Origin of the sequence: Paenibacillus dokdonensis (genome assembly GCF_004916975.1) — a bacterium.
Lineage (GTDB): Bacteria > Bacillota > Bacilli > Paenibacillales > Paenibacillaceae > Paenibacillus_AQ > Paenibacillus_AQ dokdonensis.
This window is the reverse complement of record NZ_STGQ01000001.1, coordinates 173,015-396,982: the sequence shown is the minus strand read 5'-3', so window position 1 is coordinate 396,982 and position 223,968 is coordinate 173,015. Positions and strand designations below refer to the sequence as shown.

The following is a 223,968-nucleotide window of genomic DNA, read 5'->3' as shown; positions in this document are numbered from 1 at the left end:
GTAAGTCTGGAAAGGCTGCGATACCAAAGTCAGGCACGGGAACGCCTCCGAAGTGAGGAAGGCTATGCCCTGGCCGTACGGCGAATGATTGAGCCGGAGAGTGTGTTTGGCCAACTGAAAAACAACCGGGGCTTCCGGCGGTTTCTGCTTCGCGGCATGAAGAAAGTGACGCTGGAGGTCGGATGGCTTTCGCTTGCCCATAATATGCTGAAGCAAGCCGGAGTAGAGCAAAAGCGCAAAGGAGCGATTCTCCAATAACGGGAGAATCGCTCCTTGCTGAGGTTTTTTCGGATCCCAAAATAAAACGGAGCTGTCTCTGTCGTGGGAAATCCACTTATGAGACAGCCCCTTATGATCGTTATGCTCCCCAGATGCGCGGCATGGGCATTGGTTCTTTGCCGAGCTCAGCCCACGCATATTTTAGAAGCAGCTCGCTTTTGAGTTCTCCATAAGCCGGATGATCCCATAAATTGTTCAGCTCTTCCGGATCATTCACGAGATCGAAGATTTCGCCGTAGGTTTGGCGGTAATACACCGTTATTTTATACCGCGCATCTATATACGTCTTCTGGTGAATGGTGGTTGGCTCATGTCGGAATTCACAAATAGCATGATCACGCGCCTGATCCTGAACGCCTTTCCATACCCCGCTTTGATCGACCCCTGTCATGATTGCCGGAACCGGAATATCACATAAGGAGAGAAACGTTGGGGCCAGGTCTACCAGAGACTGGATGGCAGCAGACTGTTTACCTGCAGGCACTTGGCCCGGATATCTTACAAGAAAAGGAAGTTTGATGAGATCCTCATAATGGAAGCCGCCCTTGTACTGCAATCCATGCTGCCCGAAGAAGTGTCCATGATCCGTTGTGAACACGACAACCGTGTTATCGGTCAGACCCAGCTCATCGAGCTTATCCAGGATTTTGCCTATATATTTATCCATCAGGCTGATCATGCCATAGTAAGTTCCTACGAGCTGCTTGCGCTCTGCTTCAGGTAAAAGATGAGAGTGATAGCCATGAATGCCCTTACCCGTTTCCATCAAATGGCTAAAATCCGGCTTCTCTTCCTGCGTCAATCCAAAATGCGGCGGATTCATGTCATGCTCGCCTGGAGCCGCACTTGGAATGGTCAGCTGTTCCGGATCATACATACGGTCCCACGGCTCGGGTACCAGATAATCAGGATGCGGATCAAAGAAGCTCGACCATAAAAAGAACGGCTCATCCTTCTGCTTATGCTGCTCCAGCATCGCATTCGTCCGCTCCGCGATCCATGCATCGTAGTGAATCTCTTCCGGGATCGGCCATGTATGCTTGATTGCCGGATCCATATTTCCTGTAGGTGCCAGGAAATAATCCCGCCAGTTATCGAATCCCTTCTCTTCCATCCAAAGAGCGTAATGCTGTCCCACATGTGCTTCATTGGTGTGGTTGCGGGTCAGCTCCACATGTTCAAAGCCATAAAACGGCCCATGAAATGAGTTCCAAAAATCAAGATCCTGAAGCAGCGGGTATGCCTCAAGCGATGGATGCTCCTCCGTTCCCCGCAGAGGCTGGAAATGCGCCTTGCCGATCAGTGATGTCTGATAGCCTGCCGCCACAAAATCCTCCGCCACGGTTCGGCGGTCTTCAAGCAGCTTTGTCCCCAGACTCCAGGCTCCATGCTGGCTCGGATACATGCCGGTTATGATGGAAGCCCGCGTAGGCGTACAGGTCGGATTCGGGCAATACGCTCGAGTAAATGACGTTCCCTCCTTGACGAGCCGATCCAGATTGGGCGTATGTACTTCACTGCCCAGGGCACCGATCGTGTTCCAGTGCTGCTGATCACTGGTAATGAGCAGAATGTTTGGATGCTTCAATGCTGCCTCTCCCTTCTAGTGGTAGGGTATTCCTGATTTACTACTTATCTCTTGAAGTTTATCTTGTCTTGAAAAAGAAGTGAATGCCATAATGTATTTAACAAAATGTTAGGTGGGATGGAAATGAAGGAATATACCGGAGAACTTGCGGACCTGTGGCATCATATGCCTTCCGGATATGAACGTACTGGCGGCTTCTGGTTTGTCAGGGCCGGACGTAATGACGCAAAGCCCCATTATCATGTCGGCCCGAAGCAGATCGACAGCTACGGTCTTCATTTTATCGTAAGCGGAGAATTACAGTTCAGCTATGGCAGCAGGCAAGTCATTTTGGGTACCCATGATATTTTCTGTCTGTTTCCGCACCAAACGTATGAATACCGGATTCACTCTGCAGAACCGCTCCGGATGGTATGGCTCACCATGGAAGGGCCGCAGATGCGGGAGTTGATGCAGATGATCGGTCTCAATGGGAATCTTCCTTACCGGAAAGAGGCCATGACTCCGGAGTCCCTGGAGCGTTTGCAGGCCATCGAAGAGATCATTTGGCATCATGATCAGCTGCACCTGTCCACCATGAAACTGATGTCTGCAGCCTATCGTTTGTTTGAAGAACTGGAACGAGAGCCCTTGTATGAAGCACCTGCCGCTAACACGTCAGAAGTCCATTGGGTGGCCGAAGCTGTAAGCTTTTTTCAGCTGCACTATACCGAATCACTGCGTGTAGAGACCGCTGCCCGGATGTTCGGCCTTCATCGCTCCCATTTCTCACATGTTTTCACACAGAAGGTGGGCCTATCACCGCAGCAATATGTGCAGCAGCTCAGGCTGGAGCGTGCGGGCGAGCTGCTCAAGGATGCCGCATTACAGATCGGTGAAATCGCATTATCGGTGGGATATCCTGATCTCTACACATTTTCCCGTGCCTTTAAACGCTTGAAAGGATGCTCCCCCAGTGAGTACCGGAGGCTTATCACAAAACATAAACCTGATTCCGGTAAAACCCGCCATGAGGCCCGGGACTCCTCTTCCTTATAAAAAACTGGAGACAACGCAAAAAGCCGGAACTTATCGATGTGATAGATCCGGCTTTTATTGAGGCTTACAGTTTTCTTTTATTCTTTGACGGCCCCTGCGCTAAGACCCTTTTCCACTTTCTCCTGGAACAGTAAATAGACAACAATGGTCGGCACAATCGTCAGCATGATGCCTGCGAAGGTTGGCCCCAGCTGAGAAGATCCCTGCTGGCCGACAAAAGACATCAGCGCCATGGAGATGTTATTCATGTTCTGATCCGATATGAGAATGACGTTCCACACCAGATCATTGTAAATATCGAAGAAGCTCAGTATTCCGGCAGTCGATACCGCTGGCATCGTAAGTGGGGCAATGATTTGGAAAAGCAAGCGGATCGGTCCGCAGCCATCTATAATCGCGGATTCATCCAGTTCTTTACTGATGCCCTTCATATATCCGGTAATGAGGAAAATCGCAAGCGGCATCTCGAATACACCATAGAGCACAATCATCAGCGGATAACTGTTGAATAAATGAAGCGCCCCGACAACCTTAGAGATCGGAATCATCAGGGAGAAGACGGGGATCATGAGTCCGATAGCAAAGTAATTGTATAGAAATCCATTCATACGAAGCTTGTACCTGGATAACACAAAAGCAACCATAAGCGACAGCACCAGACACAGGAATGTCCCGGGAATCGCATAGATGAAAGAGTTTAGAATCGCCCGACTGATTTTGGCATCGACGAGTGCCATCTTATAGTTATTCCAGCGCCATACATCCGGCAGCGAGAAGACCGAGTTGTTATAAATTTCCACGTTGTCCTTCAGCGAGGAGAAGAAGGAATAGAGCAGCGGATACAGGAAAATGACAGCTGCAATGACGGAGAAAACATATACCGGAGTTCTTTTCAGCTTAATCATGCCTGCACCCCCTTCTTCTTGGCACGGCTTCTGGAGCTTGTCAGGAAGTTCATGAGTACCGTTACAACAAGGGCGGTTACGATCATAAAGGTACCGATACTATTTCCGACGCCAAAGTTATTGAACTTAAAGGCTTCATTGTACAGGAGCGTCGTCGGCACATCCGTCGCGCCGTTCGGGCCCCCGCCTGTAATAACGTAGATCTGTCCGAATACACGGATCGACTGGGTAACGGCAAGAACAGCGAACACCTTGAAGATCTCCTTCATTAAAGGAAGTGTAATATGCTTCAGCTTATGGAAGCTGTTCGCTCCGTCCAATGAAGCTGCCTCATAGATTTCATCCGGAATGGCAACCAGCCCGCTTGCGAAAATAATCATGTTCTGCCCGCAGTAGATCCAGGCATTCACGACGACCACCGTATAGATGGCAAGCGCAGGCTCGCCCAGCCAGTCATGCGTCAGTGAGCTGAGGCCGAACATTTCCAGCAGCTTATTGACCAGGCCATCGCTTTTTAGCAGAAACTGCCACATCAGGCCTACTGACGTGAGTGGCAGAATGGAAGGAATGAAGAAAGCGACTTTAAAAAAACGCTTGCCCCTCATCCGGCTTGTCACAACCAGCGCCAACGAGAGCGCGATAGGCAGAATCAGGACAAACGATGCAGCAATGAACAGCCCTACATTTTTCAGCGATCTGTAAAAGTTCGGGTTATCCAGCATCTCCTTGTAGTTGTTGATTCCATCGAAAGTCAAGGGAACATTAAATATGCCGTTCCAATCGAAAAAGGATTGATACACCGTTTGAATAGCCGGGTAAATAAAGGCTATCGTATAAAGTAAAAGTCCGGGTAAAAGCAAAATCGCTATCGCCCCGTATGCTTTTCGTTTGTTCACGCGATTCCCTCCGCTTCGTTCTTAAGCTGTGAATGATAGAGCCGCCGGGACTCTCTCCATAAAGGTTGTGAGCTGCCGGCGGCTGTGTTCATCATTATCGTAAGTAAACGATCAGTGATTCGAGTCAACGACCTTCTGTACATTGTCAGCGGTCTGCTGCGGGCTTGAACCTGCAAACATCCCTTGAATTTCACTGCGCAGCTTGTCTTGAAGCGAAGGTATATTATCGTAAGTTTCGATTTCAGACAGGAAGGTCTTGGCACTCTTCTGAGCTTCCATATACTCCTTCGTCACCGGATCGATCTGGGAGGAATCCAGCTCCACATTCACCGGATACGTGCCTCCTTTGGTCGCTTGTGCAAAATACTTAAATGCATCCTCGTTCGTTAAGTATTTCAGAAGTTTAATCGTAGCGTCCTTCTCGGCTCCCGAGATGGACTTGGATACCGAGTATCCGCCGGCTGTTCCGAACCAGACGTCTTTATTCTCCGGATGATCTGCAAAATAAGGGAATGGAATGACGCCGATCTTATCAGCTATATCCGAGGATGACAGCTGGGAGATCGCCCAGTTTCCTTCAAACAGCATCGCACTCTTTCCTGCAAGGAACTGCGCTGTTGTGCCATTGGAATCGAGTGTGACGATATTGTCCCCAAGTACTCCGGCAGACTGCCAGTCCTTCATGAGCTGGAACAGTTGAAGCATGTCGGGATCATTCCATTTAGCCTTGCGGCTGATCAGGTCTTCTATCTTCTGGAAGCCAAACCGCTTGAAGGACAGATTGTTGATCAAATGTCCACCACGGAAGTTTTCCTTATCTCCCATCAGCATCGGTACGGCTCCAATTTTCTTGAAGGGCTCTACAAGTGCTGTCATCTCTTCAATCGTTTTTGGCGGCTCTACGCCTGCCTTCTTGAACAGATCCTTGTTATAATAGATCGCTACGCTGCTATCTTCCATGGGAACCGCAAAGGTTCCCTGAATATCGCTGTACTGCCATCCGCTGAACAGGGGCTTAAACGCACCGCTCCATGCCTTGTCCTCGTCAAGAACCGGCTGAAGGTCCATCGCGATATTCTCGGCATACACCTTGAAGGACTGACCGCCATAATTCATCCAGATGTTCGGAACATTGCCTGTCGCAACGGCCGTTTTAAATTTGTTGTTATACGAGGTTTCATCATTGACCGATTCGTTCACAACCTCGATGTCCGGATTCTCCTTCTTGAACTTGTCCAGAAGTTCATTAAATGCTTTGGATTTCAGATCAGAACCGGAAAGACGCGTCATAATCCGCACCTGCGTCTTTTTGCCCCCCTTCCCGCCGTTAGACGAGCTGTCTGATCCGCCCGAACTGCCGCAAGCTGATAGAACTAAGGAACATATAAGCAATAGTGATAGTGTCCAGTGGGTTTTTTTTATTACCTTCATAAGATTACCGCTGCCTCCTTTGATGTGTTCTGGATTAGCTTTCTTACTGGAAATTATAGTTGGTAGCGGTTTCAAAACGAATGTAATATCCCCACCTGACCGGGAATATTATGACTTTTCAGCACAGAAACATTCCGTAATGGCTTACACCGAAAATTTAGAAGGAGGCACGCGGTAATGCTTTTTAAAGCACTTGCTGAAATAGTGAGGGTCCGCATATCCAGTCTGCGCTGCAATGTATTCCACATTCCGATACCCCGATATAAGCAGTTCCTTTGCCCTGTTCATCCGGCATAGAGTCACATATTCGGTCACAGACAGGCCGCTTTCAGCTTTGAATATACGGCTTAAATAATTCGCGTTAATATGGAGGTTCTGCGAGATTGCCGGCAGATCCAGTTCAGCATTGCTGTAGTTCGCATCAATATATGCCTTCGCCGTCTCGACAAGCCTGGCCGAAGAGGATTTCTTCTGTGACTCCGAACGGGCATACAGACTCATCAGCCTGGCATTAATCCAAACTTCAATCCGATCCGGCATCTCCAGATGATCCACAGCCGCTGCCGCATTGAGAGCAGCCGCTTCATCCTCCGTCATTTCGATCTGCTGCTCTTCCGCATATACGTTCAGCATTGCAGTAAGCTCATACACGATATAATACAGCTGGTCGATATGCGTAGGGTTGGCCGTAAAGCGGGAAAACAGCTCGCGGATGCGCCCGGCAGCATCCTCCGGATTACCAAGCCGCAAATCAATGAGCAGCTGCTCGCGGACTCCCCCCAGCTGAAATGGTTTCCACTCGGTCGGGAGCTCATCATACTTAATGATCCTTCCCCTGCCGAGCACCGCCTTGTGACGCATGGCCAGCACCGCCTCCTGATAACCGCGGTCTGCATCCGCTGTGCTGCAATTGCTGCTGATCCCCACGGTCATCAGCACGCCTGCGGTACGATGGATTCTCTCCACAGCTTTGCGCCAAGCTTCCACCAGCTGGATTTCAGGAGAAGCCAACACCACGAGCCGCCCGCTTGCGTCATAGCAGATCTCGGTTTTCTGTTGGGACTTGATTACCTCTGCCAGTATGGCCAGCCCGTCCTTGGCTTGTTCAGGAACCTGTTCAGCATAACTGCTTGGATAGCGATCGGGATCCCCATTCACTTCACTAGGCCGGTCGACACTAGCCACAGCAATAATCAGGGCCCCTTCGGAAATCTGAGGGCAATACCGATTCAGTCCTTCTTTCCGTTCCAGCTCTTGCATGGAAGCGGACGAATCCAGAAGACGCATCATAAAGCTGCTTCTGCTGCTATCATAAGCCACAATGAGTTCTTCAGCTAAGGCAGTGGAATGGGAGAGTTTGAGCTCCTCTTCCCGGATTGTCGTACGTACCTTTATAAGCGTTTCTGCCAGTTCATCCATATCAATCGGCTTCAGGATATAGTTGGCAGCTCCCAGACGCAAGGCGGTCTTCACATAGTCAAAATCGCTGTAGCCTGTGAGAAAAATGATGTGCAGGCCGGGATGATTCTCCTTTGCCCTTCTGGCAAATTCAAGTCCATCAATCATCGGCATATTGATATCTACCAGCGCAAGCTGCATAGGGATAGCTGCTTCTTCCAACAGCTCCAGAGCCTCTTCTCCATCCTCTGCCTCTCCTGCAAGCTCAAAGCCAAGCTGCTCCCATTCAACAAACCGCTTCAACCTCTCCCGGATCAGATATTCGTCATCTATGATCATGGTCTGTATCATCGGGTTCCCCCTCCATTCTTAGCAGCGGCAGCATCGCCGTCACGGTTGTTCCTTCTCCATATACACTGCTGATCCGCAGCCCGTATGAAGTTCCAAAATGCAGTTTGATCCGCTCATCCGTACTTTTTACTCCAAAGCCGCTTCCGTGAGCTGAATGTTCCCGCAGGATGGCATTCAGCTTGTCCGGCTGCATACCGATTCCATTATCCGTAACTTTCAATATCAATAGATTGTTCTCGCTGTATACCCGAACACCAATGATTCCCTTTCCGCGTTTATAGCGCAGGCCATGATATACCGCGTTCTCCACGAGTGGTTGCAGAAGCAGCTTAATGGACCTGTAAGGAAGCACTCCGGGCTCCACTTCAAATTGACTGCTGATCCGGTCTCCATAGCGTACCTTCAAAATATCCATATAATTGCGGGTAATGTTCAGTTCATCTTCCACCCGTATGATGGGGCTTCCCTTACTGAGAACGCCACGGTAAAATGCCGCCAGCTGTTTGACCAAGCTAACGATATCTTTTCCGCGCCCGAGATCCGCCAATGCACTGATGCTCTCAAGCGTGTTATACAGAAAATGGGGATTGATCTGCGACTGCAGCGCAGCCAGCTCGATCTCCTTGCGCTTCTTCTCATCCTCTACAATCTGCTCCATCAGATGCTTGGTCCGGTTTGCCATTTTATTAAATTCGGCTCCAAGTGCACCGATCTCATCCCTTGACTCGATATCAAATACAACGTCCATGTTGCCTTCCTTCATCTTCTTCACCGTTTTCTTCATGGCAAGCAGAGGTCGGGTAATCGATTTCGAGGTAACGTAGGTGAGCACTGCAGCCAAGACGATGAACAGCAGAGAGAGTGCAGTAAATCGGCGGATCAACATCTGATTGTCTTTTGTCACCTCTTCCACCGGAACGACTCCGAGAATAATCCAGTCCAGCTTGGGAAAATACCGGGACACCACAATCTGCTTCTGTCCGTCTATCTTGAAAATATCACCGGCTTGATGATTCAAGGACCAGTTATAATAAGGCTCATTCTCCACCGATGTATACAATCGGCCCTTGTTGTCATCCGAGACGATTGTTCCCTTTCGATTCATAATAAAAATGCTTCCGCCCTTGCCGATGGAAATATTCCCGTACTGCTTGCTAATGCTCTTCTCATTGATCGACAGCTGGATTAGCCCGATCGGCAGGCCTGTTCTAGCAGAATAGAACTTCTGATACAGGGAGATCACATTCCTCGGTCCATCCTCCCGCTGATAGTTAGCCAGCGTCGTATCCATCCACTGCGAGGTTGACGTGGATGAAGAGAATTTACTCATATAGGGACGACTTGTATCCGTAATGTTCTTCTCTACCCCTGATCCATAGATCCCTCCAATCTGGTCATAAACGATAACGGAATCAATCATGGTCTTCTCCGTCATTCCGAAAAGCGCGTTCTGAATGGCAATCTGATCATTATAATGGGCCAGGTACTCTGATCTGGGGCTGGTGATAATATCCTGCACGTACTCATCGGTAATAGCCATCTGTGCAAAGGTCTCTGCCTGGCTCAGAACCATATCCAGCTTCTCGGAAGCCAGTTGCAAATTTTGCTGCATGTTAACGATTGATTTGTTAATGAGGATGTTGGATGAAATAAAATACGTAGTGACCGCCAGCAGAACAATCAGCAAAGCGAACAGCCAGATGTAAGCAAAGGTTATTTTGGTGCTAATGGAAGAACCGGGAAGCAGTTTATGTGACAGTTTGCGCAGCATGACAACCTCCTTTCCGTTAATTGCTTCTATCCTTTGAAATCGGTTACAAATATAGTTTACGTGTATATCGAATATTTTTCGACACAGATCTACAATTTTCTAATTCTGTCAGCGGACTCCAATATTTTCTGCTATGCAAAACAGACTGCTTTCGGGCGAACTTGTCCGTCCGCTCAAAAACAGCCTGTCTTATGTTCAGTTCTACGTCTGCTTTGCCCGCCCTTACTTCAGGTCAAGTACAACCATCTGATGGCTTTCCAGCACAGGAACGGTATATTTCACATGATTTCCGCTTTGCTCAAACGCCAAAGGCGTTTTCTGCGGAGCCAGATATACCCCTGTTATCTCCTTGCCCGGCAGATGCAATTCAACCTTCACATCATGTACCAGTATGATATCTTCAATGATCTCTACATTCGTTCCACGCTTCACTGGGGAAGCATACAGCAAATGATTCACGAGGCGGCTCTCTTCTTTCTGGTGCTGAAGTGTAACTACGCCCTGAGCCGGCAGAGTGGTAGAGAGCGTCGGATCAGGCAGCAGCCTGCGGATTGATTGATGAATGAGCTCCTTCACGGGAAGGCTGCCATTAATTGCATAATCCTCGCACATATTCCAGGCGATATATATACCTGCTTCACTCTCGACAACCCCAGGACTTTCATCCTTGGCATCAAAGGTGAACGGAGTATGCTGATGTCCGCTGAACTTGAACGCATCCCGGTTGAAGTAAGGATCAACCCGTTTGGCGATCACCTTACCTCCATCGGTAAGCTCAATACGCTGGCCGCGGGCTTGAATCAGGAAATTGGCCTGTCCTATACTTGGCAGATCGAACTCCGGACGGAAATAATCCGGTTTATAAAGGTTATCCCCCGTGCGGCGCACACCCAGATCGAGCACAAACTGCTCCCCTTCCAGGTCCATACCTGATTTGCCAGTAGCGAGAACTTTACCCCCTTGGGCAATAAATGCTTCCAGTTTAGCCTTCAGCTTGTCATTCACAAGCACATGGTCTGGCATGATGATCACTTTATAGGCAAGAAAGTCGGAGTCCATATCTACCACATTGAACAGGAATTTACCTTCCAGCAGCAGCCGTACCGCACCTGCATCAAACTGGTTCGTAAACATGGCGGAGGCATGATCCTCGTAGCCTGTGCTTTCGACCGACAGCAGCGCGATATCCGCTATATTCCGCGTATTTGAACACCAAGGCTCCTTGGCTTCAACCTCACGGTATGCCGCTCCGATCAGATCATAGGTTGCCGGATCCATGAGTCCCTCCGGATGGAGGTGATCACCGATGGAGCAATGCGCACCATGAGCCAGGCTAAGCGCTGTTTCATAACGCAGGGCATTCGGATGCTTGTATCCCCCGAACTCTCCCCAGAACTTGTGGAATTTCCCGGTCATACCGAGGAAATCCACGCCCAGAGGCTGCACATAACGCGCAGACAGCGGGAAGTGATCATATCCCCATCCTGCTGTCGGGAGCGATTCCAGCTCCAGATGCGTATTCACGTCGATTAAATCACGGCGTCCATGCGGGAAGTGTCCCGAGTTCTGCGTAACCGGAAGCCCTGGCTTAATCGCATGGATCGCATCACGGATGCGGTTGGCATAGTTCGCATAGACCCTTTCACCCAGCTCGACAACGCTTTTCGTATCCCGTGGGTCCTTGCCTTCAGCCAGCAGCTGATTAAGGCATGTCGGACAGTAGCATTTACGTACGCCGACGATGTCCAGGAAGATCCCGTCTGCATCATATTTGCGTACGACTTCCTCTGTCTGGCGGATGATATGATCCAGGTATGGCGTGTTAAGGCAGAACTGATGCCAGCCTGGCACCATGAAGCCGTCCACCCAATTGGTGCGATCCTTCTCGTCGCGCATCAGCCATTCCGGATGAATACGGGCGATCTTTTCTTCAAAGCCTACGGACAAATATACCGGAGTTTTGACTCCGATTTCATGAGCCGCTTCGATCTGGGCTCCGAGGAGATCAAAGCTCAGGTTCGGATGCTGTTCATTGACTTCCGAAGGGAAATAGGCCCAGCCATGATGGCATTTGGCAAAAATCGTTATGGAATCGACATGTCCCCGCTTCAGCATTTCTTGGAACTGCTGCTTGGAAAACTGCTTGCCGATACCCGGGATATGCTCGGATGTATGAAAATCTAGATGAATTTGTCTGAATCGCATGCTGTTCACTCCTTATGATCACTATGTCTGGATTTGCCCTTTAGTGTATCATGGAAGTATTGAAGTGTATTTGAACGGCATTCCGCTGTTTATACGCCATTCCACCAACATGTTAAAAGGATGATCGATCTATGAGCAGCTTGCTTGATCTTACGCCGTTTGTGCGCTCTGCCCACCGCTGGGTATACGACGGAGGTATACATGAGCATACAAGAACCGGCTATGCCTTTGCGATCCACTACTTCACCGCCGGAATGGGCAGCGTCTGCATCGAAGGAACCGAATATAAAGCAGAGAAAGGAGCGATGATCTTCATCCGCCCCGGAGAAGTTCATTCCTTTCATCCACTGCCGCGCCAAGCACTCGAAGCTTACAATGTGTATTTTGATCTATGGTCTGTTCCGCGTCCTCATCAGCCCAGGTTCGCCTTCGCCCCGGATGAGCCGGATCCTAAATATATGACACGAGTAGAGAAATGTCCGGAGCTAGCACATATACCTTCCTGCACTGTCATGGGGGCTTCCTCATTACCCGCGGTTTGTCTGCATCAGCTATGCCAGATGGAATATATCGTTTATGGCGAGGAGATTGCTTCCAGTCTGTTGCGGGCCATCCTGCTTCACGCAGCCGGCAGTCCATTTAATCAAAAGGTCCGCGATTACCGGATAACCAGGCTTATGCAGCAGATCGAGCTGTATCCTGACGCCGAATTCCAGGTCGAGCACTGGTGCGAGCAATCCGGGCTGCGAAAATCGCAGCTGTACAAGCTGTTCCGGGAAGAGACAGGCATGTCTCCGATGGCCTATCAGTCCAAAATGAGACTAAAAAAAGCAGCACTATTGCTGCTTGAGTCCACACAGACGGTTACTGCCATTGCCGAGCTGCTCGGGTACAGCTCCATTCATCACTTTTCCAAGCAGTTTTCCTTTGAATATGGGAAAAGCCCTACTGAATATAGACAGATGAACCGGATGGATACCGGTCAGGGGGAGTCACAGTTCATATTAAAATCAGAAAATTTTTAATCTTAAAAAAGCAGCCGCCATGTTCATCATGACAGCTGCTTTAATTGGATGGACAGGTCATCAAGGATTTCACTTCCGCTTGATAAACTTGCTTCTCCATTTGTATAGTGCATACGTTTTGAAAAGCGGCTCTGTGCTGCGGTGCCAGGCTGTGCGGGAAAGAAAAATAAAATCCTCCGGACTCACCTGCAGCCGCATCATCGGCTTAACCGGTTGTTCACTGATCCATTCATCAAAGTAAAGCTTGCCTTCCTCTGCCCTCCGAAAGGAGTCTCTTGGCAGGATATAAATCATTCCATCCGCCCACGGAAAGCTGTCTTCTGTCTCTCGGCTTAGCGAGAAAAAGTAAAACCGTTCCTTTTTTCCAGCTGATACAATACATCCGTTCCGGATATTGCCTGCCAGTTTACTGCGGTTCAACACCGCATAAAACAAGGGCCAAATCCCATCCGCAGATGAAAATACGGCATTCGTATACGTACCATCGAACAAGGTCTGACGGCGGGGCTCAAATTCTTCAATTTCCGGATGATTGGAACCGTGAAAAAGCACAGGTTTTGTCTGTGTTATGTATTGAAGAAAACGATATTTCGGATAAGAGCTGTCATAAGACATGATCCCGCCATCCTGCACAGCTTTTTCGTACAAGTGGTTGAATTCCTCCTGTTCCTTCTCTGAGAAGACAGGATGAGTGTGACGATATAATAACAGGCGCAGCAGCCAGTATCTCATAGAATTAATTCCTTCTCATACACGATGATTTCCTTCTGATCCTGATTGATCGTCAAATGACTGTGAAATTCACTCCATAAAAGGACAAGGCTGATTTTCTTGCCACGCGCTGGGATGCAAGGTTCTCCAACAATGTACTGTATAACGGAACACACTCCATCTTACGCACCGCCATAGCCCAGCCAGCAACAACTGCCGCGGCATACCCTTTGCCACGAAAGCCGTCCAAGGTCACAAGCCCAGCTTCGTGTGCTCTCGATGTAACGCGAACGCTGCGGCAGATCGAGACGACCCGGCTTTCGTGCACGAGGGCTATGCATGGCTGCACATATTCAATTTCAGAGATCAGCCACTCGAAACCGTCGTACAAAAACTCCTTCATATTGTCCCGGGTAACGCTGACCACCTGCATCGTCGGCTTGGTTTCCTCAGGAATAAGATAACAAGGTCCCATCGTGAAGCGTTCACTTTGAAGGAGGTTCATGTAAGCCTCGAAATGTTTCGGTTTCGTCTGAAAATCACTTATGATCGGTTCGTCAGCGCATAATTCCTCCAATTGCCTGGCAAGCATCCCGGGAACATCATACCGAAACCGGCAGAGAGCCGCTCCCTCAATAGTCCGTCCCAGAAAAAACCGGGGAGCCGGATCCTCTCCGGGCCAAGGCTCGTTGATCGTGCGCAGCCGCATGTTCTCGTCATGTGTAAACAACGCCTCAACATGGAACTCCATCAGCTCACGGGAAGTTGGTTTGACATTTTTTCGGTCACTCATGCTTCCATCCCCTTTTTCCTGTTAACTATTTGTGCCCCGCCAGTTCATTTACTGGCAGATGCAAGGCAGCTTTATCAAGCTTATAGTGGTTGTATTTCTGGACTTCGATCTCGATCTGATCCACGTAATCAAATCCGCTTTTCTGAATGACCTTGTTGGAAGAATGATTATGGGTCAAAGCCACCGCGTTAAGCATGATGATATCCGTATGGGCAAACAAATACTGCGCAAGTGCACGAACAGCCTGGGTTGTGTAGCCTTTATTCGTATGCTGATTGGAAATGGCGTACATTATTTCTCGGTTCGGTTCAGGCAGCTCCTCCTTGATTGCAGTATTGCACCAGCCGATGAACTCACCCGTTTCTTTCAAAATGATCCCGAGTCGCAGCATCATATCACCAACATGTCCGCCTGAAGCTACAGCTTGAAGAAAACGCTGGTTATCCACGGTTTCGTAATTGGTTATCCAGTCCACCCTCTGTTCAAGCGGCACATCCCAATCCGGTAAAAAGGTCTTGATCTCGGGCTGCCGGGTGAGCGCACACAGTGCCTCCACATCCTCAATCAGATATTCCCGCAGCAATATATCCTTGCAATCTATTGTAAAAATATCATTCTTAGTATTCATCAACGTAAGCCTCTTTCATTATATGAATGTTGATTTTCCAAATATGTTACGCTTAGACATCGGTTCCCCTCCCATTTTTTCATATAAAAATGAAAGTTTTCTCCTCAATCTAGCATTTGCATACCATCAGCATATTTCCGTCGGGGTCTTTAAAGTTAAACCACTGGCCATGCTCAATTCCGGTAACAAGCTCGACCCCTTTTTCCTTCATATACTCATAGGATTCTTCGATGTTATCCGTGAGCAGCTGCACGGCAGGAATGCGGAATACATTCTCCGGAGCATAAATTCGGCTGTCCAGAACAATGCCTGCAGATCCCTTCATAGGCAAAATAAACAAATGTCCATGCAGAATTTCTCCTTCAGTCGGGACATCCAGAAGGCCGCAATACCAATCCCGCGCCTTTTCAATGCTGCTTACCGGAATGAACACGGTTTGAATTTGATTTTGAACAGGGCTGCTCATCTCATAAATCGCTCCTTTTTTATTCTCATGAAGTATCAGGGTAAGTCTTGTTTAGCTCAAACCGGCAACTTCATGCAAGCCTGCTCCAGATTCGCATGGATATAACCTTCGGGGAAAATGAACATGTCCGCATTCGGATGCACCATTAACTCTTCTTCTAACTGCTTCAGTTCCTTCTCCATCTTCGGTTGTCCGATTACAATTTTCATTTCATTCTCCTCCGGTAAGTCAGCATATTTGTTAGACTCGCATCTCAATCCACTCTAGAATCTCTTTGTTTTTCTTCACGATCCTTCGCTTTGCCTCATACGGCTTGGTAAGCTCCAGGATTTCCTTCATCGTGTCCCGGTCAAAGCCCTTGTTCCATACAAAGGTCATCACCAGCAAATTTTTAAAGGACTGCTTGTAGTTGGCATGCTCGAGGCCAAGCCGGGTTCGGATAAACCTTCGAAAAACCCTGAAATCCCTGACAAGCTTGTTAGGAGAGATGATAAAAATGAGATCAGCATGCTCGAAGCTCTCTTTTCCCCATTTATGATGCACGCCTTCGATGATCCATGCTTCGGTGCTGGCAGCTTCTTTTACAAGCCTGTCCCTCGTCTCGATCGGAAATCTGCGCTGTTCCTGACCGCGTTCCCACACGAAATTATCCGTTTCATAATGAGGAATTCCAAGTCTCTGCGAGCACTCGCGTGCGATATATGACTTTCCGGTTCCACAAGCCCCAATAATTCGGATTTTAATCGGTATCGTCCCTTTCCAATGCAAAAGTGATTCGAAAAAATGTTTGCAGTCATAAGATGTAAATCACAGAAATAGCCGTTCTAAGATACTTCCTCCGAACCAAATTATATATTCCAATATTAGTCTATATTGGTTGCAATTGTATACGTTATCATAGAAAATAGAGGTTAGTCTTGAGCCCGAAAAAGGAGCGGTTAAAATGAATAAATACGGAGCATATGTGAAATTCACGGCAAAACCTGGAGCGCGGGAAACACTGGCAAACATTCTGCTGGAGGCCGCTGCGGCGGCCCAAACCGTTGAGGAATGCGAGGTCTACATTATCAATCTGTCGGAAACGGAACCCGATGCCATCTGGGTAACCGAAGTATGGAGCAGTGCTGAAGCTCACCAAGCTTCTCTAACCCAGCCCGAGACCAAAGATTCCATTACCCGTGCCATGCCGTTGATTGCTGGAGTGGAATCTATTCCTGTAGTGCCGCTTGGCGGCAAGGGCTTATAACGGTAATACAGCATCTATGAAAAAAGAGAGCCATCAGGCTCTCTTCCTGCCGATATAAAGCAAATGCGATGCAGACCCCAGCATATACGGATTTTCAGATTCCTTCATTACGATGTGCATGATTTGCTGGAATGCTTCTTCACCCTGCTGCTGCCAGTAATCCCACTGCTGCTCTTTCATCGCACCCGCAATACTGCTGGAGCCCACCAGTTTGACAGTTTCGAATCCATGGGACTCCATAAACGGGTTAATATCATCAATGTCAAAGTAGTACGCTCCGGTAAAACGCCCTTCATCCTGATGGTCAAACGTTCCCGACTCCAGGAATTCCGCAATACCCTGAACCGTATGGTTCGGCTTCCAGAATTCTGGATACATGAGCGAAGTTGTTAAAAACTTGGTTTTCGACATCAAAGCCACAAATACGAGCCCCTCCGGTTTTGTGACCCGGTGCAGCTCCCGAACGGCCTGTACCCGGCTCTCCTCCTCTTGCAAATGATACAGTGGCCCAAGCATCAGCGCAGCATCAAAGTGATTTTCCGGAAAAAGGCCCAAGTCCCTGGCATCTGCTGGATAGAACCCTGCAAATTGACCTTCGACCTGGAATTCCTCGGCTTTTTTCTTCGCGATATCCACCAATCTCGGAGTCAAATCCGTTAATGTCACCCGGTAGCCTAGCTTGGCGAGCTCCATCGCGTATTTTCCCGGCCCGGCTCCGTTATCCAGAATATGCCCGTTAGCTGGCAGAAGACTTTTGATGTGATGCAAATTAATAATGAATTCGATAGGCTCTCGGTCCAGCCGCCCCCATTCATCGAATGCATTGTAGTATGTAATGACTTTATTCATCAGGATTACCTTCCTTTCTCAAATGGTATTTATCTGACGATAATCTCTTATTTTACCCGTGCCACAATTGCTCTTAGATTCACAGTTGAAATTTCTCTTTAATCATCTGTGCGACGGTTTCCGGACTGAGCTCCGTGTTGTTGATTCTTAAATAATTGGCATGCCCGATTTCACCCTCCATGGAATTAAGCCGGTGATTTTCCATGGTCACCCGAAGGTCCCTTTCGGAGAACTCAATATTTCTCTTCGTCGCTTTATGACTTAATCGATGCGGACTTTTATTGCGTTCCAGCCGCTCCTCCATATCCGCTTCCAGCTCAACCAGATATACTGTACCGCCTTGATTCTCAAATATACAACTGATTTTCTCGATATAATCCCAGTCGTTCTGCAGGTCAAAAGCCCATACAAACGTGAAAATCAATCCTTCCAGATCACTCTTGGCCACTTCCTCAAAAATCTCCTGACGGAACAAGCTGACCAAGCGCTTCCCTGGGGCCGAACCATAACTAAAATACGGCGTTACCAGCTCGATCGTCATATGATTGTGAAAAAGCTTTAAATCCGTAATTTTCTCCAGTTCTTGACCCACCGTCATTTTCCCGACTGCCTGGGGCCCGAAGATAATGATGAATTTCATATCTCCACCTCATTTTTTATAAAACACTGATCAATGTCCAAATACCGGAAAGAATAATCACCCATAAAGCCAACCTTCTGAACAGATGTTCATTTAATTTTTTGATTGCTTTGATGCCAATAAAGACGCCGATAAGCATGCTGGGAATCAGCCACAAAGAGTAGGAAAACACCTGCTTTGTCAGCATGCCGCTGTAGGCATATGTACATATGGTGATGATATTCAAAATGATGCCGTAGGCTGTGATATTGGCTCTGAACGTATTTTTATCTACTTTCTGATTGGATAGAAACAGCGCGACAGGCGGGCCGCTCATGGATATACTACCATTCAGGAGTCCGCTGATGATGCCTACCGGCACGAATGCGAGCTTTTCATTTTTGACGGGAAAGGACTTACCCAGCAGGAGCAGCAAAGCAATCAGGATGATGAATATCCCGGTAAAGGATTTTAAAATATGCTCATCCAGAAAAAGAAGCAAATACGTCCCTAAAGGCGCTGCCAATAAGCTCGACACGATCAGGATCCAGATTTTTTTCAGATCAATGTGACGCCTCGCGTCTATGATTACTATCAAATTCGTACAAAGACTTAAGATGACGACAATCGGAACAGCCTGCTGAAGTGGAATGATCCTTGCCAGAAAGGGCATCGCGATCAAAGCAAATCCGAAGCTCGTCAGCCCTTGGATAAAACCGGCGGCGATTACCACGATAATGCATATAACCAAAAATGCTGCAGATCCCATAGAACCCTCTTTTCTGATGTCTGAAATATATGTAAAAGATGCTGATTACAGTATTGTTTTGCTGCGATACCAATAGGAGTAAATTTCACGGTAGCCCAGCTTTTCGTACAGACGGTTGGCAGGCGCATTGTTCTGGACAACCTGCAGATAGCTATGTGTTGTCCCGTTTTCTTTTGCCCATTGCAGTATATTCAAGATAAGCTGTTCGCCGTAACCTTGGTTCCGGTGCTGCTCGGACGTGACGATATCAAATAACCCGACAACCTGATCCTCGATCACACCAAGTCCGCAGGCAACAGGCATGGACTCCTGATACAGCGTAAAATATCCCGTTTGCAGCACCGTTTGGGACAGCATCTTCTTCATTGCCGCTTGGTTTCGCTCTGACAGACCGTTATGAAAAGAAGTGAAGGTATCCACCCATTTCGGAGTTAGTGATTCCGAGACCTCGACATGGGTCAGCTTCGGCATAGCTGCTGTGTCCAGTTCCAGGATCATGACTGTGGACGGATCGGCCAGCTTATAACCTCTTTCCTCTAAAGTCTGATCCAGAGACGCGGGAACAAATGGCGTAATCTTAAATACCGCATCGAGTTCCGCTTTCCGGTACAATTCCTCGCATTTGATTATTTTCAGTGCCAGATTGTCTCCACTCATGTTGTAGATCGCATTCACGGAATTGGAGCGTTTCGTATAACCATCCGCAAAGCGCAAAAGCCATCCGTCATAGACTAGCGTTTGCAGTGTCGGCCAGGCATTTAATGCGTATTCCTCGATTCTTTGATACAAAGCATACCAACCCCTTGTTTTGAATTGGTATGAATATACAACCATATTAATATTTATTCAACATATTTCACTTTAGCTCAAGTTCCACTCCCTCATGGCTGGCAGTAAACAAAAAGCCGTTCATAGAAAGATTACACCAGCCTCTATTGAAAAAATCGAATATGGCTGACCTGCGTTTTTATCCTGTCATACGTTTTCCGCAGTTTCCCGCGGTTATCGGGCAGTAAATGGATATTCAAAGCCGCCGCAATGGTCTCAACCACCTCAGAGGTTGTCATTGCATCCGTGTCCACATGCCGTTCGAACACCGGAAGAGATAGTCCTTCAATGCATCTTTCAATTTGCTGTGCTGCCCAGGAACGCTCATTCTCCCCCCGGCTGCGCAATCTCTTCAGTAATGTCTCCCTTGCTGCACAGAGCGCAAAGTGATGAATGACGACCCCGTCTCGCCTTAGTCTTCCGACAATGTCGTCAAAGTACTGCGGGTTGACGATCGTCATTGGAATGATCAGGGTTCCATCATACTGTTCATCGATGTGCTTAATCATGCCGTAATTCATTTCGCGCCACATCGGATAATCCTGAAAATCACCTTTTTTGATGCCTTCGGGGATATTTTTGCGAATAAAGTATCCCGCGTTCTCCGGATCGTAAATAAAAGAATGCGGAATCCGCCGTTGCAGCTCATGCGCCGTTTGCGTTTTCCCCGCTCCAAAAGCGCCATTAACCCAAATGATCATCTCTCGTCACCTCAAATCTCAACCATTCAACCTATGTATTAGGATCTTAAAATCCCTTCCCGTTCTGCCCTTAAGTCTTCAAAAACAGGTCTTTGCACCGAGCTGATCCGCTGTCCGCCGATTTCATCCAGAGATTTAAACTCTAGCTCGAGCGACTCACCGCCGGGATCACGGAATGTAAGACCCCTCCCATTTCTTGCCATTTTCCCCCGAAGATCCACATCCGCATAAAAAATAAACATGACAAATACCACTTCGTTTCCATCCGGATAGGTGTACTCCATCCTTGGGCCGCTGTATACGCCATAGAGTTCAAACCCCGTTACTTCGAGTCCGGTTTCTTCCCAGACCTCGCGTTTCATCGTGTCCTCAATGAGCTCCCCCGGCTCCATTCCCCCACCCGGCAATCCCCAATCCCCGTAATCTGAACGCCGCTGCAGCAGTATACGCCCTTCAGCATCCTGAATAATGGCTCCGCCTGTAACAATAATCCGCATAAAGTCTCCTTTGCCAAGCAGGCTTGCTGCTCTACTCCATAAATAAGTTCAGTGATATCAAATCCCTCTGTTACCAATTCAAAATAAGAATTGCTGCTGTACATCGGCGACCATCGTTATGGACGTATCTACCATGCCAACCTCTTCGAATCCAAAGCGTTGGTACAGCTTGACTGCAGCGGTATTATTGGGATCTACGCTCAGCGATACCCGTGTTGTTCCGTTATTTTTCAGCTTCTCAAATAGCGTCCTCAAAAGTGCCATCCCGATCCCCTGACCCCGAAACGCTTGAGACAGAGCCATCCCCAGCTCCGGAACATCGGATCCTACATAGCCATACCCTGGGTTGTTCTCCTGAAACAACCGTGCTGTAATCGTGCCCATTGGCTGTCCATCTTCTGTTAAGGCAATAAAGCCGATATCTCCATCTCGGCCCCATTGCTCAGCATACTTGGCTATCGAGGGGTCCTGAAGAATATCCCTGCTGAATGGCTTTTGGCCTGCAGGAACATACATGGATTCATATAACATCTCCCACATAAAAGATATATCCTGATCCGTAAGCGGCCGGATTGTATAATTCATGATTAGTCCTCCTTTCCCCCTTCTCCCAGAAGCTCCTGCTGCATGATTCTCACGTTATCCTTATGGCACTCCATCGTCGTTTCGGATAAAAAGCCGTGCGCAAGCTTCAGCTGCTCCAAAGCCTGCTCGTCGCCTGCGAGAACCGCCTGTTTCAATCGTTCCAAATGATCCAGCGCCATGTTCACTCTCCGGTCCATTTCAGCAGGGCTTGTCGTGTACTGTCCATGGCCTGGAATGAGCAGCTGAATCGGATAATCGATTAAAATTTGCGTGGCTTTGCGGATGGTCTGTTCATACGCACTTGCGCTGTGGTAAATGAATGGAAGCTCGAAATCGGATAAATAATCACCAGCCACGAAAACTCCCGCAGACTCGATCACCGTGAACAAGCCGTCTTCCGTATGACCCGGGGCCAGGTAAAAGGTAAGTGTGGTAGAGCCGATCGTAATCTGCTGACCGTCCTCTTCAATGACAATATCAAGCTCAGGGAATTCCACCGGATAACCGCGCGTGACATAATAGGTAGCATCAAAATCACGGATTAGCTTAAGCTTATGCTCTCTTTTCGGATGATGCTGCAGTCCCGCGCTCCCAATCGTTTTGGCATCTGGAAAAGCCTTATATCCAATGATATGATCGTAATCCCCATGCGTGAACAGCAAATAACATGCTTTGTTCCCTTGGACCGCATCAACATGTTCCTTAATCTCCTGAATTTCGCTGGGGAGCCAGTTCGGATCCACCACCAGGATAAACTCATCCAGCTGAATAACAGTGGAGGTCGTTTGAAATAAAACGCTTTGGAACACAGTCACTTTTCCGTTCGAAAATTGGATCATCATCTGCTCACTTCTTTCTTCCGCATTTCGTTCTTAGCTTATATTCCTGATTCGAATGACCCGATTATTTGAAACCAGCAACCGTTCATCCTCATTTCTTGGCAAAAGAGAGCCCCTTCTCTTGCAGTGCCTGCCGGAGAGTTTCCAACGCATGAGGTCCGATTCCGTGCAGCTTCTTCAGCTCATCCTCACGAATGTTAGCAATATCCTCCAGATTCAATAAACCGGCTCCGGTCAGCGCGCGCTGTGCTGGTTTAGATAATCCGCCCGGCAGCTCGTTTTCCTGATTAGACTGTTTCTGTACCATGCTGGTTCCTCCTTTGACTCCAAAACTCTGAGATTCGTTCTACAGCTTCTTGATCAAATAAAGGATCAGATCATCATCTACCATCACGGGCTGGCCAGCGACTACCTTCTGATTCTTGTAGGTCATGCCTTGTCCATCCAATATATATCCGCGCGTTGTATACATTCGTTGTGCGTTGCCATAATCCTCATAAAGCCCAACGCCCAGGCCAATATGCGTATAGGTGCGGGCAGCGATGCTTTCGAATTCATCAAATATTTTACTCGCAATATGGTTGCGGCGAAATTCCGGAAACACGTTCAGATCATTAATCTCCGGAATGTTATGCTCCTGAAAATAAGGATACTTCGAGCGGTGCAGCAGATGGCAGCATCCCGCCAAAGCATCTCCATAAAAAGCCATCAGGGTTTTCCGGGTGCCTTCCTGGTTCTCTTTCAGACATCTATCGTAATAATCTCCCTGCCTGTACCATCCAAAGTGATTGGAAAATGCCTCATCCAACTTTGCTGCCTCTGATGGATCGGACAGCTGTTTTAAAGTAATGATCTCTTTCATTCCTGCACCTCGATTCGTTGTTTCGGTTGTTGGCCAATCGCTATAACCAATATCATCTTCACAGTCTAAGGCTTGCAATACATAAATTGGAAATGCGTATTATTCAAAGTTTACCATAGGATATACATGTTGAGAACAGACCTACAATTCTCCCAAACACTCTGGAAATTCAATATCCGTAAAAGCTATAGTTATCGCATCTTTATGATATATTTTGATCGGCGTGCTTCTTTTCTGTTTACTCTTCAGAAGACTTGCTATGGTAAGCTTTTAACAGGTCACTTACGAGTATGCCATCTATGCTCATGCCATCGGTATGACACCCGGTAATGGTAAGATTACTTAAATCCGAATTCGAAATCGTACTATTCTTCATTTCACATCTCTCGATGACGAGCGGCTGCTGTTGATCACCCTTTTTCAGATGAATATCATGAAGATAAGCACCTGCGAGCGAAACATGGCAAATTTCTACGCCGCTGAGATTCGAGTCGCCGATAATGGAGTCACTCATATTCGTATTCGTAATACGCGTGCGCGATAAATTGATATTTTGGAAAGTCGTGCTACCCATATTCACATTGGAGAAGCTTGCTTGGTGCAAATTCGCACTATAAAAATCCGCTTCCTGCAAATTACACTCCCTGAAGTTATGTCCGCTGTAATTCTTCTCTCTCGTAAACTCGCCCGAATTTAATGGTTCATCGGGTTCTGCGACTGCCTTTTCATAATACCTTTCGTCCTCATCTTCAGCTGCCACGGTATATCCATTTTTCTCATAAAAATGATGATTTCTCGGACTCTTTTGAGGGGTATCCAATGTCCAAAGCCTGACCTGCGGATAGAGGGATTCGATAAGCTCTAAAACCACGGTGCCGATGCGCTGACCTTGAACCGCAGGATGAATATAAAAGCGGTCTATTCGTGCATGCTCCCTTCCCGTGGTCGAGATCAGGATAACGCCTGCAAGAGCTTCATCGAGCAGGATTTTATAGTATCTTCCATCACGTGCATGATACTTTTGCATATCTTCAGAATCATAGCCAGGGATATAGGGTCTTTCACCATTTTCATACCATTTCGCCGTCTCATCACCTTCTACCACGATCATTAATTCCATGATTTGCTTCGCATCCTGCTCGGCGGCTGTTTCCAATCTGATTCGTTTATTCATACACGGCTCCATATTCTTTTATTTTATTGGGGATTTTGATTACCCACATTAAAAAAAGGCCAAAGACACAGCATGTGTTGTTCGTCATCATGCGTAAGTCTTCAGCCTTTTCTATTGTGCAATATCTTAAGTATTATACTCTAAGTCCGCGGTACATCGCATCAAGCAATTGATGCGTCTCGTCACAGCTGTATTCCCAGAACATGATCCCTGCCAGACTGTTGTTTTTCACATATTCACACTTATGCCCGATCGATTCTTCATCGTCATAGGAAATCAGACTAGTTCCGTTATAAAGGTACGGAGCGCACGCCTCCTCATCCCAGTAGCGGGTGTACCCATTCTTGTTGATATACTCTGCGGAGAGCGTTGAATAGTTCGGTCCATACCCGCCAGTGCTGCCAGCCATCTGGTAAAGGCCGTTATTGCGGTCAGGCACCTGATTCCAGACGCGGGAGTAAAATGCGGCACCGATGACGATCTTCTCCTTCGGCACGCCTGCACGAATGAATATATTTACGGAAGCATCCGTACTAATGCGGAACAAATCCCCAGTCGGCGTATACAGATTCGTATGGTGGCCGGTCAGAACCTGAAATCCGCCGCGCATATCATAGGTCATCAGCTGTACAAAATCCAAGTACTTTTGTACCTGATCCATTTCGGTACCGTCCACGTAATACTGGTCCGCTCCAGCAGCGATTGTGAGCAGGTAATGCCGTCCATCCTGCGCACCTTTGCGATCTAGTGCTTCCCGAATGGTCTTGAGGAGCAGCGTAAAGTTCGTCTTATCATCCGGACTCGAGGCAATCTCTGCCTCACCATAGCTGGGATATTCCCAATCCAGATCGATGCCGTCAAATGGATGATTCGTCAGTACGCGAACCGCCGAATCCGCCATGCTTGTTCTTCCCTCTTCGGTCGAAGCCGCTTCGGAGAAGCCTCCTGCACCCCAGCCGCCGACGGACAGCAAAATGCACAGCTCTGGGTGCTCACGTTTAATTTCCTGCAGATGTCCCAAGTTTTGCAGATGATCCGTAGAAATTTCATCGCTGCGCACATGGCCGAAGGCCACATTAAGATGGGTTAATTTCGTCAGATCTTCCCGCGTCATCTCTGGAAGTTTGGCGTCGACGGCATAGCCCGCGACAATATGGTTGTGCTTCGTCATTGTCATTTCACTCCAATCCGTTGATTACTGCCATACACCGGTTAATACCTGCAGTGCTTCCTTGCCCGTTCCAATTTTATATCCTGAAGCCGTATAACGGATTTGATCTTGAGCATCCAGCACGAAGAGATGAGGGAAGCCCGCTTCATGAGCCGGAGACTGTGATATAAAGTCCGGTAATGAAGCATATGTGGAATCACGGACAAACATCGTCCGGGACGGCAGCTTCGGATAATTGGACGGATCAAATGAAGTGGTCCATTCGGAATCACCGACGATGAGAATAATCGGAGCGGCAATTTCCGCAAAAGGCTCGGCAAGCTCGCTGAGTTCACGGAACAAATGCTTGGTTGGCTCCCGTTCCGGCTCGATCCAGGCTGCAATCGCACCACTCATGCCTATCAGCTCTCCAAGCGTTCTGCTTGTTCCGTCCAGCGTCATGAGCGTGTTGGCACGATCCATGGTTCCCAGGACTGGAATATCTTGCACCGCTTGGCGGTATGTGAGCATGACGTCTGTCTGTTCTCCAGCGCTCACCTTAAAGTACGCAAAGCGTGCTTGCACCGTGCCATCCTTGAGACGCACGCCTGATGTTAACCGGTATGAGCCCGGTTCCACCTCGAACGGCTCATCGTATACATCCGTTTTACCATGTGGGTAAAAGAGCGTCTTATATATTCCATTTTCCAATCGGGCAAATGTAAAATTCTCGGAGTAAGAAGCGTCCGGTGTCTCCGGTGCTGCTTCGGTATCCCGCACCAGGCGGAGTGAACCCCAATCTTTCGCCTCCTCATGCTGCGTGAAGGTTGAAGCAAATACCGCATCCTCCCAGCTGCCGCCGGTCATATATTGCGGTTTCAACTCGCTTGGATGCAGCCGCGCCGGAATACCCAGACTGCGGCAGATCGCGACGAAAAAAATATCCAGGGAAACACGGTCCCCTTTCAGCAGTTTGTATGTGCCGACCGGGTTCCCTTTCCCCTTCATGTTCGGGAGATCTTCCCATAATTCAAATTCGCCATCCAGTTTCCGGGCTAGCACGGAGGGATCTGCCCTGAATGTTTCGGTTTCCGCATCTGTGAATGCATCCTGGAAAAAACGCCTGTACGGCACGATCATCTCATATAATACACGCGGACAAAGTACATACTGTACGAATGTATCTTCCGTGAGGTTTCCACGCTGCGATAGGGAACCGATCAGGTGATCATCAAGTGTTTCGCAGAACGTATCCACCAGATCTTTCTCATTCAGACTCTCCAGCAGCCGCAGCGGCCACTCTCCATACTCGCCAGCACGTTCACGCAGGAAGGCGGCAATTTCGCGGCTGTTCCCGCGGGCCTTGCTCAGCACATCCCATACCCGCTCTGCTGGAAGTCCGGTCTCCCCGGCAAGCTCCGCAGCCTGCGCTTCATTCAGGAATGTGTCCTCATAACCCGTCCGGATCTTCGTTCCTTCTTCAAGCCGGGTGTTATGTCTTTGAATCTTCTCTTCGGTTAGCGGTTCTGCTGCTTCTCCTTCGCGTTCCGGCGGAGGAACCATATCCAAATCCAGCGTTCCAGCCGGCTGCTCCGTACGATCCAGAGTCATCTCATAGCGGTCACTGTCAGCTACAGTGATCTTCTGTTCACCCCATTTGCCGGCATATACTGCCCGAATCAACAGGTCACCGAAGCCCGTCTTGAACGATGCTTCTCCCTGTTCGTTCGTCGGCAATGCTGCAATCGGATAAAACTCAGCCATATTATACAGTTCAAAAAATACTTCAGCCCCGCTGACAGGGTTTCCCTGCTCATCCTTCACAAGAACGGTAATCGTCCGCGTAGGTGCATAGTTTTCCAGCAAATTGATTTCGGTGAACCATTCATCGGCAAGCGTAATGTCCTCTGGTCCCGGATAATCCGCATAGATCCGCGTATTAATGAGCATCGCCCGCCGTGCAGGCGGACTGAACCAGCCTTGATTCAAGCGGGCCTCAGGCTCGCAAGCGCCGATATAATACCATGTTCCATCAGCCCATGCCTCCACCCAGGCATGGTTATCATCGCAATGCGCCCAGCGCGGCGTGTAGACCTGACGGGCAGGAATACCGATACTGCGCAGCGCAGCCACGGCAAGCGTTGACTCCTCTCCGCAGCGTCCGCGCGCGTTCCGGATCATCGTCAGCGGTGAGATCGTCCGCAAATCGCTGCCAATGTAGGTCGCCTTCTCATGACACCAGTAGTTCGTTTCCAGGATGGCGTCCGCCATGGATAATGACTTCGTGCGGTCTGCCAATTGGTCGTACAGAATCCCGCGGGAATCCTCGATGTTTTCCGTATTGACACGGTAAGGCAGAACAAAATGCAGGAACAAGTGATCAGGCACCCGTTCTCCCCAGGGCATCTGCTTGCGGATTTCCAGCGTCCGGCGTACATGGCTTAAGAATAGAGCCCCGTCGTAATCGGCCATATCATTCACCGGCATATAGGCAAACAAATACTTGAGCGCCCAGGTCTCTTCATCCGTCAGTTCCTCGTGAAAAACCCCAAACAGCTCCTGTGCTCTGGCTTGTGCCATCCGCTGCTTGTCGCGGAGCTTATGCTCGATCCGCTCCATTGTCTGTTGATCCAGTGAGAATGCAGAGGTCTGCATGGTCATTACTCAGCACTCCTTCCATAGCTTTCCGTCTTCGCGGATGCAATACAAAGCAGTTCCGTCCGATGAAGAGGCCGAAATCTGAAACAGACTTCTCGTTGTTTCGATTGCGGGTACGATACTCCATGATTCCTCGCCCATCAACAGCTTCGCATCGTTGGTGAACTTCCCCTCAGCCTCAAAATAATTCCGCTCGCGGTAGTAGAGTCGGCGCAGTTCCCATTTGATGCGTTCATCCTGCGGCAGTTCAAAGGAATCCGGACCTTCTCCGTCTGCAAACACAACATAGCCCCACAACTCCGGATAATGCATATTGATAATGCCCATCGGTGACCACACCCAGTTGTCTTCCGGAAACGGCTTGCCGGTCTCCGGATTCAGAACCTTGCGGTATTCACCATCCTGCACCTCGGTTTGCCACTCGACACGGGAGAAGTTCACCCGCCAAAACTCACCTGCCACTGGTGGACGGCTCTCGGCTGCGCACTCCTTCAGGCTGCTCCACGGGATGGCCACTTCAACACTCCACTTCCGGTTCGCAGCTCCGGGATGATTAAGCTCACCATCAATATGTACAGCCGTCTTCAGCCCGTTAATGTCCCAGCCGTTCACCGGTGGTCCACCATCACGATAGGGCTTTACGAGCAGCAAATCCCATACCGTATTCAGCGCGTTGATCTCGAACTCGTAATACTGATGCGTATCCCCATCCGGATCGATAAAGATTTCGAAGTCATTATCATAAAAAATGACTGAATCCCGCTCCGTAAGCGTCGCCCAGATCTGGTCCTCCATGAGCTCCGCTCCAAAATAAAAATATTCATCATCCCACAGCATTTTAATCCGGGTCTGCTTTGCAGGCTTCGGACGCAGATCCCCTTCAATATCAACGAAATCATCCGACCAGTCTGCCGCCTGCCAGAACGGCTTGTCGATCCGCCCGTCCAAGACGGGGGGCTCTCCTGCGCGCCGACATATATAATGCTTGGGATCATACTCGATCTTAGGCTCAGGTACTCCACTTCGGTTCATGTTGTTCCCTCCGGACATCCTTTAAATTATGCCAGAACCTTCATCCATACGATGAAGGGCGGCCTTATAGAATCCCATCTTTCATCGCCTCATAGACAAGCTTGGAGAATAGGCTGTTGGACCATGCAAACCAGGATCTCGTGAAATTGGATGGATCATCTGCATGGAAGCCTTCATGCATGTATCCCGTATCTGCATCTGTTGATTCGAGCATTGCAATCATGGCAAGCTTCTCTTCCTTCGTTGATGCCGTAATGCCCTGCATGGACAACGCCATATGCCAGATGAAACCGTCCGGGGTATGCGGACTGCCAATTCCCTTGGCTTTTGTTCCTTCAAAATAGAACGGGTTCTCCTTCGATAGCGCAAACCGTCTCGTGTTTTGGTACACCTCATCATCCGCCGACACATACCCAAGATACGGTATCGATATCAACCCTGGTGTGCCCGCGTCATCCATCAAACAGTAGTTGCCATACCCGTCTGTCTCGTAAGCATAGATGGGACCAAACTCCGGATGGCGATAGATGCCGTACAATTGGATTCCGTGATCAATATCCGCTTCGAGCTTTTTGAGCTCCTTCAGGAAATCCGTATCCCGGAAAACCCATTCGGCAAATTCCTGCATGTAGCGAAGTACGACAACCGCAAACATATTTCCCGGAATATTGTAGTGAAAATCACATGTATCATCGCTGGAGCGAAAGCCCGACCAGACCATTCCTGTATAATTGACCGGCATGCCAAGGCCATCGTTGCCCAGCGTATCCGTCCGGATGCCGTTATCTCTTTCGAAGCGGTACGGCGACTGCTCAAAATGCCGCTGCTCTGTCTTGAACACGTCGTAGATCAGACGCATCGCCGATTTGAATCCCGCATCGAAAATATCCGTCAGGCCGGTCTCTTTCCAATAGGCATAAGCAAGACGCATAGGGAAGCACAACGAATCGATCTCAAACTTACGCTCCCATACCCAAGGGGACATATCAGTAATATCCGCCTTATTCCAGTGCCAGTCATTCGCCGATTCATTAAAGGCGTTGGCATAAGGATCTATATGAATGTATTGTATATGCCGCTTGATCAAGCCGGAAAGGATGCGCTGCAAATCCTCATCATCCTTCGCCAGCGATACATAATGCATCACCTGCTCAACCGAATCCCGGAGCCATGAGGCAGGGATATCACCCGTAATGACAAATGTCGTCCCGTCATCCAGGAGCTTCGTTGTCGTTTCCAGCGTATTCGGAAAACAGTTCTTGAACAGCTGCAGCAGCTTCGGCCGATGCGCCAGCTTCTCCTCAGCTTCCTTCAGGACATTCTCTACAGCTTCTGGGAGCTGGATTTCTGGCATCTTGATTTTGGGTAATCTGAATTGTTCCATGTTAAATCTCCTTTACGTTCAAAACGAACATTTTAATTATGCGTTACAACAGCTCCGGAGCCGCCGTACATTTCTACTTCTTCGTCAAATTCCAGCTTAAGCACCGTGACCTGCTCATGCGTATCCTCAGCCGTCATATGAATCCAAGTCGTTCCCGGGATGTTGAACCAAGGAACACCGCCATGAATTTCATGTGTTAGCTCTTTGCCCGAGTGGAGCACCGTGATTTTTTTGATCGGATTGCATAATCCCTTAAGGCATACATTTTCTTTCGGATCGTCGTAGACAAAGAGGTACAGCGTCTTTTTATCTTTGGAAAGCGTGCTGCCTCCCAGATAATAGCGAGTCATAATCCCTTCCTCAGTTCCAAAGACCGCTTCTTCATGCGTACGTATCCATTCGCCGAGACCGAGCAAAATATCCTCCTGTCTCTTATCTATGGTCCCGTCTTCCTTCGGACCGATATCCAGCAGCATATTGCCTCCCAGAGAGATACAATCACAGAACATCCGGATAATCTGGTTTAACGATTTATACTGATTGTCTGTCGGCACGTAACCCCAAGAGGTATTGATGGTGGTGCAAAATTCCCATGGACCTTCCGGTCTCGTAATCGGAATTCCCTGCTCCGGTGTTTTATAGTCCCCGTGGCCTTGAAGGCGTGAGTTGATGATGATATCCGGGTTAAAAGACTGGAGATACTGCTTGAACTCCGGAAGGTTCCACTGCTCGGCGCTCCGTTCCCAATCCCCATCGAACCACAAAAGATCCACTTTACCGTAGTTCGTAAGAATTTCCTTCAGCTGGTCATTGTTAAACTGCAAGAATTTCTTCCACTTCTCCTCATCCTGAACGCCGTCCAGCGGACTCGAAAACGGATTCGACTGACTTGGATCCTCGGGAACCTTTCCGCCTTCATACACGCTTGGATAATCCGGATGCGACCAGTCAATTAGCGAGTAGTACATTCCAAGGTGAATACCTCTTTTCGTAATCGCTTCGGCATATTCCTTGATCAAATCCCGCTTGACTGGCGTTTTCTTCACTACGTTCAAATCGCTGTACTGCGTATCCCACAGCGCCACGCCATCATGGTGCTTGGTCGTTAACACGGCGTACTTAGCACCTGATTTTTCAATCAAATCGGCCCAGTGCTCTGCATTAAACTTAGACGCAGTGAACCCGTCCAATTGCTTCATATATTGATCATACGGGATTCTCCCGTTATAAAAAGACCATGATTCTGCAACGCCGTCAACCGCATAAATACCATAATGAATGAAAATGCCTAGCTTCGCTTCCTCAAACCACTTTTGCATACTGGTCAGCACCTTCCCGATCTATATTAATTCATTTTATAAGGTTAAAATAGAGCTCTTCTACCGGATCCGGAATACATGCGCGATTGGAGCTTTGGTCTGACGCTCCGTTTCCGGAAGCTGGACGATAACCCCATTCTCTGTCCGGCGGTATTCGAGCTTATCCTGTCCCCCTACCAAATCGATGCTGGTGAAGCCTGTCTGCAGCGGGAGATGAATTTCCTCTTGAACTGCCTCATGCTCATCCTTGTACAAATAGAAGGCATAGATGGTGTCGTCTTTTCGAGTAAACTGGACATTGCCAACCGAGAAAGGTTCACAGATTCTTGTCCCATAGATGGCCTCGCCGTGAACCTTCAGCCATGCGCCCATACCCTGAATTCTGGAAATAGCCGTCTTCGATATTCTTCCGTCTGGCTGAGGTCCGACATTCAGAGCCAGATTGCCCCCTTTGGCCACAATTTCAATGAGCAGGTGAATGAGCTGACGCACCGATTTATAGTTATCCTCATAGCGGAAAGAGAAGGCGGATCCCATCGTAATGCAGCTCTCCCATGGTACATTCAGCGCATGCTCAGGAAGCGTTTGCTCCGGGGTAATCAAATTCTCGTAAGGACCGCCAACCGTACGATCCGCGGAGAGAAGCCAAGGCTGGATTTTACGGGCCTTTTCCACAACCTCACCCAATCTGATGTTCTGGTCACGGTAGTCATTGACCCATCCGGCATCAAGCCATAGCACATCAATCCGGCCGTAATTGGTCATCAGCTCCATGATCTGTTCATGGGTGAATTGGACGAACTGCTCCCACAGCCAAGGATATTCCTTCGGATCATAGGTCGGCCCCCGTGATGTTGAGGTTCCCGGCTGCATTCCCGGTGTCCAGTAGTAAGGCGTGTGCCAATCGGCTTTGGAGAAGTATGCAGAGATCCCGAGGCCTTTGGCACGGAATGCGTTGAACAGCTGCTTGGTGATATCCGCATATTTATGCGTATGAAATGGACAGTCCGGACCTGTAACGCGGTAATCGGTTGTATGCGTATCCCACATGCAGAACCCGTCATGATGCTTGGTTGTAAAATTCAAATACTTGAAGCCATTCTCCGCAGCGAGATCTGCCCAAAGATCAGGCTGAAAACGGAGCGGATTGAAGGTCTTGTTCAAGTCAAAATACTGCCGTTTCAGTTCTTCCGCATCAATATCCCAATCGATCTCATTGCGGGACCATTCCTCATCCTTGTCACTTAATGCCCAGGACTCCACAAGGCCGAGCTGGGAATAAGGTCCCCAGTGCATCATGAGACCCAGCTTTTGGTCCTTGAACCATTCCAGCTGCTCGAGCAGCAGCGGATCTTCCGGTTTCACCCAGTTCTCTTCGCTGCTGTAATTGTGCACCCCTTGTTCAACGACGTCGACGGACTCCAACTCATCCTCTATTAATTTGTTCTCACTCATATGTTATCCCTCCAACACTCAATTTGGTATACCTTTTTCTTAATTTCCATATTTTTTTGATGAATTGTTATATTTAATCCACAATTTTCGACAATTTCCACCTTGCTGTCTATGTCCAAACAGCCGTATTGTTGGTATCATTAGATAGATCTTAAAGAATACGCCAGCAAACAGGAGGCAGAATAATTGAGACCGAACTACTTTAAATCGAAGCTATTCTTAAAATATATCTGGTCCTACTTGTTTATTTTACTTATCCCTTTAGTGCTTATGACCATTTTTATTTATGAAAACGCAGTCACCAATCTCAAATCCGAGATTGAACAATCCCGTCTTGCCCAGCTAACCCAGGCCAAAGTGATTATTGACGGGCGGATGAAGGAGCTCAGTGAAATTGCTTCCCGTGTCTCCTATGACGAGCGGCTGACGCCGTACCGGGTTCATGACTCGATTTACAGCGGAGAAGCTATTCGAGCACTGGATCAATACAAATCCACCAGTTCTATCATTGGTGAAATCTATTTGTATTTTCATAAGGATGATCGAATCTACTCGGGCAAAGGCCTTAACCATTTTGACGTATTTACGAATAATCTCAGCTTTCAACATTGGAATAAAGATGCGCTTTTCCGCGACTTAAACAATGTCAAATATCCGACGATGCGTCCGGCGGATATCGTAAGCACTCCGTCAGGACTCCATGAGACGATGCTTGCATACTTAATTCCGATTACGCCCAACAGTCCTAATCCACACGGTACGATCATGTATCTGATCAAGGAGTCTGAGCTTACAGGCCTGATCGATTCGATTCTTGGAAACTACCAGGGGATGACTTACATTCTGGACAACGATGGCCATATTCTGGTAGACAACCGTCAAGGAGAATCACTGACGAGCGCTGAAGAGAAATCCTTATTTAATAATCTCTCAGTAGGGATTCACGACAAAACCCTGAATGGAATGGCACATTCGATCGTCTCCGTAAAGTCGGAAAATAACGGCTGGACCTATGTGACCATCATGCCAAGCGCCCAATTCTTCAGCAGCGTCCTGCATGTGCGCAGTTTCATCATTTTGCTGTTCATCATCGTCATGGTCGTTGGCGCTGCGATCGCACTCGTACTGGCCAGAATGCAGTATCAGCCGATCTCAATGCTGGTCGAATTTGCAGCGTCCAAATCTCATTCCAAGCCTTCAGAAGATGGTTCTGCTCCTCCCGGCAATGAGCTTGACCGTATCCGGACTGCACTGCAGGAATACAGCTCACGGGTAGACTTGCAGGAGCCTTTTGCCCGTAATCATTTTCTGTCCATGCTGCTCAAATACGGCAGCGCCCAAAGTCTTACTCCAGAGCTTCAGGAAGCCTTTAATCTAGAGTTTGACCGGTCCCATCACTTCGTGATGGTCATCGGCTGGGAAGAGAATGAACACAATGAAAGACAGGATATGCTTGAGCTGCTCAATCAGATTGAATTCCCGGAACTGGCTGCCCATGGGTACGGCGTTGAGCTGTCGCAGCTGGATCAGCTTGGACTCATCATCAGCTTCAACCTCAGCGGCAAGATGGACGAATTCTCACATATTCAGCAGATTGTCGAAGCCGTACGCAGCAATATGCTCGAATCATTCGATGTTGCTCCAATGATTGGCGTTGGAACCTGCTATGCAAGCCCGGATCTGCTGAATCAGTCGTTCATCGAAGCCTGTTCTGCGTTTGAGCTCCGTGTATCTACCGGTCATGGTACCATCACTTATTTTGAAAAGCTGTCATATACACCGGATCATGCGTTCTGGATTCCGAACAACACATTGCTGAAGCTCTCGCAAAGTCTGAAGCAAGGCAGTTACGATGTAGCAGCCCAAATGATTCATTCAGCCATTCAAAGCCTGCAATCGTCTGAGCTCTCAGCGCTGCTCACACGTTGCATATGCTTTGATCTTCTGAATACCATCCTGAAAACGGCATCCGAGCTTGGCGATCACAGCATGATGCAAAAAATTGCTCCACATATGATTTACAGCAATTCCCTGGATGAACTGGAGCGCAGCCTGCTGAATCTCGCCTCCCAGATCTGCAATCAGGTCGAGCAGGACAATCAGAAGGAAGAGCAATCGATCATCGATCAGGTTGTTGCTTATATTGACGAGCATTATATGGACAATACCTTAAGCCTCGAGACGGTAGCCTTTGAGTTCGGCATCTCGCCATCTCATGTCAGCCGTTCGTTCAAGGAAAAGATGGGACTTAATTTCATTCAATATATCTGGCAAAAAAGAATGGAAGAGGTTATGCACCAGCTTAAAACGACGAATGACCCACTCAAAGATATTATCCTTAAGGTCGGTTATCTGGATACGCCTAACTTCATCCGTAAATTTAAGAAGGAAACCGGTTATACGCCAGGCCAATACCGCAAGATGTTCGCGTCGCAGAGCAGCGAGCCTGGTAGTGGTATGGATGACGAATAATTATGAAAGCCAACACCCGGTCATGGTGACCGGGACATGTTGGCTTCATTTTTTTATGCGTGAATGGGTTTATTTCTCAGAGTTCCAACGATCGTATGCCCCTTGATACAGCTCAACGATCCGGTCTCCTCCCATTTTTTTGATTTGTGCCACATACTTGTCCCAATTGGATAGCGGCTCTTGTCCTGTTACGAATTTTGCTTCCATCTGTTTAACATACGTATTTAGGTCTGACAATAATGCCGTTGCTTCGCTTTGCTCCTCATTTGTCAAATACACGTTAGGGAAAGGAGCCTTACCGATCGGCGTAAGCTTCTCCGCATTTTCTTTATCGATCCATGCATCGAAATCGGTCTTGAGTCCTTTGGTAAGTTCGCTTGAATTCATGCCCGGCGTCAGGATACCATAGTTCGGCGTAAGCGTGCCGCGGAATTCATCACGTTCTTTTCCGCCTGGAACAGGCAGCCATTCTTTCTCATGGGTTTCTTTATTGGTGTATTTCCACAGCAGATTTTCAGGTCCCTGCGCAAACAGCGTCGCGCCATCGTAGCCGTACTGATAATCGATCCAGCGCATGGTTGCTTCCGGCGCCTTGTCACTACTCGTAATGGCAAAGGTTCCGTTCGCGGAAATGCCCGGATGCTTGCCGTATACCGGAGAACCTGGAACCTCGCTCTTCACCGGCGTCATAAGCGGGTTGTCGCCGCTTGGTTCGCCACCAAGTGTGAAGTAAGGATAGTAATCATTGAACAACGCAATTTGGTTGTTTTGCCCTTTGGCTTTCTTCTGTTCAGGCGTTTGCGAGAAGGTTTCATGATCGAGCAGATTATCCTTCCACAGGCGGTTCAAGAAGGTTAAGTAACCTTTGTATCCCTCTTCCTGCGGCGTATAGTGAACCTTACCATCCTTGTCGGAGTAAACCGTCTCGTCATAAATGCCCCAGAAACCCAGGAAATACATCCGCAAATCATCCAGCTTCACCGAAGTCAGCGGAATTTCGTCCGCCTTGCCGTTGCCATTTGGATCTTCGTCCTTCACACGTTTCAGGAGGGTATACAGCTCGTCCGTCGTCTTCGGCAGCTCTGTCACTTTCAAGGCTTTCAGGAACTTACCGTTGTACCACATTGGACTGCGGTACCAAACGGCCGACAAGTCGACATTCGGAAGCGCGTAGATATGTCCGTCAGGCGTCGTAAACGATTTGCGGATGTCCGGATGCTCGTCGAATATTTTTTTGATGTTCGGCGCATATCCTTCATCAATGTATTTTTCCAGAGGGATGAGTACACCTTGCGTACCGTAAGTCACCTGATCTGCCGGTTTAAGATCTGCTCCGTAGAATACATCCGGCAGGTCTCCACTGGCAAAAACGAGGTTCTTCTTAGTCTCAAAGCTGTCAATCGGCGCAAGCTGATACGTCAATTTGATTCCGGTCAACTTCTCCATTTCCTTAAGTACGGGCATCTGGTTCCAGTCCGCAACGCCGGCGTCCTGTGACATAATCGAGAGCGTTAGCGGCTTGTCCACAATCGGAAAGCCTTCTTTCTTTATGCCTTCCACTTCGGCTGATCCGGAAGCATTTGAACCCCCATCCTCTTTCGATGAACCACAGGCTGCGAGCATCGTTGCGGATATTGTAAGGCAGAGGATGATGGATGATACCTTGCGAAGATTTTTCATGGATACAACTCCCCTTTGTGTTGTTTATGGCAAAGATCAGCCCTTTACGGAACCAATCATAACACCCTGGACAAAATATCGCTGTAGGAACGGATAAATAGCAATGATCGGAACCGTCGCTACAATAATAACTGCATATTTGACCAATGCTGCAATTTCCGCTTTGCTGTTCATCGCTGCTGCTGTAGAAGCATCAATGGCCCCGCCGCCCTGAGCGGCCATTTCCTGCAGAACCAGGATTTGGCGCAGCACGAGCTGCAGCGGATATTTCGCTGAATCATTCAAATAAATGAGAGCCGAGAAATAGCTGTTCCAGTTACCTACGCCATAGAACAATGCCATTACCGCGATAATCGGCATCGACAGCGGCAGGATAATCTTGATGAACAATCTCATATTGGTACAGCCGTCAATCTGGGCAGCCTCCTGCAGCTCCTTCGGAATAGAGCTCTGAAAGAATGTACGGGAAACAATGATGTTCCAGATGGATGCAGCCGATGGGATCACAATTGCCCACATCGTATTAATCATGCCCAGCTGCTTGATCAGCAGGTAGGTTGGCACCAGGCCCCCGCCAAAGAACATCGTGACCATGAACATGGCCATAAAAAAGTTACGTCCAACAAAGTCCTTGCGGCTTAATGCGTAAGCTGCTGGCAGCGTAACAACCAGATTTATGGCCGTTCCCACCACGGTGTAAAGGATGGTGTTCCCGTACCCCGTCCAAATGCTGGAGTTCTCAAATACTCTTTTGTACCCGTCAAAAGTAATCCCTTTCGGCCACAGCCACATTTCCCCGGAACCGACATACTTCGGATCGCTGATCGACGCACTGATCATATAGACCAAGGGATAGAATACGACAAGGAAAGCAAGTAATACGTAAATGTAATTGCATATCAGAAACAATTTATCGCGTTTGGTTTCTCTGACACCTGAAAGCATCCGTGTCCCTCCTTTCTACCACAAACTATTCTCGCTCGTCCGGCGGACGATCTGATTGACGACAACCAACAGTACCGCGTTGATCACGGAATTAAACAAACCGATCGCTGTCGAGAAGCTGTATTGGGCATCCACTAGCCCTGAGCGGTATACAAAAGTGGAAATGACGTCTGAAGACCCCATGTTCAGCGGGTTTTGCAGCAATAGAATCTTCTCAAAACCTACTCCCAGCAGACTTCCCATATTCAAAATGAGCAGGATGGTCATCGTCGGGATAATCGTTGGAATGTTAATATGACGAACACGCTGGAATCTTGACGCTCCATCAATGATCGCTGCTTCGTGAAGCCCCGGATCCACGCCCGATAACGCTGCCAAGTAAATGATCGTTCCCCAGCCTGCGCTCTGCCATACGCCCGAGAAGACATACATCGTCTTAAACCATCGTGGATCCGTTAGAAAATCAGGAGCATTAAACCCCAGCCCTTCAATCAGATGAACGACAATCCCGGTTGACGGAGACAGGAATGTAATGATCATCCCGGCCATGACAACGACGGAAATAAAGTGAGGCGCATACGTGACCGTTTGAGCCAATTTCTTAAAGAAGCCCGTTCTCACCTCATTGAAGGCAAGTGCCAGAATGATCGGAATCGGAAATCCGATAGCCAGTTCATACAAGCTGATGCTTAATGTGTTCCATATCAAGTCCCAAAAGTAATAAGAATCAAAGAAGCGAGTAAAATGATCGAAACCGACCCAAGGGCTGCCCGTAATCCCTTTTGTTGGAATGAAGTTTTTAAACGCGATTTGAATTCCATACATCGGTCCGTAAGAGAAAATAAGAAAGTAGAAAAATGCGGGTGCAATGAAGATATACAGTTCCCAGTTCTGAATAATTCTCTTCCATACACCTTTGTCTGCCTTTCTCGGTTTCAGCATCGCACTGTCCGAGATGGAAACTTTAGTATCCTGCATAGGATCACCCCTTCCTGTTTTAAATGTAATTTCTCCAGCGCTCGCTCTCACGACATCGAGTTTTGCTAGCGCTTACATACTTAACGATAGATGACGCCATAATCTTCGTAAATATGTCATTTTCCGTATCCCCTGAAAGCGCTATACATCAAGGTTTTTGAGACACTGACAATTGAAAATGACAAGAAGACAATATGTTATTTTTGCTCAAAGTAAGGGCTTTCATTTTAACATCAATTTTGACCAACCATCATGAAATTGGAAAACATTTCAAGTAAAACACCCGCGTAGTGATCATCTTTGCACAGGGATGTTAGCGTTTGTTTAAGTAAAAACGAACATCAAACAGACCAAGGGATGGCGGTGTCCTTTGGTCTCGTTAACTTATCAATATGAACTTTTGAGCTGCCGCTTTACTCCCTAGACCTTCCGGAATAGGAGCCCCATCATGATGATTCCTAAAATCAAACCCGATATGGGCGAAACGACAAGAACTCCTGGTAAGTTCGTACTTGCTGTAAAAAGCAGCTTACCCAGCGTGGTTGCCATGGCGATGACGATTACGCCTGTCCAGTATCTCATCTTTCGGTTCATGGATATTCTTTTCAAAGCTGTGGTTGAACAGGTCGCACTGTTCAATAGAAATAACATGATGAGCAGTTCAGCCAAAATACCGCAAACCGACAGCGAGTATTGCAGCAGTTTAAAGGCCGGAAGGCCGAAATACATGCTTTGCAGGGCCGGGAACCTCAATACAAAATATCCGGATTTATGAGTAAATGCATCAATAAATACATGGCTGTAAAATCCAATGACAACGGAAACCAGAAAAACAACCCAGCTCTTCAGCCGACGATAGTCAAAGGCGTTGATAAGTCCGGATGTCCTTACATCCAGGTTAAACATAGACGGCAAATGTAAGGCGAATGGCTTCATGATGAGCTGCAGCAATAATAGAATCACGGTGCAAATCGGGATGGCTTGCAGCAGCAGCCCTTTATGCGTATGCCCAATCCACTGATACGGCTCCAAAGCGATGAAATATTCAAAATCCGGGGCCATGCTCCCAAGAATAAGCCCGGTTATGCTGATATAGCCCGGTTTCATAAACCTGGCCGGAATGATATATATGGGATGTGCGAATGTAAATGGCATAAGTATCTCCTTGAGGGTTACACAGGATTATGACCGCAGAAAACGGACTACGGCATCCACTCTTTCACTCACCGATTGATCCCCTTCGATTCTGAGAACCGGGCAAGCCAAATCGGACATCCAATCTTCATGCAGGGCCCTGCTTCTGACTTCTTTTCCCGCTGAATCATATAGCGCTGCCCATTCCAAAAATGCCTGCGATTGCGAATACATACGGCCGCCAGGAAGAATTTCTTCCCCATATCTATGTAATTCCCGTTCTCTCAATCTTTGAAGCCGAAGCTCCTGCGAAACATATAGAAAAACAACCAGGTCGAACGCGGTCTTCACTTCGTCTCCCCAACCGCAAATGGCTCCAGATAGAATCCACTTCTCGTACTGCGAGAGGTCTTCTTTTAAAAGCTTAATTCTCTCCTCCGGCTCCCTTGGCTTGCTGAATTTTTCGATCCAGAAATATTCATCTCCATCCATATTCACATGAGGAAGATGCAAGCTCAGTTCTTTTCCAAGAGTCGTAGCTCCGGTACCTGATGCGCCAAATATATGTATCCGATTGTACATGCTAACCTCCAGCCTTTAAACTCAGTCCTTCTCTCACCAATTGCAGCATCTGTTCTTGATGATCGGGATGGCATGCAATCATGTAGGGTTCGTTGCTCATGCCGTCAAATGGATTGCCATCAAAATCAAGGACGACTCCTCCAGCTTCCTTGACCATCAAGATGCCGGAGTACAAATCATCTCCTTCCGAATTGTACAAGACGATTCCATCCAGATCGCCCTTGGCGAGCATACACCACTGCAAGGTTGGCGCCCACAGCCGCATCATTCGCTTAAATCTTATATCAATAAACTGCCGCAGTTGAACCGCCTTCGGGTCATTTTGTACTTTGTGGCCTTGAATCCATCCAATGTTCCCCCTGAGGAAGTTGGGGCTATTTTTAACATGAACCGGCTTATCATTGCAATACGTTCCCTCACCAGCCACAGAGACAAACAGCCGGTCTGTTAATGGTTCATAAACGACGCCAAGAACGGGGTGTTTTTTATACATCAGCGTTATGGATACCGAAAAAACCGGAAGCCCAATGGCAAAATTATTCGTTCCGTCGAGCGGATCGATCAGCCACAGCCAATCATTTTCCGATCCAATGACTCCGGCTTCCTCGCTGTGGATCTGATGATCCGGGAAAACAGCCTGAATCTGCTCAAGGATGATTCCCTCAGCAAGGTGATCCACCTCGGTTACGACATCTCCAAATTCGTCTTTGGCTTGTATATCGGCAATATCATCAAATTTTTCCTTGGCGATTTGTCCAGCCTGCCGTATGACTTGAATGGATAATTCTTTTGCGGTTTGGATAACTTGTTGATCCATAATTCACCTCTGTACGTTAGATTAACAGCATAAAATTGGGGGTAATGAACTCTTTCACTTCACAAAGTAAGTCATCAATTCTTCGTCAAATCCTTGTTCTTGATAGATTAATGCATCCTTCTCGACTCCATAGGTGACAAAACCCAATCTTTTATACAGCTCTGCCGCTGCATGGTTTACCGTGACGACCGAGAGCTGGATTTGCTGCAGACCTTCGATTTCTGTCCCTCTGTTGAGTATTTCCTGCATAAGGTCTCTGGCGATTCCTTTTCCCCGGTGTTCAGGAGACACATACACTCCCCAGATCATTCCTTTATGCCGGACTTTCATGCCCTGTTCCCTCCGGAACCCCGCGATCCCCATCAGCTCGTTGTTCTCAGTGAATGCTCCTAAAATATAATTGTCAGGTTCATTGTTAATTTTCAATATAACTTCATTCATCGGCGTGTGCACGTAATCCTCATAGGAAGAACCGAAGGCCTCCGGATTGGATTGTAATGCTTCCAGCCGCAGCTTCCAGAATTCATTCGCCTGCTCTCGTTTTATGTTTCTGATATGCATCATCAATGTATGAAAGCCTCCTCTCGGCATCCATTCCCCATTCATGAAATAATACAATTAATTCATTCGATGTATTTTCAATAAATGTCTTTACTCTATCTTCATTAAAATAACGGGTTTCGATTGCCGGTTCATTCCGTGCATCTTGAAGCCATGCTCTCTTAATATCTCTGTATTGGCTTACTTCCTGCTGTGTCACGAATGGGGCAATAGGATAGGCATATGCCTTCTGCAATCCGGTAATTACATGATCTGCCCATTCTTCAGATTGTAATAGATTAAATTCAACCTGGCTGACTTCTAGATTGTAAATGTTCCTTATGTCGCCCTGTTCTCCTGAATATTCCTTCTCAAAATCAGCATAAACCGTATGTGTCCATCTGATATCCGCATAAATATGAGCAAAATACCCCAGCACAAATTCCTTCCATTCCGCTTCCGGGTTCTTATCTACGTATGCAGCACAATTCGTTTTAAGCGTTTCATGGCTTGGAAAACGGCCATCACTCATCAGATGAGTAGCACCCTTTTCAATTCTGGTTACATGATCTCGCGCATGAATGGCATCTGGTGAAATACTGCCTAATAGAAATCCAGGTGAAGGATTGGAAAGACAAAATTTTTCTGCTATTGCAAAATGAACCATTGGCCAAGGCATGATATACCTCCATTCATTCAAATTCATAAAGTCACTGATATTACACTGGTATACTCACAGTTTACTATAATTACATAATATAGGAAGCGAATACTATACATCTGTTTTATCATTTTCAAGCCCTATTCCACGATTATGGAGAAATTTCTCATTGATGAACAGCTTACAGAAAGAAGGAACCCGGGTTCACACCTGGGTTCCTTCTTATTAATCGAAGTGCATGATATCTTTACGGCAACAGTCTTAAGTTTTATTTAATTGACTGAAAGCGGTCATACGTATTTTGATAGATTTGAAGGAACTCCTCAAGTCCACTCTTCTTTAATTGTGCCAGATATCCGTCCCATTCCGCATCAATATTTCCATCAATGACCCATTGTGCCTGCTTCTTTTTCACAAATGTAGATATGTCAGTGCTCAGCACGTTCAAACGGTCCGAATCCTCCACGGTGAAGAACATGCCAGCTGGCAGCGTGAATTTCTTCATGAATGGCTGGTAAATATCCAAATATTCCAACCGTGTTTTTATTTTGGACGACAGTTCAATTTTTTTGTACGTATCCCCCAGAATTGCAGCGGTTCCGCCGTAACAAGGACTTTCCGAGCATCGGAAATCATCATAGCTCATTCCCTCCGGAGTCGGGAGGAAGTCATATTTATCTCCGTTCGTTTCCTTGAAATTAACACCTACGGGGCCGAGTTCCCATTCAATGGAATGGCGCTCTTCATAGATCGTATCGATCCAGCGCATCGATTCCTCTAAATGCTTATTGGCTGAAGTAAGGGCAAATCCACTTTTGGATACGGCAAGGGTTTCATACATATTAACAATCTGCTGACCCTGCGGGCCTTTTAACGGCTTAATCGGAACATAGTTTTTCGCATTCTCCGACCCAACCACGTTTTCAGCATTATACCCCGTGAATGCCCCCAGAATCGGACCGCCTGTACTGTGGCCTTTAGCAAAATAGAGATTACGGTCCTGGGTATAGGCTTCGGGATCGATCAGGCCCTCTTTGTAAAGGGTATTCAAATATTTGATGGTTTCCTTAAATTCGGGTGTAATGGCTGTATAGGACACTTTACCGTCTTGAACCATCACATGCGAGCTATTGTCCGGAAGCCCGAATGACCCGAACAGTCCAAAGATGCCGTTAAGTGTATTTCCGTTGGAGAAGCTGAATGGAATCTCATCCTTTTTTCCGTTACCGTTCAAGTCTTGATCCTTGAAAGCCTTCAAAACCTGTTCGAATTCCGCTGTTGTCGTTGGTACGGATAGTCCGAGCTTATCCAGCCAGGTCTTGTTGATGAAATACACTTCCCCCAGTTCATTAGCACCTTCTGTTATCACATTCGGAATCGAATAGATATGTCCGTCAGGAGCTGTAACCACCTTCTTGATGTCCGGGTTTTCTTCCAGCAGCTTTTTGATGTTGGGTGCGTATTGGTCGATCAGCTTCTCAAGCGGAATCAGCAGTCCTTGCGTGCCGTACTTGAGTATATCCGCATCCGTCAGACTGCTGCCGCCAAAGAAGGCGTCCGGCAGGTCACCGCTGGCAAACATCAAATTCTTCTTCTCCTCATAGCCTTGCTCGGAAGCGTCCCAATCAATGTGTATATTCGTTTGTGCCTCCATGTCCTGTACGACCTTCAGCTGATCCATGTTCTTTTTTTGCTGGTTCGCCTTACTAATCACAAATTTCAGCGTAAGTTTGTCTTTTACGATGGGATAACCTGTTAGATTGAAATTACTCGTCGGTTGAGCCGTTTGCTCATCAGAAGAAGAAGTTTTGCTGCAGCCAGAGAGGATCACCCCCATAGTTACTGCTAGTAGCAGAGCAGGCCGAAGAATACCTTTAACATTCATCTCAATAATCCCCTTTATCTATCCGATTATTTTAGAACTCATTAGCCTTTAATGGATCCGATCATGACTCCCTTTACAAAATACCGCTGCAAGAAAGGATACAGCACAAGTACCGGCAAGCTCGAAACAATAATCGTTCCATACTTCATAATCTCTGCGATTCTAAGCATGCTTCCGTCATCGGATGCTCCCAGGGTCGATTCCGCCGGAGCCTCATTCACAATTAAGATTTCACGCAGTACCAGCTGCAAAGGATATAGACGCTCATCCCGCAAATAAATGAGACCCTGGAAATAAGCGTTCCAATGAGCGACAGCGTTAAACAGCACCATCACGGCTACGATCGGCATGGATAAAGGCAATACGATTTTAAGAAAAAAGCGGGTAATCGAGCTTCCATCGATTTCAGCAGATTCCTGCAGCTCTTTCGGGATACTCGATTGAAAGAAGGTACGGGTAATGATCATGTTATAAGCCGTTAAGGCGCCCGGAACGATTTGGGACCAGATGGTATTGGTCATTCCAAGATTTTTAACTAACAGGTAAGTGGGAATCAGCCCACCGCCAAAAAACATCGTGAAGACGATCATCAGCATAAAAAAGTTACGTCCCATCAGATCAGAGCGGGATAGCGCATAAGCACCCGGCAAGGTTAAGACAACACTCAATAAAGTTCCGAGAAACGTATATATCAGGGTGTTTTTATAACCGTTCCATATATTCCCTTCCATGAATATCCGATGATACCCCTCAAAGGTAATGCCCTTGGGAAACAACCATACGCTTCCGGTATTCACGCTGTCCGGATCACTGAATGAGGAGATGACGACGATGTAAAGCGGATATATAATCGCCAGCAAGATCAAGGACATCAATGTGTAATTTGCGATATCGAACACACGGTCGAACCCGCTTTTGCGAGTATGTATACTCATAATGGATTTCCTCTCCCTTACCAAAGACTATTCTGTTTAAGCCGCTTGGCCAGCTCGTTAACCGAAATAAGCAGAATGAAATTAATACCCGCATTAAACAACCCGACAGCGGCACTGTAGCTGTATTGGGCACTCAGCAGGCCGGATTTGTAAACATAAGTTTGGATTACTTCGGAAGCGTCGATATTCAAGGCGTTTTGCATCAGATATACCTTCTCGAAGCCCACGTTCATGAAATTCCCGATATTCAAAATAAGCAGAATCATGACGGTTGGCATAATGGAGGGCAAATCGATATGCCAAATCCGTTGATATTTATTGGCGCCGTCTACGGTGGCTGCCTCATGCAGATCCGGACTGACATTCGTCAGTGCTGCGAGATAAATAATCATGGACCAACCTGCATTTTGCCAAAGGCCGGAGAAGACGAAAATCGTCTTGAACCATTCAGGACGGGCCATATAATAGACTGGATTCCCGCCAAAAAAAACAATCAGCTCGTTGATTAGCCCATTCCTTGGGGACAGGAACACAAATAACATGCCCACGATGATGACACCCGAAATAAAATGCGGTGCATAGGTAACCGTCTGGATCAATTTTTTGAAGCGGACATTGTTAATCTGATTCAGCAGGAGCGCCATAATAATCGGGATGGGAAACGACACCGCCAATTCGTACAGGTTGAGGAGCAATGTGTTTTTCAAAACAATCAAAAACTGCGGTGAATTAAAAAACCGTTCAAAATGCTCGAATCCTGCCCAGGGACTTCCCCATATTCCTTTGACAGCAATGTAATTCTTGAAAGCGATCTGCAGGCCGTAAAGGGGTCCATAATGAAAAATAAGAAAGTAGGCAATGGTCGGCAGCAGGAAAAGATATAACTCATACGATTTTTGTATCCGCTTCCATTTTGAGATTTGCAAACCTGACCTCGCTTGCAGCTTTCCTTGTTGAGCTAGTTTCAATCCATACCCTCCTTTTCCCGTTTGATAAACATTGGAACAATTCAACTTTATCCATGAGCTGGTATCAGGTAAATATGCGAAAGCAACAACCGATTGGTGAATTGAATTCAAACCAAAAAAACCTTGATAAACCAAGGTTTTTTAGCGCTCACCTTACTTTTCTACAGGGGGGGTACGGCACTAGAACTCAAGCTCAACCTTGTCTTGCACGTACAGTTTGCGAAATTCACCCGGTGTAATCCGGAACCGTTGCTTAAACTTTCGAATGAAGCTGGATACATCGTAGTAACCAATCATCTGTACAATATCCTTTAAAGGGAAATCACTGCTGACCAGTAAATCTTTGGCCTTCTCCATTCGGTAATAGTCCAGAAAGTCCACAATGGTTTGACCGGTATACTTTTTAAATGAGGAATTCAAATAAGAACGCGATACGGAAAAATGATCTGCCATACGCTGAACGGAAAATTCATGCTCCGCATAATGCTCTTGAATATGGGAAATCCAAGCCTCGGAAACTCCCTCAAGGGGGTCCTTCGATTCTTGAACCAACAAGCAAATATGACGGACCAATGATACCAAATCCTGCATCGTATCAAATTTTGCCAGGTTGAATACATCAGGATAGGGCTCCTCATACTTGTAGGGGTTGAGTCTAAAATGCGTTTTGATCATGCAGCCAACAACGTCATAGCAAATGCAGCGGGCGATATGCAAGGGAATGGGATTCTGCTGCATATAGCTCTGCAAGCTCTGCAAAATATCTTCGACCTTCGTTGAGTCCCCTTGCTGCATATATAACATCAGCTGTTCCATTTCCTCTTTGGGATACCAGTTGACCGAAAAATTCTCTGCTGTGATTTCCCCATAGGTTATTAGTGTGTTGTAGCCTCTGATCAACTTGTAATCTATGGAGGTAGAAGCCTCAATATACGATTTCCCCACTAGGCTGATATCACCATAAATTCCTCCTACCCCCATGGTCACTTTGTTTCCGTAAGACTCGATCAGCTTACCATGTAAGTTAAGCAAAAGCCGGTGCCAATTACCTTTTTCTTCTTCGGTGACCGCGCATATGAAGGTACTTTTTGCTTCATCCATCGTATCCACATGATAGCTCTCGAAGTAAGCTCGGAAAACGACTTCTAGGTCAGGAATCTCCTGCTCGTCCATTCCAGCGGACGGAGATTCAACCGTTATTTCCAACATGACCACAAAATAAAGGGAGTTGGTAAAAGCTACTCCAACGTCGTTTCCATCTGCCTGAAAAATATTCTTATCGAAAATCCTCCCTCTCAGCAAGCTGAGAAGCAAATGGTTACGTGCCGCCGCTTTGTTATTGTGGAATTTAATTTTCAACTCCTGATGGTCTTCCGCTAACTGGCCGATCATCCCATGTGCATCATGGAGCGTACGGGCGGCGCCCCCCCACTGTTTGTTTATAAAAGCCAGCAATTGATCAATCGGCTTATAGTTCAGTCGCATGAGCAAGAAGATTAGCACGCTGCCAATAAGCAGCAAAATCAAAATGGAGAAGAAAAACTGCGTCTTCACCAGACTCGTTTTATTCAAAAAGTCGCTTTCAGGGAGCATCGTCACGTAAGTCCAACCATCATTCTGCACTTTAAGGGTTGAAATGGCGTAATATTCATTGTTGATTGCCGTGATCGTCATGCCGCTTGTTGCGGACTTGATCGCTTGTCTGAATTCTGGGTTTTCCAGATATGCTTCATGATGCAGCGCAGCTACGATTCCCCCGTCGCTATTCAGAATCAGGGAATTTCCATTCCTTTCTTCCAGCGTGCCTACAAGCAGCTTTTTCACAGACTCCTCTTCCACAATGAATATTAAGACACCGGAAGGAGTTGAGCTGTTATAGGGGATGGGCACCATATAGGTTAGTACGTGGTCCGTGTTCAGTTCTTTTGAATAGATGGGTTCAGCAGGCCTTAATTGAGGTTTTTTCAGATTACGAATGTCGAAAAGAAATTGATCGGAAGGCCAATTTTCATACTGATAAATGGTCTTGGCAAATGTGGAAACCGGGTACGTCGTATTCGAGGAGAACATGTATTGATTGTCCTTTAAATAAAGCACAACATTATGAATAAACTGATTGGCAGCCGTATAACGGAGAGCATCCTTCGCATCGAGTGCATAAGACATGGATTTGTTGAGTTTGTATGGAGACAGCTCGGGTTTGGAGGAAACTTCAATCGCAATTTTATTCATTTCGCTGATTTTACCTTCAAACGTGCTTCTGGCCTGTTCAAGAACATGGCGATGTCCAAGGGTAATTTCCTCTTGTAGAATGCCAACAAACTTTTGATAATTGAGAAGACCGATTAGAAGAATCGGAATCAGCAGAAGTACAACATACGAGAGCAAATAGCGATAAAATAATAGAGTATCCTTTCTTCCCAATAGAATAGCCCCTCTCTTCATCACATCGTTGAAATGCAGATAACCCGCATGAAATGCGGGTTATGATTTTCAAACCATAGATAAATTATAAGAAGCCTTCTATTAAAAACAATGATAAACGGTTGTCTTATTTTTGCATTTTGTAAGGTGTATGATCCTGTATTGAAAAATGGCGCTCATACTATTTGAATTCTATTTTCTTGGCGGTAACGATAGGCTGATAATAACCGGATTCCGAAGGCATATGCCACCTGATATCTGTAAAACCAGCGTCGCTTAAAAACGCACTTAATTCATGCCTCAATAATGCTCTATAGGATGTACTGTTTACTTCGGTCTGCCACACTCCATCGATCTCCTGCATAATAAATTGATGGGTTATATAGAAGTTTTCATCCCCCATCCAATCCCAGACTTGAAAAGAAATACGTTTGCCTTTGTCCATGACTCGCGGAGAAGTCGCGCGCTGCTTATCTTTGATTTCGTTATCATAATCCCTCATGGAAATGATCAGCAGGCCGTTGTCTAGAACCTTGGAATATAGATTGCGGCATGCCGCTTTTAAATCTTCATCTGTAAGCAAATGGGGGATTGCATTGTCAGCCGATAAAACAACCTCAAACTGCCCAGGAACGTCTTGTTCAAGACTTCGAAAATCTGCAGTACCAAACTCGATATGAACTCCTGCTTTTTCAGCCTCCCGCACTGCCCGTTCAACCGACTTAGCGCTAAGATCCGTAGCCGTTATGGTAAACTTATGCTGAGCCAAACCCAGCGACTGCGTTCCTATACCACAAGAAGCATCCAAAAGCTTGATCAAGCCATCACCTTTATGTTGATATTGGGAGCGAATGAAATCATTAAAAAAATCACCTTGCCAATGAATCGCTCGGTACCAGTCGTGAAAAATCAGATGGTACGTTTCCGAAAGCTCATTATAAAAATTCAGGCTAGAGTTCTTCTCCAATCGTATCCCCTCACTTTATCGGATGTATGTTGAAGCGAAATTTCTTTACATGCCCTTCCCAGAGCGTGCAGATTTTATTGTTTTGATAAGAAAATTGATTAGAAATAGCAGTAATGCCTGTACGAGTCCGAAAAAAATTGCTTCCAGAATGACCAAAACCTCCAGAATATTATCAAAAAAAGGGGCCGTATCCGGAGGCATGTAAACATGAACCAGTACGCTGGATACGATACAAGACAAGAGAACAAGCATGATTAAATGCTTGGATTTTCTGATGAATATCACCGGGAATACAATGACTACAAAATAAAAAGCGGCATATTTATAAAAATAATCTATATACATGGCTGCGAAAATCAAAGGTGAACTCAGCAAACAAATGAATGCCGGCAGCATGAATCCCTTCTTGATTTTCACGCTGTAAGTCTCTTCTTGATTATTCTGATCTGGCCTCTGTGATTGATTTCATCTTCAAAGACATGAAACCACATGAAATAATGATTGGCCTGTTTTTCATTCCAGAACTCTTCTTCTTGTTCTAACCAATCATCATTCACCGTTTTAAATAATTCAAATGTCCGATTTCTGACTTCATTTAAGTTATTCAAATAAAAGTCCAAATCATTTCCCCGAATCCCAGCTCGCCCTTCTTCGCCAAGATTCAGGGCCGCTCCCCATCTTGATTCTTCCTCTTCATTTAGTTCTCTTTTTTCAAAAGTATACACTTGATATACATATTCAACTGCTGCAAAATGCAGTAACAATGCACCAATCGAATTACTCTCAGGATCCATTAAAAAATCCAATTGATCTACAGATAAGCTGTTTACCACTTGAAGGGTTGTGAACCGTGCGTAATTCATCATCGACAGCAGGCGGCTAATTTGAGGCGAATACCCAGGTATATCGGTAATGAGATAGATTTTGTCCATATCTAGCATTTGTTTTCCTCCAATGGATGATTTGATTTGCCTGCTGCTCGCAATTTCAATTTCATCTAACATATAATGCGCAAAATCGAAAAGGATCTGGTTGTTCAATTCTATGTATTCCATCTCACCATTATATTTAGCAAGGCATTGGTTAATGACATCAGCATATTGATCAGGCACTACGTTTAAGGCCCATTCACCGCCTTCTCTCTTTGAAGAGATAACGGATTCCTTCATATAACGAAGGGTTCTGGATAAATTTAATACGTAGTACTCGGGATTGTCAGCTATTCCTTCAAGTGTACCTTCGATATCCGACATAATGGAATGTATAAAATACTGTTTATCTATTGGCTTGAAGACATCCCTGATCGGTTTGCCGTAAAGGACAACTCCGCGATCATAGATGAGAGTAAAATGAGCTGCGATATCTGGATCCTCGAATCCTCCACAAAAGTAACTCGTATCTGCTTTATAATTTTCTCTATGAAATGCAGAGAAGTGAAATTCAAACGGAGTGGGATAAACAAATTCATCCGCATACGATTCCAACACCACGCTCAATTCAATGCCCTTTATGATTTCCAGCTCTTCTTCAATCAAAATAAGCTGGGATGCAATTCTCTTATAGGTGTCCACCTCATGCTTTTCCTTAACGATGATTAACAAATCGATATCACTATGGCCTGGATTAAAGCCTCCCAAAGCCAATGATCCATGAAGATATATTCCTGTGAGGGATTCCGATAACTCTTTTTTGAAAAGATCAACAATACTCTCCAGATTAATCTGTGGTTTCAGACCATCACCACCTTCGGTAAGATTTTCAACGGGTTCATCGCACTCCCATTCAAATCTTTCTATTATTTATTACTGAATGCTTGAATATATTTTCGGGTTATTTAGTTGCATATATCGATAACCATTGAGGAAGGGCTGCCAGAGGGTTCGATTTCCAATTGCATAAGCTGTCCAGCTCTTCCTGTGAGCGTTTATCTTCTTCCTCTTTTGATTCATCAACCCAAAATCTACTATCCTCTGCATACATTTCTTCTATATGCTTCACGTTTAAGCCAGATGAAATCATAGCATTCATGATGTCTTGTATACGCCATTTATACGTTGGCACTTCACCAAAAGGTCCTGTTAAGTCATATGGCTTTACGACATGTATTTTCTCAGTTGGACTTGTACCGAACGGGCGCATAAAAGGGTGAATGTCAAACATGATATAGGAACCATTACTTTTAAGAATTCTGTGTATATTGTGATACATGGAATTCACATCATTGATCCATACATGAACTCCGTTGGACGTATATACCAAATCGTATTCTTCGCTTTTAATCTGGCTTAACTTCATGGTGTCGTCACAGATAAATTCGATATCCCATCTGTGTTTACGGGCTATATTTGAGCTATATTCCAACTGCTTTTCCGAAATGTCGCAGGATGTTACTTTTGCACCCATCAAACAAAAGGCAAAAACAGCATGATTATCTCCGCTTGAAGGCACACAAATTCGTTTACCCTCCATGTTGGGAAATGCCTTTTTGATGATCGAATAGGTAGTGTGATGAAATGCTGATTCTGGATGAGCTATTATTTTAGAAATGACTTCATCGGTCCTATATCCTACATACCAGGTATCCGACCATTCATTCCAGGAGTTTTTAATGAGATCTTCATGGTTTACCATTCGCATACCTCCATCATTGCGTAATATGAATACTCAATAGACAAGAGTTAATGACTCGGATATTTTTCCTTCAAGAACGCAACAGATTGGTTGATTAATGCTTTTAATACTTCAATATCAATGTCTGCTACTTTGTTGATGTATACACATGCTTTTCCTGTTGTGTGTTTTCCAAAATCCTTTAATAAATATTCCCGGTTTCTGTCATCTCCTACTGCAAAATACAAACTGATTTTCGCTTTGCGAGGTGAAAAGCCCACCAGTGGTGCATCGCCTTCGTGACCAGATTCATATTTATAATGATATGCACCGAATCCAATAATACTTGGTCCCCACATCTTCGCATCATAGCCTGTCGTTTCCGTGAAAATATCCAATAATTTGTATGCGTCTTCACGTTTCTTTGGACTATCCACAGTTTCAATAAACTCAATAACACTATGGTCTGTTTCTTTTGTTTTTAATTCGTACATAGATCAATTTCTCCTTTTCTCAACCTCAGGTATTCTATTTCATTAATTATAGCCGTGATTGATTTACTAACCAATGAGCCGCTTCTAAAATGTCTCTCGCAATAAAATCCGGTTCTGTTTCTTTCCATTGATCCCGAAATTGGCCTAAAGACCCTTCTCCCCATCCTGTTTTTACAAGTATCTTTTTGGCACCGACCTGATGCGCGGCTAACATATCCGTATCCCCTACATCACCAATCACTGCACAGTTGGATAAATTCAGCTGAAACTCCTTAGCGGCTCTTAACAGCATTCCTGCTTTGGGTTTTCTACAAGTACAATCTTCATTTATTCCATGCGGACATATGTAAGAATGTTCAAATCCATACTGTTTAAACTGCGTTTCAAATTCTTCCATTGTAGCTTCTCCCCGCGATATCCGATGCTGATTCGTAAAAGCAAATACTTTCATATTATTCTTCTTCAACAAATCAATAGCCAATTGTGCATTGGGAAAAAGCTCAAAATGATTAGGATGAATAAAATGACCATTCCCACCTATTGTTCCATCACGATCTATAAATACAGCTTCTATTTCTTGCTTCATGTGTTGTTCTCACATCCTTTAGCTAATTTTTCATAAGGTTTCTTAAATTCACCAACAACCCTGCTTTGATTCGTTCATTTATCATCAACTGTTCGATCAGAAGACCTGTTTTAATATTTTTCTAAAGGGAAATGGATGCGGTGGCTCAATCACTTGAGTATCTTCGTATAAATAGCTGGAGCATTTACACATGTACTATTCTGATATTTTCATATCGCTTTTGGTTTCCAACTTGTAAGTCCTATGGGCGCATACTTCGAATACCATTCCATGAACTCTTTATATGTTTGTATGTTGTAGTCAATGACAGCTTCGTAAATTCGAATAGAGGCAATACTCTCTGCATTCAATGCGATCTGATTTTTAATAGTAAGAATGGATTCTCTGGATTCATCCGTTAATACTCGATTCAATGGTTCCACGAGATCTTTTGCACAAGGGCCCGGATGATCATGGGCTAACAGCCACATATCAATCTTCCAAATTAAATCGTTCTCGTCTTTGTATCTCAGCTGAAAATATATTCCCTGATCTTCTCCATCTAGATGGTTCGCATACCTTGCTCCAATAACTTTCGGATTCTTAACACAGCTCTCGAGAACTCGAAATCCAGAAGCAACCTCCGGTTGATCACAATATATTTCCATATCAATATCACGGTTAAAAATCAAATTATAGGCAGCTGCTCCGACTAACACCGGTTCCCCAACGACACTCCATAAATTCAGTAAATCAAGTTCATTTAAAATAAGATTTGCTTCTATTAACTTTTCGGTAGCTTGTTGTATAGAATTCATTTTTTGTTCTCCTGATTTTTTGAATTTAATACAGGTTCCCTCTTCTCCAAGGTCCACTCTCGACAGCCTTCACTACTTTTGAAGCACTCCGCCTTTTGATTAGCACAATATGCATCTACTTTTCATTTAATATAAAGAACTATAATGAAAAGAGGTGATCCGAATGGCTCGCGCGAAAGCTATTTTACAGCATGATTTGGTATTGATCAGTTGGTCAAGAAACCCTCTGGTTCCCGGTTCAGCACGCCGAATTGTTTCGGCAAGGGTGATTGGAAATGCGAAACCCTGTACGTTTACTTTGGTACCCGGTGCTTTGGTTATCAATGCCTTAAACTGCTTATTGGACCATGACATTGGTTTTAAAGTCGTATTCAGCAAAAAAACCTCAAAAATCACCGGATTTTTGTTACTGGAACGAGAACGATAATCCTTTATCAAGGAGCAGTGAAAACACTGCTCTTTTTTCGTCGGCTCAAACTATTCAAGATTCGTTGTATAACCTCGATATTAAGTTATAGGAGGGATTTACTTCCCATGTCTCATATGGTATAAAACACTTTGCTTTCATTGCATCAAGCGTACGAGATTTTTGTTGTGGCCGTGTTATGTATTCGTCTATATTCGATTCGCTTAATTTAATATATCTGGCTTCTTGAATTTCATCGGGTTGAATGTTGATATCACCACTAACATACTCAGCTTTAAATACAACCGATAATACTTGTTTTGTTGCGTTAAAATACACACCGGTGACACCTATTGGGCGGATTATAATCCCGGTCTCCTCGAGAAACTCCCTGCAAACAGCTTGATCCAGGGGCTCCCCTGCTTCGACATTTCCTCCAGACATTTCCCATGTATCTGAACGCCAATGAGTTCTAAGTAATAAAACCTCATCCTTTTCATTCATCACGAAAGCAGAAACCGAAACCATATGCTTTGGATATTCAATTTCCATTGTCATTACCCTTTTCTATTATATTGTTGGATGTACGACCTGAGCTTTGTTTTCCCATCAAATTGATAAACCCAGCCTTAGAAGTATCTTTAGCTGGGTTTAATAATTGCATGGTATGCTTTGTTTGTCCTCTTAATTTTTCCTTTTTCTCATATTATTTTTTCTTATTGTGATAGTGATACCCTGTGCAAAGCCCTTTTTGTTTTGATTTTGCAGAACAATTATGTCCACCATTTTTATCCGTTCTTCCTGAATGTGCGTAAGCAGAAGATGCTGTTCCCATTAATACTGCCAGAGAAATGACCACCACAATAACTTTTTTCATTTATTCACCTTTTATTTAACCCTATGCTTTAGGGATTATTAGAATCTATCCCTATTTTATAACAAATTCCATATTTGGGATATATAGATCTTGTGATTTTCAGTATTCTCTCTGTTATATAGTGGTTCAATCTTAAGACGTCCTCAGTCCGATCGCTCAAACTGTATTTCCAATTCATTATCACTGATTATTAACTGTTTATTATCGACATCTACCCTATAAGTTTTACCATCGAGTGTAATCTCATTTTTTGATTTCCAATCATATTTATATTTCACTTTATTCTCATCATCAAATTCTTTGACTTCTTTTCCGCTTTCAGTTTTCAGTACATATTTTGATAGTATAATTTCACTCTTCTTTATTTCCCAATAATTATACTGAATTAAATCAAAGTGCTTCCCTTCTACCTGTGAAACTGGATTGTCAACAGTAAATCAGACAACTTTTTTAAGGGCTTCTTGGCGATACTGAACAGGAGTCATATAACCTAATGTCCCATGAATACGATGCTTGTTGAACCAATTAACGTAATCGTATAATTCCAGTTCCAGATGACGAAGACTTTGGAAGTTCATCTGGTTCACGAACTCTGTTTTCATGATTTTGTAGGTAGCTTCGGCTACAGCGTTATCGTATGGACAGCCTTTCGCACTTAGAGATCTGCCGATCTCAAACGTCCCCAGAAGCTCGTCTATCTTTTGATTTTTAAACTCGCTGCCGCGGTCCGTATGAAACCACTGAATCTGACGTAAATCTCCCTGGACGTTCGCAAAAGCGCGGGAAATCAGAGCAGCGTCTTTATTCGTACCTGCACTATGGCCAATGATCTCTCGATTGAACAAGTCGAGCAGCACACATATGTAATGCCATCGGTTCTGAACCTTCACATAAGTCAGATCGCTGACAACGAAGCGCTTTGCTTCCTCCTGCTCGAACTCACGGTCCAGAACATTCCCTGTCGTTGCTTCATTAGAAGCGGTTTTATGGGGCTTATATTGAGCCACAGTGTAGGTGGAAACTAGCCCTTGCTCTTTCATAATCCGCCCAATTCTACGTCTGGAAACGACGAATCCGCGTTCTTGGAGCTTGACCTTGATCTTTCGTGTACCGTAAGCTTTTCGATTGTTGTGGAATATCTCAAGAATCGCTTCGGTTATATCGTCTTCGTTCGGTTGTTCTTTCGCGTCATAGTAAAACGTACTTCTTGCGATTTGCAGGACGTCGCACATTGCTGATACCGAGTATTTATCGAGGTTGTTCTGGATGATAGCTACTTTCGTCCCATGATCAGCGCGGCTTGCTTTAAAATATCCACCTCCATTTTCAGACGTTGGTTCTCTTTTCGTAATGCAATTAACTCGTTTTCTTCTGACGAGCGATTGTCCTTCTCCTTGAAGGAGCCCGTTGTCTGAGCTTGTTTGATCCAGCGGTCTAAAGCAGAGGCTGTGAGATCATATTCCTCCACAATGGCTGCTCTGGATTTCCCATTTTCATAGAGTTCCACCAGTTGCTTTTTGAATGCTGAGGTAAAGGTACGTCGTTCTTGTTTTGGCATTGTAGAGTTCCGCTCCTTAATGATGATAGGTTTATTCTACAAGCCCTTATTTTTTCTGTCCAACTAAGTGTAGACGATCCAATTGCTCGATTAAAGCATTGGAAAGTGGTTGTCCCTTAAGCCTGTAAACCCAGTTCAGGTCAACATATGTGAGGTGTTTGATTAACTGAGCGGTACTATTATAGTTGCTTTTTGGCCCCTTATAATCTACTTCTTTTTGCGACATCCCCTCGGTTATACTTTTTAATCGTTGGTAGTTTTCTTTGACAGCTGAAAATAACATACCTACAATGGGCGACATTTTATCCTCACCTTTTAAATCGTAAAGCATATTGGAACCCTCCATGTAAATTAGAATTATCCGATAAGGTTTAGCTGCTGTTAGATGTGAAAAGATGTGTTGCGCTTCTTCAATTTCTATTGAAGCAAACTCATTATGTACTACTCCCCCCTTATTATTTTAATAAATTGCACCCGTTTTATATCGTTATTGCATTCACGATGTCTCACCTACTTAAGGCTGTCAGGAGCCGGCTCGACGCGCAGAGTTATCCGCCTGGATTATCAGCTTCCTCGAAAATGCTCGGGCAGACATGAGGGCTAACTGCCCAGACACCTGGATATGGTGTTTTATTTGACGTAAATCTATACTATGAATTAGCTATAAGCTCCTTCGTTAAGTTAAACTCATGACGGCATTCATAATAATAACTTTTGAGTTTATAGCCCCCTGCTTTAAATACAGGCTTATTTTGATACCACACTATGATTAACGTTCCTTCAAATAGGCATCTACGAAGGATATATACTATTCTGTTAAAGAAAGCACTTCTATTTTTAGAAAGTTTATGAAGTGTTTCAGATTGAAACTGAACATGTTTCCCCTCGTCACATAAAATCTGATCACATAAATCTATTAACACTTTTGAATTTGTAGATTTTTGCAAGGCTTTATAGTATATCTTCGCGATGATTTCAGCGGTTACTAGAACTATAATCGATTGTTCTAAACTCGCATTTCGACGAAATCTTCTAAATATATTATCTACCCAATGTTTACGAATGTGAGGAATCCCTTGCGCCTTCATAAATCTACCAAGATCTCTAGCATGCCTCTGTTCTTCTTTAATAAATTCTATAAGTGCTTCATAGTAATCCTCATCTTGTGTCTTTTGTACATATTCTTGTGCGCGTTTAATTAGATGTTTGCCTTCAGAATTCTCTCCTAATTGAAACTGTTGAATCGATTTTATTATTGTTTCTCTTTCTTTTGTTGTTAATTTATAGTTGTCATCCCAATGAATATATTTGAGGTTTTGGTTATTACTTTCAAAGTATTGTACCCATCTCGAAGTGATTTTCATTGTTTTCTCCTATAATGTATTAGGTTTATGTCATATAACGTTTCCGTGTTCCTGAACCCGTGAGACTTAAAGAAGCGTATGCGATTGGGTCCAACGGACTTAGCCTCACAGAGTTGTCTGCATGAATCCACTTCATCGAAAACCCTCGGGTAGACCAAGGAGTGTCAGCAATGCAGCTGGAATACTGTGTTAACTGAAATCAACGACCTCTTCGAAGTACCCCAGAACGTCGTCTTTCAACTTAATTCTCTGAATTGCCTTCAAAACATTCTTCTTCAATCTGTATCCTCCAAAATTCACTCACTTTTTTATCGCTTTTAAATGTTGAATATGTACTCCGATATGTCCTATACCAAGTATGATATCAAATGCAATCAACCAAATAACTTCCCCATAAATGCCCAATAACAAAAAAGCCATAACAGGCAGACTCGCAAGAGGTACGGGAATCCCATAAAAACTACGATAAAAATCTCTCTTTGTATGCTCATTAGTAAAATATCTAATCCAACAAGTTTCATAAAAAACCATTAGTAAAAAAGATGATATTAGCCACCAACTCCAAGCCGAAAACGCTGCAATGTTAAAATCACTAAAAATTAGCACACTGCCCGTACAGCCTACTTGTCCAACTCGTTCAAACAATATTAATACTTTGTTTTCATGAGTTTTTTCACTATCAATTGGTTGGCTCTTACTCCAAATGATATTTGGAATAAATAACATTAATAAATAAATCAGACCTACATATGAGAAGCCTAAATGTCCTAACATATAATTTCTCCTCAATATATTACTCATTTATTATATCTGTCTTTTTCCATTGATTTCAGTTAACATTCTTGTGTTCACGAAAACCGAGAGCCTTAAATAACGGGGCGCCAGATTTACTCGCAGTGATTGTCCGACTGTTATATGATGGGGATGCCACTTCGTTTAACCATTCAACATATTTTTTTATATTGTCACTTTTCATTTTATTTCACGTTTTGATACATTTTTTTCTTTGTGTTATTATATACGTAATAAAGACCAAGTGCTGTGAACACTTGGTCAGTACAATTGGCTTGGATGGTTTATTCCCTTCTAAGTCGAATAGGAACAAAACCCACCTCTGGCCTTAACCTTTGGGTGGGTTTTACTTTTTCTTGTTGTTATTATTCATGTATGTTAAAAGAGCAAGAATGAACGTTCCAAAGAGGAACATGATCGTTAATGCATCTTTCACCTCCATGGCTTCACCTCCTTTCGAAGGGAAACCACGCCCACCCAAGATTCAATTGTAGTTATATTTTACCTTTATTTACATCTGCGTACAAGCGTTCTCAATTTGTTTTTGTAGTATATATCTTGCATCTATTTCATATAACGTCCCATAACCACTACGCGAGCCGACACCTTAAATAGCTCCTAACCTTCTGTTTCTATTTTCACTCTATTAATTTATATTTCAGTAAATGCTTTTTATAAACCGTCACCTACTTATTTGTTACCGAGTTGTTCCGCCAAACCGATTAGAAGTCCTTCGATTCCTCGAATGTAGCAGAGCCGATACGAGTCCTCGTACTGAACCACTTCGCCAACGAGCTGCGCACCATACTTAGTGAGTCTGGATACCATTTCGTCAATGTCTTGAACTGTAAACATGACGCGTAGATAACCGAGGGAGTTTACAGGAGCAGTCCGGTGATCTGATATAGTAGGTGGGGTGAGAAATCTCGAAAGTTCAAGCCGGCTGTGTCCATCTGGGGTAACCATTACAGCAATCTCTACGCACTGAGAACCTAGTCCGGTTACGCGACCAGCCCATTCACCTTCAACATTGGCTCGCCCTTCGAGGTTCAAGCCAATCTCCTCGAAGAAAGAGATTGCGTTATCAAGGGATTCTACAACGATACCGACATTGTCCATTCTTAGTAATTGGTTTTTTATCATGGATTTATCTCCTCGTGTACAAATTTGCTATTGATCATCTTCATTCATTATGCGCAAATATGTTACATGACGTACCTGTCTTCATGAATTGCCGACATTTTCTTGATCTCAGCTCTTCATTTGTTGATAATTGTGAACTTTGATAGTCATCCGAACTTCTGCCGTATTACACGTTCTTCCTCGTGATCAATGGCGAATACCCGAAGTAGGAATGCTGTGTTATCCGAAGTAACTGACTCCTCTGAAATACCTACAATCATTTTTTAACCTATACTTAACAATCGTTTTTTGAGCAGCATTATCTGACCAATATGATATGCATTATGAATACATAAATTTGATACGACTCCCCACCAAGGAGCATTGAAATACGAGGGAATTTCTTTTATAAGTTTGAGATCTTCGCTTTCCTCAAGTGCCTTATTCCAATTTTTAAAGATTGTTTCAAGTCTCTGTAAGGTCTTCTTCCACTCAAAATCATTTATTGTATGTGGATTCACGTAAAAAGTATCATCATTGTTTATTGAACTTTCTAATTCAAATTGTTCGACGTTATATCTCTCAAGCCACTTCTCATTCCAAAATATGAGATGATTCACGATCGACCAAATTGATTGTTCACTATCATTCTCCCATGCAGCTTGTGTAGCATTTAAATCTTTCAAAATTTCATGGAGCGGAATGAACCAACTCTTATCGTTATAACAAGCGTTTAATTGGTCTATGAGAATAGATCTATAACTCATCCTTGTACCTCACTTTTCGATTAATCTTTCGGTTATTTCGGATAACGTTATTGTATTTTTCGACGTCCTACCGACTGAAACCACTTCCTCGCTACTGAGCTGCCACTCCGAATCCGGCCGGACCGAGGGCGAACTCTGATGTAAATATGGAGTTATGCGTAGTTACTGTCTTCTTGAGATGCTTGACCACAGCGTGAATATTTCGTTATAAGATGTTGCTGGCTTCTTCGACTATACTTTCAAATCCTTCTTATTACTGACTATGATTTATTAAATGAGCAATTTCTTTAACTCTCTCCATTGTAATTCCTTCTCTTTGTTCAACCGCAAGTGGATGATTCGTTTGTTCTAATTCTATTAACGGAACAGCACCAACTTCTTGCGTATGTACCATTGTCTTTAGCGATAATGTAGTTAATGGATATATTGAAAGAAAGTTCAGTCGATAGCCATCCAAAATAAGGTTTTTCATGCTCCCTTCCTTCAACATGCAATAATTCATTAGATTTCAAAAAGTTTTCTTCGCTAAGTGTAACCCAAACACTCCATATAAACTTCTCTTTATTATCAATTATTGGTATTTCAATATGTCCTCTAATAAAAAAATGTTGTTCATCAATTACACAAAAATCTCTAATTAATTCTGTTCTTTTCTCCTCTGGTACAGTGTAAAAATAATAGGGTGCTTCAATTCCGTAACATAAAGGAAGTTCATTTAATTCGTTGTTACAGTGAGGGCATTTCATGTTTTCTGCTCCTTATCATTTTCGCCGATTTCTCTTTCCTGATTATACCATTAAAGTCCTTTCTTTCTTCTAATCAATTCAGATATCTCTAAGACGATATCATCAATATTTCTATTTGCATTTATGATTAAATTTGAGTTAGCTTTTACTCTCTTTCCGATTTCACTGTACATGTCCTTGACTCCCTGATATAGGTAATCAAATAAAAAATGATCCAGCAAGTTTACTAAAACTTCTGAATCATTTCTTAAATATTGAATTAAATCATGTATCCTTCTACCAAGAGCTATTTCAGGCTCAATATCTAGGTAAATTACAAAATCAATTAGATGCTTCAATTCCTGTCGTTCTCTTCCAAATGGTTCTTCAACGATTATCAACGGGCTAGGCATTATGATCTGTATTTCTCCTTCCGTATGAATTATTCCGTATTCTTCCGCCCAACCATTTCTTTTAACTAATTCAATTGGTTGACCACTTATTAATTTTATTAGGTGGTTGTAGAATAATGGAGTCGTAATATCATTGGGATCTCCTCCGTCTCTTAACCACGAGGCTAAATCATTTGGAAAATCCTTTCGTGATGCATAGTCATCAAAAAAAAGGGCTGCGCAATTAAATGTCCTTGATAAACGTGACACTACCGTACTTTTACCTGCCCCGGAGTAGCCGCTTATTGCAATAACCATGGTTTTCATTTAATAATCATCTCCTAAATAAAAATATGAGTCAGGACTCCATTGAAGAGTCCTGACTCATTTGCATTCATAATACCATGGAATTCTCATATTTCAAGTCCCTCGATTTAAATCACTCTAAAGTGTATTTCATCTAACGTTTCCGTGCTAGGATCCTAAGAAGTCGATCGTTCCTCCATAACTCTTCACCCCATTCTACCAAATAAAAAAGAGACGGTCTCTCGACCGTCTCCCATTCTTGCGGAAACATCGCGCTTCCTATTTAGTTTCTTTCAATCGTTACGATTTGCTCTTTGGCATCCCAATATCCTTGCGCACCAAGCGCTTTGGTAATGAAACGCATAGGTACGTAGGCGTAGCCGTCAATATTTTGCACCGGCTGGGTCAGTGTTTCGCTTACTCCGTCGATGGACGCCTGCTTCGAGCCTATTTTCAGGACGATTTTGGAGCCCGTCAGGTCATCGGTCAGCGTCATTTGCTTCGTTGCCTGATCCCACAGCAGCTGGGCGTCGAGCTCATCGGCTACATATTTCACCGGTACCATCATGATATTGTTCACAATTACCGGCTCATATCCGGCGTCATACAGTACGCTAGGATCTTCGTCCGTATACATCGTGAAGGATTTGCGGGTAATATTCATATCATCCTTCAGCAAAAGATACAGGTCGGACTGACGGTCCAGATGACGCAGTACCTCGCCTGGTGTTGCTTCAATCGGATTCACATCCCAGATTCCTTTGGAAGTGTCCACCGCATGAATTGTAACCGGCTCGTTAACTTTCCAGGTTTCCGATTCGGAATGAACCTTGACCTGTTTGATCGGCAGATCTTCGCTAGCTGGAAGCTGCACGGTCAGGTCCATGTTTTGCTTGCGGATATTCAGTTTGCTGTCGAGCAAGAAATCGAGAGAAAGCACGGTGTTTTTGCCCAAAATCTCACTAAGTTCAGGCGTTTCCCCAAGCAGCTCATCTACATTCTTGTCGTAATCGGGAAGCAGCTCATCCAGCATGCCCATCAGCTGATCTACTGCATCATTAATGTTTTTCTCTTTCTCTGCAGCGTCTGGAGTAGCTGTAGCTTCTTCTGGAGCTCCGGCATAAGCTTCAAAAATCGGATAATACGTGTCGTACAAGCTGCTGATCAGCTGCTTCACGCCTTCTTTATCCTTGGATAGGCTCGTCAGGAAGCCTTTGGCCAAGCCCACAAGCTCATCTCCGCGGATGTCGATATGCAGCTTTTGCAGGGAAAGCGACTCTCCGTTCACTTTATCGGTTACTGGTGTAACTGAAATGGATGACGGATTCGGTGTATGCTTGAGCAGGAATCCCAACACATCCTTGTATGTTTGAATCAGGCTTTCATTCGTCATATTGGGACCTATCAAACCAAGATCCAAGTTTTCGAGCTCAAGCGGAACGGACACGGGCTGCGTCATGCCAGCAATCGACAGGGTCAACGCCTTCTTGTCCATAGACAGATGGAATGGAAGCTTCTTGCCCTTAAGCTGAACTGTACCTTCCATCGACGCATGATTGGTATCCTGCATGATGGCCTGATCGATCGTCACAGAAAAGGAATTGAACATCTCGATAGCCTTCCGGTCCTCTTCCTTCAAATTACCCTCTGCTGGAACCAACTGCAGGGACAGGGTCTGCTTGGACATGGATGACTTTACATCCAGCGTGCCAAGAGCTGCCTTACTAACATCCACGCCGCCAACAGCCTGACAGCCCGCGAGCAGCACCAAAAGCAGGGACAACGCCGCGGCCAGTCCCAGTTTGAATCGCTTCATCATTATATTCCTCCTATGTATTCTTGATTAGTTCTACTTCAGTAACTCACCCCGGAATTATTCCGATTGAATATAGTATGCCAGCGCTTGTCTGTTCATGTAAATACATTTTTTCATGAATTTGGTATCTTCTTTTTCCAAACTGCATTTCCCATATAAAAAGCCAACCCTTGCGCGGCCTGTTACAGACCACCTTGAGTTGACTTTATCTCCGTTCCATATCCGTATGATTTAAACTATTGCTAGAGTCTTTCCCTTAAATCTCTTACTCCGAATCCCCTATCTTTTTGCCCACAATAACGAGATCACGCTCAATTCCATCCAGCTCAGCCACGCCCGGCAGGAAGCCCCAATCCTCAAAACCATACTTCCGCAGCAGCTTTAGACTCGGATCATTGTGACCAAAGACAAAGCCGACCAAACGCTTAATTTCTAGACTCGGACAGGCTTCAAATGCCTTTTCCAGCAAAATACCGCCCACGCCCTTGCCGCGGCAGGCTTCAGATACATAGATGCTAATTTCAGCTGTCCCATTGTATGCAGCGCGTCCGTAAAAGGATTGAAAGCTCAACCAGGCCAACGTTTCTCCCTCCGACTTCATAACCCACAGCGGACGGTGATGATTGTTATGCTCTTCAAACCAGCGCTGGCGGCTCTCCACAGTCACTGGCTCCAGATCCGCGGTTACCTTTCGTCCGGCGACAGTTGTGTTATAAATATCAACGATGGCAGGCAGATCTGCTGCTTGTGCATTTTCGATCGTATAGTTGTCCAGTTTCATGATGTATTCATTCCTCCTGCAGGTATCCGATTGGTTTTGTTTTTATTTTATAGGAAGAATGCCGGATGCGCCATCTGGAATCATGCTTCATTAAATCCCACCTGCTCGCAGCTCCATTCCCACAGCCGCTTCGCATTCTCTTTGCTTTCTGCTTTGGACGAAAGTTTCTGCTGCTTCCTCTTATAAAAATACTGCCCGCTGACCTTCGCAAGCTCGGATGCCGAAGCCAGATACACCGCCGTGTCCGCTCCCTGCTCAGGGGACAAAAAGAAAGGCTTCAGCATCGCCAGTACCGTTTTGCCAAAACCGGTGTCACGGTTCACCCCGATTTGTGTGCCTACAGCCCCCGGATGAACGCAGTTCGCGGTTACATTCGTGCCTGCCAGGCGCGAGGCCAGCTCCCGCGTGAACAGAATATTCGCCAGCTTGGACTGCGCATACGCTTTGGCCGGATTGAATCCATGCTTCAGGAAAGGATCGTCGAAGTGAATTTTGCCAGCCTTATAGGCACCGGAAGCCACCGTCACCACTCTACCTTGACTGGAAGCCCGCAAAGCATCAAGCAGCAGATTCGTCAGTAGAAAATGGCCCAGATGATTCACACCCAGATCCATTTCGAAGCCGTCAGCCGTCTCCTGTCGTTTGATCATCACGACGCCCGCATTGTTGAGCAGCACATCCAGCCTGGAATAACGCTCCGTAAAGGCCAGCGCAAACGCCCGAATGCTGGACAGCCTGCCTAAATCGCAAAGCATTAGATGAATCCGTTCCGAGCCGCTTTGCCGGATGGCCTCTGCCAGAGCCGCCTGTCCACGTTGTTCACTGCGGCACACCATAACGACTTCTGCTCCCTGCTTGGCGAGCGCTACCGTAGAAGCCAGCCCCATGCCCGAATTGGCTCCGGTCACTACCACAATCTTATCCATCGGTTTTCATCCTATCCTACATTTTGCATATGTTATGCCGGCATCCCTATGATCATGATACGGTCCATAGTATTCTTACTTGTACTTAAACATTTCAGAGTTAAGAAATCAATCGTTAATATTTCCATGTTCATCTTCATGTTTTCTCAGCGTATTTTAATCTCATCCCATTATGATCGTTTTGACAAAACTTATTTGATATAAGGAGGAAACCAAATGAGTACACCGCTGCATCCCCTGATCGTTCATTTCCCAATCGTGTTATTGTTTCTGGCAGCTATTGTACAGATCCTTGCCCTTTGGCGACCACGGCTGTTTGATTGGCCTGCAAACGCCCTTTTGGGGCTGGGATTCATCAGCGGTATCGCAGCCTACATGACGGGTGATGGCGGAGAAGATTATGCCAAGACCGCATTCGGTGCAACTGGAGCCATGATTCACAAACACGAAAATATTGCTTTCTTTACCCTCGTGGTCTTTGGAGTCCTGCTTGCTATAAAAGTGCTGGTTCGGCTGCCTTGGATAAAGAAACATTTTGCAGCAGGGATTCGCTGGATTGCCCCTCTGCTGCTGATCATTTCCTTAGCCGGGCTTATACTCATTTATTATACCGGTCATTATGGTGGAGAGATCGTCTATCACAGCAGCATTGGACAATAGGACATGTTTAAAGGGCATGCTTCACGCGGCGTTATATCCCTATTTCCGACGAGCTCAAACGTTGCCCCACCCCATTTGCACACTAAACACCTGTCTGCATTAAATGCACACTGGTGTTTTTTTATTTTTCCAGTCTGCAGCATTATAATAAGAAGGAACATAATCCCCAAGGAGGTGCACCGGATTATCATCCGGGAATATATGAAACTTGGACAACGAATCGCTTCTATAGAATTGTTTGCGCAGCCTGGCTCTGCCGAGCCTGCATATCAGCCTGTACTGTTGTGGGATGAGAACGGGGCAACGCTGGTGGACACCGGCAACATCGGACAAATGGACCAAATTACGAAAGCCGTGCAGGAAATCGGACTTCAGCTTTCGGATATCAGACGGATTATCGTGACGCATCAGGATATCGACCATATCGGCAATCTGGCCGCATTAACGGCGGCATACCCGGACATCGAGGTCTGGGCGCATGCCGACGATATTCCCTACATCACCGGGGAGAAGCGTATGATTAAAATGACAGATGAACGGCTCTCTCAAATGCCTGAAGCTGCCCGGACAGCGCTTCACTCGTTTTTTAACCTACTGCCTTCCATTCGCATCAACCGCGAAATCAAGGATGGAGAAATGTTTGAACTTCACGGGGGAATGCGCGTCATCCATACGCCAGGGCATACACCCGGACATATCTGCCTGTACCTGCCCCAGGAAAAGCTGCTTCTGGCTGCGGACGAATTGCGTGTCGTTGACGGCGAGCTGGTCGGTCCGGCGGAAGCTTTTACCCCGGATATGAATGAAGCCGTACGGAGCCTGCATAAGCTAGCGGATCTACCGCTGGAAAAAGTGTTCTGCTACCACGGCGGTTTATATGATCATGAACCATCCGCGCGCATTGCCGAGCTCATTCGCATTCTTGAACAGGCTTAAGATAAATTTCAAATCCCATTCAGGCTCACAGAGTTGGAATGCTATAATCAATGTATGAACGAGAGACCTTGCCTAGAAAGGAAGACCTGAATATGAGTATCCGTATGGAACAATTGGAACAATCCATGAATGAAAAGGGACTGTACAGCCTGCTCGTTACCGATCCCAAGCATGTGTATTATTTAACCGGATTTGCGAGCAATCCGCATGAACGTTTTCTCGGGCTGCTGCTGGTCCGCGGCGAAGAGCCGCTTCTGATCGTGCCCGCACTTGACGCCGAGGCTGCCGCGGCCGCATCCAGCGTACAAAAGATCGTAACCCATAGCGATACAGATAATCCGTACCTGTTGCTGCAACAGCAGTTTAAGGGAAGCATCGGCACCCTCGGCATTGAAAAAGAGCAGCTCACCGTGGCGCGTTATGAGGAGCTCGTGGAATCTGTACCGGCTAAGCAATACGCCGATATCGGCCCGCTGCTGCGCAGCATGCGTGTCAACAAATCTCCGGAAGAGATCAAACGCATGAAGCATGCGATGGAGCTCATCGAAGAAGTACTGCGTCAAGGACTGAAAAGAGTAAAAGTAGGCGTAACCGAAATTGAAATCGTCGCCGAGCTGGAATATTTAATGAAGAAACTCGGTGCGCAGGGTCCTTCCTTCGATACGATGGTATTATCCGGACCTAAAACCGCGTTGCCGCACGGTACGCCGGGTGACCGTAAGATCCAGCATGGTGACCTGCTGATGTTCGACATGGGGGTATATGCGGACGGTTATGCCTCCGATATTACCCGCACCTTTGCGGTGGGTGAGATTTCACCTGAACAGAAGAACATTTACAACGCCGTACTGGAAGCCAATCTGCAGGGTATTCAGGCCATCAAGCCTGGTGTAACGCTTGCCTCGGTCGATCAAGCAGCCCGCGCTGCGATTGAAAAAGCCGGCTACGGCCCTTATTTCCTCCACCGCCTGGGTCATGGACTCGGCATGGACGTGCATGAATATCCTTCCGTTCACGGCAACAATACCGACCTGGTTCAGCCGGGCATGGTATTTACCGTCGAGCCGGGGGTCTATGTGGCGGGACTTGGCGGCGTACGGATCGAGGACGATATTTTCGTAACGGAAAACGGCGTCGAGGTGCTGACCTCCTACCCGAAAGAGCTGATCACGCTCGAAGGCTGATGGTCGTATTGACTGCCTAAACCATCAAAAAACCGGAAGCTTCATCCTGTTACGGGGATGCTGCCTCCGGTTTTTTATTGCAAACTTATGATGAATGAGTCAAACCATCTATTCCTTATCCTCATCGGCAAATTTGAAGTCGCGTGCAATGTATAGGAACGGTGTACCTACCGCTGTGAGCACGAATTTGATAATATACGTCGTCACGAAAACTTCCATCCAGATGGTCAAAGTAAAGCCTTCTCTTCCCGCAAAAGCGATAACGCAAAAAATGAGCGTATCCACCAGCGAGCTGATCATCGTACTGCCGTTGTTTCGGATCCAGAACTGATTACGTTTGCCGTAGAACTTTCGGATCCAGGTGTACAGCTTCACATCCAGGAACTGGCTGACAAAATATGCGGTCAGACTTCCCAGCGCAAGCCGCGGCATCAGGCCGAATATATTCTGCAATGCCTTCTGAATCTCATCATCACTTCCGCCCAGCGGCGAGAAGTACAAAGCCATTTGCATGAGTACCGTGGTCATAATCAAAGTGAAAAAACCGAACCAGACTGCCTTCTGCGCTTCCTTCCTGCCGTATTTCTCGTTCAGCAGGTCGCTTGTCATATACAGGCTGACATACATCGTATTGCCGAGCGTCATGGCGATGCCGAAAATATCAATGGTTTTGGTCACCTGAATGTTGGCAACAACGGTCGCCACCCCGATCCAGGCATACAACCCCTTTTTGCCGAACAGACGGTAGCACAGCAAATACAGTGAAAAATTCACGAGTACGTAAACGATACCCCATAGTAAATTGAACATGATGACTTCCTCCTAGTTTTGATTACGCGGGATGGTTACGAACCGCGGTGTCCAAGACAGGCTTTGCCGCTTGAAAAACATGATCTAATGTAACATAATCTCTTTCCTGTGGCTACGATTTTTTTCTGGACTGCATATATTGCCAACTAGGGCTGAACAGAAAAAGAGCCCCGGCATCCTGCCGAGGCTCTGCTTTCTATCTTTTAATGAAGAAAACTTCCGTCTTATTCAATTCTTCTTAGGCTTGAACGGCATTATCCAGATCCACATTGTTATTGAAGACATCGTGGTCGTTTTCTTTCAAAACCTTACTGGATACAAGCCCTGCCACCATCGAGTCGTTGACGTTCAGCGCCGTACGGCCCATATCGATCAGCGGTTCAACCGAGATCAGGAGACCGGCAAGTGCTACCGGAAGGTTCATCGTAGAGAGTACGATCAGGGAAGCGAAAGTCGCCCCGCCGCCTACACCGGCTACTCCGAAGGAGCTGATAACCACGATCAGGATCAGCTTCACGATAAAGCCCCAGCTCAGCGGATCAATACCAACCGTTGGTGCGATCATGCAGGCAAGCATAGCCGGATAAATACCCGCGCAGCCGTTCTGTCCGATCGTAGCGCCGAAGGTAGCTGACAGGTTGGCAATCCCTTCGGATACGCCAAGCTTCTTCGTTTGCGTCTCCACGTTCAGCGGGATCGTTGCCGCACTGGAACGGGAAGTGAACGCAAAGGTCAGAGTCGGGAATACTTTTCTCACATATTGGATCGGATTGAATCCGAAGAGAGCAATGATAATCAAATGAATGATAAACATAACAATCAAGGCAACGTACGATGCACCCACGAATTTGATCAGCTTCAGGATCTCATCGACATTGGTGGTCGCCACCGTCTTCGTGATCAAGGCCAGGATACCGTATGGTGTCAGCCTCAGCACGAGCGTAACGATCCTGAGTACAACGGCGTAGACCGCTTCGACCAATTTACGGAAGGTTGCAGCCTGTTCCGGTTTTTTGCGGTCAATGCCAAGTACGGCAACGCCAATGAATGCGGAGAAAATAACGACAGCCAGCGTGGAAGAACGACGCGCGCCTGTCATATCCGCAAACGGATTGGTCGGTACAAATTCCAGAATCTGTTGTGGAATCGTTTTGTCCTGGACATCACCGAGCTTCTGCTCCAGCTTTTGTCCTTGCTGTGTTTCACGGTCACCCGCTTTGATATCAATGGCTTTCAGGTTAAAGCTGATGCTGGTCGCGATACTCACTGCGGCAGCGATAGCTACAGTAATCAGCAGCACGGCGATAATCGATGCACTCATTTTGCCGAGATTCTGTCTGCCCTTCAAGTTCATAATCGCGGAAATGATCGAAACCATAATCAGTGGAATAACCACCATTTGCAGCAAGCCGACATAACCGTAGCCCGCCAGGTTGAACCAGTCCGTTGACTTGGAAATGACGGCGGAATCAACGCCGAAGATCAACTGTAAAATAACACCAAACACGACGCCGAGTCCAAGTCCGGCAAAAACGCGTTTCGTGAACGATACATGCTTTTTCTGCATCCAGAGCAGCAAACCGATGAGAGCCAGCATGACGATCACATTGACAATAACCCATAATGTATTCATGTTCTTTTTTGCACCCCTTTATTGTAAGGCTTGTGCAGATCATCCAGTCGCAGCCGATCGGATGTCCGCATGACCTGATTTAAAATTATGTTGCCGGAAGTGAATTTAATCCTTGGAAATAGTCAAGCTTCACATATCGGCTGTGAAACTGTTCTTTCCAGAAAAGCTTCTGCTAAACGCGGATTGCCGTTGAAAATATGTCGAAATAAGTTTTTTTTTCATATTAGCATAATTCATAGTATTTGGATAGGATTAATTTTGAGAGTATATTTTTGGAATAAAATTGAATAACAAACGAAAAAACCATACATTCCGAATCTAAAAAAAGAAGCCATCCCTTGAATCACTTATGGATGGCTTCTATTCACTTTTTACCCGTTTTTATGAAATTATAACCTATTCAATGCGCATTTCGAGCAGCTTGTAAATTTCGTCCAGCCGGAGATGCTGCCGTACTGATGATGCCACACGGTCAAATTCCTTCTCTTTCAGCTCTTTGACCGAGAAGGTGCTGTCTTCCTGGGGCATTCCTTTGGCCTCCCGAATAGCATTAAGCCAGCCTCTGCGGAACTCATCATTATGAAAAACACCATGTAAATACGTTCCCCATACACGCCCGTCTTTTGCTCCGCAGCCCTCCGCTTTGAGCTCGCCACCAGCCTCCTGAATCTGAAACAACGAAGATACGCTAGCTCCCGAGTCATCAAGTACTTGCGTGCTTCCCATATGAATCTCATAGCCTTCTACAGGCACAGAAATGCTGCGATCCAAGCCTCCCAGACTTAACGGAGACTCCGCCAACAGTGTACCACTGACGCGCACCGTTCTCTTTTCCTCGGCAAAAATCGTCGTGATCGGGAGGTACCCAAGTCCCTCCATTTCCTCCGTATCAGAGCTCTCGAGGCCATGAGGATCACTGAGCCTCCGGCCAAGCATCTGGTATCCGCCGCAAATACCGATCAGCTGTGTTCCGACGGACTGCATCGCATGCGTGATCGCTGCCTCGAATCCTTGATTCCTGATGTATGCAAGATCTCCGATCGTATTTTTGGTGCCGGGCAGAATGATCACATCCGGATTCCCAAGCTCGGCGGATCTGCTCACGAAACGTACAGAAACGCCGGGCTCCTCCAGCAGCGGATCGACATCCGTAAAGTTCGAGATACGCGGGCTGCGGATCACGGCAATATCGATTACAGCGGATTCTGCCGTTCGTCCAATCCCTGTCCGGTTGTCTAATACAACCGAGTCCTCCGCTTCGAGGCGGATATCATGGATGTACGGCAGCACACCCAGAACCGGAATGCCTGTCCGCTGTTCAAGCCAGTCCAGCCCCGGCTGCAGCAGTGACAAATCCCCGCGGAATTTATTGATAATGAATCCCTTTACTCGCTCACGCTCATGCGGCTCCAGCAGCTCCAGGGTTCCTACCAGAAAAGCGAATACGCCGCCGCGGTCGATGTCCGCCACCAGTACGACGGGTGCATCCGCCCAGCCGGCCAGATTCATGTTGACGATATCCCTGTCCTTCAGGTTGATTTCCGCGGGACTTCCCGCGCCTTCCATCACGACAATTTCATATTCGGAGCGAAGCCGTTCGAGCGCTGCCATCACTGTATCCTTGGCTGTCGGAAGATATTTGCTCCGGTAATCCGCTGCACTCATATTCGCCAGAGGACGCCCGTGAACCACGATCTGGGAATGCATATCATGCGTCGGCTTGATCAGGATGGGGTTCATATCGGTGGTTGCTTCAATTCCGCAAGCCTCTGCCTGCATGCCCTGAGCCCGCCCTATCTCTTTACCGTCAGCCGTGACATAAGAATTCAGCGCCATATTTTGTGATTTGAAGGGAGCCGTCCGGAAGCCGTCCTGCATGAAGATACGGCAAAGCGCGGCTGTAATGACGCTTTTGCCTACATCCGAGGCCGTTCCCTGAAGCATCAGCACAGCCGCACTTCCGGCGCTCCTGTTTTCTTTCTTTTTCATGATGGCTGTTCCTCCTCTACTTACAAGCGATATTGAATGATTACAAGAACGAGCAGAAGTACGGTTTCGATCCCCTCATTCAGTGCGCCGTAGGTATCTCCGGTCAGGCCGCCGAGCTTTCTGGTCATCCGCCGTGCGGCCCATGTTCCCACAGCCCATGCGGCTACCGGAAGCACCAGCCAGGACAAGCCCGCCTGCAGGAATGTAAAATCCCCGATTCGTAGCCATGGAAATAATGCGGCTATTATGCTGGTCAAGAGTGCTGCACCCGGCACCGCCAGCAAGCTGTGACGCTTCTCCATACCGTTAAAGTTCTTTCCGGCCAGGCCTTCCTTGCCCCGTGCCATCGGCCAGGATGCCATCGCATGAACCATGAACCAACGGCTCCATATAGGAGGCAGTAAAATCATCAAGGGAGGCCAGCCGCCGGTCAGCAGAGAATAAATCAGCGATGTCTTGAGCAGCAGGAGCAGCACGCAGGCGAGCACCCCCATTGCACCAACACGACTGTCCTTCATAATCTCCAGCATCTGCTCACGCGATCTATAGCTCAGCAGTCCATCCGCGGTATCCATCCAGCCGTCCAGATGCAGCCCGCCTGTCAGGGCGACCCACAGCGCAAGAATCAGTACCGCCGCAGGCAGCGGCGGCAGCAGGTAAGACACCGCAGCAGCGAAGCACCAAACAACCGCGCCAATCGCAGCACCAACCAACGGGTAGAAACGCGTGCTTTGCCGGAAAAGCTCCGGCGTATAATCCAGCTGCGCTTTCACAGGAAATCGGGATAGAAATTGAAAAGCGGCTGCCAGCGCCTGCGTTCCCTTGTTCATAGCCGGTACTCCCTGCTCTTCAGCTCCACGGGTATGCCGACGGTCACGAGAAACACCTGGTCGCATACGCATGCCACCAATTGATTCAATATACCTGCGTAGTCCCTGAACAACCTGCCGAGGGCATACTCCGGCACAATACCGTCTCCGACCTCGTTAGTCACGAGTACAAGGGGTCCTGGGTAAGCCTTGATCTGCTCCACCAGGGTATCGACTTCTTCACGAATACGAAGCTCCATGTCTTGCTGCCCTTCAACCGCTAAAATTACATTGGACAGCCACAAGGTCAGACAGTCCACCAGCACTGCTGGTGCTTCCGACCTCGAATGCCAGGACTGAAGCAATTCAGAGAGATGCAGCGGTTCTTCTACCGTTCGCCAGGTAAAGTCGGTCTGATTCCGCTGCTCCTGATGCAGGGCGATCCGTTCCTTCATCTCCTGATCAAAGGCCTGGGCTGTCGCCACATATACCGCCTGATCCGTATGCGCCATGATCCACCGCTCCGCAAAGGAGCTCTTCCCGCTCCTGGCTCCGCCTGTCACCAGAATACTCATAGCTGCTCCGGCGCTTCGCTTCCGGAAATCCCTGCGCTCTCAAAGGTGGCCATTTCGCTGACGATTCGGCATGCTGCATCAATCAGCGTCAGCCCGAGCACCCCGCCGGTTCCTTCACCAATACGCATATCCAAATCCAGTCCCGGGCGCAGATCCAGCGCCTGCAGCAGCAAACGATGTCCCTGCTCGTGAGAAGCATGGGATGCCACCATATACGCGGCAACCTCCGGAGAAATAGCCCGCGCCAGAAGTGCTGCTGCACTAGAAATAAATCCGTCAATAACGACAGGACAACGGTTTGCTGCGGCACCCAGAATGACTCCTGTCAGGCCGCCGATTTCGAGCCCTCCGACCTTGGACAGCACGTCGATGGGATCTGCTGCATCCGGCGCATTGAGATTTAGTGATTTTTCAATCACGGCGATTTTATGCTTCAGGCGCTCATCATCGAGACCTGTGCCGCGTCCGGCTGCTTCGCTGGGCTTCGTATTGGTCAGGGCGCACATCACTGCCGCGCTGGCCGTCGTATTGCCGATGCCCATCTCCCCGGTTACAAAAATACGAACGCCGCGCTTTACCGCTTCCTCTACAACCCGGATGCCGGTCTCAATGGAGCTTTCTGCTTCCTCACGTGTCATTGCCGGTCCTTTGGCCATATTGGCTGTACCGAAACGAACCTTGCGGGAGACCAGATTCGGATGCGAAATATCATTATTTACGCCGATATCCACACACACCACTTCAGCTCCGGCTTGTCTTGCCAGCACATTGACCGCCGCACCGCCGGACAGGAAGTTAAAGATCATTTGCGTTGTGACTTCCTGCGGAAATGCACTGATCCCTTCTTCACATACACCGTGGTCTGCAGCCATGACGATAACTTCCCTTTTCTCAAAGGAAGGCTTGATTTCTCCCGTTATTCCTGCCATCTGCACAGCGAGTGATTCCAGCTTCCCAAGGGCACCGGGAGGAACCGTCAAATTACCGATATGTGCTGCTTCCGCGCGGGAAGCCTCAATGTCGAGGCCCGTGATCCCTTTAACATATTGTTCTAAAAATGAGTTCATATGTTTTCCTCCCAAGGTCAATCATTTCATTATATATCTACAGAATATCTAATCTACAGAGTCTGCCTGGATAAAAGCACCTGCGGCACGCCGCTTGCGGGATGGGCAACGACGACAGGCTCCACCTCATAGACGGATCGGATGCGATCCGCCGTCAGCATTTCCTCAGGTGTGCCCATGCCAACCTCTCTTCCGTCACGCAGAACAAGCAGCTTGTCGCAGTATAACGCAGCCAAATTGAGATCATGCAATACGGCAATAACGGTTATTCCCGTTTCTCTCCGCCAATTGGCCACCAGCTCCATGAACTGTTGTTGATATCGGATATCGAGAAAGGTTGTCGGTTCATCGAGCAGCAGAATTTGCGGCTCCTGGGCCATTACCTGTCCCAAAGCCACACGCTGCCGCTGTCCGCCGCTCAGCTCATCAAGGGGGCGTTCTGCGAGCTCATGCAGCTCCAGCTTATCCATAATACCTTCGAGGAGTGAATCCACATCCTCCTTGGAGTCGCGTCCGAGCCAGTCCAAATACGGATAACGCCCCATCTCAAGCACTTCTCTCACGGGATAATGAACGGGTGCGATTCCTTCCTGCTGAAGCACGGCCATCATCCGCGAGAGCTGCTTGCGGCTAAAGTCTGCGACATTCCTGCCGCGGATGTTAATCATACCTGAACTTACCCGCTCAACTCCCGAAAGCAGATGCATTAGCGTTGATTTACCGCTCCCGTTCGGACCTATGATGCCCCACCACTCGCCTTCGCCAATGGTCCAATCCAGGCCATTCAGCGCGGAGATGCTCCCAAACTGTTTGCCTGCGCCCTTTACCTCGATCAAGAGCTTCTCCCCCTTCGCTGCTTCTTGCTGCGGTACAGCAGATAGCCAAAGAACGGTGCGCCTACGAAGGCAGTCACTACGCCTAGTGGAATCTCTGTTGGGGCCAGTACGGAACGCGCAAGCGTATCTGCCCACACCATAAATATACCACCGCCGATTGCCGAAAGCGGAACAATATACCGGTAGTCGGGACCCGTTATCAGCCGGATCGCATGCGGGATGACCAATCCTACAAAGCCGATCACCCCGGCCATTGACACGGCGGCAGCCGTCAGCAGCGTACTGACCAGAAGCACAACAATCTTAAGCCCCTCTACATTCACACCCAGATGTGCCGCCTGACGCTCACCGAGAGACAGCAGGTTAAGAGAACGTGCCCGGCTCCAGATGAGCAGGAATCCTACCAGAAAATACGGCAAAAGGATGGCCGTATACGACCATCCACGCAGGCTTAAGCTGCCCATTGTCCAATATAAGATTTCATTGACCGTCTGCTTGGACATCGCCGTCAGAAAAGAAACGATCGCCCCAAGAAAGGACTGCATCACAACACCTGAGAGAATCAGGCTGTTCGTTGGAACTTTGCCTCCCTCACGGGCTAGAGCCATAACGCTCCATAATGTCACTGAACCGGTGACAAAGGCCACCGCAGGCAGCGTCCAAGCCCCGATCAACGAGTACTGCATACCAAAAAAAATGAGAAGCGACGCGCCGACCGCCGAGCCGGAGGATACCCCAAGCGTAAACGGATCGGCAAGCGGATTCCGCAGGACCCCTTGAAATCCGGATCCCGCTACCGCAAGGGCTGCACCGACCAGCATGCCTAGCAGCACGCGGGGGAGCCGCACCTTGATGATGATTTGCTCAAAGGACGGATTCCATGTCGGATGAATCGCATCTCCGATCCAAGGCAATCGGTGAAGCACAATGAGAGCAATATCCTTGATCGGCAGTGCGACCGAGCCGATCCCCAGACAGATCAGCAGGGTCAGCAGCAGCAGTACGATGCCAATCCCTCCGTAACCTGCCAGTTTTTTGCTCATTATTTAAACAGCTCCGGATAAATGGCTTTCGCGACTTCCTGAAGACCTTGAGTTACACGCGGACCTGGGCGGCTCAACAGGTTGTCATCCAGTCCGATAACGGCCCCGTTCTTCACGGCTGTAATCTGGTCCCAGCCTCTGCGGCCCTTAATGATGTCTCCCAGACCCTTTTTGGTTTTGTCATCGATGACGCTTTTAGCAAACAAAATCACATCAGGATTATCCTTAATAATCTTCTCTTCGCTGATTTCATTCCAGCCCTGAGTATCTGCGGCCACATTGATTCCACCGGCAAGATTGATCAGTTCGTCCATGAACTCACCTTTACCTACGGTCCAGCCTGGAGAAAACTCGATATACACTTTTTTCTTCTGATCATCAGTCAAAGATTTGACAGCCTCTACAACCTTGCTCTCTTCCTCTTTCATCTGATCGACGACTTTTTTAGCCTCGGCCTGATGATCTGTAATTTGTCCGTATGTCTCCATATTCTTAATGACATCGTCCACGGTCTTCGGATCGGTTTTGAAAATCGGGATGCTGAGATCACGCAGCTTCTTCACCGCATCCTCGCTCATCGAGATACCTGTAAATACCACATCCGGCTCGGCTGCAATAATTGCCTCCTCATTCGGCTTCATAATGCCGCCCATCTTAGCCTTGGACTTTGCCGTTTCCGGATAATCATCGTAATCGGATACACCCACGATTTCATCATTCAGTCCAATCGCGAATAGTGCCTCGGTTTCAGCCGGGGACACCGAAACGATATGCTTCGGAGCTTCCTTGAATGTAAAGGATTGTCCTGTTGCATCCTGCAAGGTTAATGGGTATGTGGTTTTCAGACTATCTGTCTGGGCCGGCTGGGTCGTTTCCTGTTTGGCAGTTTCCGGCTGCTGTGCCGCTTGGCTATCCTTGGATTCATTGCCGCAAGCCGCAAGCGATAATGCGAGCAGCAGCGCTGCAATGCCGGTTGACCATCTTTTTACTGACGATTTCAAGTTCATGTACTGGTTCTCTCCTCTTTATGGTTTCTGTTTTTGTTGACACAAAAGAGGCCTGGCGGTATGGATTACCATGAATACTGCTTGACGGAATAATCACAGGAAAAACAAGCCTTCGGCGTGAAAAATACCAAAAGAGCGCATAAGCTTTCCCAACAAAAAACCCTGATTCTTGTATCAAGAACCAGGGATTACGTCTGCTCGGACTTTTGAGGCAGCAGCCGCGGTTAGACCGGTGCCACCAATCTGCACGTGAATTCGGCAGTGTACAAAAGTGCTAGATCGTAATCCTTTCCTCGAAGGACCGTCATTATTCTCATGAGGCAGGTCTCCTGACTTACAGGCTTGGCAATATCATCCCGGCCTTCCCATTCCTCCTACAGGCGGAACAGTGGCGTATGGGGATATACCTGTTTTACAGTGGCGGGACCGTGCCGGATTTGCACCGGCTTCCCTTTTCACCCGGAAAGAAATAAGCGGCATCAGCCGTTTTCCAGGACCTCATCAGTTATCATTATTCATTTATTGTCCAGGCAATGCATCTCTAGTTTCTGATTATAGGTGAAATGCTACATCCTTACAACGACATATTTCATAACAACAGCATGTTTGAACTAATGTGTGGCTGCCCCTCACGAGGAACCTTCATGCCCACGTCAGATCATCCGAAGATCCACGCCCGCCCAGCTCTCTCCTCTATGTTCCATCGTTAGAATGAGGAGATTGCCCGGCTCTACTCGGATATCCCAAAAGCCCTTGCCGGGCATGAGGAGGGATACGATTTGCCGGATTACGCCGCCATGAGCCACCAGAAGCACGGAGGCTGGTGAAGCGGATTTGTGCTTCTTTTCCCGTTCTGCTGAGTTCAGCATAAATTCCAGAAACGCTACAATTCTTCGTTCAAACGATACCCAAGCCTCACCCTCCGGAGGCGTAATATGCTGCGGATCATCCAGCCATTGCCGGTACAAGGCCACATCCTTGAGCTGATCATAGGTATGTCCTTCCCAATCTCCAAAATCCATTTCACGTAAGGCACTATCGTATGTGGCGCCTGCAGAAAGATCCGGGCGCACTGCATGTAAGCTTTCGCGGCAGCGTGCAAGATCACTGCAGTAGACGCTGCAAAAGGACATTCCTTTTAAGTTTCTCCGAGCAGAAATCATCTCCTCACGGCCTTGAAGGGTGAGGCTAAGATCCGTGTGTCCCAAATATCGCTTCTGTTCATTCCATAGGGTGGAGCCATGTCTCATGAGTACAAGCTCCATCCGCTTTATGTCCATAAGGTGCCCCCTACTCCCCAAACCACTAGCAGTGCAAGGACGACGAACAATACTGAAACCGTTAACAGAAGCCGGTTCGTGAGCCGGATATCCCTGGCTTCCATGGGTCTGGTCGCGTCGCCCATATACGCCCGGAACGAAGAAACGCCATGATACACATTCGTTCCCCCGAGCCGGATACCCAGCGCACCCGCAACAGCCGATTCGGGAAAGCCGCTGTTCGGGCTTGGATGCTTTCTTGCATCGCGGCGTACCATGCGGAAGGCGCGTTTGTATTCCATTCTGAGAATCAGCGCAGATAACGTAAGCAGAAGCGCCGTCAGCCGCGCCGGAATCCAGTTGGCGATATCGTCGAGCCTTGCCGATGCCCAGCCGAGATGAATAAATTTTTCATTCTTGTAGCCTACCATCGAGTCCAACGTGTTCACTGCACGGTATGCCATGGCTAGTGGAGCCCCGCCGATCAGCGCATACAAAAGCGGAGAAATCACCGCATCCACGATATTCTCAGCTACCGTTTCCACCGTCCCGCGTACTATTTCAGGCTCATCCAGTTGGGAGGTTTCCCGTCCGACAATCATGCCAAGACTGTTTCGGGCAGCCGGCAGATCACCTTTTTTCAAATGACGGTATACCTCCAGCCCCGCGTCCTTCAGTCCTTTGACGGCGATCGTCGTGGCGATCAGCACCACTTCTGCAGCCCAGGCAAGCCAGGGATGAATCAGGCTGAGCAGCTTTAGCAGCGCCCATGTGATGACGAGCGAGCCTCCAGCCACCAGCACCGGAAGCAGGACACCTGCCCTTTTCAGATTTTCAGGCTGAAAGCTGCGGCGAATCCATGCCTCCAGTTTTTTGATCGCTTTTCCCATGCCAATGACCGGATGCGGGATCCACCGTGGATCGCCGATCAGCAGATCCAGAATAAAGGCTGCTGCCAATATCACAATCGCCGTTAGCTCTGCTCCGCCCATGCCGTGATGAGTCCCTCCTTCACCGCACCATATACGGTTCGTCCAATCATTGCGCCGAGATGCGTTGCCGTTCCAGCATATTGATGCTCCACCGGACAGGCTGCGCTCTGGCTTACCCCCAGGATGATCGCATCCGAGGTTGTGCCTGTAGCCACCTGACCGTTCTCCGCATCGCGCACATTCAGATCGGCAAGGGCTGCCGCCTTGGCCTCCACGGCTGTCATCACCGCATTGACCATTGCAGCCTGAGTCAGTTTGGCATCAATGAGCAGCATAATGTTGACCGTTCCCGGGCTGTACGCCGGAAATGTTGTCCGCTCCGAGCCCGCTCTTGCGGCGTTGGAGGTCCCCGAGGTTACGCAGCAAAAAACAGCGGCCTCATCATTCTTCTCTTCCATCACGGATGCATTCCGCAGCTGTACTGCGGTTAATAGCCCCGCTGTCGTATCAATGGGATATCTCCATTCCCGCAGCCACTCGATCACATCACGCACCGGATCGGAGCAGTCATAAAAGCGGTCCACATAAATGTTGGTCATTCTCCGGAGCCGTGTCACCCCTCCGCCGTGAACCGCGCTTCCCATCGCTTCCAGCATCGACGGTGATTGCAGCAGCAGATGGCGTTCCCCCTGCTTCAGTACAAGACCGGGCCATACTTCAGATGCGTATTCCGTTCTCTCTCCGTCTAAAAATGGTGTTGTCACTTCATTTTCCCCCTTATATCTAATCAGAAATTAGCCAATGACTTCGTTCATAACCTTTAGCAGCTGCTGGTTGGCTTCCTGCGCTTTTACCGCAACCCGAATATATTCTTCTCCCAGTCCGGGATACATGGCACAGCTGCGGATCAGCACTCCCCTGCGGCCCATTTCTGTCTGCATGCTCTCCGCAGTCCATGGGGCCGGTAGACCGACCAGCAGAAAATTGGCTTCACCCTCGCTGACCTCACATCCCAGCTCCCGCAGGCCTAATGTGAGCCATCGCCTCTGCTCCGTAATCAGTCCAATCGTATCATGTTCATAGCTTTCGCCACTGTTCAGGCATGCTTCTCCTGCCAGAAGGGCAAGCCCATTGACACTCCAGGTCACCTGCTTGCCCGTCATGGCCTGCACCAGATCAGGATGTGCAGCCGCATAGCCAAGCCGAAGTCCCGGAATCGCATAAAATTTCGTCATGGACCGTACCAGGATGGTATGTGGATATTGTCCAAGCACCGGCAGCAGTGTCTGTCTTTTCTCTCCAGGAATAAAATCGATAAAGGCCTCGTCCACAACCAGATATGTACCGCAGCGCTCGGCCTCCTCAGCCAAATAGCGCATAATGTTCAGATCATACTGAATCCCGTTCGGATTGTTGGGCTGTCCAAGAAACAGGAGGTCCACCGCCTTCAGCAGTCCTTCTATCTCTGCAGCATCTGCCCTCCAGCCATGCTCACGGGTTCCAAACACCGACTGGACCTGTGCACCAAACTGTTCAGACAACTGCCTATATTCCGAAAAGCATGGCTCCACAATCCCAACCCTCCGGGGATGAAGTCCAAGTAATATTAATGCCATGCACTCCGCCGCCCCATTACCAATGCACAGCTGATCCGGACGGAGATTTATTTTGGCACTGAGCTGTTCCTTCAACCCGCGATGCCCCGGATCCGGGTATCGTATGATTGAAGGCAATGCCTGCTCCAACAGCTTCATCACTCCGGGAGGCGGCCCCAGCGGATTGATATTGGCGCTAAAATCCAAAAAGCCGCTCCGGCCATATGCCTCGGCAGCACTCTCCAAATCTCCGCCATGTCCGTATCTCTCAAGCATGAATGCTTTTCCTCCTGTCTTTTGACAAAGGTCATGATTGACTCCATTATTGCGTCATCCTTTCGACCCCGTCAATCCAAATTCTTTTTTGTTTCTTGCAATTGATTGGTTTACAATGGTATAGAGTGAACGAAGAAACAGATGTCCACCCCACTATTAAACAGGCCCTTAAACGGAGGAATCAAGCCATGCTGTTTATTGATAATCAAGGAATCACAGATCCGGCCATCAACCTGGCCATTGAGGAATTTACCCTGAAGCATTTGCCTATGGAGGAAGACAGCTACCTGCTGTTCTACATCAACCGTCCTTCCATCATCATCGGCAAGCATCAGAATACCATTGAAGAAATCAATCAAGAGTACGTAAAGGATAACAATATACAAATCGTGCGCCGTCTTTCCGGCGGTGGAGCGGTCTATCATGATCTCGGCAACCTGAATTTCAGCTTTATCACCAAGGATGACGGCCAGTCCTTCCATAACTTCCTGAAGTTTACCCAGCCGGTCATCGATGCGCTGCACGGCATGGGCGTGAATGCCGAATTGAGCGGACGCAATGATCTGCAGGTCGGCGAACAGAAAATCTCCGGAAATGCCCAGTTTGCTACCCGGGGCCGGATGTTCAGCCACGGCACGCTGATGTTCAACCTTAATCTGGATGATGTACAAGCTTCCCTGAATGCGAATCCCGAGAAGTTCAAATCAAAGAGCACCAAGTCTGTCCGCAGCCGGGTAGCTAATATCAGTGACCTGATGGATGGCAAAATGACCATTGAGGAGTTCCGCTCCGAGCTGCTCCGCGCCATTTTCAACATGGATCCCAAGGACGTGCCACAGTATCACCTGACCGAAGCCGATTGGGAGAAGATCCATCAAATCTCCAAAGAACGCTACCAAAACTGGGAATGGAACTACGGGCAGTCCCCTGAGTCCAACGTCAAGCATACCAAACGTTTCCCTGTCGGCATTATCGATCTCCGGATGGACATCAAGGATGCGCGCATTCAGGATATTAAAATATACGGCGACTTTTTCGGTGTGGGCGATGTAGCGGATATTGAGGACAAGCTGCGCGGCAAGCGCTATGAGGAATCCGAGGTTCGCGAGGCTCTGGCGGATATCAATATCAAGCATTACTTCGGCAACATCGAAATGGATGATTTTATCGGGCTGGTATTTTTGGAAGAATAGCATTACCTTAGGCGAGAGGGCCATGGCGATCATGGTCCTTTTTCATGTTCAATAATCCATATTTTAGAATGAATAATCATTTTTCAGAAACTAATCCGGCCTCCCTGTCGTCTAATCATTAACCAAATCAAACAGAGGAGCCATACCATGAAACGAATGACGGGCATTTCGGTCCTGCTGGTTCTGATGCTGTCGCTTGCCGCATGCGGAAGCGGAGATAAATCTTCTGCAGATCAACCCGCGGATACCGCAAAGACGGATACATCAGCAAACGACAACACTTCAGATAACAACGATACGAAACCAAGCGAAGATGATAAGGAAACAACCGGAGCGAACGCCAAGGATAACGAAAAGGACAGCCCTGCCGCCACGGCAGATCCCATGGATTTGTCCCAATACTACACGAGCGATAAGCCCATTGAAAAAGAAAGCGATAAAAACCATATTATATGGAAGCAAGGCAGCGTGACGCTCAAAGCTTCCCTCGGCAAACCGAACGAACAGGAAAGACCGGAAACGTCGCAAGTGGTCTCCTCCTTGACCGTGGATCAGAAGGATCACCATATCGAGGTCAAGCTCGATCCAAGACCATACAACATCCCTATGGCTGCGCTTTCGGCTGATGAGTCTTACCTGGCCTTAAGTGCCGAATACCATGAGACCAGCACGCTCGTCATCATCGATTTAAAAAACGAAACCTATTCCACCCTGAATCAGCAGCTCGAAAAAAAACGGCAAGAACAGACTCCAGATTCTCCCAACCTTCTCCTGGTCGCCTCAAGGCAACGTGCTGGCGTTCAGTTACGGTCTCATTTCCGAGCTCTCCTGGGGACTTTATGATGCGGATCAGATGAAACTCACCTTTATGCCTCCGGCGGAAGGCGTTCAAAGCTTGATCAGCACCTCCTACGTCATGTGGAGCAAGGATGGCCAAACCGTCAGCTATATCAGCGAAAATCCTTCGGATCAGATGAAGCTCTACCGTTACAGTATTGCCGATGATTCTACGGTCAAGGTCAGGGATCTGACGCGCGAGGAGTTCGACAAATTCCTGAAGTTCAGCAGCTATATTCTCAATGCATCCTAAAGTTCAATTGCAGGAAACCGCCAGCTGCCTGCTGCAGACCAAATGGCGGTTTCTTTTTTGCATCATGGATCATCCATGAACCAAGACAGCAAAAAAGCCGCCTTTCGGCAGCTTCGGAAATACGGGTTTATTTGTATTTTTTCCAGTCCATGCCGCTGTTCTCGAGCAAATACTCAAAGTCGTTGTCGCGGCGTTTTTGCTCCGCTTTACGCTCTTCCTCTGCTTTTTTCAGTTGGGCATCCTTTTTCTGCTGTTCCTCAGCCTTCAGCTCTTCCGACTGCTGCTTCAGCTTATTCAGGACATCGCTGCTCAGAAGATCCTTCAGCGTTGCCGGCTTGTCAGCCGCCTGCGGCTTCACGGCCGAATCCTGTCTTTTTTTCTTGGCCATATGATCAACTCCGTTTCACCCACATTATAGCAGGTTTATGCTAACACGTCAGGTTCAGCTGCAGCATAATTCCTTGTCCACTTCCCGGATTTGCGATACAATTTGGTCACTTGCTTCAAGATTTATGCAAAGTCCTCGCTTAACATGAAGGGAATGACCTCATTGAACCGCTCTCGTCTTGCCGATCTCAGCCTGCTTATAGTCGCCATGATGTGGGGATGCACTTTTTTAATCGTACAGCATGCGGTCAGAGTCCTGCCTCCGCTTGCTTTTAACGGTATCCGCTTCATAGGTGCAGCTATTTTGCTGGCTCTGATCATCACGATTCTTTACCGCAGCCAGTGGCGTACCATTAACCGCCGGATGCTGCTTCATTCCTGCCTGCTGGGCCTCCTTTTATTTATGGGCTATGCTTTTCAAACGGTGGGCCTGCTGTATACCACGACCTCCAATACTGGCTTTATCACCGGACTGTCGGTGGTCCTGGTGCCCTTTCTGGCGTTGATTCTGCTGAAGCATCCGATCTCCAGGTTTACCTGGCTGAGCGCGCTTCTGGCCGCCTGCGGATTGTATCTGCTAACCTTTGCCGGCACAGCGCTTGTCTTTAACAAAGGGGATTTCCTCGTATTTCTATGCGCGATCGCTTTTGCCCTGCATATCGCTTATACCGGAATTTTCGCGCCAAAATATCCCGCGCTGCCACTGGCTGCGCTGCAAATGGCCGTGGTCGGCGTTCTGAGCTGCATCGGTTCGCTTCTGTTCGAGGATATCGGCCCCATTGCTCAGACCATGGATCGGCTTGCGCAGCCGGAGGTGCTGTGGGCGCTGCTTGTGTCCATCGGACCGACCAGTGCTTTCGCGTTCTGGATACAAACCGTCTGCCAAAAATACACCAGTCCATCCCGGGTTGCCGTTATTTTCGCAATGGAACCGGTATTCGCTGCTTTGACCGGCCTCTGGTTTGGTGGAGAAAGACTGGGGATCGCGGCAGGCCTCGGCTGTATATGTATCTTTACGGGTATGATCCTTGCCGAATTGAAATCTGCGCCGCGTACGGTACAATAGAATGACCATACTTAGAGAAAAAAGGGAGAGACAACCATGTACAAACTGATTGCCATCGACATTGACGATACGCTGATTAACGACGACAAGGAAGTAACCCCTGCTACGCAGCAGGCTTTGGAGCAAGCGGTAGCGAAGGATGTAGTCGTGACGCTGGCCACCGGCCGCGCTTATGCATCCGCCCAGAAAATCGCCCGTCAGACCGGACTAAACGTGCCGATCATTACGTATCAGGGTGCCCTGATCAAGAATCTGATGGATGAAAAAGTACTCTATGAACGTTATGTTCCTAAAAATGCCGCCCACAAGCTGTTCGAATACTGCATCGAGCGTAATCTGCATCTTCAGGTATACATTGATGATAAGCTGTATGCCCGGGAAGAAAATCAAAAGCTTAAAGACTACAGTGAGCTGAACCGTACGCCTTACTATATCGAACCGGACTTCGAGAAGCTGATTGCGCAAAAAACACCGAAAATGCTCATCATCGATGATCCGGCATATTTGGACGAGATCGCCCCAGTGCTGCGCGAGCTGCTTGGCAGCGAGGTTCATATCACCAAATCCAAACCGCATTTTCTCGAATTCATGCACTTCGAAGGCACCAAGGGACATGCCCTGACCTTCCTCGCCAACCATTTCAATGTTGATATGGCGCAGACGATGGCGCTTGGCGATTCCTGGAATGACCATGAAATGCTGGAAGCTGCGGGACTGGGCGTCGCCATGGGCAACGCCATTCAAGCGCTGAAGGATATCGCGGACTTCGTTACGCTCAGCAATAATGAGGACGGCGTGAAAGCTGCCATCGATAGGTTTGTATTGAATGCTTAAAAAAAAGACAGCCCGGCCATTCCAGGACCTATCCCTGAATGTGCCCGGCTGTCTTTTGTTCATCCGATTAATTTGCAGCCTTCGCCCGGTCCTTTCCTTTGTCGGATTCGCCGGCGTTTTGGGTGGCCGCATCCCGGTCAAGCTGCATCTCTTCAACGGTCTTTGCCTTCAGACGCGCCGCACCCGGATATCCTTCCCTCGTCGGAATCAGATGACCTGCAGCTAGCCGAACGGAGGCTTCGGCAATCGCTTCCCCGAACTGAGGCAGCCACCGTTCTTGCGCGACAAGCATTTCGTCGACCATCTGCCAGATTTCCTGCGGATTGCAGACGGCTCCCACCAGCGGATCCATCATAAACGCTTGCCGCAGCAGTTGGTCATTGCCCTGAACTGCCGCCTCAACAGCCAGCCGCTGTACCGAAATGCTCGCACTGCATACGGCTGCCGGACCCAATGGAAGCTCACCGACGACGGGCATGGAAATTCCGTTGCGGTCCACATACCCAGGGGCTTCAATCACGGCATCATCCGGAAGATTCGTAATGATTCCGCTGTTCACCATATTAAAGTGACCGCGGTATACGCGCCCGGTCTCGAGCCCTTCAATAATGTAAGAGCCATGTTCATGGCTGCGTTCTTCCTGCCTATAAGCCAACGGTTTATCCTTCATCCAATTGGGAAAGTCCGTTTCAAACCAGCGGCGTCCTTCGGTGCATACACGCAAATATCCCCCGGTTTCCCCGTTGATCCAGCTTCCCAGGTCGATCCAGTCGCCAATTTCGTCTGCCCGTTTGCGGTACCACGGCACATACTCGCTTAAATGTCCATTGGACTCCGTGCTGTAGTAGCCGAAACGGCGCAGCATATCGATTCGCACCTTTTCGGTGCGGCTGAATTCCGGATGTTTCTCGAAAGCCTCCAGCAGCTTACCGGTCAAATCCTCCCCGTTGTGGCGAATCCGGATATACCAAGTCTGGTGATTAATGCCCGCGCAAATGATATCTACTTCCTCCTGTTTCAAGCCGAACGCCTCGGCGATTTGCCAGTGTCCGCCTTGAACGCCATGACAAAGCCCGACCGTGCGGACGCCTCCATACTTGTTGCACGCCCATGTCAGCATCGCCATCGGATTCGCGTAATTGAGCAGCAGAACGTCTGGGGAAGCCGTCTCCCTGATATCCCGGCAAATGTTCAGCATCTCCGCGATACCGCGCTGGCCGTACATGATGCCTCCGGCGCAGAGGGTATCGCCGACGCATTGATCCACGCCGTATTTCAGAGGAATGTCCACATCCGTCGCAAACGCTTCAAGCCCGCCGACGCGAATCGTGCAAATCACATATTTGGCATCCTTCAACGCTTCTCTCCGGTCTGTTGTTGCTTGTATGGAAATATTCAAGCCGTTCTCCCGGATGTCCCTCTGGCACAGTTCGGTAACCATTTGCAGATTATGCGGATTAATATCCGTAAAAGCGACTTCCACATTATGAAATTCAGGAACGGATAACAGATCGCGCAGCAAGCCACGGGTAAACCCGATGCTTCCTGCCCCGATAAAAGAAATTTTGAATGACATGGCAAAACAGCCTCCTTCTAGATAAGTTGCCGGGAACACCCTGCATAGGGACATTGTAGCAACCTATCTTTGGAAAGCGTTATCAAATTCATAACCACTTTGTCTGCCAAGTGTCAACGATTCTCACTTTTCCCCTTCATCCAAATAACCTGATATACGGGAAGCTTTTCGGTATTCCACAGGAGTCCTTCCCGTATGCTTCTTAAACAGCATGTGCAAATACTGCCTGCTGCCGATGCCCACGTAATCAGCGATATCCGCGACCGGAATCTCGGTTTGGCGCAGCAGCATCGCCGTTTTATCCATCCGGTAATCCTTCAGGTATTCCATGATGGACAATCCCGTTTTTTGTTTAAAAATCCGCTGCAGGTAACCCGGGTGAAGCCGGACATGCTCGGCGACATCCTTCACCTGAATGCCGCGATCGTAGTTTTGGTACAAGAACTCGATACATTGCCGGACATACGTGCTCGGAGCATCTAACCCGGCTTCCGCAAACTCCTGATGCAGTCTAGCGACCCGAATCAGAAGCTGCGCCAGCATGAGCTGCGGCATAAGCTTCAGACCTGTTCCTGCCGCATCCAGTTCAATGACGAGACTTTTCAGCAACTGATGCACGTCATGAAATTCCCGGAACACCACGAACGGGGCCGGATTCCGGAAAAGAGCCTCCAGCGCAATCTCACGTCGCGCCAGTTCCCTCATCGAAGGAAGCACGCCCTCCCGTTCCACAAACCGGAATTCGATATTCAGCATCCGGCAGGAATCCGGTACGAGTAGACGGTGAGGAACGGTCCCATCAAGCAAAATAAAGCCGCCTTTCGCGAGCCGGACCACCGCTTCGTCTTCACCGGAAGGTAACAGTCCAACGGAACATTTCCCGTCGATCACGTACATAATTTCCGAGGAATCATGCGTATGAAATGCCATATCGAACCCGTTCCATTCTTTGAAATAATAGGCGCTGACTTCAGGACAGCAGTCCAAAAACATCAGCTTGCCAGGGAACAAACCACAGCTTGGCATGACGTATCCTCCTTCACCGGAAAGCATGGGAAGACTTTGTGCTTCTCCTTCGTTTTCATCTCCAGCCCCCTGTGCAGCAGCCAAGCTTTTAACGTAACTGAACCATTAATCCGCTGCGTGCCAGCATCACATTCGGCGGCAGCGCATAATCCGCCTCGATATCCACGTTATGGGACATATGCGTGTAGACGATCTTTCCCGGAGTCACCTCGGCGATCAGCTCCGCAGCTTCCACCATGTCATACACCGAGCGCGACGAATATAGGGCTGTTTCATGGTAAAAGCTTGTCCCGAGCACCAGCAGATCGAGATTATGCAGCGGCTTCTTTTCTTCCTCATTCAAACCGATCGAATCGGAGCAATATACCCAGCGGAAGCCTTCCTTTTCAAGGCGATAGGCATAGGAATACCCGTTGGCGCCATGGCATACCTTCCATCCGGAGATATTCCAGCCAGACAGCGCGATCCCCTCATCAACTGCTATTATTTTCATATGCCTCGCAAGCCATGGGAACTGCTTCAGGATCGTATCGATGACTTCCTGCGGAGCGTAGAGCTCCCCTTTTCGCCCCAGCCAGCGGCAGGCATCCGCCCACTCGGGAAGTCCGCCGATATGATCAAAGTGGGCATGTGTGACTAGAATCTTTTCAGCAAAACGCAGGCCCTGCATCTCCATCTGGCTGCGCCAATCCGGACCGCAATCGATCAAAAAATCACCATCCTGCCCCCGAATCATCACCAGTGAGCGCAGGCGGCGATTGCTTCCAGTCGTTCTGGCTTCCCCGCACACATCACAATCGCAATAGACCCGCGGTACCCCCATTGCATCACCGGTTCCCAAAAAAACTAAGGTATCCATGCTTCCATCTCCTCATCCGTTCGTCATTCTACTTCTCTATAGACTTTACCATCTGATAGTTGATGAGCGAAACCCCGCTGCGGATCACCGTTTGTTCCTTCACTACGCTGTATCCGTGCCGTTCAAAGAAAGGTTTCGCCGTAATGCTCGCTTCCGTAAACAGCTTAACCGCCCCAAGCCGGATTGCTTCAGCTTCAAGTGTCTTCAGGAGCGCTGTGGCAATCCCTTGTCTCTGATAACGGTGATGAACATACAATCTGTCAATATAACCTTCGTTTGTCATATCGCCAAATCCTGCGATGGTACCGGCAATTTCGGCGATATATGTAATATGACTTGCTAATGACCTTTCCCATACCAGCCGTTTAGCAGACTTGTCCCCAAGCGGTGCCCATGCATCAAGCTGCTCCCTGGTATAATCACGTGCGTTTATGGTATGAACCGTTTCATAGAATAGGTCGAGGATTGGGCCGGCATCCTGCACCTCAAATTTGCGAATCTGAATCATCATTTTATGATCTCCTTTACTCCAATCCCCTGGATGCATAATTTACGACCCGGAAATCACTTGGACTTTTCCCCGTGTGATCCTTGAATTTTTTATAGAACCAATCCAGTTGCCGGTATCCAACCTGCAGCGCAATTTCATATACCTTTTTCTCTGTCGTTTCCAGCAGCCGTTTGGCCTGCTCCATCCTGTATCCCATCAAATAATCATTGAACGAGATCCCTTCGTATAATTTAAAGATTCTTCCTAAGTACGAAGGGGTAATATAGAGCTGCTCCGCGATGCTTTTTAAGCTTAAATTGCTGCCGTAAGCTTCATTAATCATCTTTTTGACCTGCTGGACCGTCCTAAGCGGAGGAGAAGAGGGCGACTTGGAGGTATATTCAATAATATTCAAGCATTTCTGCTCCGTAAATTCAAACAGCTTTTCGATGGTTTTATACTCCATGATACTCTGGTAATCTCTTATACCTTCTTCAAAAAGACGATCTTCCTCACGTGCCTTCTCTTGGAGAAACTGAAATAGATGCACGAATAATTCAATGATCAGCGACTGAATTCTTTCTTTTGATACTTGCATGTCAATCAGTTCATTCATTTGCTTGAAAAGCAAGGAGTGGACAGCTGATGGATCACATTGGTTCACTGCTTCGAGTATAGAGGGAATCCACTGCGGTTCATTGTCTTCATATTTAGCACAAGTTACTGTTAACGAGTCATATGAAAGAATGGACGGGCCACCAACCATAAATTTCCTGTTGAGCACATTTTCCGTGAAATGGTAAGCTTCCATGATACAATCCATCGAATTAAAAATATTGGAGACACCAATCGTAACCGGTACTTTTGCAAACTTCGCCGTGAACTTATGGATAGACTGAGCCATTGCCAGGAGTTCTTCCTCACCAAAGGTCTCAGATTCTCCAAAAAGAACAATTCCATAACGTTCAGAGCTCTCCTCAAACAGCAGCCCTCTATGATGAAGCACCTCCTCAATAATATTACGGACTGCAAACCAGGCGACCCTGATTTCCGATTCGGTCCAATAAGCATCCGTAAGATCCGGATATTCCACTTCAATAATCATGCATCCAAATTTGCAGTATTTATCCAGCTCTATATTTATAAATCCAAACTGTTCTATGATTTCATTTTCTTTTAGATATCCTCTAACCCAGCTTTTAAGCAGCTGCTCTCTCATGGCGGGAATGCCCAGTTGCAGTTGTTTTTCACGTCTATGCTCATTTACCTGCTCATTTTTGACGCTCGTAATGACCTTGACCAGATCTTCCTGGGTCACGGGCTTGAGCAAATAATCCTTCACGCCTAGTTTAACGCATTCCCTCGCATACCCGAATTCCTCATAACCACTGACGACAACGACAGGAACGCTGGTGACTTGGCGCAGGGCTGCAATTAATTCCAAACCGTTGATCACCGGCATGAAAATATCCGTTATGACGAGCGAGTAATGGAAATGAGCCAGCATTTCAAGGGCTTGCGCCGCATTATTCGCCTCCCCCTTGATGGTATATCCGAACTCTTCCCAGTTGACCAAATGTTTCATCGCCTGTAATGCGCCAGGTTCATCATCAACCAGTAATACATTCATCATGATCGATCAACCCCCTGTGATTTACTTGGAGAGGTAATTTCATCGTAATCTTGGTACCGATGCCTAATTCACTTTCAATCTCGAGTCCATAATTCTCCCCAAACAGAATTTGCAGCCTGCGGTGAATATTACGGAGCCCAATATGCTTGTCTCCGGCTAGTTCCGGTTCTTCATGCAATTTTTCATAGATAAGCTGCCGAATATCATCAGAAAGACCTGAGCCATTATCTTCAACCGAGATCAGGCAGTCGCCGGAGCTTGTACTTGTTACTTCGATGGAAATCACGGTTATACCCATTTTTTTCTCCATCACATGAATGATGGCATTCTCCACGATCGTCTGCAGGGATAATCTCGGAATCAGAAGCTGGTCGGCTTCTACCTTTACATCGATTTCATAAATAAGTCTTTCTCCAAATCGTATTCCCTGAACGCGTAGATACGTATCTACAATTTCCAATTCCTCGCTTAGAGGTACAATCTGATCCTTCTTTTTCAGCAAATTCCGGAAGGATTGCGCGAACAATCGGACAATTTCCGCATTCTGCTGATCTCCCTTTGCTAACAAGCTTCCGCTGATGGCATGGAGCGTGTTAAACAAATAATGAGGGTTAATTTGCGCCTGCAGGGCATAAAGTTCGGACTCTTTGGTCTTTAACTGAAGCTCTTTTCTTTTCAGCTCCGATTTATAGTCATCTTCAATCAAGTTGTTTATCCGTACAATCATATCATTAAAAACACGGCCCAAATAACCGATTTCATCGTTCCCTTGAATTCCCCGAAGCGGCTCCAGCCGTTCCATATTCATCCGCCTGATCCCGTTAGCCATCAGAAACAGCCGCTTCGTCAAGCCGGTTGATACCATGTACAATAGGGCCAATGAGATCAATAATGCAATCAAGAACAGCCATATTGCAATTTGCTTCAGCTGATTGACCTTGGACAATAATCCATCCACCGGTATGATGGAAATCACTTGGATTCCATCCACGCTCCTGTGAGAATGCAAAGTCTGAAACATTAATAGGCCGGACTGCTCCTTCTCCTTGAACATCATATTACCGGAGCTCTGCCCCTTTAATGCATCGTAAAATGGTTCATCCTGAAGTTTCCCGCCATAATTCAGATTCTGACCCTCTCGATCCAATAATACCGTGCCATCCGATAATGAAACCATAAATCGCTGTGTCATATTTTCCTTTGCTATCAAATTATAGATAAGCCGGATATCGACATCCAGCGTCATATACAGATTAGCTTCGGGGTCCAGGTTATTCAATCGCTGCGACAACCGGAGTACTTGAGTGCCATTTTGTTCTCCCATTGACCAGCTTCTGAATTGCTTAGGATGTGACTTAAAGTCCAAGTACCACTTCTCCTGCTGTACATTCTTATCAATAGGACGAATGATACCAAGCTGCACGGTTGGATTATCCGAATATATCATCAATCTGCTTACTTCCTTCGAACCGCGAATCGACTTGGATAAAGGCTCAATAAAGTCGGCATACATGTAATAGGTTTCAGGCAAGGACGGATAATGGATCAATAGACGGTCTTGAAGTTCCTCGTTGGAGTAAATAAAATCAGCGATCTGCTCATATGACTGCAGCAAATTATCCATATTTTGCGATAACTGGGATACAGAATAATAAGCATTTTTTTCCGCTTCTTCATAGATGATGCGGCTGCTGTACTGCTGCATAAAATATGCCAGGGAAGCCAGCAGAATGGTAACCACCAGCATGTTAATGAAAAAGAATTTCGTCCGAATATTCATGATGTCATCCATCCTTCCTGTCCTCATGCGAAAATGCCCCACGTTTATTTACAAACGTGAGGCCGAGTTCATATTTATTTGGTTCCTACGGATTGATCATACTGATCCATATATCCTTTCCATAGTTTCGTCCATGTTTCTTCCACCTTTTGGCGTCCAGCCGCATCCACTTGTCCCGTATAACCCGTCCACATTTTTTCGAATTCCTGATCATCTTTGGCAAACACGATCTTCGGAATCTCCTTTAAATAAATTTGACTTATGCGCTTTAATTCCAATTTATGTTCTTCTGGTTCGTTCAATTGCCAGATATAAGCAGGAACCGTCTCCAATTTGGGAAGAAAATCTGCCCAAACCTCTTTACCGTATTTCGCCAAAATTTCTTTTGTATCCGGATCGTAGTTGCTCTTGACATAATCTTTTGTTAATGGTGTGGCATAGTCCCCGTCATCAAGCAGAGAGCCATTGCCGAAGGAAAATACAGTATACGGACCCGAAGGGCCATCCTTGATGCCGGCATCCGGATTCTCCTTGATTTTTTTCAAATAGTCATCTGTGCGAACGCGTTTGCCGTCCTTCACTTCATAGTTCTCACCCTCCACTCCCCAGTTGATCAGCTTTTGTCCTTCATCACTGAACAAGAAGTCAATAAATTCAATAATCCGTTCAGGGTGCTTGGCTTTTTTCGATATTGCCCAGTTATTATTAGAGTTCGTTGGCGTTTTCGTATTATTATGATCTACCGTTTGTTCGTCGAATAAGAGAGGAAGGCTTGCGTACTGCTTGTCTCCTTTACCGGAAGAGCGCAATGCTGTTTCCGAGTCACCTAAAGTCCATGCTGGAAAAAATCCAGCCATCACCGAACCTTGGGCTAATTTTGCTTGCGACATTTCTGCATTCATCGTGAAGAATTCTTTATCCAATAGGCCCGCATTAAACACTTTGTTTAAAAACTGAGTATACTTTTTTATCGAATCCGATACTAGGCTAAGAGATACAGTATTGTCGCTGTCCACTAAAAAATTTCCATTGTCGGGTAATCCCGCAGCCGTAAAGGAGGGATTATTCGTTAAAAAGCCTGGTTCGGCAGAGCCACCGTATCCTGAAAATGGAATATTGTTCTCACCGTCTTCTGTCTTTGGATGTTTCTGATAATAATCCTGAATCAGCGTATAGAGTTGATCCAACGTTTTAACCTCAGGGTAACCCGCTTCTTTTAATACATCATAACGGATGATAAAGTTCGCTTCTTTATTAGCCGAGGTTTCCGTAGCAAGGTTAGGACTGTACAGGGAATAGATATGACCATCCGTATCCTTTAACAGATTATAATACTTGCCGAATTTCTTTTTAATATTAGGGCCGTATTGATCAATCAAATCCTCCAGCGGTATGATCGCGCCGGCATCACGATATTTTCCAATATGTCTCGGCTGTAAATAAAGCACATCCGGATAATCTTCACCCGCGAGCCAGAGATCCATTTTCTGACTACGATCCCCTACGATGGGAACATAGTCAAAAGAGACTCCGGTTTGCTCGGTCAATTTCTTGGAAACGTTGTTATCCCATGTCTCTTTGGAACTCAGCACATCGATGGTGTAATGAATCGGAGATTTGTCTCCGGCTGCCGGGTTTCCACTGGTCCCGTCTTGCTTGGATTCCTTGCTTCCCCCACATGCGGCAAGAACACTTGCCATTAAGCATAAGCTGAGCAGAATCACATACGTTTTTTTCATCCAAAGTCCCTTCCTTCTCTGCTTTTATTCTTTCATGGCTCCAACCATAATTCCCTTGATGAAATACCTTTGCATAAACGGATACACGAGCAAAATCGGAATCGTGACGATGATCGTCATACTTGCACGAATGGACTGTGGTGTTGTCACCTTCAGCATTTCCTCATCCACTTTGCCAGAGGCGCTGGCGCTTGCCGAAATTTGCTGCGTGGACTCCGTTAAAATTTTCATCAATTCGTATTGCAGAACCGATAAAGACTGCTTGCTGTTATACAAATAATTATCAAACCATGAATTCCAATGACCGACTGCGACGAACAATGTGATGGTTGCGATCACCGGCATACTGATCGGGATGATGACCCGAAATAAAATACTGAAGTCATTGGCTCCGTCGATCCTGGCCGATTCCATCAACCCTTCAGGCAACTGCTCAAAGTAGCTGCGGATAATAATCACATTAAAAGCCCCGATCAATCCCGGTATGATATAGACCCAAAAGGTGTTATTCATGTGGAGGTTCTTAATCAGGACATAAAACGGGATCAAACCGCCGTTCACATACAAGCTGAAAATAATAATAATGTTAAACAATTTCCGTAGTAAAAACTCACGTCTGCTGAGCGTATAAGCGAGCATCATCGTGCATATAAGCGATAAAAACGTACCGACGAGTGTTCTGATAACGGATAAGATCGCTGCTGAATACAGCTCATGATTCTGAAATATGATTTTGTAATTGTTTAACGAGAACACCCGGGGAAATACATATATGCCGCCTTTGATCGCATCGACAGAATCATTCAGGGATATTGCGAGCAAATTGACGAATGGATATAAGGTTATCACGCCAAGCAGCATTAAAAACAGGTAGTTCATCGTTTCAAACCAGAAATCGCCTGCATTTTTCCGGATTAGCATGGATGGCCCCTCCTTTCTGCGCTTAAAATACGTGGGATTGTCCAAACTTTTTGGCGATTTTGTTCACGCCGAGCACGAGCAGGATGCTGATGACCGATTTAAACATGCTGATGGCAACGCCGTAGGAATATTCCCCAATGCCGAATGAATAATCGAGGGCATACAAATCAAGAACCTGTGAGTAATCCTGCACCAGACTGTTCCCCAGAAGCATCTGCGACTCATAACCGCCAGCAACCAGATTCCCCGTGTTCAGGATGAGCAGCATGACGGCTGTTGGCATAAGTCCAGGTATCGAGATATGCAGCATTTTCTGAAATCGGTTCGCTCCATCAACCTCGGCGGCTTCATAGGTTTCCGAATTTAGTCCTACGAGAACGGCCAGGTAAATGATTGTGCTCCAACCGAGCTCCTTCCATAACCCCGCCAGCGTATGTATGACCCAAAACCATTCTCCCTTGGCCATAAAAGAGATGGGCTCCTTCACGAATCCCCATTTCATAAGGAGATCATTCACAATTCCCCCGCTTGGAGAGAGTGTGACAAGAACGATATTCGCAATAACGACCCAAGAGACAAAATGAGGGATATACGTGATGGTCTGAATGGTCCGTTTAAAAAACCGGGCTCTCACTTCATTAAGAAGCAGCGCTAAAATAATGGATCCAAAAAAACCGGTAATCAGACTCATCAGGCTCATCGCCAGCGTATTTCTCAGCACTTTAAAAAAGGTGCCATCCTGAAATAATTGCGTGAATTGGTCGAACCCTACAAACTTGCTTCCAAACACGCCTTTACCCGGAGAGTATTGTTGAAACGCCATAATCCAGCCCCATAAAGGCACATAACTAAATAAAATCAGAAGCGCCACAAACGGTACGGACATCAGTAAAAGCTGATATTGCAAGGCGAGTTTTCGGAAATATCCTTTTCGGATGACCCCTCGCTGACTCGTTAAAGATGAATGATGCGTATTACTCATGTAAGCTCACCCCTTTGAAATGCCATTTTAAGTCTCCCTAACGGACAGAGATTATGACGTCCTTTGCGCGGAATTGAGAACACTGTGCCGAGACCGTGATCAATCCTTTGCCCTGTGCCCGAATCCAAACGGCGATGCATCCGCCAATCAGAGCCGTGCGATGCGGACCGATGATCTCACCCGGACCACTGATCGTAAAATCAATGTATTCGGGAATAAAGGGAAGCACATTATCCACTTGATCGACCAAGGTGTAGACGATTCTTGTCGCGTCCGGACGATCCGAATCCAGTTCCAGATCATCCGCCTCAGCTCTGAGTTTCGTAGGGACCGGATCCCGGCTGAATTTTCTTCGAATGATTTCTTTGCCTGAGACATATCCGGCGAACTCAGCGTCATGCCAGTGGTCGCCCCATTCGCCTTCAATTCGCGAAATCACGACCGGGGGATAATCAACGCCTGGATATTGCTCCCGTTCCGGTTTAAAGGTCCCTTTGTATGTCCCTCCAATGTACAGCAGGACTTCATCACAGTTTGTGAAAATAACAAGCGGTCTGATTCCGCCTCCGCTTCGCTCGCCTCTTGTCCATAGTGTCATGGGTTCAAGAACGGCTTCTTTGCGCGGATCGTCTTGGCTCCGGTAGAAAGCCGCAGCAAATTTGGGAATTCTGAACATGTCCATAACGCCGTGGTAGCAAATACGGTCACCGGAACCGAATCCGAAATGCGTATTGTAATCGAACGCGCACCAGCCAATGGCACCGGAAATATGCGGGTCTTTCCCGGCTGCGTGATGAACCCAAAGGTGGCGCATCGCGTGTTCAACCAGTCGTTCTTCCTGGTCAAAGCGTTTCGTTGGATACATATGGCCATTGAACTCCGTTACCAGATAAGGCACATATCGATCCAGTCCGGTAACTTCTTTCTGATCACGAAGAGCGATCTCTTCTCCGGTATGGATAAAATCATTCATGGAGTAAACATCCTCCAACAGTTCGCTCGATGTGATGCAGCGGACTCCCGTGGTTTGCCGGCTTGGATCCAATTCATGGGCAATCCGATTTGTCTCACTGTAAAAATCATGATCGTCTCCGGACTCATTAATGCGGATCCCCCATATGAACACGGAAGGACGGTTCCAGTCCCGTTCAATCATTTCCCGGACATGCGTGCAGGCAGCCTCTTTCCACTTCTCATCCCCGATATGCTGCCATCCGGGGATTTCCTCGAATACCAGCAATCCGATTTCATCGCAGCGGTCCAGGAAATGCCTGGATTGCGGATAATGCGATGTCCGGACCACGTTCAGCTTCAGCTGGTATTTTAAAAGTTCCGCGTCTTTTTTCTGCACTCTTTCAGGCATCGCATATCCGACATAAGGAAATGATTGATGGCGGTTTAGTCCCCGCAGCTTCAGGTTTCGGCCATTCAAATAAAAACCGTCTTCTCTCATCGCCACATCGCGAAAGCCGATTCTGGTCGTATAGATATCGCTTGCCACGCCCGGAGCCGAACATTCGAATTCAATCTCATACAAATGGGGATGCTCCAGATCCCATAATTGAATATGTCCTAAATCACTGATCGAAAAGTCAGCCCTGCTATTCCCTTGATCCGCCTTGACGTTCACTCGACGCTCCAGCAAATAACCTTCAGGCCCTTTTAAACGAACGTTAACCAGCATGTCTTCTGCCGCTGCCGTTCCATTGTTCATGAATAAGGAAATATCCAATTTCCTATTTTCATCTAACACATCTGCTGCTCTCACAAATACATTTTCGATAAAAATGGGATCTACGATCCGAAGTGCTGCCTCGCGGTAGATTCCGCCATACGTCAAATAATCAATTTCATAACCGAAAGGGGGGATATCATCCCGTTCCCTGGAATCGACAACGACCGTCAATTCGTTTGAAGCTGTATAATCAACGCAATCGGTAATTTCAAATGAAAAAGGCGTGTAGCCACCTTTATGATCACCTACATTGTGACCGTTTACATAAACGTCTGCATAGGATGCAACCCCTTCAAAATCAACAAAGACTCTCTTCCCTTTGTATGCCGGCTGTATCGTGAATTCTTTTCTATAACAAGAAATAAATTGATATAAGGTCTCATTGAAATAATTGTAAGGCAGCATGATATTCGTATGCGGTAAGCTTACTGATTCGTATTCCGCAGCATCCCATTCATTCAATGAAGTACCCTCATTAAAATGGCTGCAATATTTCCAATCCTTGTACAAATTAATGATTGTTCTAGTCATGTCTCTTCCATCCTCCTCCTAACACTCCTATTATCATCTACGCTGTATAGGGGGACAACCATATGGATTATCACTTCGTACCCTAGTAAATGCACCTTTTGCAGAGAGTGACCACTTATCCGAAATGATTCTAGAATAAAAAAAGAAACCCTGAGTCCGTAAAAGGACCGGGTTTCCCGATATGTTAAACTTAGCAAATCCATACCTCTCAGATCACTTACAGTCCGGCGAGAACCTGATACCATATCCCTTTTTTGGAGTACAGGGTTTGACGAACTTGATCCCAGCCTCCCAAGTAGGAAATATCGAAGAGGCCGGCAGGAACCTGGAATCTTCCTTCATTCGCTTTCAGGATCTCTTCATTCACCGGGCGGAAGCCGTAATCCGCAAAGACGGACTGCGCCTCTTTACTCCGGAGATAGTTCACAAAAGCCTCAGCGACCTTGCGTGTACCATGCTGATCGGCATACTTATCGACAACCGCTGCGGGATTTTCAATCTTGATGGTGTACTCCGGGGTAATCACATCATATTTTTTCCCCTGCCTGATCCGGGCAAGCAGTTCATTCTCGTATGTAACCACCACATCGCCTACGCCATATTCAAAAGCAGCCATCGACGCTCTACCGCTCTTGTCCAGCGACTCGACGTTCCGGTGGACCTTCTCCAGAAAGGTCTTGGCGTAAGCCGGATCCTTCGTTCCTTGCTTCTCCGACAGTTTGAGTCCCGCACCATAGATGGCGTTGATATCCCACTGTGCCCCGCCTGATGTTTGGAGGTTCGGGAAAAGCACCTTAACGCCCGGTTTGGCCAGATCCTCAAAGTCATGGATGCCAAGCGGATTGCCTTCCCGCGTGCCCAACACAACGATAGAACGCGTAACCATGCCTTGATCCGGTGTTTCCCTCCACTTTTTGCTGATGAGACCAGCCCTTACCAGCTTGTCGACATCGCCCTCCATCGCGAGCAGCGTCACATCCGCCTCGAAGCCGCCGATAATAGCCCTTGCCTGGGTTCCGGAGGCTTCATAGGACTCCTGAAATTTTACCGTTTGTCCGGTCTTCGCCTTCCACTCCTGCTGGAACTTCGGCAGAATGTCCGCAAGTGCATCCTTGGCGATGCTGTATGCACCAATGACGAGCGTGACTTCCTTGCCGTCTGCTGACGCGGCCGACGCCTGCTTGGCAGGATCTCCGCCGCAGCCCGAGAGGATGACGGACATCAGCAGAAGGAAGCTGACCATACTTGCCATATATAAGTTAAACCGGCCTCGGGATTGTTTCATATGTGCTTCCTCCTGTGAACCAATACTTATTTTCATAACAATTGGCCAATGAGTATGCCAAGCATGATCCTCTGAAAGCTTCGAACGATTTATTGGCCATGTGAATGAGGCCGCTCCGCGTACGGATCATTCTTCCGATCGCTGTTGTCTCCCAATTTCTTGATCTTATTATAAAAGGTAGGAATTCTGAGACAAAGGCGAACGCTAACGCTTCTTCAGAACGATTCCGTCCCCTCCGCTACGATTGCGCAATGAATGATAACTTCGAGCATAGAGATTATTACGCCCTTACTACTTGCTTCATACACAAATCTATTTCCCTATGTTCAGCTTATTCTAAATCCAATCAGCCAAGCATTGCCTAAATAATCACAGGCATCGGATCGACCTTAAGCCGATTCTCCTCCATCCAGCTCCGCTCATTATTGAACAAGTACGCACGATGCACCAGCACTCTTACATGCTGTCCCGGCGTCAGCGCAGGCTTCTCCAGCGAACGGTAGGTCATCAGCTTATGGCTGCCGACCTCAACCTCTACCATCCACTCGCTTCCGCGGAAATGCAGTCGATGCACGACGCCTTCCTCCGTGACGGAGAGCATTTTGAATTCATGCGCCTCCCCTACCTCGATATATTCCGGCCGAATCAGCGCCCGCATCTCTGAACCGGAGCCCGCTTCCTCAAAGCCCTTTAGCTCAGAGACATCATCGATCATCGTGGATTCGCCGATAAATGAAGCGACAAATGGTGTTTTCGGCTCCTTGTAAATATCCCATGGCGTTCCCTTCTGTTCCAGACGCCCATGGCTCATGATCATAATTTCATCGGCAACCTCAATCGCCTCATCCTGGTCATGGGTCACAAAAATGGAGGTGATGCCTACCCGCTCAATCAGCTCGCGCAGCCAGGAGCGCAGCTCCTGCCTGATTTTCGCATCGATGGCGGCAAAAGGCTCATCCAGCAGCAGCAGCTGCGGCTCGGGTGCAAGCGCCCGGGCAAAAGCGACACGCTGCCGCTGTCCGCCGGAAAGCTGATGGGGATAACGCTTTTCAAAGCCCGATAGACCGGTCAGCTCCACCAGCTCCATCACGCGTTCCTTTAAGGCTGACTTCGCGACCTTTTTTACCTTCAGCCCAAAAGCGATATTATCGTACACCGTCATATGCTTGAACAGCGCATAGTTTTGAAACACAAAGCCGATCCCGCGCTCCTGCGGCAGCAAATGATTGACCAGCTCACCATGGAAGCGTATTTCCCCGTCGTCTGGCTGCTCTAGTCCGGCAAGCATCCGCAGGACGGAGGTTTTGCCGCCTCCGCTTGGACCAAGAAGACCGATCAAATGGCCTTTCGCAATGTCGAAGCTCACATCATTGACAGCATGAAACTCTCCAAAATGCTTGTTTAAACCACGGACCTCAATATGCATATCAGTGCACTCCCCTTCTTTTTTTCGCCCATTCCATCATCTGCATCAGCCCTATGGAGAACGCCGCCAATACCAGTGCCGCACCGTTGGCTGAGGTAACATTAAAATTCTCGACATCCTGATAGATCAGTGTCGTCGCGGTCTGCGTACGGTTAATGATGTTGCCTGAAACGACCAGCACGGCACCGAACTCCCCCAAGGCACGGGCAATCGTCAGCACCACACCATATATAACAGCCCAGCGGATGGAGGGCCAGGTGACCTTCCAGAACGTTGTCCAGCTGTAAGCGCCAAGCGTTGAAGCCGCCTCCTCCTGCTGGGTTCCGATTTCCTGAAGGACAGGCATGACCTCGCGAACCATCAGCGGAAAGGTAACGAACAGCGTCGCAATCACCATTCCCGGGAATGCATATACAATTTTGAATCCGATATGATCGAAGAAAGTTCCCGCCGCGCTTCCCGGACCAAGCAGCAGCACGATCATTAAGCCACCGATAACCGGCGACACGGCGTATGGAAGATCAACGATGCTGTTCAGCAGTCGTCTCAGCCCCCTGCTCATCCAGGTGCCACGCACAAGATAGACTGCGGTCATCATCCCAAGCAGCGTATTTAACAGTGTGACCGTCACAACAACGAGCGCTGTCATCATAAATGCATGCAGAGCCTCTGGCCGCGACAATGCCGCACCGAGCTCACCCAGTCCGCCGCTGAAGGCGGCCAGCGTCATTTTACCCAGCGGAATAATCAAGAGTACGGTAAAAACAGCGTAGGTTAGTGCAATCCAAAGCTTGTTCATAGGTTTTTCCCCCGTGTTTGTACCCAGTTCACGACCCATAGAATAACAAAGGAAAGCGTCAAGAGCAGCACCGACACCGCCGCCGCTCCCGCTGTATTATCGCTTTCAACCTCTCCGTATATATAGACCGAAGCGACCAGCGTCCGGCCCGGAATATTTCCGGCAACCAGTACCACCGCGCCAAATTCGGCCAACGCCCTGGAAAAGGCAAGCATACCGCCGCTCAGGATACCGGGCATCATGGACGGAAGCACCACTTGGAAAAAGACCTTCACGCCTGATGCTCCAAGCGTTCGTGCTGCCTCTTCCTCGGAAGGATCTATCTCCTCCAGCAGCGGCTGAACCGCGCGAATGACAAACGGGAAAGTGACGAACACCATCGCGATAATAATTGCCGGCGGGTGGAATACAATCTCAAAACCCAGAGCTTCAGCAGCTTTACCCACCCAGCTCACAGGTCCCAACAACAGCAGGATCATTAGCCCTCCCACAGCGGTAGGCAAGGCAAAAGGCAGATCCACTAAACTGTTCAGCAGTGATCTTCCCGGAAAACGGCAGCGCACCAGCACCCAGCTAATCATCGTGCCGATCAGGATATTCGCGACCGCTGCCGTAAGAGCCAGTCGGACGGTCAGCAGGACCGCCTTCCAGGCAATAGGATCCGTGATACTATCCACAAACAAATTCCAGCCTTCGGAAAGGGAATGGTAGTATACACCCAGCAAAGGAAGGATGACCAGCAGCATAAAATACAACAGAAGGGTGCTGCGGAACCCCCATGTCCAGCCTTTATGACGCAGCAGTGTATTCATACGCCTCTCCCCCCGCCTACTTGAATCGGTCATACACAAATCAGTCATTGTCAAAACGATTATTTAATCTTACAATTAAGTTAATTCCTATTTGTATACTTGGTTTTATACTTGCTTAAGAGATACTTTACCAAAAACTGTCTGTCATCGTCAATATATAAGTTGGAATGAATTATTCGTACTTTGCAGCGTTTAAAATGGGGTATACATATATTAGCGGCTATTTTTAGAAAATAACGTCATTAGGCGTATTCTCACTGAAGGATGCATTCTGTATTCCTTAATCATAGGATTGGGTTCGAGAATAAGAGAGGAGAATCTACATGCTGTATACACTTGAGCTGGCCACAACAGGCCGTGATGAAATGAGGGATATTACGCGGGAATTGATATCACTTGTTCATAAGAGCGGAGTTAAGGAGGGTACCGTACTGATCTATTGTCCCCATACAACCGCCGGGATTGCAATTAACGAGAATGCGGATCCGGACGTAAAGCGGGATGTGCTGATGCGCCTTGATGAGGTATATCCATGGAAACACCCCAAATACCGGCATGCTGAAGGTAACACCGCCTCCCACCTGAAGTCCATTACCTGCGGTCCCTCCCAAACCGTTATTATTACCGAAGGTGAATTGCTGCTGGGCCGCTGGCAGGGCATTTATTTTTGCGAGTTTGACGGCCCCCGCCGCAGACAATACCATGTAAAGATCATGCAGGGATAGACAGGTAGTCAAATAAGCTGGACAAAACAAAACTGGCGTCGGGGTTCAGGCAATCCTGCCTATCCCCTTCACCATCCAAGAGGTATGCTTTTACGCAATACCAATTCAACGCTATAAAGTATATATCTGCAAAGAAACGGCTACCGCAGACCCTCACAGCATATTTTCACATGCGTTATCGCTGCGGGTTTAACTTCCTCAAAGGTGACTCGATCCTGAATGTAATAGGATATGAAGCCGTGCATGGCCAAAAAAAGTGTCAGCGGCAAGTTTCGGCAAAAATCCGGACCGTGCGTGTCTTCATTCATGTAACGGCGCACGATGGATGCAAACAATTCCAAACAGCGCCCCTGCTCTGTCCGACAATAGGACAACAGCTCCTCATCCCGGATCATGAACATAATTTCATACTGGTACGGATGATCCAGACCGAAACGAATAAACTCGATCATCAGCTGCTCCACCTTCGTTAAATCCTGAACGGGAGAAGCCTTGATGACTTTGTTCAGCTGAACCGCAAGATTGTTGAAGTCCTCCACGACAATGGCGTAAAACAGCTCCGCCTTTTCCTTAAAATGATAATACAAGGAACCATGACTATAACCTAAATGCTGACCTATACTGCGCATGGAGATTGCCCTGTAGCCCTTTGTGACGAACAAATGTCTGGCTGCTTCCAGAATCCTCTCCCTGGATAACTCCTGTTCCACTGCTCTTCTTGCCATAGACCTTATTCCCCTTCAGTAAAATAAAGCTGCTCACCCTCCGTAACCAGAGATTGACCCTGAGTCAGATCAACCATCCACGACATAAACTCCTGAGTCTCCGCATCGGGCGGCAGGCATTCCAGCGTCACCTTGTCGGTAAAGCGGGTTTCCCCCATACGCACCTCGCGATTCCGAAGCTCATTTTCAACCTTGCCTAGCCACGTATAATCTAATTCTACAAAAATTTGACGATGAAGTACACGAGTAATCGCTTCCCCTGCCTCAATGGCTGCCACAGCGCCATCGGTGTAAGCACGAATGAGTCCGCCGGCACCCAGCATAATTCCGCCAAAGTAACGGGTGACTACAACTGCCACATTTTTCAGGCCTTGGTGGCGGATCACCTCAAGAATCGGCTTGCCCGCAGTTCCGCTGGGCTCCCCGTCATCCGACTGTTTCTGGATTTCGTCACGCTCACCGATCATGTATGCAAAACAGTTATGCGTCGCGTTCCAGTGCTTTTTCCGGATATCCTCGATAAAAGCGTTTGCATCCTCTTCGCTTTCTACCGGCATAATGTGACCGATAAACCGCGATTTCTTGATTACGATTTCCTTGTCGCCGCTTTTTCGAACGGTACGGTAACGATCTATCATCCCTTAACCCTTTCCCTGTTTGAAAAGAAAGCAGTCCCCCGTGTAATCCTCAACCGGTGAACTGCTTCCTTCAGCCTTATGTCTATTCTCAGTAGTCTTCGTTATTCAGAAAGTCTGGCTTCCAGATCAGCCTTCTCTTTTTCATAGCCTGGTTTGCCAAGCAATGCGAACATATTTTTCTTGTAAGCTTCAACGCCCGGCTGATCGAATGGATTCACGCCTGACAGATAACCGCTGATGCCGCAAGCTTTTTCAAAGAAATAAACCAGATATCCAAAAGAATATGGTGTCAGATCAGGCACAGTTACAATCAGGTTTGGAACCTGTCCATCGGTGTGAGCCAGCATGGTGCCTTGGAAAGCCTTTTTATTCACGAAATCCATCGTTTTGCCTTCCAGGAAGTTCAATCCGTCCAGATCATCGGGATCACTCTCGATGGTAATTTCATGAGCAACCTTCTCCACCTGAATGATGGTTTCGAAAATATTCCGGCTGCCTTCCTGGATGAATTGACCCATGGAGTGCAGATCTGTGGAGAAATCAACGGAAGCTGGATAAATACCTTTATAATCCTTGCCTTCGCTCTCTCCGAAAAGCTGCTTCCACCATTCCGATACATAATGCAGGGCAGGCTCGTAGTTTACGAGAATTTCAATCGCTTTGCCTTTACGGTACAGGGCATTACGAACGGCAGCATATTGGTAGGCTTGGTTCTCAGAAACATTCGGGTTGCTGAATTCCTTGGAAGCATCAGCCGCACCCTTCATCATATCATCAATATTGATGCCGGCAGTAGCGATTGGCAGAAGACCAACAGCTGTCAGTACGGAATAGCGTCCACCCACGTCATCCGGAATAATAAAGGATTCATAGCCTTCTGCTGTTGCGAGTGTTTTGAGCGCGCCTTTTTCCTTATCCGTTGTTGCGTAGATACGTTTTTTGGCTTCTTCCTTACCGTATTTCTTCTCCAAAGCTGCGCGGAAAATGCGGAATGCGATTGCAGGCTCTGTCGTTGTACCGGATTTGGAAATCACGTTAACGGAGAAATCCTTGCCTTCCACCAGATCAAGCAAATGTGTAACATAAGTCGAGCTGATGTTGTTGCCGGCAAAATAAATTTCAGGCGTTTTACGCTTGTCCTTCGGCAAGTAGTTATAGAAGGAATGCGACAGTGCTTCGATGGCTGCACGTGCACCAAGGTAAGAACCACCGATTCCGATGACAATCAGAACATCCGAGTCGCTTTGGATTTTGCTTGCTGCTTTTTGAATCCGTGCAAATTCCTCTTTATCATATGCGCTTGGAAGGTCGATCCATCCGAGATAGTCGGAACCTGCACCGGTTTTGTTATGTAGCTGCTCGTGAGCCAGCTTGATCGGTTCTGCAAAATAGTCCACTTCATGTTGGTTGATGAATTCGAGGGCTTTACTGTAATCAAATTTCAATGGGTTAGACATCTGTCGTTACCTCCTGGTTTCATCTCTACTCTACACTCCGAAAAAATAGCTTTAGAATAGGATACTGTAATTTCCTGATACTAGCAAGCATGAGAAAAAGTCTATCGGCGCGTATTCACAGCAGGCAGACCGCTTTTGACGGAGCCTTTCACGGAAGCAGTCCCTCATGGTGTACCCGCAAGCCTCATGGTAAAATAGACAAGGCTACTAAATTTCAGGGATTCACACATACTTTTTCAATAAAAGAACTGTGTGCGTGATCCTCATTCTGATAGAAAAGGTGATCACATGAAAAAGATAGGCTTTGTCGGACTGGGAACCATGGGAGCGCCAATGACTTCCAATCTGCTTAAAAAAGGTTTTGAAGTGACCGTATACAACCGCACAGCTTCCAAATGCGAACCGCTTGTTGCAGAAGGCGCAGCATCGGCTGCTACTCCGCGGGAAGCTTCCGCAGGCCGCGATGTTGTCATCACGATGGTCAGCAATGACGATTCCATCCGTGAAGTATTTTACGGTGAAAACGGCATCCTGAATTCGCTTGAACCGGGCATGACGGTCATTGACTCCAGCACGATTTCTCCGGGACTCGTCAAAGAGCTCGCCGCTGCTATCCAGGAAAAGGGTGCTGAATTCCTCGATGCGCCGGTAACCGGCAGCAAACCGGCGGCTGTGGACGGGACACTCGTATTTATGGTCGGTGGCGAAGCTTCCACCCTGGAAAGCTCTTCCGACATTTTTGACACACTTGGTAAAAAGGTCATTCATATGGGACCCAACGGCAGCGGCTCCGTAGCCAAGCTGGCGCATAATACCATGGTCGGCATCAATAACCTGGCTTTGGCCGAAGGTTTTGCAATTGCCACCAAGTCAGGTATTCCTGCAGACAACTTCCTTGAGCTCGTTCAGCTCGGCTCTGCAGGCAGCAAAGCAGCTGATCTCAAAGGCCGTAAAATTATTGAAGCAGACTTCAGCAACCAGTTCTCTCTGGCTTTGATGCTGAAGGATCTGAAGCTTGCTTCTTCCCTGACCGATAGCTCCGGGATTCCAACCCCTCTGCTCAATCTGACCAAGAACCTGTTCCAGGCCGGTCAGACCCAAGGGTATGGCGACGAAGATCTCTCCGCCGTTGTCAAATGCTATGAGGCTTGGATCGGACAAACTATCGGCGGCAAGCCGCTGCAATAAGTTTGACTTGTATCGATCTAAACTATTCATACAGCAGGTAACGATCTGAGAAAAACAGCATGCAGGTTCAAATCGCTGTGTGCATGGATGATAAGAAGGGTAAGATTGCCGTTTCGGCAATCTTACCCTTCTTCATTATTCCGCCGGATAGGAGCAACAGTAATCCGTTACACTGAACACTTCCAGAGCGAACTTGGAACGGGCAGGCACATGGAAAGTTGCCGATCCGTTAATTTCCTGCCACGTGTCTGCACCGGGCAGAAGAACCTTTAGCTGACCGGAAACAATCTCCATAATTTCCGGGCCGTCCGTACCGAATTCATAAGTGCCTGGAAGCATGATGCCGAGCGTTACCTTGCTTCCGTCTTCTTGGATGACGGTCCGGCTGGTTACCTGACCGTCATAATAAATATTCGCTGCTTTGACAATCGTTGCGTTCTTCAATTGCGACATGAATACTCACTGCTCCTCATCTTCTGGAACTTGATCTATGCAGGGATTAAACGCTTAGAGCAGCGCTTTGACGCGGCTAACGACGTTTTCCACCGTAAATCCGTATTCTTTGATAACTCTGTCCCCGGGAGCGGATGCACCGAAGGTCGTGATGCCAAGAATATCGCCTTTGTCGCCAACATAACGTTCCCACCCGAAGGTTTGCGCCATTTCAATAGCAAGACGGGCTTTCACGTCAGGAAGAATGACGGAATTCTTGTAAGCTTGATCCTGTTTCTCATACAGGCCCCAGCTTGGCATACTGATGACACGTACTTCAATGCCTTCTTTAGCAAGTTCTTCCTGAGCTTTGACAGCCAGTTGAACTTCGGAGCCTGTTGCGATAATTTGGGCAACCGGTTTGCCATTCTTCGCATCGGCTACCACGTACGCACCGCGTTTGATACCTTCTTTTGCACCTTCAACCGTGCCAGCCAGGATTGGAAGGTTTTGACGAGTCAATACCAACGCCACAGGGTTCTCTTTGTTTTCTACGGAATAAGCCCATGCAGCAGAGGTTTCATTGCCATCAGCCGGACGGATAACAGTCAGACCCGGAATGATACGCAGGGAAGCCAGCTGTTCAATTGGTTCATGCGTTGGTCCGTCTTCACCAACTGCGATACTGTCATGTGTCAACACGTAAGTAACAGGCAGTTTCATGATGGAAGCCAGACGTACCGCTGGACGCAGGTAGTCGGTGAACACGAAGAATGTGCCGCCGAACACTTTAACGCCGCCATGGAGCATCATACCGTTCATGGCTGCAGCCATACCAAATTCGCGTACCCCGAAGTAGATGTTACGGCCTTCGCGGCTTTGCGGTGTAAAATTGGTCAAACCGTTTAGATGAGTCATGGTGGAGCTTTCAAGGTCGGCAGAACCGCCCGTAAGCTGAGGCACGTTGCCTACAAGACCGTTCAAGGCATTACCGGAAGCCACGCGAGTGGAAACGGCTTTGTCTTCTACGGCATACTTCGGCAGATCAGCATCCCAGCCTTCTGGTAGATCGCCGGCAACAGCTGTATCGAACTGGGCTGCAAGTTCTGGGTAAGCCTTTTTATAAGCTTCGAACTGCTCGTTCCATTCCTTGTTCACTTTCACGCCATGCTCCTTCACTTTAGCGAAGTGTGCACGTACTTCATCCGGAACATGGAAATCTTCCTCGTATACCCAGTTGTAGAATTCCTTGGTCAGCTTGGCTTCGTCGGAACCCAGCGGAGAACCGTGCGTACCACCGTGGCCGCCTTTACCCTGCTTGTTCGGGCTGCCGTAACCGATGATCGTTTTCACTTCGATCAGGGTTGGTTTTTCCGTTTCAGCTTGAGCTTCAGCAATCGCTTTTTCGATGGCAGGAAGATCATTTCCGTCTTCAACGCGCAGCACTTGCCAGCCATAAGCTTCAAAACGCTTTTGAACATTTTCGGAGAAGGAAAGGTTCAATTTTCCATCCAGGGAAATGTCATTGGAATCATATAGTGTGATCAATTTGCCGAGCTTCTGATGACCAGCCAGGGAAGCTGCTTCAGAAGAGATACCTTCCATCAGGTCGCCGTCGCCGCAAATTGCGTATGTGTAATGATCAACAACATTGAATTGATCTTTGTTGTATGTTGCAGCCAGCTGTGCTTCAGCCATAGCCATACCAACCGCCATAGCAATACCTTGGCCGAGAGGTCCGGTCGTTGCGTCAACGCCTGCTGTATGTCCGAATTCAGGGTGACCTGGTGTCAAGCTTCCCCATTGACGGAACTGCTTCAGCTCTTCCATTGGAAGATCGTAGCCGCTCAGGTGCAGCAAGCTGTACAGAAGCATGGATCCATGTCCTGCAGACAATACGAAACGGTCACGGTTGATCCAAGTTGGATTTTCCGGATTGTGGTTCATCGTTTTGGCGAACAATTGGTAACCCATTGGCGCAGAGCCCATAGGCATGCCGGGGTGTCCGGAGTTCGCTTTCTCGATGGCATCGATAGCCAAAGTACGAATGGTGGTGATCGAAAGATTATCGATAGTCGAATTCTCTTTTTTGTCGATCGCTTGATTCTTGTCAGTCATGTTTATCCTCCTTAAGTATTCTGGGAAATTTAAAAGCGGCAGCGATGCTGCTTCATAATCCTGGTTAAATCAACTACAATGAACACAAAAGAAAGGCATCAAAAGCCTTCTCCAGCCTGCGGATTATGAAGAAGCTCCGCTTGAATGTTTCATTTTGACTTATTGTAACACTTGGCAGTCTTCTTTTCCATATCCTTTATCACCATTCCCTGCCGGGAACGTCATTATGCGGCAGCATTTGTCAACATTCAGAATGATAAAAAATCGTAATATACCGCTGATTAAAGCGGTCACATTTCGAGTATTCTTTTCTTTTCTCCTGAAATAATTTGTCACAATTTTTTAGCTGCCCAATTCTTTTTACGGGAGGTAAGCCTTTCTGGATAACCGTCTGAAACACCTCGTCCTGTCCCCTGCCTTCTGGATCAGCGGGCTCATCTGCGGTCTGCTTGGCGGTATCATTCTCGGTATCTTCCTCAAGCTCGTGGAGCACATAACCGGGCATCTGGTGTACCACCTGCTGCTGAATGTTGATTTTGTAAGCTTTCTGCCGCCGATGATACCTGAGTGGGTCGAGTTTGCTCTGCATCTAATGATGTCCCTTGGAATCGGGATTCTTTATTCCGGGTGGAACATGCTCAGCCCGAAACCGCATAGTCTGCTGAGAGCCCTGACCTTGGGCCTCCTGTCATCGCTGCTGTTTTTCCCGCTGGCAGCCTTGTCCGATCGAGTGCCCTCGCCTATTGATATGACTGCTTTTACCTGGTGGTTTACCGGACATCTATTGTACGGCTTCATGCTCTATGTCTCAGCAAGAACATTGAATCCGTCTTATAGAATTGCCAAATCCAAAAAGGCATAGTCCTATTCATTAACCGCAATGGGCGAAAAACATGCAGCCCGGAATAAAAATTGCAGTGGATATGTTTTGGGATAACCGCAGACACTTTACGTCTAAAGAAAATTCAGCTAAACACGCGTACCTCGTTAATGGATCGCATTTACCAACAAACCGGAACGCAAAAAGAGACCCGCAATGGATTCATCACGGGTCTCTTTTACTGTATTCTTGCTAGACGGCCCGATTAGCGCGTGTTGCGCTTGCGGGCAGCCAGCAGGCGGTCCATCGAAGCGGACCGCTCCTCCTGCGGTGGCTTGGGCTCAGCCGCCGCCTTCTTGCCCGGCGCAGCCACCGGCTGCCGGGCTGCCTGCGTCCCGCGCGGCTCCACGGCGCTAGCCGCTGTTGGGCGGGACGCCCCGGAAGCCGGACGCTTCGTTCCGGCTTCCTTCGGCGCATCGGCGCGTGCCTGCGGCTGCGCCGCTATTTGCGGCGGTGCTGCAGAGCCGCCGCCGTAGAAGGCCGCGGCGCGCTGCTTGCGCGCGGCGAGCCTGCCGAGGCCGGCGTCTGCGGGCTCCGCCCCGCCGGCCGGATGTTGTGGCCGCCTGCGGAGCAGGGCGGCCAGGCGTGCGCCGATCAGGCCCCATGGGAGGGCCAGGCGGCGCACCGCAATATCCGCGACCCAGAGAATCAGGGCCGCGATGAGCAGCGCATAGCTGAGCTCATGCAGCTGCCGGCTTGGGCGCGGAGCCGCAGCGAAGAGCTGCTCCGGCTTGTCCCAGGAAAGCACGCGGCCGCCGGTCAATTCGGCAAGCCGCCCCAGCTCCTGCTTCGCGTCGCCCGACTCGATCCGGTACTCCGGCGAATACGGGACGATCAAGCCGCTTGGCATGGCTAAGCTTTTCCCATGGCTATCCTGAAGCGACATCAGAAAGGAGCCCGGCTGTTCCACCGTAATTTCCCCGCTGTAGCTTCCCGGGGATTCCTGAACCAGATCCACCGTGCTCGGCTGCAGCCGATCGCCGGTAATCACCGCCTGCAGCTGCTCCGGTCCGTCGCCTCCGGCGGCATTCACTTCGAACCGGACCTTGTTACCTTCCACTTGTGTTCTCACTTCATAAGGCGAAGCGGTAAACTGCGGGAAAGTCCATTTCACCATCTGTGTCAGCACATTCGAAAAGGCCGGCCACGATACCCAATCCTTCGACCATTTGCCCATCAAATCGCTCGTCCAGGCTACCGTCCTTCCTGATCCATATTGCCAGCGGACCAGCAGCGGATCAGGCTCCGGACTGGATAACACCGTCTGAGCGGCCGGTTTTGCCGTGGTCGCTACATAACCGTAGATTTGTGGTACCCCGTTTTCAAACAGCTTTCCCCAATCGCCCGCGTCCTGCAACGCAGGAACAAACGGTTTATCCACAATATAGGATTTTGAAATCATCGCGGCTTCCCGGCTGAAAATGGCCGGAATCGTCGTCTCATCCTCCGCCATGTAGAACCGGCCCTTGGCACCATCGGCAAGACTCTGCAGCAGATTCACGTCTGAATCTGAACCTACGGCTACCGTAGACATGGTGATTTTTTCATCCACCATTTGCGCAAGCAGCGATCCGTACGCGTCATTTCCGGCCGATTGGCCGTCCGTCATCAGGATGATATGTTTGCGCTGGGCCTGAACCTTCAGCATCTCCTCAACAGCCGAGGCTGCCGCAGGATAGATATCCGTTCCACCTTCACTTTGGATGGATTGAATCTGATCAATGACTTCTTCCTTTTTATTATCCAGCTTCATCGGCGGTACGACCCACCAGTTGCTTGAATCAAAAGCCAGAACGCCGACGGTATCCCTGGAACGCAGCATTTGGACGGTACGTATGGCGGCTTCCTTGGCCATTTCCATTTTGTCTCCGGACATACTGCCCGATCGGTCAATGACCAGGATCAGCCCGAGCGACGGGATTTGACGCTTGCCCTCCAGCTCCATGGATACCGGTAGAGCGCGTTCGATCGGCGTTTTAAAATACCCGCCCATGCCGTAGCTATCCTCACCGCCAGCCATCATAAAGCCGATGCCGTAGCTCTTCACAGCCTGTTCAATCATTTCCATTTTACGCTCACCGACCTGGTCGGCGGATACGTTGTTAAAAATAATCGAATCATACGCTGCATATTTAGCCATTTCATTCGGCAGCAGCGCCGGACTTGGCATGACCTCATACTGCACCAGCCCTGACGACAATGCCGATGTGATATTCGCAGAGGTTCCCTTCTTGCCTTCAACAATCAGCACTTTCGGTGGACCATCAACACGTGTAAAGGCATATCCGGCATTGTTGGCCGACTGCTGGTCACCCTCCATGAAGATCTCTGCCCGGTATCGATGCAATCCTGTCGTTTTAGCCAAAGCTTTGACAGCATAGCGATTTTCACCTGCGTCAATATCGACCGTTTCTCTGCCGATTTCACGGCTGTCTTCATAAAGCCTTAGCTCTCCACGGCCTTTGTAAGTACTTTGTACAAGCACTTCAATGGAAAAGGCTTCTGCCTGATAGAGCTTCTGAGGCACGCTCACTTCTTCTACCGACACATCCTTTACCTGCCGAGAAGGGGACTGGAGCACGTCTACGGCGATGCCCTGATCCTTCAGCATTCGGCCGGCCGCAAGCATGCTCCCGACATTTTCCTTGCCGTCGCTGATCAGTACGATCCGGGAATCAGAGCGTCCATCCAAAAGATTGCCAGCCAGCATGAGTCCCGATTCCAGGTTAGTAAAGTCAGGATTCTGCGCCGCATTCAGTTTTAAGCTTTCCGGCAACCGGGGCAGCAGCTTCTGTTCGTAGGCTGCTTGCAGCGAAGAGGAGACGACCCCGATGGTATCATCCTCTTTTTTAGAAGCGGCTGATTTCACCATCCATGCCTCTGCCTGCCCTGACTCAGGCATACTTGCAGATCTGTCCACCAGGTAGACAACCTTTTTCTGCTGAAGCACGGTATAAGACTGCAGACCCGAAATGGCCAAAACCAACAGCAATAGCACAGCAGACCTTATGATCACAGCCCCTTTTTTCCGCGCACCGGATAAACGAAAGTCGGAACGATACGCATAAAACATAACCGCTGCCAGCGGAATGAGCAGGAGCAGCAGCCAAGGGTGATTAAATTGAACGCCCACGCTGATACACCCCCCATTCCACTAAAATAATCAATAATGCTAACGAAGCAAGCAGCGTGATAAGCGATACTTGGCGCTCATCGCTATGGCTTTTGGCTGGAACTGAGTCTGAAACCGCAGTTGGAGGCGTTTCTTTCCCATCCTTCGCAATCTGGCCTATAGCAGCAAGCTTGGCATTGGTCTCGCCCCACTGCGCTTCATACGGATCCGCAGCGGATTCAGCGAGATATTCCAGCTTCTTCCCGGCGCTGTTTTTCTGTTCAAAAGCATACAGTCCAGGAACAGAAGGTACCTGCTGCAAGGCATTAATCCCTTTGTCTCCGGTTTCCGCCTCCAGATTCTGCACCTTCATTTCTCTGGCCATCCCCTCTTTGGCGACCCATTGTGCTGAAACGGTATCCGCAGCGATCGGAATTTCCACACGCGTTCCCGCTGTCAGACGACCCAGGCTTTTACCGCCGCTCTCTGTCAGCCATGATACGGCTTCATGGACCACAATCGGAAACTCCGCCGATAACGGAAAGTCTGTTTCCTGCAGATTGAACAAGAAGGTCAAACGCTGCTCCCCTTTTTCGGTCCCCGCAATGATAGCAGGATGGTTCTCAATGCTGACGATCGGCTCCGCCCAGTCCGGCAGCTTGCGATCCAGTACACTGCCGATATAAACACCGTTATAGCTTGCATAGCGGTTTACCGGATGATTGGCAAGCCTCAGCTGCCCTCCGTTCACATTGACTTTGTTTCCATCGCCTCCGAGCGTCCATACCGGTGTACGGTCCAGCAGCTTCTTCCACTCTCCCTGGGCAGTAAAAGCTGGAGCTGCTCCGTCAATGACGATTAGATCAGGCTGATTCTCAGGAACAGCTGTCCCGCTGGTGTCGCCTGGATTGGCGTCTGTGCCGCCTTCCTGAGGCAAGGCCATTTTAACGACCTCGGCACCTGTCAGCTGAAGCCCCTTCTCCAGAAACAGATTGCCTTGGGTCATCAGCAGAATCCGCGGTGTCTCGTTATGCTGCGAAAAGGCATAGGCCTCATTGTCCGCTTGATAATCGTCGCTTCCCTCCAGCTCAGCCCGGTATACCTCCGCTGCGGGTAAGTCCCGGAAGGTCAGCGTAAGCGATGCACCCGGCTTGATCTCTGCAGAGGATGTTGTGAGCAGCTTGCCATCCCCGTACAAATTAACTTCCGCCTGCTTCGCAGCCTTGCTGCTATTTTTCACGACGGCTACGGCTGTCTTTCCGCCTGATTCATCCTTCACGCCAAACTGCTGCAGACCCAGGTTGAAGCCTGCTTTTGAATCCAGGGTTACGACCTTTACCGGCGCTTGAAAGGGAATCGATGAAGGATCTCCCTTCCACTGTCCATCGGTAAAGACAACCACCTCCGCATCGGATTCATCCCGTGTCAGCGCCGAGGCGAGCGATAGCGTTTCATTATAGGAGGCTTTGCCAAAATAGGCCTGCAGTGAATCGATAGCCTCGTTGGCACGTCCATGATCTTTTTCCCGGGAAATGATTAAATTCGGCTCCGTATTCATGCTGAGGAGGGTGACATCACTGTTCTTGGCCTCCTGCTTAATATAATCTTTCATCTCCTGCTTCATCTGTTCCAGACGCTCCTGAGAAGGCTGACCCGATACCATGCTTACTGCACTCATACTTCCGGATGTATCCGCCACCAGCACAACATGCTCTTTCCCGCCCCCTGAAGACCACAAATACGGCTTCATTAGAGCAACCACGAGGAGTGCAGCGGCAAGCAGCTGGAGCCAAAGCAGAAGCCTGTTCTGCAGCTTTTGCCATGGCCGGTTTGCCTCCAGATTCTTCAGGACTCTCTGCCATAGCAGATGGCTCGGCACTTTGGTGTCGAGAAATTTGCGTTTGAGCAGATACATGGCCAGAATCGCCGGTATGCTAAGACCGAACCAGAGCCCGAGCCATGAACCGATTCCCACTTGGATCCCCCCTTTCCTTACGTTCTCGAATCGATTAGACCCGTACCAGACCGGATCCCGCTAACACGCCGAACACAGCTTCCTGCAGCGTCATATCGCTTGACAGCGTGACGAATGAAATCCCTCGTTCGGAAGCTATTTTCCGTAATTCATTCTGATAGCGTTCCAGCTCATCACGGTAACTTTGAAGTACACGTCCAGTGATGGCGACTTCCTTGCCGGTATTCAGCTCACTATCCACAAGCCGCAAATCTCCACTAAGATCTGGGTGGATCTCCTCCGGTGACAGCACCTGCACGAGGACAACCTCCTGGCCGGCACCCGCCAAACGGGAAAGAATGCTGCCCATCGCAGACTCGCCTTCTCCAAGCCAGAAATCGGAAAAGACCCAGGTCATTCCGGAAAGGCGCGGCATGGCACCGGGCTCTCCCAGCGCAGAAGATAGGCTGCCTTCTCCTCCCGGAGGAGCATCATGCAAAAATTGAAATAGCCTCATGGTAGAACCCCTACCCCGCAGTAAAGGCAATCGGCCATCCAGCCGGTCGCTGTAGCAATAAGCTCCGACCCGTTCATACGAGCAGAGCGCAATATAACCGATGCTGGCAGCAAGCCTTTTGGCAAAAAGCAGCTTATTCCCGGCTCCCTCGCGGGTTGGCTTCCCATCTAATGACGAACCGCCGAAGTCCATTGAAGCGGAGCAGTCCACATACAGGCTGACCATCAGCTCCTGCTCGTCCATAAACTGCCTTACAAACGGCTTTCCCGTACGGGAATATACGCCCCAATCAAAGCGGCGGATATCGTCTCCGGGTGCATATGAACGATAATCGGCGAATTCGAGTGAAGCGCCGAGCCTGCTGGAACGCCGCTTGCCCTGAAGTGTACCAGCAACCCGTCTGCCTGAACCGAGCGTGAGCCTTTCCAGGCGCATCATCCAGTCCGGGGGCAGCAGATGGGCGCTGCTCATGACCGCCCTCCGAGCGCCTGGAGCATCTCGCTTACGACCTGATCTGTCGTAATACCCATGGCCTGTCCTTCAAAGTTCAGGAATATCCGGTGACGCAGTGCAGGTATGGCTACAGCGTTAATATCACTTTGAGCAAGATGCATTCTTCCCTGGCATACCGCACGCACCTTGCCGGTAGAAATAATAGATTGAATTCCGCGTGGTCCGGAACCGAAGCGCACATATTTCTTCACGCCCTCCGGTGCGGATTCTTCTTCGGGATGCGACATCATCAGCAGCCTTGCCGCATAGTCGAGCACCTCGTCAGCTACCAGCACTTCTCTTGCCCCATGCTGGATTTCCAGCAGCTCTTCCGATCCCGCCTGCTTCACAATCGAAGGCTGGTGGTTTGAAGTCGTTCTCCTCACGATTTCTTTGAGCTCCTCCGCTTTTGGATAAGGCACGAGTATTTTAAGGAGAAACCGGTCAAGCTGTGCCTCTGGCAGTGGATAGGTCCCTTCGTTTTCAAGCGGATTTTGAGTCGCCAGTACGAAAAACGGGTTCGGTAGACGGTGCGTCTCATTCCCGACGGTCACGGTCTTCTCCTGCATAGCTTCCAGCAGCGCGCTCTGGGTCTTCGGTGTGGCACGGTTGATTTCATCCGCCAGTACAATGCTGCTGAAGAGTGGTCCGCTTTGGAACGTCATCGCTGTCTCGCCTTGTCTCCCGAACGATAGAATCTGTGTCCCGGTAATGTCGCTTGGCATCAGGTCAGGCGTAAATTGAACGCGTGAAAAGGACAGGTCAAGAGTGTCTGCAATCGTGCGGACCAGCATCGTTTTCCCCAGTCCCGGAATGCCTTCCAGCAGCGCATGTCCTCCGGCAAAAATGCACCAAAGCATCTGCTCAACAACCTCCTGCTGGCCAACAATGATTTCACCAATCTGATTGCGCACGCGAGATATCGTTTCTTTCCAGGCCTCAGGCCGGATTTGGGTTTCCTGCATCTTTACGCTCCTCCTGGTTCCCTTAAATATGGATATATTCGTTACCGCGATCTTTTACATCTCACGGATTCGGGTTAATTCCGGTAAAATAACTCTCGACCAGGCCCTGCATCTGCTGCGGCAGCTCTTGCCGCCCCAGCGACTTCTTGGCCTCGGCCTCGTATTCCTTGTACACTTCCTCGTACGGTCGGCTGGCCCCATCGACGGCTGGAGAAACTCCGCCTTTCTGGATCGTGCCGCCTTGCCCCTTTAGTGGTCCCTTGTCATTTTGCTTATTCCCACTGCCTTCAAACTTGCGCGGCGTCATGACGAGATCGCGTCCTCCTGCCCCCATACCGGCACCCGGCCCTTGGCCAGCTCCCTGGCCGCTTCCAGAGCCGCTGCCGTTGCCTGAACCGCTGCCATTACCAACACCCTTGCCTTGTGTTCCGCTGCTACCAGGAGAAGCGGAACCGCTATCTTCCGGATCCGCTTCGCCGGACTCTTCGGCCATGGCAAGCTCTTCTGCGCTGCCGCCGCTGCTCCATGCATCCGATACCTGCATGCCTGATGCGGTCATTTGCGAAGCCAAACCAAGTCCCTGGGAGGCCAGCTTGGAGCTCATGCTGGAGGCGGCCGCTGACTGGCTCGAAGCGGCTGCACGAGCCGCTAACGCTTTGGCCATTGCTGCTTCAAGATCACTGAGAGCTTCATCCACTTCTTTATCCTTTGCCCCTTCTGCCAGTGCCTTTTCCGTCTTTTTCAAAGCATCCTTCAGTGCCTGGGTCTCCGGGTTTTTAGCAGCTTCATCCGCCAGCTTGCTCAGCGCCTCCTTGAGCTGCTTCTTTTGCTCTGGGGAAAGCTGCTTCACCTGCTGCTTGAGATTCTCCATTGATTTTTTGAGGTCTTCCGATTTTCCCTGAGCAAGACTATTGCCCAGGGATGACATATTCGGAGTGTCCTGCATTTTCTTTCCGAGCTCAGACAATTTCTGAACAGCCGCTTCTTGCTTCGCAGCTGTTTTTTCCATCTCTTTCATTGTTTTCTCCAGCTCAGCCAGTGCTTTTTCCGGATCCTTCTTCCCATCCAGATTTTTTTGCAGCGCTTTTAAAGAATCCTCGAGTGATTTTTTCACAGCTGGATCAAGCTTTTGTGTCTGAAGCTGCTGTGCCAGCTGCTCCGTCTTCTGCTTCTGATCCTGCACCCATCCCTTTTGACGGGCAGCCTCAGCAAGCTTAGTATCCATGGGACTTGGCAAGATAGAGAGCCCGGCCCCAACGACAAGAAGAATGCAGCTCGCAATCGCTACTTTTTTATAGCTTGGGTATGGAAGTCTGCTCTTGAGATGAGCTGTGAAGCTGCTTCCATATGCCACCGCCTGCTTGCGCTGCCACTGGGCTGCGGGAGTTTCCTGTTCAGCAAAAGAGAGCGCCGTCACCATCATATCGCTCCGCTCGGCTCCACCGGTGGCCGCATCCATGGCCTGTGCTGCCTCTCTTTCCTTCACGCGGTATAACAAGCCCCAGGCAGCCCCAGTAATAAAGCCGGCCAATACAGCTGCCAATGCCAGATAACGGTAGAATGGAATTGGCCACAGCCGGGCCGCTAGCAGCAGAAGGATGGCTGCACCAAGTCCGGCGGCAATTCCATATAAAGAATAGCGGATGAGCCGGAACTGCTGGAGTCGTAACTTCGCTTTGGAAACCGCTCTCCGAATGGCGTCCATAAGCTGTCCTCCTTTGTTCGTTCATTTTTTAGATGCATCATTTTCTTAGCAAATAGGGTTATGAATGATCGCTTGCACTCGTTTCCAAAGCCGGAGCCTGATTGTCCTGATCTTTGGATTTACGTCTTGCCACCGGACGAATCCGGCGGATACTAATCCATAAAGAAGCGATGATTACCACGCTGTATACCAGAACAAACTCCTGCCACAGCTGAATCGGCGCATTCGAGTTCAGGTTACCGTTACGAAGCATAAAGGCTTGCTTTGAAAAGCTGGGTTCAAACAGACTAATCAGTGCCCCCGCCGGGTTAAGACCCAGAATATAACCGACAAAAGAGTACGTTGTCGCTGTGCTTGGCATGGAGTAATAGCTCCGCTGAACAATGCTCATGATGAATAAATACAAGAGGCCTGTCAGAAGAAAGATGCATAAAGCGACGCCATATGTCACAATGACCGCAACCATCGTCCGTTTAAACAGCGTTGAGAACAGCACCCCAAGTGACCCCAGAAGCAGCATGACGAATAAATAGAACAAAAAGATAAAGATCATTTGCTTCAGGGAAATGCCTCCATATAAGAAAACGATGCTGTAGATCGGCATGGTCGCTACAATAATGAGGGTCATGAAGCTTAAGGAAGAAAATAGCTTGCTCAATATGATCGTTGACGAGCTTTGCTGGGTCGTCAGCAGCATGCTCAGCGTCTGCTTTTCCCGTTCCCCGCTGATGACTCCCGCCGTCAATGCCGGCGCCATAAACGCGATCAGCACCAGCTGCGCGAAGCTGAGCACATAGAACATCATGCGGCCTGCGCCTGAATTGAAGGATTGATTCCCCTGGTTGCCCAAATAAAGCGTAATATATATGAATCCCAACGCAATCAGGCCGAGTACCAGAATATAGGCCAGCAGGGAAATCGACGATCGCGGTGTACGCATTCGCAGTCGGAATTCTTTGTCCAGTACCGGATTTATCCATTTGCGGCTCCAGTTCATACGGCAGGCCCTCCTTTGGTGATTTCGAGGAATACATCCTCCAGATTGGTTTGCGCCTCATGAAAGGAAATTACAGCATATCCCCACGAGATGATCTTCTGCAGAAGCTGTACCTGCTCCAGGTCTCCGCCGCCAAAATGCACATGGATGCCTGTATTATCGGAGAGCACGGCTGACACCATGGCCTCATCCTGCAAGCGTGCAGCAAGCTCCTCTTCCCGTTCCATCGCGCGGACATGAAGCACTTTTTTGACGCGCAGCCGGGACTGAATGTCCGCAACCCTGCCCTGTGCCACCATCTGCCCATGCTCGATGACCCCGATCTCATCCACCATTTCCGCCAGCTCCGGCAAAATATGTGAGGAAATAATGATCGTCTTGCCCATTTGCTTCAGTTCTTTTAATATTTCGCGCATTTCAATTCTTGCCCTTGGATCAAGGCCGGAAGCCGGCTCATCCAAAATAAGCACCTTCGGATCGTGAATCAGGCATCGTGCCAGGCAGAGCCGCTGCTTCATCCCCCGGGAGAGGCTATCTACATAGACATCACTTTTGTCGCTCAGATTCACAAGCTCCAGCAGCTGCGGAATCAGCTTCTCACGTTCGCCGCGCGGGATATTGTAGCTAGCGCCGTAAAAATGCAGATATTCCGTCGTTTTCAGCTGATCATACACACCGAAGAAATCCGGCATATATCCGATTCTTTTACGCACTTCCTTCGGATGCTGGGTTACGTCAAAGCCGTCTACCTTGGCAATGCCCGACGTCGGCAGCATCAAGGTTGCCAATATCGACATGGTCGTCGATTTGCCGGCACCATTCGGCCCCACGAATCCAAATACAGTCCCTTCGGGAATATAGAGATTGATATCTTTTAATGCATCAAAATTACCGTAACGTTTACTTAAATGCTGAATGTCTATCATGGCTTCACTGCCCCCTCTACCGCAAGCTCGGGCAGCATCAGCTCCGTCGCTTCCTTGGCTGTCAGCTTAATGCGGATACGTCCCTGCGAAGCATATTGATCATTTGGATTTGCTGCGCTCCACTGCTTGGATGCATCCCATTTGATGAGCTCCCAGTCCTGCTTTTTATAATTGAAAATATAATATTCCGTTTGCTTGCCAGGATTTTTAGCCTGGAGCTTCAACATGCCGCCTGTCATCTTTTTCATATCCGTCACATCATAGTCAAATGTGATATATCCCTGTTCGATATGGCTGATTCCGTTTGGCTGCTCATACCAGTTCGGAGAAGCCACTTGATTGACGATTGGTGTGATAAAGCCCAGAGGTATCTTCACCTTGCCATTTTGTGTCCAGCTAATATCCACCGGCTGAAGCCACAGGTTCAATTGATCACTATCAATATCACGGCCATCATTACGATAGTTAAACAGCTTATCCTTACTGAATGCCACGATGTAAGCATCTTGAGCTGACCATGCGGAACCCTGAAGATAGTTATCCAGCATGCCTCTCTCCCGGTTGTAAGGATCCTGTCCACCCGAATTGTTCTGGAACATGGCAAAGCTCAGCATGCCGTTCCGGACGGCCTGTGCGTTTTTGACCGATGCAAGAGAAATGGATTTCCCTTGCTCCAGATCTCCCAGCGGATAAAGTTTCCCGCCGACAACGAGCCCGGCATGGGTCAAATTTTTGGATGTCGTATTCACGACTTTTCCGTCAATGTCACCCTTATCATTAATAAAGAGACTGACCTCTAGTTGGCCCAGTCCTTCATTCTGGGAACGCTGTTCCACCCAGAGCTTGGCCAGGGACCACTGAGGCATGTCCAACAGCTCGACGCCTGTCTCCTTGGAACCAACCTCTACCAGACTCAGGCTGTCAGCTGATCCAGAGAATGAACCTCCGTCCCGCTGGATCGTCACATAGGAGTTGGCAGGCAGTTCAAGATGATAGTCTCCGCTTCCCGGTGAAAAGAAGGCTGTCGCGCTTTTGACTTTTCCCTGTCCGCGGCCGTCCAGCTCCACCACATTGAGCGTGTGGGCAAGCTCCTTTGTTTTATCGGAAGCACCAATAAAATATACCGTACCGCTTGCGATGACTGCGATTAAAGGAATCATCCACCATGCCCATTCACGCTTGTCCACTCTTTTTAATAGCAGGTAAAGCAGCGGTGCAACGACAACCGCATAAATAACGATCAACCACGCCAGAACCTGAAACGAAGGCATTTTAAGCGATGGAAAGAAGTTCAGAATATAACTCAGATTCATTAGTGGATTGTAATTCCCGCGCATGGCGTTCAGATTGTTCGTTTGAAGTTCAGTGCCGAGCAGCGCAGACCATACAGACGGATGACCAGCCCACGAGGCAATCGGTTCCTGAGCGACGTCATAAGCAGCGTAAAGCACCTTGCCATTCTCCACCTGCCGGCTCGCAAACAGCGGCTTGCCTCCGGTGGTGTACATCAGCTTCGCATCCTTTACCAATTCAGCATCGGATAGCGTAAGCTCTCCTCCCAAATTCAGCTTTGCAGCCCCGCCTTGGGCGCTTCCCTGCTTGAATGCTCCCAGTTTTTCCAGCTCGGGCAGCGACGTCACGCTGAATGTTCCTTTATATTTGACCGGCGATATCTCAGCAAAAGGAGCTGCTGTTTTCGGGTAAGCCGCACCGCCTCCGAGGATCAGCTTGCCTCCGGTCTTGACCCATTGCTCAATGGACTTGACCTGTGCCGGAGTGAGCGTGTCGGACGCGAAGCGGTCGAATACTAGCACATCCAGTCCATCCATCAGCATCGGATCTTCAGAAATATCCTTCTGCTTCATATGCATGACGCTAATTTTTGAATTGCCGCTTTGCAGCATTCCGAGAAAGTTCATCGCATCCGGATCATCGGACAGCACACCGACATTCGTGGAATTAATAGTAGCGCCGTTGATATAGCTGTCGGTGCCGTTAGAGAAGCTGATGAGCTTTCCCTTCTCCACAGATCCTTCATAAAACCTCACTGTATTATTGTTTTTGTTATACTGCTGCCCTGGAATAGCCAGGACAACCTCCTTGGGCGTATCCTTCGGCAGCTCGACATGCTGCACATAAGAAGAAGGACTGTTTCCGAATTGGTTCTGCAACACCTGGAAGACAATATCTCCCGACAGGTCCTGATTGCTCGTAAGTGTTAGCTTCAGTGGATTCCAAGTTCCATTTTTGATCATACCGCTGTAGCCAGCTTCACTTTTCACAATAATGGAAGGCTTGTCATCGGCATGCGCAATCCCGGTGCCAAGTCCAAGCTGAAGCAGCAAAAGTATCGCCACGGCCCACAAAGGCAGCCTTGTCCGCTTCATATCACGTTTTATCAAAGACAACATGTATACCCCCCCCTCTCTAATCCATGCTTGATTTGATCTTACGATATTAAAGACGCTTCGTTTCTTAAGTTTCACTTCAATATTCTAAAAATTTTCTAAAGAAAATTTTGTTGAAAGTACTTTACAACAGAAGAACTTGCTTATATTGGACCTTTTTCGCAGCTGAATCAAATGTCTTGAGTACGCGTAAAACCCGGATATGTTGATAAAAAAAGCCTGCTTCTCTCGAAGCAGGCTTTCTACGGTAAAACATTCTTTTTGACTTGTTTAACAGGATCTTAGCTGTTCTCCGGGTAAAGAACGCCGGATTAACCGTTAAATACGACCGTTTTATTTTCATGAACCAAAATTCGGTCCTCGATATGCCATTTGACGGCTCTGGCGAGTACGACACGCTCAATGGTGCGCCCGATCCGCTTCAATTCGCTGACATCATCGCGGTGGCTGACCCGCTGTACGTCTTGCTCAATGATCGGACCGCCATCCAGCACTTCCGTGACGTAGTGGGCAGTGGCTCCAATAATTTTCACACCACGCTCATAAGCTTGGGCATAAGGCTTGCCGCCGACAAAAGCCGGGAGGAATGAATGGTGAATATTGATAATCCGGTTCCGGTAGTGCTCGATAAAGGTTGGAGAGATAATCTGCATGTACCGTGCCAAAATAATCACATCAATATCGCTGCCTACCACTTCAAGCTGGCGCTGTTCAGCTTCTTTCTTCGTATCTGCCGTTACCGGGATATGATGATAAGGAATGCCGAAGGATTCAACATACTCTTTCATATCCGGATGATTGCTTACAACCATCGCAATTTCTGCGTCAAGATCTCCCGCCTGCCATTGCCACAGCAATTCAACCAGACAGTGATCCTCCTTCGAGACGAAGATCGCCAGTCTTTTCTTGCGGCTGACATTGTAGATTTCCCATTGCATACTGAATGTTGCTGCGACAGGCGCAAACTTTTCTTCCAGATCAGGCAATCGCTGCTCCAGATCGACCAGATCGAACTCGACACGCATGAAGAACATGCCGCCCTCCGGGTCCATCGTATATTGATCGGATTGAACGATATTCGCTCCATGCTGATGCAGAAAATGCGATACGGCAGCGACGATTCCAGGTCCATCCGGGCAAGAAATGAGCATACGCGCGCGATTTTGATGTGCTTGTGACGCAGATGTTGCGTTCTTTTTGACATGTAGTTCCATGAGACTCCTGCTCCTCCCTAATACTATCTCTCTAATATGAATGCCTATTTCAAGGCTTCTTTGCCTGCCAGACAGGCGATCAGCCGCTCATTAATTTGTTTCTCGCTCAGATCAGGGAACAGTTTGGCTTCCATAATCATGTCATACAGGCGTTCCAGCGGCTCCCGGGAGTCAGCCTTCTTCGCCTTGGCATCGTTTTTGAGCAGGGTCCACACATCCAGTACGAACTGGCGAGGGTCGATGTCCTGCTTTGCATAAAAACGATGCAGATCATCCACCTGATTAATAAAATCTGCACCAAAACGTTCTGATACATTGCCGCGCAGAAGTGCAATTTCAATCTCGTACATCGGACTCTGTGTTTTGGCATCCTTGCCGATCCACGGCGTCTCCAGAATGAACGGTCTGCCGGCGAGCTTTTCGTGATGAACGACATTGTTGATCGCATCAAAACCAATCCAGCCTGTCCCAAGCGGGGTATGACGGTCTTTTCCTGCTCCCCGCGGATTTTTGCTGTCATTGATATGAACGACACCAATGCGATCAAGACCGATAATACGGTCAAATTCTTCAAGCACGCCGTCGAGATCACTTACAATGTCGTAACCGGCGTCGTGAATATGGCATGTATCCATACAGATCGTCAGGCGTTCATTGTGCTTCACCTTCTCGATGATCGTGGCAATTTCCTCAAACGAGCGGCCCATTTCGGTTCCTTTGCCGGCCATCGTTTCCAGGGCAATATGAACCTCTGTTTCATTGGTTCCGTTCAGCACCTCGTTCAGACCATCGGCAATCCGCCCAAGTCCGTATTCCGGATCCTTGTCGGTATAAGCGCCCGGATGAAGAACGATATTCTTCACGCCAATAGCATGCGTGCGGCGGATCTCCTCCTGAAGAAAGCTGACCGCAAGCTCAAATGTATTGGACTTATACGATCCGAGGTTAATAATGTAAGGCGCATGCACGACAATTTCCTCGAAGCCGCTTTCCTTCATTAATTCCTTGCCTTCTTCCAGAAACATCGATTCAATCGGTTTGCGGCGCGTATTCTGCGGAGCACCGGTATATATCATAAACGAGCTCGATCCATAGGTGTTGGCTTCGTTTGTTGCACTCAAAAGGCCCTTGTCCGAAAAGGACACATGAGAACCGATTTTTAGCATAATCCATCCCCCTCATTAGAATTAACCCTTATTTTAGCGTGAATATCGAAATAAATCTAGAAATGCGTTATAATTCAGAAAAAGGTTTAATGAATTGAAGATAATCTTAGAGGTGAACCACATGCATAGTTCATTGGGCACGAGGCTGCTGTCCTCCATGCCATCCAATATCTTTATGGATTCGATGATAGTATGGGCGGTTATCATGCTGATCTCCATGTGCATCGGCGGATACTTTATGATCCGTAAATTTCTGAAGGTACTTCCCAAAAATGACGGCAGATCCAAGCTGGACTGGCAAAATCACTGGGTTGAAACCAGCCGCCACCTATGGTCGGATGAATCCAAGGAATTTTTGGACAAACTGGTCAAGCCCGTTCCCGGACCGTTCCGCGATATCGCCAAACACTCCATTGCGGCTGAAATCGGCAGAATCGCCTTGGAAGAACAGGCTAAGGAGGTAACCCGAGATCACTGCATCAAAGGTTATATCTCCGCCACGCCGAAACGGGACAACAAGTTCCTGGTCGCTTTCCTTAACAAAAACCAGATTGACTACAAGCCATATGAGCATCTGATGCAAAAGTAGACCCTTTGTCTGCGAACAAAGCCCCCGGGCAGGAGCGTCAGATTGAAGAAATGAACCATTTCATCAGTCTGATTCCATGCCAGGGGGCTTTTGCATACGAAAAAACAAGTAAACCGTCCATATACGTACTTTCTCAGCAAGCAGAGTACATATGTCGGATGTTTTCTTACGTTATAAGCATGCCGAGTCCTCGAAGATTATACGTTTGAATATCTAAACGCAAAGAGGTGTACAGCTCATGAAAATTACGATTTGCGGCGGAACAGGCTTTATTGGGAAGGCTCTCTCTGAGCATTTGCTGCAGCAAGGCCACGAAGTGATCATCATTACCCGCAAAGTGCCGGAAACTGAACAAGATGGATCAAAGTACATGACATGGGATCAAATCGATGCCACGCCTGTACTTCTTGAAGGCACGGAGGCAATCGTCAATCTGGCCGGTTCTTCCCTGAGTCAGCGCTGGACGCCCAAAGCCAAGCAAAGCATTATCGAGTCGCGGATGAAAACCGTCCAGGCCATATCCAAACTGGTTCACACCCTTCATCAAAAGCCCGCAGTCGTTGTTCAAGCATCGGCTATAGCTATATATGGCACATCGCGCGTTGATACTTTCAGTGAAGAAAGCCCGGAACATGTCGTCGATTTCCCCTCATCTGTCGTGAAGGAATGGGAGGATACCGCGGAACTGATTCAGGGTGTCCGCCTGATCAAGCTCCGGACCAGTGTTGTCCTGGGAACTCATGGCGGTGCCTTCCCGCTCATGAAGCTTCCGTACACGCTTGGATTCGGCGGAAGAATTGGAAGCGGGAAGCAATGGGTGTCCTGGATTCATCTGCATGATATGGTCCGGTTGATTGAATTCTGTATCACTCATCCGGATATAAGCGGCCCCGTCAATGCATCCGCCCCAGAGCCCGTAACCAACAATCAGTTCGGGCAGACGGTGGGCCATATCTATCATCGCCCTCACTGGTTCCCTGTACCTTCTTTTCTGATGAAAACGGTTCTTGGTGAGCTATCTCTCATCATATTGGAAGGGCAACGCGTCATACCGGAAAAGATTCTAAAGCATGGCTTCCGCTTCGATTACCCGACGCTGGAGCAGGCTTTGCAGAATTTGAAGGAGAACTAGGCAGAGCGGAAGGTATAGGCTCCTTTAACGATAATAAAATGATCCCCGTCATGAAGCGGATATTCTTTATAAGGAACCAGCATCTCTCCCAACAGACGGGTGCCATTTTTCGAGCCGAGATCCTTGATCTGATATCCCCCGTCTTCGGTCCGGCTCAGCTCCACATGTGCGCGTGAGGCTCCCACCGAGTTTTCAACATACTGTGCCACCTCTTCAGAGCGGCCTATCACAAAATGCTGCTGCCTCAGCTCGATGCGTTCAGCCCTTGTCTCCCCCTCCCCTTCTCTTAACAGATAACACACGGGTGCAAATTTATCAGCTGCGGCATTCGCACCAGTAACCGTATTACTTAGCATAACGGTTGCACTGCCTTTACCCGAATTCAGTATCTCCGTCTTTTGCCCGAGCCTGCTGTAATAATCTCTTTCTGCCATGTCCGTATCCGGTGCATCCGAATCTGAATTCACACCTGCATGATTCCATATCCTCTGATTAAATGCCGAAATCCGTGCCCCGTTATCAGCTTCATTCTTCCCTATGCCGCTTTCATGTTCGTCAGCCACTCTCTGATCCGATGGAGACTGAGGAAATTTCCATTTCCAATCCGGCTCAGGGTCATGATCTATAGAAGCCGGCTCAGAAGGCTTATCCATGCCTTTTTTCATGCTGCCTTTGAAAAAACCTGTCAATTGTTCTATCTCAAATCGCGTACTTCCTTTGTTTGGCTTCGAATTAGCAGAAAGCTCGGTAGAACCGAAATCGGGCAGATCATTGAATGGAATAGAAGCCGCCCCCTTGTTTTTTGGTGCAAAGAGCCTGCCAGCCCAGCTCAATACAGCAGCTATGCCAAGGATAACCGTGAGCAAAAGGCATATGATTAACTTTCCACTGCTTGGAGCAGGCATATAGATCATTCTCCATACAATAGCCGCCATCAGCAGACAACCAAGAGCTATGTAAGTTCTTCGCGATGAAGCAGGTTCTTGTTCTCTTTCCTCGTCAGGTATTATTTCTTCCTCTGTCCTGGATCCGTAACTGTTCCAGCTCTTGAGAAAGGCAGGTACTTCCGGATCAGCATCCCGGTTATTCGGATTAGGCTTATTCCGGCTTATGCTGAGCATCGGAAATGCTTCGGCTGCCGTTGTGCTTCTGCTTCTCCTTAACGCCAAATCGATCGCACCGTCTCCATGGTTCTCAGTGCTCACCCGTTCCGTTCTCCCTTTTAAGGCATAGGAGTTCATTTCCGCCTGTTGTGTACCCTGATGTGCATGATTTGTATTTTTGCTTACTCCTGCTCTTGAGTAGGCTGCAGGAGCTTGTTCATGATCCGGTTCAGAAGTGTATCCCTGCTTCACGTTTACTGCCAAGTTCATACGTACCTCATCTGCACCGGACAACAGTCTGAGGAGCAGCTTCTTAAAGCCGCTCACCGTAAAATCCTCGGAAGCCGTGAACTGAAGCAGCTGCTGAACGCCCCCACCACTCAGCTCTATGACGGATGCCATGAACCGGGTAACAAGCTCCTTTAAACTGTCACTAACCGGCCTTAAACCTTCTGTCCGCTCAAGCGGAATATATGTCAGGTAAAGTGTACCTTCCTGAAGTGACCCATCCACAAAAATATAATCCTCCTCCAGAGCGAACTTCCCGGGCTGGAGCATGTACATCACGCTTTCTTCCAGTGTTTCCGCCACTTGCAGCAGAAGACTGTAGTATTCGGTCATGTTGATCCTCTCGCCCTTCAGCATGTGTGACAGTATCTTCTTTTCCGTCATGTCGTAGCGTAAAGTCACCTGCAGATCAACCTCTTGCACATGCAGCGGCAAAAAACGAGGAATCCGTGAAGCGGATATCATCGACACCTCAACCTTGCTCAGCTCGTCCGAACGGATTCCATTGGTTCCCGACAATATCATGAAGGTCCCGCCCTGTTGTATAAAATCTCTTGTTAAACCCAACAAATGAATTCACCCCTAGCTGTATAAAATGAACTAAAGATAACCATCTCTAAATAAACCGCATTGAATGAAGATGGAAGATATGGTGAAATAAACTTTAGTTCAATTTATGTGAGTGTATATATGCAGGCGAAAATATAACCAGGAACCACTGCCAGCATAAACGGAAAGCGGAGCTGCTGCTCCTTTCCAGTCTTAAGAGCCTGAAAACTCCTTAAGATGAAAACGCCCGCCAGGCTGCTCACGACTTTTCTTAGTCTCTTCACGGTCTCCCGTCTCCACAAGAGAATCATGACGCCTATGACACCGGCACAGAGCACTGAATAAACCAGGCATTGGACGGTAAGGAATGTCCCCATCCAAGCCCCAATGCCTCCAAACAGCTTCACATCACCAGCCCCAACCGCACCGATCACATGCATGATAAGCAGCAGTCCAAAGCCCACTCCAAGCCCCTTGGCGGAAAAAGCTACCCCCTGCAAACCACCTGTGATTGTATGAAGCAGAACTCCACTGAACATGGCGGTTAATGTCAACCAATTTGGAATTTTCATGGTTCTGATATCCGTTACAAAAGCTGCCATGACTATGAGCGTGCAGCCCCAGATTGAAACATCCATGTTCCTGAAGTCCCCCTTGTTCCACTTGAATAATTGTCGAACCAAGTCTCTGTTTAACCCTTCACGACAGTAAACATCACTTCGGTTCTCTGACCGTCAGCAGTTGTCACTACGAAGGGCCATGTGCCCGGGGTTGTATTCGGCCCGACAAACCATTCCCATTCAATATATCCTTCCGAATCTGCTTGCTTTTCTCCCAGATATTTGGCTGTGCTTTGACCACTCTTGTAAAAGACAGACAGGTTTGCAGAAGCCCCTGGCTCTATCTTGATGCGGACCTTCGTCTTTTTCCCGACATAAGCCGGGTCAGGCTTCTCCAGAACTTCTACAGCCTGTGTGCCCGACTCACCATTATTGCCATCATCGGCGCTTGTCTCCGTCTCTCCAATCCACAACCGCTCTTGGGCCTTGGCCTGGAGGACGATTTTCTTATTCAGAAACGGCACCTTTACGGGAAGCTCATAGCTTACTTCTATACCGAAGTAAGGATCTGTCCGCGTCTTTAAGTTCGGGATCTGAATATTGGATACATGGATTCTGTCGTAATCCAGCAGTTTGCCTTCCATATACGGTTTTAAAATAGGCTTGACCACCGGATCAAGCACAGTCTCAGCAACCTGATTCTTCAAATCCTGAAGCGGATCATCAGCTTTGCCCACAGCAGCTGCCATCCATTCATTCAACGGAGCTGGCATTGTATCCGTGTATTGTGATGCCCAATCACGGAGTGAGAGCTTGGGAATGCTCCAGCTTCCTTCCGGCTCTTTTCCGTCCTCATCTTTCTCGGGCGGCTTCTGCTCTATGGCCAGCGCGACCGGGTATATATGGGTCGATACCATTTTGACGGTATCGGATACCGTACTCTGCAGGGCAGTAGATATCAATGTCATTTTCACCATGTAAATCAGAAAGATGACAAAAAAGATGAACATCGGCATCACAAGCGATGCCTCAACCACCATGCTTCCTCGCTGGTCTTCACCGTTTACCCCGGTCATCTCTTTCCTGTATGCCATCAATCTTCTGCTAATAAGAGAAATCAGCTTGTTTGACCGCATAATATCGGCTTCCTTCCACTTCATCCGGACTTCCTCCGGCATATCCAACCATTTTCATCACCCCAGGCAGAAACCACAATCTCATTCCGACTTTAACTTCGCCAGAAGCATAGGTCGCCCGTTCCGCTGGATTAATCCCCGTATTGAAACGGATCAGTGCCAGCATTCGAGACATTTTCTTCTGATTATTGCTGTGAATGAGCAGGAAAAGCCGCAAGTAATCCCGATATGTAATCTTCATTTTCATATAGCTGGACAGTTCCACCGATCCTGTCTCACAAAGGGTAATCATATCGGCTATAGCCATTTCAATGCCGTAGAGCAGTGCTGCAGCAAGCACGAGCAGCGGATGACCAAGGCCGCTGTTCTTGACCAGTCCTTCCATCGTACGAATCGCAAGCCTGGAAGCGAAGATTTCCGCATAAGCTGCCGAGACATTTCCCACCGGATTATGAAATCCATACAATATGTATTCCAGCTCTTGATTTTTGACACCTAATTGGTCAACCACAGCATCTCCCAGACCCGCCTGTGGATCCTTAGCCGCTTCCTTCAGGCTGCTGATATCAAAATGTTTGAAATACAGTGCGGCATACTCATTTTGAAGCAGCTCATCTTTGAGTCCCGACATCATACCTCCCATTGCACCATACAATCCGTCCATATCTTTCATCGCCGACTTCCCTGCATCATATGGATCATTGTCCAGATCGGCACCCTGATAGCCCCCATCGATCAGTTGCTTATTAAACGCCATGCTTTCATCATAATAGGATTGCAGTGTTTTATATTCCTCCATATATTCCTTTGCCTTTTTATCCAGCTCGTTGATCCGCTCCAGAATATTGGCTGCATCCTTTAATTTGGCCTTACCCTGCTGCTCTTTTTCTTTGCGTTCTTTATCCGAGGCGCGATGCTGCTCGAGCTGAGCTGCTTCTTGGTCCAGCTTGTTAGCGTTGCCCGATTCAGCGTACGTACGAGAATAAGAATCTATGATGCCGCGGGCCGAAATGACCGCATTTTTCATGCTGCTGGAACTGCCGTTTAATCCGGCTGACTCTGCGAGCACGGACATCGCCCCTGAGATGCTGCGGTCTGCCTTGCTGAATTCATCCTGTTGACGGTCAATCTCGTTTTTCAAGTCGTTCAGCAGACTTTCGGACAGCAGCAGCTTCTCGGTTTGTCCCCGCAGCCCTCGGATCGTACTTGAGTCATCCCCGTTTGTATCCGCCGCTGTCCCTGGAATACTTCCGCCGGAAACCTCATCATAACCTGCGCTTTCCGTACGGCTTTCCGATGCTGCTATGACCTGCTTCATCCGCTCATTTTGATCAACAGCTTCCTGCCAGGCTTGATGTGCCTCCTGCAGGAGTTTGCTATGGCTTTGTCCGGCCGAGCTTTGTTTGCTCCCAAGCCTGGATAATACATCTGCCGAGTCGGTTAAATAATCATCTATCTCATCACTGTACTGGGAATCCTCATCCTCATCCCGGTTCGCATCCTCATTGGCTTTGGTAACATAATCATCATATTGGGCTGCGATCCCCGCGGCGGTAGTTACGCGTGAAGAACCGAGGGATTCATTGGATATTGAGGTCGAATACAGCCCCATTAGTATCCCGGGGATGCCGCTAGTGCTTTGTGCAGCCTTCTTCTGTTTGGTCAGCATCTGATCCAGTGCCGCTTCCCGCTTGTCATAAAGCTTTTGCAGCTTTCTCAGTACATCCACCGTGTCGGAAGCCTCCTTCATGGAGGAAGATAAGGGCTTAAACTTGCCCAGAATCTCCAGGGTAAAGTCAATGGGTGCCTTGTACTTCATTTCTTCACCGATCTCACGGTTGAAAATATCGTATTCTCCCAGCATCCTGTCCATTGTCAAACCGGAGCTGTCCAGCTCAATGGGCATGACATCAAATTTGTCGCTCCGTACCCCCTTATCCATACTGCTGTTCAGTACTCCCGCCATAATCTGGTCACCGCTTTGCTCCCCATAGGCAAATAGGCCGTACCGCTCCTGAAGCTCTTGATCATAGGATGACATAACAGAACGAACCGCAGCATGCACCAGACGCTCGCTCTGGACCTTCATGGCGGCAATGCGGGCATAATCAATAAAAAGAGCTACAAAAGTGAATATAAAGGCCAGTATCATAATTAAAAAAACGGAAACCGATCCGTTTTCCGACCGTCTTTTAGCGAACACCATCGTTCCCCCTCTTCAGAATCCCTCTACCTGCCTGAAGACTTGAATTTTTCCAGTACCTGTTTGGCGCTGCCCTGATCGGTTTTTCCATCTTGTCCGGAGCCTTTAAATTTCGAACCGTAATATCTCATCAAGTCCACCGTCCGGATAAACTCCACAGGCTCCACTACAATGGAATTGGCACGGGTATCCACATTCGAACCGCCCTCCAGCATGACATTCAGCGGCGGCAGGGAAAGCATGCGGGTTAGATTCACGGTGACCTTTCGCTGTAGAATCGTGTTCTGATAACTGATTTCACCTTTCATTTCCGCAGGAACCATGCTTCCGGACTTACTCATTTTAATGATCGGAAGCGCACCCCCTCCGCCTTCAGCTTCTGGCAATGCCACCGTCTGCTTTTTATCCGTTAAACCGCTCCAGCCAAACAATGAGCCAAGCATCCCGTCATCACTCAGCCTCCAGTACAATGAATCGTATTGGCCTTTGGCTACTGCGCCAGTGGCTGCTTCCTTATGGCTGTTGTCCCAGCTGTATGCGGATCGTTCGGCAACGGCTGAAGCTGTCTGATGCAGAAAGCTCTGTTGGTAAATATACAAGCAAAAAAACATCAACGTGATCGTGACAAGCAGGACGATGGGAAGTACGAAGGAAGCTTCGACGGTGAAGCTCCCCCCGGTGTTTTTTATTAAGCGATTAATCCGAAAAAACTTCATCGCTCTTTTTATCCACTTTATTTAGTAATCTTTCAACGATCCGGAGAAGCTCCTTTCTAAATAGCAAAGCAATGATTATAATAACTGCGATTATCAAAATCATTTCCAGCATCCCCAGCCCGTCTTCCTGCTTCCAAAAGGCCTTTGCCTTGCCCCAAGCCAACGTCAACATATCCTTCATCCTCCTACATATTCATCATCATAAATGCGGGCGTTCCTACTAGCACAATAACAATTACAAAGATAACAACCATCGGAAAGATCAGCTTGGAAGATGCCTGCTCTCCCCGTGTACGCGTAATTGCCTTCCGTTTCTCCCACAGCACTCGGGACAAATCAGTCAAAGCCATGACAAAATCATTCCCGCCCCGCCTGAAATTGAGCAGCACGGTCGTCATGAATATCGATACCTCCTGCACCGCGCAGCGTTTTCTAAAGTTTTCGAATGACTGCTGAAAAGAGTATCCCCCTTCCAGATCATCCGTCATCTTGATCAGCTCACGATACAGCGGATGGTTCTTCTCTTGCTTCTTTCGTTCCACACAGTGACTGATCGCTTTCTGGACCGTCTCGCCAGCTCCAACCAGAAGGATAATCTTGTTCAGCAGTTCAGGCAGCTCTATCAGGATGTCATGATCCCGCTTCTGCACCTTGCTGTGCATATCCTTGATCATGGCTGCAGGCAGCAGTATACCTAAAACAACGCCAATCACCAGCCCGGTGTTCTCTCCCATAGCCAACGTCAACAGACAGCCCATCATGAGCAGAAGCCAGCTGTAGCACATCATTTCACCGACGTATAAAAGTGTTTTTTCAGCGCTTTGACGCTGTCCGTTCAGTTTTTGCACCGAGCGCTGGATCTTGAAGAAGAATAGCGGAAACCGGGATGTGACCTTTAACCGGTCAAGAATATACAGCATAGGAGGAACCAGCGCTTTAAGCCTGAGTCCTTCCATTTGGAGTTTGGCAATACTCCGATATTTTGCGCCGCCAATCTGGTTCAGCACCACCCAACCTCCCGCCAGCAGAACCAGTACCAAGGCAGCCAACAGCTTCATACCCTCACCCCGCTTAAATTTTGATGTTCATCATTTTGATAATCCATAACAAACAGCCTATAAGCCCTAGCAAAGCAAAGGTTGAAATGATCATGCCCATGCCGCTGAACATCGGTTTCATATAGTCAGCTGAAGTAAGATTCATAAATACCAGCATGAGAATGGGGGCCGCCAGAAGCGCCTTCGATTCAAATTTCTTCTGGGCTACGAGAACAGCGATTTCTTGCTGGATGTCCAGCTTCTCGCCAATAATGGAAGAAGTCCTCCGGATAACCTCCACCAAATCTCCGCCCGTCCTCTTGCAGGTCGTAAAAACATCCGCAAAATTCGTGATATCCTCCATACATGCCCTGCGGCTGAAATCATGCAGCGCATCTTCAATCGGCTCCCCGTACTCCATGCGCGCACAAATAATGGATAGCTCTGTGATCAGATCATTCTCTGCATCCGGATCCAGCAAGCGCAAATCCTGAATTGCTTCCCGGAAGCCATTCTCTACAGACCGTCCAGCTGACAATGAGGAAGATAAAGAATAGAGAGCCTGCTTAAAATGCAGGTTCAATGCCATACGTCTGCGTTCCAGCATATACTTCCTCCAGAACCGGGGGACAAGCAGGCCCCCAAAGGATAAAAGAAATGCAACGATCCATTGATGATAAAAAAGATATCCAATACCTAAAAAGAGAGCCGCTCCGGCAGCAATGCACATCAGCCGCTGAAACCCGCTTAAAACATACACGCTGTAATCGGGCAGCTGCCTCTTTCCATCCGGCTTTGCCTTTTTGCCCTGAAAGCTTCGCTGCGACAGCCTGCGGCCCCGGACATCTGCTCCCCGAATGTCAGAGCTCTTCCGGTCCAAAGCCGATTGTTCTAACTTCATACGGCCGCCTCCTTCACCAATACAGGCACCTCATATCCGATTCCGGCCATCCGCAGCTTATCCTGATTCAGCAATAATCCCTCTGGCTCAAGCTGTCCGGTAACCATGCCATCCTTTTCTCCTGTTTCCCTGAATTTGTAGAGCGGATGAAGAATGACCTCCCCATTCTCCATTCCGATCACTTCACTAATCTCCACTACACGCCGTGATCTGTCCCTCAATCTGGTTAAATGGACAAAAATATCAATAGCCGAACTGATTTGCTGACGGACAACCGCTATCGGCAGCTCCGCTCCACTTAGCACCATCGTCTCCAATCGGCTGATCATATCGCGGGTGCTGTTCGCGTGCCCCGTTGACAAGGAGCCGTCATGGCCAGTGTTCATCGCCTGAAACACATTTATATAATAGGTTTTAAAAAGAAGAGCGACTTAATATGACCATGTTCCATCTACCCATATTATGTTTGTTGAAGGTTTCGTTAAACAAAGCCATTATTCGTAACCTGCTTCCGTTTTAACCTAGATTCAAACGAATGCTGATCAAATAGCAGCCGCTATCTTCAGTAAAAATTACGAGATCATTACCACTTATCCTGAAGAATATCACTCGATTCAATTTGGTTAGCAAAGCATATTAATAAGATGTTGAGGTAAAATATGGCGTATTTATTGCCTTTTTGCGAAATACAGTATATAGAAACAGCCATGTGGAAAAACCCACATGGCTACTTTGCCTTTTACTTGCATGTTCATAAGATTTTCCTCATCGACACGCATTTTTTTCTGTTTCCTTAACATCCATTTATTGGGCTAACAACTTGCCTTTTTGCGACTCGAATTCTTCCTTTGTAAGAATCCCATTTTTATGTAGTTCAACCAGTTTAGTTAATTCATCAGCAAGCGAATTTTTTTGGTCAAAGATTTTTGGGTTAGAAGGATTATCTTCTTCATCAGCTTGCTTCATTAATACACTGATTAGTCCTTGCCAATAATCTGCTTGTTTTGATGCTTTTCTAAATGCTTCATCTTCTTTACTTACTCCATTTTGATCGTCTAAGAAGGTCACAGTTTGAACAGGATGTTTTGTGTCATTAATTGTTATTTTCAATTCCACCTTTTTGATTATGTTACTGGTTTTCGTCTTACCTGATAATCCTCCAATAACTGCGCCTACTCCACCAGCTAGTATAGAACCCACTATTGCACCACCTAATTGGCTCTTTCTGGATGTAATTGTCTCTTGGATGTTATCAATTAATACTTGGCTCTCTAATAAGTCCTTATAACCCACTACCTTTGTTACTGAGTTATCAATGATACATATCTTTTTGTTTATATCATCAAAAGCAATTCCAGCGATTTTTCTACTACCAGAAACATAAGAATTGGACTTATTAAAATTCGGAATATCTTGCAACAAGACATTTACCGAAGCCTTTCTATTTTGATGCTCATTTCGTTCAACGTCCTGTTGCTTATCTTTTACAAATGTAACAAGCAACACGATACCAATAAACAATAATAGCAGCACGCCTATTATTTGAGATATTAAGAATGCTCCAACTGCTATTCCTAAAAAAATGCAACAGAAAATAACTAATGAAATCGGAACTTTACGCCCATTACGATTCGCACTTAGCTTCGCTATAGTTCCAACATTACCACATGGACATTTCAGTGCAGGTGATAGATTGTATCCCTTTGAAGTCTTAATCCAATTGTCCTGCTCCACAGTGTGTTGCTTACCACAGGATTTGCATGCAACCACGATAAAATCATTCTGTTCTCTTACTAATCTCATGTCTCTTCCCCCAAATGTGAAGCTTCTAGTTCTAGCACACAAAACATTATCACAAACTTATGTAAATATAAACCATTTTGTTGAATTATCGATCTGTTGATAGTTAGATTACAATCTGATAATTGTTCAGAAAGAAGGTGTTTCTTCTGAACAATAGGAATCCTGACCTTAAGCCAATATTAGGTAAGCTTATAAAATCACTACGACTCAAACACAATATTTCTCAGGAGGATTTGGCTGGATTATGTGATGTAGATCGCAGTTATATCTCACTTGTTGAGCGAGGACAGAACGAACCATCAGTAAGTAAAATATTTGAAATATGCAATGGACTTAAGATAAAACCTTCTGACTTCTTTCGTTTAGTAGAGATAGAATGTGGAAAGTTGAAAGATAAGTAATAGGGAGAATGACCAAGTAAAATTCATTTCACCACTACTCTTACCTACATACAAGCACCAACCGCCCAGAGAAGAATTCTGGGTGAGTCATTTCCTTGTGATTTTTGGAATTATTATTGACTTCGCATTCTATGCCGCCGCCTTAAGTGTGATGTTCTGTCGTAAGTAATACGAACCACCAACCACCTTCACGATATCATCATTGTAATCAGTGATAACATATACCTCTTCAAACACTCCACCTACCCATACCTCTACCTTCTGTTGGAAATAGATACAGTTCTGTAGATCAACGTCTGTTCGAATCTCTCTACCCTTCATTACCTATTCACTCTCCCTCTTAAAAGCAAAAAAAGCACCACTAAATCAAGGACAGTTCCAGTCCAAAAGTTAGCGATACTTTCGCTTTTTTTTATCTTACTAACATTAATTTACACTAAATCCAACTATCAATCAATAAGCTTTATTCTTTGCACCTGAAATCCGCCTAGCATAAAATAAAATAAATATTATATGGAATTCCCGAGTAACCGTCAACACTTTTTTTCTTGATTTTCTTTTGGTATTCGTTTACGATTCATCATGTACGTAAAGATAGTAAGCACTATATCAAACTATCAAACAAGAAAGGTGGTGATTTCGATGCCAAGCAATTCATTCTTAATGGGGTGTATTTTCACTATATTGGTATATGGAACGTTTATGCTCTTTCAAAAAATGAGAAAAAACAGGAGATGAATAGTCTTGTCAAATGATCAGCAAAAGGATGAAAATGCTACCTTCAAGGAATCTATTGAAGACAACGCTGATGCAGTACGAGAACACTCCGATTCACAACCAATGACGATCAAACCTAACGACGAACGTGCTGGCGAACATGAATGGACAGAACTTCACGATGAACTTTATCGCTCTGAGGTCAAGAAGTTTATGGAAAGCTTGTTTAAACCGCGCTCGGAGGAAAGTAAGGCTAAAGCTAAACGTGCTAAAGAATTTCTGCGAAAAGCAAGGGACAATTCTTCTGAAGGAAATACCTAATCACAATAAACAAACCTTGGATGGGCTGAAAACTAGGTAGGCAAAACATAGATTCCAATATAAATAGGAGCGACTATATGAATTCAAGCGAAGATAATCACAAAAGGATTGCATTTCCTATTTCTTTTAGAAAGCGTGACGGCGATCTAGCTACTGTCTTCTCCATTTTTGCTTCTGAGAAGGGTGACAGGTCTGAATATGCTAGACAGCTTATGCGTGATGGGTTAAGGTATAGAATCGAAAAGGGCATCCCATTGGATGCAACTTTTATGAATAATATCCACGAATATAGTGAATACGAGGAGGAAATTAGGATGAAGTTGCAGAAATTGAACCAAACTAAAAAGAATCGGCGAAATTCTCCCAGACGAATTCAGCAATATCTCGATTTAATGGTACGCCCTTATGTTGACCCACAAATCACCAAATAAAGTTAAAACACAGTCACACGATGCATCGTGGCGGCTGTCCTGGGCAAGCGTGATATAAAATAAATTATGACGATCCGATGATGTACCTTAACTTTGCTTAGAATCGTCTTTACTCTTATAAGTAGAAACCACGCCCCTGTTACCAATCAAAAAAAGCCCCCACAAAATGGAAGGCTCACCATAATTAAGCATTCTTATACTCGTCATTTACTTTTGATTTTAATACATTCAACATTTTGTTGATATAAATGCTTTCAGTTTCCCTAGTGCTTATAAGATGATTCAATAAGCCCTTCATAAATATTTATCATTCCCCCTACATATTCATCAATGAATTATTTACTTTTCTCTACAGTTTCCAACATCAGACTAACTAAAAACTATAAATCTTCAGAATGATTTACACTCAGAATAGACAAACACACTAATCTTGCTGCAAGTTCTATCTCTTTAAATTTTTCTTTATTTTGAGTAAATAATGCATTCATCTTTTTTTGATCCTTATTGGAGCCTATTACGATATTTTTAATACCATTCCAATATTTCTGATACTCTGTAAAAAAAATAAACATCATGGAAGACAATTGGTCTTGAATTAAATCGAGTCCTTCTTGTTTTGCCATAAATTCATCTATTATTTTTTGTATATTCAAATTTGCTAAAAGATTCTCAATTTCTTTATAGTTTTCTTGATCTACTTTATCAATTGTAGTAGCAGAGGTATGTACACTTATTCTTAGTGATAATTCATAAAAAATACTTGCATGCATAGTGAATCTACTAAATGATGAACTAATTTTTTTAAAAGTTCTCTTCCTACTTTGGTTTTTTTCAAGTTTAAAAGCAACTAGAACACCAACTAAGGTCATCCCTCCACTTATTATTCCACTTACAATACTTCCCCAGAATCCAATTACTGCCGCATCCTTAGTTATTAATTTTGGATACAAAAAATTTAAGATGATAATCAATCCAATACCAAAAAAAACTCCAGTCAGCTTCCAAGTTGGAGGAATGACTTCTTTTTTATCCTCTTGAAATTGAAAATCTTCCTGTTTCAAACTACCAGTACCATCAAAATTCACACTTATCCACCCTCTTTAATAATATCAAACTATGTTTTTCTACTAATTACTTTATGAGAATATTTAATATTTCGACAATATTCCATATTCGCCTTCTTTAAAAATAAAAATCATCGTATTTCCAACCTCGTCTTGAAGTTGTATCCCTACTCTTCATTTCAGCAAGAATATCAGATATAATTCAATTATTACTTGTAAATTAATGGAAGGGTGTTTTGATGAAGAAATACATATTTATAGTTCTTTTCTTTATTCTCGTAATTGCTGCAATTACTGTCCCTGATAAGCAGCAGTATACTGAATGGATAAAGGATCAAGTAAAGAAAGAAAGTAACGATTCACTGATAAACTTCGGGGTAGATTTACTTGGTTCTTCAATTATTAGTAGTGCTACAACTTGTAAAAACTATGTGTTTGTGAGTTATTGTAATACAAAACTAATTGACTCCAATACAATCTCAGCAATTGGTATATTCCATAATTATTTTGGATTTAACAGCCAATAAAAATAAATATATTTTAAGTTAGAATTTCAAGCACCAAAATTTAAACTTGGTGCCTTTTTTTATTTCTTGTCGATCTGCTGAAGTGCCTTCATCTTTTTACAAATATAATTCCTTTGGTTAGGTAATTACTATCCCCCCTTATCCCCGAAAAGAAAAAGAAGCCCTTATTAGAAGGCTTCATAGCGGATTTACGTTTCGCTAAATCTCTATAGAGTGTTGGCTTCGAAACACCAATCAGTTTTCCTATCTCCATTAGTGTACTGCATTACCTCATGTAATTTGGTTGTGATTGGTTGTTTGCTGTACTTTGTTTTTTGATTATAGAAGTATCCATATCATTTTGCTAACGTTAATTTTATCAAATTAAATATCGTGCATACAAATTCAAAAAAATGCATAAATTTCTGTGCATCTTTGCTTGAAAAACGTTAATGTCCCATAAGACCAATTATGCGACACATCTGGACTATGAAATTTCCACGTGTATAAGATTGAACAAAAAATTTTATGCACATATTTATTCAGTAGATATCAATAAAGCCTATCTTAAATGCTTAAGCTTTATCATAATATTTATTATTTTTTCTGCGCTTTGCTTACATTTTTCCTCTGCATCAAAATAACTTTTCGATTTAGATATTAATCTCTTCTATTGTCACTGTTGGGGGAAAAGTAGCATGGTTCCTCCCAAATGGATTTAAGAAAGCAATGTGCCTTAAGGAAGAACTTTATTAGGAAACAAGACTAACAAAGAGTCAAAGGAACTACTTTTCTGTCAGTTAGATTCAATACCTTACACTATTTTTGTTTATTTTCAAACATCTATAAAAAAATTGTATATTCCTGTAACATCGCTTTCCAAAATTATGATATTATTGGTTCGAGTCCCTGACTTTTGCACTATAGACGTAAAACTCTATTGTGGACTCCTTAGGGAGTGTGCCTAATCAAAGGTTTTCAACCTACCGTATAGGGGAACCTATGCTGTGACCTGCTTACAGGTAATTATCGTATCTTTCAGGGACTCACTAATTAATTTAAGAATGGAAAAAATTACGATGACAACTTCAATACAACTCCTACAGGAAAAATTTACAGTTGAACATTTAAATACTATTTACACCGATAAAGTACAAATCAAAGCAACCCCAGGTCTGGATAAAATAAACGTTTCCAATTTTAATACCGACGAACATATAAATGTAATTTCCCACAAGGTCACTTCGGGTAAATATAAATTCACTCCTTACAAAGAAAAACTTCTCTCTAAAGGAAGAGGAAAAAATCCTCGTGTCATTTCAATCCCAACGTTACGTGACAAAATCACGTTAGCTGCTTTAAACGAAATTCTCACTGCATTGTATTTGAATGATGTTTCAGCAAAAATTTCTACTACAATTGTCCAAGAGATGAAAGCGGCAATCACGTCAAATTCTTATGATTATTTTATTAAAATTGACGTGAAGGCTTTTTATGATTCAATTGACCATAACATCCTACTTAATAAGGTAAGAAAAAAGATTAAGAACAATGAACTTCTTAATTTAATCAAAAGTGCAGTAGAGACTCCTACAGTTTCAACAACCTCAAAGAAGTATCCAAAAAATACCGTGGGTGTTCCCCAAGGAATTTCGATTTCAAATATATTAGCAAATATATACCTTAACGAAATTGACAAGAAATTTGCTAAATATAAAGACGTAGCTTATTTTCGTTACGTTGACGATATTTTGATCCTTTGCACAAAGAAAAAACATAAAATTGTTAAAAAGTCCATAGTTAACGATATCAACAAATTAAAGCTTTCTACAAACGAAAAGGAAGATGAAGGTAACTTAACTAAAGGGTTTGATTACTTAGGTTACCAATATAAGGAGATTTCCCAAGGTAAATTTGGATTCACTGTAAAAGACAAAAACTACCAAAAGTTAAAAGATTCTTTACTTAGAATCATCACCACCTATAAGAACAATAAAAAAAGTGAGTTGTTTATTTGGGATATTAACTTAAGAATCACTGGTTTTATTATTGATAAAACTAAATATGGTTGGATTTTCTTTTATTCACAGATGGATGATATCTCAAAATTATATGAACTCGATTGGCTTGTAATAAAAGTCTGTAATGATGCTGGAATTGATCCTAGTCTTTCGCAACATATTAAAAAATTTGTTCGTGCTTATCACGAAATTACTAAGAGAAAAAGCCAGAATAGTTATATTCCAAGAATCGAAAACTTTACTCTGAGCGATAAAAAGATAAAACTTGTCGAGGTTTATGGTTTTACACAACAAGAAATAGACGGAAAATCTGACAAGGAAATCCATACATTATTTAAGAAAAAAATGTATCAATCAGTAAGAGAACTTGAAAAAGACGTACAACAGATTTCATAAGGGGAAACTGATGAACATACAAACTGATGTTGAAAGATTAAGTAACAGGATTTGGATTACAAAAAAAAGTCGTATGGAATCTGAAGCTAGATTAAAGAAAAACAACACATTAGCTAATACATTAGTTGCGTACTATACTTTTTTTGTCTTAGGTTTTTCAATATGGTCATTAATTCTGAATGCCAGTGAAAAATCAACAATCATTATTAATGTCGCTGCTGTAATTGCTTCAGTTGGATTATTTGGACTCTCTCTATTGATTGCCAATTTTAACTTTAGTGATAGAGCCAATCAATTTAAACAGTCATATCTAAGCTTGGACGAGTTAGAACATAGTGCTACACATTTTGTCCGTTCTTTGCCTACTGATCAAACTCAAATTACTCAATCGCATTATGATGAACTCTACGAAATGGAAAAGTCATATAATAACATCCTTTCAAAAACTGAGAACCATGCCAAAACTGATTATGTAAAGATGTTAATTGATAGTAACAAACAAGATCGTCTGTCCGTTAATATGATATTTTATTATTATTTGCATAAATTATCCTTTAATCTATTCATTTCCGTTTTATACTTAATTCCCATAGTTACAGTAGTTTGGATTTTTATAACTTTGTGACTCCAGAGGGTATTTACAAAAACAACGATGGTCGCATCTACTGCTATATTCATCAATGATAAACATAAAAAAGAAAGTGATGTGTTTTTCCTATGCAAAGAATACCTAGCATCGATCAGTACCTCATCTCCACATGCCTGTTCATCATTGACGAGTTTAATCTCCAATTCAAGTATGTGGAAAAGGAACAACTCAAGCGAATTTCAAATGAAGAGTTCAATGAAGCTGACCTGGCATTTAGAATTGGAATGCCATTCAGGCATATGGCTTATTTCGAGAACAAAGAAAAAAAGGGTGAACTTCCTAGAACTGATATCTTTATCAAAGAAAAAGACTTCAGAATAGAACTCAAGTTCTTACGGAACTTCTTATCCTCTAATAAAACAAGCACCTCTAATAGTCTTCCTTGGATTCAGCTAAAAGGCGACTTTGATTGGCTTGTTAACGATATAAAAACTGGTAAGAAACATAAAAGCGCATTGATATTAGGATGGTTCAATTCATTTGATTACTTTTCACAGATAATTCAACTTGGAACAGGAAGAGGACAGTCCCCTCTCTATGATCAAAGCAAAGTAGATTACTTTCCTTTCCTTCTGAAAAATGGATCGAAAACCAAAGACTTAGAAATATCTTACGATGTGGCTTATCAATCACAGCAGGTGCTTTCTCCTGATGTCAGAGGTCATAAGCTTGAATGTATGCTGATAGGAAAAGCTGAAGATAAATTTAACATTGCATTATACTATTAGGTTGGTTCTACATCATTATAATACATATGACTGTGGAGGATGATTTATTGAAGGATTTCTTTAAACACCCTATTGTTGCAGGGACAATAACAGCTTTTATCACATTGGCAATAACAACTCCGATTGTCGCATATACTAGGTCAATTTCATTTTCAAAATCTTTGAAAGCAATATGGGATTGGATTGTAGAAACACTAACTTTCGGTATTCCGCTCTGGATTATTTTACTGATTATCGTTATTATTTTGACTGCGAGACGAATATTCCGTTCCAGTCCAGAAAGTAAACCTGAATTTTTAAATTACACTAATGACGTAATTGAAGGAATCAAGTGGGAGTGGAGTTTCTATACGTACGGAGGAAAGTATGACTTTAACGCCAATACCCCTATACCAATATGTAAAAATTGTAATGGCTATTTAGTGCTGGACTACGATGACTATCATAATTTGAAACTCAGATGTGAAAACTGTACATATAAAAAACAATTGTCAGAATGGGAGTTTTCAGACTATCAGAATAAAATTAAACGTGAGATTATGAGGAGAATTAGAACAAATAGTTGGAAGAAAGAATCAATTTAGTTGAAACACTGGCTACATCCATCCATAAAAACTCGGATTTCATATATAGCACATACCACTGGCTAAGAACCAATGGAATTGTGCTTTTTTATTTGATTTTTATGCGACAGAATCAAGGTAAACCTAACGAGTACATTTGCTTGTGGCAAACTACTGAGAAAAAATGCTACTCTTCTTAATGAAGTAACAGTACAACGAATTTTGACACCTAATGACTTGCGTACAGGTACTGATTTACGACAAAAATGAATCAATTTCGAGAGAACATCGTATTAGGAGATAAAAGCATTACAAAAAGAGGGGATTCTATGGACTATATGTCGAGCAACAGAATGAAGTTCATCTTGATATCTATAATAATTGTTTCTCTGATGGCTTTGTTGGTTCTTACATATTTTTTGTTAAAGAAGGAAGATACTCGTACTACCTCATACTCATGTAACGAATTACTAACTTTTTCTAAGCAGACACTATTAAAAGATAGAAAGATTAGCGTATTATCGGCTACGAGTTTAGAAGAAAATCTAAGTCTGTCTTCTCTAATTTCTGAAGTAATTCCTTCTCAAATGAGAGTCACAAAACTAGTCAATGAGTCGAGTAATGTGGTTGCATTAGCTAATCAAATGAAGTCAGATGTTGAAACGGATCATCTTACTATACCTAAGAATGCCTGCTATGTATCATCAAACACTAATGATATTGCCAAAATGGAGTTGTCAATTACTCAATTACCATCAACTAACGTGGCAGTTTATAATTGGGTTAAAACCTACAGGGATTATTGGGGTCGAGAGTTTAGTACAACGAATGTAGTCCTTTTTATGAATAATTATGCTATTCATGTTTCAATAAATGGTTCATCAAACGGCACTCTGAGCAATCCGTTTAAAATATTTTCAGGAATTAAAGCTAAGCTTACTGTTTATACTCTTGACAATGCTCAAGTATAGGCTTATTTGAATTAAGAGTGTCCTCATTTAACCCCCTATTAGATCATTACATAAAATTCATCTTTTATATAAGGCACATTGGGTTCCCTCGTTAGATTAATAACGAGAAAGCGCCTAATGTGCCTATTTTCATTGGTGTTCTGGCGGTAATATTGAGATCAAATAATTCCTCTAACGTAAAATGTAACAGCCAGCGATCTGCTGAAGCCTTTTTTTACCATCCCTTACACCATCAGGCTTTGTTTTCTCCATCCTCTTTCTCTCCTTCAAACTGAATGAGTTCAGATATATCCTTTATATCCAGAGCCGCAGCAATCCTCTCCAAGATCGAAATGTTTAACTCCTTCATATTATTGTTACACAAGTTCGATATTTTTGACTGTGTTACATTGGCTAGTTTCGACAACTCGTTTTGTGTTATTTTCCGTTCTTTCAATATTTGCTTAAGTTTTATTTGAAGATACATTCACGATTCCCCCTACGAAATAACTTGACAATATACCGATATCGGTATATTTTTATTTCTAGCCCCATCAGTATACATTTGCAATTCATACAATTCAACTAAAATACAGATACAAGGAGCAATGAAAAATGATATCAATTAACAATAAACCAACTACTACTAAACATGCTGACGATACAATAACTGCATATGCCTACAACGGGACAGAACGCTTAATTGTTCATAGAGGGAAAATCCTAAAGGTTCGTGACCTTACTATCACGTTTGACTTAAAACAAGCTAAGGAACACAAAGGATATAGAATAGCAAGCGGGGAAGATATTAATTGGTGGGCTTGTGTCTGTAATGATATGCCAAAAGATAAATACGTAATCTGTTCTGACGGAGTATACATATGGAAGGAGGAAAGGGAATGGGATAGCGAAGGCTTTTATATATGCTCTATGGAATATATAAAAGTGCTTTCACCACTTTAGTTTTAAGCTTTAGTCAGTCATAGAACAGTACCTATGCTCCCTACCTCTTTGTCCTTCAGAGATATCAGAAGGTGTAGGACTTACCCTGCTCTGACTTAAGTACAAATGACGAAGAACTTGGATTAAGCTAACGGGCAGAATAACGCAATACATGTGCATATAAATTGTGGTAAAATTACCCTATTAATAAACATGGGGGGAACAGCCCCTCATTATGAAGGAGGAAGAATAATGCTCACTGAATTTATCAAACAAACAACAGCGTTTCTTCAAAAAACTGATATTCGGCTACACGAAACTGAAATTCGGCAAATCATATTTGAAGATGACAAACATCTCTTAATGACAGATATGTTTGCTGATACCTACGGAATAGCCAGTATTTCAGAAAATTATATTTTAGTTGTTATTCTATTTTTCAGCGTTCTTGACGGAAAAGTTGACATGGACTTTCCACACTTAGAAGGAGAATCGTATTATAAAAAGTATAAGGAATTACCGAAGTCTATTGATGATGAAATAATACATAGTCAAATTTTCCGTATTCTCAAGGCACTACGTAATGCATCGATTCATTCCAAAACAGCGTTTGAAGTTAACGGTAATATTCTGACTTGTTCATATACAACAAAAAGAGACACACCAATCTATATAGAGATTACTACAACAGGGTTAGAACTTGTCTTTACTGTTGTTCTTCAATTACTTTCCCCAATACAAGATTACCGCAATCAAAGTCTTAGAAGGTCCTATTATGATGATATCAAGTCTCAAACAATTACATTCACAGACGAATGTGAGTCAGGTGGGTTATTGGATATTACAAATGAAATACGTTTAAAAAGAGGTGTCCGTTATCACATTAAAAATCCAACTTTTAATGTTGGAAATGATTTTGTTCAAATAACTCGTATTTATAATTTAGATGTGGAAACCCAATTATTTCAATCTTGCGATTATGAAATTCAAATAGGTGGAACTCAATATATTGTCCCATCAGAGGTTCTTGATTCTTCTAACAAAGTATCACTCGTGGAATTAACAAATTGGAAATCATAACCCACTAGCGTCATAATCAAAACTGTACCGTGAATGGATAAGTCATTACCCTAACGGGACACGATATTTCAATGACAAACAGGCTGCCAACATTGCTGGCAGCCTGTGCTGAATTGGTTGAGCTAGAAGCCCTATTCCTTAGGTGCTGAAGTGATTTCCAAGAATCTCATATACGGCTGCCCATACATGTTGAAGTACAAATCACCTATTTTCGTTTCAATTACTTTACTTTGTTTTGTTGCCTTTGCAATATTCGAATCTATCCATTCAGTTAGTTTCTTTTCTTCTACCGAATTCTTATTGAAGAAAGGGAACTTATAAGCTTGGGATGCCATTTTGTTCGTAGCTTCAACAACTTTAGAGTTCGGCTGTGCATCTGGCTTATTAAGATTTATGTAACCCGAAGCATCGACATTTATTTCAACCCATTCAATCTGATCATTATCTTTGTTATGATATATATCAAATCTGACTAAAAGCTTGTCACTTTGATATTCTGCAACATATGCATTAAGTGTTTTCAAACCTTCTTCTCGAACGACATATCCTACATCCTCTAAAGAATTCTTCATTGCGCTTGCAGAAAACTTAAATACAGGTTGCTTAGTTTCTAGTGTTTGCGACGAATCAATTGCTGTATCATTAGTTACCTCTGATCCCTTGCTATCAGAAATAGCGAAACCAACAACAATTGCTATGATGATTACTGCGATTATACTTGAAGCTTTCGTTTTCATCTGCAAGCTATACCCCACCACCTTTACATAATTAGCATCTGCAAAGAGTATTCACTCAGTAGCCTTCAAACCATCAACATACTTCTTTGAATCTGCTAGTAGCTGATTAGCTTTGCTATCAAACTCTTTTGCTTGTTGCTGTGCCTTCTTCATCTCACCAGTTGAACTATCAATTTTCGACTGCGCTTGTGCAACGGCTTGTTCAACGTCTTTTGAAGTGAATTGTACCTTTAGTGAGTCTGTTGTATTGGCTGCAACTGCGTGTTGCAACGTTGCCCAATCGGATAGAGTTGTGGTCATTAACTTCTTGATGGCTGTTATATTGTCAGTTATTTCATTAACTTTATATTCCATCGAAGTGTCATCATATTGAATAGAAGTAAGATCATATTCTACTTCTGTTAAGGCATATTGAACTTCGGTAAGCTGATAGCTATCGAACGGTTTCTTGGAAGCAAGTGACTTCATATTCTTTTGGTGTTCCTGCATTTCGTTCCAATGATTTTGGTATTCTTTAAGTACATCTTCAAAAAGGGTTGAATTTGCAAGTGACTCATTAAGCCTAGAAAGTTCATTTATGTCTCTACTTAAGTTCTTATTTGCATTTGCAACTGCTTCCTGTTGCTCTTTGACTGCCTTAGCTTGCTTTTTTATCTCTAGTTCATTTGCGTTATGCTCTTGGACTTCTCCACGAAGCTTTGAAACAGCACTATTATAATCTGCAACTTTTGCAGGCTTGAATACCATTGAATTCAAATTCCCTTCTGAATCGGGGAATACCAGGGTTAATTCATTACCCTCTAATGTTCCAGTCAGAACATTCCCATCATTAAAAGTAAGACTTACAGAATTTCCATTACGAATACCCTTGAACGGACGATTTTGACTATTCGTTTTGACCATTTGATCGCTTTTTACATAAAGAGTTTGAGTCTGACCAACAAGTTGTTTATCTAATTCAGTCCATTGAACAAACATTACTCCATCATTTGCAATCAAAAGGAAACCTTCTTGCTTTGTGTCTGCTTCATTCGGTTGTGGTGGTTGCACTGTCGGTTGCGGTTGGGACGTGATGTTAGTGGTGTTACTTATAGTAGGTACTGCTTCACTTTTTGATTCATCATCCTTACTGGCACAGGCTGTTAACAACAAAGCCGTAATACATAGTATTTGGGCTATCTTTCGCATTACTCCGCCACCTACTAATTATCATTTTTTGGTCAAAAGTATTATTTCGATAGTAGGCAAGTAAATCCTTCCAGAAAACGTACGATTACGTTAATATGTTGGCTATTGGTATTGAACATAAATAGTCTGCAATTATGGGGGGGAATGTATCACATTGTACTACAATGTATTAAGATGTATTACATTGTCACACAATCTCAGAGAGAATGTAGACAACAATGACTGTCGAAGCAAGAGTGGCGCTTGCGGCACGATAGGAGCGAAGCGACCTAGTATATAAATTAAAGCCTACCGCACAATTGCTGGCGCAATTGTTTGGTTAAAATGGTACACCTGCTATCGCAGGATGTCCCATTTTTATCTGAACCTCCTTTTGACTCAAACTACTCCCTAACTTTTCGAAAAACAGTATTCCAATTCCTACCAAACTTGCTGGATAAATAACCCCAACTCGTACTCCCTTCTATATAAAGAAAAGGAGTACGAGTTGAAGAGGGTACACTAATAGACATGTATGTTTTTGTTAGCTGCTTTAAAGTAGCCCGCTTTTTCATTAGCTTTAAAACGTCTATCATTTAGAAGTCTACTGAAGTTGCTCCTTGATAGCCCTAGTGCTTCGATAATTTCAGCTTTAGTATACTTCTCTGAAGGTAAGCATTTTAGAAACTCGATCAGGCGATCAACTTTGTCAGGCAAAACGACTTGGTTAGATACTTTTTTCTCCTTGAATCCTAGTTTCATATATTCTCTATTACTTGACCCTTTTATTTGCCCAAGTACATCATCCACAATGGCACTGTCACTGTTGACCATATAGAACTGTCCGCTAGGCATTTCGTTTCGTTGAATTCGTTTGATGCTTTGGTACAATTCAGCAGCAATGTATCCCATCTGAATTGACTTAAATTCCTTGTTCTTAAATCTACCCGAATGTATGTCTAGTGACTTTCTACCTAAGTCAGCATTATTGTAGATCATGTACTTTAACAGATATTGTTCATATGGAATGTTTGGTGTTCCGAGAATCCAGCATTGAGTGAAGTCAGAATAGTCGTTTCTACCGACTAGATTACCAAACCAGTTAATTGCGTACTCCTGATTCGTGTATTGATCATCAACACCTATTGAATTGACCTCCATACGGTGTAGTGTCAATTCAATCTTCTCAGCATTCTCCTTATGACACAAGATCAGCGTCTTATCAGCAACGCTATGACGCTCCTTTATCATCTTGCAAATCTCTGGATAAAAGTCGTCTTTATTTAGCCGCAGATTTGATTTGCTTGAATTAAAATCCACAACTGTAAACAATGAATTACCATGATCTATTATCCTTTCCTGTCCAATCACAGTGAATATATCCTTATTGTTGTACGACCCATCAATACCAGCACTAGCATCAAGAATGATATTGTTATGCAAACCCCACAAGTGATGTCTGTCATCGAACGTACTTATGTTTCCGTTATTGTAGACATTATTGTTGCTGTACCACAAGGGTAGTCCCTTTATCATCGTTTCAAGATTGTCCTTTTGAAAATCATTTGGCGTTTGAATGGCTTTGGTATTTCGATTTGCTTCCATCATACTTTTGAAATCATCTAGCACCTTTTGACGTATATTAACCCTAGTCCTGATACATGCATTAGTCTTCTTATCGAGGGCTTTCTTATCAAGTTCATTACGCAATTTCAAAGTAACATTATCCAATAGTGCCTGGAGTGAAGTATCCAGATAGGTTCTAACTTCGTCATAAAGCTTTTTCGAGAATGAGTATGTAGGGAAACTCACCTTTTCATCTATGATCATTACGTTCCTGTTTGATATAAAGCATTCCCTCAGTTCGTCGTCTAGGCAGAGATCGATGTACCGCTTATGTGTAATTACTAGGACTCTGACATCATACAATTTGTCAGACTTATGTTTCCACTCAGAAGCCCAGTTATCATTGGTGAGTCCTAGTACATTCAATTTCAATGCATGGTTATGATGGTTAAGATACGCCACCACTTCTTCTACATCTCGTCTGAAACGCTTCACTATCAAGTACCTATTGTTGTTTTCAATATCACTCAGGTTTTTTTCAACGATTCGAATCATTTCCCTACTCTTGCCGAAGCCCGCTTCGTAGTTGAACACCTTGAAACGCTCAGGCTCATTAATATTAGCATTTATTGCTTGTTCAAGTTGAATAACCTTTTCTGCATAAGCCTTCTCTTTTAATTGCTGCATTATCAATCATCTCCGTTAATTTATCTGTGAATAAGTATGTAAGTACCTGGATAAAAAAAGGACGTTATGCTTCGATAACGCCCTTCGCCAATCCCCGTAGTTTGTATTCTGCTAAGTATTCATGCAATATATCGTTTCGCTCAAACAGCCAAAATTGCTGAAGTGTTTTCTCATGTAATCCAGTGCAAATATACTTTACGCTTTTTCCAAGCTTCAAAAAGCTATATAGATTTCTGCTGTAGCAGAAAAAGTAATCACTTTGATTTTGAATTGTACTCACTTTATATCCATCCTTTCGATAAATGTTATAACAATAGGCGGTAATTTGGGGTGTTGCACTTACATTATAAAACCAGCGTACTTACTTCTATTCCACTTACCTCTGACTGAACCTGTTGATGCTTTCTAGCAACCTCAACTCCTGTATCTATATCGTAGACAATCTCATATCTATTCATTACCATGAGGTGTTTGCTCTCGTCTGTTACCTTTTGTTGTCCATCTTTTGTTTCGAGTAGGAGTCTTACCCCATTATCAGCTTCAACCATAGTCCCACGATCAACACAGTTCAAGGCGTTCTTTGGAATACCATAAATTGCAGCAATAGCGTTCTTGGCTTCTCCCATGGCGCTATAATCGATCCTGTGGTCTATTCTTGTGTCTTTGATCACATACACCTGACATTCCTTCTGTGCGCCTTCAGTGACGTTTTCCCAGTGTGGAAGCATTCTAATATTTCCCTTCTCGTAACGACACTTTGAATCAATCCTGTCCAAGGTAGGGCGATCTCTTAAATCCCTGCTCATATGATAGATATTTGATTGTTCAATCCACTCACTTCTGAAACGATCATCATTCCAGAGATCAGTAAAAAACTCTTTGACATTCTTAAAATCACAGGTTACATTAGCATACCCATCTCTTATGTAATCAAGCTGGCTTCTTCTGAGCGCAGCCTGGCATGATTTTTTTAAAAGATGTAGCGCTGGATTTTTATCATAACTTCTTTTTTGGGCAATTTTCTGATACTCAACGTTGCATTCCTTGCAATAGTTACCTCTCCCATCTTTGCTCTTTACTGAGAAGTTAAAGCATTCAATGGATAATTGTTTCTTACATCTACTACATCTCTTTGTATTCGCTTTCATTTATATTCACTCCAATCTACTTTTTCATCCAAATACCGCTGTCATACCCTTCACATTAGCATCTGTGAAATCTACGTTCCCTCTAAAGATCGTACTGCTATACTTAGGAGTTTCAACGATGATTGAACCTATTGTTGTTGTTAGCGTAAGGTTGCCGCCTGATTGACCTATCCCACCTCTAAACTCATTACGGTAGTAGAAATCAACTGACGAAAAGTTGCCGCTGTCTATAGCTACGCCATTCTTCTCTCCACTGGCATTCAAGGAGACAAGACCATTGCCCGACAGTTCAAGCCTATCGGTGTTCGTTCCTGCCGTTCTGATTGTAGAACCAGTTATAGTAGAACCATCAATTGTCCCTGAGAATTTCCCATTCACTGCCGTTAACCTACCATCCATATCAACACTGAAAGGTGCATTAGCAAACGATGCATTACCAAGATAGATACCATTGTTATCAGCTTTGAAGATGTTATTCCCTGAACCAATCGCAATCGTTCCACCGTAGATGTTTGGAGACTGAATTGAAACTGCATCGATGTATGTAGACTTGATAAAGCTTGGTACTGTCGGAATGTTGGGCTGATTAGTGATTTGTGACCATGATAATGTAGCGTTTTCACCCATAAATACATTTTTACCTAGAATCATTTGCCGATATTTTTTTAGATTCATCCAAAGTCCCTCCATTCATAAGTGCTTATTCCATCCTTACTGATTACATGCAGCGTAATCGTGCCGCCAACATTGTTATTTAAGCTACTGGCGTATTTAAATGACACGAACACGCTTTCAATCGACTGTTCAGGGTTAAAATGACTTAGGAAGTAATCCATTACCTTTTCATACTCAACCCCTCTTACCCTCAAGACCGAATCTCTTGAATCATGTGGTTCGAATCCGTCAGATACGCAAAATTCAAGCGTTCCGCTTTCATCCGTAGCAGCATCGTAATAAGCCACGACTGTTGCCAGCGCTCCAAATCCAGGCATTACTTCTCGGTAATCGGGGTAATCTTCTTCAAATCGTTGTTGTACCTCGATGCTTGCTTTCTGAACGATCAATCCTAGTTCTTCAATGCTTGTTTGCTCATTTACCTGTACTTCAACCATTTCACGTAATTCTTCACAATAGACTTGCGCACCAGAACAGAAGATAGAAGCATGCTCCGTCAGCTTGGTTAACTTCTTATGGTCATCTCTTAAAATATCTTCTCCGCTTGTAATTCGTCCGTCACCAGCGATAATTGAAAACCTTGCCGATGGGTTGTTCAATGCGATACATAAACTCATTTCTCTTCTCTCCCTTCGTATGAATCAAGATACTCTTTATACATCTCGACCTTATCTTTACCCATGTACGAACGATCATGTTCCCAATTGCTGATTAAACCTACCGAACAGCCTAGAAATTCTGCAATTTCCTTCACTTTAATGTTCAGAGAAAATCTCCGCATTCTTAACTCTTGCCTAATGTCCATTTCATTTTCCTCCAATTTTTTGAACGCAAAAAAGAGAAAGTCCTTAGGACTTCCTCTAGTTCAATCTATGATTAAACTTGGTTCGTATGTGTTTTGACTATATAGCACATTATACCACGAAAGCGCTGTCAGGTCAAATGAGCATAATTCCTAGTTATTACTTGATAATGGAACCTACCATCATTTTCAAGATGAATGATCTGGAATACAAGGACTGTTTTAAACCAAAATGTTTTCACCCATCTAAATTGCTCTCTAATGGACTCAAATGCTCCCCCCTCCCTTGGACTCATCCGACGTCATAAAAGAGCGTATAGCGCAGTAGAAATCGCTTTGAGAAGGTCTATCGAGATTGCTTGCATCAACTGCTGTACTGACAAGCACCTTTTATCCTACAACCTCCATTCACCTGAGAGAAAGCTGCATTAAACGCAAAAGAAAGCCTAATCCACCCCAACCCTGACAAGTTGATGGATTAAGCTTCCGTTTCCTGTTTTTGAAAATGGAAAGGCAAGTTATCCTTACCTAGAAAAGAGTATACACAAAATTTCAATAAATCGCCACATGCAACATACTTTCCTAATTCGAATTTGGGTTAGATTAATGTGCCACATAAACATCAACTAAAGACGCATTTTACGTATATGAAATAAAGTTGTCGACATGTTGGACGAATTAAACCTTAAATGTTAATGTTACCTATTATATGAATATGTCACCAATCACTTAGGAGGTAATGATATGAGAGCCACTTTTTATGCTCGTGTCAGTTCAGATTCAGAAGAACAAAAAAAATCTATTATTTCGCAGGTGGATTTCTTTCAAGAATATCTTCAAAGCCATAAGTACCAGCCTGTTGAGTCAGGGGTATTCTGTAAAAGAGATGGGTCAGTAGAAGCAACACAAGGATACTATGTAGATGAAGGCTTTTCAGGAGCAAAATCCATCAAGTATAGAAAAGCATTCCAACAGATGATGCGTGATGCAAAAGCTAGAAAATTTGATATCATTTTCACAAAAAACATTAGTAGATTTGGAAGAAATGTTCAAGAAATCTTAAAATCTATAGGTGACCTTAAAGAATTAGGTATTGGTGTTTATTTCGAAGACGTTAAAATCAATACATTAAACGGTTCTGACGACTTAAAGATTACGATTTTTGCAGGTATGGCTCAAGAAGAATCAAGGGCTAAAAGCGATAGTGTACAATTTGGAAAAATGCGTGGTTATAAGAAAGGTATATGGGGTGGGAGAGAACCATACGGATACAATCTAAAAGAAGGTAAATTGGTTAAGAACGATGATGAAGAAAAGATCGTTCGTGAGGTTTATCACTTATTTCTAAATGAGAGTATGGGACAACGGAATATTGCCAAAGAACTGAACGCTAGAAATGTTCCGACAAAAAGCGGTAAGACAATCTGGGATCAAAGCTTGGTTTCAAAGATGCTTAAAAATTCGGTGTATACTGGTGAAATACGGTTACATCGAACACAAAAAACTGATATAAATCGCAACATAATTAAAAAAATACCTAAAGAAGAACAAGTAGTAACACATGATGAATCGTTAAGAATGATTGATGACGAAACATTTAGACTTGTTCAACTTGAAAAGGAAAAACGGCTTGAGAAATTTGGAGACTTCAAATATAAAAATATTATCGTTGAAGACGAAGATGGCAATGAAATGAATAAGAAGCAACGTAATATTGAAAGAGGTCTAAGTAGGCATTCAAGTAAGCACCTATTCTCAAACCTATTGAAGTGTGGTAACTGCGGCGGAAGCCTAAGACGAAAGGTTCAGAAAAACCACAAGAACACTTTCCTCTACTGGTTCTGTAGAAACAATGACCAGTTTGGGAAGCATAAATGCGGATATCGCAATCTACAACACGAGGAAAAATTAATTGCATTTGTTAAAGAAGAAATTATTAAATATCGTAATACACCTAACAAACGAAAGTATTATCTTCAAACCATCTTGAAAACTAGGTACAATGCTAAAGATATTGAAGTTATGAAACAACAACTTCAAATAGAGATTGACGAAATTAAGATTGATAAAAAGGGTATCCTCAAACAGGTAAACAGAGAAAGCATTACACAAGAGGAATTCGATGAACTAAACAAAGAGTTTAATGTCCAACTCTACGAAGCGGAATCAAAACTTAATCAACTTATTTACATTGACCAAGAGATTGAGAAGTTACACTTGAGATTCAATCAATTTACAGCATTTCTTAATGACCTAGATGTAGACAACTTAACCAACGGGGTATTACGTAAAATTATAAACAGGATTGTAGCTACAACCATTGACGAACCCGTTTTTAGTGACGATACATCTAACTTCGATAAATACACGACATTAGAAATTGATTGGAATTTCCTCGATACAACTGAGAGTGCTATTCTAACCGAAAGCTTTAGAAAATTACGAAAATCAATGATTACGATACCAAGTCATGAACTTCCAAATGAAGTCATTGATCAAATGGCTGAAAACGTGAGTCGAGAACCAAATGAAGAAGAAATACTGTTTTAAGAGGAAAAATCCTCAATAGAATAGAAGACTAGTTTATTTGTCCTATTATATAAACATCGCCTGCAGCATATCAAGGGCTTCGCTTCCCCGCACCTCTCCGACAACAATCCGGTTTGGACGCATCCGAAGCGATGAGCGGATCAGATCCCGAATCGCGATTTCTCCACGGCCTTCTGTATTCGCATTGCGGGTCTCCATCGAAACCAGGTTCGGCACGGTCACAATCTGCAGCTCCGCCGAATCTTCAATGGTGATGACCCGCTCATCCGCCGGAATAAACTGGGACAAAGCATTTAAAAATGTGGTTTTGCCGGATCCCGTACCACCGCTGATAAATATGTTGTATTTTCCTGCAACCAGCTTTTGTAGAAACAGGGAGGCCTCCTCGCCAAGAGCGCCTCGCTGCACCAAATCCTCCATGGTCATCGGCTTTTCAGGAAACTTTCGGATGGTCATGGTAGGTCCTTTTAATGCGATGGGAGGAAGTACAATGTTGACGCGGGAGCCATCCTTCAAACGGGCATCCACGATAGGCGACGATTCGTTAACCACCCGGTTCACACCCGACACAATGGTCTGAATGATATCCTCCAGCCGGGTTTGGGACTCAAACTCCAGTAAAAGCTTGGAGACTTCACCGTTTTGTTCGATAAAGATATCCCGGTGACTGTTGATCATAATTTCTGTAATGGCCGGATCATCAACCAGCGGCTGTAAAATATCAAGACCCCGAAACGAATCATAGATGCGCCGGACAAGCCTCCTTTTCTCCGTTGCTGTCAGTTCCAGCAGTTCCCGGCGGCTGAAGACGGTACGCTCGATATATTTCATCAGCTCGCTGTTGTCCAGCGCGGAAGTGACATCCAGTCCGGACCTTACCTCTCCGCGAAGCTGTCTGAACACCTCTTCATCCATATGCCCTCACCCCGGTTTCCTCAAGCACATCCTCGCCAAGCAGCTCCCGGCAGAGCTTGAGGATATCACGCTGAAAAATAGGTGAGCTCAGCAGCAGCTCCGCGTTACTATTCTGCTTCCATGAAGGGATGTAAGGGAGAAAGCCATCAATCCCCTGAATGACGCCAGGAAGCGGATTGGCAAGCTCACCCACATAGCGATTAACGATAAATCGGCTCTTTGCTGCTATTTCAGTGAACCGTCCGCTGCTGCTGCGCTCCATGTAGGAAAGCTGCTGTCCGCTTTTGAACATATGTATCAAATCATCCAGCAATATCCATACCAGCTGGCTGCAGCCCTCCATAACAGCATCCGTACGCTCATTCAACCCTGAATCCGTGTCAGCGATAATCACATCGTATCTGCCGCTTAGCGAGAGCATATCCAGCAGCCTGAGTACGTCGGATTTGCTTAATTGCAGGATTTCATTCCGGTTGTTAACCGGCTCAAACCAGTCACATTTCATCGCAGAGTGACTTGCTATAAAGGGTTCTAAAGGTATCGCCCCAGCGCTTTTCGTTTCCATTGCAGCTTTCATCTCATACAGCAACCTCGGCAGTCCCTGGGCATCCTCTGCTTTCCGGCCCTGTCTTGGAAACACGGCGCTGCTGTTCAGCGTCTCCAGATTCAGGTAGAACACCGAAAGTCCCATCCCGCCGAGCTGTTTGGCCATATTGACTGCAGTCGTCGTTTTACCGCTCCCTCCAACGGTGGAAACCAAGCCGATAGTCACCGCTCCAGCTTCCTGCTGCTCAGCCGCTCTTGAACGGCTTCCACCCTTTTGACATGCTTGAAGTATGGCTCCGATGAGCTCCGGAAGCGGTTGATACTTGGCCAACTCCGTGGATGGATCTTCACCTGTACCAAGACGCTTCCAAGGGCATGTCGTATCCTCCTGCCGAAGCCAGTGCTCCAGCAGCTCGCTGTCCCCGATGACCAGATCCGGCTTCTCCTCCCCGCTCATATACGCAAGAAACGGCTCCATACGCGTAAATCCGATCATTCTCAATTTATTGCCAAACTCGCTTGCATGAACGTAATGAAGCAGCGGCTCCAGATACTGCGGCTCTTTGACAGCCAGGACCACCTTATACGTCACCATAAGGCTCTTCATCCCCCATTCACAGCATGAAAAAAAGCACCGTTCAACAACCGCATAAGCGGCTGAAGAAACGGTGCTTCCGTTATCAGCTTGATTTACTTAATTAGGAATTTATCATATCCCGTAATGAAAAACAATACAAAATGTGTAAAATATCGACATATAGAGCAAATATGTCCTTGAATGACACATATGCCGAAACATCATGATAAAAATCGCTTCCGCAGCTCAGGGGTCGGCAGCATACACTGCTCTTCCTTGCCAAACCAGCGGTACCGGTTGCGTGCAACATAACGGTAGAGATAATCACGGACTGGAAGAGGAACAAATGCAAAAGCATACAGCAGCGGCCAAGGCATCTTTAATTGACGGACAATACAGAGCACAGCCGCCGAGCGGATATAATATTTCCCGTTTTCAATTACTACCACGGTATCTACTTCATCCACAGGCAGTCCGCCCTTGTGCAGCAGTTCGGCGCCAATATCGGATTGTAATGAAGCAAACTGGAACTTGGCAAGCGGATCACGCTCAATGATAAAACGTGTAAGCCCCTGGCATAAATGACATACCCCGTCTACGAGGACGATCCCTTGATAGCCGTTTCCCTCAGGCCCTTGTTCATCATTCATCTGCGGCACCTCCTGAGTAAAGTATCTGGCTAACTCCTCTAAAAATCAAGCCATTTAGACAGGTTAAACAAAACTCAGATTAAAAAATCCAGACAAAAAGAAAAAAGCCCGGGTAGCTTCCCGCGCCTGTATCTCTGGTTCGACAGATTACTTGACCGCAGCCAGAGCTTTGTCGATCCATTGGTTCTCTTCGATTTGCTGACTCAGCTCGCCTTTGTAGCTCTCGATGCATTTGCAAATGAAATCTTTGCGGCACACAGGGCAAGGCGTCTTTTGCAATCGGCTGATGTTTGTCATTTTCCATTCCGGATAACGGCTATAGAACACACGGCACACTGTTCCGTCAGCCAGATCAAGAATGAATTCATACAATCCGCTTTGTTCGCTGCTGCTGGCTTCCTTCATGTTCGAAATCACTGGTCTGTAAGACATATGCATCACCCGTCTATATAAATTTCTTGTCTTGAAACAAAAATCAAAGTATCAAGTACCTAGACATATTAAAGAATTTTAAACTTCATGTCAATAAAAGGTTACGTCAATTTGCCTTCCCCTATACAGTTTACACCAAAAAAGCCGGCCTGAATGGCTCGCCATCCGGTACCGGCTATGATTTGGAGATGCTATACGATCATAAGTTGAAGCTGTTTAAACGACGTTCAGCTCCACATCGATATTTCCGCGGGTCGCTTTGGAATACGGACAGAAATCATGCGCTTTCCTGGCGAGATCTTCTGCCTGGGACCGTTCGATTCCCGGCATTTTAATGTCCATTCGAACAGAAAGGCGGAATCCGCCATCGCTTTCATCCTTGCCAATCATTACATTAGAGTTAATCTCCACGTCGTGGAGAGATACGCCTTCTTTGCGAGCGATATTAGCTAGCGCGCTTTCGTAGCAGGCTCCATAGCCTGCAGAAAACAGCTGCTCTGGGTTGGTGCCGCTGCCGCCGGAGCCTCCAAGCTCCTTGGGCATGCTGAGATCATGCTTCAGGACACCGTCGGATGATGTAATCGAACCTTCACGACCACCACGTACTGTTGTTGTAGCTGTGTATAGTGCTTCCATCTTCACCGTCTCCTTTTTTCCTGAAATAACCTACCTCCTTCATTAAAGCTAACGGCCTGATTTGAAACGTATAGTTCACTGTACAATACTGAGAGGAAACATTTTCATATCCTTTGCACACCCGCACAAAAGTTTCCCTAGACGAACATATTTGTATGAGTACAATGAATATTAAGCTGTTTAATATATAAGAATAAATTGCAACAAGGTGTGTGATATAGATGAAAGACACTGAAGTTATGGATTCCGATCAAGCAGAAAACTGGACCAAGCCTAAAGAGCGCTCCTCATTATCAGAACTAAACCACTCCATGAAGGTTCCATTGAAGGGTTCCACTTTTCGTAAATTTCTCGCGTTTGTGGGTCCCGGCTATCTTGTGGCTGTTGGATATATGGACCCGGGCAACTGGGCAACGGATATTGCCGGTGGTGCCCAGTTTGGATATTCCCTGCTGGCTGTTATTCTGATGTCCAACCTGATGGCAGTACTGCTGCAGTCGCTTGCAAGCAAGCTTGGCATAGTTACCGGTCATGATCTGGCGCAGGCCTGCCGCAACCAGTATAGCAAGCCCGTCTCCATCGGCCTTTGGATTCTATGCGAACTCGCCATCGCAGCCTGTGACCTTGCAGAGGTCATCGGCTCAGCCATTGCGCTAAAGCTGCTATTCGGCATACCACTGCTTTACGGCGTATTAATTACGGCACTGGATGTCCTCCTGATTCTTCTTTTGCAGCACAAGGGCTTTCGGGCCATTGAAACGCTCGTCATTGTGCTCGTCTTAACGATCGGCGCATGCTTTGCTGTTGACCTGTGGCTGGCAAAACCCGATGCAGGCAGCATTTTTAACGGGTTCATCCCAACAGCCGACCTGATAACCAATCATCAGAAGCTGTACATTGCTATTGCGATTCTCGGGGCAACGGTTATGCCGCATAATCTGTACCTCCACTCTTCGATTGTGCAGACCAGGCAGTATGAAAATACCTACACAGGCAAACGCCAGGCCATCCGGTTTTCCGCTTGGGATTCCACGATTGCCCTGACCCTTGCGCTGTTCATTAACGCAGCTATCCTGATCGTCTCGGCAGCGACTTTTCATAAGGCAGGAATGACCGAAGTAGCGGAGATCAGCGATGCTTATCACATGCTGACACCGCTGGTAGGAACGACACTTGCGAGCATTTTATTTGCCGTAGCTTTGCTGGCTTCGGGACAAAACTCAACGCTTACCGGCACCTTGGCAGGACAGATCGTGATGGAAGGCTTCCTGGATATCAAGCTTCCTCCTTGGCTGCGCCGGCTGATTACACGTTTGATTGCCATCATTCCAGCAGTCATTGTTACGATCATTGCCGGGGAAAAAGGAACGGAAGAGCTATTGATCCTCAGTCAGGTGATCCTGTCGCTCCAGCTCCCGTTCGCAGTCATTCCTCTGGTCAAATTTACCGGAGACAAGAAGATCATGGGAGGATTCGTCAATTCGGCTTGGGTGAAAATTCTCGCATGGAGTGTTTCCGCTATTATCGTTGTACTCAACCTGTTTCTCATTTATCAAACCTTTATGGGCTGATATCCCCATATATAAAAGTCCGCATGGCGTCTCAAGACGGCCGTGCGGACTTTTTTTTCAAATGGACTGGTTATTTGCTGCCCAGCTTCTGCAGCTCCAGATTCAGCTTCAGCACATTTACTCTCTCTTCGCCAAAAACGCCAAGATCCCGTCCTTCGATGCTCTTTGCAACCAGCTGTTTTAGCTGTTCCTCTGGGATATGGCGCAGGGCGCTAATCCGTGGAATTTGAACCTCGGCAGAAGCAGGCGTAATATGAGGGTCCAGACCTGAGCCGGAGTTGGTAATCAGATCCACAGGCAGCTCGCTGACAGGCACCTTGGGATTCTCTTTCTCCCACTGGGCGATGGAATCCTTAACTCGCTTCAGCAGCTCGGGATTCGACGGAGCGTAGTTGCCAGAGCCTGATCCGGCACCATCGTTATCAATGCTGGATATCCGCCCTTGGAAAAACGATGGATCCGCAAAGGTCTGCCCGATGAGCTCTGAACCCACCGTATGCCCTGTGCTGTCCTTGATCATACTCCCGTTGGCCTGATGCGGGAAAATCAGCTGGGCGAGTCCTGTGCTTGCCAGCGGATAAGCGATGCCGCAAATCACCATAAACAATAAGCTGGAACGCAGGGCTATAAGCCAAATGGATCCATGCGACACTTCTTCGAATTTCGCCGTAGTCTTCATTGTATATCATCCTTTTTCATAAGCTTGTGATGGAAAGTTTCCCTTTCTCTCTATAACGCAGACCTTAAATCCACAAATGCACAACCAAATCAATCAGCTTGATGCCGGCAAATGGAGCAATGACACCACCGATTCCAAAGATCATCAGGTTCCGGCTGAGCAGACGTGCCGAACTCATCGGCTTGTATTTGATGCCTTTCATTGCCAGCGGGATCAATAGCGGAATAATAACGGCATTGAAAATCAGTGCACTCAGAATAGCCGACAGCGGCGATCCCAGCGCCATCACATTCAGCACGTTCATCTGTGGAATGGCCACCATGAACATGGCGGGAATGATCGCAAAATACTTGGCAACATCATTCGCGATACTGAACGTGGTCAATGCGCCCCGGGTCATCAGCAGTTGTTTACCGATGGCTACAACTTCAATGATCTTGGAGGGATCCGAGTCCAGGTCAACCATGTTTGCCGCTTCCTTCGCTGCCACCGTCCCGCTGTTCATTGCAATCCCGACGTCAGCCTGGGCCAGGGCAGGCGCGTCATTCGTGCCGTCCCCGGTCATGGCTACCAGCTTGCCTTCGGCCTGTTCCCGGCGAATCACGGCGATTTTGTCTTCCGGCTTGCTCTCCGCAATATAATCATCAACACCGGCTTCCCGCGCAATCGTTGCCGCTGTCAGCGGGTTATCCCCCGTACACATGATGGTCTTAATCCCCATCTGCCGGAGTTGTTCAAAGCGTTCCTTCATACCTGGTTTTACAGTATCCTTCAGGTGAATCAAGCCATAGATCTTGTTGTCAACCGCAACTGCAAGCGGCGTTCCGCCTTCGGATGCAATCGCATCCGAGTTCGCGGTAAGATCCGATGGAATGCTGCCGCCCTGGGAAAGCACCCACTGGCGGACCGCATCAACCGCTCCCTTGCGGACATGACGTCCATCCTGCAAATCAATGCCGCTCATTCTAGTCTCTGCCTTGAATTCAATAAATTCGCCGCCTGCTGCAATATCCTCGTCATAGCCCAGCGACTGCTTCTTCATCAGCTCAAGAACAGACCGTCCCTCCGGTGTTTCATCCTTAAGTGAGCTTACTGCCGCCCAATAGGCTGTTTCTGGCAGGGAAGCATCGCCTGTAGGAATGAACTGGCTCGCCATCCGGTTACCATACGTAATTGTCCCTGTTTTATCCAGAATCATGGTATTGATATCACCGGAAGCTTCCACGGCCTTACCGGACATAGCCAGCACATTGAACTGGGTAACACGGTCCATCCCGGCAATCCCGATGGCTGACAGCAGGCCGCCGATGGTTGTAGGAATCAGACATACCAGAAGGGATATGAGAACCGGAATATCAAGCGATATCCCCAGATATTTGGCAATTGGTGCAAGCGTGACGACCACAATCAGAAAGATAAGTGTCAATGTCGTCAACAGCGTACTCAGCGCAATTTCATTCGGCGTTTTCTGACGGGATGCGCCCTCCACGAGTGAAATCATTCTGTCGATGAAAGATTCGCCCGGATCGCTGGTGATGACCACCTTGATCCAGTCACTGACTACCCGTGTGCCACCGGTTACGGAGCTGAAGTCGCCGCCCGCTTCCTTAATGACAGGGGCTGATTCCCCGGTAATGGCCGATTCATCAACTGAAGCGAGTCCTTCGATGACCTCACCATCCCCCGGAATCATTTCGCCCTGCGATACGATGACGATGTCACCTTTGCGAAGCTCTGTAGAATTAACAACTTTAATATCCGGACCAACACATTTATTGGCGGTTGTTTCTTTTTGGCTCTTCTTCAGGGAATCTGCCTGTGCCTTACCTCGGCCTTCAGCCAGCGCCTCGGCGAAGTTCGCAAACAGGACCGTGAACAGCAGAATCAGAAATACGGTCAGATTAAAACCAAGGCGTCCTCCAGTGTTGAAATAGTCTGGAAACAGAACCATCAACAAAACGACAAATGTGCCGATTTCAACCACGAACATGACCGGATTCTTCAACATAACGACCGGATTCAATTTCATAATGCTGTCCTTCATTGCATGCTTGATAATGCTGCCTGTAAGCATACTCTTGCGTTTTCCGCTCATGATTCTTTCCACCTCATTTATTTTGGGAATTGAAGCCATTCCTTATTTAAGTGTTAGAAATTCAGCCACCGGGCCCAGAACCAGCACCGGCAGGAAGGTCAATGCTCCGATCAGGAGCACCGTTCCGACCAAAATACCCCCAAACAGCTTCGTATCCGTATGGAAGGTGCCGATAGTTTCAGGAACCGTTCTTTTCCGTGACAGGGAGCCGGCTACACCCAGGAGAGCGATGATCGAAACATACCGTCCCAAGAGCATGACAAGCCCTGTGCTTACGTTCCAGAACACCGTGTTATCACCCAGGCCCTCGAAGCCCGAGCCGTTGTTCGCTGCGGAAGAAGTATACTCATACAAGGATTGGCTCAGTCCGTGATACATTGGGTTGGACAAGGCATCCGTCCCCAGATGCGTCATAAATGAAATGGCCGTCGGAACCAAAATAATAAACGGATGCGCGAGGATCGCGATGGCAATCAGCTTCATTTCCCGGCTTTCGATTTTCCGCCCCAGGAATTCCGGTGTCCGACCAACCATCAAACCGCATATGAACACGCCCAGAATGGCATACATCATCATGTTGACGAAACCTACGCCCTTGCCTCCAAACACAACGTTCAGCATCATTTCCGCAAGTGGAGCAAGCCCGCCAAGCGGTGTTAACGTATCATGCATATTATTGACGGAGCCGGTAGTCGCGGCTGTTGTAACCGTCGTAAAGAGTGCCGACTGTGCCACGCCAAAGCGGACCTCTTTTCCCTCCATGCTTCCCTGCGTGCTGTTGATTCCAAGCTGGTTAATAAGCGGGTTGCCGCTTTTCTCCGAGAAATATGTCAGGCACAGGAAAGCTACGAACAGTACCATCATGGCCGAGAAAATGATCCAGCCCTGCTTGCGATTTTTGGCAAACCGTCCAAATGTATAAGGCAGCGCTGCAGAAATCGTCCACATGCTTAGGATTTCAATCACATTGGTTAGCGGGCGCGGATTTTCAAACGGATGCGCAGAGTTCACACCGAAAAATCCGCCCCCGTTCGTTCCAAGATGCTTGATCGACTCCAGGGACGCTACAGGCCCCATGGCAATGTGCTGCACTGCACCGCCAAGCGTGTTGACAGTCACCGTAGGCTCCAACGTCTGCGGCACCTGCAGTCCCACCAGTACCAGCGTCACGATGAGCGCCAGCGGCAGAAATACGCGGGTATGAGCCTTTACGAAGTCTTCAAAAAAGTTCCCCATCCCGCCTCCTCTGCGGGTGATACCACGCATAAATGCGATGGCGATGACCAGACCGGAAGCCGCAGACGTAAACATCATCATCGTGATGACGATCATCTGGCCGAAGTAAGACATGCCGCTTTCGCCGCTGTAATGCTGAAGATTCGTATTGGTCATGAAACTGATGACGGTATTAAAGGACAGGCTGGCCTCCATATTTCCGGTTTGATTCGGATTGACGGGCAGCCCTCCCATTAGTCTGAGAATCAAATAGCTGACAGCCACCAATATGATGTTGGTCGCAATCATGCTGAGAGCGTATTTTTTCCAGTTCATGCCGGAGCGGTTTTTTAGACCGATGATCTTAAAAAAAAGCTTTTCTACGGGTCCAAAAATCTTGTCCGTGCGGTTCTCCTCATTGGAGAATACGTGATATATATAGCTGCCTACCGGTTTAACCAGCAGGAGCAGCACAGCGATAACAATACAAATCTGCAGGATATCCAAAATTGCTTCCTCCTCTTCAAGGCTGGTTTTCTAAAATCGTTCCGGATGGATCAGGGCGTAGACCAAATAGATAAATACGAGCAGCGCCAGTACCGTAACAACGATCATTTGTCTTCCCCTCCCCCATCCACGACATGGCCGCACCATCTCAGGAATAGCAGAAAGACACCAAATACCCCTGCAAGTGTCAAAATCATCAGAAAGTCCATCATGGCTTCAAATTTCCCCTTCTCTTTCCCGAATAAGCACTACTTCAGCAAGAATCCAACCTCGCCGTTCAACGTATGAATGATGTGATTCGCTCCCAGTCCCCGGTAAATCCCCGGAGAATTATCCGCCCTTGTAATCACGTATATGGGACGTGGTGTCCACGGCCGGCATATCTGCAGGTAGCGGCATGTTAAATTAAGACTGTTCTCAAAAATAAAGATCCGGCCGATCCTCTGTTCAGGAACGACCCACTCAACCGTGTTGTTGGTGTGGATCCGAATGATTTGCGAAGCTCCAAGCTTTCTAAGTTCGCGTTCTTCCTTCAGACTATTGGTAAGCACGGCGAAAGGCCGTTTGAGATAGATTAGAAGCTTAATAAAATTGCGTCCGGCCTCGTTCGGCGCTGTAACGATGATGAGTTCCTCATCCACGACTTTGTACTCCTCCTTCTGGCAGATTGTCTGAACAAAAAATAGGCCGCAGGAAAGAGGACCTTTCCCGCGGCCTACAAGTTCATGACGAAAGAAAGCCATGAAAATATGCTCACGACAAATGCTGCCTCTCCCTATACGCTTACGAGGTTAGCTGACGGATTAGGGCGTGAGAGTCGCCCATCCTCATTGTCCCTTTACGGGACGGAAGGATTCACCCCTGCGTCATATGCCTAAAGCCATATGATGCTGTTGGTTCCCCCGCTTCCGGCCCCGGGCCGGAATTAAGCGTTAAAGACATTCAAATGTTATATTTTTTGCATTTCATTCATTTGGGCAATAAGAAAACCGTCTATCGACGCACTTTCATAGAAGACAGACCGCGATTAGCGGAAGTTCTTCTTGCAATATCAGGAAGTAATGGCTCTGTAGTTTAACTTTCTGATATTATAAAAAACCACAGAGGTTAACTGAACCCCTGTGGTCGATAGATATCGATCACAAGTTTCATCATTCCTCTCTCAAACAACGCTTACGAGGTTAGCTGACGGATTCGAGCGGTGAGAGTCGCTCTACCCGCGACCAGATCCATGGCATCCGGTCACAGGATTCACCCCTGCGGTATCACCTGTCTCCGACTCTCACACCGGATAACTGGGATGCACGCGATTGGTTCCCCCGATTTCCACCCTTAAAGAGAGTGAAAATTCAGCGATTCAAAAATGGAAACGTCTTGAATTACGATTTGAATCATACACCCGCATGCAATTAGTGTAAAGGAGGTATGAAATTGCTTATCAGCTAAAAGAGGGCCATTTCAGCTCAGGTTATCGCTTACAAAAGTTTATATCTCCTCCTGGCTCACGTATCCTATCTATTTCACCTGTTTATATAAAACGGACTAGTGCTTTCCATCCTTCTTTCTGTAAATGAATACTATATTTTCATAAACTGACGTGAAGCAGCGCCAGAACGAGCAAACGGTTGAAAAATAGCTGTTCCAAACGGCAATCAGGCAGCTATGCCCTGAAAACGGATATCCTCCTTACATACATGCTTGCATCCCCGTTTTACAAACACGCAGCCATCATTTATCATAAATGCCAGTTTATCTAAAACGATCAAGAGCTGAATTCCCGCTCTGGGAAACGGGGGAACCAACCGGTCAAATGACCGCGGGGTGAATCTCTAACCGGAAAAGACCGTTTAGGGTAGGGCTTCTCCTGGCCCGAATCCGACAGCTAACCTCGTAAGCCTTAAAGGAGAGAAAGAAATGCTTCAAGCAGGATCTGGCATAGAGGCTCCGGCGAAACTCTGCCTCCTTGCCATCGAGTTGTTTATGATCCACTTGCCTTCGGGAAAATCCGAGCCACTGAGCCATTTTGGTGACCATTACAGAGTGTTGATGCGGATTGATACCACCAGCGGCAGCCATTGGGGCGAGATTTACTTGAACGAAGGCAGCCGTCCGGCAGATTGGGTGGCATGGGCTTCCTATTACGAAAAATTTTTGCATCGAAGCTTTGCAAGCGAAGCATCCTTGCAGGACGAAATACTCTGCTCGATTCATCCGTTTCATCTTGCAAGGGTTCAACTGCTTTGCGAGACTCTTCGCGGCAAGACAGTCCTTTCCCATGATAGCTGGATGGAGCTCACAAACCAAGGTGAATCTCGTCCTCTGCTGAACGTGGCCGAGGCTTATGTCTCCTTGTTCTGATGGATACGTAAAATTGAAATCAATTGATTCATTGTGTAAAATTAAGTTGTATAAGATATAAGGAAGGGAGGAAGGAAAATGTCTGTATACGACTATCATGCCCGTACGCTGCAGGGCAAGGAAAAGCCTTTATCTGACTATCAGGATCAAGTGCTGCTTATCGTAAATACGGCAAGCAAGTGCGGGTTGACTCCCCAATATCGGGGACTTCAGGAGCTGTATGAAAAATTTCACGATCAGCATTTTGAAATTCTCGGATTTCCCAGCAATCAGTTTGCGCACCAAGAGCCGGGAGGCAGCGAGGAAATTGAAGAGTTTTGCCAAGTAAATTACGGCGTAAGCTTTCCCATGTTCGAGAAAACCGATGTCAAAGGCGACAACGCCCATCCGCTGTTCAAGCATCTCACTGAAAAAGCGCCTGGCGTACTGGGCTCCAAGGCAATCAAATGGAATTTCACCAAATTTCTGGTCGACAAACAAGGGCGGGTGATCAAGCGCTATGCACCGCAGACGACACCGGACAAAATTGAAAAGGATATTAAAAAGCTGCTAGGGGACTCTTCTTCCAATTAAAAATAACAATCGGCATATACTTTCTGACATCTGCTGAAAAAACAAAAAGATCCTTGCCGGAGCAAGGATCTTTTTCCTATTCTTACTATAAATGCGGTAGAGAGGACTCGAACCTCCACGAGCATACGCCCACTACCCCCTCAAGATAGCGTGTCTGCCATTCCACCACTACCGCGCAGTGATAACTTTTTTAGCAACTTTTTTATTATATACCGATAGTCCAAAAATGTAAATAGCTATCCTGAAAATTCGATGTATAGACGGCAGGACCCGCTCTCAGCATCATGAAAATAACAAGTCCTGCCCTAGAGTTTCACATCAGAATAAAATACGTTATTGATCAAAAGATTGTTGTTTTTTATAGCGGGTAAAGCTGATATACTCCTTAATAAACTCTTTTTCTTTTTCGGATAATGACGTGCCGGTTTGATCACATTCATCCCAAACGTATGTACTCCTGGTTTCCTTTATAAGAAATGATTCCGGTTCTTTTCCCAGAATGAGCCAATCCAAGCTGACGCCAAAAAATGAGGAAATTTCAACGAGCTTATTCGTGCTTGGTGTTGATTTGCTCCTTTTCCAGTCTCCAAGATTGCCTGTACTGATTCCCAGCTCTTCACAAAATAACTTCTTCGTCATCCCCCGCATTTTAATTAACGATTCAATTCGATCGTAAATGGATTGCATATAAGACCGCCTTCCAAATCGTCCTCCGACGACGCATATAAGTAATTAAATCCTTGCAAAATTACGTAAAGACGTATATACTCTCCTTGCTATCGCAATGATAACTTAATGGTAATTGTATCATTAATTCCACCCTTTTTACCATTATACTCCTCATGAACTGCTTTCCATTCAGTTCCCCCGTCAGACTGGAGTAGCATGCCGCATATCGATATAAGCACTTCCATTTCATATAGAGGGAGCGACTTCATTTGCTTAATTCAGGCATTAGTTTTCATGAAATCATACATTCACTAAGACAGGCCATTGCGGTTGTCAACCCCAAAGGCTACATCCTTTCTGTTAATCATGCCTGGGTTCAAAATTCGAGTGAAGGCGGCATACCTGAATCATTCAACTGGACGGGAATTAACTTTACACAAATATTTGCGGCCCTTTCAGAAGCTGACGGACGTTGTCCCAATGCGCTTGATCCTGTATTGAACGGAACCAGCCCCCTTTTCCGCACTGAGTTTCAATCCCGTTTCGAGCGGAGTTTAAAGTGGTTCTTATTCGAAGCCTCCACGGTTTATTATGAGGATACACATACCGTCAAAGGTATGGTCGTTTGCCTCACCGATATCACCAAAAGCAAAATGCTAGAACATGATTTAATGGAAGCTCTGACTCAAATCCGCACCCTGCGCGGCCTACTCCCTATTTGTGCAGTATGTAAAAGAATACGGGATGAGGATGACATCTGGAATTCAGTGGAGAGCTTTCTTGAAAAGCACACCCATGCCGAGTTCACCCACGACATCTGCCCGGAATGTATTCGTCGTTTATATCCCAAGTATTCATCCGTACTGGACGGCCCCTCCTATTCTTAGTAGTAAGTAAATACCTACATATAATCTACACTCCTTCAATTCACGATCATAAAATCCCGCTCTCGTTTTCATTCCTTCCATTTGGAAAAAATGATTGACGATTTTCATTGATGTGAATATAATTGTCTTGACAATTATTTTGAAGGAGTGTTTTGCTCTGAGCAGATTCACATCAACCCATCAATCCATCGGATTCCGTTTTGGCAATATGTCACGTAAAATGTCCGCTCTTTTTGCAGGCAGACTCAAGCCCTTTGGCATTACCCCCGAGCAATGGACTGTTCTTTACCAGGTATATCTTCAGGAAGGAATTAACCAGAAGGAGCTTGCCATGAGGTCCGGTAAGGATCAGCCTTCCATTACGCGTATTCTGGATGTGCTCGATAAAAAAGGCTTCATCCAACGAAAGCCCGATCCTGGAGACCGCAGAGCTTATCTGATTTACGCTACTCCGGTTGTGCAAGAGCTAATGAACGAAACCGTACCGCTGGAGCTCAGTCTGAATGATGAGCTGACCGCCGGCATTTCAGATGAACAGCTGGAAACGCTGGGTCAAATTATGAAACAGATCAATGCTAATATCGATCGAATTTTTGTGGATTAGAGGTTACAACCAATGGAAGACATCAAAGAAAAGCTATGGACGCGGGAATTCATTATGCTCACCGTGTGCAATCTACTGCTGTTTTTAAATTTACAAATGGTTTTATCGCCACTGCCAGGTTATGTTAAAGAGCATTTTCATGCGGGTGCCTTTACGGTAAGTATGTTTACGACCGTATTTGCTTTGTCCGCCATTATTTCGCGTCTCTTCTCGGCCAAGGCACTGGAGAAAGGCAAACGTAACACCATCCTGTTTCTCGGCCTTATTCTCGCGTTTCTTGCCACCTTGGGTTACCTATGGAGCGGAACGCTGGCATTGCTTCTGTTCATGCGGATCCTGTTCGGCGTAGGCTTCGGAATGGGCAGTACCACGCTTCCAACGATGGCATCCGGTGTCATCCCGATTCGACGTCTAGGTGAAGGAATGGGCTACTTTGGACTTTCTACCAGCATCGCGCTATCCCTCGGACCCGTAATCGGCAGTATGCTGCTGGAAAAACAAGGGTTCCCATCGCTGGTATACGCTACATTGATTGTTATCGCCCTGATCTTCCCGCTGGTATACCCACTAGCCAAAAAGGTGAAGCCACCTGTTTCGGTATCCCTCCCCGAGGAATTCACAGCCGTTCCGCGTAAAAAGGGCTTTCCCAAAGCACTGCTCTTGCCAAGCTTGCTTAATATGCTCATGTCCGTCACGTACGGCGGTCTGCTAAGCTTCATCAACCTGTTCGGCAAAGAAGTGAGCCTGGCCAATGCCTCGCTCTTCTTCCTGTTTAATGCAGTCGCTGTAGTTCTCATCCGGCCTATATCCGGTAAAATATATGATAAAAAGGGACATAAAGCACTGCTCATCCCTGCGGCAGTATTCCTGATCGGGGGGCTCTGGCTGCTGTCCTATTCGACTTCAACCGGGTTTCTCGCATTGGCTGCGCTTTGTTATGGTCTTGGTTTCGGTACAGCTTAGCCAACCCTGCAATCCTGGATGATTCAATTGGTTCCCCCACAACAGCAGGGCATGGCCAACAGTATGTATTTTAACTCGCTCGATTTAGGAATCGCCGTAGGTGCCTTAGTTCTCGGCCAAATCGCATCCTTCAGCAGCTATGGATCGATGTACCGGTACTCCTCCCTGTTCCTTGGTATCTTTATCGTATTGTATGCTCTGTATCTGTTAACCCGATCCAAGGACGGGAACAGCTTACAGAAAGCTTCCGCAGACAATCGAACGATGGAGAGCTAGGACTTGATTCCCCTTCTGCATGAAGCAGAAGGGCTTTTTTATAGTAAAAATCAAAACCTCCAGCTCATGTAACGCTCCTATGGCCTGCTATTCTAGCTACTATGAATTAAAATTTATGGTGATTCTTGGTACTGCTATCCCATATAATGTTCACAGAAGACCTCCTATAAAGACAAGTCTTCAATTATATTGGGGGAGCCGTGAAGGCATGAATAACAGCATTTCTAAAAGAAATTGGCTGCTGATCTGGATTCTCGGAATGAGCGGACAAATATGCTGGAATATTGAGAACTCTTGGTTTAACACATTCGTGTACGCCAAGATCGCTAAGGATCCGGCGATCATTTCCTGGATGGTTGGTGTAAGCGCTGTCATATCAACACTGGCGACTTTCGTCATAGGAACATGGAGTGATCGTGCAGGCAAGCGCAAGCCATTTATAGCTGCCGGGTACATTTTATGGGGCCTTTTTACCATTGGCTTCGGCGCTACCGAATTCATGCCTAAAAATCCTTTCATCTCCGCCATAGTCATTGTTGTTGCCACTGATGCGATTATGAGCTTTTTTGGATCGACAGGTTACGATGCCGCATTTAATCCGTGGACGACGGATATTTCCAATGAGCGTAACCGCGGCAAACTGGGTTGGTACCTTCGCAGCTATGCCCGTGCTTGCTACCATATTCGGTGCGGTTGTATCGGGTATCATTGTAGATAAATTCGACTTTTTTCCTTTCTTCGTATTTATGGGCAGCTTCGTCATTATCATGGGTATATTTACGATATTTACACTCCAGGATGCCCCCCATCTCAAGGCCGTCCGGCATGAAAAAGGATACTTCCATCAATTTGCCAGCGTGTTTAAGTTAAAGACGGTGATGGCTAATCAGGAACTCTTCTGGGTCTTTGTCATTAATGCCGTTTACTTCATAGGATTTAATGTTTATTTCCCTTATATCACCATCTACTTTAACAACTACCTTCATATGTCCTACATGACTGCAGGCGCACTCCACCCGGAGGACCAACGCGGGCAATTCGAAGGCATTAAGCAGGTCTTCGGCATCTGTATCCCGATGGTAGTCGGACCGCTGATCTCCTATTACATTATCCAGTACAACGGTATCCGGATGGAGATTGACGGTGTTATGGGTACCGTCCCCAGCAACATGCTATTCCTGTTCTCGGCCTTGCTGACTTTGTTCACCTTTCTACCTCTGTTACCAGCGAACAGACTGCATCGCAGCCGCATGCATCCTGTCTCCATACAACCATTACATGAGGAGGATCTAAATCTATGAACAATCATCGCATTACGACATTTTCAGATTTGCTCTATCCCAATGGCACCTTGATGCAGAAGGGCTATTCTACCAAAGCGGTCATGCACTATAATCGGCGTAATATTAAATCCGCACCATGGCGTATCAAGGAATGGGACTTCTACCAGGTATCCAATGATGACTTCTGCCTTCAGCTGACGATAGGCCATGTCTCTTATGCCGGCAATGTCTCCGCCATGCTGATCGATTTCAAGAATGAAAAGACCTACACCGTTACCGATATGCTGGTTCTCCCTTTTAACAGGCTGAAGATGCCGGAATCGGCCGAGCATGGAGATCTTGCGGTTCAGCGTAAAAAGATCGACATGCAGTTTGAGGTATACAGAGGCGGACGCCGTCTTCGCTGCAAGACCCGTGATCCTAAAGTGCAGCATAATATGGAAGTTGATATTCTTCTCTCCCAGCCCGACCTGGAGTCACTGGTCATCGCAACACCGTTTGATGATCATCCCCAGCATTTTTACTACAATCATAAAATCAACTGCATGCCTGCCAGCGGTACGGTGAAGATCGGGGGGAATACCATCACGTTCGAGCCGGATACCGCATTTGGACTCATCGACTGGGGCCGCGGTGTATGGCCGTTCAGCCATGAGTGGTTCTGGGGCAACGGAAGCACCTGGATTGACGGTAAACGCTTTGGCTTCAATATCGGTTTTGGATTCGGCAATACGGAGGCTGCCACCGAAAACATTCTTTTCTACAACGGAACCTCGCATAAGCTGAACCATGTATATGTGGATCTGGCTGCGGGCGGATACATGTCTCCGAAAACATTCACCAGCGACGACGGGCGTTTCGAAATGGATTTTGAGCCCGTGTTCGACCGTTATACCGAGACGAAAATGCTGTTCGTAGACAATGGCTGCCATCAAATTTTTGGCCGGTTCACCGGCAAAGCCGTCCTGGATGACGGCACGGTGCTGGAAGTGAAAGATATGATGGCTTTCATGGAGCATGCAGTGAATAACTGGTAATTTCGTTTCATAATAGAAGCCCTTCTGCCATGAATGCAGAAGGGCTTCTATTATATTCAAAATGAGCGCCACAGTTCCTTACCAGGGCCATTCCCGTCCAAGCCAATCTCTCATCACTAATCGGTCTTCTTCCGACGTCTCTTGATCCTGATACCGATTTCGAAGAAAATAAGAAACGGCCATGCGAGCCGCATCATTCGCATCCAGTTCTCCTTCGGGGCTGAGCTGACCGGACATATAGGATTTCACCCAGCCGGGGTGATATAAACGGAACGTGTAGCCCATCGGCCGAAGCTCATCAAACAGACATTGGACACCGCGGTTCAACGCTGTCTTGGACATGCAGTAGCCGTACCAGTTATCCCGGTGGCTTCGCGCCAAACTGCCGGCTTCTGATGAAACGAAGCAGAGCCGCTTCCATTCACTTCGTTCCATGAGCGGCTGCAGGGCTTGTACCATACGCATTGGACCGACAGCATTTACACTGAATATGCGCAGCACTTCTTCGTCATCCTGCAGTTCATGGATGCTGCTAAACTGCCGGGTGGATATCCCCGCATTATTGATCAGCAAGTCCACCTGCCCTGCCTGATCCGAAATCATCCTGCCGGCTTCCTGCACACTCCTGTCGCTGGAAACATCCAGCGGAATGAGTCTTAAGCGCTGGGGCTCCGCCTGCGCCAGCTGCTGCAGTTCAGGCCAGTCTGCCATGTAACTGCCTGCAAACGCGTACCAGCCCTGCTCTAACAGCCTCTTGGTCATTCCAAGACCAAGGCCGCGGTCAGCACCTGTCACAACTGCCGTTTTGTTCATACTTGCTCTTTTCCCCCTCTCTATGCCGTTATAACGGAACCTCTGCACCCGCTTCATTTAATAGCACCATTCTTTCCTCATCCTCGCGTGAACGTGTAAAATAGCGAAATGCGGCTTCAGCAGAAAGATTCATATCTACCTCTGTCGCAGGTGCATACAAACGGAAGGTGTAACCTTCACGGCTTAAATCCCCATGCATCATTGTATAAGCCATATGTAAAGCAGCCTTCGACATGCTGTAAGCGATACTGCTTCCGGATAGGCTGAGACCCAAGCTTCCCTTCGGGTCCGTAAGAAGCGCAATCCGCTTCAACCCTTGATGCATTATAGGCAAAAATGCCTCCACAACCCGGATCGCTCCAAGAGCATTCCCGTTAAAGGAATCCAGCAGCCCTGCAGGGGACATGGAGGCTATGCCTGCAATCTCACCGTCTCCTGTCGACACCGTCTGGCTGACGATCAAATCGATACGATCGGTGATACGCTGAACATGAGCAGCCGCAGCTTGAACGGAGTCCTTCGACCGTGGATCAAGCGTTACGGTGTGGATCTGTTCCGTCCCTGTAAAGTTTAAGCCTATGCTCTCAGGGCTGCAGGCAATAACCGTCCACTGATGCATTGCAAAATATCGGCAAAGGGCAATGCTCCAAGGATGCTGAGCCTCTGTGATAAGTACGACCTGTGTCATCCAGCATCTCTCCCCTGTCTGTTATGCAAGCACCATTCCAAAGATTGTCTCAGCAATTTCTGGTACTCCGGATGCAGCCATACCTCCAGGTTGTGACCCGGTGTCAGTACACATACATATCCCGCTCCCTGCTGCCTTGTCCACCCTCCCGGCTGCTGTCCATGCTCCGAGCTGGCGGACAGAAAAATATCCTTATCATGGCCCGCTGTGACATCGACAAAGTAATGCTCATCTTTTATCGTAAATTCATGGATACCTTGTGCAATCGGGTGCTCCTCAACCGGCTTCATCGTTACCTGGCACTGCTCGGGATGATGGTTGAATACGGCACCCACCAGTTCACGCATGACCTGCGAATCCCTATATCCCACAGTACCTGAGTGGATGACCAGAAGCGCACCGCCCCTATTCACATAAGATTGAAGCCCCTGCTCCATCTGTATTGAGATCCAAGGCTCTTCCTCTTCTGCCGACACCCTGTTGGATTTGCTAATAAGAAGCACGGGATATTCATGTAACCCTTCCTCAGCATGCTCCTGAAAATCAGATCCGGTTGCCAGAATATAATCAAATTCAAAGCCATGTTTCCGCAGCGGCTCCAAGCCTTCCTTGATCACATGAGCCGGATGCCAGTTGTCATCGCATAATACGCAGACGCGCATATTCTCCCTCCCCATAACAGCGTTTACATTTCATTCGAACAAAACCAGTATTCCAGAAACCCGACCAACTTACAAGATAAATCGAAAACGTTGTCGGTTCGAGGAAACAGGCACATCTGCTTTTTTTAAAATAAAAAACGCTCCCCCAATGTTGGCGAAAAGCGTTTGTTCGTTTTTGGAATTTTGATGCAGCTTATGCTTCTGCGGGTTTCAAGAAGTCACCCTGCGGAGCATGGGACTGATTAATGATGGCAGAATAGATACATGTCCTTCGCCCTGAACCTCAAGCATTGAAATGCTTTGTGGACCCCGGCCGCTTGCTGCCAGGGTTTGATACAGCTCCTTCGCATCGCTGATCATGTGAGGCTTTTCGAACTCCCCCACACTCAGATGCAGCTCAATGTCCGTCTTTTCAAGCTCTAAATCTTCTTTTGTATTTTCCCATAACTTAAGCAACATATGATTTTTCCACCATACCGATGGACTTGCCGCAAAATAACGACGATATGCAGAGGGCCGCGTAAACAGGGTATACAAGGTCAGGAAACCGCCGAGAGAATGGCCGAAAAGAGACTGTCTGGAACGATCAACGGGAAAGGCCTCCTCCACGGCAGGCTTCAGTTCATACTCCATAAAGTCAAGAAACGCCTCCACTCCTCCTGTATGAGGCCAAGCGGAACCATCAGGTCTTGCAGGGAGCTCATGCTCATCCGCATACACGGTATAATCATAAAACCGCTCCTTGGTTACAATGGGCTCGGAGGAATCATAGCCAATGCCGACAATGACAGCAGGCGGAATGCCATGCGGGCCTCTAGACTGCAGTCTGACAGCCTCCGCGAGCGAGCCGAAAGAAGCATTGGCATCCAGCGTATAAAGAACAGGGAAGCCTCCTTCCGGCGGTGGACCCATGGGTTCGGCGATGAAGATACGGTATTCGCGTCCCGTCAGGCCTGAGTTCATGCTCCACGTAAGCGTCCCGGGAATATGTGCTTCTCCCAAACGGGTCAAAGCTGGCTTGGGATCGCTTGTTTCCTTCCCGAACAGCCACTTCAGCGACTCCGGAAACTGCTTTACCATAAAGAGCGGATCATGAGTACCCTCTTGATCTATAGTCAGCTTCAACCGGCTTGCCGGCATCCCCTTTTCCGTCCATAACCGATGAACTTCCTTCGTATTCTCTACCATGAACCTCTGCCGGTTCTCTTTATAAATGCCTTCATTGCTTCCAACAGACATGTAAACACGCTGCTGACCTTCCATTCCCTTATGCTCCCGAATAAAATCCATAACGCCCTCATACCAGAAGGAAGCCGATACCAGGCCGATGCGGCCAAAGGTCTCCGGACGCCAGCACCCTGCAAAGAATGCGATCAAGCCACCGAATGAGCCGCCAATGATGCCGGTTGTTTCCGCCTGCCTTTCCGTACGGTAGTGGCTGTCGATATAGGGCTTAAGCACATCTGCAACTTCATCCGCATAAGCTCGTCCCCCTCCGGCAAAAGGCGGATAACTTTCCACTAGCGCAGCAGCTGGCCATGGCGTATATTCAGCATTTCGCTCATCGGATACGACGCCAACCAGAATGATCTCTTCCAGCTGGCCGGATGCATACAAATGCTCTAGATAATTAGCACAATCGGTAAAAAGATCCCCGCCATCCTGAACATAAGCGACCGGAAAACGGCGATCTGACTTCTCATAAGATGGCGGCAAATAGAGAATCAACTTCCGATCACCAACCGTAAGCTGCTGATATCGAATCATAATTACTCCCCCTGTTGAACCTTTTCTTGCTTACGCACGTGAGCGAATTAACAGAAAAACAAAATAGGGTACACCGATAATGGACACGACAATGCCAACAGCCAGTTCAGCCGGGGCAAATATGGTTTTCCCGATAAAATCGCCAACAAGCACCATGATCATGCCGACAACACCGCTGACCGGGATGATATGAATATGCCGCAAACCTACAAGCCGTCTGGCCAGATGAGGAGCGATTAAGCCGATAAAAGCGATGCTGCCGGATACGGCGACACTGGCGCTGACCAGCCCGACGCTGCATAGCAGAAATATATTCTTTTCCCGTTCTACCGACATGCCTAGGCTTTTCTGGCTTTCACTGCTCAGCTGAAACAGATCAAGTACATGGGAACGCATGCAAATCAACGGTAAAAGCAGCAGCCATGGCAGCATCGTAACAACAAATTTCCAGTTGGCGCTATGCAGACTCCCTGCGAGCCAGACGACAGCCATCTCGTAATCGCTCGGGTTCATTTTTAGAGAAATGTACACGGTGAGGGCTCCAAAGCCTGAGGCGATGGCGATACCTACCAGGATCAACCGCTGGGGATCAAGCTTGCCTCCCTCTCTGGCGAACATATAAATGGCTGTCGTTGCCGCCAGACCGCCGGCCACGCCAAATATAGGCATCATCATCACTCCAAGCCAGCCCGTGGCGGAGATGCTCCCTTGGAATAAAAACATGAATAACACGACGGACAGCCCAGCTCCTGCATTGACGCCCAATATCCCAGGATCTGCGAGCCCGTTTCTCGTTACGCCTTGGATGATTGCCCCGGCAATTCCCAGAGCAAAGCCTACAAGTGCTCCAAGTACGATCCGGGGGAGACGGAATTCGAATACCACCAGATCATGCTCCGGCTGGGGATGAATCCTCAGCAGCGTTTTGATAACATCGAGCACGGACATATCAAACGTCCCGTTCGTTAAGCTGAGATATACGGCAGCTGCGGCAAGAAATAGTCCCGAGACCGTGACCGTCCAAAACCGTCTATGTGATATTTTACTCACGCTGTGCCCCCCCTCTTGTTCGGATGAGATACAAGAAGAGAGGCACGCCGATCAAGGACGTGACCACACCTACAGGCGTTTCGAACGGGTAATTGATAAAGCGCGCCACAATATCACACAGCGCAAGGAAGATTCCGCCCATCACACCGGACACCGGGATGACCCAGCGGTAATCCGAGCCTGAACAAAAACGGGCAATATGCGGAATAATCAGACCTACAAAAGCCACTTTACCAGCGAGGGCCACCGAGACCCCTGTCAGCAGGACGACAGCCAAAATAGCCAAAGCCTCCGTCAGCCAGGTACGGATGCCTAGTCCTTTGGCAACCTCTTCACCCAGCGACAATGCCGAGATGGATTTCGATATCACCAGAGCCAGCGCCAAGCCGACAATGGCAAATGGAATGCTTAACCGGATAAGCTCGGGATCCATTTGATGCAGCCGGGCGTTATACCAAAAGCTGATATTTTGCGAAACCTGAAAATAGGTTGCTATCGCATGCGCCGTCCCGCTGAGAAAAGTGCCCATAATGGAACCGAGAATAGCCAGCTTCACAGGACTAAGCCCGTTCGGAATACACCAGGCCAATCCAAAGACCACAGCTGCACCGAAGGCAGAGCCAATCAGCGAACTGATAATATACATATTCGGATTCACGTTCGGTAGAAATACCATACATATCGTTACGGCAAAAATAGATCCGTCTGACACGCCCATAATGGACGGCGAAGCCAAATAATTACGTGTCATACCCTGCATTAAAGCCCCAGAGACCGCAAGGAATGCCCCTATCAGCATGGCACCAACGGCACGCGGCAGACGGGAAGAGATAATAATCTGGTGATCTACATTATCCGGATTAAAAGCAAAAATAGAGTTCCAGACTTCACCGGCTGTGATATTTTTGGCACCATACAAAATCGAAGCAAGAATTAATAACACAATGGCTGCCGGGGCTATTCCAAGAATAACCGCCGGCAGCGTACGTTTAAGCTGCATAATCAACACGCCTTATATTGAACTCGTTGTTTATTTCTACTCCGTAAGCTTAGCTGCTGCTGCTTTCAAAAACTCAATTTTGCTGTATGCGGTTCCGCCTTGCATGAGCGGATCAACCACATTCACATATGCTTTACCGTTTTTGAATGCGTTCAGGCTCTTGATAATCGGGTCCTTTTGAAAATCATCAAGTGCGTTGGGTGTATCTTTGTTTTCATCAGGCAACGATTGAATAAACAGAACATCCGGATTCAACTCGGCGATTTTCTCCTTCGAGATCAGCTCCTGGGCTTTGGCCGCTTTGACTTCAGCAGGTGCAGTAAGTCCAAGATCCTCGTAGAGCACCGGATTGAAGAATACCTTTTCCGGATATATGTAGAGCTCACCGGCGCGAATCCGTATCGCAAGAACCTTCTTATCCTTCAAGGTATCGCCAATTTGGGCTTTGGTTGCTTCCAGATCCGATTTATACTTAGCAATTTCCTGTTCCGCCTGCTCCTGCTTTCCACTGAGCTCTCCAAGCAGTCTCAGATTCGCTTCCCAATTGGTTGACACATGAGAATACGGGATGGTTGGCGCAATTCTTTTCGTCTTCTCAATCACTTCAGGCTTAAACTTGGTTGAACTCAAAATGACATCCGGCTTAAGCGATAAAATGGTTTCAAAGTTCGGCTCCATTTTTTCACCGACGGATTTGGCATTCTTGGTGATGGACTCGAACAGCGGCGGGAATTCACCGGAAAAAGTGATGGCCCCGACCGGATTCACATCAAGGACAATCGAATCTTCCATGGCTTCAACGGCACCTGTAATGACGATACGTTCTATATGGGAAGGAAGCGTGTATTCCTGATCCAGATATTTCACAACTCTTGTATCTGATGAGGCGGCAGGCTCCTCCGCTTTTTCAGCAGACTTTCCTTCTGTAGCTGTTTGATTCGTGCTTGTCGATGCAGCAGGCTCTGACGATTGATTCTCTTTGCCGCAGGCTGACAAAATCACCGCAAGCATTAAAAATAACCCCGTTAAAAGCTTCATTCTTTTCATTTCTCTCTGATTTCTCCCTTCGACGGTTCCCTCTTTAATTGATAATGATTATCATTATTGATAGTAAAGGAGGATGGTCAAATACGCCATGGACAATTCCCCGATTTCTCATGGACTTTTTCCGGTTAACAGCGCAGCTGCCGACTCTGCCATTTGCTCCATGGCAACGGGAGAATACTCGCGCCACGGATAGGAAGTAATGAGATGCAATCCGCCCTTCTTAACCGCAGGCAATGACAGCCATTCCGGCGAGGATGACAGGCCTTTCCAAAATGCTAGAGTCTCCGAATCCTGCCTGACTAAGACCAGAATATGCTCCGCCTCCATCTTCCCGAGATCCTCCACGGTTAAAAGGGAAAGCTCGGACACATCTTCCGGAAGGGAGACCATAATGCAGCCCAGCAGCTTGCTTAGCACTTCATTAACCGCGCGGCTGTTATTTAGAGCGAGTCGGTTTTCATAAACACGTGCGGCTATGAGTCTGGGTTGCTGTATATGCAGGGAGACATGCTGGTGCAGCAATTTCATTTTCCGGGAAAAGGACTTCAGCCATTGTTCCGCTTCCTCCGTTCGATCCAGCCATCCGGCGAGCGCTCTGAGTTCATCTTCCCAGTTCTCCGTTTCAAGCGAGAGCTCGTATACGGGTGCAATTTGTTTGAGCCTTTCCTTCTCCCAGGACTCCAGCTCTTTCATGCATATAATCCGTTCCGGCTGTGCCGCAGCGAGCTTGTCCAGATTGGCTGCTTTATTGTGATTCTGGCGGTAAGCATCCAGATGCACGGGAATTTCAGGCCCAAGCGAGTGGTACTCCGCAGACCATTTAGGATGAAGGGGAGCAGCATAAGGGATGATTTGTAGAGGCGCAAGGTACCCAAGCAGTGAGGTGGAGCCGTACAGGGCTATTCTATTGGTTCTCTTCTTGATATAAGCCGAGGGAGACAGGCCAAATTCCTTTTTAAACTTTCTACTGAAATAGAACTCATCTTTATACCCCACCAAATGCGCGATTTCCTTAAGCAGGGTTTCTGAGCCCAGCATCAGTTGCTTGGCCTTGTTCATCCTTACGTATCCCAGATAGTCTACAACACTGCGGCCATAGGTCTTCTTGAACATATCTGCAAAATAGTTCGAGCTGAAATCGGCCCCCTCTGCCAGCTGGTCAATCGTGAGCTCCTCGCTGTAATGCTCTTCCAGAAATATTTTGGCACGTTCCAATGCCTGAATTTTATCGTTTTTAGAATCGCTGCTGCTTTCCGCTATGAGCTCAAACAGCAGTTCCTGAAAATCGAGCTGGGCACGCCAACGTTTAATATCATCAACATGATGAAACTCCTTGTAAACCTTGCGGCAGATCGAATGAAGTCTTTCCGCAGAACTTAACGCCGTCCCTTCTTCCCGGATCATCCATGCACCCGTCTCGACTTCAAGAAGCGTTTCTCTCTGTAAATGATCTGCATGATAGAAACTGAAATTAAAAACTGCGACAGATACTGGCTCCGAGCCGTATCCGCTCACTCCGAATGTTCTTCCTCCAGGACATAAATACACGCAGCCCTCGCCCATCCGTATGATCCGATCTCCCAGTTCAAGATCTGCTTCTCCCTTCAGAAGTATAATCAAGGCACTCTGCACGGCCAGCTGATGTGCGAGGCGCAGCCCCATCTCATGAAAGAATTCCACATTCCATAACCTGGTAGTCAAATTATCCAGCTTCACATTACTGCTTTCATGTATCATCAATCAATGTACCGCCTTTTATTGAGAATGGTTATCATTATCATATAGTAGCTATCATATCATAATCGTCCTGCCCTGAGATGAAAAGTTATAAGTTGGAAACTATATTTTATTTTCTACTATATAAATAAAACAGCCCTGTCCGGAATGGCATAAGGCTGTCTATAAAACAAAAAGAAGCACCCGCTTTCGCGAATGCTTCTTTTTAGTATGCGGTAGAGAGGACTCGAACCTCCACGGGCATACGCCCACTACCCCCTCAAGATAGCGTGTCTGCCATTCCACCACTACCGCATGTATAAGGGAAATTTCCTGAAATAAAACTGGTGAGCCATGAAGGACTCGAACCTTCGACACCCTGATTAAAAGTCAGGTGCTCTACCAACTGAGCTAATGGCTCTCGCTGACTCACTATGATGTGTGCCATAAGTAAATCCAAAATATATAAATGGTGACCCGTAAGGGATACTCTCTCTTCGTTCGAGACTGCGATGCAGTGCTAACGAAGTTCCTGCTTCGACGAACCCTTGTGGGCTCTCATCCCCCATCGAAGCTGCAATATAAATGGTGACCCGTAGGGGATTCGAACCCCTGTTACCTCCGTGAAAGGGAGGTGTCTTAACCCCTTGACCAACGGGCCGTATCAACAAAGCGTGACAACAAAAATTATCTTACCAGAATTCTTGGGACATGACAAGTACTTTTTTTTGAAATATTCCTCTTCCCTGCAAAGCGTTAATTTTTTCTAATGGCCATGTTAAATCTTAGTGTTGTTTTCACCTCAGAAAAAAACACCCTTTGAAAAGGGCAGTTAATTTAATTATCGTTGCGCCGATAACTTAGTTTAAATTAATGGGTCTGAGTACCAGCAGTTTTCTTCATCTGTATCGCAGAAACGAGATAAACAATAAGAACTGCACCAAAGAGGTTCCAAATACTCGGAATTGACACGATGGATAGATAGAGACCATAAGGAAACGACCAAACAAATACAATAAACATTAAGATTCGATTTTTCAAAAACGAAGCTGCAATGCCTACTAAAGCGGGAAGAATCAACATTGTATAAACGACATTAATCATTCTAATATTCGGTGGTGTAGTTGAATATGGATTCCAATACAAAAAAACAGCACTCAAAATAATGCATACGATGGAAGCAACTAAGCCGCAAATTGAATTTTTCATTGAATGACCTCCCTACTTAATATGAACATTGCATCATCTCCAACCAAAGTTTAACATAGCCTTTCTAATGCAAATGCATAAGTTTGACGCTGCCAAGGCATCTTATGATTGGCTTATCACATAAAAGGATTGAACCGAATCCTGCCTAAAAAACAAATAAAGGAGAATTATACTTATGGCTAAACCCGATGACCGTTCCGACAACGCGGAGAAAATCCAAAACTCGATCAGCAACACTCGCGAAAACATTCAGGAAACGAATCATTACCTGGATGAGCATGCAGATGAAATCTCCGGACAAGAGCAGCAAAATCTTGAGCATAAAAATGCCAAACGCGAAAAAGCAATCGAGGGCTTTGAAGAAGAATACCAAGACGAAAAATAATTTTGAAAATCAGGCTTCTCATCCCTTTGCAAAAAAGCTCCCAGCCGCTATTGGTCAAGACCCCATTTAGTGGACATTGAAAAAACACCTAGGCTGCAAACTGGCGCCGGTACTGTACCGGCGTCAGTTTGTTTAATTTACGCTGCGGTCGCCTTTGGTTGTAAAATTGTATGTACTTCTCAATTCTCCTTTGTGCCTCTGCCAGATTTCGGATATCATAGGGATAGAGCCCTTCCGTTTTGAGATGCGAGAAGAAGCTCTCCATGGAGGCGTTGTCTAGGCAGTTGCCCCGGCGAGACATGCTGATTTGGGCGCTAACCTTTGGCAGCATGTCGTGGTAAGCATGAGACGTGTACTGGAACCCTTGGTCGCTGTGAACGACCAATCCGGACACGTCTTTTCGCTTAGCAAATGCTTTAGCGAACGTCTGAAGTACCAGTTCATTATCGTTACGTTCGCTAAGTTGGTAGGCCACAATCTCGTTATTGAATAGGTCTTTCACTGCCGAAAGATACAGCCAGCGCTCGCCTATCCGGTATTGAGTCACATCCGTCACCCATTTCTGGTTTGGTTTTTCGGCTGTGAAATTTCGCTTAAGCAGATTATCAGCCACGCGCTCGGCAGCCTGGTATGTCATATTAAATCGACGTTTCCGGCGAATGCTGGCTTGAAGACCAAGCTTTTGCATTAGGCGCAGTACTTTCTTGTGATTCATCCATACACCTTCATCCTGCCACAAGAAAAGTTGGATCTGACGGTAGCCATACTTTCCTTCGTAGCGTTGATACACGGTGCGAAGGAGTCGTTTAGCCTCGGCATCTCGGTCATTCTTCTTCCTCTTCAAATACGCGTAATAGCCACTTCTAGAGACGCCAAGGAGCTTGCAGTGTTCGGCTACTTGGCCGACATTCGCTGCTTGTTCGATAAGCTTGAAGCGCTGTTCTTTCCCTCCTGCATCCAGATTTCCAAACACTTTTTTAGCATCGTATTCTCCCGTTTCAACTGCTGAACATATCGCTCTTGATCTAAATATTCCTTCCGCCTTCCTCGTTGATCCAGTAAACCAAACTCACCCTTTTCACGGTATTTTCGCATCCAACGCTTCATCCGACTCTGGTCTTGGATTCCCAAATGATCGTTGATTTGCCGATACGTCCATTTTTCCTCTACGTGCAAACGGATTGCCTCCATCTTGAGTTCCTCAGAGTACGTCTTAAACTTTTGACCTTTTATAGCCATAAAAAATACACCCCCTAGAATTCATCGGTTAAACCAAGGGGTTTTTCCAATGTCTATTCTAAGGGGTGCACTTCACTATCGCGGTGGGAGCTTCTTGTTGTATCTCGAACGGAGAGAGAGGGATACCCTCCCTCCGGTCGGGACTGCGATGCGGATCCTACCGATGTTCATGCTCCGACGCCCCCTCTTCGAGGCTTCTCATCCCTTTGCAAAAAAAGCCCCCAGCCGCTATCGCGGTGGGAGCTTCTTGTTGTATCTCGAACGGAGAGAGAGGGATTCGAACCCTCGCACCGCTTACGCAGTCTAACCCCTTAGCAGAGGGTCCCCTTATAGCCACTTGGGTATCTCTCCAAGAAAATGGCTCCCCGAACAGGACTCGAACCTGTGACAACTCGATTAACAGTCGAGTGCTCTACCAACTGAGCTATCAGGGAACGTTTACAAATGGTAACAATCAATAATTTATCATGATTTCTCAGGGGAGTCAAGCGTCTGCTGTTTAAGTTTCCCCCGGCATTTTCCGCACCGGAATCGTCTCGTATCGACCTTGCGTTTACGCATATATTTCATCCCGCAATCCCGGCAAATAAGCACATAGCGGTACGGCTGCACCTTTCTTCCGCCGCGGTTCGGCAGTGTGTTACAGAACCGGCTCCCTCCCACATGCTGCAGCAGCTGTTTGAAATCCGGATCACGGTGCTTGTACCCTCTTCCAGCCAAATGCAGGTGATAGTGGCAGAGCTCATGCTTGATGATTTTCTCCACTTCTTCCCTGCCGTTTTCCTCCAGCTGGTGGGGATTAATCTCAATATGATGGCTTTTGGTAAAATATCGCCCCCCGGTGGAGGACAGTCTCTTGTTAAAGGTCGCCTGATGCCGGAAAGGCACGCCAAAGCTATCCAGCGACACGTTTTCCACCCAGGCCTGCAATTCGTCATTGCTCATGATTGGCATAGCTCTTGCTCCACTTCCTTTCCGCGTTCATCCTGGCGGCATGCTTGAAACGCACAGGAATCCTACTTGAATTTTAACTTCAGCCTAAGCTACACTGTCAAGTAAAGGATTACTTTGCATCGACAAGCTAGCAGCAAGTATGGAGGGGGAAACTAAACATTATGCCAAACATGCGTTACGTCATTTTGCAGCTGGGAGACAAGCTTCAATACGTGGAGATGCCTGCCGATTACGCCTATCAGCTCAGTGCGCTGAACTTAAGACTCAATAAAGAGATCAGCAAGCTCACCGCACAGGATACACCTGAACTGCCACTCGCCGTTGCTGAGTGCGAACAGCTCGAGCTGCTGCAGGAAAATTCCATCATTGTCAGTGGTCTAGATTACATTAACGAACTGGAGCAATCCTTTGCTTCCCTGAACGAAACAAATTACCCGCTGATCTCCCTGCTCACGGAAATCCGTGCCCTGCAGGCTCAGTTGGAGCAGTGGTATGAAGAAGAAATAGTGTAGACCTGCACGCTTTGGGCGTCTCCCCCATATGCTATCCATACAGACGGTTTAGCAAGAGGAGGAGATACCCTTGCCGCAATGGCTCTGCAATCAGCTGACACGCGCCTTTCACAAAAAGGACAGACGCCAAATCAAGCTGCTGAACGATTGCTGGTTCTTTTACCGGAATTCAGCTGGGGAAGGCACGGATCATTCATAGGATGGCTGTTCATCAATCCATAACGTTACGCAAACCAAGCCGGATCTATGAATCCGGCTTCTTTTTTTTGCCGATATCGTTTGAACTTACATAGGATGACGAGTTATAAGTAGCTTCTTGCCGCCGGCCAAGAGCCCTGCAGTTTTCCGAGTAAAATGATCTGTCCAGTATGATAAGCATCATGCATGATCAAGCTGAGAAAACGCTGGGGATTGTTTTCGACCTCTTCCTCAGGCAAATGTTCTAGCGCATGTCTTACAGATGCATGCACCTCCACAAGCTTGGACTTGGCGCGCGCCCAGTCATTTTCACTTGCTTCAGGAATGCGGAAGGTTTCATCATTACCCGGCGCGTTCTGATCTTCAGAAGCACCTGAAAGCCGCTTTAACAAACGCTCCTTAAAGTAGAGCAAATGCTGAACGTTCTCCCATATACTGTTGACTGCACCTTCTTCGGGTTTCCACAAAGCCTGTTCAAGCGAAACATCCTTCAGCGCATGCAGCAGCGGAGGATACCAATCCTCTTGATCCATACAATAATCCCAGTTTTGCAGCAAAAGACTTCGGATACTCATCCTAATCGCCTCCCGTTTTAAGTAACTACCTTAAACATGTTAAGGTAGTTACGCAAACAATAGCACAACTATTTTCCAGGTACAAGCAGCATCCAATAAACCATCCTCTCCCGGTCTCTCACCACTCCCGCAAGATAGCAAAAGCGAACCATGGTTTGTTACAATGTTGCTATAGAAAGGATGACCTCGAATGCTCTGGGATGATTTTGTAAATAGTGAATGGCATGATTGGCGGGGCAGCGGGCGCTCCGAAGACCGTCTTGATCAAGAAGAATGGCTCCGTTGGTTTATGCAACAGGACCGGATTACCGCAACCGACCTTCCGGGCGATAGGGAAATGAACGAACTGAAAGAGCTGCGCTCCTTCCTGCTTGCGCTGATCCGTCATATTACATCCGGAGAAGCTGTTACAGCTAACCATATCGACCATCTTAATCTCTGGATGGGAAAGTCACCAGTGATACGCAAGTTAAGCACATCCGAACATGGCATCCATATCTCCTATATTCCTGCAAACACCAATTGGACGCAGGTTATGGCTGAAATTTCAGCCTCCTTTGCGTCCACCTTGGAGAAGGGCGAGTTGTCCAGAATCCGCATTTGCGACAATCCGGACTGCCTATGGGTATATTATGATGACACACGCAACCGCTCAAAGCGGTACTGCGATGATAAAATGTGCGGAAACCTGATGAAGGTACGGCGGTTCCGGGCCAAAAAGAAGCTGTCAGACTCAACCACCGTTAATCCGGACACCGCAAATGATAAATAAACAACGTATATTTGAATAAGCCCCCCTTCTTTTACAATTTAGAAAAGGGGCTTTTTATTATGTTTTTTTACTGCTGATCCTTCGGCTGACGCATCGTAAGTCCGACACGGCCCTTTTTCAAATCCACATTCAGTACCCAGACAGTCACATTATCCCCGACGGATACAACGTCCATCGGATGCTTAACATATCCTTCACTGAGCTGTGAAATATGTACGAGGCCGTCACTCTTGATACCGATATCCACAAACGCGCCGAAGTCGATGACGTTACGTACCGTTCCCTGCAGCTCCATGCCCGGCATCAAATCCTCGATTTTGAGCACATCTGTCCGGAAAATAGGGAGCGGAAGCTCTTCACGCGGGTCACGGCCCGGACGCTGCAGACTCTCCAGAATATCACGAAGCGTCGGCACGCCAACGTCAAGCGCGTTAGCTAACTGCTCCACATGCTGCTGAGCCAGCAAATCCGACAGCTCTCTTGTTCCAAGCTTATCCATACCGATCCCGAGCTCCTTGAACAAACGATCTACGACCGTGTAGGATTCCGGGTGAATCGGTGTGCGGTCCAGCGGGTTATCCCCTTCCGAAATACGCATGAAGCCGATGCACTGCTCATAGGTTTTAGCGCCGAGGCGCGGTACGCTTTGCAGCTGCTTGCGGCTGCTGAATTTACCGTTCGAATCACGGTATTTTACAATGTTTTTGGCTATGGTCGCGTTAACCCCTGCCACATAGGACAGCAGCGAAGGTGATGCTGTATTCACATCTACACCAACATGGTTAACGGCAGACTCTACGACTGCCTTCAGGCTTTCGTCCAGATGCTTTTGCGATACATCATGCTGATATTGTCCGACACCGATGGCCTTCGGTTCGATCTTAACCAGCTCCGCGAGCGGATCCTGCACCCGGCGCGCGATGGAAACCGCACTCCGCTCAGCAACATCAAGCTCCGGAAACTCCTCCTGTGCCAGCTTGGAAGCCGAGTACACACTTGCTCCCGCTTCGTTAACGATCAGATAAGACAGGTTCAGATCGCTCAGATCACCAATGACTTCTGCCACAAACTGCTCGGTTTCTCTGGAGGCCGTACCATTGCCAATAACGATCAACTGAATCCCGTATTTGGTGATCAGCTCGCGGAACTTCTCGGCCGCCTCTCTCCGCTTGTTGTTCGGTGGCGTCGGATAAGTCACCGCTACTTCGAGCAGCTTCCCCGTATCATCAACGACAGCCAGCTTACAGCCGGTCCGGAAGGCCGGATCTACGCCCAACACGCATCTGCCTTTTACCGGGGGCTGCAGCAGGAGACTCCGCAAATTGCCGGAAAAGATGGAAATGGCCTGATTTTCTCCCTTTTCCGTTAATTCCGCGCGAATTTCCCTTTCAATTGAAGGGGCAATCAGACGTTTATAAGCATCTTCTATCACTGCTGTTAATACTGTTTCTACTATGGAAGAGCCCTTAACAATCTGACGTGCCATAAAATGATGAATCGGATCGGACGATACTTCAAGGCCTACCTTCAGTATATTTTCGCGTTCGCCGCGGTTAATGGCCAAGATCCGGTGAGGAGGCATTTTTTTGGCAAGCTCCCGGTAGCTGTAGTAGTTTTCATACACGGATTCCTGCTCCGCATCCTTCGCTTCCGAGGTCAGCATGGCATGATCCATCGTATACCGGCGGACCCAGGAACGGATTGTCGCGTCATCCGCAATATTTTCAGCCAGAATATCCATCGCTCCGGCAATGGCTTCATCCGAGCTCTCAACGCCTTTATCGGCGTCCACGTATTTGGAGGCTTCCTGTTGCAGGTCACCTTGCTTCGGCTGCCCCATAATCCAGTTTGCGAGCGGTTCCAGCCCTTTTTCCTTGGCTACACTGGCGCGGGTTTTGCGCTTTTGACGGTAAGGACGGTACAAATCCTCCACTTCCTGCAGCTTGACCGCCTTCTCAATAGACGACTTCAGCTCTCCCGTCAGCTTACCCTGCTCATCGATAATCCGGATAACTTCACGCTTGCGTTCCTCCAGATTGCGCAGATAGTTCACCCGTTCCTCAATATCCCGCAGCTGGTTCTCATCCAATTCCCCGGTCATTTCCTTACGGTAACGTGCGATAAAAGGAATCGTGTTGCCTTCATCCAGCAGCTCAACCGTCGTGCGGATCTGTTTCAGTGAAAGCTGCAATTCCTTCGCTGTCTGCTGAACAATGCGTTCCTGTTCCTTGGCCTTCTGTTCTTCCGTATTCATTTCCACAACTACCTTTTCTGTCATAAAAATCCCTCTTTTCCCCGTATCAGTCGCTTGTTATGCGTGAATAGTGCAAAGTCTGGTATATAACGTTCGTTTATTAGAGCATTCCATACATTTCATTTTCGTTATGTTAAATTTCTATCTCCGTCGTCATTTCATCGATTCGGAGTTCAGTTGAAACGCCAAGCAAAATTTAGATTTTATTCTAAAAAGTGAAGCTTGGTTCTTGTATATTATCACAAACTTTTGCCTACTTTTCCAGCGGGCATCTTTGGAAGAGGCAAACAATGATGGCAGAAGCTTCTTCCATGAGTGATTTTACCCTTATTCTGCCTGGTAATTTGGCAATAACACAAAAAGGCCCTGCGCCGGAATATCCGGAGCAAGGCTCGTCCTTTACAGTCTTTTTACACTACCGATCCCATTTTCCTATTACTGCATTCTTTTCAGACGGAACAGCTCGCTGTGAAAATCTCCCCGATCTTCTCCAACCGAAATACCGGCATACATCAGAGCATCTCCGCCGAAAACTCCATTGTTCCCAAGGATTGAATAATCTGCGTCCGGATCAAGTCCTTTCAATTTCAGCCGGCTTAAAGGCGCATTGGATTCAGACAACACACGGAAATAGAATACAGCCGCTTCACTACCATCTTCAGCCACAAACATCCATGCGGTCTCATTGCCTTCAAAAGGACTGAGCAGCCGGTAATGGAGCCCAAACTGCACCAGTCCGCGGATCTCCTTGTATAAGGCGACCTGCTCTTTGACAGCCTCCTTCTCCTCATCGCTAAACCGCGTTAAATCCAGCTCATAACCGAAGTTCCCCGACATCGCCACCAGACCGCGCATATCAAGCGGCGTTGTACGTTTGACCTGATGGTTGGGAACTGCAGACACATGGGAGCCGATCGAGCTGACCGGATATACAAGACTGGTACCATACTGAATTCTCAGACGGGCGACCGCATCCGTATTATCGCTTGTCCAAGTCTGAGGCATATAAAACAACATACCAGGGTCAAAGCGTCCACCGCCTCCGGAACAGCTTTCAAACAAGATATGAGGGAATGCCGTTGTAATGCGCTCCATAACTTCATAGAGTCCGAGCATATAACGGTGGGCTGTCTCCCGCTGCCGCTGCGGCGGCAGTAAAGCCGAGCCAATCTCCGTCATATTACGGTTCATGTCCCATTTTACATACGTAATCGGCGCACTGCTTAGGATATTACCGATCATCCGGACGATCTCATCCCTGACGTCTTGTCTGGAAAAATCAAGAATAAGCTGCTGTCTGCCTTCCGTACGCCGACGCCCGGGAACATGGAGACACCAGTCTGGATGCATGCGGTATAGATCACTGTCCGGCGATACCATTTCCGGTTCAAACCATAAGCCGAACTGCATTCCCAGGTGATTCACTCTTTCCACCAAATCATCCAATCCATCCGGCAGCTTATTCAAATCGACAACCCAGTCTCCAAGCGAGGAATTATCACGGTCCCGCCGCCCGAACCAGCCGTCATCCAGCACGAACAGCTCAATGCCCAGCTCTTGTCCGGCCTTCGCAATGTTTTCAATTTTTTCTGCGTTGAAATTGAAATACGTTGCTTCCCAGTTGTTGACAAGCACGGGACGTTCCTTGTCACGGAACTCCCCTCGCGCCAACCGCTCGCGGTACAGCTTATGATACGTCCGGGACATGCCTCCAAGACCTCCTGCAGAATACACCATCACTGTTTCCGGTGTCTGAAAGGACTCCCCCGGTTCAAGCAGCCATGTAAAGTCAAATGGATTGATGCCGATCGACAATCTGGTCGTCCGGAATTGATCCACTTCAGCCTGTGCAATAAAGCTGCCGCTGTATACCAGACTGAAGCCGTAGACCTCGCCATGATCCTCATCCGTTCCCGGTGAAAGCAGTGCTGCGAACGGATTCTGTTGATGACTGCTCGAACCGCGGCGGCTTTCCACGGCCTGTATGCCGTATGCCAACGGACGGCGGATGACATCACGCTCGCGAGTCCAAGCGCCGGACAGCTGCAGCCACTCATAATCCATATGCGGAAAATCCACGCTCGCGCTGAGCGCACGCAGAAGCTCTATGCTTGCTCCGCTGTCATTAACGATACGCATCGACCGTGTGATGGCATCATAATCTTCCAGCACCGCATAAATTAGCTCTACATGGAGTCCTGAAGCCAGATCCTGCATATTCAGCACTAAGGTCTCTGCTTCACTTTCACGTTCCACATATACAGCAGGAAGACCCTCTAGCCCCGGTTTTCCCTGCTCCATGCGATGCGATACATATTTGAATTCCGTAATGGTCGTGCCGTCCTCAAGTCTCGCCTGAAGCAGGGGATGGCGATAGTCGCTGGTTCCATACACTGGCAGCTCCTGTGGCAGGGTATCCAGTGATATACTGCGGTCTTCAGGTACCGGATTCGGGCTGAATGAACAACGCTCCTGTGATACCAGCAGCCAGCTGAGATCGCCTGCACGCAGCCGCTTGCCATAATACAAATGTGCCGCGTAGCCGGAAGGAAGAATCTGAAATACATAGCTTGAGCCTTTCGTTTGCAAATGGAACAGCTGCTGCTGTGAATCGATATAAATTCCCATAATTCCCTCCGTATGCTTAAGCGGAATGATTTTCAGCCGGGTATCCCCCGCCTTGTCCGCTCTTTATTGGTTACTATAAAGTTACATGGATCAAGCATCGGATACAATGGACTTATGTGACATTTTAAAAGCAACCACACAGCAAGAGAAAAGACAAAAGGCGTGCCCCGGGGCACGCCTTTACTTTTGCACGTTCATGGTTAAAAGTCGATCAAGCTAAGACTGATCTGCAGAGAATCATCCACTTTTTTCATCGTTTCTTCGTCCAGGTGGGTGATTTTGTCCGTCAGCCTCTGCTTATCAATGGTTCGGATTTGCTCCAGCAATATAACAGAGTCCCTGTCAAAACCATGCGAAGCCGCATCAATTTCTACATGCGTCGGCAGTTTGGCTTTTTGAATCTGGGCCGTAATAGCCGCCACGATTACCGTAGGACTAAAGCGGTTGCCGATATCATTCTGAATGATCAGCACCGGTCTCACTCCACCTTGTTCAGAACCAACAACGGGTGAAAGATCCGCAAAAAAAACGTCGCCGCGTTTTACGATCAATGTCTACACCCCGCTCACTAAGCGGCCTAGAGTGCTGTCTGCATCTTCCTCTGCATGAAACGCTTCAGAGGCCATGGTCAAATTAATTTTGGCCATTTCCATATAGCCACGCTGCATGGATTCACGGATATAACGCTTCTTCCGTTCATGCAAATACAGCTTCATGGCCTGCCTGATAAGTTCACTGCGGTTGGAATTCTCCATAGCAACGATGCCATCCACTTCCTGCAAAAGATGATCCGGCAAGCTGATCATAATTCTTTTGGTATTCTGCATATTAGCCACCTTTTCTTCCACCCCCACAACCTTCACACCCTTGTGCACCAGTATAACTTTATTCAAGGAAATTTATACAAAGGAATATATATGCCGAAGGTATATCAGGTATGCTGCATTCCATTATAAACTACAGTCGGCATTTCCGTACAGACAATCTCGTCACAATTCTATATTCGAGATGTATGCAAGTTATTCCTTCTGCTCCTAACAAAAGGTTATATCCAGTTTAGTGTGCTTCGCTGATCAAAGGATTGATCAGGGTGTACGGGGCCCCGTTTCGTATATAAAGGCGGGGAATCCGGTTAGCAATCATACAGATGACTTCATAGTGAATGGTACCGAGCCAGAATGCCAGCTCATCTGCCGAAATACTTGCGCCAGACTGCTGACCGATGAGTACAACCTCTTCGCCGGCTTGAATTTCTTCTGCTTCTTCAGCAAAAGATTGCAGCGTTACCATACACTGGTCCATGCAAATCGTTCCGACGACGGGAACGCGGCGGCCGCGGATCAATACCTCCGCTTTACCGCTTAGCATTCGGGAATATCCATCCGCATAGCCAATCGGAAGCGTGGCAATGGTTTCCTCCGCATCCGTCACATACCTCGCGCCGTAACTGACGCCCCAATGAGGCGGAAGCGTTTTAACAAATGCCACCTGTGTCTTTAGCGTCAATACCGGGGTCAGCGCCACCTTTTGCCGATTAACCTCTTCCGAAGGGTATAGTCCATACATGCTGATTCCGATGCGGACCATGTTGAACGACAGCTCTGGAGTGTCAATCGCGGCGGCACTGTTTCCCGTATGTATAATCGGGAGGCTGATGCCTCTCTCTTTCAGTGCGACCACTACGCTTGTAAAACGCCGGTATTGCTCCAGTGTATAGCTTTTATCTTCTTCATCCGCCTTGGAAAAATGGGTAAACATTCCCTCCACCTCAGCCTGCGGCAATGCCAGAGCCTTTTCGATAAAAGAAATGGCGGCTTCACCAGGAAGAAGTCCCAATCTGCCCATACCGCTGTCGATCTTGATGTGCAGCTTCAAAGGACGCTTCAGGCTTTCTGCCGGAAGCCCCTTAATGGTGTCAAGCACATCTTGGCTAAACACCGTCAAGGTTACCTGATGCTCCCAGGCTGCCTGAACGCCTTCAGGTGGTGTGTATCCGAGTACAAGCACAGGAATCTTAACGCCTGCCTGGCGAAGCTGAATCGCTTCATCCAGAAAAGCCACGCTCAGATAGTCCGCGCCCGCTCGCTCCAGCTCCCGCGCCATTTCTACAGCACCGTGTCCGTAAGCATCTGCTTTGACACAAGCCAGCAGCAGCATTTCTTCAGGAAGTGCCTGGCGGAATGCCTCATAATTGGCACGCAAATGATCCAGATTTATTTCCGCTTGTGTAGCTCTATATTGAACTTGCATTTTTTCAGTCACCTTCTCTTACGTTTTACACCTACATAGATTGGACTAAAGTCTGATATGACTTATCACTTGATTGCGATCAGTTCTGTGCTCTGCAACCGTGACTTGGCTTTAGTTCATTCTATATAACTCGCTCATTAATCGTAATGTTCGAGAAGGCCACTGTCAATGAACCACAGCTGGCCGGATTGGGGCGGGTTTACCATACCACACAGCGTCAGAAGATAAACAGGCGGAGGCCTTCATTGTAGAGGAATCAGCTCTAACAACTCGGGAATCCGCCTACTTTGTATTATTTACCCGTTTGTTCCTGTAAAGACGCGGCAATTTTCGTCATTTCATCAACTGGAAGATTTGCACTGGTAATACGGAACTCAATGCCGTCATCATTCATCCAGGTCAGCGTTTTTTGATCATCTCCTGTGAGGAGCGCTGACGTAAACCCGAGATCAACCACCGTTCCCGATGCCAGCGAGAAAACCGCCTTGTCCTGCGAACGCGACTCCATAATGGTGTACTGATATGTTCCATCATAGCGGAGGATGACCGTATGATTTTCACTATTCTCCATTTTATTGGTGTCTTTATTCTCGACCCCATCCGGAAGGTAGACAGGAACGATCATTCCAAAGTCCCCAAGCTCCTTCGGTGCTGCAGCCGAGGCGCCTTCAGCCTTCGGATCGTCAGCCGAAATCGGATTACCATTCTCATCCACCTGCATGACCGTTCCCAGCGTAGGATCGTCCAAGGCCGTCATGTTGCGCTTCATATCAAAGGAATCCTTATCGAATTTGGCATCAAATTTGAATTCGCTGAATTTCACTTCAACCATAACATGAGCTTCAGCATCGGATACTTGCACCTGCTTAGGCGCGTAATTGTCTTTGCTGAGCCAGATTTTCTGGCGAACCAGAGATTGGCTGTGATAGTTGGCTGCAACATCGAATACATAACTGTCCTTGTCTGTGGCAAATTGGCGGGTACTATCACTCAGGATTCCTTGCACCAGCGTCTGATACAGGTAAACCTGCCCTTGATTTTCCGGCCAATCGCTCTTGAAGCGGAAGCTTTTGTTCAGGCTGGGCGTGAGGACGAAAACACCGTCGTCATTGCGGAGAACGATCTGAGTGACATCCTTTTGAGCGTTGGTAAGGCTGATCCGGTAGTAGGAAGGGTTCTGATACCAAACTTCAATGTTGTACTCCTGCGGTTTTTCTCCCGTAAAGAGCGTCATTTTCCCCATTCCTTTATAGGATCCTTCCTTGCTTTGCAGCGTGTCGGCAACGTTATTCAAACCTTTGACTACGGAAGCAGCGTCCTTTTTGCCGCACCCGGCAAATACGACGGTGACGCACAAGATCATGGCGAGTACCCATGACATCCGGCGCATGACATCATCCCCTTTAGCACATGTTTTAATTGATTGATACATGTCTATGAGGGACTTGTTCACATTATGCAGACTAGCCTGACAAGCCGGAGCAGGTTGTACGAATCGATACAAGATTTAGCAGGGGATAACCATTCAGGATGGGGATTCAACGCCTTAAGTATATTATTGAGGGAAGATCCGTTGGAAAGGTCTGATTAGTTCCACTGCAAACAGGTTGCAAACAAGTGAGAAGGTAAGCAGTTTCAAGTTCCTAATAAATAGTCGTAACTAATTGCTGCTCCCGGACGTTATCCTGTTCAGAGGATTTATTTATGCAATCTAGAAATCATAAACAGACAGGGGTTGAATTTGTGGGAAGTAAACTAATAAAATTTTTATTAATCACAGCTCTATTCTTGATCACTGTAGCTTGTGCAAAAGATAATAAATCCGATCCGGATGAGATAGCAGTTAATTTAAAAAAATCAATTTCTTTAGACGAATATGAAGTTTTTCAATCTCTGTTTTCAAGCCATCTTAAAGAAGAAGCTACAAAGGAATTATTTGATAAACTTAAGGAAATTAATGATTCTAGAGCGGATTTCAAGTCATATTCCCTGATTACTTTGGGGAATGGACAAATGATATTAGTCAATCATGTTCCTAGGGATAATTTTAAAATTCAAAAAGTAATAATTGTATCTAATGATTTAAAACAGTTAATTGAAAAAGAAGTGGTAAATCAGAAATAACTCAGAAATTTGAGAGAATGATTCTCCGAACATGCTAACGAATGGACCAACAAGGCAATAATTGGAATTCTTCCTCAGTTACTGAATTGCTAGGCTTAAACGCCCATCAGCATAACCAGACGCAACTTTGTTTTGAACACCCACGAGACGGCTTCCTCATACCAACTGCCTTCTTTAACGTCCTAGAAGTTTGCCGCATTAGCAAGCGAACCACCGAGTAAAAGCTGCTACCAACACTGGGCTGGCACCAAGATACCTCAGTTTTATACTCATTCAATTTCCCCATGAAATTTTCTACTCCCATTAAAACACGGAAGAATTTATATTTTACAATAATTCACATTATTTAATCTTTCGCGGCCAAAATACGCGTCTCCAAAATAAAAACAACTGCATTCCCTAAGGAAAGAACAGTTGTTTCGATGATATATCGCATATAGGAAACAAACTGTTATACGGAAGTAGACGCAGGTACAGCTTCCGGGCGTACGGGTGCCGCAAACCAGGATTCATCCGCATCATGGGCGGTCGGAAGAGCTTTTGTCACCGGATCGAACATCCAAAATATGCCCACACCCAATACCACGATACCACAGCCTGCGATCACGATTGAGCTTGCTGCGATAACGCCCAAACTGCCGCCGATGAGGCTGCCAAGCGGCATAGCGATACCGCTGAGTCCCGAGGATGCCGCAAAAACGGTACCCAGGCTCTTTTCCGGCACGGCTTTTTGAATCACGGTGTTAATGATGACATTGGTTACTCCACCCGGAAACCAAGCCAGGCCGTAGACCAGAACGACGAGCCACGTCCAATGGCTGAATATGCTGAGACTCCAGGCGGCTCCGGATAAACAAAAGGCAGCAGCAAAAAGATATCCGAGTCGTACGCGTTCCAGTTTCATATAGGGTGTAAGCATCGCGCCGAGTAAACTTCCGCAGGCTTGAGCCATGAGCAGAATTCCGTATACCCCCGCCCCGCCGAGGCTGTTCGCAAAGGCTGGCATGACGGTAAAGGTGGCTCCTCCTGCCGCATTAATCAAGATAATGCCAAATAGGATGCGTGCCAGCGGTGTTGCAAGGATCAACCTAAGGCCTTCTTTCATATCTGACACATAACTTTTCATAGGATTCTGACGGGGAACCGATAAATTTTTCTTTTCGCCATATGTTTTTAATCCGTTGTTATCTGAATTAATGGTTGATGAATTTATCCGCAGCTGCATGAACAAAAGGGCCCCAATGAAGAATCCCAGGGAGTTCCACAGATATAGGGAAACCGCACCCAGCACGATAATTAAAGCTCCCGAAATCGCGTTGCAAGCAACGTCGATGCCTTGGTAAGCGATCGAAAACAAGGAGTTCCCCTGCGTCAGCTGGTGTTTGCCCAAGATCTTGGGAAGCGCGGACATCTGAGCCGGATAAAACCACATATTAATGGTCGTGAGGATCGGCGTGATGCTAAGCACGAGACCTACAGTCAGAAAACCGAAATAATGTGCCACTGGCACAATTAACAGCAGCAGTGCCTGCAGCAGTTGAGTGTACACCAGCAGGCCTCGCAGTGGAACCCGGTCAATCATAGGGCCGGAAAACAATTGAATGATTCGGGGGAGGATCGACAGAAAACCGGCAATCCCCGTATATAGTGTAGAACCTCCGAGACTGTACACCAACCACATGGCTGCGACGGCATAAAAGCTATCACCGATATTCGTCAGAATGCGGCCGATAAACAGCAGCGTGAAATTGCGGTTTTTAAAAATCTCCATGTCTACAACACTCCCATTCCTTATTTCTAGAATAAAGTTTAGAAAGCTCCCCCTATTTTGGCGCTTCAGCCGAAATCACTTTAATACCAATCGCATATTCCTGAGTGCTCTCTCCCTTGGTTGCAATCGAAATCTCCACCCATTTCTCCAGCAATGCCTTGAAGTCAGCCTCCATTTCTTCACGTTGCTCCAATGATAGCTGCATTCTCAGACTCATTTTCGTGCTGGTAGCTGCCTCATAATCATCGGCCAGAATCGGATCCATCAGTTGTTTTCCATGCGAGTTAAACCACTTCGCCTTCGACTTGTAGTATTTCTCCACAATACCGCCAACCGTTCTTGTTTCCACAAGGTCGATCAGCCCGCCTTCATACAGTTTTTGAATGTGATAGTGGATGCTGCCTGGGGATTCCCCCAATTCATCCGCCACCTGCTTGGAGGTCTTCGCTGTGTCGACCAATGTTTTGATGATTTTCACCCGCTGCGCGCTGCCTAACAATTTGGCCTGCTCTACTGAAATCTCAATGGATTGGGATTGATCGTTATTCATATCCAATACACTCCGATCTAAATTATAATTTGATCCGTTTTAATGGTTCGTACTGTATTTTTTATTCAATCTATTTTTTTAGATCGTCTATAGGGCTATCATAATCCACCATTTACCATTTGTAAATAGGCAAAATAAAAAGTACAACCTCAACATTTCGTGAGGCTGTACTCCTTAATAATAAACATCTCTTCATCGCAAAAACTCATGCTCTTTGTTCATAGGTCTTCTCCATGTATCAACCCACCCGAAGGCCATCCGACAACTCGCTGCGCGCGCCATGCGCATTTTGCAGAAGCTCATCGGCTCGCACGCATTTATAACCCTGGAAGCGAACATCCTCAAGGACTTCTTCGAGGCTTGCGATCATCCGTCCCGGAGCATCAGGTACGGCTCCCCATGTATCGCCGCTGTCATGCAGCAAAATGATGGATCCTGCCTCAAGCTGGCATAGAATCCGCTCCTTCAGCGGTTTGCTCTTTCGAGCCTTTCCCCAGTCCCGCCCCATCACCGACCAGAGCATGATCCGGTATGTTTTTCGCAGTGTGAATAAATCGCCTACATTCAAAATTCCCCATGGAGGACGGTAAAACGTCGGCCGCTCGCCCGTAATCCGTTCGACGATGTCCGCGGTCCGCTGAACATGCATCTCCCGGATACGCCGCGGGCTCATGAGCCAATTGGGAAGATGCGTATAATTATGAATACCTATCTGATGCCCCTCCATGTAAATGCGTCTTATCAGTTCCGGATACTGCTCCGCTTTGCTCCCAAGCACGAAGAAGGTTGCCTTGATCCCTTTTCGTTTCAGCAAATCCAGCAGTCTTGGCGTGTACAGCGGATGGGGACCATCATCAAAGGTTAAAGCGATCTGCCTGCCAGTCCGGCCGCGAATCGTGACGCCAATCCCCAATATCCGCGTGATCACATAGGGAATAATCATATATATAAGGACAAACAGCAGTAACAGCTTCATCATCAAAAGACTCATGCTGCCGCTTCCTTGTTATATCGCAAGAACAGCGACTGCCGTGTCATCATCAGCATTTTAGGAACGAGCTTAGGAGTGTTTTGCTTCATACGTGTCCGGCCTACCGGATGCAATACTCGAAGCAGCAAACGCAAATAATAGGTGGAGAACATCCGGAACCCCTTGGAATCCAGCGGATGAAGCTCAAAGCCGAGACCATGAATGATGCCCCGGTGCAGCAGGGTAATTCCCGTTAGAGCCTTTACTTGGGCAAGCTCGGGGTCGGTTTCCATCGCATGGCTGATCTGCTTCATCGAACGCCGCAGCATTCTGGCAGTCAGCAGCGCAGCGCGGTCAGGCCCGACTTCTCTGGATAGCTCCAGCACCTGGCGGTTATCCAGATGAAGCTCCCCCACCCAATCTCCGGAATGAATCCAATGTCCGTCATGACATTCTACGCTTTTTCCATGATGCCGCCGGATGACCAGCTTGCAGATACCAAATTTCTTCATGGAAACACTCCGCAATTTCGTAATTTGATCAAAGACCGACTCCCAGGCCATCCAAACCGACTGAGCACTTGCTTTTGAAATGGAAGCTAACATATTCAATATTGGTCACATCTTTCTATTCGAAATTTGGTTTTCCTCAGTAAACCTGCTTAACCCCGCAGGACATCTGTCTATTTAGTTAGACGGTGGAAAACCTGAAACCCATGCCAACATTGTATAAAATGAATTTATCGTTTCTCTTTCTTCTTTCTTACGATTTTCTTAATTGAGGATTTTGCTCGTTTCCATAAGAAAAAGCCACCATCCTGCATGCAGGCATGGCGGCGCATTATGATCAGCTTAGGTGGCTACGCATGGGATACGCGCGGCATTGGCATCGGTTCCTTGCCCAGCTCCGCCCATATATACTTCATCAGCAGCTCCATTTTCAGAGATTGATATTCTTCCTGATCCCATAGGTTATGAATCTCTTGCGGATCCTCCTCAAGATCGAAGAGTTCCCCGTAAGTCTGGTTGTAATAAACTGTAATTTTGTAACGCTGACCCACATAGGTCTTCTGATGAATCGTAGTCGGTTCATGCCGGAATTCGCAAATTGCATGATCGCGGACGGCCTTCTCCGGGGCAAGCCAAACTGCGGACTGGTCCACGCCTGTCATGTCATGAGGCGGGATGGCACCTGCAAACCGCAGAAAGGTCGGGGCCAGATCAACCAGCGATTGAATGGAATCCGAGACCACGCCGGCAGGTGTTTGTCCTGGATATCTCACGATGAAAGGAAGCCGCAGCAAATCTTCATAATGAAAGCCGCCCTTGAACATCATGCCGTGCTGGCCGAACAGATGCCCGTGATCGGTCGTAAAGATGACAATGGTATGATCAGCGATTCCGAGTTCATCCAGCTTGTTTAGAATCCTGCCGATCGCTTCATCCATAAAGCTGACCATCCCGTAATACGTGGCGACTGCTTTCCGATGCTCCTCATCCGTCATGCCCAGATGTGAATGATAACCATGAATACCATAGCCTGTTTCCTTATATTCTGAAAAGTCAGGATTTCTTTGCTGGGTCATTTGAAAATGCGGCGGGTTATGATCATGCTCACCAGGTACAACCTGCGGCACCGTCAATTGATCCGGATCATACATGTTTGCCCACGGCTCTGGCACGAGATAAGGCGGATGTGGATCCGGAAAGCTGGCCCATAGCATAAATGGTTCTTCCTCCGCGCTGTACTCCTCTATGAGCTGATTGGAACGCTCCGCAATCCATGTATTGTAATGGAATTCTTCAGGGATCGCCCAGGAGAATTGAATCGATTCATCCATGGTACCGGTCGGAGCCGTATAATAGTCACGCCAATTCTCGCAGCCCTTTTCTTCCATCCAAAGCGCGTAATGCTGGCCCACCAGATATTCATTGGTGTGATTTCGCAGCAGTTCAATATGCTCGAAGCCATAAAAGGGACCATGAAAATCACGCCAGAATTCAAAATCATGAAGCTTATCGCGCCCCTCCAGCGACGTGTAAGGCTCCTTGGTAAAGACAGGCTGAAAGTGCGCCTTCCCTACCAATGCCGTCCGGTAGCCTTCTTCCTGCAGCAAATCCCCGACGGTTACTTCTTCTTCCGGCAGCTTCGTCCCCAGCGTCCATGCTCCATGCTGGCTTGGATACTTGCCCGTAATGATCGATGACCGTGAAGGCGTGCAGGTCGGGTTCGGACAGTACGCTCTCGTAAACGCAGCCCCCTCCTTAACCATACGATCCAAATGAGGCGTTGATATTTCCGGGTTAAATGCACCGATGGTGTCCCAATGCTGCTGATCGCTTGTAATAAGTAAAATGTTGGGCTTTGGCATATCATTTCATCCTTTGCTGGGTTCGTTTCTATCATCTTATCTGCCGGCAAGGCCGTTCAACAATGATCGCAAGTTACATATCTTTAACATTTTGTCAGGATGTATGGTACAATTCAGGCAAATTCATGTATTATGAAAGGAGATACATCCTTGCAGGAGCGGGCTGAAGAGTACTATAACGCTACCCATTTCAACCCTGATGAATATGACAAAAGCGGGGGGCTCTGGCCCATTCATGCGGGTGTGAATGAAGCCAAGCCGGATTACCATGCCGGACCGCGAATGGTACCCTACTATAGTTTGCATTTTGTAAAGTCAGGTGCTGTAGAGCTAAACACAGGTGAACAGACCGTTATTTTGCATAAGGGCGATATGTTCTGTCTATTCCCCGAACATACTTACACGTACCGTATTCATCCGGACCCGGACAAGCTGCGCATGGGATGGGTTGCTTTTCAAGGAAAACAGGCCCCCTTCATTCTCGCCTCGATCCCACTCGTTGAATCCTTACCTTATGTATCGCAAAAAGTGACCCGAGAGTTTCTGCTCGCCTTCGAGCAGCTGCTTCATACCGGAACAGGAAGTTCAGTGCATGATCGGTTGAACCGCTCTATTTTGCTCTATCGGCTGTTGAGCCAGCTGCTTCCAACTGAGCCGGAGAGCAGCATTCCAACCAAGCCGGACCAATGGATCGAGGACAGTAAAAATTATATGGATACCCACTTTACCGAGGATATTACCGTACAGGATGCCGCGGCGTATGTGGGGGTGCATCGCTCTTATTTTTCGAAAATATTCACCGAACGCGTTGGCACCACGCCCACTCTGTATCTGAAGCGGCTGAAAATGGACAAAGCACTCCTGATGCTGAAGCAAGGACACTCGGTTCTGGAAACGGCCCTGAGTCTGGGATATTCGGACACCGCTTCATTTTCACGGGCATTTCACCGCTATTTCGGCTCTGCGCCAACCCACTACTACAGATAGAAGCCATACTTAATAGACCCATCAAAGGAGCTTTGCAGATATGACGATTCTACTGATCCTCCTGATGTCGGCCATGATTATTATGTTTATCGCCAAAGCCCGGAATCCGTCCGTCTACTGGATGTCGATTATTTTGCTTGGCTGGTTCCTCAGTATGTCCGGACTCGTCCTGTTTATCGCCAAATACGGCGGATTCTATTACCGCGTCAACATCGTGCTCTTTTTCAATGACATGATCCGCAACATGCTGCTCCATTCTCCGATCAGCATCGATGGCGTCAGCCGTATGATTACGATCGGCAGATCTCTGTTCATCTTCGGATTTATAGGTCTGTCCCTGTCTCTCTTCTACAATAATCAGATGAAGCACCGTTTTCTGGTATTGTCGCTTCATGCCATTTTACCTCTAATCAATATCATTTTTTACGATCCTGTCATCTATAAGCCCATGCTCAGCTTGCTCAGTCCGAGAGGCACTTACATCATCAGCTTTATTACCCGCGGGTGGCTTGTTATATCAGCTCTCTACGCCACTTCACTTATCGTCTACTATTATTCCCATGTCACGATTCCGTGGCTGAAAAAGCAGATCAAGCATATTCTCTACGGCGTATTTGCGCTGGTTCTGTTTTATTTTTATCTGGGTTTTATGGGGCCAATGCAGGTCACGGATGTCCGCACTTATTATGTACTGTACTCCGACTTCTCCAACTTCAATCCGCCGCTGACCCTGTTTGAGTGGTATCTCGGGATCGGCATTACAGGGATTCTATCCACCATCAGCCTCTTCTCCATTTGGCGGTACACCGATATTGAGAAGAAAATGGGCGAGGAAACCCTGATGCTGGAGCGCAAGCTGAAAACGGCGGATATGGGAATCAAGGTATTCACACATGGAATTAAAAATCAGCTGCTCATTATTCAGGTGCTGCTGAATCAGGCCAAGCAGAATCCTTCTGTTGATAAAAATGGCATCGGCACGGGTAAAGAGCCGCTGGACAAGGCCAACACCGTCGTGTCCGAGACGCTCGAGCGCCTGGATCAGCTGTACCGTTCCATCAAAACCACCCATCTGCAGCTGCGTTCCGTACCCGTGTGCGAGCTGATGGAGGGAGTACTGAGCCGGTTCAATCCAAGTTCAAGGTCGCTGGAAATCCGTACAAGGTTTGATGAGGTCATGGGCATCACCATTTTGGCCGATCAAGCTCATCTGTCCGAGGCGATTTACAATATTCTGACCAACGCGGCGGAAGCCATTCCGGAGGAAAAGCGCGGCATAATCCAGATCACTTCCTATCCTGAAGGCAATTTCAATATTATCAGCGTGACGGACAACGGCTGCGGCATGGAAAAGGAACAGCTGCAGGCCATCTTCGACCCGTTTGTCACGAGTAAAAATACGACCCGCAACTGGGGTGTAGGTCTATCCTACGCCAAGCAGATCGTGCACGGTCATGACGGGCGTATTCATGTCGAGAGCAAGCCCGACTTTGGAAGCACCTTTCAAATTGTTTTGCCAATCTATCAAAAGCATACAGCTTAAGGGAGGAACATCGCGATGAACACAGCGCCTATCCAGGTCATCGTTGCTGAGGATTTAGACGTACTGCGCGAACATTTCTGCTCCATCCTGAGCAAGCATGGGGATATCCGGATCGCCGGACAGGCCGCGAGCGGCAAGCAGGCCCTGCAGCTGATGCGGACGATCGGCGCAGATGTGCTGCTGATGGATATTGAAATGGACGCCAAGCATGACGGCATTATTTATGCGCAGCATATTTTGGAGGAGTTCCCTCATGCCCGAATCGTTTTCCTGACGGTTCATGAGGATGATGAAACCATCTTCAGCGCCTTTGAGACCGGAGCCGTGGATTACGTGCTTAAGACCCGTCCGGATCAGGAAATCGTCCAGCGGGTCCGCAGCGCGCATGAAGGCATGTCGCAAATGCATCCGGAAATCACGAACAAGATCAAAAGTGAATTCACACGCATCCGCAAGAATCAGGAAAACCTGTTTCAAGCTACTATGATCCTGTCCCAGCTGACGCCTAGCGAGCTTGAAATCATCCAGCTGCTATACAGCGGCTGCAAAACTTCCGAAATTGCCAAGCAGCGGCAGGTGGAGATTTCCACGATTAAGTCGCAGATCAACGTCATCCTGAAAAAGTTCAATAAAAAACGGAGCAAGGAGGTCATCTCCCTGCTCCGTGAGCTGAATATCATTCATTTAATCCATAAGGTGCGCGGCGAGCCTTAATTGCCGCCGGCTGCTTCCTGCGCTTTCACAAACGGTTCGGTGGCGATAAACTTGTCGCCTGGTACAACTTCAGCCATTTTCCCGTTCGCCACGAACATCTTCTCCAAATTCTCAAACCATTTCACGCTAGTTCCATCCTTCATATACTCTGCGATCTTGGAGGATTCAATCCATTCCATCGTCTCATACTGCTCTTTCAATGAATCCTCCGGAACCTGTGTATACTTGGAGGTCAGGGAGATCGTCTCATCCACGTTTTTGATTTTGTAGTCATTCGCTTTGACCCATGCCTCTAGAAATTGCTGCACGACCTCAGGCTTTTCTTCCAGAAACTTCGGATTTACGACCCAGCTTGCCGGGAATACATAATCCGGGTAGAACGTACGGTTATCCCCAAGCTTCACGATATTCTCTTTGCCGAGCTGCTTCTCAATTTCCTTGGTATAGGGTGACCAGATTGCCACTGCATCTACCTTGTTCGCTACGAAGGCGGAGACCGCGCCAGCCACGTCAATGTTGACGATATTGACATCCGATGGCTTGAGTCCGCCCTTTTCAATGCCCAGGTTCAGAATCATTTCACCCGAGGTTCCCTTTGGCACTCCAACGGTTTTGCCTTTGAGATCCTTCCAATCCTGAATGCCGGATTTCTTGGTCGCATAGACCATATCACCGAAGCCAAGACTGGCCAGCGCGATAATTTTGCCCTGGCCTTGGGCAGCCAGGAAGGTTGCGCCCGGTCCAATGTAGGCGATATCCAAATCACCGGAAGCCATCGCCTGGAATTCAGGCGGACCGCTCAGAAATTTAACGGCGTTGACATTCAGGCCCGCATCCTTGAAAAATCCCTTTTCATCCGCCACCACAATCGGTGCTGCCCCGTTCAGATCGGGAATGTATCCTACGTTGATTTTCACAGGCGATTTGGGAGCGTCAGTCTTGGTTTCCTTAGGAGCATCTTGCCCGGATGCCGCCCCAGCAGGTTCCTCTGCAGCCGTTTTGCTGCCGGTACCACAGGCGCTCATCATCAGCGTCAGACACATCAGTACAGATAACAGAAGAGAAGCACGAAAGCCTTTTTTGGTATTTGTTTTCATAAACAACCATTTCCCCCTTGGCATTTCTTATTTTTGTACTTCCAGATACTCCTTGTATACCTTAGCCCAGATCTCATTCTTAATTTCGATAAATTTCGGATCCATCTTCGTCGTTTGATCCCGTGGATACGGAATATCCACATCGATAATTTCCTTGATTCTGCCCGGTCTTGCACTCATGATGACTACACGCTGGGCGAGAATGACGGCCTCCTCCACATCATGGGTAATGAAGAAGCAGGTCTTTTTCTCCGTTTGCCATGTCTTAAGCAGATCCTCCTGCAGCTGTGCTCGTGTCTGGGCATCCAGCGCCCCGAACGGCTCATCCATAAGCAGAACCTCCGGCTGAACTGCATAGGCCCGTGCAATCGCGACACGCTGCTTCATACCGCCGGACAGTTCCTTCGGGTATGCATGGGCAAAATCCTTGAGGTTCACGTACTCCAGATACTGTTCCGCTTTCTCGCGCCGCTCGGCCTTGCTGTATCCGCGCAGCTTCAGACCAAACTCGATGTTTTTAATGACCGTTTTCCAAGGGAACAGGGCATACTGCTGAAACACGACCCCCCGATCCTTCCCTGGTCCGGTAACAAGCTTACCATCCACTTCTACCCTGCCTGAGGTGGCCTGTTCCAAGCCGGCAATGATGTTCAGCAGCGTCGTTTTGCCGCAGCCGCTGGGTCCGACCACGCTGATGAATTCATTGGGCATAATGTCCAGGTTTGCATCATTCAGCGCGATGACCTCACCGCTTCGCACCTCATATGTCTTGCGTAGATTCTCAATTTTGATCTTGGGCTGTTCCAGTGCGGCTATACCCGGGGTTACGATTTGCGCAGTTCCTGCCATCCTGTCAGTCTCCTTTCGAGATAGAGTACACCTTTGTCCATAGCGAGGCCAATCACACCGATGACGAAAATACCCATAATGACAAGGTCCATCCGGAAATAGAGACTCGCTTCCATAATCATGTTGCCAAGCCCCTTGTTTGCTCCGGTCATTTCCGCAGCAACCAGTGTAGTCCAGGCGCTGGCCAGACCCAGCCGGACACCGACCAGAATATAAGGAAATGAGGCCGGAACCACCACTTCAAAGAAAATATGGCGGTCGGTTGCTCCCAGCACCCGTGCGGCTTTGATCAGCGTTGGATCGACGTTGCGCACACCTTGGAAAATGGAGATAACCATGACCAGGAAGGTAGCGATAAAAATGACGGCGATCTTCGCTGACTCCCCGATTCCTTGGGATACAATGACCAGCGGAATCAATGCGATCGGCGGAATGGTACGAAAAAACTGGATCCATGGCTCGATAACCGCCCTGATATTTTTATACCAGCCCATGACAAACGCGACAGGTATGGCTACGACAAGCCCAAGAGCAAAGCCCCCGAGTACTCGCAGCATGCTGGCGGATATATTCGTCCAGAGACTTCCGGCCTTTGCTTCCGCGAACAGCGTTTTGGTAATACGGATCGGATCCGTAATAATGGCGCCCACGCTCGGTATTTTGGATAAAGCATACCAGATCAATATCCCGCAAATGACCGAGAGCGGCGTAATGAGTCGTGTGGATATGCGGCTTGCGTTCATGTTATTGCCCCTCCTCTTATTCATGCTGTATTAGAATTCGTACGCGGGCTTCATTCCCTCATCTGTCCGCCGGCCGAGAAGCTTCGATGCAGCTTCCACATACCCTTTGCTGCGCAGACGGCTCACCCAGTCGTTTTCCGTTAAGTATTTATAAGGACCTGTTTCAATCACCTTTTGCATGGGATCGGCCTTGTATCCCGGTTTATTCATCTGCTCCTGCAGCCAATTCGCGATGCGATGCTCCATGAGGCTCACAACCTCCGGGTACTCCGCAGCCACATTCCGCGTCTGATGCGGATCCTGCTCCATGTCGTACAGAATCACTTCTTCAAAGTCGTAGAGTCCTGTGTGATAAGTCCTTAAAAAGAACCACTTGGGGTCGCGGACCGAACGTTGACATGTATACAAGGCATGCTCCATGACCAGATAATCACGGCCTTCCATTTCCACGCCTTGGAGCGCTCGGAGATACGACTTTCCATCCCAGCCGCTTGGAACCGGGAGCCCGGCCATGTTGGTAATCGTGGCAATCGCGTCCACATTATAGAGGAAACCGTAATAGGTTCCGCCTGCTTTCGCGATGCCCGGAGCCTTGATAATCAGCGGAATGTGATGCACCGCCTCCGTCGCGCATGGATGCTCTACATAGATCCCCTGCTCGCCCATCGATTCCGCATGATCCGCGCTGACGACGATGCAGACTTCGTCTTCGATGCCGAGTTCCCGCAGCGTATCCATTAATTCTCCCACGAAAGAATCCATATAGGATACGGCACCGTCATAACCATCAATCAGATGCTTGAAATCCTCGCGGCTTCGGATAGCACCCGGCATCGTCTCCGGATAATGATCGCCCCAATGCAGAAAGGATGCTGAACGCGGGAAGGTGTCCTTTTGCTGCGCTTCAATCTGCGCTTCATCCGGGAAGGCTCCGGCAGGCGAATCCTTCCACTGCTCCATGTACGCTCTCGGATACGTATAAAAGCTGTGCGGGTCCCAGTACTGGATATGCAGAAAGTAATCATCCTCCTTCCCGTGGGCTTTAAGCCAGGGAATCACGGCCGCGTTCACCTCGTCCGCATTCTCGTTTCCTTCCTTCAACGTATGGGTGTGTACCTCATTCCAGCCGGCAAAATACCACCAGGCGTGATGCCGATCCCCAAACGTCGAGAAGGTGACCGTCTTCATGCCTGCCTTGCGCAGATAGCGTGTAAAGAAAGGAATGCGTTCGCTGTGCCCATCCCCTTCCGGATACTGGAATTCACAGCCCGGTCCCCAGTGGGTAAGCGCACCGTGATTAACGCCAAAACGGCCGGACATAAAGCTTGCGCGCGAAGGTACACACGGAGAAGATACGGTATAACAGCGCTCGAACCGCATTCCTTCCGCAGCAATCCGGTCCAGATTCGGTGTCGTCTTTCGGTGGTACCCATAGCAGCTCATATGATCCGGACGGAGCGAGTCAATATCCAGGTAGATCATTCTCATGCTTATCAAGTCCTTTGCTTCAAAGTTTGTTTAACATGCTGTGTCAGGTCTGTATCCGCTTTCATGAATTAAGTATAATTTTGATTTCTTGATCACAAAAGGTTGAACTTTTTTACAACTTTTCTAAGAAATCAGAGATGTGAACATTATAAATACTTTATCTTGACAAAATAAGTTAACGCGAGTTAATTTATTAACATAAGTTAATGATTGGGGCATATATACATGAATATCAACGACATCCCTTTGCGGGAATTAAAAAAATCCAAAACAAAAATTGCCCTCTATGAAGCCGGGCTATCCTTCACCCAAAACCGTATGTTCAAAGACGTGCTGCTTGACGATATCTGCCGAATGGCGGGGGTTTCCCGCGTGACCTTTTTCAAGTTTTTCAGCAAAAAGGAAGATCTACTTGTTTATTACATGCGGGTGTGGCTTACCCGACGCATCATCGAGATCGGTTCGCGTAAGCTTCGGGGATTTGATGCGATGCGCTTAATACTGCAGAACATCGCAGACAATACCCGATCGAACGAAGGCATCATGCCCAGCCTGATCGCTTTTTTATCCGAAATGAACATGCACTGCAGCATGCCGAAGCTGAGCGAAGCCGAGGTGATGCTCCTGTTCCCGGGCAACGAGGAGGCTGGCGCCAAGAGTCCGGATATGTTCGCGCTATTTACCCAGTGCATGAATGAGGCACGGGAGGACGCCACGCTGAGGCCTGACATTGAGACTGAAGCGGCAGTGTCGTTCCTGTTCAGTACGTTTTACGGCGGATTTCTTACCTCGCGATTATACGGATCGAAGGATGTCATGGCTTTTTATGAAACTCATCTAAAGCTGATCGAAAAATAACCTTTGGGATGAAAAGGAGTGTTCTTCATGGAAAAAGTGGTTCCAGGCCGCTATACAGCGCAAACGGAGGATTCATTCGTGGTATTTATGATCGGAATGCGGATTAACCGACTATGGGCAGTCCACCGCTGGCTCCCTGTATTTATGGCCATGCCCGGCATGATCCGCGAATTGTATATGAATCGTGATCTTGGCTTTAAAGAAGGTCATATGCATTTTTCCTGGCGCAGGGTCTGTCTGGTTCAATACTGGGATTCCTTTGAACAGCTGGAGCACTACGCGAGGAAGGGTCAGAAGCACTTGAAGGCCTGGAGGGATTTTAACCGTAACATCGGAACGGACGGGACCGTCGGCATTTTTCACGAGACGTACATCATACCCAAAGGCAATTACGAGTCCGTGTACAACAACATGCCCGTGTTCGGTCTGGCCAAAGCTACAAGCCATGTACCCGCTACTGGACGCAGAGAGACGGCAAGCCGCAGGCTTGGGCGGGACAGCGAGCCTGCCGTACCGACGCCTGCAAATCCGGTGCAGTAAGGCTTATAACAAAGGAATCCAGCTGTTCCGGAAGATTTAGGCTTATATTGCACAAAAAAAGCACCCTTTTCCGGCAGATTTGCCATTGAAAGAGTGCTTTTTTCGAATCGAATTAGACAATATCGGCTTTATCCACGTTTCGGAAGGAAAGATATGCAACCAGGAAGCCGATGATTCCCAGAATCAAAGGGATTGTCACGCTGGAGCTGAGCGTATAGCCCTTGTTGCTGGAGCTGAGCAGCCCCATGAGAATGACGGAGGATACGATTGTAGTCGGCACGGATTTTTTGCGCATTCCGAAATACAAAGGGATCAGGCTGATACCTGCGGCGGACAGCGTCTGAATGAAGAGCTGGATGCCCATATGCAGGAGAACGGTCCCGTCCGGTTTACCCGGAAGGAAATGATAATGGCTGTTCACGGCCAGAAATACGAGGCTGACAATAACGGTCGCGATAATCATCGTGACAAGGATCAGGAAAAGAATCAGCAGCATTTTCGCCATGATCAGCTTTTTGCGCGCAATCGGGTACGTAAACATCACGCTTACGGTCTTGGTTTTGTATTCATCGATAATGAACCTGCTGAGCAGCACCGAGCCGAACACAATGAATACGGCCCGGACAAAAAGGCCCCCTATGGATAAGGCATCCGCATAGCTCGTAAAGGTAGGCTCTCCGTTGTCCTCCGCGTATGGCATGAGCCACATGAAAAAGGAAATAATGATGATCGCGATACCCGCGCCTCTGACATACCATCCGAGTTTCTGTTTTTTCATCTCCAGCTGGATCAGTTTAAGCATGCTTCTCACCTCCGCCAATCTGCTGCATGAAATATTCCTCAAGCGATGTGTGCTTATGATTTAAGGATTCGATCTCGACATCATTGAGCACGAGTGCTTTGGTAAGCTCCTGCTGCGTCCAGCGCGACTCATAGACCCGGACCATCGTATCGCCAATGATTTTGAAGTTGCTCACACCAAGCTGGTTTTCCAGGATAAAGGCAGCTTTTTTGCAATGAGGCGTCACGATTTCGATATAATCGGTATTTTCGCTGCGCATGTCATTCATGGATACCTCGCGGATGAATCTGCCCCCTTGAAGGATGCCGATCGTATCCGCAACCTGCTCGATTTCGCTCAGCAAATGGCTGGAGACCAGCAGCGTCATCCGGTATTCCTTGCTCAGCATTCGCAGCAAGCTCCGAAATTCCTTAATACCCACCGGATCGAGTCCGTTAATCGGCTCATCCAATATAAGCAGCTCGGGCTTGGTTATGATCGCGCGGGCCATCCCGAGCCGCTGCTTCATACCGAGCGAAAAATCGCCTACTGCCTTGTCGTCGATGGAAGTCAAATTCACCAGCTCCAGCGCTTCAAGAATCGCATGTTTATTGTAAAAACCCATATATTCACAGTGAAGCTCCAGATTTTCCTTGGCTGTCATTTTCTCATAAAAGATCGGATATTCGATAATGCTGCCGATGCGCTTAAACAGATCTACCGACCCTGGCATCAGCTTTTCCCCGAACATTTCGATCTCGCCGCTGGTCGGCTTCACAAGATTAAGCAGCATCTTCATCAAGGTCGTTTTGCCGGCGCCGTTCGGGCCAAGCAGTCCGTAAACCTGACCCCGCTGGATATTCATGCTGACGTCCGAGACGACTTCTTTACCTTTAAATATTTTGCTTACTTGGCGGGTACTGACGACATAGCTCATACGTCCCTTGCTCCTCTCGTTCTTGCTTAAACCCAGTATAGCCGCCAACATTTTCTTATTTCTTGCGTAATTCTTACGAATATCTTAAGCTGAGAGCTTTCCGTCAAGACAACCTTTTCAGAGAGATCGTAAAGACGGTCTGTTCGTGAGGCTTGCTGGTTACCCGTATTTCCCCGCTCATGAGCTCAACCAGCCGTTTGGTAATCGTCAGTCCGAGCCCGCTTCCCTGAAAGCTCTTGTTTCTTGAATCCTCCAGCGTGTACATCCGTTCAAAAATAAGCGCCTGTTCCTGCTCATGAATGCCTTTACCCTTGTCCCAAATCTCGATCAGTACCCTGTCGTCATTACTGCGCACGTTCATGCCGATGACCCTTCCCAGCGCACCATACCGGACTGCATTGCTGAGTACATTGTTCAGTGCACGGCTCAGTGCCTCCTCATTTGCCCAGGCGTACAGCGGCGTATCCGGAATATCAATGACTGCCTGCAGCCCTTCGGATTCGATCATGTCATAGAACATGAGCATGCTGTTTCTAGCCATTTCATTGATATGTATGCGGGTGAGCGGAATCTCCTTATCCCCCGATTCCAGCTTGGCCAAATCGAAAAACCGGTTAATCAGCTCCACGATCTCTATGGCCTTCATATGCACCTTGTTTAATAGACGCTCCCTTTCGGGAGACGAAAGATCCGGCTGTCTGTTCAGAGTTTCGATGTAGCCCAGCACTACGGTAAGTGGCGTCTTCAGATCATGCGATATATTCGCCAGCATCCGCCGCATCGCATTCTCTGTGCGCGCAAAGTCGGCAATGGACTGCCTGTTTTGCGAAAGCAAACGGTTGATGGCATTCAGCAGCCTGCGGTATTCGCGATCCTCTGTAAAAAGCAGCAGCTGCTCCTGCGGAGACGAATCCATGATCGAGGCCAGCTTATCAATCATATAACTGAGCTGATTAGCCCTTTTTTTTCGGTAAACCCACTGCAATATATTGAGGAGTAGCAGCATGCCAATCAAAACAAGCAAAATGGCTGTCACCTTAAAATTCCCCCAAACGATAACCTATACCCCACAGTGTTTTGATATATTGCGGTTCCGATGGACTGTCTTCAATCTTTTCACGAAGCCGGCTCATATGTACATTGATCACATTTTCATCGCCATAATAGTCATCATTCCAGACGGAGTTAAAGATATGCTGCTTTGTAAAAACCTTTTTCGGATGGGTCATGAACAGCTTCAGGATTTGCAGCTCTTTGGCTGTAAGCTTGATTTCCTCGCCTCTCTTGGTCACGGTCAGATGATCCAGGTCCAGCTCCAGCTCATGTACCCGCATGATCTTGTTCTGCTCCGCTGGCTGATTGCTGACATAAGCCGTAGCCCGCCGAATAGCAGCCTTCACCCTTGCCGTCAGCTCAATCATGGAAAACGGCTTCGTTATATAATCATCAGCACCAAAGCCCAGTCCCAGCGCCTTGTCTACTTCCCCATCCTTTGCGGATACGATGAGAACCGGCACATGGCTGTTTTCCCTGATTTTTTTCAAAAAATCCATGCCGCTGACCTTCGGAAGCATCATGTCCAGCAGCACCAAATTGTAATCCCGCTCCCCAAAGCGCTCAAGCGCTTCTTCTCCGTCCTTCGCATGAACCACTTGAAAGCCTTCCATCGTCAAATAGCTCTCTACCATCTCGCCAATTGAAGCGTCATCCTCTACAAGCAGTATGTTCGCTGCCACGTCATCCCCGCCTATCTTCTCTTGTTTATAGCTATACTATACTGGATACACCCCCCACTCGCATATCCACAGCCAGAAATCATCCATAAATAAAAAAGCACCCGAAGGTGCCCCCACTCGATGGATCCTCTATTTGCCTTGTTCCGCCGGCGTCTTAGGCAATGACTGATATATCGAGCCCGCATGCACAATCCCGATGATTTTCTTCACAGCGGCTGTCATCTGCCTGCCATCCACTCTTTCATCACATGATTTCCATTCGAATTGGCGACTCCCTCCATTAATGAATACGTTTAAGTTATAATGATCCCCATCCTGCTGCTTGCATGTGGAAGACAGCTTTTTCTTATTTAGATAGCCTGCAAGCACGAGCTCCCTGTAAATTTTCTGACGATCCTGTTCCGGTATACCAAAATCACTGACCTCCACCATTTGGTCGTTCCCGAGATCTTTGACAAGCTTGTAATCCACTGTATTGATTTCGTTCGTCCCAGACGGCCCGTACTTCAGCACAAATTCGAACCGGTCCTGCTTACTGACGTCAAATGGGATCTCCAGCAGCTCCATTTCCTTTTGTTCCCCAACACAGCCTGTCAGCTTATAACGGATCAGCGTATCCGTTTCCTCGAGGTTTAGCTTGTCACAGCTATACGTTCTAACTTCCCCTTGTCCGAATTTATCCTTAGTCGTGTCCACACGCAGTTCAACATAGCCATCCTTATGCGTTAAATCATAGTAAATAGGATCGCCTTCAATCGTATACCGGACAAGCCGCTGCTTGCCCTCTGTTTGACCTGCGAATGCATCAAGCTGCCCGCGGTTCTCCACCATGCCATGCATGTCGATCACATCCGCGCCTTTGACAGTTGTAACGGTATCGGCAGGCTCCTCTGTCTTCTTGGGCATCTGGGGCTGCGTCTCGTTCACATGCGGTTCCTGCTGAACGGAGCAGCCGAAGATCATTGCGAGCAGCACAAACATGATCATCATTCTTACCGGGTTCGGTCTCAACTCTGGTCCCCCTTAAAGTCTTGTATCCTTCTTGACGTCAGTCAGCTGGTAAAGGTTTCAAGCCCCTGGTGCTTTGCTGTTGAACAAAAAAAGACCGCAGATGCATTGCATCCCGGTCCTTTACATCTTATTCCTTCGCAGGCGGTTCCTTCGGAACCAGCTTGTAAATGTCGCCGTTTTCAAAGGTATCGATCAGCCTGTCCAGCCATTCGTAGTAAGCGTACGCATCCCGCAGCTTGGCCTTGTCCTTTTGCAGCATATCCGTCATCTCTGGATCTTCCGCGTATTCATTAGCTATTTTATCAATTTCGTCCATGGACTTCCGGAGAACCAAAATATTGGCCTCCACCGACTTTCTCCACTTGATGTCGAAAAAGTCGGTAAAGGTCTGGTACCAGTCATATTCAACCTCGTACAGATCCTTGCGCGAGCCCTTTTCCCATACCTTGTTCACCATTTTCAAATCCAGCAGCGTCCGGACGCCCGTACTCATGCTGGTTTTGCTCATTTTCATTTCGCTGCCCATCTCATCAAGCGTCATTGGTTTATCCGCAAAAAATAACAGACCGTAAAGATGTCCTGTCGATAAGGATATACCGTATAAGTCCATATTTCGTCCAATCGATTCTATAACACGCTTACGCATTTTATGAAGCGCAGCGTTCTGTTCTTCCTTCACCGGGTCCAAGCCCATGCTTGCAACCTCCTTATGTTCAGCCATTCTTCGAATGTTTTCAGCAGGTAATCCCAATATCAGACAAAATCTGAAGGCAACAACCTACATCGTCTATTGTAGAAAAACCACTTTTAAAAGTAAAGAAGCTTCAGAAGCTGCAATTTGGAGCATCGGGCAGGAAACCGGAGGATTATACCGTACAGTTTTTTCTGTACGTTCTTTACATACGGTTAAAACGTTTGATACGATATTATTAGTTTGTTACACTGTTAAACGTCGCTTATACGTCGGTACACGAATCATCAACGGAATAGGGGTATGTTCTTGATTCATTTAGAAATGGTTGATAAGGGGGGATTGATTTGTCCATCTTACAGCTTCAAAAGGTAAGTAAATTGTTCGGAGCGCATGCAGACTCCTGCGTGGAGCTTCTCGAGCAAGGTTGGACTAAAGAAAGAATAGCAAAAGAAAAATCCGTAACCGTCGGTGTGAATCGTGTCAGTTTGAGCATCGAGGAAAGCGAAATTTTCGTCATCATGGGGTTATCCGGCAGCGGCAAGTCTACACTCGTTCGTATGCTGAACCGCCTCATTGAGCCTACGTCAGGAGAAATTCTGGTACATGGCAAGGACTTAATGAAAATGAACAAGGAACAGCTTCGAAAGGTGCGCCGCCAGACCATCAGCATGGTCTTTCAAAAATTCGCGCTGTTTCCCCACCGCACGGTTCTGGAAAATGTAGAATACGGCCTGGAAGTCC

General features: G+C 46.9%; 217 protein-coding genes, 6 tRNA genes, 6 pseudogenes and 4 riboswitches (1 of these 233 running past the window's edge). Of the genes and pseudogenes, 51 read left to right on the top strand and 178 right to left on the bottom strand.

Features of this window, described 5'->3' with window-relative positions:
* The coding region (locus tag E6W40_RS29865) for a transposase (RefSeq protein WP_246072804.1) at positions 1–258 on the top strand (258 nt) is incomplete at its 5' end.
* Between the two features lie 100 nt (positions 259–358).
* On the opposite strand, the gene E6W40_RS02015 is transcribed toward E6W40_RS29865, so the two are convergent.
* The gene (locus E6W40_RS02015; RefSeq protein ID WP_136603949.1) at positions 359–1,867 is read right to left on the bottom strand and encodes a sulfatase family protein; all 1,509 of its coding nucleotides are present in this window, start codon (positions 1,865–1,867) and stop codon (positions 359–361) included.
* Between the two features lie 123 nt (positions 1,868–1,990).
* Here E6W40_RS02015 and E6W40_RS02010 point away from each other — a divergent pair, with 123 nt between their 5' ends.
* Positions 1,991–2,905, top strand: coding sequence for a helix-turn-helix transcriptional regulator (locus E6W40_RS02010; protein WP_168928800.1), 915 nt, complete (start codon positions 1,991–1,993; stop codon positions 2,903–2,905).
* Positions 2,906–2,982: 77 nt separating this feature from the next.
* Here E6W40_RS02010 and E6W40_RS02005 read toward each other — a convergent pair whose 3' ends face one another.
* From E6W40_RS02005 to E6W40_RS01980, 6 genes are all read right to left on the bottom strand, one after another.
* Entirely contained in the window at positions 2,983–3,810 is an 828-nt protein-coding gene (locus E6W40_RS02005; protein ID WP_136603947.1) for a carbohydrate ABC transporter permease, read from the bottom strand.
* Positions 3,807–4,706, bottom strand: a complete 900-nt coding sequence (locus E6W40_RS02000) for a carbohydrate ABC transporter permease (RefSeq protein WP_136603946.1) — start codon at positions 4,704–4,706, stop codon at positions 3,807–3,809. The genes E6W40_RS02005 and E6W40_RS02000 overlap by 4 nt, the downstream gene beginning before the upstream one ends.
* A gap of 111 nt (positions 4,707–4,817) precedes the next feature.
* Positions 4,818–6,137, bottom strand: a complete 1,320-nt coding sequence (locus tag E6W40_RS01995; RefSeq protein WP_136603945.1) for an extracellular solute-binding protein — start codon at positions 6,135–6,137, stop codon at positions 4,818–4,820.
* A 144-nt stretch (positions 6,138–6,281) separates the two neighbouring features.
* Complete coding sequence (locus E6W40_RS01990) at positions 6,282–7,886, bottom strand: response regulator (RefSeq protein WP_136603944.1); 1,605 nt, start codon at positions 7,884–7,886, stop codon at positions 6,282–6,284.
* Positions 7,861–9,657, bottom strand: coding sequence for a sensor histidine kinase (locus E6W40_RS01985; RefSeq protein WP_136603943.1), 1,797 nt, complete (start codon positions 9,655–9,657; stop codon positions 7,861–7,863). The genes E6W40_RS01990 and E6W40_RS01985 overlap by 26 nt, the downstream gene beginning before the upstream one ends.
* Before the next feature lie 222 nt (positions 9,658–9,879).
* Entirely contained in the window at positions 9,880–11,862 is a 1,983-nt protein-coding gene (locus tag E6W40_RS01980; RefSeq protein WP_136603942.1) for an alpha-amylase family protein, read from the bottom strand.
* 131 nt (positions 11,863–11,993) lie between these two features.
* Here E6W40_RS01980 and E6W40_RS01975 point away from each other — a divergent pair, with 131 nt between their 5' ends.
* Positions 11,994–12,887 (top strand): AraC family transcriptional regulator, encoded by an 894-nt coding sequence (locus E6W40_RS01975; RefSeq protein WP_136603941.1) that lies wholly within the window; start codon positions 11,994–11,996, stop codon positions 12,885–12,887.
* Between the two features lie 69 nt (positions 12,888–12,956).
* Here E6W40_RS01975 and E6W40_RS01970 read toward each other — a convergent pair whose 3' ends face one another.
* The 6 genes from E6W40_RS01970 to E6W40_RS01950 form a co-directional block, all read right to left on the bottom strand.
* Entirely contained in the window at positions 12,957–13,619 is a 663-nt protein-coding gene (locus E6W40_RS01970; RefSeq protein WP_136603940.1) for a hypothetical protein, read from the bottom strand.
* Positions 13,620–13,671: 52 nt separating this feature from the next.
* Entirely contained in the window at positions 13,672–14,391 is a 720-nt protein-coding gene (gene aac(2')-IIb, locus E6W40_RS01965) for a kasugamycin N-acetyltransferase AAC(2')-IIb (protein WP_136603939.1), read from the bottom strand.
* A gap of 25 nt (positions 14,392–14,416) precedes the next feature.
* Entirely contained in the window at positions 14,417–15,019 is a 603-nt protein-coding gene (locus E6W40_RS01960; protein WP_136603938.1) for a GNAT family N-acetyltransferase, read from the bottom strand.
* A gap of 109 nt (positions 15,020–15,128) precedes the next feature.
* Positions 15,129–15,485 (bottom strand): VOC family protein, encoded by a 357-nt coding sequence (locus tag E6W40_RS01955; protein ID WP_136603937.1) that lies wholly within the window; start codon positions 15,483–15,485, stop codon positions 15,129–15,131.
* A gap of 56 nt (positions 15,486–15,541) precedes the next feature.
* The gene (locus tag E6W40_RS29340; RefSeq protein ID WP_168928799.1) at positions 15,542–15,694 is read right to left on the bottom strand and encodes a hypothetical protein; all 153 of its coding nucleotides are present in this window, start codon (positions 15,692–15,694) and stop codon (positions 15,542–15,544) included.
* Positions 15,695–15,725: 31 nt separating this feature from the next.
* Positions 15,726–16,127 carry a P-loop NTPase family protein gene (locus E6W40_RS01950; RefSeq protein WP_246072802.1) on the bottom strand — a complete coding sequence of 134 codons (402 nt, stop codon included), beginning with the start codon at positions 16,125–16,127 and terminating at the stop codon, positions 15,726–15,728.
* Positions 16,128–16,428: 301 nt separating this feature from the next.
* Here E6W40_RS01950 and E6W40_RS01945 point away from each other — a divergent pair, with 301 nt between their 5' ends.
* Complete coding sequence (locus E6W40_RS01945) at positions 16,429–16,731, top strand: putative quinol monooxygenase (protein WP_136603936.1); 303 nt, start codon at positions 16,429–16,431, stop codon at positions 16,729–16,731.
* Between the two features lie 33 nt (positions 16,732–16,764).
* Here E6W40_RS01945 and E6W40_RS01940 read toward each other — a convergent pair whose 3' ends face one another.
* The 17 genes from E6W40_RS01940 to E6W40_RS01860 form a co-directional block, all read right to left on the bottom strand.
* Complete coding sequence (locus tag E6W40_RS01940) at positions 16,765–17,580, bottom strand: class I SAM-dependent methyltransferase (protein ID WP_136603935.1); 816 nt, start codon at positions 17,578–17,580, stop codon at positions 16,765–16,767.
* A gap of 79 nt (positions 17,581–17,659) precedes the next feature.
* Complete coding sequence (locus E6W40_RS01935; protein WP_136603934.1) at positions 17,660–18,220, bottom strand: AAA family ATPase; 561 nt, start codon at positions 18,218–18,220, stop codon at positions 17,660–17,662.
* Between the two features lie 16 nt (positions 18,221–18,236).
* Entirely contained in the window at positions 18,237–18,968 is a 732-nt protein-coding gene (locus tag E6W40_RS01930) for a sulfite exporter TauE/SafE family protein (RefSeq protein WP_136603933.1), read from the bottom strand.
* Positions 18,969–19,013: 45 nt separating this feature from the next.
* Complete coding sequence (locus E6W40_RS01925) at positions 19,014–19,757, bottom strand: GNAT family N-acetyltransferase (RefSeq protein ID WP_136603932.1); 744 nt, start codon at positions 19,755–19,757, stop codon at positions 19,014–19,016.
* Between the two features lie 143 nt (positions 19,758–19,900).
* Positions 19,901–20,497: an AAA family ATPase gene (locus tag E6W40_RS01920; RefSeq protein WP_136603931.1), complete on the bottom strand. Its 597-nt coding sequence runs from the start codon at positions 20,495–20,497 to the stop codon at positions 19,901–19,903.
* Between the two features lie 38 nt (positions 20,498–20,535).
* Positions 20,536–20,994 (bottom strand): NUDIX domain-containing protein, encoded by a 459-nt coding sequence (locus tag E6W40_RS01915; protein ID WP_136603930.1) that lies wholly within the window; start codon positions 20,992–20,994, stop codon positions 20,536–20,538.
* A 78-nt stretch (positions 20,995–21,072) separates the two neighbouring features.
* Positions 21,073–21,579, bottom strand: a complete 507-nt coding sequence (locus E6W40_RS01910) for a GNAT family N-acetyltransferase (protein WP_136603929.1) — start codon at positions 21,577–21,579, stop codon at positions 21,073–21,075.
* A gap of 2 nt (positions 21,580–21,581) precedes the next feature.
* Positions 21,582–22,421 (bottom strand): MBL fold metallo-hydrolase, encoded by an 840-nt coding sequence (locus E6W40_RS01905; protein ID WP_246072800.1) that lies wholly within the window; start codon positions 22,419–22,421, stop codon positions 21,582–21,584.
* 88 nt (positions 22,422–22,509) lie between these two features.
* On the bottom strand, positions 22,510–22,725 hold the full coding sequence (locus E6W40_RS01900) for a helix-hairpin-helix domain-containing protein (protein ID WP_136603928.1): 216 nt from the start codon (positions 22,723–22,725) through the stop codon (positions 22,510–22,512).
* Between the two features lie 39 nt (positions 22,726–22,764).
* The gene (locus tag E6W40_RS01895; RefSeq protein WP_136603927.1) at positions 22,765–23,280 is read right to left on the bottom strand and encodes a GNAT family N-acetyltransferase; all 516 of its coding nucleotides are present in this window, start codon (positions 23,278–23,280) and stop codon (positions 22,765–22,767) included.
* 238 nt (positions 23,281–23,518) lie between these two features.
* On the bottom strand, positions 23,519–24,454 hold the full coding sequence (locus E6W40_RS01890) for a GNAT family N-acetyltransferase (protein WP_136603926.1): 936 nt from the start codon (positions 24,452–24,454) through the stop codon (positions 23,519–23,521).
* A 133-nt stretch (positions 24,455–24,587) separates the two neighbouring features.
* Positions 24,588–25,625: a glycoside hydrolase family 18 protein gene (locus E6W40_RS01885; RefSeq protein ID WP_136603925.1), complete on the bottom strand. Its 1,038-nt coding sequence runs from the start codon at positions 25,623–25,625 to the stop codon at positions 24,588–24,590.
* A gap of 24 nt (positions 25,626–25,649) precedes the next feature.
* Entirely contained in the window at positions 25,650–28,265 is a 2,616-nt protein-coding gene (locus E6W40_RS01880) for a transglutaminase domain-containing protein (protein ID WP_136603924.1), read from the bottom strand.
* Positions 28,266–28,268: 3 nt separating this feature from the next.
* Positions 28,269–29,294: a carbohydrate-binding family 9-like protein gene (locus E6W40_RS01875; RefSeq protein ID WP_136603923.1), complete on the bottom strand. Its 1,026-nt coding sequence runs from the start codon at positions 29,292–29,294 to the stop codon at positions 28,269–28,271.
* Positions 29,295–29,358: 64 nt separating this feature from the next.
* Positions 29,359–30,678: a glycoside hydrolase family 125 protein gene (locus E6W40_RS01870; RefSeq protein WP_136603922.1), complete on the bottom strand. Its 1,320-nt coding sequence runs from the start codon at positions 30,676–30,678 to the stop codon at positions 29,359–29,361.
* A 32-nt stretch (positions 30,679–30,710) separates the two neighbouring features.
* Positions 30,711–31,997: an alpha-L-fucosidase gene (locus E6W40_RS01865; RefSeq protein WP_136603921.1), complete on the bottom strand. Its 1,287-nt coding sequence runs from the start codon at positions 31,995–31,997 to the stop codon at positions 30,711–30,713.
* A 60-nt stretch (positions 31,998–32,057) separates the two neighbouring features.
* Positions 32,058–33,452 (bottom strand): alpha-L-fucosidase, encoded by a 1,395-nt coding sequence (locus E6W40_RS01860; protein ID WP_136603920.1) that lies wholly within the window; start codon positions 33,450–33,452, stop codon positions 32,058–32,060.
* Between the two features lie 186 nt (positions 33,453–33,638).
* Here E6W40_RS01860 and E6W40_RS01855 point away from each other — a divergent pair, with 186 nt between their 5' ends.
* A complete protein-coding gene (locus E6W40_RS01855; RefSeq protein WP_136603919.1) occupies positions 33,639–35,924 on the top strand; it encodes a helix-turn-helix domain-containing protein in 2,286 nt (761 codons plus the stop codon).
* 69 nt (positions 35,925–35,993) lie between these two features.
* Here the strand turns inward: E6W40_RS01855 and E6W40_RS01850 are convergent, their stop codons facing one another.
* The 20 genes and pseudogenes from E6W40_RS01850 to E6W40_RS01755 all read right to left on the bottom strand — a co-directional run bounded on the left by E6W40_RS01850 (position 35,994) and on the right by E6W40_RS01755 (position 54,927).
* The gene (locus E6W40_RS01850) at positions 35,994–37,604 is read right to left on the bottom strand and encodes a type 2 periplasmic-binding domain-containing protein (RefSeq protein ID WP_136603918.1); all 1,611 of its coding nucleotides are present in this window, start codon (positions 37,602–37,604) and stop codon (positions 35,994–35,996) included.
* A gap of 36 nt (positions 37,605–37,640) precedes the next feature.
* Positions 37,641–38,549, bottom strand: coding sequence for a carbohydrate ABC transporter permease (locus E6W40_RS01845; protein ID WP_136603917.1), 909 nt, complete (start codon positions 38,547–38,549; stop codon positions 37,641–37,643).
* Positions 38,550–38,564: 15 nt separating this feature from the next.
* Positions 38,565–39,491 (bottom strand): ABC transporter permease, encoded by a 927-nt coding sequence (locus E6W40_RS01840; protein ID WP_246073042.1) that lies wholly within the window; start codon positions 39,489–39,491, stop codon positions 38,565–38,567.
* 456 nt (positions 39,492–39,947) lie between these two features.
* On the bottom strand, positions 39,948–40,682 hold the full coding sequence (locus E6W40_RS01835; protein ID WP_136603915.1) for a DUF4184 family protein: 735 nt from the start codon (positions 40,680–40,682) through the stop codon (positions 39,948–39,950).
* Positions 40,683–40,709: 27 nt separating this feature from the next.
* Complete coding sequence (locus E6W40_RS01830; RefSeq protein ID WP_136603914.1) at positions 40,710–41,243, bottom strand: AAA family ATPase; 534 nt, start codon at positions 41,241–41,243, stop codon at positions 40,710–40,712.
* A gap of 1 nt (position 41,244) precedes the next feature.
* On the bottom strand, positions 41,245–42,060 hold the full coding sequence (locus E6W40_RS01825; protein ID WP_136603913.1) for an inositol monophosphatase family protein: 816 nt from the start codon (positions 42,058–42,060) through the stop codon (positions 41,245–41,247).
* 54 nt (positions 42,061–42,114) lie between these two features.
* Positions 42,115–42,624 carry a GNAT family N-acetyltransferase gene (locus E6W40_RS01820; RefSeq protein WP_136603912.1) on the bottom strand — a complete coding sequence of 170 codons (510 nt, stop codon included), beginning with the start codon at positions 42,622–42,624 and terminating at the stop codon, positions 42,115–42,117.
* Positions 42,584–43,279: a zinc dependent phospholipase C family protein gene (locus E6W40_RS01815; RefSeq protein WP_136603911.1), complete on the bottom strand. Its 696-nt coding sequence runs from the start codon at positions 43,277–43,279 to the stop codon at positions 42,584–42,586. Before E6W40_RS01815 ends, E6W40_RS01820 begins: the two co-directional genes overlap by 41 nt.
* Before the next feature lie 250 nt (positions 43,280–43,529).
* Positions 43,530–45,146 carry a type 2 periplasmic-binding domain-containing protein gene (locus tag E6W40_RS01810; protein WP_136603910.1) on the bottom strand — a complete coding sequence of 539 codons (1,617 nt, stop codon included), beginning with the start codon at positions 45,144–45,146 and terminating at the stop codon, positions 43,530–43,532.
* A gap of 41 nt (positions 45,147–45,187) precedes the next feature.
* Positions 45,188–46,081, bottom strand: a complete 894-nt coding sequence (locus E6W40_RS01805) for a carbohydrate ABC transporter permease (RefSeq protein WP_136603909.1) — start codon at positions 46,079–46,081, stop codon at positions 45,188–45,190.
* A gap of 17 nt (positions 46,082–46,098) precedes the next feature.
* On the bottom strand, positions 46,099–47,049 hold the full coding sequence (locus E6W40_RS01800) for an ABC transporter permease (protein ID WP_136603908.1): 951 nt from the start codon (positions 47,047–47,049) through the stop codon (positions 46,099–46,101).
* A 180-nt stretch (positions 47,050–47,229) separates the two neighbouring features.
* Positions 47,230–49,473, bottom strand: coding sequence for a helix-turn-helix domain-containing protein (locus tag E6W40_RS01795; protein WP_168928798.1), 2,244 nt, complete (start codon positions 49,471–49,473; stop codon positions 47,230–47,232).
* A 181-nt stretch (positions 49,474–49,654) separates the two neighbouring features.
* On the bottom strand, positions 49,655–50,440 hold the full coding sequence (locus E6W40_RS01790) for a class I SAM-dependent methyltransferase (protein ID WP_136603906.1): 786 nt from the start codon (positions 50,438–50,440) through the stop codon (positions 49,655–49,657).
* 45 nt (positions 50,441–50,485) lie between these two features.
* On the bottom strand, positions 50,486–50,857 hold the full coding sequence (locus E6W40_RS01785; RefSeq protein ID WP_136603905.1) for a hypothetical protein: 372 nt from the start codon (positions 50,855–50,857) through the stop codon (positions 50,486–50,488).
* Complete coding sequence (locus E6W40_RS01780; protein WP_136606783.1) at positions 50,854–51,381, bottom strand: DinB family protein; 528 nt, start codon at positions 51,379–51,381, stop codon at positions 50,854–50,856. Before E6W40_RS01780 ends, E6W40_RS01785 begins: the two co-directional genes overlap by 4 nt.
* 66 nt (positions 51,382–51,447) lie before the next feature.
* Positions 51,448–52,146, bottom strand: a pseudogene (locus tag E6W40_RS01775) (aminoglycoside adenylyltransferase domain-containing protein); the annotation flags it as partial.
* Positions 52,147–52,270: 124 nt separating this feature from the next.
* On the bottom strand, positions 52,271–53,071 hold the full coding sequence (locus tag E6W40_RS01770) for a class I SAM-dependent methyltransferase (RefSeq protein WP_136603904.1): 801 nt from the start codon (positions 53,069–53,071) through the stop codon (positions 52,271–52,273).
* Between the two features lie 47 nt (positions 53,072–53,118).
* The gene (locus tag E6W40_RS01765; protein ID WP_136603903.1) at positions 53,119–53,544 is read right to left on the bottom strand and encodes a DUF1801 domain-containing protein; all 426 of its coding nucleotides are present in this window, start codon (positions 53,542–53,544) and stop codon (positions 53,119–53,121) included.
* Positions 53,545–53,590: 46 nt separating this feature from the next.
* A complete protein-coding gene (locus tag E6W40_RS01760; protein WP_136603902.1) occupies positions 53,591–54,130 on the bottom strand; it encodes an HAD-IIIA family hydrolase in 540 nt (179 codons plus the stop codon).
* A gap of 209 nt (positions 54,131–54,339) precedes the next feature.
* Positions 54,340–54,927: a hypothetical protein gene (locus E6W40_RS01755; protein WP_136603901.1), complete on the bottom strand. Its 588-nt coding sequence runs from the start codon at positions 54,925–54,927 to the stop codon at positions 54,340–54,342.
* Positions 54,928–55,090: 163 nt separating this feature from the next.
* Here E6W40_RS01755 and E6W40_RS01750 point away from each other — a divergent pair, with 163 nt between their 5' ends.
* Positions 55,091–55,354 carry a hypothetical protein gene (locus tag E6W40_RS01750; RefSeq protein ID WP_136603900.1) on the top strand — a complete coding sequence of 88 codons (264 nt, stop codon included), beginning with the start codon at positions 55,091–55,093 and terminating at the stop codon, positions 55,352–55,354.
* 54 nt (positions 55,355–55,408) lie between these two features.
* Here E6W40_RS01750 and E6W40_RS01745 read toward each other — a convergent pair whose 3' ends face one another.
* From E6W40_RS01745 to E6W40_RS01685, 14 genes and pseudogenes are all read right to left on the bottom strand, one after another.
* On the bottom strand, positions 55,409–55,885 hold the full coding sequence (locus E6W40_RS01745; RefSeq protein ID WP_136603899.1) for an NUDIX hydrolase: 477 nt from the start codon (positions 55,883–55,885) through the stop codon (positions 55,409–55,411).
* A 154-nt stretch (positions 55,886–56,039) separates the two neighbouring features.
* On the bottom strand, positions 56,040–56,210 hold the full coding sequence (locus E6W40_RS01740) for a YHYH domain-containing protein (protein ID WP_136603898.1): 171 nt from the start codon (positions 56,208–56,210) through the stop codon (positions 56,040–56,042).
* Positions 56,211–56,647: 437 nt separating this feature from the next.
* Positions 56,648–57,768, bottom strand: a protein-coding gene (locus E6W40_RS01735; protein ID WP_136603897.1) for an IS3 family transposase whose coding sequence is annotated in 2 segments (ribosomal slippage) — positions 56,648–57,519 and positions 57,519–57,768 — 1,122 coding nt in all. Because the reading frame shifts where the segments join, the coding sequence is not laid out codon by codon here.
* Positions 57,769–57,850: 82 nt separating this feature from the next.
* Positions 57,851–58,099: pseudogene (locus E6W40_RS01730) on the bottom strand (DinB family protein); the annotation flags it as partial.
* 319 nt (positions 58,100–58,418) lie between these two features.
* A complete protein-coding gene (locus E6W40_RS01725) occupies positions 58,419–59,132 on the bottom strand; it encodes a ferritin-like domain-containing protein (RefSeq protein WP_136603896.1) in 714 nt (237 codons plus the stop codon).
* 300 nt (positions 59,133–59,432) lie between these two features.
* Entirely contained in the window at positions 59,433–59,906 is a 474-nt protein-coding gene (locus tag E6W40_RS01720) for a hypothetical protein (protein ID WP_136603895.1), read from the bottom strand.
* 364 nt (positions 59,907–60,270) lie between these two features.
* Positions 60,271–60,366, bottom strand: coding sequence for a competence inhibitor ComI (comI, locus tag E6W40_RS29860; protein ID WP_246072799.1), 96 nt, complete (start codon positions 60,364–60,366; stop codon positions 60,271–60,273).
* Positions 60,367–60,614: 248 nt separating this feature from the next.
* Positions 60,615–61,067, bottom strand: coding sequence for a VOC family protein (locus E6W40_RS01715; RefSeq protein ID WP_136603894.1), 453 nt, complete (start codon positions 61,065–61,067; stop codon positions 60,615–60,617).
* A gap of 263 nt (positions 61,068–61,330) precedes the next feature.
* Positions 61,331–61,813: a DinB family protein gene (locus tag E6W40_RS01710; RefSeq protein WP_136603893.1), complete on the bottom strand. Its 483-nt coding sequence runs from the start codon at positions 61,811–61,813 to the stop codon at positions 61,331–61,333.
* A gap of 253 nt (positions 61,814–62,066) precedes the next feature.
* A pseudogene (locus E6W40_RS01705) lies at positions 62,067–62,559 on the bottom strand (DUF2199 domain-containing protein).
* A 50-nt stretch (positions 62,560–62,609) separates the two neighbouring features.
* Positions 62,610–63,257 carry a nucleoside/nucleotide kinase family protein gene (locus tag E6W40_RS01700; protein ID WP_136603892.1) on the bottom strand — a complete coding sequence of 216 codons (648 nt, stop codon included), beginning with the start codon at positions 63,255–63,257 and terminating at the stop codon, positions 62,610–62,612.
* A 262-nt stretch (positions 63,258–63,519) separates the two neighbouring features.
* A complete protein-coding gene (locus tag E6W40_RS01695) occupies positions 63,520–65,055 on the bottom strand; it encodes a copper amine oxidase N-terminal domain-containing protein (RefSeq protein ID WP_136603891.1) in 1,536 nt (511 codons plus the stop codon).
* 262 nt (positions 65,056–65,317) lie between these two features.
* Positions 65,318–65,833: a GNAT family N-acetyltransferase gene (locus E6W40_RS01690; protein WP_136603890.1), complete on the bottom strand. Its 516-nt coding sequence runs from the start codon at positions 65,831–65,833 to the stop codon at positions 65,318–65,320.
* An 80-nt stretch (positions 65,834–65,913) separates the two neighbouring features.
* Positions 65,914–66,759 carry an SDR family oxidoreductase gene (locus E6W40_RS01685; protein ID WP_136603889.1) on the bottom strand — a complete coding sequence of 282 codons (846 nt, stop codon included), beginning with the start codon at positions 66,757–66,759 and terminating at the stop codon, positions 65,914–65,916.
* A 216-nt stretch (positions 66,760–66,975) separates the two neighbouring features.
* Between E6W40_RS01685 and E6W40_RS01680 the strand changes: the two genes are divergently transcribed.
* The 3 genes from E6W40_RS01680 (at position 66,976) to E6W40_RS01670 (ending at position 69,539) form a co-directional block, all read left to right on the top strand.
* The gene (locus E6W40_RS01680) at positions 66,976–67,419 is read left to right on the top strand and encodes a DUF2231 domain-containing protein (protein ID WP_136603888.1); all 444 of its coding nucleotides are present in this window, start codon (positions 66,976–66,978) and stop codon (positions 67,417–67,419) included.
* Between the two features lie 201 nt (positions 67,420–67,620).
* Positions 67,621–68,355, top strand: a complete 735-nt coding sequence (locus tag E6W40_RS01675) for an MBL fold metallo-hydrolase (protein ID WP_136603887.1) — start codon at positions 67,621–67,623, stop codon at positions 68,353–68,355.
* Between the two features lie 92 nt (positions 68,356–68,447).
* On the top strand, positions 68,448–69,539 hold the full coding sequence (locus E6W40_RS01670; protein WP_136603886.1) for a M24 family metallopeptidase: 1,092 nt from the start codon (positions 68,448–68,450) through the stop codon (positions 69,537–69,539).
* Positions 69,540–69,647: 108 nt separating this feature from the next.
* Here the strand turns inward: E6W40_RS01670 and E6W40_RS01665 are convergent, their stop codons facing one another.
* The 13 genes from E6W40_RS01665 to E6W40_RS01605 all read right to left on the bottom strand — a co-directional run bounded on the left by E6W40_RS01665 (position 69,648) and on the right by E6W40_RS01605 (position 83,370).
* On the bottom strand, positions 69,648–70,349 hold the full coding sequence (locus tag E6W40_RS01665) for a queuosine precursor transporter (RefSeq protein ID WP_136603885.1): 702 nt from the start codon (positions 70,347–70,349) through the stop codon (positions 69,648–69,650).
* Positions 70,350–70,587: 238 nt separating this feature from the next.
* Positions 70,588–71,982, bottom strand: coding sequence for an L-cystine transporter (locus E6W40_RS01660; RefSeq protein WP_136603884.1), 1,395 nt, complete (start codon positions 71,980–71,982; stop codon positions 70,588–70,590).
* A 396-nt stretch (positions 71,983–72,378) separates the two neighbouring features.
* Positions 72,379–73,971 (bottom strand): cobyric acid synthase, encoded by a 1,593-nt coding sequence (locus tag E6W40_RS01655; RefSeq protein ID WP_246072797.1) that lies wholly within the window; start codon positions 73,969–73,971, stop codon positions 72,379–72,381.
* Between the two features lie 20 nt (positions 73,972–73,991).
* The gene (gene cobS / locus E6W40_RS01650; protein WP_136603883.1) at positions 73,992–74,801 is read right to left on the bottom strand and encodes an adenosylcobinamide-GDP ribazoletransferase; all 810 of its coding nucleotides are present in this window, start codon (positions 74,799–74,801) and stop codon (positions 73,992–73,994) included.
* Positions 74,798–75,355, bottom strand: a complete 558-nt coding sequence (gene cobU / locus E6W40_RS01645) for a bifunctional adenosylcobinamide kinase/adenosylcobinamide-phosphate guanylyltransferase (RefSeq protein ID WP_136603882.1) — start codon at positions 75,353–75,355, stop codon at positions 74,798–74,800. Before cobU ends, cobS begins: the two co-directional genes overlap by 4 nt.
* Positions 75,352–76,422, bottom strand: coding sequence for a nicotinate-nucleotide--dimethylbenzimidazole phosphoribosyltransferase (gene cobT / locus E6W40_RS01640; RefSeq protein WP_136603881.1), 1,071 nt, complete (start codon positions 76,420–76,422; stop codon positions 75,352–75,354). Before cobT ends, cobU begins: the two co-directional genes overlap by 4 nt.
* 53 nt (positions 76,423–76,475) lie before the next feature.
* Positions 76,476–77,258 (bottom strand): ABC transporter ATP-binding protein, encoded by a 783-nt coding sequence (locus tag E6W40_RS01635; protein ID WP_136603880.1) that lies wholly within the window; start codon positions 77,256–77,258, stop codon positions 76,476–76,478.
* On the bottom strand, positions 77,255–78,301 hold the full coding sequence (locus tag E6W40_RS01630; RefSeq protein ID WP_136603879.1) for a FecCD family ABC transporter permease: 1,047 nt from the start codon (positions 78,299–78,301) through the stop codon (positions 77,255–77,257). Before E6W40_RS01630 ends, E6W40_RS01635 begins: the two co-directional genes overlap by 4 nt.
* Positions 78,301–79,308 (bottom strand): ABC transporter substrate-binding protein, encoded by a 1,008-nt coding sequence (locus E6W40_RS01625; protein WP_136603878.1) that lies wholly within the window; start codon positions 79,306–79,308, stop codon positions 78,301–78,303. Before E6W40_RS01625 ends, E6W40_RS01630 begins: the two co-directional genes overlap by 1 nt.
* A 302-nt stretch (positions 79,309–79,610) precedes the next feature.
* A riboswitch (cobalamin riboswitch) is annotated at positions 79,611–79,824 on the bottom strand.
* Positions 79,825–79,961: 137 nt separating this feature from the next.
* Entirely contained in the window at positions 79,962–80,588 is a 627-nt protein-coding gene (locus tag E6W40_RS01620; protein WP_136603877.1) for a histidine phosphatase family protein, read from the bottom strand.
* Entirely contained in the window at positions 80,579–81,559 is a 981-nt protein-coding gene (gene cbiB, locus E6W40_RS01615) for an adenosylcobinamide-phosphate synthase CbiB (protein ID WP_136603876.1), read from the bottom strand. Before cbiB ends, E6W40_RS01620 begins: the two co-directional genes overlap by 10 nt.
* Positions 81,541–82,263, bottom strand: coding sequence for an adenosylcobinamide amidohydrolase (locus E6W40_RS01610; protein WP_136603875.1), 723 nt, complete (start codon positions 82,261–82,263; stop codon positions 81,541–81,543). The genes cbiB and E6W40_RS01610 overlap by 19 nt, the downstream gene beginning before the upstream one ends.
* A 30-nt stretch (positions 82,264–82,293) precedes the next feature.
* Positions 82,294–83,370 carry a pyridoxal phosphate-dependent aminotransferase gene (locus E6W40_RS01605; RefSeq protein WP_136603874.1) on the bottom strand — a complete coding sequence of 359 codons (1,077 nt, stop codon included), beginning with the start codon at positions 83,368–83,370 and terminating at the stop codon, positions 82,294–82,296.
* Positions 83,371–83,558: 188 nt separating this feature from the next.
* Between E6W40_RS01605 and lplA the strand changes: the two genes are divergently transcribed.
* The 3 genes from lplA to E6W40_RS01590 all read left to right on the top strand — a co-directional run bounded on the left by lplA (position 83,559) and on the right by E6W40_RS01590 (position 85,653).
* The gene (gene lplA, locus E6W40_RS01600; protein ID WP_136603873.1) at positions 83,559–84,563 is read left to right on the top strand and encodes a lipoate--protein ligase; all 1,005 of its coding nucleotides are present in this window, start codon (positions 83,559–83,561) and stop codon (positions 84,561–84,563) included.
* A 147-nt stretch (positions 84,564–84,710) separates the two neighbouring features.
* Entirely contained in the window at positions 84,711–85,406 is a 696-nt protein-coding gene (locus E6W40_RS01595; RefSeq protein ID WP_136603872.1) for a hypothetical protein, read from the top strand.
* A gap of 10 nt (positions 85,407–85,416) precedes the next feature.
* The gene (locus E6W40_RS01590) at positions 85,417–85,653 is read left to right on the top strand and encodes a hypothetical protein (protein ID WP_136603871.1); all 237 of its coding nucleotides are present in this window, start codon (positions 85,417–85,419) and stop codon (positions 85,651–85,653) included.
* A gap of 127 nt (positions 85,654–85,780) precedes the next feature.
* On the opposite strand, the gene E6W40_RS01585 is transcribed toward E6W40_RS01590, so the two are convergent.
* Complete coding sequence (locus E6W40_RS01585; RefSeq protein ID WP_136603870.1) at positions 85,781–86,041, bottom strand: YqkE family protein; 261 nt, start codon at positions 86,039–86,041, stop codon at positions 85,781–85,783.
* 162 nt (positions 86,042–86,203) lie between these two features.
* Between E6W40_RS01585 and E6W40_RS01580 the strand changes: the two genes are divergently transcribed.
* Entirely contained in the window at positions 86,204–87,106 is a 903-nt protein-coding gene (locus tag E6W40_RS01580; protein ID WP_136606781.1) for a DMT family transporter, read from the top strand.
* A 36-nt stretch (positions 87,107–87,142) separates the two neighbouring features.
* Positions 87,143–87,940: a Cof-type HAD-IIB family hydrolase gene (locus E6W40_RS01575; protein ID WP_136603869.1), complete on the top strand. Its 798-nt coding sequence runs from the start codon at positions 87,143–87,145 to the stop codon at positions 87,938–87,940.
* A gap of 67 nt (positions 87,941–88,007) precedes the next feature.
* Here E6W40_RS01575 and melA read toward each other — a convergent pair whose 3' ends face one another.
* From melA to cysT, 14 genes are all read right to left on the bottom strand, one after another.
* Complete coding sequence (gene melA / locus E6W40_RS01570) at positions 88,008–89,516, bottom strand: alpha-glucosidase/alpha-galactosidase (protein WP_136603868.1); 1,509 nt, start codon at positions 89,514–89,516, stop codon at positions 88,008–88,010.
* 123 nt (positions 89,517–89,639) lie between these two features.
* The gene (locus E6W40_RS01565; protein ID WP_246072795.1) at positions 89,640–90,542 is read right to left on the bottom strand and encodes an AraC family transcriptional regulator; all 903 of its coding nucleotides are present in this window, start codon (positions 90,540–90,542) and stop codon (positions 89,640–89,642) included.
* Positions 90,543–90,630: 88 nt separating this feature from the next.
* Positions 90,631–91,401, bottom strand: coding sequence for an MBL fold metallo-hydrolase (locus E6W40_RS01560; RefSeq protein WP_136603867.1), 771 nt, complete (start codon positions 91,399–91,401; stop codon positions 90,631–90,633).
* A 28-nt stretch (positions 91,402–91,429) separates the two neighbouring features.
* Positions 91,430–91,909 carry a GNAT family N-acetyltransferase gene (locus E6W40_RS01555; RefSeq protein WP_136606779.1) on the bottom strand — a complete coding sequence of 160 codons (480 nt, stop codon included), beginning with the start codon at positions 91,907–91,909 and terminating at the stop codon, positions 91,430–91,432.
* 16 nt (positions 91,910–91,925) lie between these two features.
* A complete protein-coding gene (locus tag E6W40_RS01550) occupies positions 91,926–93,524 on the bottom strand; it encodes a response regulator transcription factor (protein WP_136603866.1) in 1,599 nt (532 codons plus the stop codon).
* Positions 93,502–95,304 carry a sensor histidine kinase gene (locus E6W40_RS01545; protein ID WP_168928796.1) on the bottom strand — a complete coding sequence of 601 codons (1,803 nt, stop codon included), beginning with the start codon at positions 95,302–95,304 and terminating at the stop codon, positions 93,502–93,504. Before E6W40_RS01545 ends, E6W40_RS01550 begins: the two co-directional genes overlap by 23 nt.
* Before the next feature lie 74 nt (positions 95,305–95,378).
* On the bottom strand, positions 95,379–97,043 hold the full coding sequence (locus E6W40_RS01540) for an extracellular solute-binding protein (RefSeq protein ID WP_136603864.1): 1,665 nt from the start codon (positions 97,041–97,043) through the stop codon (positions 95,379–95,381).
* 24 nt (positions 97,044–97,067) lie between these two features.
* Positions 97,068–97,964, bottom strand: coding sequence for a carbohydrate ABC transporter permease (locus tag E6W40_RS01535; protein ID WP_136603863.1), 897 nt, complete (start codon positions 97,962–97,964; stop codon positions 97,068–97,070).
* A 22-nt stretch (positions 97,965–97,986) separates the two neighbouring features.
* Positions 97,987–98,946: an ABC transporter permease gene (locus tag E6W40_RS01530; protein WP_136603862.1), complete on the bottom strand. Its 960-nt coding sequence runs from the start codon at positions 98,944–98,946 to the stop codon at positions 97,987–97,989.
* A gap of 37 nt (positions 98,947–98,983) precedes the next feature.
* The gene (locus E6W40_RS01525) at positions 98,984–101,212 is read right to left on the bottom strand and encodes a glycoside hydrolase family 2 protein (RefSeq protein ID WP_136603861.1); all 2,229 of its coding nucleotides are present in this window, start codon (positions 101,210–101,212) and stop codon (positions 98,984–98,986) included.
* 217 nt (positions 101,213–101,429) lie between these two features.
* Positions 101,430–102,497, bottom strand: coding sequence for a sulfate ABC transporter substrate-binding protein (locus tag E6W40_RS01520; RefSeq protein ID WP_136603860.1), 1,068 nt, complete (start codon positions 102,495–102,497; stop codon positions 101,430–101,432).
* 361 nt (positions 102,498–102,858) lie between these two features.
* Positions 102,859–103,923: a sulfate/molybdate ABC transporter ATP-binding protein gene (locus E6W40_RS01515; RefSeq protein ID WP_136603859.1), complete on the bottom strand. Its 1,065-nt coding sequence runs from the start codon at positions 103,921–103,923 to the stop codon at positions 102,859–102,861.
* A gap of 1 nt (position 103,924) precedes the next feature.
* The gene (locus tag E6W40_RS01510) at positions 103,925–104,722 is read right to left on the bottom strand and encodes a sulfate ABC transporter permease subunit (RefSeq protein ID WP_136603858.1); all 798 of its coding nucleotides are present in this window, start codon (positions 104,720–104,722) and stop codon (positions 103,925–103,927) included.
* Positions 104,719–105,534 carry a sulfate ABC transporter permease subunit CysT gene (gene cysT / locus E6W40_RS01505; RefSeq protein ID WP_136603857.1) on the bottom strand — a complete coding sequence of 272 codons (816 nt, stop codon included), beginning with the start codon at positions 105,532–105,534 and terminating at the stop codon, positions 104,719–104,721. Before cysT ends, E6W40_RS01510 begins: the two co-directional genes overlap by 4 nt.
* A 323-nt stretch (positions 105,535–105,857) precedes the next feature.
* Between cysT and E6W40_RS01500 the strand changes: the two genes are divergently transcribed.
* Positions 105,858–106,259: a secondary thiamine-phosphate synthase enzyme YjbQ gene (locus tag E6W40_RS01500; RefSeq protein WP_136603856.1), complete on the top strand. Its 402-nt coding sequence runs from the start codon at positions 105,858–105,860 to the stop codon at positions 106,257–106,259.
* 140 nt (positions 106,260–106,399) lie between these two features.
* On the opposite strand, the gene E6W40_RS01495 is transcribed toward E6W40_RS01500, so the two are convergent.
* From E6W40_RS01495 to E6W40_RS01485, 3 genes are all read right to left on the bottom strand, one after another.
* Positions 106,400–106,984, bottom strand: coding sequence for a TetR/AcrR family transcriptional regulator (locus E6W40_RS01495; RefSeq protein WP_136603855.1), 585 nt, complete (start codon positions 106,982–106,984; stop codon positions 106,400–106,402).
* Positions 106,985–106,989: 5 nt separating this feature from the next.
* Positions 106,990–107,622, bottom strand: coding sequence for a YigZ family protein (locus E6W40_RS01490; protein ID WP_136603854.1), 633 nt, complete (start codon positions 107,620–107,622; stop codon positions 106,990–106,992).
* 101 nt (positions 107,623–107,723) lie between these two features.
* Positions 107,724–109,079 (bottom strand): glucose-6-phosphate isomerase, encoded by a 1,356-nt coding sequence (locus tag E6W40_RS01485; protein WP_136603853.1) that lies wholly within the window; start codon positions 109,077–109,079, stop codon positions 107,724–107,726.
* Between the two features lie 288 nt (positions 109,080–109,367).
* On the opposite strand from E6W40_RS01485, the gene E6W40_RS01480 reads away from it, so the two are divergent.
* On the top strand, positions 109,368–110,267 hold the full coding sequence (locus E6W40_RS01480; RefSeq protein WP_136603852.1) for an NAD(P)-dependent oxidoreductase: 900 nt from the start codon (positions 109,368–109,370) through the stop codon (positions 110,265–110,267).
* A 135-nt stretch (positions 110,268–110,402) separates the two neighbouring features.
* Here E6W40_RS01480 and ppnP read toward each other — a convergent pair whose 3' ends face one another.
* The gene (gene ppnP / locus E6W40_RS01475) at positions 110,403–110,720 is read right to left on the bottom strand and encodes a pyrimidine/purine nucleoside phosphorylase (RefSeq protein WP_136603851.1); all 318 of its coding nucleotides are present in this window, start codon (positions 110,718–110,720) and stop codon (positions 110,403–110,405) included.
* Between the two features lie 54 nt (positions 110,721–110,774).
* The gene (tkt, locus tag E6W40_RS01470; protein WP_136603850.1) at positions 110,775–112,817 is read right to left on the bottom strand and encodes a transketolase; all 2,043 of its coding nucleotides are present in this window, start codon (positions 112,815–112,817) and stop codon (positions 110,775–110,777) included.
* A 484-nt stretch (positions 112,818–113,301) separates the two neighbouring features.
* Between tkt and E6W40_RS01465 the strand changes: the two genes are divergently transcribed.
* Positions 113,302–113,679 carry a hypothetical protein gene (locus E6W40_RS01465; protein WP_136603849.1) on the top strand — a complete coding sequence of 126 codons (378 nt, stop codon included), beginning with the start codon at positions 113,302–113,304 and terminating at the stop codon, positions 113,677–113,679.
* Between the two features lie 223 nt (positions 113,680–113,902).
* On the opposite strand, the gene E6W40_RS01460 is transcribed toward E6W40_RS01465, so the two are convergent.
* The 10 genes from E6W40_RS01460 to E6W40_RS01415 all read right to left on the bottom strand — a co-directional run bounded on the left by E6W40_RS01460 (position 113,903) and on the right by E6W40_RS01415 (position 129,153).
* The gene (locus tag E6W40_RS01460) at positions 113,903–116,830 is read right to left on the bottom strand and encodes a VWA domain-containing protein (protein ID WP_136603848.1); all 2,928 of its coding nucleotides are present in this window, start codon (positions 116,828–116,830) and stop codon (positions 113,903–113,905) included.
* Positions 116,814–118,784 carry a vWA domain-containing protein gene (locus E6W40_RS01455; RefSeq protein ID WP_136603847.1) on the bottom strand — a complete coding sequence of 657 codons (1,971 nt, stop codon included), beginning with the start codon at positions 118,782–118,784 and terminating at the stop codon, positions 116,814–116,816. Before E6W40_RS01455 ends, E6W40_RS01460 begins: the two co-directional genes overlap by 17 nt.
* Before the next feature lie 34 nt (positions 118,785–118,818).
* Positions 118,819–119,751 (bottom strand): DUF58 domain-containing protein, encoded by a 933-nt coding sequence (locus E6W40_RS01450; protein WP_136603846.1) that lies wholly within the window; start codon positions 119,749–119,751, stop codon positions 118,819–118,821.
* Positions 119,748–120,737 (bottom strand): AAA family ATPase, encoded by a 990-nt coding sequence (locus E6W40_RS01445; protein ID WP_136603845.1) that lies wholly within the window; start codon positions 120,735–120,737, stop codon positions 119,748–119,750. The genes E6W40_RS01450 and E6W40_RS01445 overlap by 4 nt, the downstream gene beginning before the upstream one ends.
* A gap of 61 nt (positions 120,738–120,798) precedes the next feature.
* Positions 120,799–122,442, bottom strand: coding sequence for a phage tail tape measure protein (locus E6W40_RS01440; protein WP_136603844.1), 1,644 nt, complete (start codon positions 122,440–122,442; stop codon positions 120,799–120,801).
* A 58-nt stretch (positions 122,443–122,500) separates the two neighbouring features.
* Entirely contained in the window at positions 122,501–123,439 is a 939-nt protein-coding gene (locus tag E6W40_RS01435; protein ID WP_136603843.1) for an ABC transporter permease, read from the bottom strand.
* Positions 123,436–124,365: an ABC transporter ATP-binding protein gene (locus tag E6W40_RS01430; RefSeq protein ID WP_136603842.1), complete on the bottom strand. Its 930-nt coding sequence runs from the start codon at positions 124,363–124,365 to the stop codon at positions 123,436–123,438. Before E6W40_RS01430 ends, E6W40_RS01435 begins: the two co-directional genes overlap by 4 nt.
* Entirely contained in the window at positions 124,362–126,776 is a 2,415-nt protein-coding gene (locus E6W40_RS01425) for a DUF7408 domain-containing protein (RefSeq protein WP_136603841.1), read from the bottom strand. Before E6W40_RS01425 ends, E6W40_RS01430 begins: the two co-directional genes overlap by 4 nt.
* Before the next feature lie 308 nt (positions 126,777–127,084).
* Complete coding sequence (gene purU, locus E6W40_RS01420) at positions 127,085–127,987, bottom strand: formyltetrahydrofolate deformylase (protein WP_136603840.1); 903 nt, start codon at positions 127,985–127,987, stop codon at positions 127,085–127,087.
* Between the two features lie 44 nt (positions 127,988–128,031).
* Positions 128,032–129,153, bottom strand: a complete 1,122-nt coding sequence (locus E6W40_RS01415) for a deoxyribonuclease IV (RefSeq protein ID WP_136603839.1) — start codon at positions 129,151–129,153, stop codon at positions 128,032–128,034.
* Positions 129,154–129,274: 121 nt separating this feature from the next.
* Between E6W40_RS01415 and E6W40_RS01410 the strand changes: the two genes are divergently transcribed.
* Both E6W40_RS01410 and E6W40_RS01405 read left to right on the top strand, forming a co-directional pair.
* The gene (locus E6W40_RS01410; protein WP_246072793.1) at positions 129,275–129,742 is read left to right on the top strand and encodes a DUF2621 family protein; all 468 of its coding nucleotides are present in this window, start codon (positions 129,275–129,277) and stop codon (positions 129,740–129,742) included.
* Positions 129,743–129,980: 238 nt separating this feature from the next.
* Entirely contained in the window at positions 129,981–130,874 is an 894-nt protein-coding gene (locus tag E6W40_RS01405) for a TIGR01777 family oxidoreductase (protein WP_136603838.1), read from the top strand.
* Here E6W40_RS01405 and E6W40_RS01400 read toward each other — a convergent pair.
* From E6W40_RS01400 to E6W40_RS01355, 10 genes and pseudogenes are all read right to left on the bottom strand, one after another.
* Positions 130,871–132,790: a DUF6382 domain-containing protein gene (locus E6W40_RS01400; RefSeq protein ID WP_136603837.1), complete on the bottom strand. Its 1,920-nt coding sequence runs from the start codon at positions 132,788–132,790 to the stop codon at positions 130,871–130,873. The genes E6W40_RS01405 and E6W40_RS01400 overlap by 4 nt on opposite strands.
* Before the next feature lie 149 nt (positions 132,791–132,939).
* The gene (locus E6W40_RS01395; RefSeq protein WP_136603836.1) at positions 132,940–133,452 is read right to left on the bottom strand and encodes an A24 family peptidase; all 513 of its coding nucleotides are present in this window, start codon (positions 133,450–133,452) and stop codon (positions 132,940–132,942) included.
* 53 nt (positions 133,453–133,505) lie between these two features.
* Positions 133,506–134,468: a TadE/TadG family type IV pilus assembly protein gene (locus tag E6W40_RS01390; RefSeq protein WP_425464930.1), complete on the bottom strand. Its 963-nt coding sequence runs from the start codon at positions 134,466–134,468 to the stop codon at positions 133,506–133,508.
* A gap of 10 nt (positions 134,469–134,478) precedes the next feature.
* A complete protein-coding gene (locus E6W40_RS01385) occupies positions 134,479–136,716 on the bottom strand; it encodes a TadE/TadG family type IV pilus assembly protein (protein WP_246072791.1) in 2,238 nt (745 codons plus the stop codon).
* A 23-nt stretch (positions 136,717–136,739) separates the two neighbouring features.
* Complete coding sequence (locus tag E6W40_RS01380; RefSeq protein ID WP_136603834.1) at positions 136,740–137,429, bottom strand: TadE/TadG family type IV pilus assembly protein; 690 nt, start codon at positions 137,427–137,429, stop codon at positions 136,740–136,742.
* A complete protein-coding gene (locus tag E6W40_RS01375) occupies positions 137,410–137,601 on the bottom strand; it encodes a Flp1 family type IVb pilin (protein ID WP_136603833.1) in 192 nt (63 codons plus the stop codon). Before E6W40_RS01375 ends, E6W40_RS01380 begins: the two co-directional genes overlap by 20 nt.
* A 13-nt stretch (positions 137,602–137,614) precedes the next feature.
* Complete coding sequence (locus E6W40_RS01370) at positions 137,615–138,487, bottom strand: type II secretion system F family protein (protein ID WP_136603832.1); 873 nt, start codon at positions 138,485–138,487, stop codon at positions 137,615–137,617.
* 13 nt (positions 138,488–138,500) lie between these two features.
* Positions 138,501–139,367 (bottom strand): type II secretion system F family protein, encoded by an 867-nt coding sequence (locus E6W40_RS01365; protein WP_136603831.1) that lies wholly within the window; start codon positions 139,365–139,367, stop codon positions 138,501–138,503.
* Positions 139,364–139,771, bottom strand: a pseudogene (locus E6W40_RS01360) (ATPase, T2SS/T4P/T4SS family); the annotation flags it as partial. The pseudogene E6W40_RS01360 and the gene E6W40_RS01365, both read right to left, overlap by 4 nt.
* A gap of 400 nt (positions 139,772–140,171) precedes the next feature.
* On the bottom strand, positions 140,172–141,170 hold the full coding sequence (locus tag E6W40_RS01355) for an SHOCT domain-containing protein (RefSeq protein WP_136603829.1): 999 nt from the start codon (positions 141,168–141,170) through the stop codon (positions 140,172–140,174).
* A 137-nt stretch (positions 141,171–141,307) separates the two neighbouring features.
* On the opposite strand from E6W40_RS01355, the gene E6W40_RS01350 reads away from it, so the two are divergent.
* Positions 141,308–141,571, top strand: coding sequence for a helix-turn-helix domain-containing protein (locus E6W40_RS01350; RefSeq protein ID WP_246072789.1), 264 nt, complete (start codon positions 141,308–141,310; stop codon positions 141,569–141,571).
* Positions 141,572–141,700: 129 nt separating this feature from the next.
* Here the strand turns inward: E6W40_RS01350 and E6W40_RS01345 are convergent, their stop codons facing one another.
* The gene (locus tag E6W40_RS01345) at positions 141,701–141,892 is read right to left on the bottom strand and encodes a hypothetical protein (protein ID WP_136603828.1); all 192 of its coding nucleotides are present in this window, start codon (positions 141,890–141,892) and stop codon (positions 141,701–141,703) included.
* A 423-nt stretch (positions 141,893–142,315) separates the two neighbouring features.
* On the opposite strand from E6W40_RS01345, the gene E6W40_RS01340 reads away from it, so the two are divergent.
* Together E6W40_RS01340 and E6W40_RS01335 are read left to right on the top strand one after the other, a co-directional pair.
* Entirely contained in the window at positions 142,316–142,609 is a 294-nt protein-coding gene (locus E6W40_RS01340; protein ID WP_136603827.1) for a hypothetical protein, read from the top strand.
* Between the two features lie 77 nt (positions 142,610–142,686).
* Positions 142,687–143,040: a hypothetical protein gene (locus tag E6W40_RS01335; protein WP_136603826.1), complete on the top strand. Its 354-nt coding sequence runs from the start codon at positions 142,687–142,689 to the stop codon at positions 143,038–143,040.
* 380 nt (positions 143,041–143,420) lie between these two features.
* Here the strand turns inward: E6W40_RS01335 and E6W40_RS01330 are convergent, their stop codons facing one another.
* Positions 143,421–144,125 carry a hypothetical protein gene (locus E6W40_RS01330; protein ID WP_136603825.1) on the bottom strand — a complete coding sequence of 235 codons (705 nt, stop codon included), beginning with the start codon at positions 144,123–144,125 and terminating at the stop codon, positions 143,421–143,423.
* 218 nt (positions 144,126–144,343) lie between these two features.
* Here E6W40_RS01330 and E6W40_RS01325 point away from each other — a divergent pair, with 218 nt between their 5' ends.
* The 6 genes from E6W40_RS01325 (at position 144,344) to E6W40_RS01300 (ending at position 149,938) form a co-directional block, all read left to right on the top strand.
* Positions 144,344–144,631 carry a hypothetical protein gene (locus E6W40_RS01325; RefSeq protein ID WP_136603824.1) on the top strand — a complete coding sequence of 96 codons (288 nt, stop codon included), beginning with the start codon at positions 144,344–144,346 and terminating at the stop codon, positions 144,629–144,631.
* Between the two features lie 1,058 nt (positions 144,632–145,689).
* Complete coding sequence (locus tag E6W40_RS01320) at positions 145,690–147,027, top strand: reverse transcriptase domain-containing protein (RefSeq protein WP_168928795.1); 1,338 nt, start codon at positions 145,690–145,692, stop codon at positions 147,025–147,027.
* A 10-nt stretch (positions 147,028–147,037) separates the two neighbouring features.
* Positions 147,038–147,652: an SLATT domain-containing protein gene (locus tag E6W40_RS01315; RefSeq protein WP_136603822.1), complete on the top strand. Its 615-nt coding sequence runs from the start codon at positions 147,038–147,040 to the stop codon at positions 147,650–147,652.
* Positions 147,653–147,744: 92 nt separating this feature from the next.
* Complete coding sequence (locus E6W40_RS01310) at positions 147,745–148,404, top strand: hypothetical protein (RefSeq protein WP_168928794.1); 660 nt, start codon at positions 147,745–147,747, stop codon at positions 148,402–148,404.
* A 47-nt stretch (positions 148,405–148,451) separates the two neighbouring features.
* Positions 148,452–148,988, top strand: coding sequence for a hypothetical protein (locus E6W40_RS01305; protein WP_136603820.1), 537 nt, complete (start codon positions 148,452–148,454; stop codon positions 148,986–148,988).
* A gap of 308 nt (positions 148,989–149,296) precedes the next feature.
* Entirely contained in the window at positions 149,297–149,938 is a 642-nt protein-coding gene (locus E6W40_RS01300; RefSeq protein WP_168928793.1) for a hypothetical protein, read from the top strand.
* A gap of 232 nt (positions 149,939–150,170) precedes the next feature.
* On the opposite strand, the gene E6W40_RS01295 is transcribed toward E6W40_RS01300, so the two are convergent.
* Positions 150,171–150,404, bottom strand: coding sequence for a helix-turn-helix domain-containing protein (locus tag E6W40_RS01295; RefSeq protein WP_136603818.1), 234 nt, complete (start codon positions 150,402–150,404; stop codon positions 150,171–150,173).
* Positions 150,405–150,532: 128 nt separating this feature from the next.
* Between E6W40_RS01295 and E6W40_RS01290 the strand changes: the two genes are divergently transcribed.
* Both E6W40_RS01290 and E6W40_RS01285 read left to right on the top strand, forming a co-directional pair.
* Positions 150,533–150,880 (top strand): hypothetical protein, encoded by a 348-nt coding sequence (locus tag E6W40_RS01290; protein ID WP_136603817.1) that lies wholly within the window; start codon positions 150,533–150,535, stop codon positions 150,878–150,880.
* A 231-nt stretch (positions 150,881–151,111) separates the two neighbouring features.
* Positions 151,112–151,939 carry a hypothetical protein gene (locus E6W40_RS01285; protein WP_136603816.1) on the top strand — a complete coding sequence of 276 codons (828 nt, stop codon included), beginning with the start codon at positions 151,112–151,114 and terminating at the stop codon, positions 151,937–151,939.
* 131 nt (positions 151,940–152,070) lie between these two features.
* On the opposite strand, the gene E6W40_RS01280 is transcribed toward E6W40_RS01285, so the two are convergent.
* The 7 genes from E6W40_RS01280 to E6W40_RS01245 form a co-directional block, all read right to left on the bottom strand.
* The gene (locus E6W40_RS01280) at positions 152,071–152,676 is read right to left on the bottom strand and encodes a hypothetical protein (RefSeq protein WP_168928792.1); all 606 of its coding nucleotides are present in this window, start codon (positions 152,674–152,676) and stop codon (positions 152,071–152,073) included.
* A 51-nt stretch (positions 152,677–152,727) separates the two neighbouring features.
* Positions 152,728–153,864, bottom strand: coding sequence for a hypothetical protein (locus E6W40_RS01275; protein WP_136603814.1), 1,137 nt, complete (start codon positions 153,862–153,864; stop codon positions 152,728–152,730).
* A gap of 501 nt (positions 153,865–154,365) precedes the next feature.
* On the bottom strand, positions 154,366–156,096 hold the full coding sequence (locus E6W40_RS01270) for a hypothetical protein (protein WP_136603813.1): 1,731 nt from the start codon (positions 156,094–156,096) through the stop codon (positions 154,366–154,368).
* Positions 156,097–156,440: 344 nt separating this feature from the next.
* Positions 156,441–157,244 carry a hypothetical protein gene (locus E6W40_RS01260; RefSeq protein ID WP_136603812.1) on the bottom strand — a complete coding sequence of 268 codons (804 nt, stop codon included), beginning with the start codon at positions 157,242–157,244 and terminating at the stop codon, positions 156,441–156,443.
* 24 nt (positions 157,245–157,268) lie between these two features.
* Complete coding sequence (locus tag E6W40_RS01255; RefSeq protein ID WP_136603811.1) at positions 157,269–157,919, bottom strand: hypothetical protein; 651 nt, start codon at positions 157,917–157,919, stop codon at positions 157,269–157,271.
* Complete coding sequence (locus E6W40_RS01250; RefSeq protein WP_136603810.1) at positions 157,916–158,536, bottom strand: Ntn hydrolase family protein; 621 nt, start codon at positions 158,534–158,536, stop codon at positions 157,916–157,918. The genes E6W40_RS01255 and E6W40_RS01250 overlap by 4 nt, the downstream gene beginning before the upstream one ends.
* The gene (locus tag E6W40_RS01245) at positions 158,533–158,724 is read right to left on the bottom strand and encodes a helix-turn-helix domain-containing protein (protein ID WP_136603809.1); all 192 of its coding nucleotides are present in this window, start codon (positions 158,722–158,724) and stop codon (positions 158,533–158,535) included. Before E6W40_RS01245 ends, E6W40_RS01250 begins: the two co-directional genes overlap by 4 nt.
* Positions 158,725–159,465: 741 nt before the next feature.
* Between E6W40_RS01245 and E6W40_RS01240 the strand changes: the two genes are divergently transcribed.
* Positions 159,466–161,271 carry a recombinase family protein gene (locus E6W40_RS01240; protein ID WP_136603808.1) on the top strand — a complete coding sequence of 602 codons (1,806 nt, stop codon included), beginning with the start codon at positions 159,466–159,468 and terminating at the stop codon, positions 161,269–161,271.
* 54 nt (positions 161,272–161,325) lie between these two features.
* On the opposite strand, the pseudogene E6W40_RS01235 reads toward E6W40_RS01240, so the two are convergent.
* From E6W40_RS01235 to E6W40_RS01215, 5 genes and pseudogenes are all read right to left on the bottom strand, one after another.
* Positions 161,326–162,186: pseudogene (locus E6W40_RS01235) on the bottom strand (TadA family conjugal transfer-associated ATPase); the annotation flags it as partial.
* Complete coding sequence (locus E6W40_RS01230; RefSeq protein ID WP_168928791.1) at positions 162,179–163,327, bottom strand: nucleotide-binding protein; 1,149 nt, start codon at positions 163,325–163,327, stop codon at positions 162,179–162,181. The gene E6W40_RS01230 and the pseudogene E6W40_RS01235, both read right to left, overlap by 8 nt.
* Positions 163,328–163,530: 203 nt before the next feature.
* Complete coding sequence (locus E6W40_RS01225) at positions 163,531–163,959, bottom strand: thiol-disulfide oxidoreductase DCC family protein (RefSeq protein ID WP_136603805.1); 429 nt, start codon at positions 163,957–163,959, stop codon at positions 163,531–163,533.
* 147 nt (positions 163,960–164,106) lie between these two features.
* Positions 164,107–164,391, bottom strand: a complete 285-nt coding sequence (locus tag E6W40_RS01220) for a hypothetical protein (protein WP_136603804.1) — start codon at positions 164,389–164,391, stop codon at positions 164,107–164,109.
* Between the two features lie 216 nt (positions 164,392–164,607).
* Complete coding sequence (locus tag E6W40_RS01215) at positions 164,608–165,027, bottom strand: organic hydroperoxide resistance protein (protein ID WP_136603803.1); 420 nt, start codon at positions 165,025–165,027, stop codon at positions 164,608–164,610.
* A 221-nt stretch (positions 165,028–165,248) separates the two neighbouring features.
* Here E6W40_RS01215 and E6W40_RS01210 point away from each other — a divergent pair, with 221 nt between their 5' ends.
* Positions 165,249–166,598, top strand: a complete 1,350-nt coding sequence (locus E6W40_RS01210) for an Nramp family divalent metal transporter (protein WP_246072787.1) — start codon at positions 165,249–165,251, stop codon at positions 166,596–166,598.
* A 70-nt stretch (positions 166,599–166,668) separates the two neighbouring features.
* On the opposite strand, the gene kdpC is transcribed toward E6W40_RS01210, so the two are convergent.
* From kdpC to E6W40_RS01185, 5 genes are all read right to left on the bottom strand, one after another.
* The gene (kdpC, locus tag E6W40_RS01205; protein ID WP_136603802.1) at positions 166,669–167,277 is read right to left on the bottom strand and encodes a potassium-transporting ATPase subunit KdpC; all 609 of its coding nucleotides are present in this window, start codon (positions 167,275–167,277) and stop codon (positions 166,669–166,671) included.
* A 64-nt stretch (positions 167,278–167,341) separates the two neighbouring features.
* A complete protein-coding gene (gene kdpB / locus E6W40_RS01200) occupies positions 167,342–169,372 on the bottom strand; it encodes a potassium-transporting ATPase subunit KdpB (RefSeq protein WP_136603801.1) in 2,031 nt (676 codons plus the stop codon).
* Positions 169,373–169,414: 42 nt separating this feature from the next.
* Complete coding sequence (gene kdpA / locus E6W40_RS01195) at positions 169,415–171,094, bottom strand: potassium-transporting ATPase subunit KdpA (protein ID WP_136603800.1); 1,680 nt, start codon at positions 171,092–171,094, stop codon at positions 169,415–169,417.
* 30 nt (positions 171,095–171,124) lie between these two features.
* On the bottom strand, positions 171,125–171,202 hold the full coding sequence (gene kdpF / locus E6W40_RS30415) for a K(+)-transporting ATPase subunit F (protein ID WP_425464929.1): 78 nt from the start codon (positions 171,200–171,202) through the stop codon (positions 171,125–171,127).
* 140 nt (positions 171,203–171,342) lie between these two features.
* Complete coding sequence (locus tag E6W40_RS01185; RefSeq protein WP_136606773.1) at positions 171,343–171,735, bottom strand: hypothetical protein; 393 nt, start codon at positions 171,733–171,735, stop codon at positions 171,343–171,345.
* A 123-nt stretch (positions 171,736–171,858) separates the two neighbouring features.
* Positions 171,859–172,036: riboswitch (cyclic di-AMP (ydaO/yuaA leader) on the bottom strand.
* Positions 172,037–172,248: 212 nt separating this feature from the next.
* A riboswitch (cyclic di-AMP (ydaO/yuaA leader) is annotated at positions 172,249–172,459 on the bottom strand.
* 392 nt (positions 172,460–172,851) lie between these two features.
* A riboswitch (cyclic di-AMP (ydaO/yuaA leader) is annotated at positions 172,852–173,007 on the top strand.
* A gap of 1 nt (position 173,008) precedes the next feature.
* Here E6W40_RS01185 and E6W40_RS01180 point away from each other — a divergent pair.
* Positions 173,009–173,452, top strand: a complete 444-nt coding sequence (locus E6W40_RS01180) for a hypothetical protein (RefSeq protein WP_136603798.1) — start codon at positions 173,009–173,011, stop codon at positions 173,450–173,452.
* A gap of 78 nt (positions 173,453–173,530) precedes the next feature.
* Positions 173,531–174,025 (top strand): glutathione peroxidase, encoded by a 495-nt coding sequence (locus tag E6W40_RS01175; RefSeq protein ID WP_136603797.1) that lies wholly within the window; start codon positions 173,531–173,533, stop codon positions 174,023–174,025.
* Positions 174,026–174,117: 92 nt separating this feature from the next.
* Here E6W40_RS01175 and E6W40_RS01170 read toward each other — a convergent pair.
* Positions 174,118–174,200: transfer RNA gene (locus tag E6W40_RS01170), tRNA-Leu, on the bottom strand.
* 158 nt (positions 174,201–174,358) lie between these two features.
* The gene (locus E6W40_RS01165; RefSeq protein WP_136603796.1) at positions 174,359–174,712 is read right to left on the bottom strand and encodes a helix-turn-helix domain-containing protein; all 354 of its coding nucleotides are present in this window, start codon (positions 174,710–174,712) and stop codon (positions 174,359–174,361) included.
* Between the two features lie 251 nt (positions 174,713–174,963).
* On the opposite strand from E6W40_RS01165, the gene E6W40_RS01160 reads away from it, so the two are divergent.
* The 6 genes and pseudogenes from E6W40_RS01160 to E6W40_RS01140 all read left to right on the top strand — a co-directional run bounded on the left by E6W40_RS01160 (position 174,964) and on the right by E6W40_RS01140 (position 179,744).
* Positions 174,964–175,581 carry a hypothetical protein gene (locus E6W40_RS01160; protein WP_136603795.1) on the top strand — a complete coding sequence of 206 codons (618 nt, stop codon included), beginning with the start codon at positions 174,964–174,966 and terminating at the stop codon, positions 175,579–175,581.
* A gap of 94 nt (positions 175,582–175,675) precedes the next feature.
* The gene (locus E6W40_RS01155) at positions 175,676–176,185 is read left to right on the top strand and encodes a MarR family winged helix-turn-helix transcriptional regulator (RefSeq protein ID WP_246072786.1); all 510 of its coding nucleotides are present in this window, start codon (positions 175,676–175,678) and stop codon (positions 176,183–176,185) included.
* Positions 176,186–176,197: 12 nt separating this feature from the next.
* A pseudogene (locus E6W40_RS01150) lies at positions 176,198–177,424 on the top strand (MFS transporter).
* A gap of 208 nt (positions 177,425–177,632) precedes the next feature.
* On the top strand, positions 177,633–178,142 hold the full coding sequence (locus tag E6W40_RS29695; RefSeq protein ID WP_211146955.1) for an MFS transporter: 510 nt from the start codon (positions 177,633–177,635) through the stop codon (positions 178,140–178,142).
* Positions 178,045–178,725 (top strand): MFS transporter, encoded by a 681-nt coding sequence (locus E6W40_RS30315; RefSeq protein WP_342774703.1) that lies wholly within the window; start codon positions 178,045–178,047, stop codon positions 178,723–178,725. Before E6W40_RS29695 ends, E6W40_RS30315 begins: the two co-directional genes overlap by 98 nt.
* Positions 178,722–179,744 (top strand): DUF2804 domain-containing protein, encoded by a 1,023-nt coding sequence (locus E6W40_RS01140; protein ID WP_136603794.1) that lies wholly within the window; start codon positions 178,722–178,724, stop codon positions 179,742–179,744. The genes E6W40_RS30315 and E6W40_RS01140 overlap by 4 nt, the downstream gene beginning before the upstream one ends.
* A 78-nt stretch (positions 179,745–179,822) precedes the next feature.
* On the opposite strand, the gene E6W40_RS01135 is transcribed toward E6W40_RS01140, so the two are convergent.
* From E6W40_RS01135 to E6W40_RS01080, 12 genes are all read right to left on the bottom strand, one after another.
* Positions 179,823–180,557 carry an SDR family NAD(P)-dependent oxidoreductase gene (locus E6W40_RS01135; RefSeq protein WP_168928790.1) on the bottom strand — a complete coding sequence of 245 codons (735 nt, stop codon included), beginning with the start codon at positions 180,555–180,557 and terminating at the stop codon, positions 179,823–179,825.
* A gap of 28 nt (positions 180,558–180,585) precedes the next feature.
* Positions 180,586–181,245, bottom strand: a complete 660-nt coding sequence (locus tag E6W40_RS01130) for an SDR family NAD(P)-dependent oxidoreductase (RefSeq protein WP_136603792.1) — start codon at positions 181,243–181,245, stop codon at positions 180,586–180,588.
* The gene (locus tag E6W40_RS01125; protein ID WP_168928789.1) at positions 181,242–181,907 is read right to left on the bottom strand and encodes a ThuA domain-containing protein; all 666 of its coding nucleotides are present in this window, start codon (positions 181,905–181,907) and stop codon (positions 181,242–181,244) included. Before E6W40_RS01125 ends, E6W40_RS01130 begins: the two co-directional genes overlap by 4 nt.
* 210 nt (positions 181,908–182,117) lie before the next feature.
* Positions 182,118–183,674 (bottom strand): alpha/beta hydrolase, encoded by a 1,557-nt coding sequence (locus E6W40_RS01120; protein ID WP_136603790.1) that lies wholly within the window; start codon positions 183,672–183,674, stop codon positions 182,118–182,120.
* Positions 183,675–183,704: 30 nt separating this feature from the next.
* A complete protein-coding gene (locus tag E6W40_RS01115) occupies positions 183,705–184,724 on the bottom strand; it encodes a FecCD family ABC transporter permease (protein WP_136603789.1) in 1,020 nt (339 codons plus the stop codon).
* On the bottom strand, positions 184,717–185,724 hold the full coding sequence (locus E6W40_RS01110; protein ID WP_136603788.1) for a FecCD family ABC transporter permease: 1,008 nt from the start codon (positions 185,722–185,724) through the stop codon (positions 184,717–184,719). The genes E6W40_RS01115 and E6W40_RS01110 overlap by 8 nt, the downstream gene beginning before the upstream one ends.
* A gap of 36 nt (positions 185,725–185,760) precedes the next feature.
* A complete protein-coding gene (locus tag E6W40_RS01105; protein WP_136603787.1) occupies positions 185,761–186,771 on the bottom strand; it encodes an ABC transporter substrate-binding protein in 1,011 nt (336 codons plus the stop codon).
* 108 nt (positions 186,772–186,879) lie between these two features.
* Positions 186,880–188,508 carry an AraC family transcriptional regulator gene (locus tag E6W40_RS01100; protein ID WP_136606771.1) on the bottom strand — a complete coding sequence of 543 codons (1,629 nt, stop codon included), beginning with the start codon at positions 188,506–188,508 and terminating at the stop codon, positions 186,880–186,882.
* Positions 188,509–188,719: 211 nt separating this feature from the next.
* Positions 188,720–188,802, bottom strand: a tRNA-Leu gene (locus E6W40_RS01095).
* Positions 188,803–188,832: 30 nt separating this feature from the next.
* A tRNA-Lys gene (locus E6W40_RS01090) sits at positions 188,833–188,908 on the bottom strand.
* Positions 188,909–189,073: 165 nt separating this feature from the next.
* Positions 189,074–189,148: transfer RNA gene (locus tag E6W40_RS01085), tRNA-Glu, on the bottom strand.
* A 209-nt stretch (positions 189,149–189,357) separates the two neighbouring features.
* Entirely contained in the window at positions 189,358–189,696 is a 339-nt protein-coding gene (locus tag E6W40_RS01080; protein ID WP_136603786.1) for a hypothetical protein, read from the bottom strand.
* Positions 189,697–189,871: 175 nt separating this feature from the next.
* Here E6W40_RS01080 and tlp point away from each other — a divergent pair, with 175 nt between their 5' ends.
* Positions 189,872–190,081, top strand: a complete 210-nt coding sequence (tlp, locus tag E6W40_RS01075; RefSeq protein ID WP_136603785.1) for a small acid-soluble spore protein Tlp — start codon at positions 189,872–189,874, stop codon at positions 190,079–190,081.
* Between the two features lie 88 nt (positions 190,082–190,169).
* On the opposite strand, the gene E6W40_RS01070 is transcribed toward tlp, so the two are convergent.
* The 5 genes from E6W40_RS01070 to E6W40_RS01050 form a co-directional block, all read right to left on the bottom strand.
* Positions 190,170–191,054, bottom strand: a complete 885-nt coding sequence (locus E6W40_RS01070; RefSeq protein WP_168928788.1) for an IS3 family transposase — start codon at positions 191,052–191,054, stop codon at positions 190,170–190,172.
* On the bottom strand, positions 190,976–191,320 hold the full coding sequence (locus E6W40_RS01065; RefSeq protein WP_246072784.1) for a helix-turn-helix domain-containing protein: 345 nt from the start codon (positions 191,318–191,320) through the stop codon (positions 190,976–190,978). Before E6W40_RS01065 ends, E6W40_RS01070 begins: the two co-directional genes overlap by 79 nt.
* A gap of 262 nt (positions 191,321–191,582) precedes the next feature.
* Positions 191,583–191,671: transfer RNA gene (locus E6W40_RS01060), tRNA-Ser, on the bottom strand.
* Positions 191,672–191,678: 7 nt separating this feature from the next.
* Positions 191,679–191,754, bottom strand: a tRNA-Asn gene (locus tag E6W40_RS01055).
* A gap of 31 nt (positions 191,755–191,785) precedes the next feature.
* Positions 191,786–192,265, bottom strand: a complete 480-nt coding sequence (locus E6W40_RS01050; protein WP_136603783.1) for a SprT family protein — start codon at positions 192,263–192,265, stop codon at positions 191,786–191,788.
* Positions 192,266–192,435: 170 nt separating this feature from the next.
* Here E6W40_RS01050 and E6W40_RS01045 point away from each other — a divergent pair, with 170 nt between their 5' ends.
* Together E6W40_RS01045 and cmpA are read left to right on the top strand one after the other, a co-directional pair.
* Positions 192,436–192,786 (top strand): hydrolase/acyltransferase, encoded by a 351-nt coding sequence (locus tag E6W40_RS01045; protein ID WP_136603782.1) that lies wholly within the window; start codon positions 192,436–192,438, stop codon positions 192,784–192,786.
* A 70-nt stretch (positions 192,787–192,856) separates the two neighbouring features.
* The gene (cmpA, locus tag E6W40_RS01040) at positions 192,857–192,985 is read left to right on the top strand and encodes a cortex morphogenetic protein CmpA (RefSeq protein ID WP_136603781.1); all 129 of its coding nucleotides are present in this window, start codon (positions 192,857–192,859) and stop codon (positions 192,983–192,985) included.
* Between the two features lie 103 nt (positions 192,986–193,088).
* Here cmpA and E6W40_RS01035 read toward each other — a convergent pair whose 3' ends face one another.
* Positions 193,089–193,559 carry a DinB family protein gene (locus tag E6W40_RS01035; protein ID WP_136603780.1) on the bottom strand — a complete coding sequence of 157 codons (471 nt, stop codon included), beginning with the start codon at positions 193,557–193,559 and terminating at the stop codon, positions 193,089–193,091.
* A gap of 190 nt (positions 193,560–193,749) precedes the next feature.
* Here E6W40_RS01035 and E6W40_RS01030 point away from each other — a divergent pair, with 190 nt between their 5' ends.
* On the top strand, positions 193,750–194,331 hold the full coding sequence (locus E6W40_RS01030) for a CGNR zinc finger domain-containing protein (protein WP_136603779.1): 582 nt from the start codon (positions 193,750–193,752) through the stop codon (positions 194,329–194,331).
* 67 nt (positions 194,332–194,398) lie between these two features.
* Here E6W40_RS01030 and E6W40_RS01025 read toward each other — a convergent pair whose 3' ends face one another.
* The 6 genes from E6W40_RS01025 to E6W40_RS01000 all read right to left on the bottom strand — a co-directional run bounded on the left by E6W40_RS01025 (position 194,399) and on the right by E6W40_RS01000 (position 202,853).
* On the bottom strand, positions 194,399–196,609 hold the full coding sequence (locus E6W40_RS01025) for a Tex family protein (protein ID WP_136603778.1): 2,211 nt from the start codon (positions 196,607–196,609) through the stop codon (positions 194,399–194,401).
* Positions 196,610–197,020: 411 nt separating this feature from the next.
* A complete protein-coding gene (locus E6W40_RS01020; protein ID WP_136603777.1) occupies positions 197,021–199,213 on the bottom strand; it encodes an alpha-galactosidase in 2,193 nt (730 codons plus the stop codon).
* A gap of 200 nt (positions 199,214–199,413) precedes the next feature.
* Positions 199,414–199,764, bottom strand: a complete 351-nt coding sequence (locus tag E6W40_RS01015) for a type II toxin-antitoxin system PemK/MazF family toxin (protein ID WP_127606057.1) — start codon at positions 199,762–199,764, stop codon at positions 199,414–199,416.
* Between the two features lie 3 nt (positions 199,765–199,767).
* Positions 199,768–200,049 carry a CopG family ribbon-helix-helix protein gene (locus E6W40_RS01010; protein ID WP_136606770.1) on the bottom strand — a complete coding sequence of 94 codons (282 nt, stop codon included), beginning with the start codon at positions 200,047–200,049 and terminating at the stop codon, positions 199,768–199,770.
* Between the two features lie 220 nt (positions 200,050–200,269).
* A complete protein-coding gene (gene alr / locus E6W40_RS01005; RefSeq protein WP_136603776.1) occupies positions 200,270–201,463 on the bottom strand; it encodes an alanine racemase in 1,194 nt (397 codons plus the stop codon).
* Positions 201,464–201,755: 292 nt separating this feature from the next.
* Entirely contained in the window at positions 201,756–202,853 is a 1,098-nt protein-coding gene (locus E6W40_RS01000; protein ID WP_136606769.1) for a DUF4367 domain-containing protein, read from the bottom strand.
* Positions 202,854–203,167: 314 nt separating this feature from the next.
* Between E6W40_RS01000 and E6W40_RS00995 the strand changes: the two genes are divergently transcribed.
* Positions 203,168–203,587, top strand: a complete 420-nt coding sequence (locus tag E6W40_RS00995; RefSeq protein WP_136603775.1) for a hypothetical protein — start codon at positions 203,168–203,170, stop codon at positions 203,585–203,587.
* 451 nt (positions 203,588–204,038) lie between these two features.
* Here the strand turns inward: E6W40_RS00995 and E6W40_RS00990 are convergent, their stop codons facing one another.
* The 5 genes from E6W40_RS00990 to E6W40_RS00970 all read right to left on the bottom strand — a co-directional run bounded on the left by E6W40_RS00990 (position 204,039) and on the right by E6W40_RS00970 (position 209,249).
* Positions 204,039–205,358, bottom strand: coding sequence for an MFS transporter (locus tag E6W40_RS00990; RefSeq protein WP_136603774.1), 1,320 nt, complete (start codon positions 205,356–205,358; stop codon positions 204,039–204,041).
* A 52-nt stretch (positions 205,359–205,410) separates the two neighbouring features.
* Positions 205,411–205,908 (bottom strand): winged helix-turn-helix domain-containing protein, encoded by a 498-nt coding sequence (locus E6W40_RS00985; RefSeq protein WP_136603773.1) that lies wholly within the window; start codon positions 205,906–205,908, stop codon positions 205,411–205,413.
* A 238-nt stretch (positions 205,909–206,146) separates the two neighbouring features.
* Positions 206,147–206,899, bottom strand: coding sequence for a polysaccharide deacetylase family protein (locus E6W40_RS00980; protein ID WP_136603772.1), 753 nt, complete (start codon positions 206,897–206,899; stop codon positions 206,147–206,149).
* A complete protein-coding gene (locus tag E6W40_RS00975) occupies positions 206,896–207,483 on the bottom strand; it encodes a YkoP family protein (RefSeq protein WP_168928964.1) in 588 nt (195 codons plus the stop codon). Before E6W40_RS00975 ends, E6W40_RS00980 begins: the two co-directional genes overlap by 4 nt.
* A gap of 254 nt (positions 207,484–207,737) precedes the next feature.
* A complete protein-coding gene (locus tag E6W40_RS00970) occupies positions 207,738–209,249 on the bottom strand; it encodes a sulfatase family protein (protein WP_136603770.1) in 1,512 nt (503 codons plus the stop codon).
* Between the two features lie 150 nt (positions 209,250–209,399).
* Here E6W40_RS00970 and E6W40_RS00965 point away from each other — a divergent pair, with 150 nt between their 5' ends.
* The 3 genes from E6W40_RS00965 to E6W40_RS00955 are packed head-to-tail and all read left to right on the top strand — an operon-like array spanning position 209,400 to position 212,493.
* Positions 209,400–210,236, top strand: a complete 837-nt coding sequence (locus E6W40_RS00965) for an AraC family transcriptional regulator (protein WP_168928787.1) — start codon at positions 209,400–209,402, stop codon at positions 210,234–210,236.
* 40 nt (positions 210,237–210,276) lie between these two features.
* On the top strand, positions 210,277–211,779 hold the full coding sequence (locus E6W40_RS00960; RefSeq protein ID WP_136603768.1) for a sensor histidine kinase: 1,503 nt from the start codon (positions 210,277–210,279) through the stop codon (positions 211,777–211,779).
* A 15-nt stretch (positions 211,780–211,794) separates the two neighbouring features.
* Entirely contained in the window at positions 211,795–212,493 is a 699-nt protein-coding gene (locus E6W40_RS00955; protein ID WP_136603767.1) for a response regulator transcription factor, read from the top strand.
* Here the strand turns inward: E6W40_RS00955 and E6W40_RS00950 are convergent.
* Genes E6W40_RS00950 through E6W40_RS00935 form a run of 4 tightly spaced genes read right to left on the bottom strand, consistent with a single transcriptional unit; the run spans position 212,490 to position 216,670 of the window.
* Entirely contained in the window at positions 212,490–213,590 is a 1,101-nt protein-coding gene (locus tag E6W40_RS00950; RefSeq protein WP_168928786.1) for an aliphatic sulfonate ABC transporter substrate-binding protein, read from the bottom strand. The genes E6W40_RS00955 and E6W40_RS00950 overlap by 4 nt on opposite strands.
* A 27-nt stretch (positions 213,591–213,617) precedes the next feature.
* Entirely contained in the window at positions 213,618–214,439 is an 822-nt protein-coding gene (locus E6W40_RS00945; RefSeq protein WP_136603765.1) for an ABC transporter ATP-binding protein, read from the bottom strand.
* The gene (locus E6W40_RS00940) at positions 214,415–215,182 is read right to left on the bottom strand and encodes an ABC transporter permease (protein WP_136603764.1); all 768 of its coding nucleotides are present in this window, start codon (positions 215,180–215,182) and stop codon (positions 214,415–214,417) included. The genes E6W40_RS00945 and E6W40_RS00940 overlap by 25 nt, the downstream gene beginning before the upstream one ends.
* A gap of 30 nt (positions 215,183–215,212) precedes the next feature.
* Positions 215,213–216,670, bottom strand: coding sequence for a sulfatase family protein (locus tag E6W40_RS00935; RefSeq protein ID WP_136603763.1), 1,458 nt, complete (start codon positions 216,668–216,670; stop codon positions 215,213–215,215).
* Positions 216,671–216,895: 225 nt separating this feature from the next.
* Here E6W40_RS00935 and E6W40_RS00930 point away from each other — a divergent pair, with 225 nt between their 5' ends.
* Both E6W40_RS00930 and E6W40_RS00925 read left to right on the top strand, forming a co-directional pair.
* The gene (locus E6W40_RS00930) at positions 216,896–217,528 is read left to right on the top strand and encodes a TetR/AcrR family transcriptional regulator (RefSeq protein ID WP_136603762.1); all 633 of its coding nucleotides are present in this window, start codon (positions 216,896–216,898) and stop codon (positions 217,526–217,528) included.
* Between the two features lie 27 nt (positions 217,529–217,555).
* The gene (locus E6W40_RS00925) at positions 217,556–218,068 is read left to right on the top strand and encodes a DUF4188 domain-containing protein (protein WP_136603761.1); all 513 of its coding nucleotides are present in this window, start codon (positions 217,556–217,558) and stop codon (positions 218,066–218,068) included.
* A 112-nt stretch (positions 218,069–218,180) separates the two neighbouring features.
* On the opposite strand, the gene E6W40_RS00920 is transcribed toward E6W40_RS00925, so the two are convergent.
* The 6 genes from E6W40_RS00920 to E6W40_RS00895 all read right to left on the bottom strand — a co-directional run bounded on the left by E6W40_RS00920 (position 218,181) and on the right by E6W40_RS00895 (position 223,227).
* Positions 218,181–218,870, bottom strand: coding sequence for an ABC transporter permease (locus E6W40_RS00920; protein WP_136603760.1), 690 nt, complete (start codon positions 218,868–218,870; stop codon positions 218,181–218,183).
* Positions 218,863–219,786, bottom strand: coding sequence for an ATP-binding cassette domain-containing protein (locus E6W40_RS00915; RefSeq protein WP_136603759.1), 924 nt, complete (start codon positions 219,784–219,786; stop codon positions 218,863–218,865). Before E6W40_RS00915 ends, E6W40_RS00920 begins: the two co-directional genes overlap by 8 nt.
* A gap of 103 nt (positions 219,787–219,889) precedes the next feature.
* A complete protein-coding gene (locus E6W40_RS00910; RefSeq protein ID WP_136603758.1) occupies positions 219,890–220,822 on the bottom strand; it encodes a sensor histidine kinase in 933 nt (310 codons plus the stop codon).
* 1 nt (position 220,823) lies between these two features.
* Positions 220,824–221,522, bottom strand: coding sequence for a response regulator transcription factor (locus tag E6W40_RS00905; protein WP_136603757.1), 699 nt, complete (start codon positions 221,520–221,522; stop codon positions 220,824–220,826).
* Between the two features lie 129 nt (positions 221,523–221,651).
* Positions 221,652–222,533, bottom strand: coding sequence for a DUF4362 domain-containing protein (locus E6W40_RS00900; protein ID WP_136603756.1), 882 nt, complete (start codon positions 222,531–222,533; stop codon positions 221,652–221,654).
* A 127-nt stretch (positions 222,534–222,660) separates the two neighbouring features.
* On the bottom strand, positions 222,661–223,227 hold the full coding sequence (locus E6W40_RS00895; protein ID WP_136603755.1) for a GbsR/MarR family transcriptional regulator: 567 nt from the start codon (positions 223,225–223,227) through the stop codon (positions 222,661–222,663).
* A 344-nt stretch (positions 223,228–223,571) separates the two neighbouring features.
* On the opposite strand from E6W40_RS00895, the gene E6W40_RS00890 reads away from it, so the two are divergent.
* A protein-coding gene (locus E6W40_RS00890) for a quaternary amine ABC transporter ATP-binding protein (protein ID WP_136603754.1) crosses the window boundary here: on the top strand, positions 223,572–223,968 show its 5' portion. The gene runs 821 nt beyond the window's last position; 397 of the gene's 1,218 nt are visible here — the first part of the coding sequence; the start codon lies at positions 223,572–223,574; the stop codon falls past the right edge of the window.

What these genes read in the sequence shown, in the direction of transcription:
- E6W40_RS02010 (WP_168928800.1), top strand. Translation starts at nt 1,991, where the DNA reads ATGAAGGAATATACCGGAGAACTTGCGGACCTGTGGCATCATATGCCT.
- E6W40_RS02005 (WP_136603947.1), bottom strand. Translation starts at nt 3,810, where the DNA reads ATGATTAAGCTGAAAAGAACTCCGGTATATGTTTTCTCCGTCATTGCA.
- E6W40_RS01995 (WP_136603945.1), bottom strand. Translation starts at nt 6,137, where the DNA reads ATGAAGGTAATAAAAAAAACCCACTGGACACTATCACTATTGCTTATA.
- E6W40_RS01990 (WP_136603944.1), bottom strand. Translation starts at nt 7,886, where the DNA reads ATGATACAGACCATGATCATAGATGACGAATATCTGATCCGGGAGAGG.
- E6W40_RS01985 (WP_136603943.1), bottom strand. Translation starts at nt 9,657, where the DNA reads ATGCTGCGCAAACTGTCACATAAACTGCTTCCCGGTTCTTCCATTAGC.
- E6W40_RS01980 (WP_136603942.1), bottom strand. Translation starts at nt 11,862, where the DNA reads ATGCGATTCAGACAAATTCATCTAGATTTTCATACATCCGAGCATATC.
- E6W40_RS01975 (WP_136603941.1), top strand. Translation starts at nt 11,994, where the DNA reads ATGAGCAGCTTGCTTGATCTTACGCCGTTTGTGCGCTCTGCCCACCGC.
- E6W40_RS01970 (WP_136603940.1), bottom strand. Translation starts at nt 13,619, where the DNA reads ATGAGATACTGGCTGCTGCGCCTGTTATTATATCGTCACACTCATCCT.
- E6W40_RS01960 (WP_136603938.1), bottom strand. Translation starts at nt 15,019, where the DNA reads ATGAATACTAAGAATGATATTTTTACAATAGATTGCAAGGATATATTG.
- E6W40_RS01955 (WP_136603937.1), bottom strand. Translation starts at nt 15,485, where the DNA reads ATGAGCAGCCCTGTTCAAAATCAAATTCAAACCGTGTTCATTCCGGTA.
- E6W40_RS29340 (WP_168928799.1), bottom strand. Translation starts at nt 15,694, where the DNA reads ATGAAAATTGTAATCGGACAACCGAAGATGGAGAAGGAACTGAAGCAG.
- E6W40_RS01945 (WP_136603936.1), top strand. Translation starts at nt 16,429, where the DNA reads ATGAATAAATACGGAGCATATGTGAAATTCACGGCAAAACCTGGAGCG.
- E6W40_RS01940 (WP_136603935.1), bottom strand. Translation starts at nt 17,580, where the DNA reads ATGAATAAAGTCATTACATACTACAATGCATTCGATGAATGGGGGCGG.
- E6W40_RS01935 (WP_136603934.1), bottom strand. Translation starts at nt 18,220, where the DNA reads ATGAAATTCATCATTATCTTCGGGCCCCAGGCAGTCGGGAAAATGACG.
- E6W40_RS01930 (WP_136603933.1), bottom strand. Translation starts at nt 18,968, where the DNA reads ATGGGATCTGCAGCATTTTTGGTTATATGCATTATCGTGGTAATCGCC.
- E6W40_RS01920 (WP_136603931.1), bottom strand. Translation starts at nt 20,497, where the DNA reads ATGATCATTTGGGTTAATGGCGCTTTTGGAGCGGGGAAAACGCAAACG.
- E6W40_RS01915 (WP_136603930.1), bottom strand. Translation starts at nt 20,994, where the DNA reads ATGCGGATTATTGTTACAGGCGGAGCCATTATTCAGGATGCTGAAGGG.
- E6W40_RS01910 (WP_136603929.1), bottom strand. Translation starts at nt 21,579, where the DNA reads ATGAATTATACAATCCGGCCGCTTACGGATCAGGATATATCTTTTATG.
- E6W40_RS01905 (WP_246072800.1), bottom strand. Translation starts at nt 22,421, where the DNA reads ATGATGATCCAATTTTCGAACGGAAAAGTGACTGTGTTCCAAAGCGTT.
- E6W40_RS01900 (WP_136603928.1), bottom strand. Translation starts at nt 22,725, where the DNA reads ATGGTACAGAAACAGTCTAATCAGGAAAACGAGCTGCCGGGCGGATTA.
- E6W40_RS01895 (WP_136603927.1), bottom strand. Translation starts at nt 23,280, where the DNA reads ATGAAAGAGATCATTACTTTAAAACAGCTGTCCGATCCATCAGAGGCA.
- E6W40_RS01890 (WP_136603926.1), bottom strand. Translation starts at nt 24,454, where the DNA reads ATGAATAAACGAATCAGATTGGAAACAGCCGCCGAGCAGGATGCGAAG.
- E6W40_RS01885 (WP_136603925.1), bottom strand. Translation starts at nt 25,625, where the DNA reads ATGACGAAGCACAACCATATTGTCGCGGGCTATGCCGTCGACGCCAAA.
- E6W40_RS01880 (WP_136603924.1), bottom strand. Translation starts at nt 28,265, where the DNA reads ATGACCATGCAGACCTCTGCATTCTCACTGGATCAACAGACAATGGAG.
- E6W40_RS01875 (WP_136603923.1), bottom strand. Translation starts at nt 29,294, where the DNA reads ATGAACCGAAGTGGAGTACCTGAGCCTAAGATCGAGTATGATCCCAAG.
- E6W40_RS01870 (WP_136603922.1), bottom strand. Translation starts at nt 30,678, where the DNA reads ATGGAACAATTCAGATTACCCAAAATCAAGATGCCAGAAATCCAGCTC.
- E6W40_RS01865 (WP_136603921.1), bottom strand. Translation starts at nt 31,997, where the DNA reads ATGCAAAAGTGGTTTGAGGAAGCGAAGCTAGGCATTTTCATTCATTAT.
- E6W40_RS01860 (WP_136603920.1), bottom strand. Translation starts at nt 33,452, where the DNA reads ATGAGTGAGAACAAATTAATAGAGGATGAGTTGGAGTCCGTCGACGTC.
- E6W40_RS01850 (WP_136603918.1), bottom strand. Translation starts at nt 37,604, where the DNA reads ATGAAAAATCTTCGCAAGGTATCATCCATCATCCTCTGCCTTACAATA.
- E6W40_RS01845 (WP_136603917.1), bottom strand. Translation starts at nt 38,549, where the DNA reads ATGCTTTCAGGTGTCAGAGAAACCAAACGCGATAAATTGTTTCTGATA.
- E6W40_RS01840 (WP_246073042.1), bottom strand. Translation starts at nt 39,491, where the DNA reads ATGCTGAAACCGAGAAAGGCAGACAAAGGTGTATGGAAGAGAATTATT.
- E6W40_RS01835 (WP_136603915.1), bottom strand. Translation starts at nt 40,682, where the DNA reads ATGCCATTTACATTCGCACATCCCATATATATCATTCCGGCCAGGTTT.
- E6W40_RS01830 (WP_136603914.1), bottom strand. Translation starts at nt 41,243, where the DNA reads ATGTACAATCGGATACATATATTTGGCGCATCAGGTACCGGAGCTACG.
- E6W40_RS01825 (WP_136603913.1), bottom strand. Translation starts at nt 42,060, where the DNA reads ATGGATCAACAAGTTATCCAAACCGCAAAAGAATTATCCATTCAAGTC.
- E6W40_RS01820 (WP_136603912.1), bottom strand. Translation starts at nt 42,624, where the DNA reads ATGATGCATATCAGAAACATAAAACGAGAGCAGGCGAATGAATTCTGG.
- E6W40_RS01815 (WP_136603911.1), bottom strand. Translation starts at nt 43,279, where the DNA reads ATGCCTTGGCCAATGGTTCATTTTGCAATAGCAGAAAAATTTTGTCTT.
- E6W40_RS01810 (WP_136603910.1), bottom strand. Translation starts at nt 45,146, where the DNA reads ATGAATGTTAAAGGTATTCTTCGGCCTGCTCTGCTACTAGCAGTAACT.
- E6W40_RS01805 (WP_136603909.1), bottom strand. Translation starts at nt 46,081, where the DNA reads ATGAGTATACATACTCGCAAAAGCGGGTTCGACCGTGTGTTCGATATC.
- E6W40_RS01780 (WP_136606783.1), bottom strand. Translation starts at nt 51,381, where the DNA reads ATGCTAGATATGGACAAAATCTATCTCATTACCGATATACCTGGGTAT.
- E6W40_RS01770 (WP_136603904.1), bottom strand. Translation starts at nt 53,071, where the DNA reads ATGGTAAACCATGAAGATCTCATTAAAAACTCCTGGAATGAATGGTCG.
- E6W40_RS01765 (WP_136603903.1), bottom strand. Translation starts at nt 53,544, where the DNA reads ATGTACGAATTAAAAACAAAAGAAACAGACCATAGTGTTATTGAGTTT.
- E6W40_RS01760 (WP_136603902.1), bottom strand. Translation starts at nt 54,130, where the DNA reads ATGAAGCAAGAAATAGAAGCTGTATTTATAGATCGTGATGGAACAATA.
- E6W40_RS01755 (WP_136603901.1), bottom strand. Translation starts at nt 54,927, where the DNA reads ATGAATTCTATACAACAAGCTACCGAAAAGTTAATAGAAGCAAATCTT.
- E6W40_RS01750 (WP_136603900.1), top strand. Translation starts at nt 55,091, where the DNA reads ATGGCTCGCGCGAAAGCTATTTTACAGCATGATTTGGTATTGATCAGT.
- E6W40_RS01745 (WP_136603899.1), bottom strand. Translation starts at nt 55,885, where the DNA reads ATGGAAATTGAATATCCAAAGCATATGGTTTCGGTTTCTGCTTTCGTG.
- E6W40_RS01740 (WP_136603898.1), bottom strand. Translation starts at nt 56,210, where the DNA reads ATGAAAAAAGTTATTGTGGTGGTCATTTCTCTGGCAGTATTAATGGGA.
- E6W40_RS01725 (WP_136603896.1), bottom strand. Translation starts at nt 59,132, where the DNA reads ATGAAAATCACTTCGAGATGGGTACAATACTTTGAAAGTAATAACCAA.
- E6W40_RS01720 (WP_136603895.1), bottom strand. Translation starts at nt 59,906, where the DNA reads ATGTTAGGACATTTAGGCTTCTCATATGTAGGTCTGATTTATTTATTA.
- comI (WP_246072799.1), bottom strand. Translation starts at nt 60,366, where the DNA reads ATGGAGGTGAAAGATGCATTAACGATCATGTTCCTCTTTGGAACGTTC.
- E6W40_RS01715 (WP_136603894.1), bottom strand. Translation starts at nt 61,067, where the DNA reads ATGATAAAAAACCAATTACTAAGAATGGACAATGTCGGTATCGTTGTA.
- E6W40_RS01710 (WP_136603893.1), bottom strand. Translation starts at nt 61,813, where the DNA reads ATGAGTTATAGATCTATTCTCATAGACCAATTAAACGCTTGTTATAAC.
- E6W40_RS01700 (WP_136603892.1), bottom strand. Translation starts at nt 63,257, where the DNA reads ATGAAAACCATGGTTATTGCAATAAGCGGCTACTCCGGGGCAGGTAAA.
- E6W40_RS01695 (WP_136603891.1), bottom strand. Translation starts at nt 65,055, where the DNA reads ATGATGAAGCGATTCAAACTGGGACTGGCCGCGGCGTTGTCCCTGCTT.
- E6W40_RS01690 (WP_136603890.1), bottom strand. Translation starts at nt 65,833, where the DNA reads ATGAAACTGGACAACTATACGATCGAAAATGCACAAGCAGCAGATCTG.
- E6W40_RS01685 (WP_136603889.1), bottom strand. Translation starts at nt 66,759, where the DNA reads ATGGATAAGATTGTGGTAGTGACCGGAGCCAATTCGGGCATGGGGCTG.
- E6W40_RS01680 (WP_136603888.1), top strand. Translation starts at nt 66,976, where the DNA reads ATGAGTACACCGCTGCATCCCCTGATCGTTCATTTCCCAATCGTGTTA.
- E6W40_RS01675 (WP_136603887.1), top strand. Translation starts at nt 67,621, where the DNA reads ATGAAACTTGGACAACGAATCGCTTCTATAGAATTGTTTGCGCAGCCT.
- E6W40_RS01670 (WP_136603886.1), top strand. Translation starts at nt 68,448, where the DNA reads ATGAGTATCCGTATGGAACAATTGGAACAATCCATGAATGAAAAGGGA.
- E6W40_RS01665 (WP_136603885.1), bottom strand. Translation starts at nt 70,349, where the DNA reads ATGTTCAATTTACTATGGGGTATCGTTTACGTACTCGTGAATTTTTCA.
- E6W40_RS01660 (WP_136603884.1), bottom strand. Translation starts at nt 71,982, where the DNA reads ATGAATACATTATGGGTTATTGTCAATGTGATCGTCATGCTGGCTCTC.
- E6W40_RS01655 (WP_246072797.1), bottom strand. Translation starts at nt 73,971, where the DNA reads ATGAAAAAGAAAGAAAACAGGAGCGCCGGAAGTGCGGCTGTGCTGATG.
- cobS (WP_136603883.1), bottom strand. Translation starts at nt 74,801, where the DNA reads ATGAACAAGGGAACGCAGGCGCTGGCAGCCGCTTTTCAATTTCTATCC.
- cobU (WP_136603882.1), bottom strand. Translation starts at nt 75,355, where the DNA reads ATGAGTATTCTGGTGACAGGCGGAGCCAGGAGCGGGAAGAGCTCCTTT.
- cobT (WP_136603881.1), bottom strand. Translation starts at nt 76,422, where the DNA reads ATGAACTCATTTTTAGAACAATATGTTAAAGGGATCACGGGCCTCGAC.
- E6W40_RS01630 (WP_136603879.1), bottom strand. Translation starts at nt 78,301, where the DNA reads ATGAGCAAAAAACTGGCAGGTTACGGAGGGATTGGCATCGTACTGCTG.
- E6W40_RS01625 (WP_136603878.1), bottom strand. Translation starts at nt 79,308, where the DNA reads ATGAACTTGAAATCGTCAGTAAAAAGATGGTCAACCGGCATTGCAGCG.
- E6W40_RS01620 (WP_136603877.1), bottom strand. Translation starts at nt 80,588, where the DNA reads ATGGACATAAAGCGGATGGAGCTTGTACTCATGAGACATGGCTCCACC.
- cbiB (WP_136603876.1), bottom strand. Translation starts at nt 81,559, where the DNA reads ATGGGCGGAGCAGAGCTAACGGCGATTGTGATATTGGCAGCAGCCTTT.
- E6W40_RS01605 (WP_136603874.1), bottom strand. Translation starts at nt 83,370, where the DNA reads ATGCTTGAGAGATACGGACATGGCGGAGATTTGGAGAGTGCTGCCGAG.
- lplA (WP_136603873.1), top strand. Translation starts at nt 83,559, where the DNA reads ATGCTGTTTATTGATAATCAAGGAATCACAGATCCGGCCATCAACCTG.
- E6W40_RS01595 (WP_136603872.1), top strand. Translation starts at nt 84,711, where the DNA reads ATGAAACGAATGACGGGCATTTCGGTCCTGCTGGTTCTGATGCTGTCG.
- E6W40_RS01590 (WP_136603871.1), top strand. Translation starts at nt 85,417, where the DNA reads ATGAAACTCACCTTTATGCCTCCGGCGGAAGGCGTTCAAAGCTTGATC.
- E6W40_RS01585 (WP_136603870.1), bottom strand. Translation starts at nt 86,041, where the DNA reads ATGGCCAAGAAAAAAAGACAGGATTCGGCCGTGAAGCCGCAGGCGGCT.
- E6W40_RS01575 (WP_136603869.1), top strand. Translation starts at nt 87,143, where the DNA reads ATGTACAAACTGATTGCCATCGACATTGACGATACGCTGATTAACGAC.
- melA (WP_136603868.1), bottom strand. Translation starts at nt 89,516, where the DNA reads ATGTCATTCAAAATTTCTTTTATCGGGGCAGGAAGCATCGGGTTTACC.
- E6W40_RS01565 (WP_246072795.1), bottom strand. Translation starts at nt 90,542, where the DNA reads ATGCCAAGCTGTGGTTTGTTCCCTGGCAAGCTGATGTTTTTGGACTGC.
- E6W40_RS01560 (WP_136603867.1), bottom strand. Translation starts at nt 91,401, where the DNA reads ATGGATACCTTAGTTTTTTTGGGAACCGGTGATGCAATGGGGGTACCG.
- E6W40_RS01555 (WP_136606779.1), bottom strand. Translation starts at nt 91,909, where the DNA reads ATGATTCAGATTCGCAAATTTGAGGTGCAGGATGCCGGCCCAATCCTC.
- E6W40_RS01550 (WP_136603866.1), bottom strand. Translation starts at nt 93,524, where the DNA reads ATGATGAATGTATTACTGGTTGATGATGAACCTGGCGCATTACAGGCG.
- E6W40_RS01545 (WP_168928796.1), bottom strand. Translation starts at nt 95,304, where the DNA reads ATGAATATTCGGACGAAATTCTTTTTCATTAACATGCTGGTGGTTACC.
- E6W40_RS01540 (WP_136603864.1), bottom strand. Translation starts at nt 97,043, where the DNA reads ATGAAAAAAACGTATGTGATTCTGCTCAGCTTATGCTTAATGGCAAGT.
- E6W40_RS01535 (WP_136603863.1), bottom strand. Translation starts at nt 97,964, where the DNA reads ATGCTAATCCGGAAAAATGCAGGCGATTTCTGGTTTGAAACGATGAAC.
- E6W40_RS01530 (WP_136603862.1), bottom strand. Translation starts at nt 98,946, where the DNA reads ATGAGTAATACGCATCATTCATCTTTAACGAGTCAGCGAGGGGTCATC.
- E6W40_RS01525 (WP_136603861.1), bottom strand. Translation starts at nt 101,212, where the DNA reads ATGACTAGAACAATCATTAATTTGTACAAGGATTGGAAATATTGCAGC.
- E6W40_RS01520 (WP_136603860.1), bottom strand. Translation starts at nt 102,497, where the DNA reads ATGAAACAATCCCGAGGCCGGTTTAACTTATATATGGCAAGTATGGTC.
- E6W40_RS01515 (WP_136603859.1), bottom strand. Translation starts at nt 103,923, where the DNA reads ATGCATATTGAGGTCCGTGGTTTAAACAAGCATTTTGGAGAGTTTCAT.
- E6W40_RS01510 (WP_136603858.1), bottom strand. Translation starts at nt 104,722, where the DNA reads ATGAACAAGCTTTGGATTGCACTAACCTACGCTGTTTTTACCGTACTC.
- cysT (WP_136603857.1), bottom strand. Translation starts at nt 105,534, where the DNA reads ATGAATACACTGCTGCGTCATAAAGGCTGGACATGGGGGTTCCGCAGC.
- E6W40_RS01500 (WP_136603856.1), top strand. Translation starts at nt 105,858, where the DNA reads ATGCTGTATACACTTGAGCTGGCCACAACAGGCCGTGATGAAATGAGG.
- E6W40_RS01495 (WP_136603855.1), bottom strand. Translation starts at nt 106,984, where the DNA reads ATGGCAAGAAGAGCAGTGGAACAGGAGTTATCCAGGGAGAGGATTCTG.
- E6W40_RS01490 (WP_136603854.1), bottom strand. Translation starts at nt 107,622, where the DNA reads ATGATAGATCGTTACCGTACCGTTCGAAAAAGCGGCGACAAGGAAATC.
- E6W40_RS01485 (WP_136603853.1), bottom strand. Translation starts at nt 109,079, where the DNA reads ATGTCTAACCCATTGAAATTTGATTACAGTAAAGCCCTCGAATTCATC.
- E6W40_RS01480 (WP_136603852.1), top strand. Translation starts at nt 109,368, where the DNA reads ATGAAAAAGATAGGCTTTGTCGGACTGGGAACCATGGGAGCGCCAATG.
- ppnP (WP_136603851.1), bottom strand. Translation starts at nt 110,720, where the DNA reads ATGTCGCAATTGAAGAACGCAACGATTGTCAAAGCAGCGAATATTTAT.
- tkt (WP_136603850.1), bottom strand. Translation starts at nt 112,817, where the DNA reads ATGACTGACAAGAATCAAGCGATCGACAAAAAAGAGAATTCGACTATC.
- E6W40_RS01450 (WP_136603846.1), bottom strand. Translation starts at nt 119,751, where the DNA reads ATGAGCAGCGCCCATCTGCTGCCCCCGGACTGGATGATGCGCCTGGAA.
- E6W40_RS01445 (WP_136603845.1), bottom strand. Translation starts at nt 120,737, where the DNA reads ATGCAGGAAACCCAAATCCGGCCTGAGGCCTGGAAAGAAACGATATCT.
- E6W40_RS01440 (WP_136603844.1), bottom strand. Translation starts at nt 122,442, where the DNA reads ATGGACGCCATTCGGAGAGCGGTTTCCAAAGCGAAGTTACGACTCCAG.
- E6W40_RS01435 (WP_136603843.1), bottom strand. Translation starts at nt 123,439, where the DNA reads ATGAACTGGAGCCGCAAATGGATAAATCCGGTACTGGACAAAGAATTC.
- E6W40_RS01430 (WP_136603842.1), bottom strand. Translation starts at nt 124,365, where the DNA reads ATGATAGACATTCAGCATTTAAGTAAACGTTACGGTAATTTTGATGCA.
- E6W40_RS01425 (WP_136603841.1), bottom strand. Translation starts at nt 126,776, where the DNA reads ATGTTGTCTTTGATAAAACGTGATATGAAGCGGACAAGGCTGCCTTTG.
- purU (WP_136603840.1), bottom strand. Translation starts at nt 127,987, where the DNA reads ATGGAACTACATGTCAAAAAGAACGCAACATCTGCGTCACAAGCACAT.
- E6W40_RS01415 (WP_136603839.1), bottom strand. Translation starts at nt 129,153, where the DNA reads ATGCTAAAAATCGGTTCTCATGTGTCCTTTTCGGACAAGGGCCTTTTG.
- E6W40_RS01410 (WP_246072793.1), top strand. Translation starts at nt 129,275, where the DNA reads ATGCATAGTTCATTGGGCACGAGGCTGCTGTCCTCCATGCCATCCAAT.
- E6W40_RS01405 (WP_136603838.1), top strand. Translation starts at nt 129,981, where the DNA reads ATGAAAATTACGATTTGCGGCGGAACAGGCTTTATTGGGAAGGCTCTC.
- E6W40_RS01400 (WP_136603837.1), bottom strand. Translation starts at nt 132,790, where the DNA reads ATGATATTGTCGGGAACCAATGGAATCCGTTCGGACGAGCTGAGCAAG.
- E6W40_RS01395 (WP_136603836.1), bottom strand. Translation starts at nt 133,452, where the DNA reads ATGGATGTTTCAATCTGGGGCTGCACGCTCATAGTCATGGCAGCTTTT.
- E6W40_RS01390 (WP_425464930.1), bottom strand. Translation starts at nt 134,468, where the DNA reads ATGGCATACAGGAAAGAGATGACCGGGGTAAACGGTGAAGACCAGCGA.
- E6W40_RS01385 (WP_246072791.1), bottom strand. Translation starts at nt 136,716, where the DNA reads ATGGTGTTCGCTAAAAGACGGTCGGAAAACGGATCGGTTTCCGTTTTT.
- E6W40_RS01380 (WP_136603834.1), bottom strand. Translation starts at nt 137,429, where the DNA reads ATGAAGTTTTTTCGGATTAATCGCTTAATAAAAAACACCGGGGGGAGC.
- E6W40_RS01375 (WP_136603833.1), bottom strand. Translation starts at nt 137,601, where the DNA reads ATGTTGACGTTGGCTTGGGGCAAGGCAAAGGCCTTTTGGAAGCAGGAA.
- E6W40_RS01370 (WP_136603832.1), bottom strand. Translation starts at nt 138,487, where the DNA reads ATGAAGCTGTTGGCTGCCTTGGTACTGGTTCTGCTGGCGGGAGGTTGG.
- E6W40_RS01365 (WP_136603831.1), bottom strand. Translation starts at nt 139,367, where the DNA reads ATGAAGTTAGAACAATCGGCTTTGGACCGGAAGAGCTCTGACATTCGG.
- E6W40_RS01355 (WP_136603829.1), bottom strand. Translation starts at nt 141,170, where the DNA reads ATGAGATTAGTAAGAGAACAGAATGATTTTATCGTGGTTGCATGCAAA.
- E6W40_RS01345 (WP_136603828.1), bottom strand. Translation starts at nt 141,892, where the DNA reads ATGAAGGGTAGAGAGATTCGAACAGACGTTGATCTACAGAACTGTATC.
- E6W40_RS01335 (WP_136603826.1), top strand. Translation starts at nt 142,687, where the DNA reads ATGAATTCAAGCGAAGATAATCACAAAAGGATTGCATTTCCTATTTCT.
- E6W40_RS01325 (WP_136603824.1), top strand. Translation starts at nt 144,344, where the DNA reads ATGAAGAAATACATATTTATAGTTCTTTTCTTTATTCTCGTAATTGCT.
- E6W40_RS01320 (WP_168928795.1), top strand. Translation starts at nt 145,690, where the DNA reads ATGACAACTTCAATACAACTCCTACAGGAAAAATTTACAGTTGAACAT.
- E6W40_RS01315 (WP_136603822.1), top strand. Translation starts at nt 147,038, where the DNA reads ATGAACATACAAACTGATGTTGAAAGATTAAGTAACAGGATTTGGATT.
- E6W40_RS01310 (WP_168928794.1), top strand. Translation starts at nt 147,745, where the DNA reads ATGCAAAGAATACCTAGCATCGATCAGTACCTCATCTCCACATGCCTG.
- E6W40_RS01300 (WP_168928793.1), top strand. Translation starts at nt 149,297, where the DNA reads ATGGACTATATGTCGAGCAACAGAATGAAGTTCATCTTGATATCTATA.
- E6W40_RS01295 (WP_136603818.1), bottom strand. Translation starts at nt 150,404, where the DNA reads ATGTATCTTCAAATAAAACTTAAGCAAATATTGAAAGAACGGAAAATA.
- E6W40_RS01290 (WP_136603817.1), top strand. Translation starts at nt 150,533, where the DNA reads ATGATATCAATTAACAATAAACCAACTACTACTAAACATGCTGACGAT.
- E6W40_RS01285 (WP_136603816.1), top strand. Translation starts at nt 151,112, where the DNA reads ATGCTCACTGAATTTATCAAACAAACAACAGCGTTTCTTCAAAAAACT.
- E6W40_RS01280 (WP_168928792.1), bottom strand. Translation starts at nt 152,676, where the DNA reads ATGAAAACGAAAGCTTCAAGTATAATCGCAGTAATCATCATAGCAATT.
- E6W40_RS01275 (WP_136603814.1), bottom strand. Translation starts at nt 153,864, where the DNA reads ATGCGAAAGATAGCCCAAATACTATGTATTACGGCTTTGTTGTTAACA.
- E6W40_RS01270 (WP_136603813.1), bottom strand. Translation starts at nt 156,096, where the DNA reads ATGCAGCAATTAAAAGAGAAGGCTTATGCAGAAAAGGTTATTCAACTT.
- E6W40_RS01260 (WP_136603812.1), bottom strand. Translation starts at nt 157,244, where the DNA reads ATGAAAGCGAATACAAAGAGATGTAGTAGATGTAAGAAACAATTATCC.
- E6W40_RS01255 (WP_136603811.1), bottom strand. Translation starts at nt 157,919, where the DNA reads ATGAATCTAAAAAAATATCGGCAAATGATTCTAGGTAAAAATGTATTT.
- E6W40_RS01250 (WP_136603810.1), bottom strand. Translation starts at nt 158,536, where the DNA reads ATGAGTTTATGTATCGCATTGAACAACCCATCGGCAAGGTTTTCAATT.
- E6W40_RS01245 (WP_136603809.1), bottom strand. Translation starts at nt 158,724, where the DNA reads ATGGACATTAGGCAAGAGTTAAGAATGCGGAGATTTTCTCTGAACATT.
- E6W40_RS01240 (WP_136603808.1), top strand. Translation starts at nt 159,466, where the DNA reads ATGAGAGCCACTTTTTATGCTCGTGTCAGTTCAGATTCAGAAGAACAA.
- E6W40_RS01230 (WP_168928791.1), bottom strand. Translation starts at nt 163,327, where the DNA reads ATGGTGACGTATAAGGTGGTCCTGGCTGTCAAAGAGCCGCAGTATCTG.
- E6W40_RS01225 (WP_136603805.1), bottom strand. Translation starts at nt 163,959, where the DNA reads ATGAATGATGAACAAGGGCCTGAGGGAAACGGCTATCAAGGGATCGTC.
- E6W40_RS01220 (WP_136603804.1), bottom strand. Translation starts at nt 164,391, where the DNA reads ATGTCTTACAGACCAGTGATTTCGAACATGAAGGAAGCCAGCAGCAGC.
- E6W40_RS01215 (WP_136603803.1), bottom strand. Translation starts at nt 165,027, where the DNA reads ATGGAAGCACTATACACAGCTACAACAACAGTACGTGGTGGTCGTGAA.
- E6W40_RS01210 (WP_246072787.1), top strand. Translation starts at nt 165,249, where the DNA reads ATGAAAGACACTGAAGTTATGGATTCCGATCAAGCAGAAAACTGGACC.
- kdpC (WP_136603802.1), bottom strand. Translation starts at nt 167,277, where the DNA reads ATGAAGACTACGGCGAAATTCGAAGAAGTGTCGCATGGATCCATTTGG.
- kdpB (WP_136603801.1), bottom strand. Translation starts at nt 169,372, where the DNA reads ATGAGCGGAAAACGCAAGAGTATGCTTACAGGCAGCATTATCAAGCAT.
- kdpF (WP_425464929.1), bottom strand. Translation starts at nt 171,202, where the DNA reads ATGATCGTTGTTACGGTACTGGCGCTGCTCGTATTTATCTATTTGGTC.
- E6W40_RS01180 (WP_136603798.1), top strand. Translation starts at nt 173,009, where the DNA reads ATGCTTCAAGCAGGATCTGGCATAGAGGCTCCGGCGAAACTCTGCCTC.
- E6W40_RS01175 (WP_136603797.1), top strand. Translation starts at nt 173,531, where the DNA reads ATGTCTGTATACGACTATCATGCCCGTACGCTGCAGGGCAAGGAAAAG.
- E6W40_RS01165 (WP_136603796.1), bottom strand. Translation starts at nt 174,712, where the DNA reads ATGCAATCCATTTACGATCGAATTGAATCGTTAATTAAAATGCGGGGG.
- E6W40_RS29695 (WP_211146955.1), top strand. Translation starts at nt 177,633, where the DNA reads ATGAATAACAGCATTTCTAAAAGAAATTGGCTGCTGATCTGGATTCTC.
- E6W40_RS30315 (WP_342774703.1), top strand. Translation starts at nt 178,045, where the DNA reads ATGAGCGTAACCGCGGCAAACTGGGTTGGTACCTTCGCAGCTATGCCC.
- E6W40_RS01140 (WP_136603794.1), top strand. Translation starts at nt 178,722, where the DNA reads ATGAACAATCATCGCATTACGACATTTTCAGATTTGCTCTATCCCAAT.
- E6W40_RS01135 (WP_168928790.1), bottom strand. Translation starts at nt 180,557, where the DNA reads ATGAACAAAACGGCAGTTGTGACAGGTGCTGACCGCGGCCTTGGTCTT.
- E6W40_RS01130 (WP_136603792.1), bottom strand. Translation starts at nt 181,245, where the DNA reads ATGACACAGGTCGTACTTATCACAGAGGCTCAGCATCCTTGGAGCATT.
- E6W40_RS01125 (WP_168928789.1), bottom strand. Translation starts at nt 181,907, where the DNA reads ATGCGCGTCTGCGTATTATGCGATGACAACTGGCATCCGGCTCATGTG.
- E6W40_RS01120 (WP_136603790.1), bottom strand. Translation starts at nt 183,674, where the DNA reads ATGATTCGATATCAGCAGCTTACGGTTGGTGATCGGAAGTTGATTCTC.
- E6W40_RS01110 (WP_136603788.1), bottom strand. Translation starts at nt 185,724, where the DNA reads ATGCAGCTTAAACGTACGCTGCCGGCGGTTATTCTTGGAATAGCCCCG.
- E6W40_RS01105 (WP_136603787.1), bottom strand. Translation starts at nt 186,771, where the DNA reads ATGAAAAGAATGAAGCTTTTAACGGGGTTATTTTTAATGCTTGCGGTG.
- E6W40_RS01100 (WP_136606771.1), bottom strand. Translation starts at nt 188,508, where the DNA reads ATGATACATGAAAGCAGTAATGTGAAGCTGGATAATTTGACTACCAGG.
- E6W40_RS01080 (WP_136603786.1), bottom strand. Translation starts at nt 189,696, where the DNA reads ATGAAAAATTCAATTTGCGGCTTAGTTGCTTCCATCGTATGCATTATT.
- tlp (WP_136603785.1), top strand. Translation starts at nt 189,872, where the DNA reads ATGGCTAAACCCGATGACCGTTCCGACAACGCGGAGAAAATCCAAAAC.
- E6W40_RS01065 (WP_246072784.1), bottom strand. Translation starts at nt 191,320, where the DNA reads ATGGCTATAAAAGGTCAAAAGTTTAAGACGTACTCTGAGGAACTCAAG.
- E6W40_RS01050 (WP_136603783.1), bottom strand. Translation starts at nt 192,265, where the DNA reads ATGAGCAATGACGAATTGCAGGCCTGGGTGGAAAACGTGTCGCTGGAT.
- E6W40_RS01045 (WP_136603782.1), top strand. Translation starts at nt 192,436, where the DNA reads ATGCCAAACATGCGTTACGTCATTTTGCAGCTGGGAGACAAGCTTCAA.
- E6W40_RS01035 (WP_136603780.1), bottom strand. Translation starts at nt 193,559, where the DNA reads ATGAGTATCCGAAGTCTTTTGCTGCAAAACTGGGATTATTGTATGGAT.
- E6W40_RS01030 (WP_136603779.1), top strand. Translation starts at nt 193,750, where the DNA reads ATGCTCTGGGATGATTTTGTAAATAGTGAATGGCATGATTGGCGGGGC.
- E6W40_RS01025 (WP_136603778.1), bottom strand. Translation starts at nt 196,609, where the DNA reads ATGACAGAAAAGGTAGTTGTGGAAATGAATACGGAAGAACAGAAGGCC.
- E6W40_RS01020 (WP_136603777.1), bottom strand. Translation starts at nt 199,213, where the DNA reads ATGGGAATTTATATCGATTCACAGCAGCAGCTGTTCCATTTGCAAACG.
- alr (WP_136603776.1), bottom strand. Translation starts at nt 201,463, where the DNA reads ATGCAAGTTCAATATAGAGCTACACAAGCGGAAATAAATCTGGATCAT.
- E6W40_RS01000 (WP_136606769.1), bottom strand. Translation starts at nt 202,853, where the DNA reads ATGCGCCGGATGTCATGGGTACTCGCCATGATCTTGTGCGTCACCGTC.
- E6W40_RS00995 (WP_136603775.1), top strand. Translation starts at nt 203,168, where the DNA reads ATGCAATCTAGAAATCATAAACAGACAGGGGTTGAATTTGTGGGAAGT.
- E6W40_RS00990 (WP_136603774.1), bottom strand. Translation starts at nt 205,358, where the DNA reads ATGGAGATTTTTAAAAACCGCAATTTCACGCTGCTGTTTATCGGCCGC.
- E6W40_RS00985 (WP_136603773.1), bottom strand. Translation starts at nt 205,908, where the DNA reads ATGAATAACGATCAATCCCAATCCATTGAGATTTCAGTAGAGCAGGCC.
- E6W40_RS00980 (WP_136603772.1), bottom strand. Translation starts at nt 206,899, where the DNA reads ATGAGTCTTTTGATGATGAAGCTGTTACTGCTGTTTGTCCTTATATAT.
- E6W40_RS00975 (WP_168928964.1), bottom strand. Translation starts at nt 207,483, where the DNA reads ATGTTAGCTTCCATTTCAAAAGCAAGTGCTCAGTCGGTTTGGATGGCC.
- E6W40_RS00970 (WP_136603770.1), bottom strand. Translation starts at nt 209,249, where the DNA reads ATGCCAAAGCCCAACATTTTACTTATTACAAGCGATCAGCAGCATTGG.
- E6W40_RS00960 (WP_136603768.1), top strand. Translation starts at nt 210,277, where the DNA reads ATGACGATTCTACTGATCCTCCTGATGTCGGCCATGATTATTATGTTT.
- E6W40_RS00955 (WP_136603767.1), top strand. Translation starts at nt 211,795, where the DNA reads ATGAACACAGCGCCTATCCAGGTCATCGTTGCTGAGGATTTAGACGTA.
- E6W40_RS00950 (WP_168928786.1), bottom strand. Translation starts at nt 213,590, where the DNA reads ATGAAAACAAATACCAAAAAAGGCTTTCGTGCTTCTCTTCTGTTATCT.
- E6W40_RS00945 (WP_136603765.1), bottom strand. Translation starts at nt 214,439, where the DNA reads ATGGCAGGAACTGCGCAAATCGTAACCCCGGGTATAGCCGCACTGGAA.
- E6W40_RS00940 (WP_136603764.1), bottom strand. Translation starts at nt 215,182, where the DNA reads ATGAACGCAAGCCGCATATCCACACGACTCATTACGCCGCTCTCGGTC.
- E6W40_RS00935 (WP_136603763.1), bottom strand. Translation starts at nt 216,670, where the DNA reads ATGAGAATGATCTACCTGGATATTGACTCGCTCCGTCCGGATCATATG.
- E6W40_RS00930 (WP_136603762.1), top strand. Translation starts at nt 216,896, where the DNA reads ATGAATATCAACGACATCCCTTTGCGGGAATTAAAAAAATCCAAAACA.
- E6W40_RS00925 (WP_136603761.1), top strand. Translation starts at nt 217,556, where the DNA reads ATGGAAAAAGTGGTTCCAGGCCGCTATACAGCGCAAACGGAGGATTCA.
- E6W40_RS00920 (WP_136603760.1), bottom strand. Translation starts at nt 218,870, where the DNA reads ATGCTTAAACTGATCCAGCTGGAGATGAAAAAACAGAAACTCGGATGG.
- E6W40_RS00915 (WP_136603759.1), bottom strand. Translation starts at nt 219,786, where the DNA reads ATGAGCTATGTCGTCAGTACCCGCCAAGTAAGCAAAATATTTAAAGGT.
- E6W40_RS00895 (WP_136603755.1), bottom strand. Translation starts at nt 223,227, where the DNA reads ATGGGCTTGGACCCGGTGAAGGAAGAACAGAACGCTGCGCTTCATAAA.